We start from the raw sequence: 230,686 nt of genomic DNA, 5'->3' as shown, positions 1-230,686 counted from the left end.
AGCATTATTAATGCTATTCCGCGGTGGTATCGATGCACTATTAATGCGTGCACAAACAGCTGTTCCGGATAACGGGCTTCTTGATGCACAACATTATAATGAAATTTTCACAACACACGGTTTATTAATGATTTTATTTATGGCGATGCCATTTGTGATTGGTTTAATGAACATTGTCATCCCACTTCAAATTGGTGCACGTGACGTTGCTTTCCCACGTCTAAATGCTGTCAGCTTTTGGCTATTCGCAGCAGGTGCTGGTTTATTAAACTTATCATTCATTATTGGTGGTTCACCAGACGCTGGTTGGACAGCCTACTTCCCTCTTGCAAGTACGGATTTCAGTCCGACTGTAGGGAATAACTATTATTCTTTAGCACTTCAATTATCAGGTATTGGTACATTAATGACAGGTGTTAACTTCATCACGACTATTATTAAAATGCGCGCACCTGGTATGAAATTAATGAAAATGCCAATGTTTACTTGGTCGATTTTAATTACAAACGTAATTATTGTATTCGCATTCCCAGTATTAACTGTAGCGCTTGCTCTTATGATGTTAGACCGTCAATTCGGTACTAAATTCTTTGCAATGCAAGACGGCGGTATGGATATGCTTTGGGCCAACCTATTCTGGGTTTGGGGACATCCTGAAGTTTATATCGTTATTCTACCTGCTTTCGGTATTTTCTCAGAAATCATTGCAACATTTGCGCGTAAAAACTTGTACGGCTATAAATCAATGGTTATGAGTATGGTTGTTATTTCTTTACTATCATTCGTAGTTTGGGCCCACCACTTCTATACAATGGGTCACGGGGTAATGGTAAACAGCGTATTCTCTATTACAACAATGGCAATCGCCGTTCCAACCGGTGTTAAAATATTTAACTGGTTGCTGACGATGAGGAACGGGAAAATTCAATTTACAACACCGATGCTTTATGCTCTTGGCTTTATTCCAATCTTCACAATTGGTGGGGTTACAGGGGTAATGCTAGCGATGGCAAGTGCTGACTATCAATATCATAATACGATGTTCTTAGTTGCCCACTTCCACTACGTTTTAATTCCAGGTACAGTATTCGGTGTACTTGCAGGTTACCACTACTGGTGGCCAAAAATGTTCGGTTTCCGTTTAAATGAAAAATTAGGGAAAACTGCGTTCTGGTTCATTGCAATCAGCTTCAACGTAACATTCTTCCCACTATTCATTTTAGGTTTAGATGGTTATGCTCGTCGTATGTACACTTACTCAGAGTCAACAGGCTATGGACCATTGAACATGTTATCATTCGTTGGTGCTTTAGGACTTGCAGTCGGCTTTGCGTTGATCGTTTATAATATCTACTACAGCTGGAAGCATATGCCTCGTAATGAAAAGGCAGATGTATGGGAAGGTCGTACACTTGAATGGGCTACTCATTCTCCAGTACCAGAATACAACTTTGCAGTAGTTCCAACTGTTACTCGCTTAGATGAGTTCTGGTTCGCGAAAAAAGAAGGTCGCGATATTACAGCAGGTAAAATTGAAAAAATTCACATGCCAAATAATACAGGCACACCTTTCTGGATGAGTGGATTCTTCTTCCTTGCAGCATTCTTCGCTGTATTCAATATGTGGGTGCCAGCCATCATTAGTATGCTTGGTGTATTTGGCTTCATGATCCATCGTTCTTTCGAAAAAGACCATGGTCGTTATATTTCAGTTGAGGAAGTTATGGCAACTGAGAAAAGCTTGAGAGGTGATAAATAATATGAAAATCGATTCTTCACTTCCATTAGAATATAGTACAGAGGAAAATCGCCTAAAAATCTTTGGTTTCTGGATTTTCCTTGGCGCCGAGATCGTGTTATTTGCCACATTGTTTACTGTGTATTTCACACTTCACACACGGACAGGTAGTGGCCCGAATGGTGCTGAAATCTTTGAATTAACACCAGTTTTATGGGAAACATTCTTATTATTAACAAGTAGTTTCACAATTGGTCTGGGTGTTCATGCAATGCGTATTGGTCGTAAAAAGGCAATGATGACTTTCTTCATCATTACCCTTTTACTCGGCTTAGGTTTCTTAGCTATTGAGATTGATGAGTTCATCACTTATGTACATGAAGGTGCGACAATTCAAACAAGCGCATTCCTGTCATCATTAATGACATTACTTGGAACACACGGTGCCCACGTAACATTTGGTTTCTTCTGGGGCCTAGCTATCATTATCCAAGTAGCTAAACGTGGTTTAAATCCACAAACAGCGAACAAAGCGTTTATCTTCTCATTGTACTGGCATTTCCTAGACGTTGTTTGGATTTTCATCTTCAGCTTCGTCTATTTGAAAGGACTGATTAGCTGATGAAGGAATTATTCCCAAAACAACATGTCATGGGCTTCGGCTTCTCACTATTACTGACACTTGTCGCTTTAGCCGTTGTAACCTTTGATATGAGTTATAAAGTGGCATTTGCTATTTTACTTGTCACTGCCCTTGCACAAGCAACTGTACAGTTAGTGTTATTCATGCACATCGGTGAATCTGAAGATAAGAAAACGTTATATACAACGATTTTATATTCAGTATTCGTAGGTGTTGTAACAATCATTGGTACATTGTTTGCCATGATCTGGGGTTACTAAGCAATTACATGTAGATATTTTCGAGCTTATTGAAAAGCTCCTCAAAAAGCTGTCACCTACTTTCGTATTAAACGATTGGTTGGTGACAGCTTTTTTATTAATTTTCATGCTTATTACTGGTCATTACTGCAAGATTATTGTTTTTTCACTAAGTATTTAGATACATTTTATAGAATAACGAAACTTTTCCTTTTCTTGGGCGTATATTAGTAGATAGTGTTTTTTACCAAGAATAGGAGATGAAAGTAATGAAGAAGATTTTTAAAGTACTAGCAGTTGGAACACTAGCATTGACTCTTGCTGCTTGTAATTCAAGTGCCACGCCTACGAAAGACACAACTAAAACTAGCAACCTCACTTTAGAACAAGTGTATGACAAGGCAGTGGATCGTCAGTCTGACATTAAAAGTGCTAGTGCCAATATGGATATGACACAGGTAACGAAGGTTGGATCTGGTGAAGAGGCGATGGAGTTCTCTATTAACTCTAAAATGGAAATGGACATTATCGTCGACCCATTAGCAATGCATTTATCAGGCTCTATGTCGATGCCAGATATGATGAGTGAAGGCCAAGAAACAACGGACATGCCTATTGAAATGTATATGAAAAAAGACGCTGGCCTTTTCATGAAAGATGTGACTACAGACAGCTGGTTAAAGCTTCCTGATGAGAACTTTGATGCTATTTTAGATCAAACGGCTGCTTCTGCTGACGCTAAAGAACAGTTAGAACAACTTAAAAAGTTTATTAATGATTTTACATTTGAACAAACGGATAAAGAATATGTCCTTACATTAGAAGCAAAAGGTGATAAATTTAAAGAGCTAATTGATTCTGAAATTAATAAATCAATAGAAGACATGGGATTAGAAGAAAACCCTATGGATCAATTAACAATCGAAAAAATCAACTATGTGCTACACATTGATAAAGAGACTTTCGATACGAAAAAAATGGATATGAATTTTGATTTAAAAATGGCAGTAGAAGGCGATGAATTGTTAATGAATACAAAATCAGTCGTTACTTATACTGATTTCAATCATCTTAAAACAATTGATATTCCTCAAAGCATTGTAGATAACGCACAAACAATCGAATAAAAAACAAACCTGCTTGTCATCTACCTACAAGCAGGTTTGTTTTGTCTTTATCCATATAAATAGGACGAAGATTTCCGTAAAATTATCGAACGATTAATACATCACATTGAGCGTAACGTACTACTTTTTCTGCTACAGACCCTAGCATCATTTTTTCCATACGATTTAACCCGGTTGCCCCACATACAATCAAATCAACATTCGTAAGCTGTGTCAAGATCCCCTTTGGCGAACCCGTTTCTACTACAGATTCTACACTTTGAACACCTGTCTGAACCACTTGCTTTTCTAAGCTTTCCATTTTGCTCTTGTTTTCTTTCTTCAATTCTTCCGCATATTTTAAATCATATGCTGACACCGCTCCAAAAGATTTAGTATCAATTACATTCACTAATTGCAAAGTAGCTTTGTGTTGCATTGCTACTTGACTTGCTCTTTCTAAAGCCTTCAATGATTGTTCTGAGAAATCAATTGCTACTGCGATTTTAAGATAATTAGCCATATTTAGTCCTCTCCATTCATCATGCCATTCCATGTTTTCACAAATATTATATCATAACGGTATTCTATATAGTTTATCGTCATCGGGTTGTGGATTGCCGCGTCCATCCGTATTATTACTAATAAAGTATAAGTAGCTACCATCCATAAATACATCTCGTATTCTCCCAAATTCCGATAGTAGCACATCTTGTTTTTTCATGTTCGCATCAAATGTTAGCACCGCTGTCCCCCTTAGTGCTGCAGCATATAATTGATCATCTACTACAGCAATACCAGATGGCGCCCACGTTTTCGCCGAGCCTGAGGTAAATAGAGGGGTTACCATATGTTGCTGTTTGTCTGTTCCCTCTGTAAGTGGCCAACCATAATTCTTCCCTTTTTCAATTATGTTGATTTCGTCATTGGCCGCATTGCCATGTTCGCTTGCGTACATCGTACCATCTGTTGCCCATGCTAATCCCTGCGGATTTCTATGCCCATAGCTATACACATAAGAACGAGGAAAAGGATTATCATTAGGTATGGAACCGTCCAAATTGAATCGTAAAATCTTTCCTTCTAATGCATCTAAATCCTGTGCTAAAGATGGCTGAGTGGCATCTCCGACAGTAACATACAATTTCCTATCGGGACCTATTTTTAAACGACCGCCATGATGATATGTACCGCTCTGTATTCGATCAATTAAGAGGTCCGTTTCCTGCCACTTATTATCGATTAGCGTCAATGTTACGACCCGATTAAATTGCGTTGATCCCTCTTCATACGTATAGTAAGCATAGGCAATATGGGTTGTCGTAAAATCAGGGGCTAACACAAATCCTAGGAGGCCGGCTTCAGGAGCTGTCGATAATTCCTTCTTTAATAGGACCTGTTGTCTTTCAACTTCACCTTCCATGATCTTTACAATATTGCCTGGTCTTTCTGTTACATATAACGCTGTATCGCTTTTTTCGATCGACCAAGGTGTTCGTAATTGCTCTGCTATTATTTCAACGTTTGAAGTGACTTTTGAGGGTTCTTCTTGTTTTGCCATCCTCTCATCCTTCTCCTTGGTAGAAGTACAGGCCGCACACATCAAAATAACTAGCAGCAAACTGGGAATCATTCGCTTCATCTTGTCTCCTCCTTTTTTCGAAAATAGAAAAAGACGTCGGTCCTAGACGTCTCTTTTACTTATTTTTATACTGTCAAACATAATTATTTCACCAAATGTTTTTGTGTGCTCTAGCACTTTAAGATAAGCTTCTTTTCGATGGATGAGTCGTTCTTGTCGTAATTTTTGATAGGAATAATAAAAATCATCTATTGTTATTTTATCCATAAACTCACCTCTTATAGTAGTATATGCTAACACTATTATAAGGTTGGTAAATTCTTACGACAATTCTATTTTCTATTTTTGATTATAAGTTCCCAAAAATCGAAGGATAAAAGACATACGATTTCTCGAAAGAATATACATATTTATCTAATTAGTTGATAAAAAAAGGCAGTACTTTTTCTTCTACAACTTGTTCACCCGCCTGTATCCATCTACTTTTATCATGAATATACCCATCCTTATCAAGCGGCGTCTGGAACTGACTAGCTCCTGTAGCATCTAGTAATGAGCCTTCATCATAATCTAAGCCAACGTTAGCAACATGTTTAATGACAAACGGCTTTTGAAATCGAATTTGGGCATCTTCATTATCCAATTCCCCAACCGTTACGATAAAGGGCACGCGCAAATAGATTGTTTCGCCACCACCTCTCCATAGTACCGCGTCAAAGCTCCCTTTATGATACTCCCAATTCCCACCAATTGTAAAACCACGATCAATAATATGATCTCGCAAATAACCATAGCCTATCTCTTTTCCAACTATTTTTGAATCAAACTGTAGCAATTTGAAACCTCCTCCTTTCACTTAATAAAAGTCTATCCTAAAAAGAGGAATTACAAACTATTTCTCGCACTCAGCAAAAAAATCCCGAAGCCCTAAAATAACAAGGCTTCGAGATTTTTGTCAATATTTATAAAGGAACTGAGACTGTTCGATTTAAAACATATTTAGCGGCTTCTACATATTCTGTAACAGTTCTTAGGCTAACTGCGGCAGTTGGCGTTAAGCTTTCAAAGCCATGATAGCATCCTGGATATAAATGAAACTCAACATCGACGCCTGCCTGACAGAGCTTCGTTACATATTGTAACGTTTCATCACGGAACGGATCTAGCTGACCAACACATGTGTAAGTAAAGGGAAGCCCAGTTAAGTCATCGGCTCTTGCAGCAGCAGCGTATTGTGACACATTGTCACTGCCGTTTGCTCCATTTAAATACATTTCCCATCCCTTTTGATTAAGGGAATGATTCCAGATCATATGACCAGTAATTTCTAATGCGGAAGGTGTATTATTACGATCATCTATCATTGGATATAGAGGCATTTGGAAGCTAAGCTTTGGATAATTGCGATCACGTGCTAGCAATGCAAGAGCAGCGGTTAGCCCACCCCCAGCACTTGCCCCGGCTATCCCTATACGTTGATTATCAATCCTTAGTTCATCTGCGTGATCTGCCACCCATTTTAACGCAGTATAACAATCTTCGAGTGGGACTGGGTAAGGATACTCAGGTGCAAGTCTGTAGTCTACTGATACAACGACGCATTTTGCATCTGTAACGAAGCGCTGACAAAGCAAATCATCGCCCTCTGGAGCTCCTAAAACATAGCCACCTCCATGAATCCACACCAATGCTGGGTAAATTTCACTTTGGTCTTTTGGCTGGTAGATTCTAATGCGCAGTGCAACACCCTCTTCTGGTCCTTGAATCATTTTATTAGTAACTAAAATCTGCTCGTCTATTGTTGCTGGTACGGCTACAGCCGCCATCCCATCTCTTGTAGCTTGTACATTGTCTAAGTCTAAAGGTGGAAAAACAGCTAATAATTCTTTTAGTTCCGGGTCAATACGATGTTCCATTAAGCTTCATCCTCTCTTTTATCAGTTCTTTACGATGTAAGTCCGCCATCAATCGTCACAACTGCACCATTCATATAAGAAGACTCCTGCGAAATTAAGAAAGCGATTACATTTGCGATTTCAGTAGGGTTTGCTAATCTTCTTAGAGGCCCATTCTCCTCAGGGCTTGTTTCAAGTCCCTTTGTCATGTTTGTCCTGACACCACCAGGGCATATAGCATTTACGCGGACACCGCTAGGTCCATATTCTATAGCAGCCGTTTTAGTTAGCCCGATGACACCATGCTTGCTTGCCGAATAGCCTCCCATATAGGGTTGCCCTTGTATTCCAGCAGCTGAGGCAGTATTCACGATGACACCTGATTGTTGTTGTTCCATCTCTTTTAGCACATACTTTAAACCTAAAAATGCCCCTTTCAGATTGACAGAGATTACACGATCAAACATCTCCTCATCTAAATCACCTAACAATGAGGGTGGACTTAAAATGCCTGCATTATTAATGAAAGCATCAATTCGACCAAATGCCTGCTTGGCAGCATCCACATACTTCCTTACATCTTGACTGTTGGAAACATCTGCTTGGACAAAAATGGCCTGCTGCTGATGCTCTTTCACAGCTTTTAAAGTTTCCTGACCACTCCTTTCATCAAAGTCTACTAATATTAATGCCTTGTTTTTTGTCGCTAGTAGTTTAGCTGTTTCTCTACCTATTCCGCTTCCCGCACCAGTAATAATCACTACTTGCTGCTCCATATTATCTATGCTCCTCCCTCAAACACTATGATATAGATTTTAATTTTAATAACTGAAAGCCTTCATAATTATTTTGGGCAACTTCCTGACAGCATTTTGTGTAATAATCGAAGCCACCTAGATAGATTAAGAAGCTACGTGGTTTCTCTGCAATATTTGCGCCTGTATACCACGAATCGCCCTTTACATATAATGTTTCATTCGCAATCTCTCGACAATGTTTACTCCATGCCTGCTCTGCCTCCGCATTTGTCTCCATGACATCGATATCATGTTCACGTAAATAATCGATGCATTGTGCTATCCATTCTACATGTTGCTCTATAGCGATTGGCATATTTACAAGGACAGAAGGACTTTCTGGACCTGTAATCATAAATAGATTTGGAAAATTGGCTGTAGCTAGTCCAAGATAGGTTTGAACAGATGCACCATTTTCCCATTTGTCTTTTAATGTCACGCCATTCCTTCCACGAATATCTATTTTAAATAAGGGACCCGTCATGCCGTCATAGCCCGTTGCAAATATGATAATATCTAACTCGAAATGATCGTTAGCTGTTTGGACCCCTGTTTCAGTAATCTCTAAGATGGGCGATTCCTTTACATCCACCAGTAAAACATTATCTCTGTTATAGGTTTCAAAATAATCGCTATCTAAAACTTGTCTTTTTGTGCCATACATATACTTGGGACATAACTTCTCTGCTACGGTCGGATCTTGAACAGTTTCGCGTATTTTAGAACAAATAAATGCCGCCGCCTTTTCATTCGACTGTTCATTTGTTAATAAATCCTTGTAAGTCGATGCAAAGGCAAAACCACCTTGTGCCCATGCTTCCTCAAAAACTTTCTGTCTTTGATGATCACTATCCTCAATGGCAGATGGGTGGTTATAGGCAAAAGGGGTGCCTGAAAAAGAATTCCTCATTGCATGCTTTAGATTTTCGAAATTCCCCTTAGTCTGTCGTATGAAGTCTTCATCATACAGATGATTACGAGCAGGTATTGTATACTGTGGTGTTCGTTGAAAGACGGTTAAATGCTTGGCTTCTTTAGCAATTACCGGAATGGCTTGAATACCACTGGAGCCTGTTCCAATAATCCCTACTCTTTTGCCTGTGAAATCTACCTTGTCATGTGGCCAATGCCCGGTATGGTACCATTTTCCACTAAACTGATCTAACCCCTGAAACTTAGGAACATTCGCTGCAGAAAGGCAGCCTATCCCTGTAATAAAATACTTCGCTAAAACTTGATGTCCATCATTTAGATGAACCAGCCATTTATGCTGTTCCTCATCAAAATGTGCAGCCTTGACGCGTGTGTTGAATTGAATATTGGATCGTAATTTTAAACGATCTGCCACATAGTTTAAATACCGTAATATTTCTTCTTGCTCAGGAAATCTAGATGTCCACGTCCATTCTTCATATAATTCTTTAGAGAAAGTATAATTATAATAAATACTTTCAATGTCACATCTAGCACCAGGATATCGATTCCAATACCAAACGCCTCCTACACCATCACCCGTTTCATAGACGATCGTTGAGAATCCTTTACTCTTTAATTGATGTAACATATATAAGCCTGCAAATCCTGCGCCTAGAATAACTGCATCTACCTCTTTAATTGGTTGATTTTTCACATCATTCCCCCTCATCTAATAAATTCTCAAGTGAACATTAAGAAAAAAATAGCTTTTCTTAACATAAATGCTACAACTTACAGAAAATATTGAAAATTCCTTATTTTAAGCGTAGTATATACTTAAAAAAGGGGATAGGTCATGTCCAATCTCTATACCATTCAAAAACGTTTCGACACTATGCAAAACTATTCCAATCACGAAGAGTTGTTGATTCACATTTTGCAGGTATATCTAGATTCTTTTCCGATTAAGGATGCTTATTTATTAAGGTATTCACCGATAGGCTTTGTCGCTGAAGGTATTATTTTTTTAAATGAAGAGGGTGGCAGTCATATCGGAGAAATTCGTGAGGAAATACGAAGCTTCCCTATTATTTATTCAGCTATCGTTGAGAAAAAAGCTAAATTTTGTACGGGCATGGACTATTTAAAAAACATTAGTATTAAATATTCCATCCCCTCTCAAAACAACGCTTTTTTAATTGTTCCTATCTTTATTGGACATTATGTATTTGGTTATATTTGCAGTACACAAATAGATATGGATGAAATAACTGAAAAGCTACTAGATGACTTTACAGCCTTTGGCAATGTGATTGGTCAGCTCATCATTCAAGCTAGAGACCATAAAAAGGAAAGTATACTTAGTAAGAGAGAATTAGAGGTCATGAGACAGATTGCTTTAGGAGATAGCACGAAGGAAATGGCTGATTTTATGAATTTAAGTGAATTAACGATCAATCAATACGTAAAATCCGCCATCAAAAAGTTACAGGCCAAAAATCGCACTCATGCCATCAGTATTTTATATCAAGAGGGAGTTATTTAATAGGGGGAACAGACCACTCCCCCTTTAACCTACATCTGAATCAAAAATAAGCAGTTATCACATTAGTTACATTCATTCCCAATATGCTTTCATTAAATCCGTTGACCATGCTGGCTGTTTAATAACTCCTTTCGGTAGGAATTCTTTCATCACTGGATTCATGTCTATAATAGGCGTCCCATCAATGTCATCAAGTCCTTTTACAATCAAAGTCCTCTGTTTGACCTCTACCAATTCAACCATCGTAATGCCTATTTTATTAGGTCTATTTTTCCCTCTTTGTGCGAAAATGCCGACCTTTGGATAGTTTTGATTATTTCTTGGATGCCTTGCTTCATACTGAATTTGATCGTCTGAAACCTGATCAAAATAAAAAATGATTTCAATATGAGAAAAATCTTCTATTCCTTTCAACGACTCTTCATGCAAATTTTCTGAGAGTTCAATGGTTGAAATAATTTCTCCCAGAGATCATCTTTTATTGTTTTCCGGCTATTGCTAACTGTAGCAACTGGTTGAATCATATATTGCATTCCAGCATCCCCCATTCTTTAATTCCAGTATATAGGAATAAATAAAAAAAAGGTGATTAACGTATTAATCACCCGACGTTCCATAATCCTTGATGGTTACGTTCACTTCACATTTTATAGGTACCTCACTAAATATCTCATCCCAATCTTTTTTTATCTTTTCCCATTCTTTTGGATACTTAATTCTTAATTTATTGCCGAATCCTGAAACATCTGTTTGATATTCCTGTTGAAGCTTTTCCGACGTTTTCATGACTAATCGTTCAATTTCTTGCTCGATTGTTTTCTCCGCTTTTTTTAAAAATTTATTATTAAATGCTTTATCTGACAGTACCCAATGTTCAGCAATTCTTCCTTCAGATTGAATCTTCAATGTAAAAGAAATATGGTCACCATCTACTTTTGGTACAATCTTACTTTTCATAGACATGATTTCATAAACAATAGGTGAGCTCGATTCTTCATCAAAACTCTTTACTAAACCTCCTTCACCCTTCCCAGTGATCCATGAAATACCCTCTAAGTCACTTTCATTCAGAAAACCTCGAAGCTTTTTAGTTTTCCCATCAATGACAGCAGCTCCTACAAATTTTACTTCTCCATCTTCTGAAATAACGTTTTGTAATAAAAAGCTTGAATCCGAATATAATTTTCCTTCTAATTTCGCAATGGTCATAGGTGGCAAAATTTTAGTTGTTCTTTCGTGCCCCCCCATCATCTCTACCAATTGAAAGGCAGGGATTTTCGTTGGTTCATTCGTTTCAAGTGTATCACTTGCCCGTCCCTGAGCAATAAGAAGAAGTCCGCTTGGTCGTATTTCGAGCTCTCTTAGAAAAAAGTCCAACAATTGTTGCAGGTTAATGGTGCTAGCAAGTTCCTCGCCAATAATGGTGACCTTGGAATGCTCCGCAAATGAATGTTTGTCTGACTTTAATAGCATATTTCGTAAAGTAGGTAAAACAACATCCCCTGTTTCAGAAACATTTTTATATGCCTTTTCTCGTAATGTTCCATCTTTCATTCCAGTAACAGTTGTCTCAGAAGTGACCAATTGATTGGTAACGGTAAGCAATGTTCTATTAGCATATTTAGCCTCTGTCTGTTCCTCAGTCGTAGCCTCTCCTGTTGCTAAATCTAATGAGGTACCAACAATCAATCCTAAATCCTCAATCTCTTTACTACTCCAGCAGCCTGTAAGTAGGAGAGATACCATTACCATAAGAGAAATACGCAAATATTGATAGAGTCTCATCATGTTTTATCGCCTTTCAGTTTTGATATAAGGAGTAAGGTTATGGGTAGTGCACCAAATAAAAATAACGCAGCATGACCAATTTTATCGCCAAACTGAAATAAGTCATTAATATTTTTTGGAATCATCGCGATAATATAAATAATCGGTAATAGCCCATATAGAAATGGGTGCATGCTTTTCTTAAAAAGCTGAGATAATCCTAGAGCCGCAGCATAATAGGTAATGGTGAACGTAGCAAAGATTTGCATAATCCATATAACAAGTAAAAATGATTCAAAGCGCTCAAAAATTAACCCTGGAATTTCAAAACTCCGCATGAGTTCGATTGTTGGCCATGTTCTTGTCTTGACCCCTTCGATGGAAAGAGCGCCTATCACCATGACAACTGTAATAACATAAAAAAGTAATGGAATCGCTATGCCCACTAAGACGACTTTGACTGCTTTCTTTTTATCAGATGGGTACATAAATGCCACTAAGAGCAGCATAATCTCAGGGCCTAGAAACGCTAAAGTCGCTGTTTTGATTCCTTTCAATATCGGAACGACTCCCATCCCTAAAACAGGTCGAAGATTATCGATCTCAAAGATTCCTAAGCTTAAAAAGGCGACAAGTAAAAAAATCACAAAGGTAATGGGAAATATAATTTCGAATAAGCGACCGATCGAATTTATCCCACCACTCACCAAATAGAGCCCCACCCATAAGAAAGGCAGAATAATAGCCCATGTGGGTGTTCCCTCCAATAAAAAGAGGGAGGTTACTTCAGCCATGATTCGAACCTCAAATGCAGAAATCGTAAAGAAATAAGTAATGACAAGCGCACTAATCAACCAGCCTAGCCATTTCCCAACAATATCTTGATTGTATTGATAAAATGTCTTGTCTGGATATTGTTGACTTAGCTTGACGATAATTACACCTGCAATCATGGCAACAAGACCGCCTAAAAAAACACTAATCCATACATCTGGTGTTTTCACCTTCTCTACCGAGGCACGAGGCAAGGTGAGAATGCCAGTTGCAAGAATATAATTAATAATAATGACTATTGTTTGGGACGTCGTAATTTTATCTTTTGGACTGGTGATCATGGCTACTAGCTTCCTTTCCTCGTATTTCCCCTTTACGAACAGAATCTTTTGGCTGTAATAATTTTGGTCGGCGTTTCATCATCATTAATGGCATACGTACCATAAAATCTTTCCAATCCCCTGCTCTATATGGGACAGTCGGACTAACATAAGGAACACCAAAGCTTTTCAGCTTCACTAAATGACTGCACAGGAACAGGAAAAATAAAATGACCCCGTAAAGACCAAATATTGCAGCGAAAAACATGGCCACAAATCGGAGCATTCGTAATGTAATCCCAGCGTTGTATTGAGGGATGGCAAAGGATGAAATAGCGGTTAAAGCAACGACGATCACCATAATCGGACTTACAATTCCTGCTTGGACGGCGGCTTCTCCAATAACAAGACCTCCGACGATCCCCATTGTGGGACCTATCGGCTTGGGCAAGCGAAGTCCAGCTTCTCGTAAAATTTCGATTGCTACCTCCATAATAAGCGCCTCGATTAACGCAGGAAATGGAACTCCTTCCCTTGTGGACATCATGGACAGTGCTAGCTTAGTTGGGATTAATCCCTGATGGAACGACACAAAGGCGATATACATGGATGGACCAAAAAGGGTAATCCCTGCTGCAAAGTATCGTAGAAGACGAATAAGCGAACTAGCAAACCATCGTTCATAATAATCTTCCGGCGATTGTAGTAGCATATTAATGGTAACTGGTACAATTAAAGCAAATGGTGTGCCATCTAATATAATGGCAACTCGCCCCTCCATTAATGCCCCATACACTCGATCAGGACGCTCCGTGTTCTGCACTTGTGTAAAAGGGCTCAGAAAATTATCTTCAATTAATTGCTCTATATAACCCGATTCTAATAGGTTATCAAGGTCGATTGTTTGTATCCGTTTTTTTACCTCCTCCACCAACTCTGGATCTACTATCTCATCCATATAGGCAATGACTAGCTCCTTTTTTACCCTCTCCCCCACCGACATCTGAATGATAGATAATTGCTGATTTTCACCTTGCTGTCTTAGAAGAGCTGTATTGTCACTTAATCTTTCTGTAAAGCCTACTCTTGGCCCTCTAACTACAGCTTCTGAAATAGGCTCCTCAATATTTCGCGTCTTGCCATTTATCGTACAAAGTAATAAAGCATTAGGCATACCATCTACAAATAAAGCTGTATATCCTGTTAATACTTTACTGATTGTTCCTTGTATCGTTGATTCTTCTAGCACATCACCGATAGGTATATTATTTTTCATGAGATTCTGCAGATTGCCGTTTTCTGTTAAAGCAGATGCGGGTGTGTCCGAAAAACGCTCCATAATCGAAGTCAAAATATGCTCTTCAATTTGCATTTTATCTGCCAGTCCTTCCAGAAAAACGATGGCCGCACGAATATCAGTATTTCCTATGTGAAACTCTCTAAAGTGGGCATCCCAATTATGCCCTATTTCTTTTTTTATTCGTTCAACATCTTTGTTAAAATCACCTGTTAGCGGGTCGACTGTTTCTTGACTAGATGGCTGATCTACTTCCTTTTGGTTCGTGTACTCCTTCATGTCGATCTTGCCATTCTTCTTTTTTTCAAGTATTAAGCCATTAAATAATTTGAAAATCAAGAATGGAATAATGAATGCTAAAAAACCCTGCATAAAAACTTGCCAATGTGGTATGTAGGATAGTATCTTTTCCCACATAATGATCACCCTCTTTAATACAATCGTACAAAGAATTACTACATGTTTTTATCATTATCTAAGCAGCCCTATTTTAAACTTCTAAACGTCACATTCTTCCATGACAATGTGCTCATATTGAGGTGTATTTTTAGCTTCATGATTCATGAGCTTTTCTCAGCCCTTTATATCCCCTTTTATTTATTCGAATCATTGAAATCTACAAAATAAGATATGGTATACTAGCTACTATGAAAAATTAGAAGGTGACATATATGCTAGAAGTTAATGAAAGTAAATTAGCCCATTATAGTATCCATTTTTTGAGCGAGTCGACACTTCTTTTAGGAGAAGAGGAATTTACACAGCCAGAGCTCATGCTAGAGGCTGCCTTTACACAGCTTGCATTTAGTAAAATAGAGCTCGAACAGCAATATGAATTTTTCCATGAAACAGATATTGCGCTAAATGAAGTTTTTGCCTATTCCAAAAAAATATTCGAGCAGGACAGTAGCTTTCTTGAACAATCTCAAAATATGGCGAAGCACTTACATAGTGTATCCCAGCACCCAAATATTAAAAGTGGAGAGCTATTTATTGGCTTGTTTGAAAATTGTTTTCTATTAAATGAGGTTAAAAAGGTCATTGCCATTGTTAAAATTGATGAAAAAGAAATGTTTTTAGATGTCAAAAATGACAATAATAAAATGATCATTCACGGTGTGGATGGCATTAATGTGAAAAAAATTAATAATATGGCGATCATCGTAGATATGGGACAAGAGCAACCCCCTGCTGTATTTATAAAGACGAAGCGAAAAGAGGATATCGTCTACTGGCAAGAACGATTTTTAAAAATTAAAGCAGCAGACGAGCATTACCATAAAACTGATTTAGCGCTTAATGAATGCAAAAAGTATATTTTAAAAGAAGAGAATTACTCGAACACAGAGAAGCTAGGCTTTTTAAATAAAACGTTAGATTATTTTAGAAATGAAGAGGAATTTCAAGTTGACCATTATATTGACACCGTATTTGAGCAAGCGGATGCTACCCAAAAGGATATCCTCGTCAATTCAGTCAAACCTTATGAAACCGTTATTTCTGACAGCGCACTAGAAAAAGCTGAAAAAAAATATAAACGCAAAATAAAGCTTGATTCCAATATTGAAATTCAAGTCAATATTCAGCATATCGATCAAATAGATGAGCTGATTGAAGTTGGCTATGATGAAGCAACAAATCGAAAATTTTATAAAATTTATTTCCAGGATGAAATATAAATAAGGGACCCCTTTCGAGAAGTCCAGGCTCGATGGTTATAGTGCTATCGCTTGATCGCTTAGTGAAAATCAATGGCTTACCCTTATTTCATTATAAAAAAGGCATTCCCTTAAAAAGGGATGCCTTTTTTGCCTTAGCAACCACCACCATATTCTTTTTAAATTTTTCTTAAAGAAGATAAAACTTTTTCTTTTGGTAAAACGTCTAATAATTGGTAACAGAAGTTAACCTAAAGGAGAATGGATAAAAATGAAAAAACCTTTTAAGAAAACTTGGATTTTAGCTTCCGCATTAACACTAGGAATGGCCGTAATGACCCCGCTTCAAGCTGGTGCAACATCAGTTGATACAACTAAACAAGTCACTATGCAAGTAGAACAAAAGATAAAAGGTACCATTAAGTACTTTGATGGCGATGGCCTTTCTATTAAAGGAGCTGACGGCAAAAATTATTTTATTGGCTTACACAAATTCTCTGACAAGCAAATCGAACAATTAAAGCTAGTAGAAGGACAGGAAATCGCTGTTGAAGGAAGCATTGTAGAAGATTACTCAGATTTCTATACTTTTGATGTGTATAAAAAAAGCTTACCTAAAGAAGTCACAAAAGAAGAGTTAGTTCAATTAGAAAAGCTCTTCACTGACATGAAAAAAGCAGAAAAAGAAGAGAATTATGAAGAAATGGACCGAGTTTATCAGGCCATGAATAAAATTACAAGACCTTATGAATTGGCAAATTGGCAGCCTGAGCCTTTTGAAGAATTCATTAATGAAGCTGCTTTTGCTGAGCAAAACATCGTCATCAAAAAACAAGATAAAGAACAGCTTAAAGCACTTTATGATGATTGGGTAAAATTCACTAAAGAAGATAAATCAGATGAGGCACAAGAAAAAATAGATAAAATCTTTACTATTTTAGAGGCATACTTCCAAGAGCTATATCCTCCACTAACGTTTGAGCAGTATATGGCTGATATGGATTTAGATATAACTAAGGAGGATCTCGTAAAGCTAAAGGCGATTTATGAGGAGGCTCAAAAAGCCGATAAAGATAAAAACGAAGAGCTTTCCATCAAGCTATGGGATCGATTCTACGAAGTCATTAATTCATATTATAAGCCAATTTCCTTTGAAGAATATATGTCAGATATCGAATTTGACATTAGCAAATCGGATTACACAAAATTAAAACAGCTCTATGAAGAAGCAAATGCCTTAGATCAAAAAGGTGAAGATGAAAAGGCTGCTGCCCAATGGGAAGCCTTTTATAAAATTTTAGATCCCTATTATTTGGCAAATAGAGACATTTTGATTTCGGCATCGAAGTTAATCATTCACGGGAACGATTTACTTCCAGAACAAACAAAATAATATTAGTAGGGCTCTCCTATTTATTATAGGAGTAGCCCTTTTCTCTTATATGACAAAATTGTCATGTACTCCATGGAATAGTCATGTTAATCGATAGCTGGACCATAAATTGCTTGATATAGTAATCCTTGTTGTAACAAGCAATTTATATGTTAAGGAGAAATGAGCATGACACTATTTATTAAAAAATCTGTGATGATTGCTGTAATACTAGTATTTTGTACGATGTTACCACAATTCGCACATGCAACATCCGAAGAAAAAATCCGTAAAATTGAACACTTTATTGAGGAACAACGAGCCCTTAGTAAAATCCCTGGCCTTTCAGTAATTATTGTTAATAAGGGGGTAACTGTCTATCAAAAAGGATTTGGGTATGCAGATACGAAGTCAAAGACACCCGTCACTTCAGATACTCTTTTTGAGCTAGGCTCCACATCCAAAGCCTTTACTGGCCTTGCCATTCTCCAATTGGAAAAAAGGGGTGTACTAAAACGTTCAGATGATATTCAAACATATATCCCATGGTTAACGTTAACCTATAATGGAAAAAAAGAAGCTATAACGATTCAGCAATTACTGTCACATACAAGTGGAATTCCATCTAATTCCATAGTTCAAATTCCAGAAAGCACAGACAAAAACGCCCTTGAACAAACGGTCAAAACATTACTAAATCAAACATTAAATCGAAAACCAGGAAGCTCTTTTGAGTATGCAACGATTAATTACGATGTGTTAGGACTAATCATTGAACAAGTATCCAAACTGCCCTATGATCAATACGTCAAACATAAAATTTTAGAACCTATTGGTATGTATGAATCGTTTGTAGGAATTCATCAAGTAGAATCCCCTCATATGGCTTCGGGTTATAAAATAGGGCTTATGAAAGAACGACCTTTTACAGCTCCTATCTACCGCGGAAATATCCCTGCTGGCTATATCATCAGTAACGCAAATGATATTGCAAAATGGTTGAAATTACAGTTAGGCAATAGTGACATTTATTCAATTGACGCTAACACCATTAAAGAATCCCATACCCCTGACCACTCTGTAGAACCTTTTGATACAAATACTTATTATGCTACTGGTTGGGCAGTGGTTGACCATGAAAACAAGCCATACATTTACCATGCTGGAGAAAATCCGACGTTTACATCGTATTTCATGATGCAGCCTGATGAGCAAATAGGGGTTGCGATTTTAGCCAATATGAATACAAGCTCGACAGCTGCTATCGGCCAAGGAATCATGGATTTATGGGAGGGTAAAACGACGGCTCCCCAACATGCTACTAGCTATCAAAAGTTAGATAAAATCGTCACGATCATAAGTATAATTATAATAGGTATCTGTCTAATCCTTTGCTATCTTTTAATCAAAACGGCCACCAACATGTATAAAAAAAGACGCCAATTGACTCAGTTAACTCAAAAGAGAATAATTTTATTAATATTCCATTCATTACTCGTTGCCATCCTGATAACAGCAATTATTATGGCGCCAGAAGTATTACTTGGCGGTTTAAATTGGACCTTTATTAAGGTGTGGGCACCAACCTCTATGTCGGTATTATTGGTTAGCATTATAATGGCTTGTATTCTATATTTAACATGGGGGATTATACTCATTATGACAAAAAGGAAAGTACTAGATTAATTGTCTATGGAATGTTGGACTATATACCAACAAGCTTTTGCTAGGATATTCTAAAATAGAAAGGTTAGTGAGTAAATGTTATTAAAAGATGTTGAAAAGGTCCATAAACAAAGGATGAATTTCATAGGATTTTCTACTAAGGCCAGTCTAAACGAGGACATTCAATTAAACATTGTAAAAAATCTACGAGAACAAGTTTTAATTCAACTTCCTTTCATCAAAAATAGGATAGATAATAGCATTTTTCTTATCCAATTATATGATGAAGAAGAATGGACACCTGACACCCCTTATACACATATTGTAGCAGTGGAAGTAAGTGATTTTTCATTTGTACCAAACGCTATGATTACACATACCATTCCTAACGGTGAATTTTTAGTATTTAAGCACCAAGGACCTGAGGAAAATATCGATAGTACTTATATGGCTATGAATGATTGGTTAGAAGACCATAACTATGTAACCCCGCGACCATTTGATATCGAACAATGGGATGAACTAGCAGCTATGAACAATCATAATCATATTATTAAACTTTTTATACCATTATAATCTCCTTAACCCCATGGATTAAATAAATAGCCAGTTACTCGAATAGTCATGAGTAACTGGCTATTTTAAAATAATGAAAGGATACAAAAAATGAAACTAAATCCAATCTGGAACGTAAATTTATTTAATAAAAGTTATATGATTCGACTGAATTTTTGGAAACGGGGTTTGTTTTATGAATGAATGGTGGCAAAGTAAAAAAAGAAAACCGAGAAAAAGCAAAAAACATAATAAGTACTCCCTATTTGAATTATTTCAAGATGTGCTATGTTGGTTACCAGAGCTGATTTTATTGCCATTCAGATTAATTTTTTGGTTGTTTAGAGGTGTAGGTAGATTAATTGCAGATCTATCTTAATGTCGTGAATCATTATCAATGAAAATTAACGCTGAACATAGCGCTTTGTTATTTTCCCCATGGCTGTTCACCATATCTTTTAAGCTTCACCACTTCACCATCATTATTAATTAAACGATTATATACATAATTAATTTTATATTCATTATACTTTTCTAATTGTATTTTTTCGTAAAAGTTCTTTGATAAAATCAACTCTCGGTCATCAATTAACAAATAATATTGGCCGTTCTTTTCGACAATATTTTGTTCTTCAAGTAGATAGGTGCTTTCAACTTGTACATGATTAATAGAATAAAAACCGGCTACAAGTAAGCCTACAAATGCAAATAATAAGAACATCACAAATAGCCTAGTTTTACTCATGTCCTCCCCCCATTAAACTTAGTTTTCATATGATACTTATACAAGCCATTACGTAAAAGCTAGAGCAATTCGAATAATCCATCTGGAACTAAATTACATTTATTATTTAAGAAGTCACTAATGGGCTTCCACAGCAATTTGAAGCGTATACCATTATCTTCTTGCCCCCAAAAAGAATCTTTTTCATAAAAGGACATTTCAATAAAATCTGCTTCATGGACAAACACTATTTCATGCCCATCATCACCATTATATGTAAATATATTTTCGATTGTACCTACATGCTTTAAGTTAGTAATACTCGCTTCGATTTCTTCCAATATTTCTCGCCTTATCGCTTTCGAACTCGTCTCACCAAATTCAATTTTTCCGCCTATTGGTCGATAATAAAATGTCCCCTTTACTTCATCAAAGCCTTCACAGACAAGTATTGCATCTTCTTTTCTAAATACACATATAGCTTTTGCTATAATTTGCTTTTTCTTCATTTTTTTCCTCCAAATCCTTTTTTAGCTATGTCCTAGGTGCATTTTTTTATTATAACAATTCGCCTATCGTAAACAAAAGTCTTTTATGCGAATGTTTTGTACAGATATAGCTCGTATTGATGTATTGTTTTCAGACCAGTTATTAACATGATAAACTAGTAAGAAGTATACTAGGAAGGAGATGGAACGTGAATGATGGATGCTAAAACTATTTTATTAGATCAGCTTCTAGCAAATGCAAATGATCGTAGCTGGTATATGTCATTTCATGAAGTAGTTGAAGGACTGTCTGAGGAAGACGCATTTTGGAAACCCGATGAATCCAGTCATAGTATCGCTGAAATTGTCCAACATCTCATTTATTGGAATGAAACTTGGCAAATCAGATATAAGGAAAATCATGTCCAAGCAAGTCCACAAGTTAAAAGCAATGATGATACCTTTCTTCTTAAAGATGAGGTCACTTTCTTGGAGCTAAAGGATAAATTGTTAAAAACGCTACTTCAGTGGCAGGAACTTCTTGAAGAGGAGCAACTACTATCTGATGTAAATGGTTATCCAGTAAAGGCCGAATGGTGGGCTATTATTTCCAATGCCGCCACTCATAATGCCTACCATATTGGACAATTAGCATATATTCGTAAGATGAAAAAATAGTATTTATTTAGATTATATTTTGGCACCCATTCTGTAAAGAATACGGAACGAATTCCATTAAAATAAACCTCACCCTAAAGAGAGAGGTTTATCACTGGTCAATTCAGCCATTCAAAGACAATTGCCTCTCATCTGAGTGGCTTTTTATTTTGAGTCTGCTTGAAGTGCATCTACCGAATCCACGAATGCTGAGGATAGCCCTCGTCTAATTAGGTTTGCAGAAACTGGCTTTTTCCCAATCTCCCTAGCCCAAATTGATAATTGTCCTATATGGTGAATTTCATGTGCAATAGTATGGCGAATGATTTCACCCCATGTATGCGTCTCGATTGTTCCATCCTCTAATGGAAGATGAAGTAAACGCTTTTCCATACTAGCATCCCATTTGTTTACAAAGCTTGCTACTTCTAAATGAAACTCTTCTGTTAATTTCCGAACTTTTTCAAGGCTTTTATAGTCATCAAAATTCTCCTGAAAATCCTCTTTACCCTGTAATACGCGTATCCAACTCCACTCTACATCCACTATGTGGAAGAGTGTATGTAGAATATTACCCATACCACCTGTTCGATTTTCTAAAAGTTCTTCTTCAGTCAACTCTTCACACCAACGGAACCAATCTTCTCTTACCACCCAATTATATTTAAACAATAATTGCAAAATAATCCCCCTCTTGAAAATAATATAATAGCCCTTTACTACTTCTTCATATATGAATAGTTTTCCTCCATTTTCGCGTTATTATTGCTAATACTCGTTTAGTGGCATTAAAATCACAGCATCTTTTCTACAAAAAAATAAAAAGCCTTACAACCGTAGTGGCTGTAAGGTTTACCTTATTTATTTTACTTAGTGCTGAATCATCAGGTATAAAAAAACAGGTCAAGCTAATGGGAAGGTATCAGCTGAGCACTCAAACATACTCTCCTTGATACCTTACTCATTTTCTTAACCTGCCTAGCAAAGGATTACCATTAATTCGATTCTACATCGTCTTCTTTGGAGTAATTATATTGAGAAGGATCAACTGGCGTATACCCTGTTGGATTATAGAATCTCAATAAGTCACCATTCACGACTTTATCAGATAGTTGCAATTTAAGATCTACTTCATTCTTAATTGTTTTCGCAGACTCTAATTGACTATCATCTAGTGGTAAACCTGTTTCATTATCATAAAATTTTTCATTCACTGCATAGATTTTTGGGCTGACAAAATCACCGTTTCTAAATGGCACAATTTCATGGTGCTCTTCTGACAATAGGTCAGATCCAAATTGAACAAATTGTTGCGTATCAATTCCTAGTAAATGTAATAACGTTGGAAGAAGGTCTGTTTGCCCACCATACGTATGGTTAGTACCACCCTCCATACCCGGAACATGAATGAATAATGGAACGCGTTGTAAATTAGCACTTTCATATGGTGTAATATCTTTTCCAATTACTTGACTCATGGCTGCGTTATGATTATCTGAAATACCATAATGGTCGCCATATAGAACAATCATCGAATGATCATATAAACCTGATTCTTTTAATTGTTGGAAAACTTGTTCGATTGCTTCATCTGCATAACGAGCAGTTTGGAAATAATTATCAACACTTGCATCGCCTGTATTTGCTTTATCGATTGTTACTAAGTCTTGATTCATTTTATATGGGTAGTGATTCCCAACCGTAATTAATTTTGTATAAAACGGTTGTGGTAAAGAGCTTAAAAGATTTTGAGATTGTTCAAAGAATGGTTTATCTAATAATCCATACTCAGCCATATCACCTGAAGTGCCCGTATTATAATAACTAGCATCATAGAACTTATCGAAGCCAAAGGATTTATAAATCACGTTTCTGTTCCAGAAGCTTCCGTTATTACCATGGAATACAGCCGATGTATAACCATAATCTTTTAAAATACTAGGAGCTGCCTGGTACGTATTTTGTGCTTTTGTAATATAAGCAGAACCTTGCGGTAACCCAAATAAAGAATTTTCTAGCATAAATTCTGCATCTGACGTTTTACCTTGTCCAGTTTGATGGAAGAAATTATCAAAATACAATGTATTTTTATCTTTTGCTAATGAGTTTAAAAATGGTGTAACTTCTTCACCGTTTAATTTATAGTCAATAAGAAAGTTTTGGAATGATTCTAAATGTAAATAGATCACGTTCATTCCTTTTGCTTTCCCAAAATAATCAGCATTTGGCTTTGCGTAGTTGGCTTTAGTATAGTTAATCACTTCTGTAATATCACTACTATCCGCTAAAGCTCTTTGTGAAGATGCTTTCATCGTTTCTACTGAATCATAAATCGTATAGTTATACATTCCTAAATATTTCACAATATAGTTTCTATCAAAACCTCTTGTTAATAGCTGCGGACGATTAGCCTCAGCTAACCCTAAATTAAGAATAGAAATAGCTAATGCACATGTAATGATCGCCATTGCCTTTTTATAGCCAAAACGTTTTGTATCTTTTTGAATTCTTTTTGAGAATCGTAGGTAGAACATTACGAATACATCAACAAAGAACAAGATATCATATGGTTTTAATAAAGAAAGAACACTACCACCTAAATCACCAAAGTTCTGCGTTTGAGAAAGTGTTGGCAATGTAATGAAATCACTAAAAAATCGGTAATAAACAATATTAGCATACAAAAGAATGGACATCAGCGTGTACACTACAACAAGTGATGTATATTTTCGTTTTCCTCTAAAGATAAATGAAAATCCTAGAAATAGCATGGCTGAACCAAGTGGATTTAATAGTAAAAGGAATTGTTGAATTACTCCTTCTACACCTAGGTCAAATTGTGTTTGTTGAGAGATGTATGTTTTAATCCATAACATTAAAACAGCTACTACATATATTCCAAAAAAGTTGTTCAATAGGTCGTCTTTTTTACTAAATAAATTTCTCATTTCTTGCACCTACCTTGTACTTATTGAATTTAATCTTGATGTCTATTAACGTATATTATAAGTATTGCATGGCATTTAAAATAATGTTACGCCACGATAGCTTTTTTCGCGACCAATGTATAGTACTCCCCATTTAGACTTCTGTCAAGTTGTTAGGCATCATAATAGACAATTCGTATAATCATTACTAATTAACACAAATGTTGGCATAAAAATATCCGGTAATTGTTAGTTTTTTAACTAGCATTTACCGGATATTTTAAGTAATGATTCTACCTTTTCTATTTCCGTTAAATTCATCCATTTTTAATCAACATACTTTTATTCGATAACATTCATTTCTAATTTTTTCTGTACAGCCTTAATCATTCGTGCTGACCCATAACAAATTTCTCCGTTTTTCATTAATATTTCTTTCTTTTTAAAATCCACTTCCTGAATATTGTCGATATTTACTACAAAGGAATTATGGCAACGAATGAAACTTTCATACTCTTTTTCTACGTCTTTCAGTTTCCCATAAAACTCCACTTGACGATTATCCAAATGTAAAACAACTTTATGTAATGGAGAGGATTCAAAAAACATAATTTCATCAAAATTAACACTAATAATTTTATCTGCAATTCTTTGAACGAATTTTTTATTGGATGTTTTATTCGTCACTTGCTTTCTTTCATTTGTCACCTTTAAACAGCTAATAACCTTCCTTTGTATTGAATCAACATCATCTTTAATAATAAAATCCATCGCTGCTACTTTATAAATGAAATTTAAATAAGTAAGTTCTGAGTGCGTTGTGACAAAAACTATATCGCCTATTGGATCCACTTTTCTGATTTCCGCGCCAAGTGTAATACCATTCATTTCATGATTCAGGTCGATATCAAGAAAATATAAACCAGATCGTTTACTCTCATTTATATAGTGTAATAATTCTTCTGGATCCGCGGTCGTTAGGACCAGTTGCATATCCAGATTTTCAATCATTATATAATTTGAAACATATCTGGCTATCTTCTCTCTTTGTTCCTTTTGATCTTCGCAGATAAAAACATCAATCATCTCAATCCCTCACTTTAAAATTACAATTTCCTGCTTAAAAAAACCATCCTCGATAACTGTATCCAACTGTGTCATATTTTCTTGATCAACCATCTTCTTCAGGCTGTTCAGCCCCAAGCCTCGATTTTCACCTTTTGTCGAGAACCCTTTTTCGAAATATTGAAAAAGTTTATGTCCTGTATCACAAAACGTATTCCAAACTACAAAGGACACGGATTGTTCGAGCTCAACAAACCCCACTCGTATGATACCCTTCTCCACCTCTTCAGCTGCTTCAATGGCATTGTCTAAAATAATTCCAATACAGCGGCACAATAGTACACTGTCCATATTCAAATAATGAATTTCGTTAGGGCATTCAAAAACCACATCTATCCCCTTTTCTTGTGCTGTAATCAGTTTGGAGGAAACCAAACCTTTTACTTCTGGAATTTTAATTTCAGACAACCCTCTCATTTTAAAATCATTATCCCGAATCTCTTGACTGACACGCATAATATTATCATTAAAATAGCTCTCTAAAGCATTCATATCACGATTGTTAATATATTCGGACATAGAAGATAGGATATTGATGTAATCATGGCGAAAAGTTCGCATTTCATAATAGTTTTTTTCCAGCTGTTCCGTGTACATTTGTATACTGTTTAGCTCAATTTCCTTCTCCCTCATCTCTAACTGCTTTCTGAAGGTATATACTAGGAACGACAAACTGACAGCAAAAATAACGAAATAAATAAATAAGTACAGCGTATTCATCAATACTAGCGTATTTTGATTTCCTGTTAATCGTACATAAACAATCATTGTAAAATAAATTGTATATGTAAAAAGACCCAAGAAAGCTAAAATTCGTTTTGTAATCCTATCTTCTGCATCCTTCTCAAAAACTCTGAAAGTGATTTTTTTCCAAAGATTTATAAATATAATACCAATGATGAGTGTGATAAATTGATGTAGTAATACGGCTGAAAAAATGAGTTCGTTTGTTGCTGAGGAGATTGTATCAATATCTAAAACTTTTCCCAAAATGAAAGTTGTTATATGATCAATGAGGATCATACCAATCATTATTGTTGATGCGTAGTACAGTGCAGGTATCCACTTTAGATAGGTATACTTAAACATACCCAGAACAAACGCAAATATTAAGAGCGAACCAAAAATATCTAGATACGGATATAGCCCACCCATGATTAGACTAAACAGTATAACTGCAATAATATTTTCCTTTCGAATAAAACGTTTCCCTATGACAAAAGCTACTAAAATACACTGAATGGCGACTTGAACTATAGCTAATAGAATCACACGCTAATCCTCATCTCTCTATAGGAATCTAGTATGAATATTATACTATAGAAAACCAAATTAGCAAAATTTAGAATTTTTAGCGAAAATCTAGTATTTCACGTATAATTTACTTTTTTAGTTCTTCTGGAATTGTTGGTTCAAATGAATACAATACACAGAAATTATGAACACTTAGCCCTCCTACTGCAACAAACAGTTTTGTTAGACCTTCTGCAAACATATTTTTAATTTTTTTCATTTCCTTCTTCCTCCTTTATTTTTTCAATAATTTATATGTTAATGGAAGAATACAACATACAGCTAGTAGACTTCCAAAAAATACTTGATTGATGACTAGTTGTGAGCTTGTACTAACCATTACAGCTACACAAATCGAATAGCCAATAATGGCTCTGTTTCTCAGTTTTACTCTCAACGCTTTATCATTAACACGGTTCTTTTCTGTATCTTGAGGGGCATATTTATAAAGACAGATATATACAGCTAGAATACCTATCCAGAACATCGATTCTGATATTGAAATATCTCGTATGATGATCGGTAGTATCCCGAAAAGGAAAATGCTTATCAACGTGCAGGTACTGCTTTTTTGAGCATGAATACCTCTAGCATAGACCCGTACTAATAAATAAGCACTGTGAAAAATAAATGTTAGCCACACTGAATGAAGTAAAAATGCAGTCAAATAGACAGGAACGGCCTTCCCAAGATTAATGAGACAGACTTCAATACCCAATTTACACTTCAATTCTTGAATTCTGGTCAGTTCTTGTCTTTCTTTTAATTTGCTAACCATATATTCTGCCAACACGTCTTCCCTAAATCCCTTTAGCAGTATTTCCATTATTATCCCCTCCTTGTTTTTCTTTACAATAATAGTATATCTTGCTTTTCTAGCATTTTTTTAAATATTTAGTAACTTACTACTCTGATTACATATATGCAAAAAAAAAAGAGGAAAATACACAGTTACGAGTATTTTCCTTACAATTATGAAATTTTTCATACGACAAACTCAACCAAATATTTGGGATACAGCGTAACCGCTTCACTATATCCTTGAAGATCCATTCGATTGATACAGACTTTGTTTCTAGTGGGGAAAAATTCATTTTGTCGCATTTTATTATATAAATTAAATAACTGAATAAATAGAATTCTTTCTAAGAAGAAACACATCAACAACTCTTCATGATGCATGATGGCTGCATTCAGCTCACCTTCTATTGAAAACTTAGGGATTTCAAACTTCGTTGTATTGATTAATGGACCAATCTCTAAACTATTTTCCTGACAGCTCAAAGCCAGTATATACTTTGCAAAAGATTCAACTTGATTGATTTCTGCAATTTTCTTTTGTGTTCCAATTAACAAATCAATATTGTCCTGTGGGTTTTCATCATAGATAGTTTGTACAAACGGTGATTTTTCCAGAAACTCTTGAACATTTGGGAATTTATCTTCTAACATGACTTGAATGTTAAAGATTTTCCCTGTATCAATAATTTTTTCTGCAAAAATCAAGTACTCTACAATAGCTTCTGTAGAAATGAAATAAGGGGTAAAAAATTCTGTATAGCTTCTCACTAGATTCAATAGATCTCTGGATTTTTGTTTTTCATAGGAGATAAACAATGTAGGGTCCTTTTCCAAAAGCTGTTTTCCAAGCTTATTTTCCGAGCAGTCCATTGTTTCATCGATTCCATGATAAATAATCTCTTTTAATCTATTAAACTCGATATCTTTAACTTTAAAGGCCATGACTGTTTCTAATGTTATACAATCCTGGATCATAAAGAAATCGTTCATTTTTTTTACTTGATATTTCAATTTTAAGCAATACATATTCAACCTCCACTCCTTTCTATCCTATAAGAAATGCATACAAGGATGTTTGGTTATCACTCAAAAGTTTTGATAACTCAATATCATAAAAACCGCCCAGTGGTACACTTTCCAATCCTAAGTAATTCGCTACCAACTGAATATTCTGTCCAATATGTCCGGCCTCCTGTTGTACCAATTTATAGGAGATATCTGTATACTTTCCTGAGATCCCCGACATATCACAACTCAAAGCAACTGCGAACTGAGCGGTATTTGCCAAATACTTTTGGATAAACGCTTTACTCATTTGATCCCACGGCACGTATTGTTTAACTAATAATTTTTGAGTATCACTATTCAGCAGCATAATATTCCCCTGCTTTATCAAATCAACGTCTACCAATTGCTCGTTGAATAAAAAATAAATGTTAACATAGTACTGTGCCCCCCCAGAAGGGTATGTACGGTTTTCTTTTTCACCACCAATCATGGCCAATTGAGTAAATTGTGCCATTACCTTTTTATCGACTTTCACATTCGCCTTGAATGGTTCCCTTGCCGAATATCTCGTCCCTAATATTTTTTCAAATATATTATTATCGTCAATCGTATAATCTAAATCAATTAACGGATAATGGCCATTTTCCTGCAACTCTCTCGGTCTATGCGCATATACTTGAGTATTGGTGAATTCAGGTTCATTGATTGACATCATATGATAATCAATGAATTTTTTTTCTATATTCCGCTCCCCTTTAAAGTTCCACACATTCATTTCCTCCTTTTTAAGAAATCACCCAGCTTTAAGAAAAGCATCTGAAAAAATGAATTCATATTCCGGAGATACCCCTAATCGATTATTCAACATATGGAGATGAGAAATGACAATATAAAAGGCGTACTTTGGCTCCATTGTCGTTTGACATAACTTTATTTGAGCAAGCATAGATTTAAAAACCTTAAGATAAGGCTGATAGAATTCAATGGCAAGTTCTCCATTTTTCAATTGATCAATTCTGTTGTTAATCACTTTATATATTTGTTCTGGGGTCTTATTCTGAGAAAATTGTGTCCATATTTCACGATACGCATAAAACATTGTCTCATGCTTCTCAATATATCCTAATTCTTGAGCAATTTTTGTACAGTTGTACATGAGGTCAATCGCTAACACATAACGCTGAGTTCGATTAAGCTTTTGAATAATTTGTCCAGCAAATTTTGAAGAGTGGACAAATAGTTCTTCAGACAGCGTCATTGCTGCCTCGCCCCCATAACGGTTTAGCTCTGGTACATACTCGATCGCCTGAATTGAAAAGTTCGGATACGGAGCAGTTGGTACAATGCCTTCTGTCTGAATGATCGCCTCATCATAGGAAATAGCTTGAAATGAGTGACTACTATGCTTTAGATGAAAGCTCTCCAATAAGTGCTCCAATTCTTTTTCAATTTTTTCTGCTGCGTCTTGTGCTGTTTGGTATCTCAATCGAATATGGGGACCACCATCCCAATAACGAATGAAAAAATATCGAACTTTTTCTCTATCTAAATATGGCAACAAACACTCTTTTAAAAATTCTTCAATTAAGACATAATCATGAATGAATACATGTTTAGATACCCACATAAGGTCCTCCTTTATTTTAGAAATATACTGTGACTTGTGTTCCAGCTCTTAAAAAGATTTAACGAGTAGCCAAGCTGTTCATTGTTCTCTAAATTGAATTTTTCTTTTATTATTTTGTCGTTATAATTTTTAATCCCTCGAGCGGCCAATCCATACTTCGCAGCAATAATAGATAAATGCTGTGCAAAATGACCCATCCTTAAAAAAATATCATCATAATCCTGACCTGATTTCTCAAAGGTAAAAAATAGCCAATAATACATGCCTTCCAAATTAGTGAAATCTTGATATTCTTGCAACATCTTCGTATACATAAGTTTGCCTTTCGGTTGAATAAATTCACACGTTTCTCGAATCCGATAAAAGCCACTTTTGACATCAGTTATATTATCTATAAACGTCCACAAGCCTATTCCAGGATAGTCCTGCACAGCTGCTTGGAACTCCTGCAGTATTCGATGGTGTGTATTAGCTGACATCAACTTTTTAACTACTGCATCACCTTTAATATTCTGCTCAGATACTCTTCTCCTGAAAAATTCTGTCTCCGGTTGCGCTTTTATATCTGTTGTACTCAAATGATATTCTTGGTCTAAAGCTATTTCCAATACAAGCGGAATTGTGACAAATTCAACAGGCTTTCCAAGCGATGCGGTTGTTAGTTTACGGTGACGAATTTGATGACCATTTAAAACATAGTCAAGATTATAAAGATAATGACCTGTATTCAATAAACTTAGCATTAAAGAAAACTCACCATAATATTTTTGAAGCTGGCGATTGTCATTGACGATGACGAGATAGTCTCTTTCAGCATTCAATCCTTTAAAATATTCTTGGTGATATACATAAACTTTGTCTGTTAATGCTTTGTAAACAAACATATGGGTTTTATGAACGAATACCAATTTGAGACTATCTATATTTCTAGCTTTGGGAGAAAAAGAATGGAAATAGTATTTGCTGAAAAAATCTATCCGCTGAATCATCTCTAAATAATAATAGAGATCGTAAATAATAGAACTCCAGCCATCACTTTTACCAAGTTCCTTCAAAAATTTCATGTCAATCACATCTAAATGATTATTAAACAGTGGTTCTTCATCAACTTGTGCAACAGACAATGATTGCTTATAGCGATCCTCTCCGAATCGATCTAAATATTGTTGATCAATCATCCTTATTCCCTCCCGTTCAATTATGGAAATGGATGGGGTGTTTTCTCTATCCAGTCTTTATCTAGCTTCCCTTTCTTCTTAAACTGAATAGCTTTTTCAATTCGTTGACTGACAACTCGTCTATTTTGATGCCCAAAAGTCATCGTCAACATACCTGGCACTATATATTTCACATTTACAAATCCTGCAGAAAATAAATTCGGGTTTTCTGTCATAGCTCGATATGCTTTACCAGATATATCGACCAATTGGCCTTCAAGCGTTCGAACAACCTCGGAAAATTTCCCTTGATATACTGTATATCCTGCCTCCAATTGCTCGTAGGAAGACATCATTTCCGTATTCAATGCAAACGAAAATGCATATTTCATCTCCTTGTTTGAGTAAAGTAGCAAGTGGTCTTCCAACTTGTGCACCGATTGAGGATTGTCCAACAATTGTCGTTTCCTAGTCTGATATTCCTCATTATTGAAGACATTTGTAAAAACAGTAATCGCAGTTGTAGCTTCAATCAACGCTCGCTCGATTGACTCTTCCAAGTCAAAGGAAGCCGCCGCAGCCGTGTAGAAGGCCATTTCATTTTCCTTAGGCTCCTCTTTTTCTAATAAGACCCAGATTGTCGGAATTTTCACTTCCATCGATATATCAAACAAATGTACATGGATGTTTTTTTGCTTTAAAGAGTCCAAATAAGCCTGAATTTTTTTAGAATGAATGCTAGATTCATCAATTCTGACCGGTGGAATCTGTCCATACCAAGTAGCTAAAAAAGCATCTCGTTCAATCAGTTCTAGCATCGCGTGTAGGCTGGCCTCTGCTTCTGTTGAACCAAGAGCACTGCCATTGGAGCTTTCGTAAATATATCTTTTTTCATTCGAAACAACATGAGAGTTATAATAAATCAGTTGCTCGGGAATTAGAACATCTCTTTCACTATGCAATGCCCAAACTTTTTCATAATTCAGTGGCTGATCTTCCGAATAATTTTCTGGATTGCCATAATTGCATTGAGCCATCACTTCACTCAGTGTGAGATCAATCACTTCAGAATCTTTTTCCCTCATTGCCCTTTGTTGCTTTTTATAAGGAAACGCTGTGGCATAGCGCTCCAACGATTCCAAAATAGAAATATATTTTGACTTTTCATACGTCCCTGTCCGACCATAGGAAAGCATTGATATTCCCTTATACAATACTTCTGTCTGAACCATTGGTGTTCCATAAGAATCGCCGGAGCGAGCCAATGCATTTACAATCGAAGATGGGTGCTCATAGATTAATTTTTTATTTCTTTCAATCTTCTCTCTTACTTGTTCAAAGCTCAATTGCCGATTATCTTTTGCATTGAATAGCGTATCCAATTCCTGAGGTCGATTTGAACCAGTATCTACATTACACTGACAATCTCCTCGCTTGAAGGTTGCTTTCGCTTGAATTTCCAATGTATCTCGGTTTATTTCATAGAGGAACGGTTCGCTATTTGTTTGGAGCTTTTGCACAAGCGTATCAATTATTTCTGATTCTAATCGATTTGGCTGGTCTTCTTGCCAACCAAAATATTGTTGATAGCTTTTCAGTTCTTTTGTTCGCTCCTTAAAGCAATCTAAGCAAAAGAATGAATCATTCTTTGATGAATGAATAAAAATATACTTTTGGTTTGTCAGAATCGTAGCAATGTTTGTTTGTATGGTCATCACTCCACCTCCAAAAGTTCATATTCAAAACCATGATCACTGAGAATTTTCCCTACAGTAGTCTGCTGACCAATTACTAAATTTTCTTGATTAGAGATTTCCCAATTTACCGAACTGACTTCTTTTAGATGGAGCTCATTTAAATCTATGGTTTGGAAGAATGATTCCTTAATAGATACATCATTCATATGCATACTAATCCACGTCAGTAAAACTGTTGTCAACTGAGCTGCTGTTTTTACAGGAAGTTGAAAAATGAATGCCTCTGATTTGTCATTTACAGCATACAAGTAATACCCCCCTCTACTACATGCCTGGAGGTAGAAATTGGTAGATAACTTTTCTTGATTCATTAAACTACTAATAAGTTCTGATTCCTTCAACTCATTCAGATCTAATCTGTACAGTTTCCCTGTTTTATGATGTTGGGTACTATAGATGACTTTTCCCTGCTGCTTCAACAGAAGATCCTTTGAATAACTGTTTTTTAATATTTCGATAAATGCTGCCTCTGAAAGAAACTGTGCGAGCCTTTCATAAGAAATATCTGCAAAGAAGTAATTTTCATCGTCTTCTGTTTGTACAGTAATAATCTGCAATGGTGATTGATTGTAAGTAAAATAGGCTTTATTTTTATTAAAAGATACTATCTTTGAATCATATTTTTTTACAAAAGTTTCGAGTGAATTATAATTCTTGATAGCATCTTGAGGCGTTCTTCTTGAAATTTGATAATCCACCTTTTTAATTCCATCAAATGCCAACTTCCTTTCAACTTCCATAAGGGAATTAATATTGAATACAGGGGCCTCTTTCCCAATGATAGATATAATGGCGCCATAATAAAGGAAACCTGCTAGAAGCTTCTCTGAAATATCCTCAGCTGACACAGCCTCAAAATCCGAATGATTTCTTGTGGAAACCCATATTCTATCTTCTTTTTTCCCAATATAATAATATGCAGCGATTTTCCCGTCTGCCAAAACTTCTATATTTTCTACTTCTACAATTTCATGTTGAATATGATTTTCTGCCAATAATTCACTGAGATAAATTGCACCAAAATAAGATGAGGGAATGTTCACACAAATTTTCTCAATGTCTCTCAGACCTTTCTCTACTGATAGACATTGCTCTTCAACCCACGGCAAATAGAGACTGTTTTTGTGAAGATCATAAACCTTTGGATCAATTAAATAAAAAACATGTTTTTCTATAAGAAATTGAATGAGTTTTGTGTAGCGGTTAAACTCTTCAAAAAGTGCTGTTTCTTCACTTCCCTGATAGGCCTTACTAATCAAGGAAGTGATTTCATCATATTCTGAAATACTTAGTTTTAATTTTATTAATTCATTTGATCCATATATAAATAGGTCTGGTTCATTATAGTGATATCGAATATTTCTTCGAGCCTTTATTAGCATATTACTCACTCCTTCTTATTGTTGAACTTAATGACAACTAATGAAATAATCAGAAGGGCCGATGTGTACCCGATGGAAATCAGCATATCTTGATTGAATTCAAATGTCTGATTCCAAATTGAGATGTAAATATTATTTAAATGATAGAATGGGTTTACATAAGATACATACTTCACAAAATTCGGAAGACTTTCCACTGGAACAGAGAAGCCGCCAGTGAACATAACAATTTGGAACAATACAATAGACAAAATAAGTGCTGTTTTTACTTCCTTAAAGTTTGAATAAATTGCGTGAGAATAAACCAACATCACCGCATTAATTAGTAATAAGCTTACATATGACATCAAAAAATTAACAATTGAAAGCTGCAAATCATAAACTAGTAAGCCAATCAAAGTGATTAAGAAAAATCCTGCTGTAGCTATAATAAATGACTTAGCAATACTGGACATAAGAAGAATTTTATCAGTGATCGGCGTAATGAAAAGTCTTTTTTCAATACCAGCTGCACGATTCATTACCTGATCAAAACCAAAGGCAAAAAATACAACTGAAAAACTAATGAGGACAATAAACGAAGGTGTATACATTTGAACATAGTTCATTCCTCCGCTATAGGTTGCATTACTGAACATTTGTCCCATTAAAATATATGTGACAGGCGGCACAACAACCGTAAAGACTAAATAAAACAACTCTCTAAAGAACATTTTTAAGTCATATTTAATTTGTGTTAATAACATATTTACTCCCCCTTATTTGGCAATTTTATCGAGATAAAAGCTATTAATAGATTTATGACCGGATTTCAGAATATTTTCTGGTGTATCGAATACTTCGGTTACACCCTCATTAATGAAAAGAACTTTATCACAATAGAGTTCGATTTCATCCATATAATGAGTCGATAAAATGACTGTACTGTCATTTTTCTTAATATATCCTGTAATACTTTCCCATAATATGTTTCGCATATGAGGGTCCAGTCCGGTAGTCGGTTCATCCAAAATAATCAAACGTGGTTTAGAAGAAAAAGCGATTGCTAGACTAACCTTTTGCTTCCAGCCTCCAGATAAATTATCGAAGAATGTATTTAAATGCTCCTGCAATTCAAACTCCTCAATAATTTCATTCAGATCTACTTTGCTACCATAATAAGATCTAAAAAGATCTAGTAATTCTTTTACTTTTAATTTTTTATAAAACTGTGTAGGTTGCAATACTGCGGATATATTGCTTTTAATTTTTCCAAGCTGTGCTTGATCAATTTCTTTTAAATTATTACCAAAGACAACAACCTTCCCGTCATTAAAATCCTTAATGGTCATTAAAATTTCTAAGAATGTTGATTTCCCAGCTCCATTTTTACCGATAACACCAATAATCTCACCTTTTTCAGCAATAAAATCTATTCCTTTTAGAACAGCCTTTTTCCCATAATTCTTCGTTAGTTTTTCTACCTTTACATTAAAGTTCTGCATCGTTCACCCTCCTAATTGTCAATCGTATATTCCACAACATATTCCCTAAGCTCATTTTTAAATTCAGGTAACACCTCTTCGATAAAGAACGTAGGATCTTCACTTTCTTCATTAGTAATTTCATTCATAAAATGTTTGAATAGTATGGGTACTGTAATATCAATAAACAATGGCTTCATCGCAGAAATTTCTTCACCCATACGATATTTCTTTAAAAAGAAAGTTTCTGGTAAATCTCTGTCTTGAAAATAGTTATTTATTAATGTATACAGTTCTACTTCATTTGCCGCATCCTTGCTTATACGCTCAATATCCTCGTGTTTGATATTCCACTTCTTCCTGTACATCACAATATTTTCAAAACTAATTCTTGGCATATCACTTCTCTTTTTCAAAAAGTAATTTATATCAAAGTTAATTCTTCCGCTTTGAAACAACAGTAGCAATACAGATAAAACACCTGGTAGAAACACTGGCACTAATGACGATTTATAGGCGACCCTTGCTTCATTTTTCTGATGGTCGAGCACTTTCAATTTTTTCGTTTTCTCATCATATCTAACCGAGAAATCTGATATATGAGGATACCCAACATCATGGAATCTCTGATTTCCAAACTCTAAATTTAATTTTTGTTTATAATTTCTATCATGAATACCGCCATTAAATCCAAACAGCTCTGTCACTTCATAATAATTTTTATCGTAATAATTTTTCCCTATATATTCTTGATACTGTGAATCAGTATTCAAATCCTCGAAGAAGTCTTTAAACCTGGATAAAAATTTCTCCTGACCGTCATAAATATCGTTTAAAATTACTTTCTCCTGAAAAAGCTGATAAAAGAATGTCATACTAAATTCATTGCCGTATTTAATATACTTAGGAATTTTTTTAGAGAAGGGCTTGATTAGTTCCTGAAAATCTATTTCTACATCTTGATTTTCATCTAAGTATTGGGAAAAGAATGCTTTAAATTCGTCTCTAAGATCATCCAAAATCTTTACTTCAGGTGCAATCGCATCATCATAGCGGTAATCCATGTCTTGGAAATAAGGGAAGAAGTATCTCAATTTTTCGAAGAATACATTGTTTAATAAATTGCTGTCAGATAAACTAATCTCCGAGTGCCCATATATTTTTTTATAAAGCGCAGCAACTTCGTATTGCACACGAATATTCACATCAAACAACAGTAAAAATGCCGTAATTTCTTCAAAAAAATGATTAGAAAATTTATTGTCAATATCTTTAATGCTGCTCTTATTACTTTGAGCATCAAACAAGATATCTTCATAAAGAATCTCCGTACCAAAATTCGGAATAGTTTCACTCAAATTTTTAATAATATCCTCAATCTTTTTCCAAAGAACTATCCGCTCATTTGTATCTGCCTGCTCGAATTCCTTTTGCAATTCATTAATGATTTGCAGCTGGCGTGATAGCTCTTCGCAAATATCGTGGTCTTTTAAATAGGAAATCATTTCTTCTACAAGATTTCTTTTAGCATTTACTGAAATTTTTTGTACTACGATTTTCGTGGAAACAAGCTTTTTAAATACATCCAACTCATGCCCCGAATAAAGATCATATTCACTTAGAAATTGAGCAAATTCTTTATAATACATCGTTTGCCCTTGTTTTTTCTTTAGAAATTGAATTACTTCTTCCGCAATCCCCATCTCAACCAGCTTATCTCGTGTTTCATATATTTTCTTAGATTGCGGTACATTCTCTTGCGTGACAAAAAAGATTTTAGAATTCCTTTGCCCAAATTTAGAAACATGGACTGGAATTTTTTCTAATGTATCGTTGTTCGTACGAATAACTTCCAAAAATATTCTAAAAAGTAGCGCATGGTTTAATTCGATGTTTGCCTTCTTTTTGATTAAAAATCGATTACCAGAAGAACCTGTTTGCGTAAGATAAGAAAACGGACTAGTCTTCATAGAGCTGCGCATTAACAAGTTGATAATAAAATTGTCCAACTTTTTTTCTTTTTTATTATGTGTTTGGACAGGTTTGGATAAATATTTTTCAATGTTCTTATAAATAGTTTGATTAAAAAATAAAACGGTCTTTTGCAGCTGCTCATCTGCTATTTCTCGTTGCAGAATTTCTCTTGACTTCAATACAGCTTCCTCATAACTTTGTTGCAGTGCTTCTTGGTACAACTCCAATTGATCTAAAAGCTCTACTAGTTGATTCAATAAAATTGGCCCTGAGTATTTCCTTAAACGAATGCTACGTAAATTATGAACATCCCGTTTCAGGTTCAATAGCTTTGGATCCTTTTGTAGAGAGAACTCTTCTTCAATTTGACTGACTACCATTTCCTTCTCTCTTTCAATTTTTGCATGAACATTATCAATAGCTTCTTTAGCAGACTGAATTTCCTTCGCTTTTTCTCTCATTTCAAAGTACCACTGATCAGAAGTATTGGTTCCTCGATAAATACTAAATGGATTTTGAGTAACGATTATAGTCAAGTCCTAACTCCTCCCTCCAAGTCATCCCTTTTTTACTTTCCACAATTCTGTAAGCCATATAAATATACTTTTGCTTCTTCAAAGCACTTATATTAAAGTAAGGTAATAGTAAATACAGCAGATTTACGGTAAATCTATAAGCCGTTGCCTCTGGATTTTCCATAAAGTTATTTTTCTTTGAATAGGCAACAAAATTCTTATGAAATTCATTTTTAAAATTCTTCTCTAATTCCTCAATAGTACGAGTCAATTCAGCTTTATAGTGATTGTCTAACAATTCATCCACCTGACTTAAACAACATCCATAAAACTCTGTAAAATAGTTAAACCATCTATTAATTATTGGAGAATGTGCTTTCTCTGCAGCTTCTAAACCTGATTGTTTTTCTAAATAAAATGTCTCAAATAACTTTTCGGTATATGGTTTCTCTTGCTTGGCAGAAAGCTCAAAGAAGCCCTGAACATGCGAGACAAACGAAAAGTAACCTTTATTATTATTTGTTTCATGATAGACATCTGAAATTCTTGAAAAAATAAGGGGAAACAGCTCCTCAACGCTAATGCTCTGTGCTTCTATATATTTTCGAGTATCCAATAGCAATGGGTAATGTCTGAATCGTTCGTTCATATATAAATTCGTTAATCGTTCATTATGAACAGGCAAATAATAAGGATATATGTCCATTTCCCCGTGTTCTCGAATAGCTCGTTCATTTTTCTTATTTTCTAAATTTGATAGCAATCGGGAGCTTTGCTCATATTTTTTCTTCACTTGATCAATATATGATTTATCCAATGGCTGTTCTTCGATTAGCTGGCTCACTCTTTTTTTCAAAGCGTCATATTCAGATTGTGAAATTTTATTTTTTGTAATCAACTGAATATGAGGTCCCCCCTCCCAGCCTTTTGACACAAAGTATTGATGTTTATCCCACAACTCATCAATAAGTAATAGCAATGATTGTTCTAATGAACTGTCATAGTTATAAATACAGGTTTGATACATGGCAACACACCCTTATGTATTTTTTCTTTAACAAGACAATGTTTGATTCTAAAAATTCATTTGTTCAATTCTTCATGGTTTAGCAGCTTCAAATAAAGAGAATTGGGCGGTTGTCACAAAATGTAGTTTCAACCGCTCCATTTTTTAAGTCATTAACAAGAACCACAGCATGATGTTGAGCCGCATGTAGATGATGCTGAACAACTTGTTGAGCCACTGCTTGCTGTTGTTTCTGGAATCGCTGACACCTCGTCTAAATCTAGTAATTCCACCTCTAAATCAAATTCTTTTGTAGTTCCTTCCTGCGTATGCATCTCTTTTTTCATCCCTTGTTCCTCCCATAAATAGTAATTAGTTGTTTATACTATTTTTTGAAACTGACTCTACCTCTTCCAAACATTTATTAACAAGAACCACAGCATGATGTTGAACCGCATGTTGATGATGCCGAACAACTTGTTGAGCCACTGCTTGCTGTAGTTTCTGGGATCGCTGACACTTCATCCAAATCTAATAATTCTACTTCTAAATCAAATTCTTTTGCATTTACTGTTTGAGTAGTCATCTCTTTTTTCATCTTTAGTTCCTCCTAGAAATAGTGATTATTTGGTTTCTACAATAAAAACTTACTTCAATTTGCCCAAGTGAATTATTAACAAGAACCACAGCATGATGTTGAACCACATGTTGATGAGGCGGAACAACTTGTTGAGCCACTGCTTGCTGTTGTTTCTGGAATCGCTGACACTTCATCCAAATCTAATAATTCTACTTCTAAATCGAATTCATTTGCATTCAGTTCTTTTTTTCTTAAGTCTTTTTCCATTTTTCATTTCTCCTTTCATTTATTTACATACACACTATAACTCGAGAATTCTACGGTTATTCATTCCTTTCATACAAACTGCTCCTCTATACTTAGGTGTCCTTGTTAGCTAAATTATGTGTGCAATTTTCTATCTTAACTGTCAATAAAATTTGTTATTTTCCTGATTGATGGCAATATAAACATGATTGATTTGAATGAAAAAGAACCGCTTAAGCATTTTTCTTAAGCGGATTTTTCCATTCTATAGGAGATAACAGTCAACCATTCTCGCTAGATGAATTTTTATTGAACTACAATATTTATAAATATAGAAACACTTAATGGTTAATAGACCTATGCAGGCTCAATAAAAGAATTAGAAAAGAAGATAGATTTAATGAAACATATATATGCTTTTGAAAGTAAAGAGGATTTCTCCAAATTTCAGGGGATCATCGAGAGACTCACACAAAATTAAATATTCCAATATGAATTAGAACAAAATTATGCTTTGAGGGATTTACCAAAAGGTATAGTTTGGACATCCGAAGAATTATTACTGTCAAGTATTTAGTAGAGATACGTGCAAATCATAATGTGATGGTAGTTTTTGATGAATACCATAAATGGGATAAGGAAGGTAGGAAATTGCTATTAACGCAGTATTTTAACATAGATTCCTTATTCGACTAACGTGTATGAAGAATGGAAGTTCATACACGGCAGTCCTTTTGGTATAGGGGACTTCTGTCTTACATTGGCTCAAGGTTTTACCTTAGTTACTGATAGATGAAATCTACATAAAAAAGTTCAGCCAGAAAACTCTGGCTGAACAATATCATACGAAGGACCCCATTTGTTTACATCCGAACACGTTCCTAAGTGTGTAATTACCATTTCACATAGTTTTTTGTAAGCCCCTTATTAAGTGGCTTTTTTATATGTAAAATTTGTCTCTAGCAATCTTGTCATTAAGCTGATTTACCAACCTATATATTACGTAATTATCTATTTATCCCCTTATTTATACATTATAGTATTACTGGCAACCACTGAATCCTCAAACGAAAATCTGCCCTGTTTAGGTTTGATAAACTGGTGAATTCCCCTGATTTCTAGCGGTTATATTCATTCATTAAGTTCCTCCTGAAAAAATTAATAAGGATCAATTTCTTTCTACATCAATTATATAAAGAGTTATACTTTTGAATACATTGAAATATTTTGTTTTATTTACTTATATTTACATATATGTTATTATTTATTTAGGTTTTATAGTTTTTAAAGGTTTGTAGGTTTTATAAGCGAAAAATCAAAGTGTGAAAAAAGAAAGGATGATTCGTATGAAGAAGAAAAAATTTATAAGCAAGATGGCCCCTCTCGTGGTAGTTGCTGGAATTATGTTTTCTAGCATTCCGGCATTTGCCACAGAATTGACAGAGCCAATTACTCTAGCAGAATTACCCGAATCAATTACTATGGATGGTAAAGTGTTTATAATGGATAAGTCTGCAGGAGGTGGAAGTGGTACTGCAACTTCAGACAACAAAAGTATGAGTATCACGAGAAGTTCTTATAAAGTTACAGGTAGTGATGTTCGATTGTATGTTGATTCTTCACATGGACATGGCGGTGACCATTTTTCATCTGGCTGGGTAGATGCAACTGCACCACGATTCACTGCACGTGCAGAAGTTTGGTCCAATGGTCGGCTGAACACTACAGGTAATAATCAATTGAATAGTGGTATTAGAGCAAATGCAACTTCTTTTCTAGCTACTGGTCTTGTTCCAAATGCAACACCACGCATTTTCTATAATTGGTAATGAAGATAAAATGCTTATTGTTACGCTTTATAAGACCTATTTATACGATTGTCGGAATTATGTTTTCTGTCGTGCTGACTGCATGTAGTACAACAGATGATGTAGTTGTACCAGATGCACAACAACCTCAAACAGAAACCGCTGAACCAGAAAAATCACAAACAACGGAACCTAAGCCAGAGTCGTTTGATGGTTACGAGGATTACATAGATTACATCTCCGATATACCTGAATTTGAACCGTACTATAAAACCGTTTTTGCTTTTGAAGAACTTTCAGATGGCATAAAATCTGTGCCGATTGAAGAAGTAAAGGCTATGTATGATGAAATGAAAACAGCTTTTAATTATGTTCTTGTAAATGAATATCCCTTAGTTTATAGAGGAAATTATGAGGGCGAAACAAGTTTTGTGGATGGATATGAAGAGTATCAAGCTGCTGGCAATGATAAGGTGATTTCTAACCCAGTTAATGTTGTTTCGCTGGATCAGGAAGGTAATGAATTTTTGACAACACCTTTAAAAACGATTTTATTAGGTGAAGACACTTTTAGTCACTTCGATAATAGTATTGATGTAGGTAGAAACCTTAAAAAGTCTGATTTTACACTTGAGGCACCAAACAAACCCATTAGTGTTGTGTTGGGAAATGCGTATAAGGATATTTATAAAATTGGCGATATATTTTCCTTGGAATTAATTTCTGAAATCATGGATTTCCAAGTCGTTGGTTTTTATAAGTCTGGTGTTGGTTTTTCAATGAACGTTGGTGCCCTACAAGATGTGAACTTGGATCATACCATCGTTATGCCTCATTTTATACCTGATTACAAACCTGTTGGAGAAGCAGCTGTTTTTCAACATGCTTATCATATTGGTGAATTGCTATCGGGCTATATTCGTATTCCAGAGTCAGTCGAGAAAATAAACGAAGATACTTATGATCATACAATGGACATAATTGATGAAGTAGCGGAACGGAATAATATTTCTGGTCTCTATAAAATGCCATACTGGCCAGTGGGCTTTGTTTGGTAAGACTGCGAAATTTGCTTATTCGTATAAAGTATTACCACTACAATAAATACCTATAGTCATTTATTAGCGGAAACTGAACAAAGAGTTAGCACTCACTTTGATAAGCTATTTAATAAAAAAGATGATTCAGACAAATTATGGGCAAATTGTAAAGCTATTCACGTTCTTGCATAAAAATAAAAAGCCTTACAACCGTTGTGGCTGTAAGGCTTTTATTGACGTCCCAGGAGGACATACTACAACGTTGATATATCAATGGTTAAAAGCAATGATGTTTACCCTACAAATAGAACATAATAAAGCCTTTACTATAAAGTGTAAATATCCTACTACATTGATTTTTATTATAAACTCAAAATCTATTTGCTTCTGAAATTAAGGTCTCTACAAATTCGTTAATTTGCTCCATTTTCACTTTTAAACATATTGCAGGCCCAGTTTCTGATGCACTATGATTATTTCTCTCCCCTGCATCTAACACAAAAATTAATCTATAATAAGGTTCCCATTCGTCTCTTTCATGTTCTGGTACTTGAAGAAAACCATGTCCAGGGTAATAATAAGAACCAAATAGTGGGATATGATAAATACATAAACCAGGATCATGGGCTTCTAACATACTTAGATGTTTAGTATCAATTTGTCTTAGATCTTCTAATAGTTTAAAAAAGTCTCTTCTCATACAAACTATTTCAGAACTTATTTCAGGAAAACTATTACCTGATCGAAATAGAATATTAAATTTCACACTAGATTCATTAACTAAAACTAAATTTATTTCAACCTCACAATTAGGTTGATCACTATAATCTTTTAATAAAGCCATAATTAAAACCCCTTTACACTATTAGCGATAGTTATATTAACTAAATTACAACAATCCACAGTTACTATACCATGGATTGTTGTAATGCTATATATGAATTACCTTTATACTGGATCTCCCGTAGTGCTTTTTTTACTTAATATCTCCTTTGTACTGCCAATTGCTTTTTAACCATTTCAATTTCTTTTCTTTTTGATCATATACTGTATCGATAACATCAGTATTTTTATTAAGTAGGACTGCAGTTCTTTGATTCAAAGGTGCTCCCTCTAACCAACCAATACGTTCTCCGCTCCAACCATCTACATATTTTGAACCCTTAGTCAATGCCTCGTCTATCATTTTCCCTGTAATCTTACGATCTACTGCTTGATCAGCAGCATGAGCGCTAATTTTAACTATACGGCCTGCAGATGTCTTTACAACATATTCAACACCTTTTTTAATAACAATGCCAGCTAATAATGGAACTACAGGTAATGCATATGGTTGAGCTTCGATTTCATTATCAATACTAGGTGGACTTATATCATCTATCTGTGTAGTTTCGTCTTGAACGATTTCTAGATTTTCAAATTCTGTATCATTTTCTATTTCGTAAACACTACCTGTTTCTGGATTTACAGGACTTATTAAGTCTGCATCTTGAGATTCACTTGCAAATGCAAAACTAGGTGAAACAATACTAAAAATTAATGTAAAACAAATCAATCCTATAATATTTCTAAATATGTTATTCTTCAAAATTAATCCTCCGTTATCCTAAAAAAAATTAAAATGTTATAACATTCCATTACTCTCGAGTTACTAATATCCTATCATTAAGAAATACCCTTACCAATACTCTAACCCCGCCAATTTTCGGCGTGAAATTTACATTGAATTTACAAAAAACGCCACATTACGCCATCAATCACGCCAAATTTTGGCGGTACTCATGTAATAAAGAGGTTCCAAAGTAATGTTTTTTGAAATCTTCATTGATTTTTTTTGACATTCTTATCAGGTAGTGAATTTCGTTATTTTTACAAATAATTTACAATAATTACTATTAATTTCATTGTAAATTATTTGATTCTATGTTAGTAAAATAAAAAAGCCCATTACCAAATAAGGTAACAGGCATTTGCTGTTAAGCGCTACGTTGTGCAATGATAATCTTCAACCCTTCAAAATCACCACTTGTCATAGTGCCATTATCGAATTTCTCCAACCAAGATTAATCAATCCTTTTACGACTGCTTGTTGAATGTAATCACGTACTGCAGCTTTTGCCGGTTGTGCTTGTGAATTTCATCTTATCATCATCCTTTTCAATTTGTTGTTCTGATTCATTTGGTTCCATAGATTTTGTTTAATATAGGTTGTTATTTTGCTAACGCCTTTAGGGACAGTTAACTCGTATGTCCCCGCCGTATTGTAGCTTGCGTTATTTTTAGTTACCACCCCGCTTTCTCTACCCTGCAAGAAAAACGCAAACCGTTGAAACATAACGTGTAAATTCCTAAATTAACTATTGCGTTAGCTGTTAATACTTTTCCTGTTGAGTCATAAACAGGATAAACCAACGTAGCTTTACCAAGTGTTGTATCATTAATACTCAATGTCACATTACCGGTATTAGGACCTCATTTTTAGGAACGGAAAGCAACTCCTGTTTTCGGAACTTGATTAGTCACTGTTGTGTCACGGAATGGTATTATACCGGCTCTACTTACAATAGGCGCGCATTACTTCCTCCTGAACTCCCTAAATATCTAACGCGTCCTAAATCATTTTTGATATGGGTATCGATCTTTGTGTTAATAGCTGCAGGGTGCTGATCTGTATACTCTTTTGCTTCTGTTCCAACATCATTAACCGTTTGTTTAATCTCATTAATCGCTCCTGCTAGCGACGACTAGATGCATTAGAAATTGAACATATCTCCATTCATGGTTTACGAAATACACATGCCAGTGTCTTAATCTATAAAGGAGCTAATATTCATTCTGTTTCTAAACGATTAGAACATACAGATATTCAAACAACACTTGATCACTATTCGCATGTATTAAAGGAAATGGAAGAACGGGATGAAGAAATAGCGATTAATGTTTATTCATCTTAATTTCTTTGTTCACCATGTTTACATTTTGTTTACCTAATTTATTTTTTATATGTTAATCAATGCGATTCTTAAAAATATTCATACAAACAAAAAACGCTCAAAACCCAGTATTAATAAGGTTTCAAGCGCTTTTCAGTTTGGTTAAAAATTAACCTTTGATTTGCTATTGACGTCCCAGGAGGGATTCGAACCCCCGACCGACGGCTTAGAAGGCCGTTGCTCTATCCTGCTGAGCTACTGAGACATGATGTCGTTTCTTATGTATTCCATAGGAAGGACAATACTTATTATATGTATTATATGGCGTAATGTCAACATTAATTTTACTATGTAGGCAAGGTTTCCCTCATCTATGTTTTATCATATGTTGTCGCCATATAGATTATACCATTTTTTTGCCTTATCGATAGGTTGAACATGAAAATTTTTGTTAAAATATTGGCTAGAAATCAATGGGAGGTATGTAGATGTTTAAGGATGCTGTTGTAGTTGTGACTGGTGGTGCACAAGGAATAGGCAAGGGCATTGTGCTAGCGTATGCACGACAGGGTGCGAAGGTGGTTATTGCTGATATCAATAAGGGATTAGGTCAGCAATTAGAGACGGATTTGGTCGATCAGGGCTTCTCTGTCATCTTTGTTCATACGGATGTGGCGAAGGAACAGGATATTGTTTCATTGATGCGACGAGCGGTCGAACAATATGGGGCGATTCATATATTCATTAATAATGCTGGAAAGTTTCAACATACATCCCCTTATGATATTACGTGGGAGGAGTGGAATGATCTCTTGCAAACGAATTTAACGAGTGCCTTTTTCTGTGCAAGGGAGGCTGCGAAAATGATGAGGCACAATGCCAAAGGAGGCTCGATTGTATGTCTAGCCTCTACACGGGCTGAAATGTCTGAGCCTAATACTGAAGCCTATACCGCTACAAAAGGTGGGATTGTCGCATTGACTCATGCTTTAGCACGGTCGTTTGGTCCTGATCAGATTACTGTGAATTGTATTTCGCCTGGATGGATTGAGACTGGCAATTATGAGGAGCTTCGTCCGATTGACCATGCGCAGCATTTGTCAGGGAGAGTGGGTGTGCCAGAGGATATTGCTCAAGCATGTCTTTATTTAACAAATCCGTTGAATGATTTTGTTACGGGTATTAACTTAACGGTTGACGGTGGGATGACGAAGAAAATGATGTACGAGGATTGATGCTATATCTCCTTGCCTTCTTTGTTTTCATACATAGAGCTACCTGGGAGTATGCTAGTGTAGGAAAAAGAATGAAAAGGAGTGAGGTTTTGTACCCTTATTCAAATGGCTTTTCATTAAGCCAGTTGTATCAATCCCCTTCTACGCAATACACAGCACCGATTCGTCATTTTTTACGTTCAGCTGATAATCGACGCTGTATTAGTAAAGCTGAGGCGGATTATATGGCGATGAATCGGCTACTGTGGATGGAGCATGTGAATTGGACACGGATGACGATTATTAGCATCGTTTTCAATTTGCCCGATTTACCCTTTGTACAGCAGCGTTTGTTACGAAATGCAACTGATTTAGGGAATTGCCTCCGTCCCTTTTATGGTGACTCTATAGCGGATCGATATGCAGCTTTAATTAAAGAGCATCTTGTGATTGCAGCTCAGTTAGTGACTGCTGCTACTAAAGGAGATACAGCGACTTCTGAGGCAAAAGAGAGAGATTGGTATCGTAATGCTGACGATATTGCACAATTTTTGCATACGATCAATCCTTATTTAAGTATGGAGGCCGTACAAAAGATGTTTTATATGCATTTGGCTTTAACAAAGAATGAAGCCGTGACCATGATTCAAAAAGATTATCAAGCCGACGTGGACATATTTGATGAAATTGAGGCTGAGGCACTTGCCATGTCAGATATGATTGCCGGCGCTATTGTCATGCAATTTTGTTATCTCTTTTAAAATATCTCTCCCTTACAAAAAACAAGGTCTATTTTTGAATAGATCTTGTTTTTCGTTGTTCAATCACTGGAGGAAAAACTTTTGCCTCTTTTGCCTTTGCATAATGTGCAATGGGTCGTGTCCCCTGAAAGGTTCCCTTCATAAAAGAAGCTAACGTATTGCTTTGAATCTTTACTTCAGCTTGTTGTAATTCCCACGGTGTATGTTGAATATCAATACGAAATAATGTATCGTTCCATTTTGCCCATGAATGGTAACGTTCTACAAGCCATTGGTCAAAATTAGTTTGAGTGTTGTTCCCTATTGTATAGGACACCCTCAATCTTTCATCCAATGTTTTGTAATAGCTCGTATAGGTGTTGTCATTATCCCTTTGCTTTCCTACAATTTTTGAGTATCGATAGGGTAAGCTGACTAATGCTGTTATTTTTGAGAAGACATAATTGGTCACATCTAAATGAAAAAAATAGATTCCTTTCTTGCCCCCATATTCTACATATGTTCGTACATTCAACTGTAAGGAAGTATTCAAGCCAGGAATGGGTGGTAGAAATCGCAAGCGATGCCCATGGACTTTAAAAAGTACCGCACTTACCCAGGCATCCTCTGCGAATAGATCTAGCGTCAGTTCTGGAGGTATATGTTTTTCTAATTCTGGGGGTGATACTGGCCAATGTAAAAATAGGACATCCTGCCATGTCTGTGCTATTATCCACATAGTAAAACTCCTTTCTATGCCCATTTTTTCCTAGAAAGGAGTTATTCAAACAATATAGCTATTTTTGATTCTGCTCAGCCGCTTCTATTTCTACATAGCGATAATATAAATTTCGTAATTCAGATTCTTTAAATAACCCTAGATGACTTTTAAGTTGTGGATGTACTAAAATGCCATGTGTTCGTAGCTCTTTTACAAACCAACCTTTTGAATATTTATGCACCGAATCCATTCTCCTTTACCTTTATTCATACATAGGGTATGCGTTTGGTTTGTGTAGGGTGCCATTGCCCAATAAAAAAACGAGAGGAGCCATTCCTCTCGTTTTCTACTTATGTGCCACAAAAAGTTCGATATGGTTGATTAGACGGTTCTGGTAATGAAGCATATTCCTGTTGTTCATTCGTGTGGGCAAAGGGCTGTGCCAGAGCTGTCACTAATTTATTCATCACGCTATAGTCTCCCCGCTCTACAGCTGCTTCTAATGCCTCCTCCACCCTGTGATTACGTGGAATAACAGCGGGATTCTGCTGACGCATCAATTGTTGTGACATGTCTTTTGTTTGTGACTGTCTTGCTAATCGTGCAAGCCATTTTCGATGCCAGCCTTTAAATGCTGATGACTTCCACAATGAGGTTTTATCAGTGTGGTCAAAGCTTAGGGCGATGAACGTATTAGTATAATCCGCTCGGTCCTGTTCCATGAGCTGTAAAAGTTCTTCTATAAGCTTCATATCCTCTTGCTCTTCATCGAATAACCCTAATTTTGCTCGCATTCCTTTCAGCCAGTTTTGAGCGTACAGCTTAGGATATTGTTCTAGGGTAGCTTGAGCAAGTTCAATGGCCTGCTCTTCATTTTCATGAATTAAGGGAAGTAATGCCTCTGCCAAGCGTGTTAAGTTCCAACCACCAATGTTTGGCTGGTTACCATACGCATAACGCCCTTGTCGATCAATTGAACTGAACACTGTCGCTGGGTCATAGGAATCCATAAAGGCACACGGTCCATAATCAATGGTTTCCCCACTGATGGTCATATTATCTGTATTCATGACCCCGTGAATGAAGCCCACTAACTGCCACTTTGCTATAAGAGATGCTTGTTTATTAATGACTTCCTGCAATAAATAAAGATAGCGATTCGTGTCACCGTGTTGATTTGGGAAATGCCTTTCTATTGCATAATCCGCTAAAATCTGGAGTTCCTCGTCTGTACCCCATTGTGCTGCATATTGAAAGGTCCCTACCCGTAAATGACTGCTGGCAACTCTCGTAAGGATAGCACCAGGTAGATCAGTTTCACGGATAATCGTTTCACCTGTGCTCACTACCGCTAAACTTCGGGAAGTGGGAATCCCCAACGCAAACATCGCTTCACTAATGATGTACTCCCTAAGCATAGGCCCCAATGCGGCTCTTCCGTCTCCACCACGAGAATAAGGTGTTCTGCCAGACCCTTTTAGCGCGATATCCATACGCTCATTAGAGGGTGTTATTTGCTCACCATATAAAAGTGCCCGTCCATCACCTAACATATTAAAATGTCCAAACTGGTGTCCTGCATAAGCCTGCGCAATAGGAATACTACCATCAGGGGCTTTATTACCGGCTAATACGGCTATGCCCTCTTCGCTTTTTAAAGCTTGACTATTTAATCCTAGTGACGCAACTACCGCTTCATTTAACAGGACTAATTCAGGTAAACGCACAGGGTTTAACGTCATATCGGAATAAAAAATACTTGGTAGTTGAACATAGCTATTGTCCATTTTCCAGCCAATTGTCTTTTCCATATTTTCTCCTTTGTTACCTTTTCCATTTATTTTTTCTATTTCAACATCATTCATTCCTAGTCAATTTTACCACCCCATATAAAAATCCGCTTACTTGAAGAGTAAGGCGGATTTTTAAGTCGTATTAATTTCGTTGGAAAGTATGACTTGACATACATTGTTGATCATCCGTCCAAAATTCCACTGTAAAAGTCGAATCTTTTATTTCTAGCACGGCAAAGCTTTTTTCTTTGCGACCCCGTGGCTTTAATAAGCTTCCTGGATTAATAAATAAAATATGATCCATCATTTCAGCCCCGAGAATATGAGAGTGACCAAAACAAACAATTTGGGCATTCAATTCTTTTGCCCGATAGGTTAAAGACAACATAGAACTTTTTACATTAAATAAATGACCATGAGTCACCAAAATTCTTACGCCATCGACTGTAAAAATTTCTTCCTCAGGAAAAGCTTCCTCCCGATCACAGTTCCCTCGTACTTTTTTCATTCCTTTTAATGCATCATGTACATAAGGAAGCTCACTATCACCACAATGTATGCGAACATCTATTTCAGGATAAAAATTTCTAACCTTGTCGATCACCTGACAGTCGCCATGTGTATCGCTCATGATAAGTATTTTCATGAATACCACCTCTTATTTAATAAGATTCGGCAATTGCTCCTTCAACTTACGAATAGCATTACCTCGGTGAGAAATAGCACCTTTTTCTTCTGGCGTAAGCTCAGCCATCATACGATCTAGACTTGGAACAAAGAAGATTGGATCATAGCCAAAACCATTCGTCCCACGTTTTTCATGTGCAATCACGCCCTCACAAGTACCAAATACAGTCGTCGTTTCAAAATCTGGACCTGCAATAGCAATACAGCAGCAGAATCGAGCGGTACGTTTGCCATCTTCTACCCCTTGTAGGTTTTCTAACAGCTTCACCATATTAGCTTCATCATCATGATCACCAGCATAACGTGCAGAGTAGACCCCTGGCTCACCATTTAATGCATCTACTGCTAAACCACTATCATCAGCAATCACAATGGTACCAAGATTTTTCGCTAGGGCTTCTGCCTTTAAGATTGCATTTTCTTCAAATGTTGTACCTGTTTCTTCTATTTCCATGTCTGGTGCTACTTCAAACATTGTGACAACTTCATAACCAAGTGGGCCAAATAATGCTTCGAAATCTTTGGCTTTTCCTTTATTTTTTGTTGCGATCACTACCTGTTTCATATTATTTCCCTCCGACCATGTTTGCTTGTTCAGCAAGCGCTGTTTTTTGGAGCTCAACTAATTGCTGGATGCCTTTTTCACCTAATGCTAATAAATCATTCAATTCTTCACGAGAGAATGTTGCTTCCTCGCCAGTACCTTGTAATTCTACAAAGCGACCTGCACCTGTCATAACAATATTCATATCAACAGCAGCAGCCACATCTTCTACATAATTTAAATCTAAAACAGCACCCTGTTCTTCTACAATCCCTACACTAGTTGCGGCTAAAAAATCGGTTACAGGAAACTTGACGAACGGTTTTTCTTCCGCAAATTTAGCAATTGCCTGTGTCATCGCAACAAATGCTCCCGTAATGGAAGCTGTACGAGTGCCACCATCTGCTTGAATCACATCACAATCGATCCATACTGTACGCTCTCCAAGCGCCTCTAAATCGACCACAGCACGTAATGCACGCCCAATTAGGCGTTGAATCTCCATCGTACGTCCATTGACCTTCCCACGTGATGATTCACGCGGTGTACGTTGAGCAGTTGCACGAGGTAGCATCGAATATTCAGCTGTGATCCAGCCTTTCCCTTGCCCGCGTAAAAAGCCAGGCACTTTGTCCTCGATTGTTGCTGTACAAATTACTTTTGTATTTCCTACTTGAATTAAGACCGAGCCCTCTGGGTGTAATAAATACTCCCCATCCATTTTTACAGGTCGCAGTTCATCTGCCATTCTTCCATCAAATCTTGTCATATTTATTGTTCCTCCTAAAAACTTTCGCGCCCTCATCTTATCATAATTTATTTCTTCAAAAAAGTACTCAATGATTATGTAAAATGCTGAAAACGGCAAAAATCAGCCTAGCCCATCGCTAAGCTGATTTTTTATTTTAATGTAATGCGTTTTATGTCGAGAGTACCTTGCTCCAACCAATTTTCAGCGATTGAACGGAAAATTGGAACAGAACCAGTTGCAAAAAATTTATGAGCAGGCACTGTATTTGCATTTGCTAAAGTGCCATTATAAGCTAGCATTTCTTGAACATCCTTTGCTGTTTCTTCCGCAGAAGATAAAACATTCACTTCATCTCCTACGACAGCTTCAATTTGTTTTTGTAAAATAGGGTAATGTGTACACCCTAAAATAACCGTATCAAATTGCTGATTTTTCAACGGCTTTAAGCCTTCTGCTATTAACTTCGTCGCAAATTCACCTTTATATTCGCCACTTTCTACAAGTGGAACAAAAGTTGGACAGGCTAGTGGAATAATATGTGTTGACGTATTAAGTGACAGTAAGGCCTCTTCATATGCACCACTTTTAATTGTTCCTTCTGTTGCAAGCACAACGACTTCATGTCGCTTCGTTTTCTTTACAGCTGCACGTGCGCCAGCATTTATAACGCCTAGTACCGGAAAAGGCATATTTCTTTGTAAACTTTCGAGTGCTACTGCAGTCGCTGTATTACAAGCAATAACGAGCATCTTAACATTCATTTTTTCTAGCGCTTTCGCCATTTGCCAAGTGAAGTTCCGTACTTCCTGACGGCTTCTTGGACCATATGGACATCTTGCTGTATCGCCAATATAATAAATCGTTTCGTTTGGCAATCGCTTCATAATTTCTTTTGCTACGGTTAACCCGCCTACTCCTGAATCAATAACGCCTATCGGGGCATTCATACTTTCCGCCTCAATCCTGTTTCATGTGTACATGTAGTTTTTCTAGGTAGCTTGATAATTGCGCGACTTCTTGCTCATCAAAACCAACAAGCATCTCTTGCAAATATTGCTGTCTTTTTTCTATAACCTCTTGAATAATACGTTCGCCCTTTTCGAGAAGATGAACAACAACGACACGGCGGTCATTTTCATCACGCATACGCTTGACTAATTCATTTTTCTCCATACGGTCCACTAAATCTGTTGTCGTGCTAAAAGCTAAATATAAACGGTTTGATAATTCGCCAATTGTAATATCACCAAGCTCTTCTAACCACTGTAATGCAACAAATTGTGGCGGCGTAATCGCATAGTCGGAAACAATTTCTCTTCCCTTTTGCTTCACGATGGCCGCTATATAGCGTAATTCCTTTTCAACCGTTGCAACGGTTTCAGGTGAGTGTTTTGTTACTTCATCCGACATATAACTATTTCACTCCTAAAAATACGTTGAATAGTTCTATTTTGTCGTTTTTTTCACGAAATAGCAAGTGTCCATTAGTCTAATTTAAATTCTTCTAAGCGTAACAGCTCAATTAACGCCTGAGATCGATTTGTTACACCTAGCTTTTGAATTGTATTGGAAATGTGATTTCGCACTGTTTTTTCACTAATACCAAGCTGCTCTGCAATATCTCTCGTTGTTTTTTCAGCTAATAAAAGCGCAAATATTTCACGTTCTCGGTTCGTTAATAGAGAACGATGATGAGAGCCATTCATTCAGTTACACCCTCCTCCCCCGCACGTATTGTAACTTATGTTAAGGGGCTTGAAGCGGTGACGGCTATTTGCATGATTATTACATGTTTCCTTAAAAATTTCGGAAATTGCTTCGACATTTTTATAAATTTTATGTAAAACATAATTCCTACTATTCTCATAATTATTTATGCAATAGCCCTACCCACTAATGAGGGATAATTTCCAAACTAATCAAGTGCGCTCTTTCTTCTTTAGAAATCGGTACACTTTTACCTGTTCCAGGGTCCATTTGCACAATTGTACCTCGACCTGTAAAGCACACTTCATCTCTTTGATTTTTTGCTAAATAATGAATATCCATTGATGAACTTCCAACTTTCGCTATCTTAGTGTAAATTCGTAGCACGTCATCAAAGAAAACCTGTTTTACATAATCACATTGTAAATCAGCTACAATCGGTATACTCTTTACATTCTCGTCAGCTACAGACGGCATTAAAATACCTACATGTCGGAAATAATCAATTCTTGCCTGTTCAAAATATGTAAAGCTTACCGTATTATTCATATGTCCATACATATCTGTTTCTGAAAATCGTACTCGTGCCTCACTATAAAAGGAAAAACCCTTTTGCCACTCTTGGAAGTCTTCAATATAATTTGCTTTCATATTAGCACCATCCCCTATAATTAATTGGCCATCTTTTTTAGTTTGGTTCAGACAGCCCATAAATAATGAATACAAATTCATTATAAAAGAAAATGCTATATGATCATAGGAAAAACCAAAATTTCCTTATTTTATTGCTACATCTCTTTTCTTTCTATAGTATGGTTTTTCCTTGAACTATTAACTATGTTTATATCACAATAAAAAACTCCCTCACACTAAGTGTAAGGGAGTCAGCTTGTCCGATATTAGTCTACGAAGTGGTCAGAACCGAAGAAGTTACGGAACATTTGCACTGTAGTAGCACGGTTTAATGAAGCGATTGATGTTGTTAAAGGAATACCTTTTGGACATGCAGCAACACAGTTTTGAGAGTTACCACAGTTTGCAAGGCCTCCATCGCCCATAATAGCATTTAAACGTTCATCTTTAATCATTGCACCAGTTGGGTGAGTGTTGAAAAGTCGTACTTGTGATAATGGAGCTGGCCCGATGAATGAAGCTTTTTCAGACACGTTTGGACATGCTTCCATACATACACCACAAGTCATACATTTAGATAATTCATAAGCCCATTGACGTTTACCTTCTGGCATACGTGGACCTTCACCTAAATCATAAGTACCATCGATCGGTACCCATGCTTTCACTTTTTTTAGCGCGTTGAACATACGTTCACGGTCAACTTGTAAGTCACGAATAACAGGGAATGTTTTCATTGGCTCCAATTTAATTGGCTCAGTCAATTGGTCAACAAGTGTTGAACATGATTGACGTGGACGGCCATTAATAACCATTGAACATGCACCACAAACTTCTTCTAAACAGTTCATATCCCATGATACTGGCGATGTATTTTCACCATTTTCAGTAACAGGATTTTTTTGAATTTCCATTAAAATAGAAATTACGTTCATACCATGACGGTAAGGCACTTGGAATTTTTGCCAATAGCTATTGCCGCCCTGTGTATCTTGACGTAAGATTTCAACTTTAACCATTCTTCCAGTATTAGCTGCGATTTGCATAACTTTTAGTCTCCTTTCGCAGAGTAGTCGCGTTTACGTGGTGGGATTAAAGAAACGTCGACTTCTTGGTACGTGATGATTGGATTACCAGTAGCTGGGTCAAACTTCGCCATTGTTGTTTTCAAGAATTGCTCGTCATCACGGTTAGGGAAATCAGGCTTATAGTGCGCACCACGAGATTCATTACGTAATAATGCACCTTTTGTCATTACTTTCGCAAGCACTAACATATTTTTAAGCTGACGTGTAAAGTGTGCGCCTTGATTACTCCATTTTTGTGTATCGTTGATGTTGATGTTGTTCCAACGCTCAGTAAGGTCATCAAGTTTTTTCAATGTATCTTCAAGCTGATCATTGTAACGTACTACAGTCATTGTAGCAGTCATCATTTCACCAAGCTCTTTATGCAGTAAGTAAGCGTTTTCTGTGCCTTCCATTTTCATGATAGCATCCCATTTCGCTTGTTCTTCTGTTACGCGAGCATCGTAAATCTCTTGTGGAATATCTTCTGCATGCTTTTTAAGATGTTTTACATAATCTACTGCGTTTGGTCCTGCAACCATACCGCCATAGATAGCAGATAATAATGAGTTCGCACCCAGACGGTTTGCACCGTGTTGAGAGTAATCACATTCACCTGCTGCAAATAGACCAGGAATTTCAGTCATTTGGTTGTAGTCAACCCATAATCCACCCATTGAATAGTGAACTGCTGGGAAAATTTTCATAGGTAATTTGCGTGGGTCATCTCCTACGAATTTTTCGTAGATTTCGATGATACCACCAAGTTTAACGTCCAACTCATGTGGATCTTTATGAGAAAGATCTAGGTATACCATGTTTTCGCCATTGATACCAAGTTTTTGGTTTACACAAACGTCGAAAATTTCACGTGTTGCAATATCACGTGGTACTAAGTTACCGTAAGCTGGGTATTTTTCTTCTAAGAAGTACCAAGGTTTACCGTCTTTATAAGTCCAAATACGACCACCTTCACCACGAGCTGATTCTGACATTAGACGGTTTTTGTCATCTCCAGGAATCGCTGTAGGGTGAATTTGAATGAACTCACCATTCGCATATGAAGCACCTTGTTGGTAAACGATAGAAGCAGCAGAACCTGTGTTAATAACAGAGTTTGTTGTTTTACCGAAAATAATACCAGGGCCACCAGTCGCCATAATAACAGCGTCTGCACGGAATGATTTAATTTCTTCTGTACGCATATCTTGCGCTACGATACCACGGCACACGCCGTCTTCATCGATAATAACACCAAGGAATTCCCAGTGCTCATATTTATTTACTAAACCAGCTACTTCATGAGAACGAACTTGCTCATCAAGCGCATATAGTAATTGTTGACCAGTTGTTGCACCAGAGAAAGCTGTACGGTGCATTAAAGTACCGCCAAAACGACGGAAATCTAATAATCCTTCTGGTGTACGGTTGAACATAACACCCATACGGTCCATTAAATGGATAATGCCGGGTGCTGCATCACACATACCCTTAACTGGTGGTTGGTTCGCTAAGAAGTCCCCACCATATACTGTATCATCAAAGTGGATCCATGGAGAATCCCCTTCACCTTTTGTATTTACTGCACCATTAATTCCGCCCTGCGCACAAACAGAGTGTGAGCGTTTTACAGGAACTAATGAGAATAAATCAACTTCAGTACCAACTTCAGCTGCTTTAATCGTTGCCATCAGACCGGCAAGACCACCGCCGACAACAATTACTTTGCTTTTCGCCATGATTATTTCTCACTCCTCTTAAAAAATTGCAATGATTGCATGTGCTCTATTGTAGCTCTATTGAATTATACGAAAGCTAAAATAGCAGCCACACCAACTACACTTAGAATTACGAAAATAATGTTTGTTACGTAAGTAGCAATCTTTTGAGACTGAGGAGATTGTACAATACCCCAGCTTACTAGGAATGCCCATAAACCGTTAGATAAGTGGAAAGTTGCTGATAAAATACCAACAATGTAGAATCCAAGCATGAATGGATTAGCAACAATATTCGCCATCATGTCGTAATCAACGTGTGCTCCAAGTGCTTTTTGAATACGAGTTTGGAAAATATGCCATGCAATGAAAATCACTAGGAATACACCAGTGAAACGTTGTAATGAGAACATCCAGTTACGGTATGTGCTGAAACGTCCTGTGTTTGGTGAAGCAGTGAATGCAATGAACACTCCATAAAATGCATGGAACATCAATGGAATATAGATGACAATCCATTCAACTAGGATAAGGAATGGAATCTTTTCCATTACTGCGGTAGCATCGTTATAACTATCTGCCCCGCCTGTTGCTGTAAAGTTAATGAACAGGTGCATCGTTAAAAACAGACCTACTGGAATGATCCCAAGTAGAGAATGTAAGCGACGCCATAAAAACTCTCGATCTTTCGACAAGACTGTTACCCCCCTTAGTACTTAAAATAGCACAACAAAAGAAGTCATCATTTTGTAAATGATACTTCATTGACTGTGTATTTCATCATGGTACAATATTATGACATGTTTATTGTACTCTCAAGAGCTACGAGCGTCAAGGCAACTCGGAGTTTTTCATAGAGCTTATTAAAGAACTAATCTAGTGCATAATGCGTCGTTTTTTCTCGAAAAATCTACCATTACTTTATTAACGTTAAATTTTAAGAAAATTCTAAGAAAGAAGGATAACAATGTTAAACACTCCATCTCCTACAATCTCATCCTTTGGTTATGAGATCATTCGCGATCATATTCTATCTTCTGTACTCGGTAAACATGAGGATGATGTCCTTTATTGGGCAGGTAAAGAGCTTGCGCGCAAGTTTCCATGTAAAAGTCAAGACGAACTAATCGCATTTTTCGCAGATGCCTGTTGGGGTACATTAGAGCTAATGAAAGAATCGAAGGACGGACGTATTTTCCAGTTGACAAACGACCCTGAAATCTTGCAAATCAAACAACGCAGCTTCAGACTTGAGGCAGGATTTATAGCTGAACAGATTCAGCTAGCTAAAGGCTATTTGACAGAATGTTATGATGAAAAACGTGAAAAGCAACATTACGTTATGTTTACAGTCAAATGGGACGTGAAGGAACGAATTATGCATACGATTCCAACAGAATAACAAAAAAAGGATTGTCTCCCATACAATAAACGGGATGACAATCCTTCCTTTTATTTCGGACAATTACAGAAAATGCTGTTTCTTCTATTATTATATGTAAAGAGCCTGCTCTAAATTAAATTCATCATGCAATGCATTTGCTGCACGAATCATTTCATCCTGCGGTACTACAACAGACACTTTAATTTCTGAGGTGCTCACCATCTTCACAGGGATATTTTCACGACGTAAACGATCGAACATGCGAGCAGCGACACCTGGATTCGAGACCATACCGGAGCCAACTATCGAAACTTTCGCTAATCCAATTTCGAAATCAGCAAAGCTAAAGCCAAGTGATACTTTACTATCCTCTAAAACACGTAAAGCTTCTGCAAATTCTTCTTTCAAAATCGAAAAGGACACAGTTGGTTTTAATCCATCAATGATTGCTTGAACAATGATATCCACGTTGATGCGATTTTCAGCAAGAGTTGAAAATATATCCGCTAATGAAGCATGTGAATAAGCATCATACCCAATTGTTAAACGAATAACATCTGATTCAAAGGCCACACCACGCACTACTAAATTTTTCTCCATCTCTACTTCCTCCTTCAATAAAGTACCTACTGACTCCACTAAACTAGAGCGTATGATCACTGGCATTTGGAACTTTTTAGCTAACTCCACTGCACGTGGATGAATGATGTGTGATCCTAAATGTGCTATCTCTAACATTTCATCATAGGATATTTCCTGTAGTTTTTGCGCCTTTACAACAAAGCGTGGATCTGCTGTATACACACCATCAACATTCGTGTAAATGTCTGTCCGCTCAGCATCTAATGCAACAGCAAGTGCAACGGCTGTCGTTTCCGTTCCACCTTTCCCAAGCGTTGTTATATTTTGGTCATTATCAATGCCTTGATCTCCAGCAATAACGACGATTTGTCCTTGCAGCAAATGCTCATCGATACGGCTAACATCGATATGATTGATCCTTGCATGACTATGCATAGGATCCGTGCAAATGCCAGCCTGCCAGCCTGTTAGTGACACCGCATTATAGCCAGCTTCTTGTATTGCAATGGCAAACACGGAGCTGGATAACTGAGAGCATGAAGATACAGCTGCATCTAATTCACGTTTTGACACATCATCCGTGAAATGAAGTACGCTCATTTTCACATCCTGTATCGTTTGTCTCATCGCACCAACTACTACTACCACATCGAACCCTCTATCTCTTTCAGCAATTGCTTTTCGAGCAGCATCTTGAATTTGTTCGGGCGATGCTAAAGCAGCCCCTCCAAATTTCATCACTATTCTAGACATTTCTTTTGTTCTCCTTTCCAGTCATGTAATTCACCTAAAATGAGGTGTAAAACAGCCTCTAGAAAACTAAAAAGGCAGCCTTCACAAAACGTGAAAGCTGCCTATAACATGTACAATAACAAAACTTGCGCATGTGTGATAGCTCTCCGAAACGTTTAGAATCGACAGTCTTACATTTTTTAAATGCAAAACCAGTACAACAGCGGAAACAACAATGCTGTACTTCGGCAAGCTCCCCTTTCACGCAATGTCTTAGGATTTGTTCATCCTCTTTTGCGCTACTTTTGAATCTTGCACCTCTATCATCACCTTAAAAGTGATTATATTAAATTTTTCCGCCCTCATCTAACAAGTGGGCTGTTAACATTGGATCACAATGTTATTTACAACCTTAGCATATGTCTATTCCTTTGACAATGACTCCTGCTGAAAATAGGCATAAATCTGATTTGCTAAATTAGCTGGCATCCCAGCTTCCTGTAAAGCTAGCTCACTAGCCTCCCGTATTTTCTTCACGGAACCAAAGTGTTTCAGTAACTGCTGTTTTCGTTTTGGACCGACACCTTCAATTTGATCCAGCACAGATTGGATAGCATGCTTTTCATGCTGTTGACGCAAGAAGGTAATCGCAAAACGATGGACTTCATCTTGTATTCGCTGCAATAAATAAAAGCCGTCACTTGTGCGTTTTAAGGCAATGACCTCTGGTGGATCACCAAACAATAGCTGGGATGTATTATGCTTGTCATCCTTTGCTAAACCAGCAATAGGTATAACTAGTCCTAATTCATCCTCTAATACTTCACGCGCAACTTCCATTTGACCTTTACCACCATCAATTAGCACTAAATCTGGTAATGGAAGACCTTCCTTCAAAACACGGATATAGCGTCGACGAATTACCTCTTGCATAGCACCATAATCATCATGCTTGGCTGCTGTACGGGTTTTATATTTGCGATATTCCTTTTTGGCGGGTTTGCCATCAACGAAAACAACCATTGCAGATACGGCATCTGTTCCATGCATATGACTATTATCAAAAGCTTCAATTCGTAATGGTGTCGTTATGCCCATCGCATCACCAAGTGCCTCGCATGCACCAATAGTACGTTCTTCCTGCCGTTCGATAAGCTGGAATTTAGCGGACACTGCAATTTCAGCATTTTTCGTCGCTAAATCTACCAACTCCTTTTTTTGACCTCTTTTTGGCGTAAGAACTTTGATACCTAACAATTCTGTTAAAATGGCACCATCAATTGCTTGCGGAATAAAAACTTCTTTTGGCTTAATATGCTCTGGTTTTTCATAAAACCGTCCCACAAATGTTAGGAACTCTTCCTCTGCGTCTTGATAGATCGGGAAAATAGAAACATCTCGCTCGATCAGTTTACCTTGCCGAATGAAGAAAACCTGAACACACATCCATCCTTTTTCCACAGCATAGCCAAAAACATCACGGTTAGTAGTGTCACTTGATACTATTTTTTGCTTCTGCATAACTGTATCAATATGGGCGATTTGATCACGAAACTCCTTAGCTCGTTCAAACTCTAAGTTTTCGGCAGCCGCAAGCATTTTTACTTCAAGCTCCTTTTTGACTGCCTCCACACCGCCGTTTAGAAACTTCGTCATATCCTCAATCATTTCCTGATAAACATGACTATCAATTTCTTTCACACAAGGTGCTATACATTGACCCATATGATAATACAAACAAACTTTTGAAGGTAGCTGCACACATTTTCGTAGTGGATATAAACGGTCCAACAGCTTCTTTGTTTCGCTTGCCGCATAGGCATTGGGATACGGTCCAAAATATTTAGCCTTATCCTTTTTTACTTTACGTGTCGTAATTAGACGAGGATGTTTTTCATTCGTAATTTTTAAATATGGATACGTCTTATCATCTGTTAACATGACATTGTATTTTGGATCATGCAGTTTGATGAGATTCAGCTCTAAAATGAGTGCTTCAATATTTGATGATGTCACGATATACTCAAAATCTTCTATTTCGCTTACAAGTCTTTGCGTTTTACCTTCATGTGTTCCTGTAAAATAAGAACGAACACGATTTTTCAGTACCTTCGCTTTACCGACATATATAATTGTCCCCTGTCGATCTTTCATCAAATAGCAGCCAGGCTGGTCTGGTAGAATATCCAGTTTACGCTTGATTAAATCGTTCATTACCTACCTGCCCCCTACGTAAGATTCCCCTCAATGAATCATTTTTATCTTTCTTTATTATATAACGAAAAAAAGCCGAACACATCAATTGATGGTCCGGCTTTTGTGAACTTCATTCATTACGCATGTTTTGCGATAAATGCTTCTAAAGCTTCTTTCGGTTGGAAGCCTACAGTTTTGTCAACTAATTCTCCATCTTTAAATAATAATAATGATGGAATTGACATGATTTGATACTCAGCAGCAGTACCTTGGTTATTATCTACATCAACTTTTACAATTTTAGCCGCACTACCTGCAGCGTCCATTTCTTCAAGAACTGGCCCAATCATTTTACAAGGTCCGCACCAAGCAGCCCAAAAGTCCACTAATACTAACCCTTCTTTAATATCACTTTGGAACGTAGCATCTGTTGCATGTACAATTGCCATTTGAAATCCTCCTTAAACTTACTATGATTGTAGTATAGCATGGATAAATTCACTTGAGCGAACAATCTGCCTGTAATGTATTTTTTATGAAAATCCGTGTCGAAAAATTAAACGCTATCGATTAATTTTATTGATGACGGCCTTTCCATAAATACGTTAACGTAATGAAAATGTAGATGGCTAATGTAATACCTGTCACGATTATTGAAGTGGTAAAAATAATACCAATTAAGATCGTACTCAACGCAATAATCGCTATCCAAGTAGTATAAGGGTACCATTTCACTTCATACACACTTGAGTTGGCTGACTGTTTTTTTCTTGATTTTAAATGGGCTATTGCAATAATTAACCAAATAAATAATACCGTATATCCAAGTGACCCCATTAGAAAATCAAACGTCTTGCTTCCAGCATATAACGAAAAGATGACACCTACATACAATGCTAAAGTACACATCAAAATCGCATATACGGGAACATTTCTTTTGGATAATTGAGCAAATATTTTAGGGACACGACCGTCAACCGCTTGCGTATAAAGTACACGGGATGAACCATAAAGGCCCGAATTCATCGAAGAAATAATGGCAAGTAAAACGACAGCATTCATAATATGATCCGCGCCAGGAATTCCGATCATTTTAAATACCATGACAAATGGACTTTCTGGTACTCCATTCACTTCATTCCAAGGAATCAAACTAACGATAATAAAGAATGGCAGTAAATAGAAAGTAACAATACGGATTAATGTACTGCGCACAGCTTTTGGGACTACCTTTTCAGGATTTTTTGTTTCAGCTAATGTAATCCCTATGATTTCCGTTCCACCATAGGAATAGATCACCACAAGCATAGCTGCAATTAATCCCATTGATCCATTTGGGAAAAAACCACCGTGCGAAGTTAAGTTAGAGAAACCTACAGCACTATGATGACCAAATGAGACAAGCAATAAAATGAGTCCTGCAATAATAAATACAATAATAACTGTAATTTTAATCAATGCTAGCCAATATTCCGTTTCAGCAAAAATCTTCACAGATAACAGATTAATAGCTGTCACTAGCACCGAGACAGATAACGCCAATATCCAAATTGGATATTCAGGCAGCCAATATTGAATAAAAATAGCGGCCACTATAGATTCGGCAGCAATATTTAATACCCACATCTTCCAATAAATCCAGTCTAAAAAATAAGCTGGATATTTACCTAAAACGGATTCAACTAAATCTCTAAACGTTCTTGCCTCTTTATTGCGGACTGCCATTTCTGCAAGACCTTGCATAACAAATAGTAAAATAATGCCCCCTAATAAATAGGCTATAAGCACTGATGGGCCTGCCATATCGATGGCTGCACTACTTCCTTTAAATAATCCTGCGCCAATAGCACCACCTAATGCCATCATCGTAATGTGACGCGAGGTCATTGTTCGTTTTAATTGTTGCTGATTGTTCTTTTCCACTTTCCTACCTCCTAAAAATCAAAAAAGGCATACCGTCTGTTCCTTCATCATCAAATGAAAGAAGAGACGATATGCCATAAGCAAACCGCGGTACCACTCTAATTGGTTCATCATGAACCCAACTTAAAACCTTGTAACGAAGGTTAATCGTCAAACAAATAGAATAATCAGACAATTCCATTTATCTTACCACTCCTAGGCAAGTTCAAAGTCTTATTGGTCTGCGTTGCACCAACCCGCAGCTCTCTTTACCGAATAATGAGCTTTTACTACTCCTAATCTTTGCGTTTAAAAACATTTTGATTGTAAATTTAATGATTATTCAACACTATAATCGTAACTGTTAATTATGTCAATATTTTATTTTGCGATAATTTTCAAATAGCAGTTGCTTGTTTAGAAAATGAAAAAAGCAGGAAGGATCATCCCTTCCTGCAATAACCTTTATGCATTCACTTTTAAAGCCTTAAATTCCTCAATTAAAAGCGGAACTACTTCAAATAAATCTCCAACGATTCCATAGTCAGCTACTTTGAAAATATTTGCTTCAGGATCTTTATTGATAGCAACTATAACCTTAGAGTTTGACATTCCTGCTAAATGCTGAATAGCCCCTGAAATACCAGCAGCAATATAAAGATCAGGCGTTACAACCTTACCAGTTTGGCCAATTTGCAGCGAATAGTCACAATACTCAGCATCACATGCACCACGAGATGCTCCAACTGCACCACCTAGTAAATCTGCCAGCTCTTTTAGTGGTTCAAATCCTTCTTCAGATTTTACACCACGACCACCAGCAACTACTACTTTTGCCTCTGATAAGTCAACACCCTCTGAAGATTTACGAACAACCTCTTTAATAATTGTGCGAAGGTTTGTAATTTCTACAGTAACTGCCGAAACATCTCCTGATTTACCATCAACTTTTTCTAAAGGTGTAATGTTATTTGGACGAATAGATGCTAATACAATTCCGTCTTTTACTTTCACCTTTTCAAAAGCTTTACCAGAGTAAATTGGTCGGATGAATACAACATCATCGCCTGCGCCTTCAATTGTAGTAACATCAGATACTAAACCTGCTTGTAATTTACTTGCAATTTTTGGCGATAAATCTTTCCCATTTGCCGTATGGCCAAAGACAATGCCAGCTGGCTTTTCTTGCTCAATAACAGCTAGTAGCGCTTGACTATAGCCATCAGATGTATATTGTTTTAAATGAGGGTGTTCCACCGTTACAACACGATCAGCACCGTATTCAAATAATGGACCTGTTAAATTTGCTACAGCATCCCCTAAAAGTACCCCTACAACCTCGCCACCATCAGCGATTTGTTTTGCTGCTGCAATTGCTTCGAAAGAAACATTACGTAAGCTTCCTTCACGAACTTCACTTAATACTAATACTTTTTTTGACATAGCATATTCCCTCCGTTACCCTTTAAGATTCGATTTTTTAAACTACCTTTGCTTCTGTGTGAAGTAGATTTACCAGTTCTTTTACTTGTACAGAAAGGTCGCCTTCAAGAACACGGCCTGCTGCTTTTTGAGCTGGTAAGAAGATATCAACCGTTTCAATCTTCACTTCTACATCATCTTCATCGATATCTAAATCATCTAATTCAAGCTCTGCAAGCGGTTTCTTCTTCGCTTTCATAATACCTGGTAGAGATGGATAACGTGGCTCATTTAAACCTTGTTGAGCTGTTACTAACAGTGGTAAAGAAGTTTCAATTACTTCTGAATCTCCTTCTATATCACGAATAATTTTTGCAGAAGTTCCATCAATTTCAAGCTTTGTAATCGTTGTTACATAATTAATATCTAATAAATCTGCAACACGTGGACCCACTTGACCAGAACCACCATCAATCGCAACATTTCCTGTTAAAATTAAATCAGCATCTTTATCTTTTAAGTATTCTGCTAATAGAAAAGCAGCAGCATTTTGATCTAATTCATCTAAATCATCTTCCGTATTGATAAGCACTGCTTCATCAGCGCCCATTGCTAAAGCTGTTCGTAATTGCTTCTCAGCATCTTCGCCACCAATTGTTACTACCGTCACTTTACCGCCAGTAGCGTCACGCACTTGGATTGCTTCTTCGATGGCATATTCATCGTAAGGGTTAATAATGAATTCTGCGCCGTCCTCTTGGATTTTACCACCCGACACAACGATTTTTTCTTCTGTATCAAACGTACGTTTAATTAATGCAAAAATATTCATATATCCATACCTCCTGGAACGTTTTATAATTCTAAGTAAACTTATAAATATTATATATATTTAGTTTCAATAACATCGATAACATACTTGCTCGTTGCTATCGACTTATGGGAAATTTATTTGCCAGTAAACATAGGCTCACGCTTTTCAATGAATGCTTGAATTCCTTCTTTTGCATCTTCTGTGACGAATACTGTGCCAAAGGATTTCGCTTCCGCTTCAATACCTTCATAAAATGAAGCATGCTTTGCATATTGCAAGGTTTGAATAGCTGCCTTCAAAGCAATTGGGCTCTTCTTGGCAATATTCTTTGCAATATTTAATGTTTCCTCTAACAGTGTCTCTTCTGAGAATGCACGGTTTGCTAAGCCCCATTGCACAGCTTCCGTACCGGAAATCGGTTCGCTCGTAAACATCATTTCAGCAGCCTTTGCTACACCAACATAACGTGGTAGTCGCTGCGTACCTCCGAAGCCAGGAATAAGGCCTAACTGTAACTCAGGTAAACCTAGTTTCGCTGATTCCGTCACAAAGCGCATATGGCAGCTCATTGCTAGCTCAAGCCCACCGCCTAATGCTGCACCATGAATAGCTGCGATAATTGGCTTAGGGAATGATTCCACACGCTCAAATACTTGCTGTCCATTGCTAGCTAGCTTCGTAAACTCTTCTCCAGATTCTACCCCAGTAAATTCTTTAATATCTGCACCTGCAGAGAAGAAACGGCCTTCACCATGAAGTACAAGGACTCTTACAGCATCATCATGTTCTACAGCATCTAGCACAGAATTTACTTCTGCAATAATACCGCGAGATAATGCATTTGCTGGCGGACGTGCAATTGTAATATTTGCTACCCCATCTTCCACTTTCCAACTTAGAAATTCCATTTCTCCACATCCTTTTAACCTTTAATGGCGTTCAGGATTAATGCCTGAACCTTTGGAACCTGCTCCATCAAATCATATCGATAGTCATTCATAACCCACGACGTAATAGTTTCATCGATTGTTCCAAAAACCATTTGACGTGCCAAGCGTACATCCATCGTTTGATTGAACTCACCTGAAAGCATACCTTCGATTAAAATTTGATCAAGTAAATGTAAATACTCACGTAATACTGAATTAATTTTTAGTCGTAAGTCTTTATTTGATTGGCGAAGCTCTAATTGTGTGACGGTTGCTAGGTATCGATCTGTCGCTAGAACATTAAAATGATTTTCAATCATTCGGGAAAGTTTGTCTTTTGACGTATTCCCATTTTCTATTATATCTTGTAATGACTCTACAAAAACAGCCATTTTTTCATTAAAGACAGAAATTAATATATCTTCTTTATTTTTAAAATATAAATAGATTGTTCCATCGGCCACCCCAGCCTGTTTGGCGATTTTCGATACTTGCGCTTGGTGATACCCATTTTCCGCAATAACGATGACAGCTGCATCAATAATTTGTTTATATTTTGGCTTATCTCGTTTCACTTTTATATCACCACCTAAAAAACATGCGCACGTCAACATAATCAAGTATGACGTGAGAACCTAAAAAAATATGAAAATATGAATGGTCATTCATTCATATTTTCATATTATATTTTACATCATTGCTTGTCAATACTTTAACACGTATTTATTTCGCTTCTTTATTCGCCATTTTTGTTTTTTCTTCTTCCACTAATGTACGGCGCAAAATTTTCCCAACGGCTGTTTTTGGCAGCTCATCTTTAAATTCATAATACCGCGGAACTTTAAATGACGCTAGATGCTGACGGCAATATTTATTTAATTCGTCTTCGGTAATCGAATATCCTTCTTTTAAAACGATATAAGCTTTTACCGTTTCTCCTCGATAAGGATCAGGTATACCTGCTACAACGCATTCTTGGATTTCCTCACGCTCGTATAACACTTCTTCAACCTCACGAGGGTATATATTAAAGCCCCCTGCAATAATCATATCTTTTTTACGGTCCACTACATAGAAATAGCCTTGCTCATCCATATAGCCAAGATCTCCTGTTAAAAACCAGTCATCTGTAAATGTAGCGGCCGTATCCTCTGGGCGATTCCAATAGCCCTTCATCACTTGTGGTCCTTTAACTGCAATTTCGCCAACTTCACCAACTGGCAATTCTTCCGTATCCCCTGTCCGCAAAATAATCGCTTCTGTATTTGGCCAAGGTAATCCTATCGAGCCAATCACCCGCTTGCCCCAAATTGGAGTAGCATGTGTCACTGGTGATGTTTCAGTTAATCCATAACCCTCTACTAATTTTCCACCTGTTACCTCTTCAAACTTCTCTTGCACTTCAATTGGCAATGAAGCAGAGCCACTTAGGCAGGCCTTAATAGATGATAAATCGTAATTAGCAATATCTGGATGATTTAATAAACCGATGTATAGGGTTGGCGCACCAGGGAAAAGTGTAGGCTTTTGCTTATCAATTGTCTTTAATGCAGTTTCAGCATCAAATTTCGGTAACAGCACCATTTTATTTTGAGTGAAAACTGATAAAAGCATAACAGTTGTCATACCATAGACGTGGAAGAATGGTAGGATACCCATAATGACCTCATCACCGTGCACACATTTATACATCCATGCATCACACATTGTCGTATTGGCGATTAAATTTTTATGGGTTAGCATGACTCCTTTCGGGAATCCGGTTGTTCCACCTGTGTATTGAAGTAATGCTAGGTCTTCTTCAAAATCAAAAGGAATATGATCCATTACCTTGATTGGTGCAGAACGCATTATTTCTGAAAACAAATGATTTTGTCCACTATGTTCAACCTTGACACTAAAGCCATATTGCTTTTTTTGAATAAATGGATAGACTAAATTTTTTGGGAATGGTAAATAATCTTTGATGGCTGTCACAATGACATTTTCTAGTGCGGTTTCTTTTATAATTTTCATCACTCTTGGGTACAAAATATCCATCACAAGAATAACTTTTGCACCCGAATCTGCCATTTGATATTGAAGCTCACGTTCAGTATAAAGTGGATTTGTTTGTACGACAACAGCACCTGCATACATGGCACCGTAGTAAGCGATTACACTTTGAGGCGAGTTAGGTAACATAATTGCCACTCGGTCTCCCTTTTCCACACCTAATGATTGTAAATAGTTTGCGAATCTTAAAGCAGACTCATATAGTTCGGTGTACGTCAAATCCTTCCCCATAAAATGAATCGCTACTTTTGATGGATTCTTCTTATAGGCGCGTGTCAAAAACTCTTGCACTGGAATTTCCTCAAACGTTAAAGACGATGGTACTTCTTCAGGATAATTTGCTAGCCATGGTTTTGCTGTCATACGTCCTCTCCCCTTTGTCCCAAACTTTGTCAATTCTTAATTTTATTATAATGAAAAAGAAATGCACTTTCAAACAGAAAATAGAAAATAAACGCATTTTCGATTAATTATTATGCATTTAACAACATTATTATGACTAGTTCTTAATAGGATTTGTATGGGTAGATACGATGAATACTCATTCATTCTCCGATTTTTCAGATTATAAATAACCTATATATTTCTATATTTGAAAAACATTTTTTCCTATCAGGGCTTTAATAGATTTAGTTGAAGCCACCTGCAATAAGCTCAATAAAAAACGCATCCTTTTAAAAGGATGCGTTAAATGTGCTTAAATAGTCATCATATAATAGACGCCCACTGCCAAAAATGCAATACAGACAATGATTAGTACCTTTGCTAATTTTTCCATGTCATGACACTCCTATGCAATACTTGCCCCAATTACAAACGATAGACCAACTGAAATGGTAAAGGAAATGAAACCAACTGAGCGATTATCATTGGCAATCTCTTGATCAACATTAAAACGAGGTGTCATAAATTCAAATAAGAAATAGGCCACAATTAACAACGTAAAACCAAAAAGGCCCCAGCCAATCATTTCACTTAATGTACTATGACGAGCAATAGAAAAACGAAAAATATTACAAATTCCTAGTATTTTTCCTCCTGTTGCAAGTGCCACAGCAACATTACCTTTTTTAATTTCTTCCCAATTTTTATACTTCGTCACGACTTCGAACAATGCCATCGACACGACCAAACATAACACAACAACACTAAAGTATCCTGCCGTTTCGATAATTGGATATCGCCAAAAGCCAGAATTCAGCATTTTTCTCCGTCCCCTTTATAGCTTATTTCAATTCAACAACTGTGACGCCTAAGCCCCCTTCGCCGGCTTCACCAAAACGGAAGGATTTCACACGCTTATTGTTTTTCAAATAGCTTTGAATACCTTGGCGTAAAGCCCCAGTACCAACACCATGGATAATAGATACCCGACCATAATTCGCAAGTAAAGCATCATCAATATACTTTTCTGTCCTTAAAATTGCATCTTCATAGCGCTCTCCACGCAAATCTAATTCTAATTTCACATGGCCATTTCGATTTTTTACACCAGCTGTTCGTACAATAGGCTCTTTTTCAGGCTTAATATATTCCAAATCACTATCAGAGATTTTCATTTTTAAAATCCCCATTTGGACAACCCATTCAGTATTCGAAACTTTTTCTAACAAAGTACCTCTTTGACCATAGCTTAACACCTTTACCTCGTCCCCGACAACTAAGTTTTGCGCACGGGCTTTTACTTGTGCAGCTTTTTTTAGTACTTTATTGTTTTCAAGCGGTGTTGCTTCTTCCAAACGCTTACGCGCTTCAATCAGTTCATGCTCTTTAACAACTTGGTCGGCATTTTTTCGCATTTCTCTCAGCTCAGCAATAATGCCTTCCGCTTCATGCTTCGCTTCTTCTACAATTTTACGAGCTTTTTCTTTAGCTTTCTTGTCAAGTGCCTCTTTACGCTCATCATAGGCTTGTAATTTATCTTGCAGCTCTTTACGTAAGCTCTCTGACTCTAACAATAATGCATGGGAACGCTCTGCATCATCTTCCGATTGACGACGTGTTTCCTCTAATGAAGCAATCATCGATTCAACCTCATGTCGATCTGTTCCTGTGAAGCCTTTAGCACGTTCAATAATGGTTTCAGGGAGCCCCAAGCGACTGGAGATTTCAAATGCATTCGAACGTCCAGGAACACCAATTAGTAGACGATAGGTAGGACTCAATGTTTCTATATCAAATTCAACACTAGCATTGGCAACACCAGGTCGATTATAGCCGTATGCTTTGAGCTCAGGATAGTGAGTCGTTGCCATCACACGTGCACCACGACCATGCACCTCGTCTAAAATAGAAATGGCTAAAGCTGCCCCTTCTTGTGGGTCTGTACCTGCTCCTAACTCATCAAAAAGAACAAGTGACTCATCATCAAATTTTTGTAATATGTCGACAATATTGACCATATGAGATGAGAATGTTGAAAGCGATTGCTCTATAGATTGCTCATCACCAATATCAGCAAACAATTGTTTAAACACAGCAAGCTGAGATCCATCCAATGCTGGTACTGGTAACCCAGCTTGAGCCATTAGTGTACACAAGCCCACTGTTTTTAATGTTACCGTTTTACCACCTGTATTCGGACCCGTAATTACTATTGCCGTAATGTCTTTCCCAAACTCAATATCGTTTGGCACAGCTGTATCTATTGGTAATAGAGGGTGGCGTGCACGAACAAGGCGAATATAGCCATCCTGATTCATTTTAGGCATTGTACACTTATTGGCTTGGCCATACTTGCCTTTAGCTAAAATGACATCGATATCCCCTAATACCTTTACTAAGTTAAATAAATCTGGTGCTACATCTTGCACCATTGCGCTTAATGCTAGTAAAATTCGTTCAACCTCAGCCTGTTCTTTCATTTTCAAACGATGAATTTCATTATTCGCTTGGACAATAGAATCTGGCTCAATGAATAGGGTTTGTCCAGAAGAAGATTGGTCATGAACGATTCCACCATAGTGATGACGATATTCCTGCTTAACGGGAATAACAAAGCGATCATTCCGAATTGTAACAAGTGTATCAGATAGCATTTTCGATGCATTACTGCCACGGATTAAGCTCTCCAATTTAGAGCGTACCTTTGCTTCCTCCGAGCGTAAGGATTGGCGAATAGTTCGTAAAGTTGAACTAGCCGAATCTAAAACAGCTCCGTTATCATCAATACAGTTATTAATTTCATGCTGTAATCCCGTTAATACGGGCATTGTTTCCTTTTTGGCGATAAAATGGGGAATTTCAATCACTTCATCGGCTTCCAAATCCTCAATAAAATTGCGAAGAATTCTACTAGCTCTAATAGTACTAGAAATTTCCATTAGCTCTATCGCCGCTAACATGCCTCCTATTTGGGCACGTCTTGCAGATGGTCGAACATCAAATATTCCACCCATTGGTACATTACCTTTTACACGTAAAATGGATAAACCTTCGTCCATTTCTTCCAATAGTTGTACTACTTTATCAAAGTCAGTCTGTGGTACAAGCTCCTCGATGGCTGATTTCCCAATTGAAGAAGTACAATGAGTAGCCACTTGTTGCCGTACTTTATCGTATTCTAGTGTTTTCAATGCGCGTTCTGCAATCACTGAGAACACCTCCTCAACCTATTTATTTCGTCGTATGAACGCCTCAAATTGTTCACGCGTCCATGTATTCACAATCAAATCTTTTGGTATCCATGCTCTATTGGCATAGCGAACTCCAATATCCATAAAACGTAAATGTGCGATATCATGTGCATCTGTATTAATCGCTATTGGCACACCTTCTGCTAAAGCCATCTCTAAATGCTCCACACATAAATCAAGACGATATGGATTAGCATTTAACTCTAAAATTTTACCATACTCCTTCGCCCAGGCAATTAACTGTTGCATATCAGGATTATAGCCATCACGATCTTCAATAATTCGCCCTGTAGGATGGGCAATCATATGGACATAAGGATTTTGCATAGCTGTCAGTAGACGGGCCATAATTTTTTCCTGTGTTTGTGTAAAGCTTGAATGTATAGAAGCAATTACAAAATCTAATTCGCGCAAAACTTGATCATCAAAATCTAAGCTACCATCCGGTAATATATCCATTTCTGTCCCTGAAAATAAATGAAATTCTGGGTGAGCTTCATTAAATGCCTCAATTTCCACTCGCTGTTTTTCTAAACGCTCTGGTGTTAAACCATTGGCGACTTTTAGAAATTGGGAGTGATCCGTAATAACACTATATTGATAGCCACGCGCTAGTAATGCCTTGCCCATTTCTGCAACAGAATAAGCACCATCTGACCACGTCGTATGCATATGCAAATCGGCCTTAATATCTTCTAGTCGAACCAATTTTTGGATATCCTCTGTTTTGTCAAATTCTACTGTCCCTGTACGCAAGCTTGGTGGAATCCAAGGTAAATCAAAATGAGCAAAAAATGCCGCTTCATCTTGAAATGTTAGAACAGTTCCACCTTCCTGCTCCACACCATATTCACTAATTTTTTCACCTCGCGCTTTTGCAAGCTGGCGCATGCGTACATTATGGTCCTTAGAACCTGTAAAATGATGCAAGGCAGTCGCATATTCCGTATCCTTCACTAAGCGAAAATCAACGCTTACTGGCTCATCTAAGTCCAAAATCACCGAAATTTTTGTATCTCCTGCTGCAACGACTTCTTGGATGGCTAATGTATTTAATAATTGTTCACGGACTGCCTCAACCTCTTCTGTTACAACAATAAAATCAATATCTTTACTAGTTTCCACTGCACGACGGAAACTTCCAGCTACAGAAAAACGTTTTACTTCCTCCATACTATCTAGAAGGGCCTCTATTTGTAAAACCACAGGCTCTAGCTGCCAAATGGGTAGACGCTCAGAGCGATTAGCTAAATTGGCAAGTTCCTTTAAAATTTTCTCCTCTGTTTTGGCAGCAAAGCCAGCTAATTCACGAACTTTGCCCGCTTCACAAGCCTCCTTTAAACTTTCTGCTGAGTCGATTCCTAGCTCTTGGTGAAGCTTGGCTATCTTTTTTCCACCTAAGCCTGGCAACTTTAACAATGGCAATAACCCTTTAGGGACAATCTCTTCTAGTTCCTTTAGCAAACTTGACTCACCTGTTACCATCAAATCCTCAATAACAGCAGCCGTCCCCTTGCCAATTCCTTTTAGTTTTGTCACATCATCCATTTCACTTAATGAACGCTCGTCTCCTTCAAGTGCCGCAGCTGCTTTTCGAAAGGCGGATACCTTGAATGGATTTTCACCTTGTAATTCCATATACAGAGCAATTTTTTCGAGCGTGCGAATAATGGTTTTTTTATTCACCAATAATTCCTCCTATCGTAAAAACACTTCTCTCCAAACAGAGAGAAGTGCATAGTTGACTATTGCATATAAATATACCACCAGTTTTGGAACATCTTTGTAATGACCGGTGTATGCTCCAAAATAAGACCACTTAACAATGACTTCGACATTAAATTTTGTATGCTATCAATCGGTAGTAGTGCGCATACATATAGCAGAATAAACATAATTAAATAGTTTTCAATCATGCCGAATAGCGCTCCAAGCCAACGATTTACTGTGTTCAGTACAGGTAAATAAGCGATAAAATCAAAAATCGATGCCACTATTTGCAATGTTATTTTTACGGCAAAGAAAATTACCGCAAAAGCAATTACACGATAGAATGTGCGGTCTAAATCTAGACTGTCTATCACGACACCAAGACTACCTGTATCAGTAACTCCTGGATACGGAACCCAAAATACAAATTTTTGTGCTAATGGCTTATAATAAATATACGCAACAATTAGGGCTACTATAAAGCTGACAATGTGCATCATTTGTACAATGAAACCTCGTTTTGCACCGACACCAATTCCAGCTAACAGTACCACTAATATGATTAAATCTAACATTCTCTTCAACCCTTTAATTTTTTCAATTCTTCTTCCAGCTGCTCCAGCCGCTCTTTTAATAGTAAATGATCATGTACTGTATTTACTGCTGTCAGAACAGCAAGTTTTGTGCTATCAAGTGAGGGATTATGTACGTTCATCTCGCGCATACGGTCATCAACAATCGAAGCAACAAGTCGCATATGGCCAATGGATTCCAAGCCGACCATTTTATATGTATGACCATATATTTCCACAGAAATTTTATTCTTTTCTTGTTTTTCCATAGTCGCACCCTCCTATAAATTCGATACATGCAAGATTTTTTTGGCTTGCTAGCACCATCACACAAAAAAGCTATTTATTATCATACCATGAAAGGTATAAAATTGTGAACAATGAGGACAGAAAGGATCGATTAAATGTCAAATATTGTACTTTCCATTTCAACAAATATTCAAAAAGAGGTGATGGCATACTATGCATCCAATTATATTGAACGCAAGGCTGCTGGTGTAATCTTCGCCGCAAAACTACCAGATACCTCCATAACCATGTATAAATCAGGAAAATTAATGTTTCAGGGTGGTGGAGCTGAACGTGAAGCTGCCCGCTGGGGGACCATTGAAAAAACATCGAACTCAAAATCATCTAGTATTGGAGCAAAGGGTGATACACTACCCGACCAATTTGCAACGATGTCCGTATTAGGCTCAGATGAAACAGGCACTGGTGATTATTTTGGCCCTATTACAGTAGCTGCCGTATATGTACCTGCCTCCAAAATTGAACTCATCAATGAGCTTGGTGTCAAAGATTCAAAAATGTTATCGGATGATTACATGCGGAAAATTGCTCCTGATTTACGCGCAGCTTGCGTTCATAGTGTTCTCGTCTTACGCAATGAAAAATATAACAGCTTACAGGCAAAGGGTTACTCTCAAGGGAAAATGAAAGCCATGATGCATAACAAGGCACTGCAAAACACACTGACAAAAATGGCTCCTGAGAAACCTGAATGTATTTTAATTGATCAGTTTGCAGAACGAGGCGTTTATTACAATTACTTAAAAACCGAACGAGAAATTGTACAGGAAAGCGTGTACTTTTCTACTAAAGCCGAGCAATTACATGTAGCCGTGGCTACAGCATCCATTCTAGCTCGTGCTGCGTTTTTAAAGGAAATGGATCGTCTCAGTGAAATAGCGGGTTTAGAGTTAATGAAAGGGGCCTCTAGCAAGGTAGATGTGCAAGCTGCACGTATTTGGCGTAAACAAGGCGAAGAATTTCTACGCTCCATTACAAAATGGCATTTTGCTAATACAGAAAAAGCGAGAAAGATGATTTAAAAAACATGAAGCTCCAAACGAAAAAGATTGTCTAGATGACAGTCTTTTTTCTTTACCAAAATAAAGTAAAGGCGTTATTTTCCATGAGAAAGTCATTATCCGTATGACCGTGTAATAAAAATGACAAAAGCCATCGAGAGTACACTTCTCGATGACTTTTGACTAAATCTGAGACTATCTAGTACGACAGTCTTTTTTATAATTTTAGCGCACTTCTGTACCATCGATTGTAGCAATTGCTTTTAGTACTTTATTGTGTGCAGCTACTACTTCTTCGTCTGTTAACGTGCGTTCTGGGTCGAAGTATGTGAGCGAGAATGCTACGGATTTTTTCCCTTGCTCCATTTTCTCACCCTCGTAAACGTCAAATACGCGGATATCCTTCAATAATTTCACACCAGCTACATTAATAGCTTTAACGACTTCGCCTGCAGTTGTTGTACGGTCCATAATAAGCGCAATATCACGAGACATCGCAGGGAAACGAGGTACTGGTTTGTAGGAAAGTGGCGCTTCTTGATCAGTTGCATTTAATAGAGCAACAAGATTCATTTCCATAACATACGTATCTTTTACACCCCATGCCTTTTCCTCTGCAGGGTGTAGTCCACCAATAATACCAACTTGCTCGCCATCCAATACTATACTAGCTGTACGACCTGGGTGTAACCCATCAATTTGTGCTTTTTCAAATGAAATGCGATTTCCTAAGCCAAGCTTGCCAATAACACCTTCTATTACACCTTTTAAGACGAAGAAATCTACGGCTTTTTTCTCGCCTTGCCAAGCGTGATCTAGCCATTTCCCTGTAAGGACGGCTGCAAGATGCTCTTCTTCGAAAGGTTGCCCTTCCTCCGATTGACCAAGGAATACTGAGCCAATTTCATATAGAGCTACACTGTCTGCTTGGCGGGCAACATTATAGGCTGCTGCTTCAATTAAGTGTGGAACTAGGCTTTGTCGTAATGTAGAGCGTTCTTCACTCATAGGCATTAATAAACGAGTGACTGGTTCAGCTTTCAATGCAAATCGCTGTGACAGCGCATCAGATGTTAATGAATACGTCACAGCTTGATACAAGCCAGCACCCTCCATATAATTACGAACAACACGACGATTAGCTTGATAAGCGGTTAAACTACCTACTTGTGTAGCCCCCTCTGGTAATGTTGTTGGAATCTCATCGTAGCCATAAAGACGAGCAATTTCCTCTACGATATCCTCTTCGATTTTAATATCCTGACGACGTGTTGGTGCATCAATAATTAATAAGCCATTTGCAGCCTCTACTCCGAATTTTAAGCGCTCTAAAATAGAAAGCATATCCTCTAATGCAATTTTCATGCCTAAACGTTCGTTAATAAAATCTGGTGATACGACAACACGCGCTGGTGTTTTATCTAAATCGTCTACCACACATGTACCTTCCAATACTTCACCACCAGCTAATGCAGCAAGTAATGTTGCAGCACGTTCAGCTGCAGGTAAAACACGATTCGGGTCTACCCCTTTTTCAAAGCGGGCAGATGCATCAGAACGAAGTCCAAGATGACGAGATGTTTGACGCACTGTTAAGCCGTCGAAATAAGCCGATTCAATGACAACAGTCGTTGTAGAATCTGTTACCTCAGAATTAGCACCACCCATTACACCAGCAATAGCAACTGGCTCTTTGCCATTCGTAATAACTAAATCTGACGCTTTTAATGTACGTTCTTGGTCATCCAAAGTTGTGATTTTCTCACCCTCCGTTGCTTTACGAACAACGATTTCACCTGTTGCTAGACTATCATAGTCAAAGGCATGAAGTGGTTGACCATATTCCATTAACACATAATTCGTTACGTCCACTACGTTATTGTGCGGGCGTACACCTGCTGCCATCAAACGATTTTGAAGCCACATCGGTGACTCCCCAATTTTGACGTTTTTCACAACTTTTGCGACGTACATTGGGTTTGCTTGCATATCTTCCACACGAAGCTTTAGTAAATCCTCTGCTTTTTCGCTGGCAGCTTGATAAGAAATATCTGGATACTTTACTTCCTCTGACAGGATAGCACCCACCTCATATGCTACACCTAGCATTGAGAGGGCATCTGATCGATTTGGTGTTAAACCAAGCTCTAGCACTGTATCTCGTAAGCCTAGAATAGCCAGTGCGTCCGTTCCTACTTGCGCATCTTCTGGAAGCACGTAAATGCCCTCAGAGTACGCTTTAGGTACAAGCTTTCCTTCAATACCTAGCTCTTGTAATGAACAAATCATGCCATTTGATTCATGTCCACGAAGTTTAGCTTTTTTAATTTTAATACCGCCTGGCAAATGGGCACCTGGGCGAGCCACAATTACTTTTTGACCAGCATCTACATTGGGAGCACCACAAATAATTTGTTGAGGCTCTTCTTCACCAACATCCACTTGACAAATATTTAATTTATCGGCTTCTGGATGTTTTTCCTTTGATACCACATATCCGACTACAACTTTTTCCATTGCATTTGCACGATCAATGACTGCGTCTACTTCAATTCCTGAACGTGTAATTTTTTCTGCTAATAGCTCAGGTGCTAAGTCCTGTGTATTGACATAATCTTTTAACCATTCTAATGAAACTAACATGTTTTATCCCCCTTACGCCTCTGTTCGCTCGAATTGTGATAAGAAACGAGTGTCACTCGTATAGAAATGTCGAATATCGTCGACACCATATTTCAACATGGCAATACGCTCTGCACCAATACCAAATGCGAAACCAGAAACTTTCTTCGGATCATAGCCAGCCATTTCTAAGACGTTTGGATGAACCATACCTGCGCCTAGTATTTCAATCCAGCCAGTGCTCTTACATACGTTACATCCTGCACCACCGCATTTAAAGCACGAGATATCCATTTCAACAGATGGTTCTGTGAATGGGAAGAAGCTCGGACGAAGTCGAATTTCACGTTCAGCACCAAACATTTTTTTTGCTAAAGTATCTAAAGTTCCTTTTAGATCACTCATACGAATATTTTCGCCAATTACTAAACCTTCAATTTGCATAAATTGATGTGAGTGAGTGGCATCATCATTATCACGACGGAATACTTTTCCTGGACATATGATACGAATAGATTCACCTTTTTTAGCTTCCATAGTACGAGCCTGTACAGGCGATGTATGAGTACGTAATAATATTTCCTCGGAAATATAGAACGAGTCTTGCATATCACGAGCGGGATGACCCTTTGGCAAATTTAATGCTTCAAAGTTATAGTAGTCTTTCTCTACTTCAGGACCCTCTGCAATTTCATAGCCCATGCCAATAAATAAATCTTCAATTTCCTCAATGACACGTGTCAATGGATGGCGATTCCCTACTTTTATTTCACGTCCAGGTAAAGTAACATCAATCGACTCACTTGCTAATTTTTCAGCAATAGCCGCTTCTTCAAGTACAGCAGCTTTTGACTCTAATACTGCCGTTACGTTTTCACGAACATTATTCACTAAAGCACCCATTTTTGGTCGCTCTTCAGCTGATAATTTACCCATTCCTTTTAATAAATCAGTAATAGGTCCTTTTTTCCCTAAATATGCAACACGTACTTCATTTAATTCTTTTAGACTTACTGCTGCTTCAATTTTAGCAAGTGCTTCTTGCTCTAATTGTTTTAATTGCTCTTCCATGTTAAAACCTCCTTAGAAAATTAACGCCTGTTTTTAGGCATAAAAAAACTCGCCCCTAAAAAAGGGACGAGGACATATTCGCGGTACCACCCTAGTTATTGCAAGGCCAATATCCTTACAATCACTTCATTCACATAACGACTTGATAAAGCCGGCTTACCTTTACAGCATCAAGCTGGTCCCGGTAGCTGCTCGCGGGCTGAATTCAAAATTGCATCGGTACGGCGTTGGCTCTCAATCTCCGGCCACACGCTCCCTGTCGTCCATTCACAATCTTTACTACTTCCCGGTCATAGCATTTCATATTTAAACTTACATTTTAGAATTGATTATACAATAACGATCAGTTGCAAATCAAGGGGCAACTAGCGGAAACCCGCATGATTCTGTCAGTTATTTCACAAAACCATATAAAACTATACCAGTTGCTACAGCTACATTAAGTGATTCAGACTGACCAAAAATTGGAATGATTATATTTTGGTCTGTCATTGCTAAAAGCTGTGGCTGAATACCACTACCTTCATTCCCCATAATAATCGCAAATGCACCAGTATGCTGAATGTCGCTATATGGCACTGCGTCTTCATCCAATGCCGTACCAAATACTAGAACTCCTTGATCCTGTAAAAAGTCTACACATTCCGTTAACTCTTCACGTACTACAGGGATGTGGAAATGTGAGCCTTGTGCAGCTCGTAACGTTTTAGGGTTGTAGACATCGGCACAGCCCTTCCCTAAAATAACGGCATCTAATCCAGCTGCATCGGCTGTACGAATCATCGTCCCAATATTGCCTGGGTCTTGAACAGCATCGATCAATAACACTTTACGCCAGGATGCCTTTACTTCCTCCTCTAATGCAGGCTGTTTACAAATAGCAAAAACACCTTGTGACGTTTCTGTTTCCGCAAATTCCTTCGCTACTACTGACGTAACCTCTACAATAGCAATGCCATCAATTGGCCATAGCATCGGTAAATCTACACCTTCACGTACAATAATTTGCAGGACTTGCTCTTTATTTTTTAATGCTTCCTCTACAAGGTGAAAGCCTTCGACTATGAATTCACCTGATCGCTCCCGTTCTTTTCTTGTTGTCGCTAATTTTTTCCAATATTTCACTAGCGCATTTTGCGTAGATTCGATTCTCTTCATTGCTACCTCTTACCGCCTTTTTCCTATATATTGACCATTATTATACCTTAGTAAATACTAAATTTCATAGCTATGTGAGAAAACTGTTTTTTCTAGGACAAGTGTAATTTTAATGCAGTGTCTAACAACTCCACCATGCAATAATGATACATACTTCGTAATAATTTTACAGTATCAAGAAAAAAGGTGATCCAGATGAAAAAAACAATACATGTAGTTGGTTCCGTTATTGAAAATAATCAACAAGAAATTTTCTGTGCTTTAAGAAATGACCATATGGTACTCGCTAATTATTGGGAATTCCCTGGTGGTAAAATTGAACTCGGCGAAACTCCCCAGCAAGCACTTTATCGAGAAATTCTTGAGGAATTCAACTGCTTCATTCAAGTTGGTGAGCTAGTGACCGAAACTCTTTATGAATACGAACAATTTTTTGTTCACCTAGAAACTTATCTAGCCACTATTGTTAAAGGTACTCCACAAATATTGGAACATGCTGAAGCAAAATGGGTTCCTCGTCAGCAATTGCTTAAGCTTTCTTTTGCACCTGCCGATTTACCTTCCATTGAAAAATTATTAGCGGAGCCATAACACATATTTACTTCATATCAAAAAAATGAGTCACTTGGTTACGACCATTTTTTTTCGATGCATACAAGGCATCATCCGCATTTTTTAGCAATGTCGTACCAGTATCTTCTAATGTGGCGGTTGCCATTCCAATACTTATCGTCACCTGACCAGCTGGCCAATGATCCAATGCAACTGTTTTTCTAATTTGCTCCCCTATCTCTTTTGCTACGGCAATCTCAGTGTCTGGTAAAATCATGACAAATTCCTCACCACCATAACGAGCAACGGTATCTTCTTTACGCGCTCGTTGTGTTAATAGCTGTGCCAATTGAGCAAGAACATCGTCACCTACTTGATGTCCAAACGTATCATTAACTTTTTTAAAATGATCAATATCAAGAATACATAGGGAGAAAGGCTTTGCTGATTCATAATAACTATTGAGCTGTTGTTCAAGTTTATCTTGGAAGAATCTTCTGTTTTTCAAACCCGTAAGTTTGTCTGTCTCCGACAATTCAATTAAAGTAGCATTCACGGCTAATAATTTTGCCTGTTGTTGTTCGATTTCTACATGAATTTGCTCCAAATTGGCTAATGCCTGTTCTTTTTCTTGGTAGGCTGCCTCTAGTAGCTTTTTAGCTGAACGTAACTCTTGTTCATAATCAATACGCTTTTGCATTTTGACTAAAATACAATCAATTCGCTCTACCGTATCTTCCTTGTACAATCTAGCATTCATTAGAAATGGTATAGCCATCCCTTCCTTATGTTTAAGATGAATAAACAATTCCTCTACTTGTTGTTCTAAATTTATCATCGGATAAAAATACGAGTGAAAAATTAATTTATTAGCAGTAGATAGAAGTATCTCTAGATGTTGTTGCAGCAAATCTACCTGCTCAAAGCCTATCCAATTTAATAAGGTGTGATTGACCTCTGCAATTACTCCTTCGTGAGTGATGGAAAGAAAACCACATGGCGCATCATTCAGTCGTTGTTCCATTTACAATAATCCTTTCATTATTCTTCCCTACAAAAAACCCATAATACACTGGATGGTTTCATTTGGGTGACTAATGTGAGGGTAATGTCCTTTCGCTTCCATTAAGCTAAAAGTACTGCCTTTAATATGTTTATGTAAATAATCTCCTACACTTATAGGCACAATACTGTCCTCAGAGCATTGGATAATTAAAACTGGGACTGTTACCTTTGATAATTCATTTCGATGATCCGATAAAAATGTTACCTCGGCAAATTCTCTCGCAATGACAGGGTCTGCAGATTTAAATGTTTGTTGGAGCTCATCCGTTAATGCTGGATTTTCAGGATTGCTCATTGCGATAGGAGCCATATAGCTTGCCCAACCAGCAAAGTTCATTTCCATCATATCTAATAATTCCGAAATATCACTACGCTCAAATCCACCAATATATTCACCATCATTCAAATAACACGGAGAAGGTCCAATCATAATCAATTTTTTAAAGTATTCAGGTCGTTTGATTGATGCAAGTAATCCAATCATAGAACTAATAGAATGTCCTACAAAAATACTTTGCTGTAATTTTAAAGATTCAATAACATCCAATAAATCTTGCACGTAGCCTTGCAAATTTTGATATTTCTCTGATGTATAGGCATTTTTATCTGAGCTTCCAGATCCGACATAATCGAATAATATAATTTTATATTTGTCCATAAATGCAGGCGTAATAAAACGCCACATGTTTTGATCACAGCCAAAACCATGTCCAAAAATAATCGGTTGATCTCCTTGTCCAATTACTCTCACATGATTACGAACGGCAATATTTTCCATACTACTTACTCCTTTTTAGAAATATATGTAATAGTTTTATTGTGACCTTTGGTACTGTAATTATCAAGATTAATTTCCACCTATAGATCGGACATGCTTTCACTATAAAAAGAGAGCAGCAATGCGCCCGGCATACTGCTCATCTTATAGACTATAACCATTTGCTAATAGGCGGAATACTTTGCGGAAATTGAAATACATTAAATGGATCATATTTTGTTTTCACTTCTCTCAACCTTCTAAAATTACGACCATAATAGGCTGTTGGCCAATCTTGAATAAATCGATCTGGGAAATTGACATAATCGCCTGTGGTATATGGAGATAAAGTCCTCCGTATGTCCTCCACCCATTTTATACTTTGCCTTTCTTCATCTGGATTTTTCCAAGAGGTATTGTATTCTTGAGCCATTATTGCATTTCGGTAGAAATAGGCAGTGTGATTTGGAGCAATTTCACTGACGGCTCCTCTTAAGGATTGCTGCCAAATTGTCGTATTTGGATTAGGGGCATGCGTTAAAAATTCCTTCATTCTCTTAATGGCCTCAAAAGGAAGCGGTCTCACAATAAAAGAACCTGATCTTTTATAGAACGCAGGTTGATTACCACTTGGTAGATCAAAAAATTCTACAGCCTTTATATAGGGTACTTCCTTTATCCATATATTTATTGGTGAACCTGCCTTTCTTAATGGTCGAAGAAGTTTTTTTAATTCCGCTGTGGAACCCACAAATTCTCCTTGAGATACGATCTCCCCAACTTCCTTCGTCTTTAATTCAATTTGTGATGTCAGACGCCTATCAGTAAATGGAGCCCATTTTTGCCATGTATCAAAAGCAAGCTCAAAATCACTCCATCCCCATGTGATAGAAAAGAGCGAAACATCACTGATCGCATGGAGCTTGAATGTTAATGAAGTGACAATACCGAAATTGCCACCGCCGCCACCACAACTGGCCCAAAAAAGGTCATTATTGTGTTGCCTATTTGCTTGGATCATCTTGGCACCATCCTGTCCACTTGCAATCACTATCTCTATTTCGAGGAGATTATCACAAGTTAGCCCAAAAAGTCGTGACAGCATGCCAATCCCTCCACCAAGGGTTAAGCCAACTATGCCAACGCTACTTTCTGTACCAGCAGGTATCGTTACACCTTTTTCCCATAATTCTCTGTATACCTTTCCTAAATTGGCACCAGCCTCGATTTTGACCGACATGTCTTGGAGATTAATAGCCATATTATTCATGTCACTTATATCAATAACAAGACCCTTATTTAATAACGAAAAATTTTCATAGCTATGCCGGCCACTGCGAACCCTGAAAGGTTCATTGTTTTCCCTTGCCCATTTTATGGCATTGACCACATCTTTTGTTCTTTGACAAAATACAATTATACTCGGATATTTGGAATTATTTAAATTATTATTCGTCCGCGCTTGTTCATAATTCGGATCTTCAGGAGTAACGATTCTACCTGTAAGTTTCGCCTTCTTCACCTTAAACCCCTTCCCCATCACATCTAATTTATGTCATATCCTATGCTAGGTATCCTAAGGAAAGAATTTGAAGTTTAAGCTTTTGCATATCTCTTATAAAATACTCATTTCATCATTTGAATCATATGATGCAGTAATGAACTATCATTTAGGAGGTGTTCTATGATTATTCATGTAGTAAGTGCTGGGGAAACGCTTTGGCATATTGCCAATCGTTATGGGATATCTGTGCAATCTATTACCCTGTTAAATGCGTTAGCTACACCAGATCAATTAGCCATCGGACAATCACTTGTTATCCCTTCATCGTATACCACTTATACCGTGAAAAGCGGAGATACATTATGGTCGATTGCCCAACAATTTGGTGTTCCGCTACAAGCAATCATTGCAGACAATCATCTAACGAACCCTGATATGTTAACACCTGGCACTAAATTAATTATTCCACCAGTCGTTCATATTGTGCAGCCTGGTGAAACTTTATGGCAAATAGCTCAAAATTATGATACGACCATCCAAGCAATTATTGCTGCAAATCATATTAACAACCCTAATATGATTTATGTTGGTGCTCAATTAATCATCCCTAGAAAATTACCACTTATCGAAGTAAATGCTTATTCTTACCAACCATCTGATGAAGCAATTGATTCCATTAATGCTGTTGGTCATCTACTTACTTATTTTAGTCCTTTTGCTTATAAGATGAAGGAAGATGGTACATTACAGCCTATAAATGATGAAAAAATGATAGCAGCTGCACAGGCTAAAAACATCATTCCTATGTTAACACTCACTAATTTTACTTCAACGGAAGAAGGCTCTAATTTGGCACATGTTGTCTTGTCCAATGAAGAGTTACGTGTCAAAGTGATGAATAATGTTTTACAGGTGATGCAAGAGAAGGGCTATCAAGTTTTGAATATTGATTTTGAAAATGTTTTACCTGCTGATCGAGAAAATTACAATGCATTTATCCAATTAGCAGTGGATATGCTACATCCAAAGGGTTATCTCGTATCAACTGCACTCGCACCTAAAACCAGTGCAACGCAAGTTGGAACGTTATATGAAGCACATGATTACGAAGCACATGGTCGAATAGCAGATTTTGTAGTTTTGATGACGTATGAATGGGGATATCGTTTTGGATCTCCTCAAGCCATTTCCCCTATTAATGAAATGAAAAGAGTTGTTGAATATGCACTTACAGAAATACCTGCGGATAAAATTTTATTAGGCTTTGAGCTCTATGCCCGTGATTGGTTATTACCTCATGTCAAAGGCCAAGAAGCCGAGACATTTAGTCCACAGGAGGCTCTTAATCGAGCCATTAAATATGGGGCCACCATTCAATATGACCAAACAGCGCAATCCCCATTTTATCGTTATGCCGATGAGCAAGGAAGAAATCATGAGGTATGGTTCGAAGATGCGAGAAGTGCACAAGCTAAATTTGACATGGTCAAACAATATAATCTTCGGGGAATTAGTTATTGGGCTTTAGGTTTCCCATTCCCACAAAATTGGGTACTTTTAAATGAAAATTTTTCTATAAAAAAACCGTAGTTTTTTTATTGTGCACTCAACTAATAAAGATATGCTACATTTCCCGATTTTTTCCCATGATAAAAAGCTCCTTTCAAAGCCATATTAAGATATACCAATTTGAAAGGAGCAACTCACATGGGAAGAGACAATAAACAAGGTCAAAGTAACAATAAAGGTTCATTACCTCAAACGCCAAAAAACCAGAAGATCGCCCCTAATAAGGTTAGCGAGGAATTTTCTCAAGAGTTCATGGAGCTGATAAATACAGTAACGCAAAAACAGCACAATAAGAAGAAAAAATAAGGGGGGCTTCTGTTGGATTTTCAACGTGCACGTGAAATTGTCGCCTCACCGTTAGAATATGAAGTAAGCTATAATGGTGTATCTGTTTGGATCGATAAACTCCATGATGAGAAAACAGCGACTGTTCACCTACGCCGCTCTTTAGAGGAACGGTCTGAAGTAGATATATCTGAACTGAAGGAAGAATATCTCGTTCACTAGAAAAGAAAGAACCTGCTTATCTTTACCTAAGCAGGTTCTTTGCATTGCTTTACATACTATATTGTTCTTTATATCGAAGCTGCGTTAAGACTTCATCTACATGATTGTGTAAATCATGAAAGGTTTCCGAAATTTGCTGAGGTGAAATCGGTCTACTAAATAAATAACCTTGAATATAATCACATCCACCTTCCATCAGAAACGACAGCTGCTCAACCTCTTCGATGCCCTCCGCTACAACCTTCAAGCGTAAATGCTTCGCCATCGAAATAATCATCGACACAAGAGCCTCATCATTTGGATTATGTTGAACATTTCTGACAAAAGTACGGTCAATTTTTAGACAATCAATGGGAAAATCCTTTAAATAGGATAAAGATGAATATCCTGTTCCAAAATCATCGACTGCTATTTGAATACCGAGCGCCTTTAATTCATGCAGTAGCTGTGTCATTTGATCAATATTCATTGTCATACTTTCCGTAATTTCTAATTGCAAATAATGAGCATCTAATTTCGAACGCTGTAATATTTCACCCACCATTTCAACTAAATCCTGTTGAAATAATTGTCCAAGTGAAAGATTAACAGCCACTTTGATTGGAGGTAACCCTTGTTCTTCCCATTGTTTCGCCTGCTGACAGGCTGTTTCTAATATCCATTTACCAAGAGGAATGATGAGACCACATTCTTCTGCAATCGGAATAAATATTTCAGGTGACACAAATCCTCGATTTGGATGTCGCCAGCGCACTAATGCTTCAACTGACTCAATCGCCCCACTTTTTAAATTTACCTGTGGTTGATAATCTAAATAAAATTCGTTATTGACTAACGCATTATGTAAATCTTGCTCTAACAAGATACGATCTGCTATTCCTTTAGACATGTATGGCTTATAGAAAAGAAATCTTTGCGGTATTTGTCTAGACTCTCGCATGGCTAATTGGGCATGCATCAATAGCTCTTCACCCGTCCACTTTTCCTCCTGTAAGGCAATTCCCATATTTAAATTGCCATTTAATGAAAATAATTGTACCTGTAAAGGTTTTTTCATGGCACTTTTTAAATTCAAACAAAATTGTAATAGCTCTTCAATTGTCTTTACATGATGAATATAAATGACAAATTGGCCCTCTTGTAGTTTGGTCGCAAAATAATGCGGTGGTAGGATTGTTTGTATACGTTCTGCCACTAGCTTCATCATTTTATTAGAATGACTGATCCCTATGGAAGAACGAATGGCTGCAAACCGATCAATTTCAATGGCAATGATCGCCTTTTGATGTCCATTTTCATGTAATTTTTCTTTTAATGTTTTTAGTAATAAATGCTCATTTGGTAATAGTGTAATATCGTCATGATAGGCTTGGAATTGTAGCTCCCGTTGTGATTGTTCAAGATCCTTCTTTATTTTTAACAGTTGTTGAAATGGTTTTTCAACAGATGTATAATAAATCGCCTTTAGGAAAAAGTAAAAAGCTAAAAATTGATAGATAAGGGCGGAGAAATCCCATATCGCATGCGTATCTTGGCTTATTATGAAAAACGTATCACTTACAATGAGCGAGATAGCTGCACTGATGAGCCACATGGAACGCTTTGGCATTTTCTTAAAGAACCTACTAATAATGTTTATTGTTATCAGTTGAAGAACAATAGAAAATAGGTGTACGATATTATCAATATGATCTATCCATTGCACTGGCAATAATTTTGGTGAGATATATACTAGGACAATACTTGCTATAACAAAAAGTAGAGAACCGCTATAACTAAGGATTCGATGCTTCATTGTTAATTGTTTTTTAGGGTATAAAATAATGAATAAAAAGCCGAGTGATAAGTAAAAACGTATTAATATATGTAAAGTATCCTCCATAAAGGCCCATCTGATGGAATGATTATGGCTAAAAAATAAACTGACTAATTCAAGTAATGCTAAAATAAAAAACACATTTCCTATGTATAAAGTTTGATTTGATAGTAAGTGGGAAAAAACTAAATACGATTGTATGGCAATTGCCATCGTAAATACAATAATTAATACTTGTATAATCAATTTTAAATTTGTATAAATTTCACCTTGAAAAACACCATATATTTGATTGCTAAAACTTAATAATGGTATGACCAGCAGTAATGGTAATACCATGTACCAAACCTCTTTTTTATCGATCTGATTAAACCATTTGCCCAACACAAACCCTCCATACTACTATGTAAAAAAATCGCTAGGTATTTTTAACTATCACAATTGAATAATTTATGTAAAATTGTATTTTTCTTTGACTACTTACAAATCATAACACTTTTATCGTAATTTGTATGCATTCAAGTGAAGTATGCTAATATTCATTTTATTACAATATTAGCATACTTTTGATATATTATTGCTTTTTTCTCACTTCAAAATCCTTATTTCTTAACTTCTTAATGATTCTTTGCCTTCTTTTTTTACTGGCTTCTACTGAAAAACCTAGTATATTAGCGATGTCTAGATCACTCAGATCTTCTACATAATATAGGTATAAAATGCTCCTTTCTACCTGTTTAAACTGGCACATCAAACCTTCTAGAAAGTTGGAACTTTGTGGATAGTTATACTCCTCCCGCTCAAACTCATTACAAAGAAAATCAAGGGTTTCATCATCCACTGTTGCTATTTTCTCTAAATAGTTTTTTTCCTTTATTAATTCATTTAATAGTTCCCCTTTTATTGTGGAATAAATATAACCAGATAATTGTCCTTTTGATGGATCTGCCTTTAGCCATGCCTTCCAAACAGCAATAGCCGCCACTTGACGATAATAATCATAATCTTTATAAATTCTCAAACTTGTAAGAATAGAGCTAATCATCGGTTGCACGCTTTCCAAGACTTCCTCAAATGATTGGGTAGTTGTGAGCTTTCGATTGTTACGAATGGTCACTTGTCTCTTCCTATCGACTATGCACAGTCTAATATTCCTAGGTGACATTATCTTAAACTGGATATTTCTCGAAATCGAATGTTCACTTTTAGTATTTGATCGCTTAATATGGTTCAAATCCCTCTCAGTATTCATCATAATTACGGCTTATTTTTGCAAATTTGATATTTTTTCTTTGGCATTTCGTACATATTAAAACGATACTTGGACAAATTACTAGTAAGGAGGCGAAATAGATGAATTTTCAAATTAGAGATGCGATTACAGCCAATGTACACGGTCAATCTGCAGCAGAAATTAAAGACATTGTTGAAGATGCCATTAGCCGTGGAGAAGAGCATTTACTGCCAGGACTTGGGGTATTTTTTGAAAAATGGTGGAAGCAATCAAGCTCCACTGAACAGGAAGCATTCGTTCAAAAGTTAGAAAAAGCATTTGCAAACTGATTTTTTATAAGCAATGCATTCCATTTCCAATAAATGCATGATAATGTTTTACTTATCAGAAAATTTGGAGGGATTGGAATGACTGTTGCAGTAGAATTTATTGTCAATCAACTCAAACAGGTATTATTAGAAGAACAAGTGTCAACAAACGAAACGGTACGACAGCTACATGGTAAGGATGAATCCCATCATCCGATGAGCTTACCTGATATCGTTGTTTTTCCCCGTTCCACCGCTGATGTCAGTGCCATCTTAAAAGTCGCGCATGCACAACGTGTTCCAGTTGTACCATTCGGTGTTGGCTCAAGCCTTGAAGGAAATGCAATTCCCATAGCAAATGGTATTTCAATCGATTTCTCTGAAATGAATGCTATTTTAGAAGTTAGACCTGAAGACCTTCTTGTAAAAGTACAGCCAGGCGTCACACGTTCACAATTGAATAAAGAATTAAAAAAGCATGGGCTACAATTTACAGTGGACCCGGGTGCAGATGCCACACTAGGTGGTATGGCAGCTACTAATGCTAGTGGCACTACTGCGGTTCGCTACGGTGTTATGCGCGATCAAGTTCGTGATTTAGAAGTAGTACTGGCAGACGGCTCTGTCATCCATTCAGGAAATTTGGCAGCGAAGTCCTCATCTGGCTATCATTTAAACGGTTTATTCGTTGGCTCAGAAGGTACGCTTGGTTGCTTTACAGAGCTTACACTGAAAGTATATGGAATACCTGAATTTGTGACCGCGGGGCGGGCTGTCTTTAATACAGTCGGTGATGCAGTCAGTTCCGTCACAGCATTATTACAAACAGGAATATCAGTTGGTCGGGTGGAATTGGTCGATGAGGCCTCCATTCAACAAGCCAATATTTATAATGACACTGCCTTTAGCGAAAAGCCGACACTCTTTTTAGAGTTCCATGGAAATGAAGCAGGTATGCATGCAGACATAGCATTTGCTACAGAAATTTTTGAGGACTTTCATTGCCTATCTGTTGAGTTTGAGCACGATAATGCTGGACGTAATAAGCTTTGGGAAGCACGCCATTCATTGGCCTATGCTTATATGCATGCTCATCCTGGTAAAAAGCTTATGTCGACAGATGTTTGTGTTCCTATTTCCATGCTTGCAGAAACTATTTTATATGCTAGGGAGCAACTAAATACTGTTGGACTAGCAGGAGGAATTGTCGGGCATGTAGGAGACGGTAACTTCCATGCGCTGTTAATGTTAAATCCCGATGATGCGGAGGAGCAGGCAAAAGCCGACCGCTTCAACGAGCACATCGTTCAATATGCTCTACTTCGTGGTGGCACATGTACAGGAGAACACGGTGTTGGAATTGGCAAAATGAAATATCAGGCTACTGAACACGGTAGCTCCCTTGCTGTCATGAAAAGTATTAAGATAGCACTTGACCCCCTTAACATCATGAATCCAGGGAAAATTTTCTCCCTATAGCCATAAAGAAACCGCTGATTCCAATAATCAGCGGTTTTTATTTATAAATCATAGCGGAAGCTCTTTACTAATATATCTCCCTTATAAAATTCCTTCGACTCGTCTCTTACAAAACCTAAAGATAAATAAAGATTAATGGCAGCCTGCATAATATCTCCTGAATGCAAATATAGGGCTTGATCCTGTCTCTTTCTTGCAAAGGAAAAGCTTTCCTGTAATAATTTCTTGGCCACTCCCTGCCCTCTCCCTTTTGGATGGACCCCCAATAAACGCACGATGGTCGATTGAATATTAAGCTCAGGCAGCCCATATGCTTTCTCCGCATCGGTAAATAATTGTAGTCCTCCTAAAATCTCATCCCCTCGCTTTGCAACTAGTATCGTTTCGGCGTTTGGATTGCCAACGGATGCTCGAATATCATTTAAATACGAAGCCCAGTTCTCCGGGTCCTTATAATCCTTTTCATATTGCCCATAGCTTTCTACTAAAACCTCAAGATATTTTGCATAATCTTCCTCTTGTAAATGTTCAATAACAATTTCCGCTATTGTCATATATTTTCCCCCTTCTACTATAGGCCACTTTTACTATAGGCCGTTACTCTTTTTTCAATACGATGTGAGATCCATTCTGTAATAATTGATATCCCCCAATAAATGATACCAACCGCAATGAAAGCCTCTAAAAACTTCAAGTTCACAGAAGCAACAATGTTCGCCACTCCTGTCAATTCTTTAATCGACAGAAAAAAGGCTAATGATGTAGCATGTAAAAAACCAATAAAGACATTCGTAAAGTTAGGAATGGACTTACCAAATGCTTGGGGTAAAATATAACGTCTCATTGCTTGTGTAAACGTTAAACCTATTGCATACGCCGCTTCCAATTGCCCTTTCGGTACACTTAAAATACCAGAACGAATAATTTCTGATGCATAAGCACCTGCACTGAATGTTAGTGCAAGTATGACAAAAAATAATATTGGAATGGAGCTGGATTGAAATGATAAGTGGAAAGTATTGGCCACAACATCCACAAGCATGGGAAATCCAAAATAAACAAGCATGATATGCATTATAATAGGTGTGCCTCTGAAAAAGGAAACATAAAAATTTAAGAAGGGTGTCAAAAATTTTATTTGTTTTATCCGCACAAAGGCTATAAGTATTCCAATTACAATGCCTAATAAAACAGGTGTAAATGTCATGAATAGAGTTAGCGGTATTACTCTACTAATTTCTCGTAAAGCCACTAAAACAAATGCAATATCAATGGTCATAGCACTTCCCCCTAATGAGTGGCAACTTCTTTTGGCATATAGCGGTTGAAATAACGTTCATTGAATTTGAATATTTTTTCAAGAATTATGACAATCGCAAAGTAAACGATCGATAATGCCACATATATTTCAAATGCCCGAGTTGTGGACGCGATTAAAGTTTCTCCACGCCCAACCATATCCATTACACCTATGGAAAAAGCGAGTGATGTATCTTTTAACGAACTAATCATTGTGTTCGCTATATTTGGAAAAGCAACACGGATTGCTTGTGGGAAAACAATTCGCAGAAAAGCCTGAGGACTGCTTAATCCCACAGAATAGGCTGCCTCTATTTGCCCGCGATCAACAGTTAATATGGCTGCACGAAATATTTCAGCAAAGGCTGCCGCATTGCTCAAAGTATACGTAATAATGACAAAATACATCGCATCCATTCGAGTAACATCAATATGAATAAGCTTGAGGAGTGCTGGTACACCATAAAATACTAAAAACAACTGCACTAAAATGGGTGTGCCACGAACAAATGAAATATAAATTGTAATAAGTTGCTTTAATCCCGCTACGTTTAGAAGCTTTGGTATAGCTAGCATAATTCCAAGCACCATACCAAAAAGTATGGAGAACACTAGTATTTCAGCTGTTACTGGTAAATACTGAAGCAATGTCGGAAGTACTTTCGCAATAAGTACGAAATCAAAATTATTATCCATACTTCTTTCTTCCTTTCCTGATTGTTAGAAGTCTACTGTGTAATCATCTCCTAACCATTTCTTACTTAGATCGCTAATCACTCCCTCTTTCTTTAGCTCAACAATGGCCTCATCTAAACGCTCTTGTAACTTCACTTCATCCTTATTTAATAAGAAATAAACCTTCGAATTTAATAATGCATCCCCAACGACCTTTTGCTGTGCCTCATTGCTTTCGTTATAGTATTTCACCGCAAAGGGTGTCGTAATAATGGCATCAATACGGCCACTTGCCAGTTGATTATTCACATCGACTGAACCTGAAGAATAAACGATATTTGCGCCTAAATGATGGTCCTTATTATATTTTTCAATAAAGACAGCGGAGTTACTTGTTGGCGAAACACTCACATTCTTTCCTTTCAAATCTTCAATAGATTGAATCTCATTATTCTTTTCATTAACTGTCACCTTTAATGGGAAAACATTATAGGGTTCTTTATTAAATAAAAACTTTTCTTCTCGTTCACTATTAACTTCCATTTGATGGGCAATAAAATCTATTTTTCTCGTTTCTAAACTTAGTAATAAATTTGAAAATTCCATTGTTTTCAATTCGAATTCATATTCAGGTAGCTTTTCATCGATTGCTCGAACTAGTTCTACATCATAGCCAGTTAAGTTTCCTTTTTCATCTATAAAACAAATATTTGGAAATTGTGTACCTGTACCGACAATAATTTTTTGGACATCTTTCCCACCTTGTGATGTTTTTTGTTCATTTGAACCTCCGTCCATTTTTTCCGAACTCGCACATGCTGTTAATAGCGTCATCAGTAAAAGTAACAGCAAAAACAATATTTTTTTCATATATTTCCCTCTCCTTCTTCTATATATGTGAGGGTAAGCCCACGGCAAGTGCATTCTTTACATGCTCTAATCCAATTTCTGTTATGGCTCTATAGACACCACTTTCACTCGAGCCAATTTCCACAATCGGCACATATCGAACGCCATATTTTAAGTCAAGAATGTCTCTAAATGTATCATTATTAGTTACATCGACTGTTTTATAAGGAATATGCTGTGCACGTAAATACGCTTTTATATCATCACAATAGCTACATCCCTGCTTCGACCAAACAATAATATCTCTTGTCACTGCCATTAATTTTCCTCCTTAGCTTACCGTTACTTGTTGCTGTAGCTTTAAATGAATAGGACTTAAAAGCTCAAAGGAGCGTTGCCGTTCAAATTCCTTTCGTACAGGCGTGTGCAAAATGAATTCATCTATTTCATATTGCACGTGAAAATGATCTAGTAGATCTTTAATTTCTTCTGGCGACCCATAAACGATATCCGCATCATATTGTTTGACCGTATATGCTTCTCCAGATTCCTGCCCAAATTTTTCTGCTAGCTCTACTGATTGTAAAGTCAATGTCCTACCGCTTGCTAAATGGACTTTTGTAATTTTTTGGTCTTCAATCAAGCCTTTTGCCTCTTTATTTGTCGGTGCTGCAACGGCTGCAATCGAGACAGCAAAATGACCATTTGGATGATGTTCACGATAAATGCTAGACGACTGTGCCAATAATTCATTGTCGCTATTAATAAATCGGGCAAAGACAAATGCAATACCAAGTCTCCCTGCAAGTTCTGCACTTTGCGGACTTGCCCCTAGTAAGAATAGAGAAGGCTTTACTTTCGGAATGGGTGTTGCTTGCACGCCATGAAGATCATGATTCGTAGGTACATTTTGTTCAATTAATTGCTGTAAAAATGTTAGTCTTTCCTCAAAGTCCTCTCCTTGATTGAGCGTGCCATATTGTAAAGCTTTTGTAGAAAGCGGTAAACCACCTGGTGCCTTCCCAATGCCTAAATCAACTCGCCCCGGCTCTAATGATGCAAGAACATGAAAATTTTCAGCTACTTTGTATGGACTGTAATGCTGAAGCATGACTCCACCAGACCCAATGCGAATAGACGCGGTTTTTGCAAGTAAATAGGACACTAATACTTCTGGTGATGACCCTGCCAGTGCATCCGTATGATGATGCTCCGAAACCCAAAAACGAGAGTAGCCTAACTGCTCCGCTTTCTGTGCCAATGCGACCGTTTTTTGCAAGGTTTGCTCATTTGTAGCTCCATCAATAATTGGACTTTGATCTAATATGCCTAATGTATAACTCATACACAGCCTCCTTAATTTCACTTATTCAAATAAATTTACTAGGTTTTTAGACAGACTGTTTGATATACCGGCTTTCTTTAAATGGTAAACCTAAATTCCCACGCAATGTATCTGCTTCATAGTCTTCTCGATAAAGTCCTCTAGCTTGTAAAATCGGTACTACTTTATCAACAAAATCTTCTAAGGCACCTGGTACCGTTACACCGATTATGAAGCCATCTGCTGCCTCTTGCTCAAACCATTCCTGTACAAGATCTGCCACCTGCTCTGCCGTTCCAAAAAATGCTGTTTTAGGCGTTGCCTCTCGTAAAGCGACCTGACGTAATGTAAGTCCCTCCTGCTTAGCATAGCGTTTAATATAATCAGTCGTACTTCTAAAGCTATTGGCTCCAATATCACCTAGCTCAGGAAACAGTGCGTCCACATCATATTGTGTAAAATCATGATGATCAAAATAACGTCCAAGATAAGCCAAAGCACGGTCAATGGAAACTAATTCAACAATTTCCTGGTATTTTGCCTCTGCTTCCTCCACTGTATCGCCAATGATTGGGGAAATACCCGGAAAAATCTTTACCTCATCAGGATTTCGCTCAAATGCTACAATCTCTGCCTTTACTCTTTTATAAAATTTTTGAGATTCTTCAATAGATGCTCCATGTGTAAAAATGGCATCTGCATCCTTGGCAGCCAACCGAATCCCAGCATCAGATGCCCCAGCTTGGAATATAACTGGCTGACCCTGCTTTGTTCGTCCAATATTAAGTGGACCTTGGACTGAAAAATATTGCCCTTTATGATGTAGCGTGTGCAATTTTTCTGGATCAAAAAATTGGTCGTTTTCGATATCTGCAATAAAGGCATCATCTTCCCAGGAATCCCATAAACCTTTGACAACCTCTAAATATTCTTCAGCGATTTGATAGCGTTCTGCATGACTAGGATGTTGTTCAATCGTTTTATTGTAGTTCAAAGCAGTACTTTCTAAAGGAGTAGTGACAACATTCCAGCCTGCACGCCCTGCACTAATATGATCTAAAGAAGCAAACTGGCGTGCCACTGTGAATGGTTCGCTATAGGAAGTCGATACTGTTCCAACTAACCCAATATTGTTAGTTGCTACAGCCAATGCTGATAATATCGTAATAGGCTCAAAACGATTTAAAAAATGAGGAATCGATTTTTCATTAATAAATAAGCCATCCGCAATAAAAGCAACATCAAATTTCCCTTCCTCTGCCTTTTGTGCCTGTTGAATATAAAAAGGTAGGTTGACACTTTGATTGCTCGCTACCTTAGGATGACGCCAACTTGAAATATTACCACCTACCCCGTGAATAATTGCTCCAAAACGAATTTTGTCTTGTCTCGCCATATCCATTCCTCCTCATTTTTATTTTTTACTAAACATAGTGGTTAAGTATGTTTTTGTGTTAAAAAAATATTTATTTACGATTACTCATAAATAAATTTGGATTGAGAATGATATTACAGTTCATTCAGACAATTTGCAATAGGTTCAGTAATAGAAAAAATTTAGCGTTTATATAAAAAATTTTATCACTCCACCATTTGTACCCTTTCAAAATCCTTCGCTGTCTGACAGATTGTCTCCCAAAAAGCTGATGTCAATGTATCTTTATTTTTATAAGTTAGGAAGATATGCTGATTCATATCCAGTAAATGCTTGATATCTACTTCAATAAATTCGCCGCTTTCAAGTTCATTTTTGACACAAAGCTGTGGTAAAAAGCTAATATAATTTTTTGTGCGAATGAAAGCCTTAGCGACCTCTAAATGGTCGGTTCGAACCTCTATATTGGCTGCTACACCCTCTACCTCGAACATTTTATGCACATAATTCCAATCAAACGCTCCACACTCAAAAAACACCATTTTCTGTTGTGCCAATTCTTTCGCTTCGATGCATTCATATTGTCGTAATGGATGTTCACAATGCTTCACAAGCTTCACCGCATTATTTAATAAAAACTCATTACATATTCCTTCTCTGTGCACATACTGAATAAAAGCTACATGAATTTGGTGACTCTCTAATTTCTCTAATAGACTAGCTGTTGAACCTGTCACCAATTGAAAACGCAAATTAGGAAATTGTTCTTTCCATTTAGGCAACGCATACGCTAAAAAATATTGGGCTGTTACGCCATTTGCACCAATACATACATCATCTGTTTTCTGTGTCTTTTCTAATTGCTTCTTTCCTTGCTGAAATGTTTGTACGATTTGAGTCGCAAAAGGTAAGAAATCTTTGCCTTTATCTGATAAGGTTACACTTCGTCCCTCTCGATAAAATAACTCAACCCCTAGCTCCCGCTCCAATGATTTGATGCGTGCAGTCACAGTCGGTTGAGAAAGAAACAAGGCGTTGGCAGCCTTATGCGTACTCTTATAATGGACAACATATAAAAAAGCCTCGATATGATCTATATTCATGTGAATTCCATCCCTTCACTCCTTATTTACTCTATTATATAAATAATTCTTTATATTCTCTATATTTTATAGGAAAACTTAGTTTTTAGTCCTATACCCCTCGATACAAAAGAAAAAAGTAACCCAGCGTCTCCCAGGTTACTTAACTATGTAGCGATGTAGCCATCCATCTTGACAACAAGCATCGCGCGTGGTGAACATCCCTCTGTCTGTCAGCCACTTGTATGTTATTCACATAGGCACCCTCTGTTGCCCATGTAAACTCTATTTATTGTACTTCTCACCCTTACAGTAAAGGTCTCATTTTACGCTAGAATCGATGCAAGAACTGCTTTCTGTGCATGAAGTCGGTTCTCAGCTTGCTCAAAAATGTAAGAATTAGGGCCATCAATAACAGATGTTGCCACTTCTTCCTCACGATGTGCTGGCAAGCAGTGCAGGAACATGTAGTTCGGTTTTGCATACGCTACAAGCTCATCATTAATTTGGTAATCAGCAAAATCTTGCAAACGTTTTGCTGCTTCTTCCTCTTGGCCCATTGATGTCCAAACATCTGCATAAACAACATCTGCATTTAATACCGCTTCCACAGGGTCATGTGTCACCAGAATTGTGCTGCCATTTGCCGCGGCAATTGCTTGTGCCTTAGCGATAACTGCCGCATCACATTCATAGCCCGCTGGTGTCGCCACAGCTACATTCATCCCAACATGTGCTGAAGCAACTATTAAAGAATGTGCTACATTGTTGCCATCTCCTACATATGCAATTTTAAGCCCCTTTAAATAACCCTTGTTCTCTGCAATTGTTTCTAAATCCGCTAAAGCTTGGCATGGATGATAAATATCTGTTAATCCATTGATGACAGGAATAGCTGCATGCTCTGCTAGTTCCTTTACCATTACATGGGAATTTGCTCGAATCATAATGCCATCCAAATAGCCTGATAAGACATGTGCTGTATCGTAAATGGATTCACCACGACCTATTTGTAAATCACGCGCATGCATAAACATACTTTTTCCACCTAGCTGATTCATACCAACTTCAAATGAAATACGAGTACGCGTTGAATGTTTTTCAAAAATCATACCAAGTGTTTTGCCTTCCAATAATCTTGGGCATTTCCCCTCTTTGGTAATCATTTTAAGCTGTGTTGCTAATTCAACAAGTTCTTCAACTTCTTGGCTTGTATAGTCTAGCAAAGTTAATAGGTCTTTCCCTTTTAAACTAGAAACTAATTTTAGCTGTACTTCTTCGAGTAATTTCATGGCCTTCGCTCCTTGTATCATTGCTTTTGAAATCAGTATATCATGCATAAATATAAAATCAACTGAATTTTTATAATTTTATTAAAGAAATATTAAATGTGACAAAAATTCTTCAATTTGAATATTTATGCATAACAACCATTTTTACGATTGACTTCTTTGTATAAATTCACTGAAAGAAAGGTGGATTAAGAAGAAAAAAAGAAAAGGAAGAGCAGTTATTGAAAGAAATTGAAAACGTTAAAAACCTCCTAACAATAATTTGTTAGGAGGTAAAATTTTATACATGTCATTACCTTTATATATTGCTACTTACTCGATGCTACCTGTTGGGTATAATGTAGTTCCTCCAATGGAGACTTTGATTTCATTAGACATGGGAACATTATATTCATCAATAACCGTTCTCCACCATTCCCATGCAAGACCTGTACATTCTCTTGCATAAATTCTTATATTTTTTGAATTAGCCGGAAGCGGTATGACTGTAGAGAAATGAGCAGTTTTGTCCTTCCAATTGCCATCCCAAGTTTTATGGGTTAATACTTCATTTCCATTTTCATCGTATGAGAATTCGTCCCAAGCTACTTCAAATTGAGCAACGTATGCACCATAATGATCGAGGATGATCTTTCCTTTAGAATATTCCGTAGCTGTCGTCTCGATATAATCTGTATTATTATGAACAGCAGCAATTGAATGATCCTTTAAGAAAACACTTGTATATGAGATTGGATAGCCTGGATTTTTAAGACTAAATTCTCCATTATCTTTAATTACTTCTCTAATATCATTAAAGTCCTTTGAGACAATTTGATTATGCTTTTGTGAATCTCCGCCTAATACTACAGCCGTAAAGGAACTTTCCTCAAAAATATCCTTGTATTGTGCACTAGTTTCTACATTCGTATTAGCATTCTTCAGTAATGCTTTAAAAGCAGCTTGTACATCCTTACTCTTTGAGCTTGTTTCTAATTTCACATAAATGGTTCTCCCATAGGCTACATTCGACACCATAACAGGAGGGGCATCATTGCTTACTCCTTTACGAGTTAACTCTGCAAAATTAACGCTATCATCGAAAAGGTCTGATGGATTGTTAGGCAATTCAGCACTTACGGTATAAAAAATTTGTTTGTATGCCGCAACCATCACTTTTTTCTCTCCATTGGCAATTGCATTAAAGTCAATCCCCAGCGAATTGTCGAGAACTTGGGCGTTTACATTCAAAGCGCTTGCTATTTGAGATTTGCTATAAACCATAGATTCTGAATATTGTAGTCTTGCAGGCAAAGTATGTGTTGTGGAATACTTCTCACTCCAAGTAGACACTAATTCATCCACTGCACCAGATACATTTCCATATGTCGGATTATCCACAGTTAAAGTATTTTCTCTTTTCATACCAGGTAAATCAATGCTAATATTAAGTGGTTTTCTTTTAGCCACCAATAGGTTAGGTTGATTGTCTACAAAAGCTTGGTTTGCAAGTTGTAATGCTCCTGGATATGTACGATTCGCCATAGAATCAATAATTGATATATCCACTGGAGAAGTTGTCAGTGATTTTTTGTTACGTTCCACCACTATAAATTTATCATTTGAGCTAACTCCTTCTTTAGGAACAAAGCTATCCACCCTATCACCATTCACTGCTAATATTTCCCTGTTGTTGTAATTCAAGTTTGCTATACCCGTATCAATATCACTAGAACTATTAGTATCAAGTGTTTCAGCAAATGAAATACTTGGATAAGTTAGAAGGCATAAACTAATAGATAAACATATTAAAAACTTGATTGTTTTTCGAATTCCCAAATTAATCCACTCCTTTTATAGGAAATTATACCATATAAAAATAATTTTTAAATATAGTATTTTCGTTTCATTTTCATCGTGCTCATAACATGTACTTATGATTACTATTAATAACCATTATGTTAAATCGTTGCGATTCCTTTTTTAACCAACGAAAAAAGCCTCCTAACATTTTAGTTAGAAGGCAAACCGCATGTATTTCTAATTAGTTTTTTCCATTCAATTAATCGAATGTAATTTTATTGACTGCATCACGGTCTAATTTTTTAATGACTTCCACCATTAATTTAACGGCATTATCATAATCATCACGATGTAGGATACCTGCATGTGAATGGATGTAGCGTGTTGCAATACCGATGGAAAGTGCTGGTACGCCATTTGCTGTTACGTGGATGGAGCCAGCATCTGTACCACCGCCAGCCATTGCTTCAAATTGGTACGGAATATTGTTCTCGTCTGCTACGTCTAATACGAATTCACGTAAGCCACGGTGTGATACCATAGATGCATCATACACAACGATTTGTGGGCCAGCACCCATTTTACTAGTTGATTCTTTAGCTGTTACTCCTGGAGTATCTCCCGCTACACCTACATCAACTGCAAATCCAATATCCGGTTGGATTTTATGTGTTGCCGTTTTAGCTCCACGAAGTCCAACTTCTTCTTGCACATTCCCTACTGAATAAAGAATATTAGGATGTTTTTCATTTTGTAAAGCTTTCATTACATCAATAGCAATGGCACAACCAATGCGATTATCCCAAGCTTTTGCTAATAAATATTTTTCATTTTTCATTACATTGAATTCGAAATATGGTGTTACCATATCGCCAGGACGTACGCCCCACTCAAGCACTTCATCTTTAGATGCGGCACCAATATCAATAAACATATCTTTAATGTCTACTACTTTATTGCGCACATCAGCAGGTAAAATATGAGGTGGTTTTGAACCGATAACCCCAATTACTTCATCGCCTTTACGTGTCGTAATTGTAACGCGCTGTGCCAGCATAACTTGGCTCCACCAGCCACCTACTGTTTGGAATTTGATAAAGCCTTTGTCATCAATCTGTGTAACCATGAAGCCTACTTCATCTAAATGTCCTGCCACGACGATTTTAGGACCGTTTTCATCGCCTACTTTTTTAGCAATTACACTACCTAAGTTATCTGTTTCTACAGTATCTGCATATGGTGCAATATATTTTTTCATGACCTCACGCGGTGCACGTTCATTGCCTGCAATACCATTTGCATCTGTTAAATCTTTAAACATTTGTAATGTTGGATCTAGTTGTGTCATCCTTTTGCCTCCTACGTCTTGTATCTATTTTATTATACTTCGTTTACCGAAATATTCCTAGCTTAATCGTCTGAAAATTGGTGTATTTCTTAATTATTTAATATCCTGTCCGTTGACGATTATAATTTTCCTTGTTTTTTTCAACATACGCCCGAACTACATCTTCGAAAGTAAAACCAAGATTGTACGCAAGTAAACCATAGCATTGCCAAATTGCTAGATATCGATCCTCTGTCGGTTGTTGGATAAATGCCAAAATAGCACCTTGTGTCTCTAAAAATATTGCTGTTAAATGTCTCTGTTCTTCTATCACTGGCCACTTTTCGATTGTTGTATAGTTCTTTAATAAGCCTAATGAAAGGATAAAATGAATAGAATCCACATATTCTTCTAAAATGACTTCTCGTGCTGATGGCCCTTTTGTGCTCCAAAATTTAAAGCAGCGCGTTTCATTGGCTAGCTCAGCTAGCTCTACCATTAATGCTAGTCCTTTTTCTTGAAATACATCTTGCTGAATATTTTGAGTTTGCTCAATAAAATTATCCAGCTCTTTTTGCATCATAAACAATTGTTGTATATTCATTTTTTTCTCCTAAATTTCTAAAAAATATTTAAATAAAAGTGAAACTATTTGACCTCCCTAATCGTATAGGAAAGAATAACCTTTCTTCAAGGGGGAAATTTAAACATGTTGCCGTTACTAATTCGATTTGCTGTAATTGCGCTTATTATTTATGTATTTTATAAAGCGATTCGTTATATAACTGATCCTAAACGCAAACTTGATGAAGCCTATGAAAAAGGCCAATATTACTTTTATGATGACGTTAAAAACGTCCGGAAAAATTTCTTTATTTCCTATAAGGGTGCTCTTTTTGAAGGTGAAAAATATTTAGGTACAACTGAGGATGCTTTCGAGGTTGTCACTATTTTTGTCGGCGCACGTGATACTGCAACATTGCAGGGCTTTACAAAAGGCGACTTTGAATATTTACAGCAAGAAATTCTATTGAATTATCCAAGTGCGAAAATCAATTGGAAGCAGCCCATTGAACAGCTTATGCGTAACACATCCTCTTGATGAGGATGTGTTTTAAAATGTTTTCATTTATAACCAAAGCTGTACGATAATAAAAATTTGGATGGCTGCAAGTAGAGGGAATCCAAATGCAAAACTATTATGGCGTGTTTTATGACGGAATAAATACATGCCAAGCACCCCGCCTACTGCTCCTCCTACGATGGCTAGTGTAAACAAAGTACGCTCTGCAATACGCCATTCATGCTTTTTAGCACGCGATTTATCCATACCCATTAAAATGAGTAACACAATCGATATAATACTCATATAAGCTAATAATGCTTGTCCCATTCTCTACTCCTTTATTAACAAACGTATATTATTAATCTAACACAAAAAAGACTGATGGAAAAATCCATCAGTCTTTTTTTACACCTGTCGCATCCGCTTTCAGTGCAGAAACAATATTTAACTGAGTCAAATATTATTTAGCTACAGCTTTTTTAGCAGCGTCTGCTAATTGAGTGAATGCAGCAGCATCAGTTACAGCAAGGTCAGCTAACATTTTACGGTTAACTTCGATACCAGCAACTTTTAAACCGTGCATTAAACGGCTGTAAGAAAGACCGTTCATACGAGCAGCTGCGTTAATACGAGTGATCCATAATTTACGGAAATCACGTTTTTTCTGACGACGGTCACGGTATGCATATTGACCTGACTTCATTACTGCTTGGTTAGCAACTTTATATAATGTATGTTTTGAACCGTAGTAACCTTTAGCTAATTTTAATACTTTTTTACGACGTTTGCGCGTCACTGTTCCGCCTTTTACGCGTGGCATATGAATTACCTCCTGCTTTTCATTAAAAAATGAATGTTAGTATTTTTGTAGTCAATTATTTCATGTAAACAAGTAGAGATTTGATGCGTTTGAAGTCACCAGATGAAACGATGTTTGCTTTACGTAGGTGACGTTTTTGTTTCGTAGATTTGTTTGCGAATAAGTGGCTTCCATAAGCACGGTCATATTTTAATTTACCTGAACCCGTTTTTTTGAAACGTTTCGCAGCTCCACGGTGAGTTTTCATTTTTGGCATGTCGAATTCCTCCTAAACTGTTCGTCTAATATTATTTCTCGTTCTTTGGTTGAAGAACTAAGAACATGCTTCGGCCTTCCATCTTCGGTTTTTGTTCTACCGTTGATACTTCAGCACAAGCTTCAGCAAAACGATCTAACACACGTTGACCAATATCTTTGTGTGTAATCGCACGACCTTTGAAACGTAGGCTACATTTTACTTTATCGCCTTTTTCAAGGAATTTAATCGCATTACGTAGCTTCGTTTGGAAATCATGTTCATCGATTGATGGGCTCAGACGAACCTCTTTCATTACGATGACCTTTTGATTTTTACGAATTTCACGGTCTTTCTTTTGCTGTTCAAACTTAAATTTACCATAGTCCATGATACGAGCGACTGGCGGCTTGGCTTGAGGGGCCACAAGGACAAGATCCAAGTTTACACGAGTGGCGATTTCTAGCGCTTCATTACGTGTCTTTACACCAAGCTGGTCACCATTGTGATCGATTAATCGAAGTTCACGTGCGCGAATGCCTTCGTTTACATACATGTCTTTGCTAATAGTAATCCACCTCCAAGTAGTTGTCGCGAATACATGGTTTGGGCAAAGCCTTGCCCGGTTGAACGGTACATCCTCTTGTCATGTCCATAAAAAAAGGACGGACATTTTTGAAGATGTCCGCCCGCTATATGTGCATGCGCAAGTCTACGCAAAACAATTCAACGTGTCATACCTGTTCACAGCCTTTAAAGCGTTGTATCAGGTGAGAAGCGGGCAGCCTCTACTTCAACCACAAACTTTGTATTCATTAACCTTAATTATATTAGCATGTATATGATAAGCTGTCAAATATTAATTTTCTTATCATACCTAGATTGACCTAATCTTAAATAATTTATACAACAGCAAGATTCATTTTATACAAAAAACCTCACTTATGCAAGTGAGATTTTTTAGGAAATATTATTTTGTAATTTCCGCTTTTATAGCTGCTAGGAAATTCTCAAAGCTAATTGTTTCGGAATCTTTAGAGCCATAACGGCGAACATTTACACCATTAGCTTCAACTTCTTTATCACCAATGACAAGCATATATGGTATCTTTTTCATTTGTGCTTCACGGATTTTATAGCCTAATTTTTCTTCACGATCATCCATCTCCACACGTAAGCCCGCTGCTGTTAATTGCTCTTCAATTTGTTTTGCATAATCGAAGTGCGCTTCATTCGATACTGGAATGACTTCTACTTGCACTGGAGCTAACCAAGTTGGGAATGCACCTTTATACTCTTCAATTAAGAAGGCAACGAAACGTTCCATTGTTGATACAACGCCACGGTGAATTACGACTGGACGATGTGGTTTGCCATCTTCCCCAACGTAACTTAGATCGAAACGTTCTGGTAATAAGAAGTCTAGCTGAACAGTTGATAAAGTTTCTTCTTTACCGATTGCTGTTTTTACTTGCACATCCAGTTTAGGGCCATAGAAGGCTGCTTCACCTTCTGCCTCGAAGTAATCTAAGCCAAGCTCATCCATTGCTTCTTTTAACATGCTCTGTGCTTTTTCCCACATAGCATCATCATTGAAGTATTTTTCAGTATCTGCAGGGTCGCGATACGATAAACGGAATGAATAATCATTTAAATCAAAATCTTTATAAACCTCTAAAATTAACTGCACGACTTTTTGGAACTCTGCTTTAATTTGGTCTGGACGAACAAAGATATGTGCATCATTTAAAGTCATTCCACGTACACGCTGTAGGCCAGAAACTGCTCCCGACATTTCATAGCGGTGCATTGTACCAAGCTCTGCAATACGTAATGGTAAACTACGGTAAGAATGCATGCTATTTTTGTAAACCATCATATGGTGAGGACAGTTCATTGGACGCATAATTAATGTCTCGTTGTCCATTTCCATTGGTGGGAAAATAGAATCTTGGTAATGATCCCAGTGACCTGAAGTTTGATAAAGCTCTTTTGAACCTAATACAGGTGTATAAACATGCTTATATCCAAGAGATAGTTCTTTATCGACGATATAACGCTCAATAACACGACGAATTGTTGCACCATTTGGTAACCAAAGTGGTAAACCTTGGCCGACCTTTTGAGAAGTTGTAAATAGCTCTAATTCCTTCCCGATTTTACGGTGATCACGTTCTTTTGCTTCTTCTAACATTTGTAGATGATGTTTTAATTCTTCTTTTTTGAAGAACGCCGTACCATAAATACGTTGTAGCATTTTGTTATCAGAGTTTCCTCTCCAATAGGCACCTGCTAATGATAACAGCTTAAATTCGCGAAGTTTACCAGTAGATGGTACGTGAATACCACGGCAAAGATCGAAAAATTCCCCTTGATAATAAATGGACACTTGCTCATCTGCAGGGATTGCTTCTAGCAATTCTAGTTTATATTCATCGCCAATTTCTTCATACATTGCTTGTGCTTCCGCACGACTTACATTTTTACGTTCTACCTCTAGATTTTCAGCAATAATTTTTTTCATTTCCTTTTCAATTGCTGGTAGATCTTCGGCAGTGATCGGTGTAGGAGAATCAATATCGTAGTAGAATCCACCATCGATAACAGGACCAATACCAAGCTTTACATCAGGAAATAAACGTTTAATTGCCTGTGCAGTTAAGTGGGCTGTTGAGTGACGTAAAATTTCAAGTGCTTCTGCATCATCTTGTGTGATAATGGCAATGGCAGCATCTTCTTCGATTGGTGTTTTTAAATCTACTAATACACCATTAATTTTACCTGCGTAAGCTTTTTTTCGTAAGCCAGGGCTGATTGATAAGGCTACGTCATCTGTTGATGTACCTTTTACAAATTCCTTTACAGCGCCATCTGGGAAAGTTAATTTAATCATTTCTGACATATTCGTTGCACTCCTTCGTTATTGTTTGAATACATAATGATTGATGAAATGTTGACTAATGAATCAAGTGATATGGCTGCTTATATAAGCGCTCTTCACCTCGAATTGAGCGAGGTCTCTCCACAAAATAAAAAAGCCCCGTCCCTCACGAAAGGGACGAAGCGTATGCTCGTGGTTCCACCCTTCTTCCTTCCGACTTATCAAGTCAGACGAAGCTCAAGGCTAGCTAACGGGCTAGGGACCGGCGAAAGATTATCCCTTTCGCTGCTCAGTAGGTAGTAAATGATGCGTTCATACTAGGAAGCTTTCAGCCGTTGACTTCCCTCTCTAGAAGCTGATACACAAAATTCATGTCCTCATCAATGCATATTGATATTTAGTATATGAGTCAGTATACGCTCGATTGTCGAAAAATGCAACTACCAATGTTACATCCTACGGTTATTGCCACGCATTTCGATTGGCTCTGTTAAGGCTTTAATACGCTCCATAATACGGCCCGCCTTGACAACCTCAATATCACCTTTTTGCGATTGGGCTAAATGGTGCTCTAATTCTCCATAATTAAAATTAGATGTAATAAACGTTGGCAATTGCTCAGCCATTCGATAATGGAAAATAGTCCCTAAAATTTCATCCCTTGTCCATGCGGTCATTGTTTCTGCCCCTAAATCATCGAGCATTAAAACTGGAGCCTTTTTTATATAGTCTATTTTTTCATTCAATGTATTATCGCCAATAGCATTTTTCATTTCCCGTAAAAATTCTGGCACGAAGACAACAACTGAACGTATTTTAATAGACGCTAATTCATTGGCAAGTGCACCAAGTACAAAAGACTTCCCTACGCCGAATTTACCGTATAAGTAAAAACCTTTTGATGGTAAATGACCCGATTCTTTTGTCGCTTTAACAAATTGCGCTGCTTTTTGGGCGATCATCACTCGAGACTCATCATCAATACTTAAATCGTGAATCGTTGCTTGAAGCACATCTTTAGGCATATGCATACTAGCAATCATATTCGCGACATCCCGACGCTCTTCTTCTCTAATTTTTTGCTCACAGCGTACATAATCAATTTCAACTGTATTCCGAACTACCCTTAAAGTAGGAAGGAAGCCTTTTAAATAGTTTGTACAATGTTCTGTGTTATCACAACCACAGCATTCCGTAGATTGACTAATAAATTCATGGAGCTTAGGTAAATTTCGTTCGATATTATCGTAGCTTAATTCATCTGCATGACGTGCTAGAAATTCTTGGACGCGTGGATTTTCTAAAATTTCACGTCGCATGGCTTCATAGCGTTCTTGAAACGAGGGTACATTAATAGCTCGTTTTAATGGTCCATTTATAGGTTCGATTGTTGCTCACCTTCTTTACTATTCACTTTTCCCTAGCATCTCTAATATTTTTTGACGTTCTTTTTCAAAATCTATCGTGCTAGAAGTACTTTCCTCTTGTTTCTCATCACGTTTATAAAACCACTCGGGGACTTTTTCTTCTCGTTGATGTCCTGAACGTCCCTTAGCTCGCTGGCTCGTTTTAGTGGTTGTTTGAGGTTTATTTTTCCAAGTTGTATATTTATCATGCTCTTGGCGTGCAAGCTCCATTGCTTCTTTAGCCGTTTGGATATTTTTACGAACCCAATGATCCGCAATTGTTTCCACATATTTTTTAGGTAACTTCATATCCGTTGTTAACATAACATACTCAAGTAACGCATTGACTACCCCAATCGGCATGCCGTGCTGCACAATTAAACTTTCGGCAAGTTGTACAGAGGTTTGCAAAGGTTCTTTCCCATTATTAATGTCACGCAACACTTGAATAGGAGCCGTAGTCTCTAAATAGTGTTGTAGCTCCTGATCCTTTGATTTTTGTCCAGTTTCTTCTACTGGCAATGGCTCGCTAACTCTCGCTATTTTTGGTGGCTCTTTTGACATCGTTAACTTATAGAAATCAGCAGCTGCCTTGCGTAAGCGCTCTTGGGAAATCCCTAAATCATCGTCTAAAGCAAGAATCACTACTTTTTGCATATCAAGCGCTGTTAAGTGATATAAAAATGCCAGCTTAGCAATAGCCTCACGAACTTCTAATGTCAGTAAATTGGATGGCACCAGTTGCTCAGATAAACCTGCTTGCAACAGATCGAAGTCAAATTGCTCCAAATAAAAAGGATACACCTTTTGTTGTTTATCCTTACGATTCGTATCTACTTGTAAATCTGATGGAATATTGGAATGAACGGGCTTATAGACATCTATAAAGGCACGAGATACATCTTTAAAATCCGCGTCCCTCACAGGGGATATAAAACGTTGCCGTAAATTACGATATGCCTGCTCTCCAATTTTGCTAAATAAAAACATCGACAACAACGGGTCTTTCATAAAGCTTTCCGCATCTAATGGGCGCTGTAACTCATATAAAAAACTTCGCTCACCAGCATTTTCTTTTTTCCATGTACGTAGTAAACCAATCGCTTCAAGGGCTATACGTGCCTCAAACACTTTACCAATAGGCAGTCCGAGGACATTCATTAAATAATAATGTGTCATTTGCGGCTTTGGTATCTGTTCTGCTTCTGCCCATAAAGTTAAATAAAGGCTAATAGGGTCTGAGCCCGTTAACGGTTGATAGAATAATGTTACTAATTGACGCTCTTGAGTAGAAAATGCATGAGGTAGACGAATGTCAAAAGGATCGCCAGGCTGCAATTCCTTAAATAAATGAATCAACGTCATTCATCCTCTCTATTTTCTATGATTTCTGCTCCGTTTGACGTTGAATAATATCTTTAATCTCCTCGATAAAGACATTGATATCTTTAAACTGTCGGTAGACCGATGCAAAACGGACATACGCCACCTCATCAATTTTGGCTAAGCGATCCATTACCAATTCACCGACATCTTCTGAGCGTACTTCTGAATTTCCAATACGACGAAGATCTTTTTCAATTGATAGGACAAGTTGCTCCAGTATATCAAGCGCAACTGGGCGTTTCTCACAGGCACGAATAAGTCCACGAAGTACCTTTTCACGGCTAAATTCCTCTCGTGAACCTTCTTTTTTCACTACAACTAATGGGGTCTCTTCAATTTTTTCAAACGTTGTAAAACGGAAGCCACATGACTCACATTCACGACGTCTACGAATTTCTTTATTATCATCTACTGGCCTCGAATCCACAACACGCGTTCCGTTAAATTGGCAAGATGGACATCTCATATAATTACTCTCCTGGTTTACAACAATTTAATATTTCTATTATAACAAATTTCCTACATATAAGAAAAGTGCATTCACGTAGTGAGCTCATGATAAACCTAAAGCACCTAAAGTACAAGGAAAGTTTTAAAAAAAAGCACATTGAAACCAGTTAGATTTCAATGTGCTCAAAATGAATATATTATGCGTTTACCGTTTCTAATGCATTAGCCACTTTTTTCACTAGGTCAACCACGCGTGCAGAGTAACCCCACTCATTGTCATACCAAGCAAGTACTTTCACTTTACGGTTACCTAATACCATTGTGGAAAGCCCATCAACTGTTGATGAGTAAGTCGTTGTGTTGTAATCAGAAGATACTAGTGGTTCAACTGAGAAATTTAAAATGCCTTTCATTGGACCTTCTGTTGCAGCTTTTACGAATGCTGCATTAATAGCATCAACTGTTACATCTGTATTTAAATCTACTACAAGGTCAACTAAAGAAACATTTGGTGTTGGAACGCGAAGTGCCATACCATGAATTTTACCTTCTAACTCAGGTAGAACTAATTTTAATGCTTTGGCAGCGCCTGTAGATGTAGGAATAATTGATTGTGCACACCCACGTGCACGACGTAAATCTTTATGTGGATTATCTAAGTTCTTTTGATCGTTTGTATAAGCATGAACAGTTGTCATTAAACCATTTTCAATACCAAATGTATCATTTAATACTTTTGCTACTGGTGCTAAGCAGTTTGTTGTACAAGAAGCGTTTGAAATTACATCATGTTTAGCAATATCAAGTTTGTCATCATTCACACCTAAAACAATTGTTACATCTTCGTTTTTACCAGGTGCTGTTAAGATAACTTTTTTCGCGCCAGCTTCTAAGTGCATTGCTGCTTTGTCACGTTCATTAAATTTACCTGTAGCTTCGATAACGATATCAACACCCATTGTAGCCCAAGGTAATTTTAATGGATCACGTTCGCTAATAATTTGAACACGTTTGCCATTTACAACTAAAGCATCGCCTGCTGGTTCTACTGTACCTTCAAATGTTCCGTGATTTGTGTCATACTTAATCAAATGTGCTAACGTTTCTGCTGGATAGCTAGCGTTAATAGCAACAATATTTAAATTTTCTTGTACGATCGCTTGGCGGAAAACCATACGTCCGATACGTCCGAAACCATTAATAGCAATTGATACTGTCATTTAAAAATCCTCCTGTGAGTACATACTCAGATTAATTATATACTTTATGGTGATTAGTATAACACAATTTTAAAAAAGATGAACATTAAATAGTCATATTATAAAAGTTCTTATTTTCTGAAAAATTATCTTTTATTATGGCATTTGCCCATAAAAAAATGTGTAGCAAGATTTACTTGCTACACATTTTTAGCTTGAAACACTTTAAATTACACCCCAGAAAGCAAGAATTTTCTTTAATTGTTCCTCTGTATTTTCCAGATTCTCATTATTATAAATGACCGCATGAGCTCCCTTTTCTTTGACAGACATAGGCAACTGTGAGTGCATGCGTGCTAAGGCATCCTCTTTTGATAAATGATTGCGTTCCATTAAGCGTCGAAGCTGAACCTCTTCACTTACCGACACTACAATGATACGCTCTACAAAATGCTGAAGCTTACTTTCAAATAACAGGGGAATATCCATGACAACATGCTCATGGCCACCCTCTAAATAGGCATCACGTTGTCGTAGCATTTCCTTTCTAATGGCCGGATGCATAATATCATTTAAAATTTTGCGTTTGGCAGGCTCATGAAAAATAATATCTCCGAGCATTGTCCGATTTAAATTGCCATCCTCTAGTAAAATATCTTGGCCGAAGTTTTCTGCAATAAATGCCAGTGTCTCCGTTCCTGGCTCGACGACATCTCGCGCTACAATATCTGCATCAACAATCGGTAATCCTAGTTCGAGCATCATTTTTGCTACTGTACTTTTTCCGCTTGCAATACTTCCTGTAAGTCCGATAATCATTGTTAAATCCCCTTTAATGTTGACAATTTGGGCAAAAAACCGATGTTCGCCCACCAATCGTCATCTGACTTGTTGCCGTTTCACATGTTGGGCATATCTTTTTCCCATACATTTTCAAACGATTCTGCATGCTCCCAGCTTCCCCATTAATATTTCGATAATCAGAGATGGTTGAACCACCCGCTTCAATACTTTGACGCAAAACAGCAACGATCTCCTCAAATAGTGCTCGTTTACGCTTCTCACTTATACGGTTCATTTTTCGTGCAGGATGAATTTTTTGAGCAAACAGCGCCTCCGTTGCATAAATATTGCCACAGCCCGAAACGACTTGCCCATCCATAATCACTTCTTTTACGGCTTTATTCGCATATTTCGATAATGTTGATTTTGTTATAAAAAAATCACACGCTAATTCATCAAACGGCTCTGGCGCCATTTTTGTTAATGGTACATGATCTTCAATTTTTGTCAGAAATCGAAGTTCACCAAAGCGTCGTATATCTGAATAAATTAAGTAACCACCATCAGCCATCTTAAATGTAGCATGGATATGCTTTTGGAATTTTGCTTCATCGATGTCTTCTGGTGAATTCACAACAAACCATGCACCTGTCATTCCTAAGTGACTAACAAGTACATAAGGAACCTCATCTTTCAATAAGTGAAAGAAAATATATTTCGCACGTCGTTCAATTTTTGTAATCGTCATTTCAGACAACGTTAATTCAAATGCATCAGGCTCTGCTTGCTTAACAATACATTGTTTCCCCTCACTAAAAGAAAAGTGTACCCTTTCAGATAGCTTTACATGTTGAATTGTACGTCCTTCAACCTTTGGCTTCAATGCCTGGACGACACCTTCTACCTCTGGTAATTCAGGCATTTGAACCCCTCCTTATTTTGCTTCATACCATGTCGAACCATGGTTAAAATCTACTTTAAGAGGTACGGAAAGCTCGATTGCATTTTCCATTACCTCTGGCACAATTTTTTCTAGCAATGCAATCTCTTCCTTAGGTGCTTCAAAGATTAACTCATCATGCACTTGTAAAAGTAGCTTTGCCTGCATATTTTCCTTTTTTAGTCGAGCATCCATATCAATCATCGCTTTTTTAATAATATCCGCAGCACTTCCCTGAATTGGGGTATTCATCGCCGTACGCTCTGCAAAGCTTCTTAAATTAAAGTTTGAGCTCGTAATATCTGGTAAATAACGACGTCTATTTAAAATTGTTGTAACATAGCCATTGAACTTCGCATTTTGCACAATATCATCCATATACTGTTTAACACCTGGGAAACTAGCGAAATATTTCTCAATAAACGTTGCCGCTTCCTTACGGGTAATATCTAAATTTTGTGATAGACCATAGTCACTGATACCATAAACAATCCCAAAGTTAACAGCCTTCGCTGCACGACGCATATTACTATCAACTTCCTCTTCGGATACATGGAATACATCCATTGCTGTTCGTGTATGAACATCCATTCCTTCACGGAAGGCCTCTACAAGGTTTTTATCCTCCGACATATGTGCGAGTACACGTAATTCGATTTGAGAATAGTCCGCCGAAAACAGTATCCAATCCTCATTTGAAGGGACAAATGCTTGACGGATTTTACGTCCCTCCTCTAAACGGATAGGGATGTTTTGTAAATTTGGATCTGTTGAGCTTAGTCGTCCTGTAGCGGTTAAAGCTTGTTGGAAACGAGTATGCACCTTGCTATCCTTTTCATGGATTTCCTTTAGCAACCCTTCAATATAAGTAGACTGTAATTTACCAAGCTGACGATATAACAGAATATATTCAATAATGGCATGCTCGGATTTTAACTTCTCTAATACATCAGCAGCCGTTGAATAGCCCGTCTTCGTTTTTTTAATAACAGGTAAACCTAATTTATCGAATAAAATAACACCTAATTGTTTTGGTGAATTAATATTAAACGTTTCTCCTGCCACCGCATAAATTTCTTGTTCAAGCACAACAAGCTTTTCGTTAAGCTCTTGGCCCATTTTTTCGAGCGTAGCACGGTTAACGGTAATGCCTTCACTTTCCATCTCACCTAAAATGGCTGCCAGTGGCAATTCCAAGTCTTTATAAAGATCAAATTGTTCATTTTCCTTTAATAATGCTTCTAGCTTCGGCTGTAATGACCAGACAGCATAAGCTTTTCGGCTAACATGCTGTGCAAGCTTATCTATTTCAGGTATAGCACGTTTGGCTCCCTTGCCATAGACCGTTTCATCAGCTTGTACATCATAATACCCAAGCTCCCTTGCAAGAGTGGCAACATCATCCCCACTAAGTCCAGGATTATTAATATATGAAGCAAGCACTAAATCAAAGTCAACGCCAGCTAATTGAATACCTGCTCGTTTTAATGCTGCTTGAGATGCTTTGGAGTCAGACATATATTTTATTTTTGAGGAGTCCTCTAACCAGCGGCGAAGTATATCTGATTTTGCCACAATGTCAAAAGGAATGTATTGAGTCTTGGTCCCATCAGATAGGGCCATTCCAAGTAGCGCACAAGTGTGGTAATGTTCATTCTCTAGCTCAACATGCACAGCCATCACATCTTGTAAGTCTTCTTGTCGTACTTCTTGAATTTGTTCAAAATCAAAAGGTGCTTGCTCTTGCTCCTGCACAGTAAAATCACTTTTCTCGAGCAGTGATTTAAAGCCGAGCTCACGCCATACATTGATCAATTCTCCTTCATTCGGTCCATGGTACGCGAGATCAGTTAGTGAAATGGTAATTGGGGCATCTGTAAAAATCGTTGCCAGCTTCTTACTCATCTTAGCCTGCTCTTCATTCGCTACCAGCTTTTCTTTCATCTTAGAAGCTTTCAATGTATCCATCGCCTCGTAAAGTGCCTCAACGGAGCCATGCTCTTTTAATAGTTTGACAGCCGTCTTTTCACCAACACCTGGCACACCAGGAATATTATCTGAAGAATCCCCCATTAAGCCCTTCATATCAATAATTTGTAGGGGCGTTAAACCGTACTTTTCGGCAATAAAGGCTGGCGTGTTTCTCTCAATTTCCGTAATCCCTTTTTTCGTAATATAAACCGTTACTTGCTCTGTCGCAAGCTGTGTTAAATCGCGGTCTCCAGATACGATGATAACATCCATATCCTGTGATGAAGCCTCTTTTGCCAGCGTCCCAATAATATCATCCGCTTCATATAGATCTTGTTCATATTGTTTAATTCCATAAGCATCAATTAGCTTGCGTATATAAGGGAATTGCTCCGATAATTCTGGTGGCGTCTTTTGTCGTCCACCTTTATATTCTGTATAGGTTTCATGGCGGAAAGTTGTTTTTCCAGCATCAAAAGCCACTAACATTTGCGTTGGTTGCTCTTCCTCTAATATTCTTTGTAGCATCGTTGTAAAGCCGTACACAGCATTAGTATGAATTCCACTATCATTCGTCAACAATGGCAACGCAAAAAACGCGCGATATGCTAAACTATTACCGTCCAATAATAGTAATTTTTCCTTTGTCATAATATTATCCTCCTGCGTTGTCTTCTACTTCCTTCTACTTTATCATAACAATACATTTCAAGTAAAAAAAGCAGACAGGTCCTCCCTAAGGTTATCCGCTACTTTTGACTCGCTATCCGTCACTCTTCTGGTTTTATCCGCCACTTTGGGCTTGCTATCCGGCACTTTCTTTGTTTTATCCATTACTTTTAACATGCTATCCATCACTATTGCATTTCAACCTATAGCGAATGTGAACCTTTTATTGTGAAAATCCATAACAGCAGGTAATGAGGTTTCTCCTGTCACAGGATCAGTGTATATTATTGCCTCATTTAATGTAATTAGTAACTTGTTCGCCTCGATAGTATAGGATTCCTCGTATTCAACGCATAAAAACGTAAAAAAACTCCCATTCGCAGAGAAAGTCCCAGTGAATGAAAGTTCTATTATAGATATTACTGATTGGCTGTTCGATGAAAAATTTCTTCATATATAATCGTTAAGATAAAGGCATTCATAAAGGCAAATACTAAAAATAATGGCATTCCACCCAGTTGTGGCTGTGTTAACTCTTTACTAAATACCATTACAGCACTAATTTGAGCTAAAAAGAAAATGAAGCCAATACCGACTTGCCATATAGGACGCTTGACCTTACGTTTTTCATACCAAAACAACCTTTTAAACAGATTTCTTACATCATTTGCAATAATAATACTAACTAAAAAGATACTGACAAAAAATACAGGTATATGATAAACACTCTTTGTCATCCATGCAAAATCAGATAGGCGGAAGAACAGAGTCAATAACGATGCTATACTACAAGCAATTCCAACATTTTGGAGCCAAGTGCTAATTCGCAATTTCACAGCTATTACCCCCAACAGTTCTTTTTTAAACATTATCATTCTATCAAATTATAGGCAGTTGGGGAATAGAAATTTGTATGTTTCTATTATTTTCACAATATAACAAGTCAATTGTAGGGATATTTATAATTTTTATAATAACAAAAAGTCGCCTCCCTAATAGGGAAGACGACTTTGCTATCTATTATTTTAAATAACCAGATAAAATTTTTGCATAAGGTGATGATGCTGGCAAAATAATGACCGTATCCTCTCCAACCGTTTTCTTATAGGATTCTAACGTACGATATAAAGAGTAAAATTCAGGATCTTGAGAGAATGATTTGTTGTATATTTTTGCAGCTTCTGCTTCTCCCTCAGCTTGAATAATGGATGCCTCCTTATTCGCTGTAGCTAACATTTCCTGCACTTGTTGGTCCGTTTGGGCTTCGATACGTCGTTTATCTGCATCCCCTTCTGAAAGATATAATTGAGCCGTTGATTCACGCTCTGAAATCATGCGGGTAAATACAGACTGTTCATTTTCTGCTGGTAAGTCTGTACGACGAATACGTACATCCACTACTTCTACACCATACTTGTCATTTTGTAACAGTTCATTAACTCGCTCTGTTACACGATCGTTGATGCTTCCTCGTGAAGATTTTTCATCATTAATAATCTCATCGTATCGCAGTTGGCCAAGCTCTGTTCTTATGACGGAGTAAATAAACTCCTCCATTCGAGTCTCTGCCTTACTAAGTGTACCTGCATTGGATATTAGAGCTTTTGGATCTGTAATACGCCAAACAGCATAGTTATCGATGATAATTCTTTTTTTATCCTTTGTATTAATTTCTTCCTCTGAAATATTATAGGTCATCTGATTTTTTGGCAGTCGTGTAACACTTTGTATAAAAGGTATTTTTATTTTTAAGCCCGGATCTCGTTCAAATTTCACTACTTCTCCAAACTGGCGAACCACGGCATATTCAGATTCCTTTACAATATAAACATTCGCAAAAATAATGATAGCTGCAGCAAAAACAACTGTTAATGTGATGACAATAGACAGATATTTTTTAGGGTTGAGCGGGCCTTTTTTCTTCATTTTCACGACATTGTCTCCCGTATCACTGTCTGCTGGAGCCGCTTTTTTGCTTTTTCCTGATAAAAAATTGAGGAATTTGTCAAGGTCCTTATTTTTTTGGTCCATTAATTACTGCTCCCTTCCTTTTTATCTGATTGTGCCTGCTGAGGCTGTAATGGCTGTAGTGGTAAGTACTTCATCGTACTGCCATCATCATTCATAATGTATATTTGCGCCTTCGGTAAGACATTTTCAAGTGTTTCTAAAATTAATCGCTCTCGTGTAATTTGTTGATTTCCTTTATATTGCTCATACATCTTATTAAAGACAGCTACATCACCTTGAGCTTGCTCGATACGTGCTGTTTTTGCACCTTGTGCCTTGGAAATAATAGCATCTTTTTCGCCTTCAGCTTCACTTTTACGCTGATTCATATACTTTTGTGCTTCATTCGTTTTTGTATTCTTTGTTTCACGTGCATCCGTTACTGCTGTGAAAGCAGCACGCACTTCCTTGTTTGGTAATTCAACGTCTTGTAACTTCACGCCTAATACGCCAATACCAATATCATATTTTTCGATTAAGGACACTAGCAAATCACGTGTTTTTGCTTCAATTTCAGCCTTCCCATCTGTTAATGCTGCATCAATGGTAGAGCTACCAATAATTGAACGAATGGCGCTTGATGTGGCGCTATGTAAAATTTCTTCGGGGCTTTGTGCGTTAAATAAAAATTTACGAGGGTCGGTAATTTTCCATTGTACAACAAGATCAGTTAATACAATATATTCATCTCCTGTAATCATCTTTGTCTCAGCATCATAGGCTTCTAGCTCTCCTGCCTTATTTTGCTTATAGCCAAACTGTAAACTGAACGTTTCCTTCGATAAAATTTCAACTGATTGAACTGGCCAAGGTAATTTAAAATGAAGTCCTGGGTTTGTAACCATTTCATCGGCACGTCCAAATGTAATGACAACCGCTTGTTCTGATTCATCTACTGTGTACCAGGATGTAAATACGGTAATAAGTGCAATAACTCCAAAAATCCCAAGTCCAACCATCATTAGTGTCCTTTTCACACTCATGTCTGTTCCTCCCTTTTATTGATTACTATTGTTTACGGAAGAGTTTTATAAAAAGTTTCAAAATATAGTGAATTTAGCATAAAAAAATCCTGCTACCTTTTATGGTAACAGGATATTAATAACTAGATGTTCGAAGACTGGGAAAATGGTTGTGGTTAATACAATGCTCATTAAAGCAGCAACAATCATTGCTAAGCTGGCAAATGTACCCTCTAGTTCACCAAATTCAAATGCTCTAGATGTACCTGCCCCATGCGCGCCCATTCCTAACATTAAGCCTCTAGACGATGGGTTGTGGAATCGACATATTTTAATAACAATAGGTGCTAGTAGGCTTCCTAAAATGCCTGTCGTCATAACAAAGACAGCTGTTAAAGTAGGAGAGCCTCCAATCATATTTGAAATGTCCATTGCAATAGGTGTTGTCACTGATCGTGGCACTAAACTATGCACAAGCTCATTGTTTAACCCTACTACTAAGGCCATTATAAAAGATGAAATAATGGCGACTGTGGAGCCAACCGCAATACTTATAAAGATTTCGAAGGCATGTTTTTTTAATAAATTGACATTTTTATAGATAGGAACCGCAAAAGCAACCGTTGCTGGTCCTAGTAAATTCGTTAAAACACTAGCCCCTGCATTATAAGTTGTATACGGTATGCCTGTTACTAATAGTAAGATAATAATAACGATCGGCGTCACCAGCATAGGTGTCAGCCATTCCTTTTTATATTTCTTGTAGATTATTTTACAAATATAAAAAATAATAATTGTTCCAAGTAAGCTACTACCAGCTATCCATAAACTCATACTGCATCACCCTTCTTTCGACGCCCTAGCCATTGTGCCGTATAGCCCGTTACAAACATGACAATAATCGCACTTCCAACAATGACCAACACAACCTTCATGCCCTGCACACCGAATAATGCATCGTAATCGATGACACCAATGGCAGATGGAATGAAGAAAAGTAAGAGTTCACTTAGTAATAATGCTGCCCCTAGCTCAATCCATTCAAGCTTAATAATATGAAACTGTAAAAGTAAAAATAATAGAACGAGTCCTATTATGCTCCCTGGAATCGGCAAGTGAAGTAGGCGTGCAATACTATTTCCAATCAATAATAGGAAATAAAGAAAGCCGATTTGCACGATACTTTTGACGATTTTCATGGTCATCCTTCTCTCATTTTTTTCTCTGCTTTAACAGTCAGAAAAACACGATTCAAATGAAAAGAAGTTATGATTTCACTGACTGTTCAAGCTTTAGTTTGACAAACAATCTACTACAGATTGATGGTAAACTTTTATGCTACTATACTTTACACCTATTTATCCTCTCTGTAAAACAGAAAAAGAATCTAGTGCCTAATAATTAGACAATAGATTCTTCTGTGGTGAAAATAAAACAGTTATTAAAAAATCTGTCATCACCGAGTAAAATGGTGAGCGCGATTTTTTAGTTTATAGTCTTAACAATCATATAAGGGGGTTTCTAGTTATAAGTATAGTTCCCAAATATGAATGTAACATGTTGTTCATGTAAAGGATTTGTTAATTTTTCGGAATCATCACAATCATGGTTGTCCCTACGCCCACTTCACTTTCTACTTGAATACGTCCATGATGGGCTTCTACAAGATGCTTAACAATTGCTAAGCCTAAGCCTGTTCCACCTGAATTTCGGCTTCGTGCGCGATCAACACGATAAAAGCGCTCAAAGACTCGGGCTATTTCATGCTTTTCAATTCCGATTCCTTGATCTTCAATTTCAATAATACCATGTGTTTCATTTTCTTTTAAACGAATAGACACCGTTGTATTTTCTGGAGAATAGGTGATTGCATTGGTAATTAAATTCGTCACGATCTGAATAATACGATTGGCATCACCCATTACTTGTACGTCACGGTCAATATCCACTTGAAAGCTCATATTTTTTTCATCTAATCGTGGCGCTGTTAGCTCTGCTCCACGAATCAGCACATCCTGCAAGCCCATTGGCATAATGTTAACCGTGAACCCATGCTGTTCAATTTTAGAAAGCTCTAACAAATCCTGAATGAGCATTTGAAGACGATTACTCTCTTTATAAATAATTTCTAAGAAAGATATTAACATTTTTTCGTCTTTATAGGCTCCATCCAATAAGGTTTCAGAAAAGCCTTTAATAGAGGTAATAGGTGTTCGCAATTCATGGGATACATTGGCAACAAAATCTTTCCGAATTTGCTCTAAACGGACAAGCTCCGTTATATCATGCATAACAATAACAACGCCTAGCCATCGTCCATGGTCCCCAATAACAGGTGCTCCATATACTTCTTTATTATAGAGCTCCTGCTTTATCTCCATTTTAATTTGCTGTCGATAAGGCATCTCTGTAAGAAATACGTGATCGATAAACTGCTCTAATGATTTTGGTAAACCAATTGTCCGGAATACCTTTCCCTGAACTTCATCAATCTGCATCCCAAAACGTTCTAAAAATACGCGATTTACGATAGAAATATTGCCTTCACGCCCAATCATCATGAGAGAGCTACCCATATTTTCGATTAACGTTTTCAGCCTCTCTTCCTCTACTTCACGAACAGTCGTAATATCCTGTAGATTACGAGCCAAAATATTAATGGAATGACTTAATGGAATCATGCGTTCATATTCATTTTCCTGGGCACGTGCACGATAGTTCCCCTTTGCAAGTTCAAGAGCAGTTTCCGTAACATTATCGATTGGTGCTGTAAAATTCCGTATCATATAGCGACTGACAATTCCGATTAAAATCAGTGTAATCGTGAAGAGAATGGCCAATATGATATAGAGTCTGGCCCGCACAAAGGTCAAAGAATCTTCTAGATCTAAGCTCTGTGATGCAAATAATGCTTCTTGATCTTCCTCTGAAAGCTGGAGCTTACGTTCATCTATTACTTGAGTCATTGATGCTTGTTTATGAGTATTTGCATCCTCATTGTATTGCTTAATATAAACAGGAAAAAGCTGACCTATAACAATCATTAGGACAGCTAATATCGTTCCAAGTAAAAGCATGAATGTCAAAAATAAGCGGTTGCTCATTGATTTCATGACGTTTTCGGCTCCTCAAATTTATAGCCAAGCCCCCTGATTGTTTTAATAAACATTGGCTTACGGCTATTTTCTTCAATTTTATCGCGAAGGTGGCTAATATGAACATCCACAATTCGAGTATCGCCAGCAAAATCATATTTCCATACAGCACTTAATAGCTGATCACGTGTTAATACACGATTTTTATTTTCAAGTAAGTAAATGAGTAATTCAAATTCCTTTGGCGTAAACTCCAGTGCCTCATCTTGTAAAAAGACTTCAAAGCGTTCTGGAAATACACGCAATTGTCCAAACTCAAACATTTTCTCTTGAGGTTCATCTTTCTCATCTGATACAACATTTTGAGTAAAACGTCTTAACACTGCCTTAACGCGTGCTAATACTTCCCGTGGACTAAAGGGTTTAGTCATATAATCATCTGCACCTAATTCTAGACCAAGTACTTTATCAAATTCGTCATCTTTTGCTGTTAACATTATTATAGGCGTATTCATACGCTGCTGACGTATTTGTTTGCATACTTCCATACCATCTAGTTTAGGTAGCATCAAATCTAACAGAATTAAATTAGGCTGTATGTCAATTGCTTTTTCCAGACCTTCTTGTCCATCTGCAGCTGTTTCCACTAGATAGCCAGCCTGTTCTAAATTATATTTCAATAATGTTGCGATTGAAAATTCATCTTCAATAACTAATATCGTTTTCGTCATAATATAATGCCTCCGTTAGTGATTTGAAACCCCCATTTCAAACCTCAAGACGTCTATAATGCAAGTGGTGGTGTCACCAACAAGATACCTTCAATCACAAGCTGCTTCTGCTCATTATAAGAGTGTACAGACACAGTAATCGTATTTTCGTATTTATTGACTGCTGTTACCTCTAAAAGCGTATCAAACAATTCATAATGATAGAGAGGCCCTAAATATTTTAAATGTTGCTCAATAATTCGTGCACCTGGTCCTGGAATATACTTTGACACAGCTGACGTAATAATACCATTTAACATGATGGTCGGGACAATCGGTTTTTCAAAAGGTGTCATCGCCGCATAATCATGTTGAATATAAAGTGGATTACTATCGTTCGTGAGCCCTAAATACAGCAACAGATCTCTATCCTCAATCTTTTCAGTTATATGGATCTTTTCGCCAACTGTAATTTCATCGATTGTCAGACCAAGTTTACTATTTTTTTGAAGCAAAGATACGCCAACCCCTTTTCTATCATACTACATTCATAGTATCAATTTTATGCCAAAAGTACAACGAAAAGCCGAAGTACCTTAACCCTACCACCACTTAGGCACAAAAAAACGAGCAGGAGTTACCTACTCGTTTTCTTAATTCAGACTCATGTACTGATATTGAAACTTCAGATATAGAGACATTGCTTATATATTTTTTCGATAGCTGAAAGAGAGAGATCGACATGCTGCCCTAAAGACTCTGCCGGAAAGCACCTTGAGTCGGACATCATTAATCTACACTAAAATTTTCATTACGTTGCGTACTGCATCTGCCGATTGGTCTAAAGCTGCTTTTTCTTTGCCTGTTAACTCAAGCTCAAAGATTTTTTCAATACCATTTTCGCCAAGTAATGTAGGAACGCCAAGATATAAATCGCTATAGCCATATTCACCTTCTAAATAAGCAATAGATGGTAGAATACGCTTTTGATCTTTAATAATAGCCTCAGCCATTTCAATCAATGCTGCAGCAGGTGCATAGTAGGCTGAACCGTTTCCAAGTAAGTTAACAATTTCAGCACCTCCATTACGAGTGCGATCTACGATTGCTTCTAGACGTTCAGCAGGGATTAATGTTTCTAATGGAATACCACCTGCAAAAGAATAACGTGTTAAAGGCACCATCGTATCTCCATGACCACCTAATACAAAACCAGTAATGTCTTTTACTGAGATATTCAGCTCTTCTGCAACAAATGCACAGAAGCGCGCCGTATCAAGAACACCAGATTGACCGATAACACGATTTTTTGGGAAACCAGTTTCCTTATAAACTGTGTAGGTCATGGCATCAACTGGATTCGTAAGGACGATAATTGTGGCATTTGGTGAATGTGCGGCAATCTCTTTGGACACTGTTTTCATGACGCCTTGGTTGATTTGTACAAGATCATCACGACTCATACCTGGTTTACGGGCTACCCCAGCTGTAATAATGACTACGTCAGAATTAGCTGTATCCGCATAATCTGATGTACCTTTTACATAAGCATCAAAGCCTTGTATTGGCGCTGCTTCCCACATATCTAGAGCTTTTCCCTTTGTAGGATTTTCTGCTTGTGGGATATCTACTAATACAACGTCACCAAGTTCTTTCTGAGCTGCTAAAAAAGCTGCGGTAGCACCTGTAAATCCTCCACCGATTACTGATAATTTTTTTCGTTTCAGAGACATTTGAATACGCTCCTTTAAAATGGGGTTATATATTTTAAAAGAGGGAGGAGAAATACATCTCACTCCCTCGATTAAACAAGTTCATCGTAAATATTTTATTTAACGAAAATTCACTTTTACCCTAATTATATCGGCATTTAAAATGCATACTTTTACGTAAAAATTTCTATATCAGAATAGAAAATTATAAGTTTTTGATTAACTCATTAGCGAATTCTGAACATTTCACTTCTGTAGCGCCGTCCATTAAACGAGCGAAGTCATAAGTTACAACTTTAGAAGAAATTGTATTCTCAACAGATTTAGTGATCATGTCAGCAGCTTCTTGCCATCCTAAGTGTTCAAGCATTAATACACCTGAAAGTAATACTGAAGATGGGTTTACTTTATCTAAACCAGCATATTTTGGAGCTGTACCATGAGTAGCTTCGAAGATCGCATGTCCAGTAACATAGTTAATGTTAGCTCCTGGAGCGATACCGATACCACCAACTTGTGCAGCAAGTGCATCAGAAATATAGTCACCATTTAAGTTCATTGTAGCTACTACATCGAACTCAGTTGGACGAGTTAAGATTTGTTGTAAGAAGATATCAGCGATAGAATCTTTTACTAAGATTTTGCCAGCTGCTAAAGCATCAGATTGAGCTTTGTTTGCTGCTTCTTCACCTTGTTCAGCTTTGATTGCATCGTATTGGTTCCAAGTGAAAGTTTGATCAGCAAATTCTTTTTCTGCTAATTCATAACCCCATTTTTTGAATCCACCTTCAGTGAATTTCATGATGTTACCTTTATGAACTAAAGTAACAGATGGGCGTTTATGTTTAATTGCGTATTCGATAGCAGAACGTACTAAACGCTCAGTACCTTCTTTAGATACAGGTTTAACACCGATACCAGAAGTTTCTGGGAAGCGGATTTGATTTACACCAAATTCAGATTGTAGGAAGTTGATGATTTTTTGAGCTTGTTCTGAACCAGATTCGAATTCAATACCAGCGTAGATGTCTTCTGTGTTCTCACGGAAGATAACCATATCAACGTCTTCTGGGCGTTTAACTGGAGAAGGCACTCCATCAAAGTGACGTACTGGGCGTAAGCATACATATAAGTCAAGTTGTTGACGTAATGCTACGTTAAGAGAGCGGATACCACCACCGATTGGTGTAGTAAGAGGACCTTTGATTGCAATTAAGTATTCATTAATTTTGTCTAAAGTTTCTTGTGGTAACCATTCACCAGTTTGGTTAAATGCTTTCTCACCAGCTAAAACTTCTAACCATTCAATTTTCTTTTCACCGTTATAAGCTTTTTCTACTGCTGCGTCGATTACGCGTGATGCTGCTGCCCAGATATCTGGACCAATTCCATCACCTTCGATGAAAGGAATTACTGGATTATTTGGTACATTAAGTACGCCATTTTCAACTACAATTTTGTTTGACATTCTGTTGCCTCCTAAATTCATAATCATAGGACTGTGTTAGTGATAACACAGTCCCAAACATTCTAGCATATTTTCCAAATTAGCGCTCGCTGATTGGAACATATTTTTGCATGCCTGGTCCAACATACTCAGCACGTGGACGGATTAGGCGGTTATTTGCATATTGCTCAAGGATGTGTGCCACCCAACCTGAAGTACGTGATACTGCGAAAATTGGTGTGAACAGGTCATGATCAATACCTAAAGAATCATACACTGACGCAGAGAAGAAATCTACGTTAGCTGGTAATTTCTTTTGTTCAACGATCATGTCATGGATTTTAACTGACATCTCATAAAGCTCTGGTTTACCAGTTAGTTCAGTTAATTTTTTAGACATTACGCGTAAATGTGGTGCACGAGGGTCGCCTTTGCGATATACGCGGTGACCGAAGCCCATGATTTTTTCTTTGTTGTCTAATTTATTTTGAATGTAAGATTCAACATTTTCAAGTGAGCCAATTTCAGTTAACATCTTCATAACTTGCTCATTTGCTCCACCATGAAGTGGCCCTTTTAAAGCTCCGATTGCTGCAGTTACACCAGAATAAACGTCTGATAATGTAGCTACACATACACGTGCAGTGAATGTAGATGCATTTAACTCATGGTCAGCATGCAATACTAGTGCTTTGTCGAATGCTTCAATTTCAATATCTGCTGGCTCTTCGCCTTTAAGCATGTATAAGAAGTTTGCCGCATATCCTAGTTCAGGTTTTGGTGAAACTGGTTCTAAACCTTTACGAACACGTGCAAATGCAGTTACTACTGTAGCAATTTTAGCTTGAAGACGAATTGCTTTACGGTAGTTTGCTTCTGGGTCCATAACATCCGCTTCTTCATCGAATACACCAAGTAGAGATACTGCAGTACGTAGTGCAGCCATTGGATGTACAGTTGAAAGTGGGTATGTTTTGAATTGGTCGACAATCGCTTGCGGAATTGACATATTGTCTGCCAATTGTTGTTTTAACTCAGCTAGCTCGTCCGCTTTTGGTAAACGAGTATGCCATAACAAGTAAATTACCTCTTCAAATGACGCATTTTGTGCTAAATCATCAATGTTGTAACCAACATATGTAAGTGTGTCATCGATAATTGAACTGATTTTAGATTCGGCTGCTACGATACCTTCTAATCCTTTAGTTGCTGACATAAATTATCGCTCCCTCATATTTATATTTTGTTGTAAATGCGTTTTTTTCTTGCATTTACGGTTTTTGCTCATATGAACCATTAAGTAAATCGCTTACATTGCTATTATAATCATTTTTGACAGCTTTGTGAATGAAAATCCTTCAAATAAAGAAAAAGACGTCCGAACGACTATATATTCGCCCTAAAGAGATTTTATTGTATTTTTTGACATTATGATTTGAGGTGAATTTGTTAAAATGAGGAATTTAAAGTATTTTTCATACGAAAGAACCACAAGTATTTTACTTTTTATTTTTTATTTAGTCATACTTTGGTTTGTATTACCAGTATCACTTGCGATTTTTTTGTCATTTTCGACGTACCCTGTCATAAATTTCTTGCATAAATATTGCAGGATCGCCTATTGGATAGCAGCAATAATTGTGGAGGTATTGATTTTAACTTGTATTTTTTTGCTTGTCGTCATATCCATCAATAGTGTGATTGTCATCTTTCCGGAGATTCGTAATACATTACAAAACTTCCCACTTTTCAGTGAATATGAATCGATGTTTATACAAGTTTTGAAGGAGAAATCACTTTCTATTTTTGATTCGATCATCATATATACAGCTGATCTTTTCCAATTATTAATGAAACATGTCATTGAGGTATTCATTTTCTTGGTAGCTTATTATTTCGCTCTCCTAGAAACGCGTAAATCTCGCTATTGGTTTTTTCAATATGTGCCAAAGAAATATCGTCAAGAGTGGCAATCACATTTCGCGAAAATCATGCAACTTTTTCATTATTTTTTATATGTGGAATTTCAATTATTTACAATAACCTTACTTATTCTTTGTGGAGGCTTTATGATCCTTCAATTTGAACAAGCTATTATTAAAGCTTTTATTGTAGCCTTCGCAGATGTTCTGCCATTTTTCGGTATCGGTGTATTTCTTGTGCCGATGAGTATTTATTTTTATTTCAATGGAAATACATTTTTATGTGTAGCCATTTTACTGTTGTATTTATTTGTACAATTAACAAGGCAGCTAGCTGACTCAATGCTTTGGTCCAACACGCTTCAATTACGTACATTCCATACATTTTTCATCAGCGCCGCCTCTATTCTATTATTTGGCTTTTATGGAATATTACTTAGCCCAATCTTTTTATTTTTAGCGGTTAAGCTAAAAGAAAACTCTATCTTTGAACGATAATAAATTGACCTTTTTTCATTTTTTTACGCATCCAATAATAGACACCAGGTTGGAACATTTTTCGTGAAAAAGGCAGAAGCAGTAGTAAGCCAATAAGATCTGTCATAAATCCTGGTAATGCTAAAAGTAGTCCACCACTAAAAGTTAATAATGTATCAACCAACGCAGATCCCGGAGCCTCTCCACGTGCTAATGTATTTTTTACATTTTGGATAGAATTCATACCTTTATTTTTCATTACATAAACCCCAAGTACACTAGTGGCAATAATGAGTAATAATGTACTTAAAACACCAATGTTTTGTCCAATAACTATTAATAACGCCAATTCGGCTAATGCGTAGACAATGAAACCAAGAAAAATTTTTCGCATATTTTTCTCCTTTCTACTTGAAAAGGTATACCTTTTATACGTTATTATAGCCCATTTAGTTTCATAAAAAAATGAATGCCTCCCATCAAATAATACCAAATCACTTATCTTTCTTGATGGAGATATAAAAAGTAGCTTTCCATATAGCACGAAATATAGTTAATTTGTACAACCCTTATTAAAAAAGCTCTAGTACAACAAATCGCACTAGAGCTTTTTGTTTATAATTAAAGAACGCTCGCATGTCCTTTATAGATAACGCCTGTTTCAGCGTCCATCGTAATTTCTTGACCGTGGCGTAATAATGTTGTTGCTTCTTTTACGCCTACAATTACTGGAATACCAAGACTTAGTCCAACTACTGCAGCATGACTAGTTAGTCCACCTTCTTCAGTAATTAGCCCAATGCAATTTTCTATTGCTGGCATCATTTCACGGTCTGAACCAACTGTTACAAGGATACTTCCTTCCGTATCATAAGCAAGTGCCTCAGCCGCATTTTTAGCAATAACCGTTTTACCTACAACCGATGCCTTGCCAATCCCTTGCCCACGAGCAAGTAAATCGCCAATAATGTGTACTTTCATTAGGTTTGTAGTACCCGCTTCACCAACTGGCACACCTGCTGTAATTACAACAGCATCACCATGTGTGACAAAACCGTGTTTCAAGCTTTCATCTACAGCTAATTCTAAAATCTCATCTGTTGTTGTAACACGTTGGCAAACAATTGGATGTACACCCCACACTAATGTTAATGTTTGAGCCGTATTTGTTGAGCCTGTTACTGCAACAATTGGTACACCAGGTCGATATTTGGCAATCATTCTAGCTGTATTTCCACTTTCTGTTGGGGCTAATACGGCTTTAACACCTAAATTAATGGATGTATAAGCGACTGCTTGTGAAATAGCTTCCGTCATATTAGCTTCTTTTTCACGACTACGTGTAGAAACAATCGATTTATAATCTAATGAATTTTCAGTACGTTGAGCAATTTTATTCATTGTTTGTACTGACTCCACTGGATATAGACCCGCAGCAGTTTCTCCTGATAACATGATCGCATCTGTACCATCGATGATGGCGTTCGCTACATCACTTGCTTCTGCACGTGTTGGACGTGGGTTACGTTGCATAGAATCCAACATTTGAGTAGCCGTAATAACCGGTTTCCCTACTTGATTACATTTTAGAATTAATTTCTTTTGTACAAGAGGTACTTCTTCTGCTGGAATTTCAACACCGAGATCTCCACGTGCTACCATCAATCCATCGGACACAAGGATAATCTCATCGATATTATCGACACCCTCTTGGTTTTCAATTTTCGGGATGATTTGGATATGCCCACCACCATTTTGCTCAAGCAACTCACGAATTTCAAGCACATCTTTTGCTCGACGAACGAATGAGGCAGCAATGAAATCAACACCTTGTTCAATACCAAATAAAATATCCTGTGCATCCTTTTCAGTAATACCTGGAAGTTGTACAGAAACACCTGGTACGTTGACACCTTTTTTATTTTTCAATACGCCAGCATTTTCTACAATCGTATGAATTAAACCTTTTTCAACATCTGTAGCTAATACACGTAATTGGATTAAACCATCATCAAGTAAAATAATTGAGTTTTGTTCAACATCTTCTACTAGCTGCTCATAAGTGACAGAAAAGCTTGTCTCCGTACCTTCCACTTCCGTCATTGAAATATCAATCACTTGGCCAGCCGATAAATGAAGCTCACCATTTTTCATGTTATGCGTACGAATTTCAGGACCTTTCGTGTCTAATAAAATTCCTACTGGTTTATTTAACTTTTGTGCCACTTCACGAATTAAATGAATTCGTCCCGCATGCTCTTCATGAGAGCCATGTGAAAAATTCAAGCGGGCTACATTCATACCTGCTTCAATTAATTTTTCTAATGTTTCTGGTGACTCACTTGCAGGTCCAATTGTACATACGATTTTTGTTTTTCTCATTTTTGCCCACTCCGTTTATAACAAATTATATTGATAGTTCTTTCATAAGTGTGTATAGACTTACATCTGCCTCATGATTTTTTTCAAAAGCCTCCGGCATATCATAATCGATAACCTGATGATTGCGAATACCTACCGCTCGACCATACTTGCCTTCCATTAGTAACTCCACTGCATATGCGCCAAACTGACTTGCCAATACGCGATCACGTGCAGTTGGGGAACCACCACGCTGAATATGACCTAATACAGAAACGCGTGTTTCTTTACCAGTCTTTTCTTTTATCAACTTAGCCAGTTCATTTCCAGACATAACGCCTTCTGCCACAATAATGATACTATGCTTCTTTCCACGTGCTGCACCACGATCTAAGCGTGCCACAATGTCATCTAAATCATAATCCTCTTCTGGAATTAAGACTGTTTCCGCTCCGGCAGCAAGTCCTGCCCATAAAGCAATATCTCCTGCATCACGACCCATAACCTCAACTATGAAAGAATTTTCATGAGAAGTAGCTGTGTCACGAATTTTATCGATGGATTCTACTACTGTATTGAGTGCCGTATCAAAGCCTATCGTATATTCTGTTCCTGGAACATCATTATCGATAGTGCCTGGTACACCTACAGCAGGGAAGCCTTTTTTCACTAAATCCATAGCCCCTCTATAAGAACCATCACCACCAATGACAACAAGTCCTTCAATTCCGGCAGCTCGTAAATTTTCAATGCCTTGTAGTTGCACGGCATCTTCCTTAAATTCTGGACATCTCGCAGAATTTAAATGGGTACCACCACGCTGAATAATACCACCAACCGAACCTAGATCAAGTTCTTCTAAATAACCTTTTACTAAGCCCTCATAACCATGTTTAATTCCGACAACATCAATTCCATGGAATGCTGCCTTACGAACAACCGCTCGAATAGCCGCGTTCATCCCAGGCGCATCTCCACCACTAGTTAATACAGCAATTTTTTTCATTGTCGAACCTCCTGCAGTTACTATTATTATTCACATTAACATGAAAAAACAAACTATGTAAGGGTTCTGAGGATACAAAAACATAACTTTTACATAAAAAATGAAAAGAATGCGCTTTCACACACTCTTTCCATCCAAAAACATCCTAAATCTAACAAATTTTCAAGAAGTCTGACGTTCAGATTGCGTAACTAGCTTCTTTAATTTTAATAGCTTTTTAATATGTTAAGAAACAAATTTTGTCTCTTAACGAGCAAATTCATATCTCCATATTTTTGATGCTATCAGAAGATAGCCTTCCAAAAATGTGTTTTATACTTCTGTATATTGTCCAATTTTTTTGAACTTCTCATAACGATCGTCAATTAATTGTTCTCCATTTAGAGAATTTAATGCATGAAGTGTAGTGCTGATGCATTCTTTAATATAAAGTGCCTGTTTTGCTACATTGCGATGGGCACCACCAATAATCTCAGGGACGATACCATCTATAACACCAAGCTCTTTTAAATCTGGTGCTGTTATACGCATTGCTTCAGCTGCTTGCTTAGCAAGGCTACCATCACGCCATAAAATCGACGCCGCTCCTTCTGGAGAAATAACCGAATAGGTTGAGTTTTCTAGCATAAAGACACGATTTGCAACACCTAATGCTAGTGCACCACCACTTCCTCCTTCTCCAATCACAATACTGATGACTGGTACTGTTAAGCCTGCCATTTCAACAAGGTTTCTAGCGATTGCTTCACTTTGCCCACGTTCTTCAGCAGCTTTACCAGGATAAGCACCTTTTGTATCAATAAAACAAATTATTGGTCGATTAAATTTTTCTGCTTGCTTCATCAAACGTAGGGCTTTACGATAACCTTCTGGGTGAGGCATACCAAAATTACGTCGTATGTTTTCTTTTGTTGATTTACCACGTTGGTGTCCGATTATTGTTACAGGTTGCCCTTCAAAAATACCAATTCCACCAAGGATTGCAGCATCATCACCAAAAGTACGATCTCCATGCAATTCAATGAAATTCTCACATATCGCTTCAATATATTGTAAAGTGGTAGGTCTTTCTGGATGTCTTGCTACCTGCACACGATCCCACGGCTTCATATTCGCATAAATAGATTGCTCTAATTGTGATAACCGTGTCTCTAGTTTCTCGATTTCACCCGTCATATCGACATCAGCTTCAGTAGCTATTGTTTTTAATTCATCAATTTTTTCTCGTAATTGGATAACTGGTTCTTCAAACGCTAAATTTTTAGACATGTTGCACGCCGCCTTTCGTATGCATTTTTACAAGTAAAGAAACTTGTTTACGTAAATCTTTGCGAGGGAAAATGGCATCAAGTTGGCCATGCTCTAATAAAAATTCTGCTGTTTGGAAATCATTTGGTAGTTTTTCTCTTACAGTTTCTTCAATAACGCGTCGGCCTGCAAAGCCAATTAATGCTTGTGGTTCTGCAATATTTATATCACCTACAGAGGCAAAGCTTGCTGAAACCCCACCAGTTGTAGGATGCGTTAAAATGGAAATAAACAACAAACCTTGATCGCTATGACGCTTTAAGGCAACACTTGTTTTTGCCATTTGCATTAAAGATAGTACACCTTCTTGCATACGCGCACCGCCACTAGCCGTAAAGATAATAAATGGCACACCTAATTCAGTTGCTTTCTCTACTGCGCGAGTAATTTTTTCGCCCACAACTGAACCCATGGACCCCATACGGAAGTGAGAATCCATAATGGCAACAACAATTTCTTCTCCATCTAATGTACCAACGCCTGTTAGTACAGCTTCATTCAAGCCTGTTTTTTCTTGGTCAGCTGAAATTTTCTCTACATATGCTGGGAAATTCAATGGATTGCTTGTTTGTAAATGATCGTCCATCGAAACGAATGAACCTTCATCCAAGAAATAGTCCACACGTTCTTGTGCAGTCATTTTGAAATGATGACTACATTTTGAACACACTTTATCATTCTTTTCTAGTTCTTTCGTTAATTGAATATGGCGGCATTCAGGACATTTTGTCATTAATCCTTCTGGAAATGCCTTTTCCTGTCCATCCTCTTTCTTTTTTCGATTACCACTAAATAAGCTACGTATTGCCATGTTTGACTCCCCCTTTGTTGTTGTCTAAGTGCTTTGTACAGTACTCATCCACTGCTCATAAGCTTTTAGTGCTTCTTTTTCGTACCCTAGCTGCATCGATTTCAACATAGTTTGAATGATTATTTTTTCATCTTCTGTTGAGTTTCGATTTAAACGGTCGCCATCATAAGCTGCCAATTGAAACCAGATTTTTAATGATAAACGATTACCTGTTGTGATTAAAAGTTCTCGCAATATATCACGACAATTAACCATACCTTCTAATTCTAGTTTCACAAAAAAACTATCCCACACAGGTAGTGTGCGAAGAATCTCTGTACAACTTATTACGCGAATAGCTTCCTTTTCATGAATTTGTCGCGTAAATTCGACATCTTTTTTTGATTTTTCATCTTCTAATATAAACATCGACAGGATTTCTACAAGCTGATGCTTATGTGTGGAAGCAAGAAAAGTACCACCACCATGTCTCGTTTCTATAAGACCTAGCAATTCTAGACTTCGCAATGCCTCTCTGACAGAGGATCGCCCGACACCTAGACGCTCAGATAAGACTCGTTCGGAGGGAAGCTTTTCACCTGCTTGAATTTTTTCCAATTTAATGAGTTGACGTAGTTGTTGGACGATTTCTAAAAACACTTTTTTTTGTTCGGTTTTTTTATCCATACGACTAACTCCCCTTATCAAAAAAAGTGGTCAGACCACTTTTTAACGTTGACTCTAGCTTACAAAATAACTGCACAAAAGTAAAGAAAAAACTGCATAAAATTTAATGCAGTTTCTAAATTTCCGTTTCATTTTATATCTTTTTCGTCGCTTGCGCATGTTTTACTTTAATTTGTGGTTTTCCAAAACGTCTTTCTATAGTTCCTTCTATAAACAGAATTTCATCTTCTATTAACAAGTCTTGAATGAATTGGAAAACTTGTGGGAATAACGTGGCGGAAACAGCTCCATGCTCATCCTGTAACTGGACAAAGGCCATCTGCTCTCCTTTTTTAGTACGAATTTTTTTCACTTCTTCAACGACACCAATCATTTTCACATACGTACCATCTCGCATCTGCTTTAACTCACGACAAGTACTATTCACATCAGCCCAATGTAGTCTTTCTTGCGTAACGGGATGGGCAGAAATGTAAAAACCTAAACTTTCCTTCTCATGCATCAATTTTTCCTTTTGTGGCATATCATCCACCTGCATATATTTTGGCTTCCCAAAGCTAAATTCTGTAGCAGTTGATATATCGATATCCTCAGTTGGTCGTAGGAGTTCAGCGTGTTTTAAAGCAGCGTCTATTGTCATGATCAGTACTGCACGGTCTTTCTCTAAATAATCTAGGGCTCCAGCATAAATTAATGCTTCTATTACTTTTGGTTTAAAATGCTGTGCACTTAATGCCACAGCTAAATCAAAAAGATTATGCAATGCCAGAGGGTTTGTTTGGCGCAATGTATGGATATTCTCTATAAAAGTATGAGGGACACCTTTAATTCCTGATAAGCTATAACGTATTCCCTCTTGCTCGACAGTAAAATACTTTGTACTGTCCTTTAATGAAGGTGGATAAAACGGGATACCTTTGTCCTTGGCCTCTTGCACTAGCTGTTGAATTTTATCTATATTTCCCGTCGCATTAGATAATAATGCCGCGTAAAAGCTTTGAGGGAAATGAGCCTTTAAATAAGCCATATGATAGGAAATAACACTATAGGCTACAGCATGACTTTTAGGGAATCCGTAATCGGCAAAGCGGACAATTAATTCGTACACCTCTGTCGCCACCTGTTGATCATAGCCTTGTTTTAATGCCCCTTGCACAAAGGAAACCTGTTGCTCCTCTAGCACTTGGCGATTTTTCTTACTAACTGCACGGCGAAGTAAATCTGCTTGTCCCATTGAGAATCCTGCAAGCACAGAGGCAATCTTGATAATCTGCTCTTGATAGACAATAACACCAAAAGTCTCTTGTAAAATGGGCTCTAGCACAGGGTGAGGCATAATAACCATTTCTTTGCCGGCTTTTCGTCTAGCATAGACAGGTATAAATTCCATTGGACCTGGACGATAAAGTGCGTTTACGGCAGCAATATCTAAAAAGTGTGTAGGATGAATGTCTCGTAATGCTTGTTTCATACCTTCTGATTCTAATTGGAAAATACCTGACGTATCACCTTTTTGCAATAATTGAAAAGTCTTTTCATCATGCATAGGAATTCGTTCAAAATCAATCCACGGTCCACCGGCTTTATAAATGGACCAACGCATTTGCTCTAAAATAGTAAGATTACGTAAACCTAAAAAATCCATTTTGACGAGACCACGTGCCTCGATATCCCCCATCGGCCATTGTGTGCAATAGATGCCTTCATGTCCATCCTCTATAGGGACTGTATTTACTAATGGGGATGGTGTAATAACAACGCCTGCCGCATGGGTAGAGGAATTTCTCGGTAGCCCCTCTAGTTTTAGCGCTACTTCAAACCATCGCTGATGTCGTTCATTCTCAGAGAGCCAGCCCTGTAAATCATAGGATTCTTCTAAAGCCTTTTGTAATGTAATACCTGGTTTATTCGGTATCATTTTCGAAATTTTTTCCAATGTCTCTGCGTCGAAACTAAATACTCTCGCGACATCTCGAGCAACTGCTTTGGCAGACAATGTACCGAATGTAATGATTTGCGCCACATTGGCTTTACCATACTTTTGTGCAACGTATTGGATTACTTGATGTCGTTTACTATCGACAAAATCAATATCTATATCAGGTAAAGATATCCGTTCAGGATTTAAAAATCGTTCAAATAATAAACCATAGGCAAGGGGGTCTACTTGCGTAATAGCTAAACTATAGGCAACTAGTGACCCAGCGGAAGAACCACGACCAGGTCCAGTCAAAATGCGATTGTCTTTCGCAAAGCGCATAAAATCAGCTACTACTAAAAAATAATCAGCGAAGCCCATTGAACATATTATTTCAAGCTCATATTGTAATCGTTCTCGGTAACCATTCGGAATATCCATCTGGTTGAACCGCCCCTCTAATCCGGCAAATGCTTCTTTAACAAGTAAGCTCTCAGCTGTATCGCCAATTGGCACAGGAAATTTAGGCATTTGTACAGACATTTCTGGGATAATAGCGTGACAGTTAGCAAGCATTTGTCCACAAGACTCAAGCCACTCTGGTCGATCAGCAAACCAACTTTGCCACTCCTCTGCTGTAGGTGCAAAATAACCTTGTAAATTAGCTGTTAGCATCGTATCGCCAAGCTTGTCTCCTGTATCGATAGCTCTTGCTACTTCATATGCAAAATGATCATCAGGACGTAAAAAATAACAGCTTTGAACGGCTACAAGTGGAATCGTCTGCCCTTCACACCACCCTACAAGGTCTTTCTCATTAGCTTGCGCTACCCCTCCAGGTCTGGTAATTCCCATATAAAAATGATGCTGAAAGAGTTGGGCTAAGGCAGTAACTAATGCTTGCCAATCTTCTACCTCACCTATATCATCTGAAGAAAGTAATGCCAAGCAGCCTGCTGCATAGCCCTCTAGCCATTTCCAAGGCAGCACTTCATCTTCCCTAATTGAAACTGCACTACTTATTTTCAATAAATGCTGATAGCCATCCTGAGACTGTGCATACAGCACAAGAGGAAACGTTTTGTCATGCCATTGCACATTTATAGAAAGACCAATGACAGCATGTATATTTGCTTGCTGCATGGCTTTACAAAAAGGCAAAAGCCCGTACAATTTCGTATTTACGATTGCACAGGCTTGTGTCTTTTGTTCTTGTAAAAAAGGAATCAATTGCTCAAGCCGAATTGTGCTTTTCAATAAATCCGCGCTCGTATGCATCTTTGTGTATACGTGTGTCAAATGAATCCCTTCCTTTTCTTTTTAATGATACGCTTTACAAATCTCTTGTAATCTTTCGATGACGCCTTCTGCCTCTTTCCATGAATAAGCAGTAGCTCCAGAAGCGAGCGGATGTCCACCACCATTAAACTCTTTTGCTAATGTATTAATAATAGGACCCTTCGAACGTAAACGCACACGAATTTGATCCTCTTCTTCAATAAATACAACCCACGAACAGATCCCTTTAACACTTCCTAGGCATCCTACCAGCAACGACGCCTCTGATGGTACAATATCATGTTCTGCTAATAATTCTTTTGTTAGTTTTACATGGGCTGCTCCATACTCATCCATTGTAAAGTTCTGATAAATATAGCCCTGTAAATTGAGCAGTTTTTGCTCCATTTCATACATACCATCAAAAATTTGATTTCGATCAAAATCATATGTAATCAGGTCTGCGGCTACTTTAAATGTCTTAGCAGTAGTACTTGGGAATTGGAATCTACCTGTATCCCCTACAATCCCTGCAAATAATAATCGTGCAGCAGTATCTGACAGTTGCCAGTTCGCTACTTCCTTACCTTCCTCATACAGCTCGTAAATCATTTCACTGCAAGAACTTGCTGTCGTATCCACCCATAAAAGATCACCATAGGCATCATCATTTGGATGATGATCAATTTTAATCATCTTTTTTCCCTTTGTATAGCGTTGATCGTCAACACGTTCTGTATTAGCTGTGTCAGTCACAATGACTAAAGCATGTTCATAAACGTCATCCGCTACTTGATCAGGCTGTGCCATAAATGTTAAAGAAGCATCATGGTCACCTACAGCAAAAACCTTTTTCTCCGGATAATTTGCTAAAATCAATTCTTTTAACCCAAGTTGTGAGCCATATGCATCTGGATCTGGTCGTACATGACGATGAATAATGATTGTTTCATAGGCAGCAATTGTGTCGATGATTTGTCTTTTCACAATAAATTCCTCCAAAATGATAGTAAGAACCGTTAGCATTTTTTCAAAATTATCGTTACAATAATGTCTAGTTATGCTAGGAGGTTTACTATGCTCAATTTAATATTTGTGTTTGCGATAATTATATCTTTTGTCTTTTATTTTTATTTTAAAACAAAACAATTCCGTTCTTCATTACCAATCGCTAAAAATTGGTATAAAAGTAAGGCGAATATCGGCTTCGGTTCCTTCCTACTGTTTTTCGGATTCAATCAAGCCTACTTATTCCCTAGCTTATATACATTTATAATTGTAGCAATTCTTGTCGTGCTAGGCATCTTTGTCGTTGTAGAAAATACGAAAAAAGCGCGTCATTATGGTCAGTTTGTTGAGGAGGAATTCCGCATTAATCGATAATATGTAACAAAGGGATGACCAAGCAATTGCGCTAGGCCATCCCTTTCAATCCTTAACGTTCTAAAAGCTGGAACATCATCATTGCCTTACCAACAAGTATTTGTTGATTATACACTTCAAAATCCATTTTCACAAACTTACGACTCATGTCTAATATTCGTGGCTTGACTGTAAGTGTACTTTCCATTTGTACTGGTTTAATAAAGTAAATGGTCATATTCTCGGCCACTGCATCTCCACGTTTTCGACGCTTTAATGCAAATGAACCCACTTCAGCTAATAGAGTCGTGAAAGCACCGTAAGAAATCGCCCCGTATTGATTCGTCATTTGCGGTGTAACCTTAAACTCCACAACGAGCTCTTCATCACCAAGTACCTTCATCTCATTTTTCACTAAATCATCAATAGTTTCACCATGCTGTGGCTGTCTTTGAGCTAGCTGTAATGCTTTAAGTACGTCCTGACGACTAATGACTCCTTGTAAAATGTTATCATCATTTACGATTGGTAACAGATCAATACCTTCCCAAATCATACGATGCCCGGCTGAAGCAACACTCATCTTCATGGAGCCAGCAATTGGATTCTTCGTCATAACCTTTTCAATTAGCTCATTTTCTTCTCGACCAATAACGTCTTTTACAGTAATCATTCCGACAAGTTTATTTTGATGAGTGACGACTGGAAATGCCCCATGTGTTGTGCGTTCATTCATCTTTTGGAAATGACGGATGGTCTCATCATTTCTCAACGCTGCTGTGTCAGTCATTGGAACATAAATATCTTCAATAAATAAAATATCCTTTTTGATGAGCTGATCATAGATCGCTCGGTTAATCATCGTTGCTACAGTAAACGTATCATAGCTTGTTGAAATTATTGGTAAATCCAATGAATCAGCAAGCTGTTTATTGGCATCCGTTGTATCAAAACCACCTGTAATTAAAACAGCAGCACCTGCTCGAAGGGCATTTTCATGGGCTTTAATACGATTTCCTACAATCAATAAGCTACCTGCATCTGTATAGCGCATCATGTCTTCTAATTGCATGGCCCCTATGACAAATTTCGTTAACGTTTTATGTAGACCAGATTTTCCACCTAAAACTTGACCATCTACGATATTGACAATTTCTGCAAAAGTTAAGCGTTCAATATTTTCTTTCTTTTTCTTTTCAATACGAATTGTTCCAACACGTTCAATTGAACTTACTAAGCGACGGTTTTCTGCTTCTTTTATAGCACGATATGCAGTCCCTTCACTCACTTGCATTTCCTTCGCAATTTGACGTACCGAAATTTTATCGCCCACTGGTAGTGACTCGATGTATTGTAAAATTTTCTCATGTTTTGTAGACAAAATATCACCTATTTCCTAAGCTTCAATTCTGCTCTTAGTGTACCATATTTTTTATAAAAATATTTAATATAAAGTGATCAAATTGTTTAAAAACCCCCACCATTTCAACTACCAGCGTGGTGTCAATTCATATAGTACAGCATTATCAACGATTAGAAACAGTTTACTTTCTCACCAGCTTTTAAAATTTGAACCTCTGAATTTTGTACTAAATCAGCAAAAACCTGTGGATCTTGCTCAATAGGTGGGAATGTATTGTAATGAATAGGTACGACAATCTTAGGCTTTAAGAATGAAACTGCACATGCAGCGTCTTCTGGACCCATTGTAAAATTATCACCGATTGGTAGGAATGCTATATCAATTGGATGTCGCTCACCAATTAATTTCATATCACCAAATAGAGCTGTATCGCCTGCATGATAAATCGTTAACCCTTCAACAAATAGTAATATCCCGGCTGGCATACCCATATAAATAATTTCATTTGTATCAGTTACATAAGAAGAGCCATGGAAAGCTTGCGTAAACTTCACCTTCCCAAAATCGAATTCCTTAGCCCCTCCAATATGCATTGGATGTGTTTTTACTCCCTGCCAGGAAATCCAATTGGCTAATTCATTTGGAGCAATTACTAGCGCATCTTTTTTCTTTGCTAGTTCTACGGTGTCTCCAACATGATCATTATGACCATGTGTTAATAAAATAATATCTGGCGCTTCCTCAGCAACCTTTAAATCTGTTTGTCCATTACCGTTAATAAAAGGATCAATTAAAATTGTTTTCCCATTTGTTTGTATTTTGACAATAGAATGTCCATGATAGCTTATTTCCATCTTAATGTCCTCCTTGATTTATAAATGAAAACCCCACCATTTTAATTCGCTACCCATGCGCTTTTTCCCTTTTTTTGATATGCTTGTACAGAGAATAATCGTATCACTCTCTAACAATTTTATACGTTGTTAGATCACAATTATTCAGTGATAAAAAGGAACAGCCATTTTCTTTAGAAAATCGAAGGTTCCTCATTAAAATTTCCCATGTACTAAAAAGGAGGACATATTTATGTCAAAGGTTGAAGAAATCCAAAGTTATTTGCAGCAAAATCACATTGATGCGGCATTTATCACTACACCTGACAATGTTTTTTACGTTTCAGGCTTTAAAAGTAATCCACATGAGAGATTACTAGGTGTCATGATTTTTAAAGATGCTGAACCTTTTCTAATTTGTCCGCAAATGGAAATTCCAGATGCAAAAGCGGCTGGTTGGTCTTATGAGGTTATTGGCCATCAAGACACTGACAATTCGATGGAGGTCCTTGCACAAGCCATTACATCACGTAACATTCAACCAACTACGTTTGCCATTGAAAAGGCACAGCTCATTGTGGAACGCTTAGAGGCCCTACAGCAGTCCTTCCCACAAGCAAATTTTGTACGTCTAGACGAAAAAATTAATGCAATGCGCGTAATTAAGGATGAAAGTGAATTAGACAAATTACGCAAGGCTGCGGAGTTAGCTGATTATGCTATTGAAATCGGTTGCAAGGAAATTGCTGAAGGTAAAACAGAAATGGAAATTTTAACAGCCATTGAAAATGCTATTCAAGATAAAGGTTGTAAAATGTCCTTTGAAACGATGGTACTGAGTGGCCCAAAAACAGCCTCTCCTCATGGTCATCCAGGTGCACGAAAAATAGAAAAAGGGGATATGGTACTATTTGACCTTGGTGTCATTTACGATGGCTATTGCTCTGATATTACGCGTACAGTTGCCTTTGGAGAGCCAAGTGAAGCACAAAAAGAAATTTATCATGCTGTGTTAGCAGCTAACCAAAATGCAGTTTCAGCTGTGAAACCTGGTGTACGTGCTATGGACTTAGATAAAATTGCACGTGATACGATTACCGAAGCAGGATTTGGAGAATATTTCACACATCGTCTTGGACATGGTCTTGGCATTTCTGTACATGAATTCCCATCTGTTACAGGAACAAATGACATGACAATGGAAGAGGGCATGGTCTTCACGATTGAGCCTGGAATTTATAAATCAGATGTAACAGGTGTACGTATCGAGGATGATGTTGTTGTAACAAAAGATGGTGTGGAAGTATTAACAAAGTTCCCGAAAGAGTTAATCATTCTATAATATAAAAAGGAAGCATCCAAATGCCTTCCTGTCTTTTTATTCCATTGAACTAGGATCTTTACTAGATAAATGTTTAGAAGAAAAATAACAAAATCCTTCGAGAGTGAATTTCTCGAAGGATTTTTCATTTTTACATGTAATTATTGAATAAGCTCATCCACATTTACATATGGAAGTCCTTGTGAATCTGCAACAGCTTTATATACTAGTTGTCCATCTAAAGTATTAACACCTTTTTTCAGCGCAACATTGTCTAGGCAAGCTTGTTTATAGCCTTTATTCGCAATTTGAAGTGCGTATGGAATTGTATTATTTGTTAAAGCAATTGTTGATGTACGTGGTACTGCTCCAGGCATATTCGCAACTGCATAATGTACAACGCCGTGTTTTACGTATGTTGGATCATCATGTGTTGTGACACGATCTGAAGAAGCAAAAATACCACCTTGGTCAATAGCTATATCCACTACTACAGAGCCTGCTTGCATTGATTGAATCATTTCTTCTGATACAAGCTTTGGTGCTTTTGCGCCTGGAATTAATACGGCACCAATTACTAAATCGGAAGTTTTTACAGATTCTGCAATATTATAAGGATTAGAAATCAATGTTTGAACATCACGACCAAACATATCTTCTAATTGGCGTAAACGCTCAGGGCTTAAATCGATAACTGTTACGTCTGCTCCCATACCAACAGCGATTTTCGCAGCGTTAGTTCCCGCGATACCACCACCGATGACTGTTACTTTACCGCGTTGTACACCTGATACACCACCAAGTAGAATACCTTTACCAGCATGATTTCTCTCTAAGAACTGTGCACCGATTTGTGTAGCCATTTTACCTGCTACTTCACTCATCGGTGTTAATAATGGTAGTGAACCATTTGCTAATTGAACTGTTTCGTAGGCAATCCCTACAACTTTTTTATTTAAAAGTGCCTGAGTCAATTCAACTTCTGGCGCTAAGTGTAAGTAAGTAAATAAAATTTGACCTTCATAGAAGTAATCATACTCAGAAGCTACAGGCTCTTTTACCTTCATAATCATCTCTTGCGACCAAGCTTCTTTAGCAGTTTGCACAATATGGGCACCAGCTGCAATATAATCAGCATCCGTAAAGCTTGATCCTAAGCCTGCTCCAGTTTCAATGTACACCTCATGGCCTGCATGTGTTAAAGTAACAACTCCTGCTGGAGTCATTGCTACACGATTTTCATTGTTTTTAATTTCCTTTGGAATACCAATTTTCATAGTTTCCTATCCCCTTCCATTACGTAAAAAATCAGCATCATTTATGTAATTAAAAATTGATGCACCCCTTGCAATTCCATATTACCAAACAAATAAAAAAAAAGCTTTAATTAAAATAAATACAAATAAAATTTCTAACATTTCCAAAATACAAAATATTTAAACGGTGATTTTACATACTAAATTATTATATTTATAAAATAAAAAGGAAAATTATAGTGATATATACTCTTCGATTACGAAAGCCAAAATTACGTTTACACGTTGCTAATAGTGGGAATTAAGTAATTATATTTTCTTCATGAAATGCCTTCACTTTTTCATAATTTTTCTTCCGGAAAGTATTTCCTTTAGAAAATCATTTGGTATAATCAACATATACAAATCAGGGAGGTTTTTCAAATGGCTAATCATTATAAAAGCATTGTGGTTGCAGTAGACGGTTCTAAGGAAGCTGAATACGCTTTTCGTAAATCAATTGACGTGGCGAAGCGTAATGAGGGTTCTGTATTAAATTTAGTGAATGTTATTGATACACGTTCATTCGCTGCGATTGAAGCATACGACCGTTCCATTGCAGAACGTGCTCAAGCATTTTCTGAAGAACTATTAAATGGTTACAAAAAGCAAGCTGAAGATGAAGGTATCGCAAACGTTAACCTAATCATCGAATATGGTTCTCCAAAAAATATTATTACTAAAGAGCTTTCTAAAATTGTAGACGCAGATCTAATCATTTGTGGTGCAACAGGTCTAAATGCAGTAGAGCGTTTCCTAATTGGTTCAGTATCTGAAGCAATTGTACGTTCAGCTAATTGTGACGTTCTTGTCATCCGCACACCTGAAAACTAATCAGCAATACATAAAAAGGTATCCTACTGTAGGATACCTTTTTGACTTCTATGAGCAATTACTTGCCCTCTTTCCACATTTTCACTTTTTCAAAGAATAAAGCAAGTGCCTGTTTGTTTTGCATATTTGGTACTTTTGCTAAAAGCACTTCTTTAGGTGATTGACATTCCTTCGATTGCTTTTGCAAGATGACAATGCTCTTTTCTAATGATTTATTGGCAAACATGGAATCAGGTAGTTGAATAATCGCTTGAATCCAAGCATGCTTTTGAATGTATTTATGAAGTTGCTTAGACTGCTCTGAATCAAAAAGATGTGATGGCGCAAGGAAAAATAAGTAGCCACCTTCCTTTGTATAATTCATAGACTGCTCAATAAATAAATGGTGGGCATAACTCATTCCCTCAGGCGCACACAATTCATACTCAAGGGCAATTTCTTCATTTGGATAATAACCAACAGGTAAATCACATACTACTGCATCTACAGGATTTGCCAATAAATCTTGTAAGGCATCCTGACGATATAAAGAAATCGGTTGCTCTGTTAAATCAGCTGTTGCTGCAGCCAAACGTATAAGGAGCTCATCTACCTCTACACCAGTAGCCTCTACTTTACCATCTAATAAATTCATAACTGTTAGTAATAAATTCCCCGTACCTACTGCTGGATCCATAATCGAAATTTTGTCATGCTCAAGACGTTCAGCAAAGATTTGTTCAACAAAATAGCCCACTAATAATCCTAACGTATCAGGCGTCATTTGATGGTTTGGTTGAGAACTTTTTCGCATTCCTTTTAGAATGGCAATTTGAATAGACTTGCGAATATCCTCTTTTGTCGCATCCTTTTGTGAGAAATCCACTTCTCCATCCAGCCACGCCTCTAGCCCATCTAGTAACCCCTCTAACAAAGTTGTATTGTGTTCTTTTTCGATTTTTTCAGCATGCTCATTTAGCATACCAAATAATTTCTCGATGTTTTCCATAGATAACTTCCTTTCAAGCAGAAAAGAGCCGTGACAAACACTCGTCACAGCCCCTTTGTCTAGTATTATCTTAGCCTAAAAGCAGGCCATTATGCTAGTGCTTTAACAGCTTCAATAGCCGCTTCATAGTTTGGATGGTCTGTTGCCTCAGGTACATACTCAACATATGTTACTTTATTGTTTGCATCCACAACAAATACTGCACGTGTCAGAAGACGTAATTCTTGAATATACACGCCATAAGCCTCACCAAATGAAAGGTCGCGGTGATCAGAAACTGTTTGAACGGCATCAATACCTGCTGCCCCACACCAACGTTTTTGAGCGAATGGAAGATCTACAGATACTGTATAAATCACTACATTATCGCCTAAGTTAGCTGCTTCTTCATTAAAACGACGTGTTTGCGCATCACATACACCAGTATCTAATGATGGTACTACACTAAATAAACGAATTTTCCCCTCTGAATCTTTTAATGTTACAGGTGAAAGGTCATTCGCTAATACTGTAAAATCTGGTGCAGAATCGCCCACCTTTACTTCATTACCTACTAGTGTCACTGGACCATTTTTAAATGTTACTTGTGCCATATAAACGCCTCCTAATCTTCATATGTACATAATATTACTAAATGAAGGGAATTAATTGCAACTAAGATAGCTTACTTTATTCTAAGTGTTAGCTAGTAATAGAAAAGACTGTCTCTTCATTTGAGACAGTCTCTTGTTTATTGTTCATTTTTTTCTTCTAGTTTTTCTAGCTCAGGTTTTCCCTCTTGTTCAATAGAAGCTATCTGCTCTTCCTTTTTCTCTATAGAAAGTGGCACCAAGTTCTTTTCAATATAGACTTTCTCATGCACCACGGTTGTATCGGCGAAATAATCATGCAACCCTTGAGTGTCTGGCAAAATAACTACCAAAATATAGAGAGGCATCACAATATTATTAATCATACGCCCAATCCATTCACGGAATAACACATCTGACCAAGTAAGGTTATCATGCTTTAATGAAATAACACGTAGCCCAAATACCATCTTCCCTAGCGTTTGACCAAAGAATTTCGTCATAAGGACAAAATAACTGTAATAAAGAATCGCAGATATAATGGAGATTGGAGCATACCAAACTGATTCTGATAAGGACCAGTCCATTAAATAAAAGATAGGATTAATAAGTATGCCAACTACAGCAGATACAATAAATCCATCCAATAGAAATGCCCACAATCTGATCCAAAAGCCTGCCGTTTTTAATGTGTAATTTTTTTGTCTTGTGGAATCTTCCGTGCCATTGTTAAAAAAGCCATTTTCCATTGAGGGTGAACCTTGCATAACAACTTCATTGTTTGTCATTGAACTCCCTCCTTAATATTCACCGTATAAATACATCATTTTCGGTGCATTGTAATCAGTCATAATTTTCATTAGCATTTTTTCCTCTGCAGAAGGACCGAACATAGAGCCAATTTTCATTCCAACATAAGATTGCCATCCGCCCATATCATAGGCATATTCAAATAATACAGCATCTTCTAGTCCAAAATCTGCGCGTAAGGCAGCAATGGCAGCTTCTTCGTCGCCAATTTCATCAACTAAACCTGCTTCAAGTGCTTTTGTACCGCCAAGGATACGTCCATCCGCCACTTTCTTCACATCAGCTTCTGACATATTACGTCCTTGTTCAACGATATCTACAAATTCTTCGTATGTTTCATTGATCATATCCTGCATCATCGCTCGTTCCTCTGGTGTCACATCACGCATTGGACTTAGCATATCCTTATGCTCGCCAGATTTAAACGTTTCGAATTTGACACCTACTTTTTCAGCCAATGCTTGATAATTAATAGATTGCATGATTACACCAATCGAGCCTGTAATTGTATCACGATGGGCAAATATTTTATCTGCTGGAGCTGAAATATAATAGCCACCAGATGCTGCCATCGAATCCATTGATACATAAATTGGAATTTGTCGTTCTTCTTTAATTTTTAATAGCTTTTTATAAATTTCAGCAGATTCTTTTACCCCTCCACCCGGAGAGTTAACACTTAAAACAATCCCTTGAATCGTATCATCGTACAAAATATTATCCAATTGATCTAAGAAAAATTGATGATCATATGCAACAGGTTGCCATAGTGAACTTGATCCAATATCTTGGATTGTTCCATCTACCTTTAAATAGGCAATCCTTTTATCATAATTATCTCCTTCAATTACATTTTCATATACATCTAGGTTATTTCCTGCCATTAAACTGTCAAAATTACCTAGGAAATCTGCTTTAAATAGTGCAAAAATGGTATTAATCCCTAATGAAAACAGTAAAAGAACACCAGCAACTATCAATGCAACCCACCTTTTAACATTCATGTCTTTCCGCCTCCTTAACTCGTAATACGTATGACTTGCTCATTTGTTTCATTTTTTTGCAATAATATGCAAAAAGTTTTATTCTATTTATTTCCTCATAATACCTTACCTAAAAATATAAAAAAAATCAAAGTTCATTTCTTTGCATGAACTTTGATTTTCGACATTATTTCCTAGGAAATGATTATTGTACAAGCTGTTCTAATTCTTGTTGTCTTAATTCGACACGTCTAATTTTACCAGATGCAGTTTTGGGTAACTCCGTAACAAATTCAATAGCACGTGGGTATTTATAAGGGGCCGTTAATGATTTGACATGATTTTGAAGGGATTGAATAAGCTCTTGATTACCATTAACACCATTATGAAGGATAATGAACGCTTTAACGATGTTCCCACGAACTTTATCGGGACTTGCAATGACAGCAACCTCTTTCACAGTCGGATGCTTCATCAGCGCATCCTCTACTTCAAAAGGTCCAATTGTGTAACCTGAGGAAATAATAACATCATCTCCGCGGCCTTCAAACCAAAAATAGCCGTCCGCATCTTTATAAGCTCGATCCCCTGTTATATACCAATCACCACGAAATTGTAAATTAGTACGTTCAGGATCATTTAAATATGTTTTAAAAAGTGCAGGTGTTTCTCGATGAACAGCAATATCACCTACTTCTCCTATAGCAACTGGCTCGCCAAAATCGTCTATAATGTCAACGGTATTGCCTGGCGTAGGTTTACCCATCGAACCAACTCTTGCGTCCATACCAACCATAGTCCCTACAAGAAGTGTATTCTCAGTCTGACCATAACCATCTCGCACTTGTAGATGGAAAGTGTCTGAGAATTTTTTAATGACTTCACTGTTCAATGGTTCACCTGCTGAAACAGCTTGTCGAATTGAACTGATGTCATACTCCTGTAAATTTTCAAGTGCTGCCATAAAACGATATTCTGTCGGTGTGCAACATAAGACATTCATCTTAAATTTTTCAAGCAACGCTAAATATGTTGCTGCATCAAACTTTCCTTTATAAACAAATGCAGTGGCACCGCTGCCTAAAATCGCGAGAAACGGACTCCAAATCCATTTTTGCCATCCTGGTGCTGCAGTTGCCCATACAATATCATTTTCTTGTACGCCTAGCCAGTGTGGGGCTGTTGTCCGTAAATGTGCATAGCCCCAGCTATGAGTATGAACAGCAGCTTTCGGGTTACCTGTTGTGCCACTTGTGTAAGCTAAAAAGGCATGGTCTGTACTTTTTGTTGGTGTAGAACTTATGTAAGTTGTTGGTTGCTTTCGCATTTTGTCTACTAACGGCTGCCATGGTTCATGTGCATCTCCGATAACAAATTGCTGTATATTTTGTAGATTTCCTACTTGATCAAATTGCTCAATATAGGGCTCAAAGGCTACTACAGCTTTAGCATCAGCATGATGAATACGATACTCAATATCTTTTGTTCTTAGCATTTCAGAGCTTGGAATGATTGTTAAACCCGCTTTTAATGCAGCAATATAGACAATGTATGCTTCTACTGAGCGTGGTACCATCACTAAAATGACATCACCTTTAGTTAATCCATTTTTTGTAAAGACATGTGCCGCCTGATTCGCTCTTTCAAGTAAATGTGCGTAGGTGATAAATTGTACATCAGAATGCTCATTATAAATAATCAATGCGTTTTTAGTTGAATCCTTTGCATATTTTTCAAATTCATCTGTTATGTTGTACCATTCTGGTGCTACTAATTCTTGTCTATTCATGGCAAATGCCCCCTTTTGTTAAGACACATTATACTCCTTTCTTAGTATTTTCAATGGTTTACACTTGATTTAAGTAAAGTCATGACAACTATCATGCTTAGCTATATGGCATCAGTCACGTTTTGTCGATAGGAAAACTTGCTATTGAATACATACGAAAAGTATGGTACATTTTGGTCAACTAAAAGCAAGATTGCAGGGGGACTCATAAAGAGTTGAGAAGGTAAAACCTGACCCTTTGAACCTGTTAGTTAATACTGACGTAGGGAGCAATGAACATCGTTTTTTCAGATGAAAGGCTCTTTTTCGTGCATTTTTACGTAAAAAGGGCCTTTTTTGCATGCTTACGTCCACCCATAAAGGAGGACTAAAATGATTTTTCAAACAATTCGTCAACAACAACCGCTTATTCACTGTATAACTAATTATGTCGTGGCTAATTTCCAAGCCAATGGTCTATTGGCATTAGGTGCCTCTCCTGTCATGGCTGATGATAGCCATGAGGTTGAGGAAATGGTCGCCAATGCAGACGCTCTTTTAATCAATATTGGTACACTAAATGATCGAATAAAAGAATCAATGCTGTTAGCAGGAAAAAAAGCAAATACCCTTGGCATTCCTGTTATATTAGATCCGGTTGGCGCAGGTGCCACAGTTTATCGCAAGGAAACCGTACATCTATTACTTTCAGCTATTCAATTTGCAGTCATACGTTGTAACAAGGGAGAGCTTGCGGCATTAGCCAATGTGGAATGGCAACAAAAAGGTGTTGATAGTGGTGAGGGATTTATTGACATAGAGACTGAGGCTACATTATTGGCTCAACGCTACAACTGTATAGTCATTGTTACAGGCAAACATGATTTTATGACAGACGGTGTGCATAGCGAATGGATTACAGGTGGAAATTCACAAATGACTGAAGTAACGGGTACAGGCTGTTTACTTAGTGCTATATGTGGAGCAGCCTTCTCTTCAGGAGATGATCCGTACAGCCAATTAGCGGAAACACTCACATACTATAAAAAAGCAGCTGAGTTAGCATCCGCATTTACAGAGGATATTGGGGATATTCAAATTGCTTTGCTTAATGCCTTACATCGTCTTTCAAAGGAGGGTGAGGCTTCATGCATATTGTAACGACAATTGCAGGCTCAGATAGTGGCGGTGGCGCTGGTATTCAGGCTGATTTAAAAACATTCCAGGAATTAGGGGTTTTTGGCACCTCCGTTATTACAGCATTAACTGCTCAAAACACACTTGGTGTAACAGAGGTTTTCCCAATTGAAGTTGACTTTGTTGAAAAACAATTTCATGCATTACTAGAAGATTTTTCGATTACTGCGATTAAAACAGGTATGCTTTATTCCTCGGAAATTATTCAAGGTATTGCACACATTATTGACGATTTAAAAATCCCACTAATCGTTGATCCCGTTATGATTGCAAAAGGTGGAGAAAGCTTATTGCAGCAAGAGGCTATCGAGGCCATGCGCATGTCTTTACTTCCTCTTGCTACAATTGTGACACCAAATATACCGGAAGCAGAGGCACTTACGGGAAAAAAAATAAATCAATTCTCGGATATGGAGGAAATTGCTCAATGCTTTTTCCAACTAGGTGTTCAATGTGTCATCATTAAAGGTGGGCATCTCCCCAATTCGTTATATGCAATTGATTATGTATTTATAAAAAATGACAAATCATTTTCCATGCAGTCTCCTCGTATTACGACGAAAAACACACATGGTACAGGTTGTACATTTTCAGCAGCTATCACTGCTTTTCTTGGTCAAGGTTTGACCATTGAAAAAGCTATTATCGAAGCTAAAAGATTTATACAATTAGCCATTATGCATGATTTAGCCATTGGTAAAGGTCATGGCCCCACAAATCATTTTGCTTATCAGCTGCATAAAGGTGCCTGCGAGGTGAAGTTACTTGAAACGTGAAGATTTACAGCTTTATTTTATTATGGGTACAAGCAATGTTTCCCAACAGGAACCTTTAGCTGTACTCGAACAAGCGCTACGGGCTGGCATTACTATGTTTCAATTACGCGAAAAGGGTCCTTATGCATTAACAGGATTAGCTTATGAGCAATTTGCCCACCAATGCCAAAAACGATGTCAACATTACCGTGTGCCGTTTATCATCAACGATGATGTGGATCTAGCAGTTCGACTTGGTGCTGATGGTGTTCATATTGGTCAAGATGATGAACAAATTGCCATTGCACGTAAGAAAATGGCAAACCGGCTCCTTGGCGTTTCTGTACATTCACAGGAAGAACTACAAACGGCTATTGACCATCATGCGGACTATGTAGGAATTGGACCTATTTTTGCCACAACATCTAAAAGTGATGCACAACCACCATGTGGCACAAATTTTTTACAGCAAGCTTCCAAGTTGCAACCTAACTTGCCCATCGTAGCTATAGGTGGAATAAATTGGACAAACGCTAATATTGTTTTGCAAGCTGGTGCTGACGGAGTTGCTGTTATTTCTGCTATCTGTGACAGTAAGGATATTGTACAAACAGTATCCATGTTTAAGTCTTTATCTCGCATAAAATAATGATTGATAAACAAACTAAAACCAGTGCCTTTTACGGTCACTGGTTTTGAGTTTATAAATGCTTAGTTAGCATTTATTAGTTGTTGTTGTTTGGCATACCTTTTAATTGAGATTCTGCCATTTGTACAAGACGTTTAGTGATTTCACCACCAACGGAACCGTTAGCACGAGCTGAAGCGTCAGCCCCTAATTGAACACCAAATTCTTGTGCAATTTCGTATTTCATTTGATCAAGTGCTTGTTGTACTCCAGGTACTGCAAGCTGGTTTGAACTGCGGTTGTTGTTTGAAGCCATGTTTCTCACCTCCTTGTGAATATAGAATGTGCGTTATTAGATTTTTAATACAAAAAAAATAAAGGTAAAATGTACCTCTATTGGCATCTGGCGAACTATACAAAAAAGCCGTCTCAAATAAGCTATTTGAGACGGCTTTTGAAATTTTGATTTATAAAAGATCAGCAAACTTATCTTGCTTTTGCTCTTCTTCTTTCTTAGGGAAAATATAGACCTCACGATTTTTGACCGCGCGTGCTATCAGTTCATCAAAATCAGAAAAGCTTTCGTAATGCTCAACCTTTTCGAGCTTAGGCTTTGTTTTAGGACTAGCAGGCGTAAAGATTGTACAGCAGTCCTCAAAAGGCTGAATAGATGTTTCATATGTGCCGATTTGTTCAGCTAACTCAATGATTTCTAATTTATCTGATGAAATTAACGGTCGTAAAATAGGTGTATTCGTTACTGCATTTATTGCCGTTAAGCTTTCAAGTGTTTGACTTGCTACTTGTCCAAGACTTTCTCCTGTGACAATCGCAAGAGCACCGATTTCTTCTCGCACTAGATCAGCAATCTTCAACATCATACGACGAGTTGTTGTCATCGATACATTAGAAGGTACTTTTTCTTTAATCAGAACTTGTATTTCAGTAAAAGGAATAACATGCAATCGTATATTAGCTCCAAATTTCGTTAACTCATTTGCAAGCACTTTTACTTTTTCCAATGAATTTTCGCTTGTATAGGGCGGACTAAAAAAGTGAATGGCTTCTAAACGGACTCCGCGTTTCATCATTAAATAACCTGCAACTGGACTATCAATACCACCTGAAAGCATTAACAATGACTTCCCGTTTGATCCTACAGGCATTCCGCCTGCACCTGGAATGACTTGTGCCATCATATAGGTTGCATCATGGCGCACTTCTACACGTAACTCAATATCAGGTTTCTTCACTTTAACAGATAAATTATTAAATTGGGGTAAAACATATCCACCAATCTCCCTTTGTATCGCGTGTGATTCTAATGAGAAGGTTTTATCAGTACGTTTCACTTCCACTTTAAACGTATATGGCTTTTCTTTAAATGTCTCCATTATCGTAATCGCCAGTTTTTTCATACTTTCCATATCTTTTTCACATGCTGCAACAGGACTAAATGATTGAATACCAAAAATTTTAGGCAAACCTGTTACTAGTGTTTGCATTTGTGCTTCATCCTCTATCGCAATAAACATTCGATCACGTTCTGTACGAATATGGAGATGTCCTAAATCCGCAAAAGCATGACGGATATTTTCACGTAAACGGCGGATAAAATCCATCTTGTTGCGACCTTTTGTAGAAAGTTCGCCATATCTAATTAAAATTTCTTTCCAAATCATTACTTTATTTCTCCTTTAAGCTCTAGCATTACTTCTGCTAATACTTGTTTAAACTTTTCAATATCTTCGACAGTGTTATGTGCACCAAAACTAATACGGATGACACCTTTTTTATAATGCTCATCTAGATGCAATGCTTCGACAACATGACTTGTTTTAGTTTGCTTCGAAGAACAAGCACTGGATGTTGATACAATAACGCCTCGTTTTTGCATCGCATTAATGATGACTTCCCCTTTTAAATCGCGAACACTGAAAGATAAAATATGTGACGCTCCCTGCGGAGTCGATAAAATATGAATAGCTTCTCCATATTCGTGTAGCTGTGCAAGTATTTCATCATGCCATTGACGATAATTTTTTGCATGGTCATTCATAGTTTCGATGGCCATTCGAGCTGCCTTTGATAAAGCGACAGCTTGTGGAACAGCAACAGTCCCACTACGCAATCCAAATTCTTGGCCACCACCAAGTGCAAATGGCTGCCATCTTATCGCTTTACGAAATGCTAATACACCGGAGCCTTTAAAGCCATGAATTTTATGGCCTGAGATTGAAATACAATCCGGTCCCTCTTCACCCTTAAAGGATACAGCCAATTTTCCAAAGCTTTGTACAGCATCCACATGCAAAGCTGCCCGGCTCATTTCATGGATTAATTTAGCAGCTTCCCCTATCGGTTGAATCGCACCCATTTCATTGTTTACATGCATCATACTTACCAAAATTGTATCTTTACGTATTTTTGCACGAAGTTCATCTAACGAAATAACACCATGCTGATCAACATTTAAATATTCCACTTCAAAGCCCTCTTTTGAGAGCTGTTTAACAGTCTCTAAAACAGAAGGATGTTCTATTTCAGTCGTTAAAATATGCTTTCCTATATGTGTATTACTCCGTGCTATTCCAAAAATCGCCGCATTATTCGATTCTGTACCACCTGAAGTAAATAGCACATTTTTTGCTTCTGTTTGCAAAATATCTGCTACTTGCTCACGTGCACGCATTAATAAATCATTTGCTTCAACACCCATCGCATGGATAGATGCAGGATTGGCATAATACTGCTCATTCACAACCATAAACGCCTGTAGTACTTCTTTTAATGGTTTTGTTGTGGCACTATTATCTAAATAAATTGTATCGTTCATTATATTTTCACACACTTTCAAAACGTTGATGTAACGGTTTTTATCATAACGCAATCTGTGAAGATTGACCACTAACTTTAACGATAATTCATATTTTAATCATTAGAAAGGATGGTACTTACAATTTTTTTAACATCGTAATAAATTCCGTTGGCGTACTAAATTCAAGCTCTTTCACAAATCCTAATTTTTCATAAAGGAATATCGCTCGCTTATTAAATTGGGCAACTGTTAAACGGAGTGGCATAGCGTATTCTTGCTGGATATTATTGATGATGAATGAAAAGAATTTTGTACCAAAACCTTTTCCTGTTAGCGTTGGCTTCATGCCAATACCAATATCTATATACTCTTTTGAATAAGCGTTGAAATCATGTCCTTTTGGCACTTGGGCAGCTGACCCTGTGCAATAAAAACCGATTAATTCCTCTTGTTCATTCATAATGGCGAAGTAAGGATTGTCAAGAAATTCCCGCAAGGATTCCTCGGATAATTCATTATTATAAAAATCATAGGGCTCTTCGTATTGCCAACATATAATTTCCTGAGCATACTTTTCGTTCATATTTCGAATTAATAGTTCCACTCGTATCACATCCTTTACAAAATTTAAAAAGAAAGCTGTCTAAAAAGTAATTGCTATACTTTTTAGACAGCACAAATGTAGTTTTAATTTTTTGCCATAGACTGTTCTGCAACCATTTCTTGGATGCGTTTTAATGCACCTGGCTCCATTTCTTCCACCGCTGTCCCTGCTTCCTCTAATGCTTTGGAGTAGCGGAATTGATGGAATGCTTCCTCAGCCTCTTTTAAACGTGCATTTAATGTAGGATTAGATGCACGATGACGATTGCCATACTGAATAATGCGCTCAATAAGCATTACATTCTCTATTAATTCTTGTGCTTTTGCTTTAACATCCTCTACACAAAGTGTCGCAGCATTTAAATTATTATGAACCGTTCCCATATTAAGCGGAACTTCCTGCAGACTTTGCATAACTACATATATATGCTCTGCCGCTTCATCAAGTCGTGCGTCCATCTCTTCTGGGACTCCTGGAATATTCGCCTTATTTAGGAGACGATCTGTATCTTGTAATATTTTCTTTAAGTTTTCGACTTGAGCACGGGCTTTATTTTCATCAATACGAAGTTTCTTCATTGTATTAGACAGATGACCTTGCTCTTCATGGATTCGTTCAAGCTCTTCACTTATTTCTATTAATTCTTCTTGCAAGCTTGAATACGCAGACTTTTCTTCTTTGACACGCATGGATAATAAATCATAACGACGTTGCAGTGCTTCCAATTGCTTTAATGCAGCTTTTGGAATTTCAGCATCCTTTTCGTTTAAGTGATAGCTTTGTTGTACATAGGTTGCCTCATCACTCACTGATTTTGTAGACGTTATAACGTTTGTGATTGAGCTTAATAAACGATCACAATTTTGATCCACATAATTTTTAGCAATAACCTCTTTTTCCAGTAAATCATAAAAATGATCGATTTCTTCATTTATTTCTGTTACACGAGGTTTAACAACCATTAAATTTAGCTCTGCTAGGTCATTTTTTAACGAAGCAAATTCGTTTTCATACTTATTTAATGCCTCTGCTAATTCTAAATGCTGCAGATAGTAAGATTGGTCTTCCATTTCCCGTTGACCATTACGCAATTCCTGAACTGCTCCTGGGAGCTTAACTTGTAATTCCGTCAAAATTGTTGGGACATCATTAATATATTCGAATGTCTGCTGTGATTCCTGATTTAAGCTAATTACAATTTCCCTTGCTTGCAGGTAATTACCCTCATTCGTCAGAACATCAAATTTTTCAAACTTCTCAACAAATTCCTCTAGCTTTTTCTCCAGTGCAGGTAGTGCTACACCGAAGGAATGCTGGTGTGCTAGCAATGTTTTTCTCGCAGAACGGTAATATTCCTTTAACTGTTCAATTTCAATTCTATTTTTTTCTTCGCTGCCAATTAATTCATTTAATTCCTCTAAAATTTTATCTTTATCTTGGTCACATTTTTCAATATAGTCTTCGATTTCACGTTCAATTAATGTCGCTTTTTTAAAACGAAGTCGATTAATTTGATCTTCTGCATCAAATAAAAGTGAATCGATTTTAGTCATATGTACATCGATGACTTCATCCCAAATATTGCGCCATCGTTCAAACATTTCTTCCGTTTCACCGTTCATGTTCAAAGATTTTACTTTTGAAATTTCTTCATTTATAGGTTTATGTTGTATTTGTAATTTTTCATTTTCAAGTTTTGCAATAATTGCAACATGTTTTCTTCGCATCATAAATCCTACTATGGCTAAAATTAATAGTAGGATAATCGGAATGATGATATACTCCATCGTAAGCCTCCTATTCTACAATAAACGAATTGGCTAGTTGTATTTATTATATACTATGTTTTCGCCTTTTGTACTAAAATTTAAGTGATTTTCAGAAAACTGTATTTTTGCTATTGTAAAATATCAAAATAGCGGTCTATAGATCTAAAGGAGTGGTACATTTTGAAACGTGATGGGCATATACATAGTCCTTATTGTCCACATGGCAGTTCGGACACGTTCATTCAATATATTGAAAAAGCAATTTCTCATAATTTCACTGATATAACGTTTACAGAACACGCCCCATTACCAGACGGTTTTATTGATCCTACACCACAGCAAGATAGTGGGATGAAACCCGAGTATCTTATGCCATATATTAAAGAATTACAATGCCTGCAAAAACAATATGCAAAAGATATTCGTATTCGTATTGGGTTAGAAGTTGATTATATCAAAGGATTTGAACAAGAAACTCGTCATTTTCTTGATACATATGGACATTTTTTAGATGATGCCATCTTGTCAGTTCATTTTTTACAGTGGCAGGACACCTTTGAATGTATCGACTTCTCTCCCGAATGCTTTATTGATTTCTCTAAGAAAGTTGGCTCTGTTGAACAGGTGTATCATTTATATTATGATACAGTCCTACAATCTATAAAGGCAGACCTTGGTTCCTATAAACCAAAACGGATTGGACACCCATCACTTATTCATAAATTTCAGCTAGCACATCATGAGAAAATAATTGACGGCACTCGAATTCACCAGGTTTTAGACATGATGAAGCAAGATGGCTATGAATTAGATGTAAATAGTGCTGGTTTAAGTAAGCCATTTTGTCTGGAGCCCTATCCACCATTTGCCTTTATCAATTATTGTCATGCTATTGAATTACCTTATGTATTTGGTTCAGATGCCCATAGCGTGGCTGATTTACATCAACATTATAATGTTATATTACCGATCTAAATAACTTTTAAACGAGGTGCTTATATGTTTACACAAATTAATTATGAAGGATCCATTGCTGACCAATATCTTACACTATCTAAGCAATTAGATGCACTACTAACTGGCGAAACAGATCAGATTGCAAATTTAAGCAATGCTTCTGCCATTCTTAATCAATTTTTAACAAATATTAACTGGGTTGGCTTCTATCTCTTACAAGATGATGAGCTTGTACTTGGACCATTCCAAGGTCTACCTGCCTGTGTTAGAATTCCGGTTGGCCGTGGAGTTTGTGGAACTGCAGTGGCAACAAAAGAAACGATTGTTGTCAAAGATGTACACGATTTCCCAGGACATATCGCCTGCGATGCTGCCTCCCAATCTGAAATTGTCATACCTTTAATGAAGCAAGGTGAGATTATTGGTGTACTTGATATCGATAGTCCTACTGTGAATCGCTTCTCACAGGATGATCAAGATGGATTAGAGCAATTTGTTCAAACATTATTGCTTCACATATAAGGTGTTAAAAAATTGCCCTGAAATGGATTTTCATTTCAGGGCAATTTATTTTATAGTACCTTTTACATTAATGCCATCCATCTTATTGATTTGTTTGAAAAGAATCACCATGGATGCAAAAACGATTTTTACCACTATTTTTTGCTTCATAAAGAGCAGTATCGGCATGTAAGAAAACAGATTGGAATGCCGGTCGGTCTTGATCATTCCATGTAATGAGACCTGCTGAAATCGTTACTTGAGGGTCCGTGGCACTTGGGATTACTTCAACGATGGCTGCTGCTAATTCTAAAGCTTCTTTTTCACTGATATTAGGTACATATACAGACATCTCTTCTCCGCCCCACCTTGCACAAATTCCTCGACTACCTATTGTTTCCCTCAACTGAACGGCAATCTGCATAAGAATTTTATCACCCACTTGGTGACCATACGTGTCATTAATTCGTTTAAAATTATCAATATCAATAAGTAAAAACATACCTGATTGATCATACTCAAGCGACTTTTCTACAAAATGATCTAGGTAACTACGTGCATATAGTTTTGTTAAATGATCCAAATCGACCATTTCCTGAAGCTGTGTTCGTAAAATAGAGTTTGCAATTGCTAAAGATGAGTGGTGGATTAAAGACTGCATTAATTTAAAGCTATCAAACGAAAAGAAATACGGCTCTTTATGTAAGACGATACTAAAGCCATTGATCTTTTCCTCCATTAGAATGGGGATAGCCATTATGGAACGATAATCAATTTGTTTAGAGGTTAATCGACTAAAATCAGCTATAAACAGCGGATCATTAGTTTGAGTAAAATGTTGTTCAACATGCTTAATATACGTTTGACCCTCTTCAGAACTAAATAACGAAGTACTTGCCCCCGTTACTTCAAAGGTGTCATCTTTTTTAAATGCGAAGCAAACTTCCATTGGTTGAAAAGATTTTAGTAACTGCTTTTGTAGGAAAAGTAACATTTCATGAATGTCAATCCTCATATTTAAACGATGTGATGTTTCATTGATAAGCTGTAAGTCACTGACGAGGCGATGCGACTGATGATATAACTTTGCATTTTCTAGTGCATTTCCTGACGCCTGTGCAAGCATCCGTACAAAATCTTTTTCAGTCGTTGAAAAAAGGTAAGTAGTTGGAGCACTTACTTGTAATATGCCATAAATTGCCTGCCTTCCTTTAATAGGAGCATTTAATAATCGGCAATTTAAATCACTCGCAAGTTCAGTTGTTAAATCTCCTGATACAAAAGCCTCAATAGTTGTAGGTCTTTCGGATAAATAATCAAAAAGCTTAATATCGATGGTCGTGTGTCGGTCTTGATCATTCGATAATATAAGCTCTACATTGAATTCAGGGAAGTTATCCCTTATATTTTTCAATACATTTTCTAAAATTAAATCAATATCCATTGTTGAATGAAATAAATCAGTCATGTTATATAGTTTTCTATATTGGTCTTCATTTATTTTTACATCTAAATTATCTTTCATCATTTGAAGAGCCTGAGAAAGTATTTCTATACATTTTTCGCCGTAATCTGAGGTCATAAAGTCTGTCCAAGACTTTGTTGCCTCCACAAGTAATACACCAATGGGATTATTGCCCTCTGCTTGGAAAAGCACCATATCTGTCATCATTGAATAGGCCTGTCTTGCCTTTAATATATAAGGAATTTTCACTACTTTTTGTTGATAAAAACTAGCTTCGATCATCAGCCATGACACAGCATTTAGCTTTGTTTCAATTGTTAATGAAGCCATCTCCTCAATAGGTATTAAAGAATTACCTTCAAAACTAAGAAAAGCTACATTATCAATTTCCAAGTGTTTCTTAAGACACTGTTTTAATGAATAAAAATACCCATTAAAACTAGCTTGTTCTTCATTAGAACTCACCCAAAAGCTCAAAACATCAGATTTTATATATTTTAGCGTTTGTAAATGGTCTGTCATGAAATCACCTTTTCTATATAACGTCCAAATCAATTACTATTAACTTATAATATATTATACATAATTTGTGTCATTTTGACTATGTAAATTCTCCCTTACTTTTACATTTTAGATTTTACAGCGTATCTTTAACTATTTCTGACACATTAGGAATGTACAGTGAGGAAATTCCTACTATACGCCTGTTACAAAATTTTAAATACTAATAATTGACGTACATGTCCTAAGCAGTTACAATGAAGGTTGTGTAAAATAAACGCAGCAGTGGTATAAGCTTATATTGTATTTTATTCCTCTATTTTCTTCTGTACAACTACTTAGATAGTCAACTATTAAAAATAGATGGTGTATCGCGTAACCTAACGGCTGCATAGGCGAAAATACATGAAAATAAAATGCGTGTAAGAATGGGTACTACTGGTTTTTGTTTTACAACAAAAAAACCAAATTTAAAGGAGGAGACAACAATATGTCTCGTTATACAGGTCCATCTTGGAAATTATCACGTCGTCTTGGTATCTCACTAAGCGGTACAGGTAAAGAAATCGAAAAACGTCCTTACGCACCAGGACAACACGGTCCAAACCAACGTAAAAAATTATCAGAATACGGTTTACAACTTCAAGAGAAGCAAAAACTTCGTCACATGTACGGCATGAACGAACGTCAATTCCGTACACTGTTTAACCGCGCTGGTAAAATGAAAGGTGTACACGGTGAAAACTTCATGATCCTTCTTGAAACTCGCCTTGACAACTTAGTTTACCGTTTAGGTTTAGCTCGTACTCGTCGTGGAGCTCGTCAATTAGTTAACCACGGTCACATCTTAGTAGATGGCAAACGCGTTGACATTCCATCATTCAGCGTAAAACCAGGTCAAACGATTTCTCTTCGTGAAAAATCTCAAAACCTTGCTGTTGTAGGTGAAGCAATCGAAGTAAACAACTTCGTACCTGACTACTTAACATTTGACGCTGACAAAAAAGAAGGTACATTCACTCGCCTTCCAGAGCGTTCTGAGTTATCAGCAGAAATCAACGAATCATTCATCGTAGAGTTCTACTCTCGTTAATTTTTTAACGATAGAAATCTTCGGATTCTTAAACCCCGTAATCTTGGTATACCAAGTGTTTACGGGGTTTTTGTTTTATATTCACTTTCTGATATTATAACTAGGCGTTTTTACTTCAATAAAATTATTTACTTCATCAATAAATATAGTTGCAGTCCATCCGCTTATCGATAAAAGAAAAAAACCAAAATGAATTTCTCCATTCTGGTTAAAGTCATACTATTTGAGTTTCCCATAAAATAAATAGCTTGATTATAAACTTATCTTACCATTTGTTAATTATAATCGCTCTAAATCTTGGTACTCTTTCATATAAGGGCCATCCTCTGCTACAAATGAATGATACATGGCCTTTACTGCAAAATTTTTCTCTAATCCCATTTCAGATTTTAGCTTTTTTAATTCATCATGCAGTACTCGATGTTCATTGATAAGCTTTAGCATAACTGTTTTATTATATTTCATTACATCCGTCCTTTTGTTTAATTACAACTTTGAAATAATTAAATTCTGTTCTGTGGTTCTGCATTTAATCGATTTTTTCCTTCTAAATACGCATTAATGCACCATTAGGCTTTGGTAATTCTTGAGCTGATATCTGATTCATTTTACAAAAATGTTGAAAAAATTGTTGTGCCTGCTCTCGTTCATTTGGGTCACTTTTCAACGACATGATATCAAGTAAAATTTGGGCCATCCATATATTTTCAAAATAACGGTATTTACCAGTATTCCATGTCATTTTGTCAGGAGATTTTTCGTTTGTATAATATTTCCAAAAAAGCAGCTGATCTGATTCCTGTTCTGTAAGTTGAATTCTGTATGTCGAATGAGCAGGAATATATCCATTTTCACAAATTTTGCCGACAAAATCTTCTTTCACCATATAGATACCTAAGATGCGTCTTTCTTTTTCAAGCTTACTGGAATCTATTGCTGTTAATAGCACAGCGCTATTCGGGTGCAAGCGGCTCGGCTTGTTTGGCTTTCCTTTGTTATTACCACTTTTCAATACTCCTGAGAAAACTTTCCACTCTGAAAAAGCAGTAATCTGTTCTTCCGTGTCACACCAAAAAACCATTTGTGATGCAGGATGAAGTTTATGGTTTTTCATAAGTTTTTCATGTTCCAAGCGAAGTGCCAGTTTTTTTCGTTGTAGATTTTTTTCCTCTTCCTTCTTCAATTCCGCTTCTTTTCTTTCATTTTCCTTTTTTTGTATAATCTCTTCAAGTGACTTAGCATCACTTTTATCATGCAGCTGTAGATGTTTTCCAAATACATCAGGGAAAACAAACTTTTTATTTTCAGATGCGAAATCGATTTCAATACTAGAATCATTATGCTTAACGATACTACCTACGCCGAAACGCTTGTGCGTAACTTTCTTATTGATTAGATTCATTATTCTAGTCCTCCTTATGGAATAAAAAAACTCGGTTACCATTAGATAATAAATTAATAATTATTCAACCAACTTCCTTAAAAGTTTACAAAACTGTGTTAATTTTTTCTTTAGCTTTAAAAAAATATAAAAAAAGCACCCAAATTCTATCTGTAAAAAAGGACATCGGATTTTGAAATACGATTTCAAAAAATGATTATAAGACTATTATAACATTTTTTGAAAATTTCACAAATTTATTATTGACAACATATTTTATCTTAAGGTAAAATTATAATTTATTCTCTGAATTTCTTTAAAATAAAGACCTAAAACAAGTCTCGAAACTTCTTGAAAATGCCAGTAAAAATAACCTCTTGTCCCACACCTCCTCTATAAACGAAAACAAATAGTCTCAAGAAATGATTCTACAATTATGGACCATATAAAAAACCCCAATTTTGCAAATGATTATTGCAAAAATTAGGGTCAGAATTTGTTTAAACCAAGCTGATCGTATCTCTCTAGATACCAGCTCATTTTAATAACTAAAATTTAGCCTGATTTGTTTATTAAGGTTCCGGGCTTTTTACCATTTAATCGTAATTTATGAACAATCAATTCGAACCTACGCTTCTTCCACTTTTAATCATAAGCGCAGAAACTAATCCAATACTAAGTGTTGTAGCAAGAAGAAGGAAGGCTACAGTAAAGCTACCAGTTTGGATAAAATAAACAGATATGAATGGTGCAACACTTGTTCCAGCAAATAAAATGACTGTATACATAGAGACCGCAATCCCTCCCATATTCCAGCCTAACTGACTAACAAGTGTTACTAATGAAGGAACCGCCAGTGCAATCCCACCGACAAATAAAATACTAATAATCGTTAAACCAGCTATTGTTGAAACAAAGCTCATCACCGTTAGTGAGATAATCGAAAGACATAAGGCCATTTTTAATACAAACGCAATGATATAACTGAATATCAAATTTCTATTGGTAAAAATAATACCGATTTTCTTCAGAGGAGCACATATATTTTTAGATTGGTTCTGAAGTACTCCCTTCGGTAAGATCCACACGACTAACAAAGCAGTTATAACATACACGGAAGCAAGCACATAAAAAATGACGTGCCAATGACTATGTTCACTTACATATCCACTAAACACCTGCCCAACTATACCCGCAACAAGAAATCCCGTACTGATAAAACCAATGGCCCCAACTTTTCGATCATTTGGAAAAATCTCAAGAGTATAAGCAAGTGCTACTGGTGAAAATGTTGCTGCCGCAAGCCCTTGTAATCCTCTCAATAAAAGAATAACAGAAAAATCATTAACTAATCCTAGAAGTAACGTGATCATGCTTAGTGAAAAAAGCCCAAATACAATGACATTTTTTCGACCATATTTTTCTGATATCGCACCATAGAAAAAACAACCTAGTGCAAATCCAAGTGAAAAAACACTTGATGTAAAGCCTGCTTGAGCCAATGAAATATTAAAATAATCACTGAATAAACTAATCAGAGGTATTGTTAAATAGAGGCTCGACATCACTACCATACCTGTCCAGGATAAAATAGTTGTCATTAAAGCATAATTTTCTCGATTACCTGAAAGTACAATACTCATTAAATAAATCACCCTTTTAGTTTGATTAACTTATAGTTAGATAATCTAATTAAACGATTAAAAATTAAACTGTACCAACATAGCTACAGTTTAACGCTCCACATTTAGTTTTCTTTGTATTGATGTTAATAATTTACTCACTAGCTTCTCAAATACTTTTCGTTCATCAGGCTCCAAATCAATTAAATTAGAAGCACACGACGACCAATATGTCGGTAAAACTTCAGCTATAAAAGTACGACCTTCATCCGTTAAACTTACATAGATCTTCCTCCGATCTTCCTTACTATGATTTCGTACAACAAGATTTCTTTTTTCTAACCAATCGAGCATTGACGTTGCAGATGCTCTCGTAATTCCCAGTCGTTTGGCTAAAGCAGACGGAGTCGCATGTCTCTCCCCATGTAATGTCAGTAATAGCAATAAGTCTAATTTACTTTCTGTAATACCGAAAGGAGCTAACTCATTGTCTGTTACATCTAAAACATAATCACTTAACCATAACAACATTAAACCCAATTTCGCATCTTCATGATTTGTTTCATTTGATGAAGACATCTGAATCAGTTCCACATACGGCTCTATACCTAAGGCTGGTAAATCATCTTCATTCATGTACGTTTTCTTAAATTTTGTCATTGAATCACCTTTTAATTAGATTATCTAACTATCAACCATTCTAACTATAAATTTAGTTGAAGGCAAGCACTTTATTTCCACAAATTTCTTCAAAATAAAAGCTACTCCTTTTTTAGTGCAAACACAATGCCTCTCAACGATCATAATCCCCTCTCACTTTGTGACAATTTTATGTACTTTAAAATAGTAATTACTTAGTTTCAAAATAATATATTCACTACCTTAATATTAAAAATTAAATATCAGTTATTTACTATTCTTAGACCACTTCAAATAGAACCGTTTTCCAAAAAATATATTTTATTTTTATAGTAAAACATTTTCCAAACCATATTATAATCAATATTCTTATACAATTCTTATTTTTAAAGAACCTTTTGATAAGCTAACTTTTTTGTAAAATAATAACAAGGATAAAATGAACAATTTTAATAAAAATACGAGTTGAACTTTAACAAAAAATAGAATACGATGAATTCCGAAAGGTGGTTCACCATCATTCAAGCAATAATAATTTTTAAAAAGGGGTTGGAAGTATGTCAGACGTTCTAAAGCAATTTGTTATGCCGAAAACAAACTTATTTGGACCTGGAGCAATTCAAGAAGTTGGTAAACACTTAAATGATTTAGAAGTGAAAAAGACATTAATCGTAACAGATGAGGGCTTACACAAATTAGGTCTCTCTGAACAAATTGCAAACATCATTACAGCTGCTGGAATTGATGTAGCAATTTTCCCTAAAGCAGAACCAAATCCAACAGATCAAAATATTGAAGATGGCATTGCAGCTTACCATGCTGAAGGCTGTGATTCAATCGTTTCTCTTGGAGGAGGGAGCGCTCATGATGCAGCAAAAGGTATCGGACTTATTGCTTCGAATGGTGGACGCATTCACGATTATGAAGGCGTTGATAAATCACAAAATCCACTTGTGCCATTAATTGCTATTAACACAACGGCTGGTACTGCTAGTGAAATGACTCGTTTCACCATTATTACAGATACAGCACGTAAAGTGAAAATGGCCATTGTTGATAAACATGTGACTCCGTTAGTTTCGATTAACGATCCAGAACTGATGATTGGTTTACCTCCTGCTCTAACAGCAGCTACTGGTGTTGATGCATTGACACATGCTATTGAATCATTTGTTTCGACTAATGCTACACCAATTACGGATGCTTGTGCTGAAAAGGTACTTCAACTAGTTCCCGAATTCCTACCACGTGCTTATGCAAATGGAGCTGATTTAGAGGCACGTGAACAAATGGTATATGCCCAATTTTTAGCTGGTATGGCCTTTAATAATGCTTCACTTGGCTATGTCCATGCAATTGCTCATCAGTTAGGTGGCTACTATAACCTACCTCATGGCGTATGTAATGCGATTTTATTGCCACATGTTTGCCGCTACAATGTAACAGCACGTACGGAGCGCTTTGCTCGCATTGCTGAATTATTAGGTGAAAATGTGGAAGGTTTAAGTAAACGAGATGCTGCTGAAAAAGCTATTTCAGCGATTGAAAAGCTATCAAAAGATTTGAATATTCCTAGCGGCTTCCGTGAACTAGGTGCAAAAGATGAGGATATTGAAATTTTAGCAAAAAATGCGATGCTAGATGTATGTGCTGAGACAAATCCTCGTAAGGCAACACTAGAGGATATTAAACAAATTATTACAAATGCAATGGGCCCTATCGTAAAAAAAGAGACATCGCTTGAAGCTGTTGCTCTTTCATAATTAATGTTAAAAACAAAAGGTGGAGATAAACAAAGCGTTTTCTCCACCTTTTTTCTATGCACTAAAATAAAAAAAACGTAGACACATTGTTTAGAATGCAAACTCTCGCTATACTTTTCTTAAAAAAGGATAGGAGATAACAATATGCGTTTAATCTCGATATGCCCAAGCAATACGGAGCTTGTAGCCTATTTAGGACTGACAGACCAGCTTGTTGGAGTAGATGATTTCTCCGATTGGCCATCCAGCGTTAAAGATTTGCCACAGCTCGGCCCAGATTTATCTATTAATATGAACGATTTAGAGGAATTACAGCCCGATCTTGTTCTTGCTTCATTAAGTGTGCCTGGAATGGAGAAAAACATCGAGGAATTGCAAAGAAGAAATATCCCACATATTGTTTTTAATGCTAACTCGTTAGAGGAAATTGCTCAAGATCTCCTTTCACTCGGGAGAGCTTGTCATGTAGAAGAACGTGCTAAAAAAATTGCGGAAGAATATTTGCAATCGATTGACAAAATGCGTACGGTTGCAAAATCCCTCATGAAGAAACCTACCCTTTATTGGGAATGGTGGCCGAACCCTATTTTTACACCAGGAAAAATAAATTGGTTAACAGAAATTAGTGCTATTGCAGGTGGAGTCAATTTATTTCAGGATGTCGAACTAGCCAGTGTTCAAACAGATTGGGCAGATGTTGTTAAACGAAAGCCTGACTACATCATGATGGCTTGGGTAGGCGTAGCTTTTGAGCGTATACAGCCAGCCAACTTATTAAAGCGCCCCCATGCTAGTGAGCTACATGCCGTGAAAATGGAACAGCTCCATGTAATGGAGGAATGGCTTTATTGTCGCCCTTCTCCCCGCCTTATTGAAGGGGCTTTAAAGCTAGCTAAAATATTGCACCCTCAACAATATGAACATATAAAATTGCCAAGTTTTTTATCATAAAAAAACAACATCCCCTTTTTAGTCGGGGGATGTTGTTTCAATCATTACACAAACTTCACCATATGATATTTTTTCTTACCGCGGCGAACAACGCTAAATGCATCCTCTAGACGATCCTTTGCATCGAATACATATTCTAAATCCGTCACTTTTTCTCCATTGACACTAATTGCACCATTTGAAACGTCCTCACGCGCCTGACGTTTCGATGATGAGATGCCAGCTTCCACTAGAAGGTCTACAATATTTTTATCTTCCTTAGCCATTTCAATAGAAGGAACATCTTTAAAGGCATCCTTCATTTCTTCAGCAGAAAGTGCTTTTAAATCGCCTGAAAATAACGCTGCCGTAATACGGATAGCTTGCTCTAACGCCTCTTGACCATGAATTAATCGTGTCATTTCCTCAGCAAGTGCTTTTTGAGCCTTACGTAAATGTGGCTCTTCCTCTACAGAAACAGCTAATGCTTCAATCTCTTCACGAGTAAGGAATGTGAATATTTTCAAGTATTTGATCACATCTGCATCAGCAGCATTGATCCAGAATTGGTAGAACTCATATGGAGATGTTTTCTTACCATCTAACCAAACAGCACCACCAGCTGTTTTACCAAATTTCGTACCATCAGCTTTCGTTACTAATGGAATCGTAATTCCAAAGGCTTTAGTTTCTTCTTCATGAGTTTTACGAATAACCTCTAAACCTGTTGTAATATTACCCCATTGGTCAGAACCGCCTACTTGAATACGACAATTGTAGTGGTTGTATAAATGATTGTAATCAATCCCTTGAATTAATGTATAAGCAAACTCTGTGAAAGATATCCCCGTATCAAGTCGAGAAGCAATTGTATCTTTTGCCAACATGTAGTTAACATTAATTAATTTCCCATAATCACGTAAAAATTCAATCGTATTTATATTGCCGATCCAGTCACGATTGTTCACAAGCTGAGCACCATTACCATCTTTAGCAAAGTCAAAAATACGTTCTAGTTGACCGCGGATACCTTGAACATTTTTATCGATTTGCTCCACAGTTTGCAATTGACGCTCTTCTGAACGGCCTGAAGGATCTCCTATCATACCTGTAGCCCCACCCACAAGTAAAATTGGACGGTGACCAGCTTTTTGGAAACGACGTAAAGTTAAAAGCGGAACAATATGTCCAATATGCATAGAATCTGCTGTTGGATCTACACCACAGTATAAAGAGACAGATTGTTCTTCTAATAATTTTGCCATACCATCAGCATCTGTTTGTTGATATAGCAGCCCACGCCATTCTAAATCTTGTAATAATTCGTTTGTCATGATGATTCCTCCTATTGATTGAAATTCGCTACGTGCATGGACAAATTCATGAGATAAAAAAAATCCCTACACGCAAACAATTGCATGCAGGGACGTTAAATTGTAAATTAACGCGGTACCACCCGGCTTGAAGATGTCATCCACCTTCCACTTCATTCAATCGCCTTTATCGCAGGCGCGCACGTCTAAGCTCCAAGCACGTAATTCATCTCTACATTATGACCAGTTTTCACCAACCACTGGCTCTCTAAACAGGGAATATAGAAACTACTCCAAACTCTTCATCACTAGAAAACTATAACCATTATTCTAAACGAATCTATTTCAAAGTCAATAACTATGTTCGAGCTAAAACAATATGTGCTATAATAAACAAGATTTTAGGAGGTCGATACATTGAAAGATTGGATTGAAAAAATCAATGCAAAGATCGATACATTAATTGAACAAAAATGGATGAAGAAATTACGTATTTCAGGTAGCGTTACCTGGAACTTATTTTTACTATTTTTAGTCTTTGCATTGGTTGGCACTGTATTTGTCGGTTCAGTAGGAGCTGGTTATTTCGCTTCTCTTGTAAAAGAAGAGCCCTTACGCTCAAAAGAAGAATTGCGAGATCAAATTTTTAGCTATGAAGAAACAAGTGAGATTTATTTTGCCAACGATATTTATATTGGAAAATTACGGACAGATTTAGATCGCCGTGAAACTTCACTTAAAAATGTTGCACCAGATGTTCTTAATGCTGTACTAGCAACAGAAGATGAATATTTCCGTGAACATAACGGAATTGTACCAAAAGCGGTTATACGAGGCTTATTACAAGATGTTACGAATTCTGCTACACAGACAGGTGGCTCTACCCTAACGCAACAACTTATAAAAAACCAAGTATTAACCAATGAAGTTTCCTATGAACGTAAAGCAAAAGAAATTTTACTTGCTATGCGTTTAGAGCATTTTATGACAAAGGAAGAAATATTAGAGGCTTATTTAAATATTATTCCATACGGTCGTAACTCTTCAGGGCGCAATATTGCAGGTGTAGAAACAGCCGCGGAAGGGATCTTTGGTGTGAAAGCTAAAGATTTATCACTAGCGCAAGCAGCTTACATAGCTGGTATTCCTCAGGCGCCATTTGCTTACACACCGTTTACAAATACGGGTGAACTGAAAAGTGAGGAAGCTTTAAAACCAGGTATTGATCGTATGAAAACAGTTCTTTATCGTATGAAAGAAGCTGGTTATATTGACGATGCACAATATAAAGAAACACTTAATTATGATATTGCTGCTGACTTCCGTGGTCCAGAAATGCGAGCGGAGGATCGTTATCCATGGCTTACATATGAGCTTGAGAGTCGCGCAAAAGATATTATTGCAGAAAAACTCGCAGAAGATGACGGTATTGACCCAGAGCGATTAAAAACAGAAAAGAAATTAAAAGATAAATATAAAATCTTAGCAGATCGTGATGTTCGCTCAAAAGGTTATCGTATTTATTCAACCATTAACAAAGATATGTATGATGCCATGCAAAAAGCTGCTAAGGACTTCCAATATTATGGCCATACGTATACTGGTAAAGGGAAGGATCCTGTAACTGGTGAAGAAATTGATATCGAAATGCCCGTACAAGTGGGTAGTATTTTAATGGAAAATACGACGGGTCGAATTTTAAGTTTTGTAGGTGGTCGAGATTTTAATACAACTCAAGTTAACCACGCAACACAAGCTTATCGTTCAAATGGTTCTACGATGAAACCATTACTTGTTTACGCTCCTGCTATTGAGTACGGGGTAATTGGTGCAGGTAGCCCACTCGTTGACGTAAAATTCTCAATCGGTTCATGGAGCCCAAGTAACTATATTACTAGTGATGAACGAGGACTTATTCCAGCACGCGAGGCTTTAGCAGATTCTCAAAACATATCAGCGTTACGTTTATACAATGATATTATTAACAAACGTCCTGCTGATTTATTAGTAAAAATGGGATTCACAAAATTACACCCCGATGATTTCACTAACCTAGCAACTGGTATCGGTGCTTTAAGTGAGGGGACTACTGTAGAAGAGAATACGAATGCCTTTGCTACTTTTGCAAATGGTGGTCAATTCGTTGATGCTTATATGATTGATCGAATTGAAGATCAAGAAGGAAATATTATTTACAAACATGAAGTAGAGCCCGTTCAAGTATTTAGTCCAGAAACGTCCTATATTGTGACGGATATGCTACGTGACGTGTTAACAAAAGGAACAGGAACTCTTGCACGTAACACATTAAAATTCTCTTCAGATTTTGCTGCAAAAACAGGGACTTCTCAAGAGTATAAAGATGTTTGGTTAGTTGGTTATAATCCAAATGTATCTCTAGGTGTTTGGATGGGTTATGACCAACCTCGTACATTGTACGCATTTAATAATACGTACCAACAGCCAAGCGTTCGTGTCAATAAACTATGGGGTACTTTAATGAATTCCGTTTACGATGTGGCTCCTGAGTTTATTGATCCACCAACAAGCTTTAAGGCACCTAAAAATGTGGTGACCGCTTCGTTCTGTGGTATTTCTGGGATGGCACCTTCTGCAGCCTGTGCAGACGCAGGTTTAGTCCGTTCAGACTTATTTAATGCGAAAGTATTTTTACCTACACAACCAGATGATAGTTTAGCTGCTTCAAGTGTTGTAACGATTAAAGGAAAAACTTATAACGCATTACCAAGTACACCAGCAGAATTTGTTAAATCAGGTGGCGCAGGTATTAATCAAGCGTTCATTAAACGCATGTTAGGCCGTCTTGGCGGTAATCCAGCAAGTTTATTACCAAAGAATTCAACTTTATCAAATTCATCTGTTTCAGCAGTTGATTTCCCTGCAGATGGAAGTGCACCTGCAGCGGTAACGGCATCCGTAAATGGCTCAACTTTATCTTGGACGGAGTCATCAAACGATGTAGTTGGTTATCGAATTTATAATGTTACAAATGGAGGCAACACATTAGTAACGTCCGTTCTTGAATCTACACAAAGTATTACGGTTGCTAGTGGACAAGCCTATGTTGTAGTGGCTGTAGATATTACAGGCTTAGCATCACCACATTCTAATGTAGCCTCTACTGGTGGTAGTGATGATGAACCTGACCCAGAGGATAATGGTCAAGAGACAATTCCACCGACAACACCGCCTACAAATGGCAATGGGTCTGGTAATAATGGGAACGGTTCAAACAATGGAAATGGATCAGGAAACGGCAATGGATCTGGTGGCAATGGCAACGGCTCCAACAACGGCAATGGGTCTGGCGGCAATGGTAACGGCTCTAACAACGGCAACGGTAACGGTGGTAACGGCAACGGCTCCAACAATGGCAATGGATCTGGTGGTAACGAATCAGGCCAACCGGAAGATGGCTCAAACGGAGGAGACAACAGCAATACTACTCCCCCAGAAACGTCAAGCCGATAAACAATTTCGTTTCAGTATCAAACAGACTTACTACAATTCACTTTTGATTTGTAGTAAGTCTATTTTTTTGTCATTATTAAGAAGACTACTATTTTGAAGGAGAGGGAAAATATGAACATATTAGTTTTAGGTGGCACACGTTTTTTTGGAAAAAAATTAGTGGAACTTTGCATTGAGAATGGACATGATGTAACGATTTTAACACGCGGTCAAAGCGGCAATCCTTTTGGGACAGCTGTCAAACAATTAATAGTTGATCGGGATAACCATGACGCACTAGAAAATGCTCTCGCCCATACAACATGGGATATTGTTTATGATAATATTTGCTACTCTCCTAACGAGGCACATACTATTTGTGAGCTTTTAAAAGGGAAAACGAAAAAACTTGTCTTTACGTCTACTCTTTCAACCTACGAAGTAGATGGCAAGATGAAAAAGGAAGAAGATTTCGATCCTTACCATTATCAAATTCTTATGGGGGATCGAGAAGAATTTTCCTATGGAGAAGGAAAACGACAGGCTGAGGCAGTGTTGTTTAAAGAAGCTTCATTCCCTGTTGTTGCCGTACGTTTCCCAATTGTTATGGGCGAACATGATTACACACGTCGCTTGCATTTTCATGTTGAACGTATTTTACATGATCAGCCAATCTCATTACCAAATATCGATGCACAGATGAGCTATATTACAGATGAAGAAGCTGCTGAATTTTTATATTTTGTAGGCGTTACGCCTATAGAAGGACCGTACAATGCTACGGCTTCTGGTGCCATTTCATTGAAGGAACTTCTTGCATTGATTGAAGAAGAGAGTGGAAAGCGCGCAAAAATTTCTCTTGTTGGTGGCGATGAAGAATCACAATCACCATATGGTGTACCAGCTGATTGGTATATGACGAATGCGAAAGCAGAGAAAGCAGGATTTACATTTACTCAACTTCGTGATTGGTTGCCAAATTTAGTTAAAACTTTAGTAAAACAACTTCAATAAAAAAGAAAGACAAAGAGTCTGCAAAATACGCAGCAGATTCTTTGTCTGTATATTAATATAATATAGTCTTTAAAATAGCGACGGCTTCATCTATCTCTTCCTTCGTTACCGTTAAAGGTGGCAATAAACGAATAACATTCGGACCTGCCCCCACTAACAAGAGACCCTTCTCCTCTGCCGCTGCGATATAATCCGCTACTTCTGTTTCGCCACAGCCAATTCCAAGCATTAAGCCCTGACCCTGAACGGTATAGTTAGAAGGTAAATGCGCTTTTAATTGTGCTGCAAAATACGCTGACTGATCTTGTACTTGCTGTAAAAATGCCGGCTCAAAAACATGGCTTAAGACAGCTTGAGCTACATTCATCGCAAGAGGGTTGCCACCAAATGTAGTGCCGTGTGCACCTGGACTAAAGGTTGCATAAAGCTCGGCAGTTCCTAGCATTGCCCCTACTGGGAAGCCACCACCTAGGCCTTTCGCTAATGTCACAATATGGGGCTTTAACACAGTTTGCTCAAAGGCATAGCGTGTTCCTGTTCTTCCTATTCCTGTTTGTACTTCATCAATAATAAGTAATATTCCCTTGTCATCACATGCTTTCGCAATCGCGGCAGCGAATTCTAACGATACACAGTTAACACCACCTTCTCCTTGAATCATCTCCAGCATAATGGCTGCTACAGAGTCATCAATAGTAGCTTCTAGTGCGGCAGCATTATTGAATGGCAATATCGTAAATTTTTCAACGAGTGGTCCAAAGCCGTTATGTATTTTGCCTTGACCTGTTGCAGACATTGCTCCGAATGTGCGACCATGGAATGATTTTTCGAAAGTAATAATGTGATTTTTCCCTGTATGTTTACGCGCTAACTTAATGGCCGCTTCATTTGCCTCCGCTCCACTATTACAGAAAAAAGCATGTGCCAAATGCGTATGAGCGATTAATTTTTGAGCCACCGTTTCCTGGCCAGGGATATCAAAAAGATTCGATATATGCCACAGCTTTTCACTTTGCTCTTGCAGTGCCTGCACGATGGCAGGATGGGCATGCCCCAGACTCGCTACTGCAATACCACTAGTAAAATCTAAATATTGTTTTCCTGTAGAATCCTCTACAATGGTGCCCTGCCCTTTGACAATTTGTGCACGACGTTTACCGTAGTTCCCGAATAAAGCACTCATATTATCATCTCCGCTTTTATTTGAAATGGTCTTCTTTCAACATCTATACTTTTAATACGATCTTATTAGAACACTAGGTAGCATGAAGTTTGTCGGAAGTGACAATCGTAGTGCCCATCAATGTCTCTCCAACAATTTGCACGGAAGGTATACCTGCACGTAAACAATCGATAGCACCTTGTACTTTTGGAATCATTCCCCCATAAAGATGCCCTTGTTCTATCCATTGATGAATGAGAGAGGGTGTTGCCATTGTTTGATATTCATCGTAAATTCGAATACCGCTTACATCTGTAACAAGTAATAAGCTATCTGCCCCTAAGGCTAATGCCATTTCACTTGCGACTGTATCACCATTAATGTTTAAGGCCAGACCTGCTTCACTTGCTCCAACACAAGCAATAACGGGTATAATTCCCACTGTCAATAAAGCTTCAAGTAAGGCTGTATTGATGGCTTTTACTGCTCCAACAAAACCATACACGTCTTTATCCAAATAATCCGCCACCATTAATTGACCATCAAAACCGTTTAGCCCAATGGCCTCAATGCCAGCACTAGTTAATTCATGAACTAAAGCAGGGTTAACCTGCCCAATCAAAGTTGATTGGACAACATTCATAGCTGCCTCATTTGTCACACGTATACCATTTAATGTATGCGATTCTATGCCTCGAGCAGCTAATTCACGATTAATAGCTGGGCCACCGCCATGAGTAATAATAAGCTCCACACCGCTATCTTGTAGCTTTTTAAAATTAATAAAAAAGTCTTTATTTAAGCCCTCTAGTGTACTACCTCCGAGCTTGATTACCATTCGTTTACGAGCGGTATGATGCGTTGATTTGGACGTAGTCATAGGTTAAGTCACATCCCCAAGCATGCCCCTTACCTTCACCCATACCAAGGGACACATATATTTTCACTTCATGCATTTTTAAAATTTGTATTAATTCATCCTCCGAGAAAGGGATTGGTTCGCCGTTTTCTACCATTGTAGCGCCACCGATTTGAATCGTAATTTTATCTGGATCTACAGTGGCACCACTATACCCTATTGCTGCAATAATTCGTCCCCAGTTCGCATCACAGCCAAAAACAGCAGTCTTTACAAGTGGTGAACCTACGACGGTCTTCGCAATCTTACGTGCCTCTTCATCTGAAATTGCGCCAACAACTTCTACTTCAATAAGCTTGGTTGCCCCTTCCCCATCCTTAGCAATCATTTTTGCTAAATCTTCTGCTACTGTTTTCAATGTGTAATAGAAATTTAACCAATCTGGATGCTCAGGTGTTAACGTCTGATTTCCGGCGATACCGTTCGCCAATACAACAACAGTGTCGTTTGTAGATGTATCCCCATCTACTGTAATGGCATTAAATGTGAGGTTGGTAATATCGGATAATGCACTTTGTAATACATCAGATTCTATTTGGGCATCTGTCGTAATAAAGCCCAACATTGTTGCCATATTTGGTTCAATCATGCCTGAACCCTTCGCAACACCAGCGATAATGACTTCCTTACCATCTACCGTTGTACTATAGCTTGTGTTTTTCATAACTGTATCTGTCGTTAAAATCGCCTGTGCAAAGTCAATGGCACTTTCTAAATTGTCCTTCGGTTCTAGCTGTTGAACACCGTTTATTACTGGCTCCAACTTCATCATTTCGCCAATGACACCCGTTGAACAAACTCCAACCAATTCAGGAGCAATCCCTAATTTTTCAGCCGCTTGCGCCTGCATGATTTGGGCATCCTTCACGCCCTGCTTCCCTGTACAAGCATTCGCATTACCCGAATTCACGATTATTGCCTGCATTTTTCTTGTTGTGTAAACAACTTCCTTTGTTACTTTTAATGGGGCTGCCTGCACAGCATTTGTTGTAAAAACACCAGCAACACTAGCTGGTACCTCGCTTACTAAAATCGCTAAATCTTTCTTCTTATGTTTTAAACCACAATGTAACCCAGCTGCCTTAAACCCTTTTGGTGAAACGATATTTTTACTTGATAACTTTTTCATTACATTTATAGAAGTAGTAACAGTCATCCATAATTCCTCCTTTTTTTCATCAAACTAAACATGGGAAGTGTTAAATAAAGAACGGTACGACATCCAGACCTGTCGTTTGCGGTAAGTCAAATTGTACATTCATATTTTGAATAGCTTGGCCTGCAGCCCCTTTGACTAGATTGTCAATCACACTAACTATCGTGGCACGATTTGTACGAGCATCTACTTTCACCAAAATATCGCAATAGTTGGATCCCTTAACACGATTAGTCCCTAAGCTAGTAGCATCTGTAACAATTCGAACAAAGGGATGCTTATCATAAGTCTCCTGCAGGCAAGCAACCAACTGAGCCTCTGTAACACCTGTCGTTACAGGCGCATAGGATGTTGCTAAAATCCCTCGTGTCATAGGTACTAAGTGAGTATTGAAAGTTATATTTGTTTCTACATGAGCAAACATAGATAAAGCTTGTTCTATTTCTGGTATATGTTGATGTGTATTTACTTTATAGATCGAAAAGTTTTCATTCGTCTCGCTAAAATGAGTTGTTTGTGACGGCTTATTGCCAGCTCCTGAGATGCCACTTTTCGCATCAATCACTAAAAAACTCGGATCAATTAAGCGTTCTTTCACTAGCGGTAGTAATGATAACAACACCGCTGTTGGGTAACAACCTGGGTTAGCAATAAGAGTAGCTTGCCGTATATGCTCTGAATTCCATTCCGTTAAACCATAAACACTTTGCTGAACCGTATTAAATGGCGCTGCTTTTTTGCCATACCACGCTTCATAGCTTGCAAGATTTTTCAACCGGAAATCACCAGATAAATCTATTAATTTCGGGCCTGTGTTCACCAATGATGGTAGTAACTTACTCGTTACACCAGATGGTGTACTTGTAAAAACTACATCAAATTCCGCTAAAGTATCTTCCTCTATTTTTTGTAAAGGCCTATCAACAATCGTCATAAGATGACCAAATTTGGAAGAAAAAAGCACTCCCTCCTCGGAAGAAGTAAATAATGCTAGCTGCTCTACAGCCGGATGATTATGTAAAAACCGAATAAGCTCTAGCCCACCATAACCTGTTGCTCCAACAATTCCTACTTTCAATGCACTCACCTCTAAAATAAGTTAAAAACAGTATACGTCTGCATAAATATTAAGTCAACTGAATTTTTATTTATTTATGTATTTTTTCAGTACAACATGACGTCTCTTCAAAACACGTCTTCAGTATTGTAAATGCAGAAAAAAGAAGGCAAGAATCCTTTCAACGATTGAATGAACCCTTGCCTTCTTTTTATGCATATACTGTATAAATATCAATTGATGTCTTTTACTTTATCAGTCTTCCATCGTCGATAAGTCACCCGTAGGTAAATTTAACTCCCACGCCTTCAGCACACGACGCATAATCTTACCACTGCGTGTTTTTGGTAGTTTTTCCTTAAATTCAATTTCACGTGGTGCAGCATGAGCCGATAAGCCTTTTTTAACAAAATCTCTTATATCCCCAATTAATTGATCTGAAGGTTCAACACCCTCTCGTAAGGATACAAAGGCCTTTATGATTTCCCCTCGTACTGGATCTGGTTTTCCAATGACTCCTGCTTCAACAATATCTGGATGCTCCAATAGCTTGCTTTCCACTTCGAAAGGTCCCACACGCTCTCCAGCCGTCATAATGACATCATCCACTCGACCTTGGAACCAGAAGTATCCGTCATCATCCATATAGGCAGAATCTCCAGATACATACCATTTCCCTTTTAAGAAATAAGATTCATAGCGTTCTGGATTGCCCCAAATTTGACGCATCATAGCTGGCCAACCCCGTTGAATAGCTAAATTCCCCATTGTAAACGGCGGTACTTCGTTACCAGCATCATCTACAATCGTCGCATGAATACCTGGAAGTGGTTTTCCCATTGATCCTGGCTTAATATCCATAGAAGGGTAATTACAAATCATATGCGCTCCTGTTTCTGTCATCCACCATGTATCATGGATTCGGTGACCTAATTCTTCTACTCCCCAACGAATCACTTCGGGGTTCAATGGTTCACCGACAGATAGCACATGACGTAAAGATGATAGGTCATAGCTTTCAAGCAAGCCACTTCCTGCCCCCATCAGCATCCGGAATGCAGTCGGTGCACTATACCATACCGTAACACTATAATCTTCAATGGCTTGATACCATGCTTGCGGTGAAAATCTTCCTCCAACAATCACCATTGTCACCCCATTTAACCAAGGACCAAAAATACCATAGGCTGTCCCTGTCACCCATCCTGGATCAGCAGTACACCAATAAATATCATCCTCACGTAAATCAAGTACCCATTGCGTAGATTGGTATTGTTGAATCATTGCATTATGAACATGCAGCACTCCTTTTGGAGCACCAGTTGATCCAGAGGTATAGTGAAGAATCATCCCATCTTCTCGATCTACCCATTCCATATCAAACTGAGCTGAAGCTTCTTTCAATCGTTGATTAAAGTCTAGAATTTGGGATGTTTCTTCAATATTTTCCCCTATTAAAAAGATATGCTCGAGTTGCGGTAATTTAGCGATAGGTACGCGTTCAAGTAATGCCGGTGTAGTAACTAATACTTTCGCCTCACTATCTGCTAGCCGATCATACACAGCGCCTTCCATAAATGCTTCAAATAATGGTCCAACAATAACCCCCATCTTCAGCGCACCTAATAATGAAAAATAAAGTTCAGGAGATCGTGGCATAAAAATAAATAAACGATCACCTTTTTGTAGATTAGTAGATGTTTTAAGAACGTTGGCAGCCTTGTTTGTTAACCTTTTCATTTCATTAAATGAATACGCCTCTTTACGTTTACCATCATTAAAATAAAGGGCAACTTTATTTTTACGATGTGTTTCTGTATGGCGATCAATTGCCTCATACGCCATATTCACTAAACCTGTTTTGTACCAGCTAAATGCTTTTTCCGTATCAGCCCAATTATGAGACTTTGCCACTTCTTCATAATTCATTAAATGGTGCTGACCAGCAAAAGCCGTTAACTTCTCTTTCAATTTCATCCCCATGAAACTACCCCTTTCTTTGCTTTCACTTGAAACTGTTCATTTACTATTTTCAGTAATCCCCTCTGCTGAAATAATAAATTTACGTTCTAAGTAAAAGATAGGTGAGCTTTTGTTATATAACAGTTTTTCACATTGCAAATGATAGAATTATTAATTACACTACTTTTATCTGTTAAATAACAGAAGCAATATATTATATTTTACACGAATTTAAGGAGATTGTCTTAATATTTTCACTTTTCCAAAAATACAGGTATATTTTGCAAAAATAAGCGTTTTTACGCATGAAATCAGCTATAATGGAATTATTAAACTCAGGTGGTGGCATTATGGAACATAAAAAAACTTTTTTTTCTGTCAAAAGGGAAACTAAGCATGGTACTGTGTATGTGGAAGGACCTGTTCCTCCAGAAAAATTAGCTACATATTCTTTCCATGAGGGCTTGGTTGCCTTTAGACCTCCAAAACAGCAACAACAAGCTATTATTGAAATTGCAGGGCTTCCTGAAGGGCGTATCGTTATTATTCGAAACGAAGATATCGTTGTAGGCTATGTGACCTATCTCTATCCTGATCCACTTGAACGGTGGGCAGAGGACCGAATTGATGACATGATTGAATTAGGTGCCATTGAAGTGATTCCCGACTATCGGGGAACCGGTTCAGGAAAAGCATTACTAGCCGTTTCATTTATGGGCGATGAAATGGAGGATTATCTGGTGATAACTACCGAATATTATTGGCATTGGGATTTAAAGGGGACTGGCTTAAATGTTTGGGACTATCGCAAAATGATGGAGAAGATGATGAGCTCTGTTGGATTCGAATATTTTGCTACGGATGATCCAGAAATTACATCACACCCAGCAAATTGTTTAATGGCGCGCGAAGGTAAACGCGTGCCTCCTGAAACAATTGAAAGATTCGATAGGCTTCGTTTTAGAAATCGTTTCATGTATTAAAACCAATGCAAAGGGGATACGTATATGATCGTAGAAGAAATTATGAATGAGGAACCTTACACATTAGCTCCTACCAATACCGTGTTGGAGGCACTAAAGCTAATGCGTGACAAAAAAGTTCGCCATTTACCAGTTATAGATGAGGAACGTCACGTTCTAGGGGTGATTACAGAACGGGACATTAAAGAAGTTTTGCCATCATCTTTACAAGATGAACCTAATTCTCCTGTTTTTCAAGCAAAAGTAGAAGAAATAATGGTTAAGGATCCACTTGTTGGTCATCCACTTGATTTTGTTGAAGAGGTCGCTCTTACCTTCTATGAATCTAAAGTAGGTTGTTTACCTATTGTCTCTGGAGAAAAATTAGTAGGAATAGTTACTACAACGGATTTACTCTATACATATATAGAGCTAACCGGTGCTACGGAACCTGGCTCAAAAATTGAAATTCGAGTAGCTGACACGCCAGGTGTTTTATTTGAAATAACAAAGATATTTCATCATCATCATGCCAATGTCCAAAGCGTCTTAGTGTATCCTGATTCTGAAAATACGCAAAATAAAATTTTAAGTGTCCGAGTAAAAACACTGAATCCTTTAGCTATGATTAACGACCTTCGCAAAGAAGGCTTTGATGTGCTATGGCCTAATTTACCAGGTGTTTCGTTATAATGAAAAAGGCTGTATTCGTTTACTCGCCAGAACAACTCGGATATAAATTTTCAGATACACATCCTTTTAATCATAAACGCTTGACGCTAACGATGGATTTACTAAAAAATATAGATGCACTCGATGATGTAGATATTATTCCAGCACGTGTTGCAACAGAAGAGGAGCTACTGCTTGCCCATGATCCTAAGTATATTGATATCGTGAAGAGGGCAGGACATGGAGAACTATCGGTAGCCCAATGTGAAAGCTATGGTATCGGTACAGAAGACACACCGATTTTTGAAAATATGCATGAAGCAAGTGCCCAATTAGTCGGTGGAACGTTAACGGCCGTTGATTATGTAATGGAAGGTAAAGCTGAGCATGCCCTCAATCTTGGAGGAGGGCTACACCACGGTTTTCGTGGTCGCGCATCAGGATTTTGTATTTACAATGATAGTACGGTTGCGATTCGATACTTACAGGAAAAATATAATGCCCGTGTACTATATGTCGATACAGACGCACATCATGGAGACGGTGTACAATGGAGCTTTTATGAGGACCCGAATGTTTGTACATTGTCTATTCACGAAACAGGGCGCTACTTATTTCCTGGAACAGGCAATATTACTGAGCGAGGCAACGGACAAGGGTATGGTACATCCTTTAATTTCCCTATGGATGCTTTTACAGAGGATGAAAGTTTCCTAGAAATCTATGAACGATCTATGCGAGAGGTTTTCGAATATTTCAAGCCAGATGTTGTGCTCACACAAAATGGAGCAGATGCCCATTATTTTGATCCTTTGACACATCTTCATGGCACTATGAATATATATCGTGAAATTCCAAAGCTCGCACACCAATTAGCCCATGAATATTGCGATGGTAAGTGGATTGCGGTGGGTGGAGGTGGCTATGATATATGGCGAGTTGTTCCACGTGCTTGGTCCATGCTCTGGTTAGAAATGACTGACCAGGCGTTACCAACAGGACCTCTTCCACAGGCATGGCTTGACCGATGGCAATCTGAAGCTCCCGTTCCTTTTATTCCAACTTGGGAGGACCCGAATCCTTTATATGAGCCCATTCCACGTAAGACAGAAATAGAAGAAAAAAATGCTCAAATGTTAGCAAAAGCATTACACCTTATTCGCAATGAAAAACGAGATTAACACCTTTCCTCACGAATTTTCGTGGGGTTTTTTTCATTGGTTTAAAGCTACATCCCCCTGCGCTCCATTTTAAATAAAAAACACGCAAATCCTCGATAAGATTTACGTGTTCCTATATGTTATTTACTTTTGACGGATTGTCGATGTTCAATACGATGGGGTAAAATTACCGCCTCATCCTCGACCGGTTCCTTACTCATCAATTTAGTAAGTAGGCGCATAGCAACAGCACCAATGTCGTACAGTGGTAATGCAACACTTGTTAGTTGTGGACGAACCATTCGTGCTAGCTTAGAATTCTCAAAGCTAATCACTTCGATATCCTCTGGAACATTTTTACCGGCGTCTTGTGCACCATGAATTAAACCAATTGCCAATTCATCACTGCCCGCAAAATAGGCTGTAGGTGGTTGTTCAAGCGCTGATAAAATCTCCCAAGCTTCTAAGCCCATGTCATAGCTAGATTCTTCAGCAGCAATTAATGCTTCATCTATTGGCAAGCCAGCATCCTGTAATGCTTTCTTATAGGCTGCTAGCTTGAATTTTCCGTTAATTGTATACGAAAGTGGGCCCGTTACGAAACCAATGCGTGTATGACCATTTTGAATCAGTAAAGATATCGCTTCATAGGCCGCTTGGAAATAGTCAATATTGACAGTAGCTATTGTTTGCGATTCATCTACAGAGCCTGCTAATACAATTGGGACCGGTGAATGATCCATTGTTTGTTGCATCCTTTCTGTTACTTCATCACTCATCATCACAATACCATCTACTTGTTTGCCAAGCATAGTATCAAGTAACTGTAACTCTTTATCTTCATGTTGATCTGAGTTGGCTAAAATAATATTATAACGGTACATTGTGGCTATATCCTCTACACCACGAGCCAGCTCTGCATAAACATTGTTTGCAATATCTGGGATAATCACGCCAACTGTTGTTGTTTTCTTACTTGCTAATCCACGCGCTACTGCGTTTGGACGGTATTCTAATCGTTCAATTACTTCTAGTACTTTTTTTCGTGTTGCTGGTTTTACGTTTTGATTACCATTGACTACACGAGAGACCGTTGCCATAGAAACATTTGCTTCTCTTGCAACATCATAAATTGTAACAGTCATCGTACGTGCCTCCCTTTTTTCCTATTATAGCCTTATCATACGATAATTTTCATATTATTTTCAAGAAGAACTACGTAAAAACCAAGTACTAATAGTCCTATTCTAGACATTATTTTGTCACGATATAACAAACACCGCCTGCCAAAGTAAGCAAGCGGTGTTAGCTGTTAACAATTAAGCATGGATTTCATGATTTTTCATGAATTTTTGTAGTGTTTCATAGAATGCGTCGAATGTTGGGATGTCCATTTGTTGTTGTGAATCAGAAAGTGCTACAGATGGATCTGGATGCACTTCTGCCATAACACCATCAGCACCGATTGCAATGGCTGCTTTGGCACATGGTAACAATAAATCACGACGTCCTGTTGAGTGTGTAACATCTACGAATACTGGCAAATGCGTTTCTTGTTTTAACACTGGTACGGCAGAAATATCTAATGTATTACGAGTTGCTTTTTCATAAGTACGAATACCACGCTCACAAAGGATGATATTTTCATTTCCTTTAGACATAATGTATTCCGCTGCATGGATGAACTCATCAATCGTTGCAGCTAAGCCTCGTTTTAGTAGGACAGGTTTATTAGTTGCACCTGCTGCTTTTAATAATTCAAAGTTTTGCATATTTCGTGCACCGATTTGAATCACATCAATATAATCTAATGCTTCCTCTAAATGACCTGGCGTCACAATTTCAGTAATAACGCCTAAACCATATTCCTCAGACACACGTTTTAAGATTTTTAAGCCTTCTAATCCAAGACCTTGGAAGTCGTATGGAGAAGTACGTGGCTTATAAGCACCACCACGGATTAGCTTTTCACCTTTTGCCTTAATAGAAGCCGCTACTGCAGCTACTTGCTCATAAGATTCAACGGCACAAGGACCAAATACGAAAGATGGCTTCCCTTGTCCAATTAATTCACCATTAATATTAATGACTGTATCTTCGGATTTCTTCTTACGAGATACAAGTAATTCTTTCTTCTTATCAGCTTCAAGTTGTTTTAAAGCTGTTTTAAAGATTTGTTTAAATATATAATCTACCGTCATTTGGTTTAATGGACCTTGGTTGTGTTCTTTAATAAGATCAAGCATGTGTCTTTCACGCAGTGGGTCATAGCGATTTACACCTTGTTTTTCTTTAATTTTACCGATTTCATCAACTACAGCTGCACGTTCGTTAATAAGACGAAGAATTTCTAAGTTTAATCCGTCGATTTGACTACGTAAGCTTTCTAAATCTTTTTGGCTCATGCTTTCTTGCTCCTCTCCTCATGACAGACACTTTCAGAACTCTGAAATGTATGTTACATTTTTAGATAATAGCAATATTATAATCAATGTTGTTCAGAATGTCACGCATTTTTAATTTAGCGCTTCAACTCGCTAAATTAAAATTGAGATATAACGCGAAAGGAAGCGATTACATTGAGTTCTAAATTATTTGCACTTGATATTGGTACACGCTCAGTGGTCGGAATTATTCTTCAAGAAGAAAATGACCATTATCATGTAGAAGATATTGTAGTGAAAGAGCATAAAGAACGTGCCATGGTGGATGGTCAAATACATAATGTCATGTATGTGGCAGAATTAATTAATACAATAAAATATGAACTTGAAGAGAAACACGGTCCCCTGACGAAAGTAAGTGTTGCAGCAGCGGGCCGATCCTTGAAAACTGAACAAGCTAGCGTGACGATCAATATACGTAATCGTCCTATTTTTACAGAAGAAGATATAAGTCGCTTAGAGCTCCAAGCAGTTCAACAAGCCCAACAGCAACTTTTACAACATAAAGAAGATGCCAAAATAAGCCACTATTACTGCGTAGGCTACTCAGTCCTCTACTATCGCTTGGATGGTGAAGAAATTGGCAGCCTCTTAGATCAACAAGGAGACGAGGCACAAATCGAAGTCATCGCTACGTTCCTACCTCGTGTTGTAGTCGAATCACTAATTGCCGCTTTAAAACGAGCTGATTTAGAAATGGAAGCTTTGACATTAGAACCTATTGCAGCTATTAATGTCCTTATCCCTTCCACGATGCGTCGTTTAAATGTGGCTCTTGTCGATATAGGCGCGGGTACTTCTGATATTGCCATTACCGATAAAAGTACTGTTGTAGCCTATGGTATGGTTCCAACAGCAGGCGATGAAATAACAGAGGCTTTAAGTGATCATTATTTACTAGACTTTCCTGTTGCTGAAATAGCGAAACGTCAGCTTCAAACGGCAGAAGAAATATTAATTCAAGATATTCTTGGTTTTGATCAGTATTACCCAAAAGCTGAAGTTTTATTAGCAATTGAACCTGCTGTCAAGCAGCTTGCAAAGTCCATTGGAGAAGAAATTTTACGACTCAATAACCGTGTGGCTCCAAAGGCTGTTATGCTTGTTGGCGGAGGTAGCTTAACACCTAACTTAACAACAGAACTTGGACTAGTCCTTGATTTACCAGCAAACCGTATAGCTGTTCGAGGCATTGATGCTATTCAAAACCTGACAAAAGAAGAGCATATCAAAGCATCGCCAGAGTTAGTTACGCCAATCGGTATTGCCATAGCAGCGAAAAAAATGCCTATCCAATATATGAGTTTAACGGTAAATAATCAGGTGGTTCGTCTTTTTGAGCTAAAAGAAATGACAGTTGCAGATGCTTTTTTAGCGGCTAATATCCGCGCTAAACAATTGTATGGAAAACCTGGCCACGGCTTATCTATTAGTGTTAACGGACAAGATATCTTCATTCCTGGTGGTCATGGACAGCCAGCTGAAATATTAGTCAACGGACAACAAGCATCAACGAAAACACTAATTAAAACAGGCGATGCCATTCAGCTAGTGGAGGGACAAGATGGACAGCCAGCGACAGTAACGGTGAGAGATCTTATTGATCATGCTGCAATCAAGACCATAACTATTCAAAATACAAAATATGTCATTGAGCCGAAAATTTCAGTCAATCACTCACCCGCATCGCTGGATACAGTTTTGAATGATCGTGATAGTGTCGTTTTTGAGATAGCTGAAACCATTGAGGAAATTTTTAAAGTCACAAACAACTGGCATTTATTGAAGCAATTTGAGTCTTATACAATACATGTCGATGGACAGCCTTTATTTTTACCTGAGTTTTCTTCCCAATTAACGATTAATGGGAAAACTACTAAATTGAGCTATGCTGTGCAAGATGGTGACATGATTAACTTTCAGCAGCAATCATTGCCAACTGTTCAGCGCATTGCAGACCAAATGAATCTTTTACTGGAAGATAAAATCATCATTCATTTCCAAAATGAAGTAGTGGAGCTTTCCAAAACAGTACATGAAGCACTGGTCAATCAAATGATAGTAGCTCCTCTTTCAACTGTGCCCAATGGAGCCACTGTATTATTTACAGAGAAGGATCGCAGTCGTTGGATTTATCAAGATGTATTTCGCTTTTCTAATTGGCAACTCCCAAGCACATTCAAAGGAAATTTTACGATTTTAAGAAACGGCCAGCCTGCAAGTTTTGATATGGAGATTTTCGGTGGCGATCGACTTGAAATACTATTAGCTGAAACCCCTATCGTATAAAAAAAGGGATACGTTACACGATGATCATGTAACGTATCCCTTTTCGTTATGCATTATGCACGTACTTCTTCATTTGAGTCTTTTGCTTCGTCTTTTTTCTCTTCTGCTTTTACTTCTTCGTTAGGAATAAACTCCTCAAGTGGTTCTTCACCCTCAAAGGAAACCGTTCCATCATCAAAAACTGTAGGAGCCTTTGCTGTTTTTAAAGTTTTTACTTTCTCCACTAATTGTGTAGATTGTTCTTGAATTTGTTTAGAAAGTTGAACTGTTTTATCTTTTGCAGTTGTCGAGAAGTCTGCACTCTTATCTTTTAAATGAACTGCTTGTACAGCCACTTCACTACGTAAATCTTTTCCTGATTTTGGAGCCAACAGTAGACCTGCTGCAGCACCTACAATTCCACCTACTAATGCGCCAATCACAAAATCTTTCATGTTTACACGCTCCTCTTCATAAATCGAATCTTGCGAATGATAAAGCTGAGGCAATGAACTTTCAAGCTGTTTTTCCTTTACTTCATTAAAATTTGGCTTTTGAGTTGTCATGCAACAATTCCTCCCCATCATATTATCAAATTTGTCTAGACAGGTTGTCCATCTACTTTTTACAGATGCATGTTCAACTTATGTCCAAGACTTTATTTTTATTCAGACCGTATCATGTACTTACTGAATAATTTTTACTATTTACGACCCCATTTTCTTTTCGGCTTTTCTACTTGAACCGTTTCAAAGCCATACACATCCTCAGATACAGTTTCTTGCTCTATGATTTTGCGCTTTTTCCATTTATCAGCAATGCCCATTGCAACATTGCTCCACTGTACAACTTGCGCAATTTTTTCCTCATTTTGTTCTACACTTTTAGAAACAGAAGAAGTAATTTGCTGTACAGAATTATTTAAACCATTAACAGACTCACCAATACCTTTAACAGCTTGAACCACTGAATTTAACTGTTCAGATTTATGTTGAATATCCTCTGCTAAGCTATTTGTTTTGGATAATAAAGAAGTTGTTTCTCGTGTGACCCCTTCCATTTGGCCTTCAATACCTGATAAAGTACCAGATAAACTGCTTAAGATGGACTTGAGCGAGAATAATGTCATTCCTACACTCACACATAAAATTAAAAACCCGATTGCAGCGATAATGGCTGCAATATACAAAATCACTTCCATAAGTTGACCTCCTGCTAGTAAATTCTCTTTACTATTACTTTCCCTATCTTCGACAAAAAAAACGGAATTCCTGCTCAAATTTTAAAAAAACAGCTTAACCCCTACGGACTAAGCTGTTTCATCGTTTTTAAGCACGGCTTCAAAAGCATCTTGGAATTTATGAACATCTCCAGCACCCATAAATAAGAATACTGCGCCTTGATGTTTTGTTAGTATATCAATTCCTTCAGTGGTAATCACTGCACTGCCCTCGATTAATGACGCCAAATCTTGAATAGAAAGTGCGCCTTGCGTTTCTCTTGCAGAGCCAAAAATATCACATAAATAGGCTGTATCTGCAAGGCTTAGACTATCTGCGAAATCTTGTAAAAAAGCTTGTGTACGTGTAAATGTATGTGGTTGGAATATAGCAACTAGTTCACGATCTGGGAACTTTTGTCGCGCTGATTGAATGGTAGCACGAATTTCCGTTGGATGATGGGCATAGTCATCTATTAATACATTATCCCCTATATCTGTTTCAGTAAAACGTCTTTTTACACCTTTATACGTGTACAAACGATCCTGAATAATATCCGGTGAAATTCCTTCATATTCGCATAGAGTAATGACCGCTAATGTATTTAAAATGGCGTGATCCCCAAATAATGGAATGAAGAAAGTGCTATAAAATTCATTACGAACAAAAACATCGAATTTTGTACCTTCTGTCGTTTTTTCAACATTACGAGCCTCGAAATCATTCTCAGATCCAAATCCATAATAAACAACCGGAACTTTTGCTTGGATACGTTGAAGCTGTTCATCATCGCCACATGCAATAATAGCTTTCTTTACTTGTAAAGCTAATGATTGAAAAGCAGAATAGACATCATCTATATTGGCAAAGTAGTCTGGGTGATCAAAATCAATATTTGTCATCACTGCATAGTCAGGATTATATGCTAAAAAGTGTCGGCGGTATTCACACGCTTCCATCACAAAGAAGTCAGCATTCGCATGACCAGCACCAGTACCATCACCAATTAAATACGATGTTGGTTTATAACCACCTACCACATGTGCCATTAAACCTGTAGTTGAAGTTTTACCGTGTGCACCTGTTATGGCAATGGATATATAGTTACCAATATATTCTCCTAAAAATTTATGGTAACGAATAATCTCTACGCCGATTTCTCGGGCACGAATTAATTCTGGATGATCATCAGGAAAAGCATTACCTGCAATTACAGTCATGCCTTCTTTAATATTATCTGCATTAAATGTAAAAATTGGAATATTACGTTCACGTAACGGCTGCTCCGTGAAGAAATATTTATCGACATCTGAGCCCTGTACTTGTTCACCAGCATCAAATAAGATTTGTGCAAGTGAACTCATGCCAGAACCTTTAATGCCTGTGAAATGAAAAACTGTCATTAATTAAACCCCCCGGGAATTTCAATATCCCATCTATCATCTATTAGGTGTAACGTATTATTTCACGATTGATTAGGTATTAATACCTTCACAAGTATTAAAAAATACGTACTATTCAACACATCTTGTCTATTATAGCACTTTTTATGCATAAGGATAGATGTGTAACTTTTCTAAAAAAACTAATTTTGACGTAAATTAGATAATGTAGACGAAAACAAGGCAATTCTTATTCAAACATAGTAATTAAATCTTCTTCCGTAATGAAACTTTCACGCGGCTTACTACCCCTTGCCTCTGAGATAAAGCCATGTGATTCCAACATATCAATTAAACGAGCAGCACGATTATAGCCAATATGATACTTTCGTTGAATCAATGAAGTAGAAGCTCCACCTTGTTCAAAAACAAAACGGCAAACATCTTCAAACAAATCATCCTGTTCTGCGGATACCTCTGTTTTCTTCAATAGCTCCTCTTGATCAAAAATATAATCAGGCTCTCCTTGTTCACGAACATGCTCGATGATCGCTTCAATTTCATCATCTGTAACAAATGTACCTTGGAGACGTACTGGCGCTGACATACCGTTACCTAAATATAGCATATCGCCTCGTCCAAGTAACCTTTCTGCCCCCTGCCCATCCAAAATTGTACGAGAATCAATTTGTGAAGATACTGCAAAGGCAATACGTGTAGGAATATTGGATTTAATTAATCCTGTTATAACGTCTACAGATGGTCTTTGTGTTGCAACTATTAAATGGATTCCACATGCACGTGCCTTTTGAGCAATACGGCAAATTGCCTCCTCTACATCTGCTGGAGACATCATCATTAAATCGGCTAACTCATCAATAACAATTAAAATATATGGCAATTTTAAACTATGTTCATTATTTTTATCTGCTATTGCATTATAGCGCGTAATATCCCTTGCCCCTGCATGCGCAAACAGTTGATATCGACGTTCCATTTCCTCCACTGCCCATTTAAGAGCTGCCGTTGCAGCCTTCACATCTGTGATCACAGGGCTAACTAAGTGCGGGATATGGTTAAATGGTGCCAGTTCCACCATTTTAGGATCAATCAACATTAGTTTTAACTCATGTGGTGCAGCTTTATATAATAAACTAACCAAAATAGAATTGATACAAACGGATTTACCTGAGCCTGTCGCACCAGCAATTAAACCATGAGGCATTTTTCGTAAATCTAGTGTCACAGGCTTACCTGTTAGATCAAGACCTAATGCTGCCTCTAACGGCGAATCTGATTCAAGGAAGGATGCACTATTCGTCACTTCTGATAATCGTACAGCTCTTGATACTCGGTTTGGAATCTCAATACCAATCGAACTTTTCCCAGGGATCGGTGCTTGAATACGAATATCCTTTGCTGCTAAAGCAAGCTTTAAATCATCTGCTAAATTTCTGATTTTGCTTACCTTCGTACCATGACTCACAGTAATTTCGAATTGAGTAACTGCAGGTCCCTGCATAATCGATTCGATTTGGGCAGAAACCTGGAAATAAGAAAGTGCTTCCACCAATGTATCCCCTTGCTGCTCCATCCAATCTGTATCCTGTGTTTTTTCCTCAGGTAGCTCTAAATATTCGTCAGTTGGCTTTTGATAAACGTGCACAGGTATTGCTTTTTCCTCAACTGGTAGCTCCTGTTCAGCTTCTAAAACCTGTTCTAGATTTTCCATAGGTTTTACTGGAGAATTCTCTATAATTTTAGGAAGAACTTCAGTTACTGAAATGATCTCTGATTCTAGCTCTGTTGTTGCAGCAACTTCATCATCACTAATACTTGTAATCTCTGCTTCTTCATTCGAGGATACACGAGTCATAGTTGTTACAGGAGCCATTGTAATAACCGCTACTGGATTTTCTGATTGGGCTTCAGTAATGAGATCTTGTCTTTCATCTTCGTGCCGATTGTATTCAACATCTCCTTGAATTTGACTGAATAAAGCAGATTGTGAATCGCTTTCTTCCTCTAGCTGTGGTTCAACTAGATGTATAGCATCTGTATCTATGCTCTCCGAAGGCAGGGATTGTTCCTCTTCTTTAGCTTCCGTCACATCCAACAGCACATCTTCTACTGCTTCCAGATTACTTTCCACACGAATAGGCTGCGCCATTTTCATTTGCTGTTGAATCCGCCATTTTTCTTTATCTGTTTTTAACATGAGGACATTGAATGGAATACGACTTTTTTCTTCCTTTGGCATAGCATCAGATGATTTTTCTTCCATATCCATCTTATAGTCCTCTTCATTACTCGAAGGCTGTACGACAGTTACCTCTCCAATATGGATGGTAGAATTTTCAATTTGAACTTGTTCCACAATCAATTCTTTCACATGAATCTCAGACTGATCTGCAGAAAGCTGCTGTAAGGTTTGATCTTGTATAGCAGCTTCCTTCACTTGATCTTCAAATGCCATGGCAAAAGGTGTGGTTGGTGGCACCACGATATCTGTTGGCGCACTGTCCTGTATACCCTTTTCTTCTTCCAACACATTAGCATCAAATGTAATAGGTTCATGGAATTCATGTTCAATTTCAACATGATGACCAGTACTAGGCGGCTCTTTTTCTTCTAGTATATTTTCATTAGCCTCATTTGTTGTCGCTTCTTTTAATGGCTGATGAATTGTCAATATATCAGAGGTTGTCCTAGCCGTTTCTTGTAGCTCATGTTCTTCTTTTCTTTTATCCAATAATTCATTGATAGGACTTGGTTTCGCAAATCCATAAACCGGTGAAGGTACATCTGTTGGGATAAAGCGTTTCCGATTTTCAAGAAAATCGCTATCTACTTTTTGAACTTTTTGTTCTTGCCACTGTGGTTTATCTTTTGGCGCAGATGTTGTCTTAGGTATAATTGACTCTTCACGATCTTGTGCATCTCGAAAAACTAAACTCGCTCTTGAACGTTGTTCTTGTTCGATTGGTTGACTTTTCACAGTTGTTTTTCTACCAGTGCGTTTTGAACGATTCGCCAATAAATCTCGAATCCCTGATACATCTACATCATAAACGCTTGAATCAACGATATGTTGATTTAAATGCTTGGGTAAGGATAAATCCTCGATTTTCCCATAATAATCATCATTTTCTATCTGATTGAACATTTCTTTTGGTGGTGCTTGTGATACAACGCCTTCCTCATCATCGTCAATCAATGGGAAACGGAAAGTTTTTTGCTTAGTCATCGGCGCCTCTTGCTGAGTATGTAACTGTTCTGCTTGTTCCTCTCCGTAGTCCTCATAAAATTCTTCATACTCGTATTCATATTCATCTTTATTTAAAATTTTATTTATTTGTTTTTTAAACCAGTTCACTTCGTTTCACTCATTTCTCTTACACTTCATTTATAGCATTGTCTAGTATTGCTCAAATCAATAGCTCAATGTCTATATCAAAAGCATACCATAAAAACGCTCGCGAAACTTGCATTTAGAGGCTCATTCTACACAAAAAAATCGTTATGTTACTAGCATATTAGTAACATAACGATTTAGGGAATTTCACCTTGATACATTGGATAATATCATGATAAAATTTTTAAATTTTAATAATTTTATTATCAAAAAATGAGTTTATTATTTACTCAGTGATTCAAATGCACTACCTACGATAGCATCTTCAGGCAAAACTAAAATTCCTTTTTCAGATGGAGCATTAGGAATAGCTAGCTCACGTGCTGAACAAAGCATGCCAAATGAATCTACACCTCTTAAATTTCCTTCTTTAATAAGCATTCCTGAAGGCATTACCGCACCAATCTTTGCAACTACTACCTTTTGCCCTGCTTCTACATTAGGTGCGCCACAAACAATTTGTAAAGTCTCATCTCCAACGTTTACTGAACAGATACTTAATTTATCAGCATTTGGATGCTTTTCTTTCGTTGCTACAAAACCTATGACAAATTTCGGAGAGAAGTCAACATCTAGGCTAATGTTAGCACCGTTCTTTTCGATTGCTGCTGCTAATTGTTCAACTAACTCTGGAGTAACCTCAACTAATCCTTTTGCTTCTGTTTGTACATATTGGCTCGCATTAAATAAATTAAAAGCTTTAATTTCACCCGTTTGAGCTTCTTTTAATATAGCAATATCCCCTGCACGCTCTACTACTGTGTTAACGATAGACTCCGTTGCTAGTTGAACTAGTAATACATCTCCTACATGCTCTTTGTTGTAAAATACGTTCATTGTTTTTCTTGCTCCTTTTTCACTCTGTTTTTTGCTAAAATAAAGATCGGTTCTAATTCCCCGTCTTCATAAATAAAAGATAATGACGTGATCGGTACTGTACCGACTGCAAAGAAATGCATCGTCATCTGTGCTAATACATCATACCCTGTTTCATTCCGAATATCACCTATAATTAGCACATCTTGATGGGGCACAGATAATGTCATATCCCCCTCCACTTGCGTACGCATTTCTTTTAAAAAGCTCTCATTTAAAATTCGGCTTGCATCATAACCATCATTCATATTAACAAAATAAAAGATATTATTGGCGACCTCATCCTTTTTATAAGAGGTTGGTAATTGTTTAACTGAAAAACGTGCCATTTCACGAATTTGCTCTACACTTAATTGTAAAGCTTCCAGCATAGATTCATCGATAAAACGATAGGTTTTGCCTAAATCAAGCGCATAAAAGATGCGTGTTTCCGCTGTATGGTCTGTTGTAATAAACGCATGTCCCTCTTTTGATGCTTGAGGATATGATGTTGCACGAATAACTGGATAAATTTGTGTAGCCGTTTGGAAACCCTGTTCTTTTTCTTGTTCCATCGCATTAAAAGTTTGCGTAATCGTATACACAACCTCATCAATAGCTGCTTCTTGCTTATCATTGTATTTTGCTAAAATCCCAGGTAACGAAAGCTCCATACCTTTTTCAATCGTCTTATGATTCAATCTTAATTTATCGTGTTTTTTATCGAAATGAAAATCGTATTTCTCTTCGTTTAATCGTTTTCTTAATAGCTCTACAAGCTGCTCTGATTTCAATTGCTTCATATTTTCTCACATCCTATCTTCAAAATGAAACGGCTCACATGTTTGTGAACCGTCTTGTTCAATCTTGTTTATTTACTTCATCTTAACCGAATGAACGATTTTCGTCATCTCACGCAAATTATCTTCTATATGTTTGGCCGGAGAAATCGTGGTCATTTTCACGCCACCACTACTCACAATGAGCTCCATTTCATTCTCATCATCTGTTTTAAGTACGGCTGTAAAGCCAAAGCGACCATCTTTATCATAAGTAGTCTCCTCAATGATTTTATTAGCTTCATTGTCTTTTAAAAGATGATAATAAAGTTTACTATCTTGTGCTTCTTTATCGTTAATGAAGAGGATATAGCTTTCTTTTCCTTTTGAAATAACAATATTGTAAGCATCTGAACTATCTTCAACTTTAAAAGTTGAAGGTAAGTATAATTTAATATTCCCAATTTCCTCGGTATGTTCTTCAGGCTCTTCTGCAAAAACCGTTTCTGTGATTTGAAGTCCGTTGGCAATTTGCTCATCGATCGATTGATTGCAGCCAGAAAGCATCAGAAGTAACAGCGTCAGGCCAATAAATTGTAGCCATTTATATGACATGTCTCTCTTCCTTTCTCTTGCACTACTAACTAACTTTTTTTCTATTTTAAAAAAATTATTAGGAAGATGCAACCTCTCCGCATGCGCATCACTAATTCCATTTAACTATTTTTCAGAAAATGTGAACAAATATTGACCAACCAATAATGATACAATATGCTCAAACATCATTTGTCTGCTTACTAAACCTTGTGTAAAAATCCCTACTGCTCCAGTGCCCTGACGAATATCCCTGCGCTGTGTATATTGCTCCATGAGTGGACCAAGCTCTCCACCAGATCTGATTTCCTGGGCAATTTCTTTTGGTAAAATAATTTGTGCACCTGCCGCTGTAAATGTTGTCCCATCGGATACTGTTAGTGCACCCCAATTACATACATATATTTCGCCTTCTATTTCAGTTACACCACCTTCTAAACCAAAGGATAGTGATGCATCGGTTTTTATTATGGCATTTTTCGCGCGGTTCATCGCACCTAATCTCGTTTCTTCATTCGACATAGGCTGTTCTGATACTTCTGAGGCAGCTTTCACATAGGTAAAGGTTGTATCCTCAAAATATTTTTGAGCTACAGCTTCAACTGCTTCAGTTTTCGCTTTATTAGTTGTTCCAATTGCTATTTTCATCAAACCCCTACTTTCTTTCCATAGAAAAAGATGCCTTTTTACAGGCATCTTTCCAACTTCTTATACATTAGCGCGAATAGACTCTAAAGTCGAACGATCTGCTTTTTTCACTAATTCAACAATTAATGCTTTAGCAGCAGCATAATCATCAATGTGAATGATAGACGCAGATGTATGAATATAACGTGAGCAAACACCAATTACTGCACTTGGTACACCGTCGTTAGCTGTATGTACTCGTCCAGCGTCAGTTCCACCCTGTGATACAAAGTATTGGTAAGGAATATGGTTGGATTCAGCTGTATCTAAAATGAATTCTCGCATACCACGATGTGTCACCATTGTACGGTCAAGAATACGAAGTAATGTTCCTTTACCAAGCTGTCCAAATTGATCTTTTTTACCTGAAGTATCATTTGCTGGTGAAGCATCTAATGCAAAGAATAAATCCGGTTTAATCATGTTTGCTGACACTTGAGCACCACGTAAACCAACCTCTTCCATTACATTTGCCCCTGAATATAAATGAGATCCAAGCTTATCATTTTTGACTTCTTTCATTAATTCAATTGCTAGACCACAGCCATAGCGGTTATCCCAAGCCTTGGCCATAATTTTTTTCGGATTGGCCATTGGTGTAAATGGACAAACAGGAATGATGGATTGTCCTGGACGAACGCCCAATGCTAGCGCATCTTCCTTGCTGTCAGCGCCAATATCGATTAACATATTTTTTATTTCCATAGGCTTAGAGCGTTCTGCATCCGTTAATAAATGTGGTGGGATAGACGCGATAACACCAGGAATAGCTCCATTTTTCGTATAGACTTCTACACGTTGTGCAAGCATAACCTGGTTCCACCAGCCACCTAACGTCTGAAAACGGATCATGCCATTATCAGTAATAGAAGTAACCATAAATGCTACTTCATCCATATGACCTGCAACTAAAATTTTTGGTGCATCCGCAACATCACTATGCTTTACACCAAAAATCCCCCCCAAATTGTCTTGAACGATTTCATCTGAATACTTTTCCAACTCAGATCGCATGAACGCGCGAACAGCGTGCTCATTACCAGGAGCACCTGGTAGCTCTGTTAATGTTTTAAATAATTGCAATGTTTCCTCATTCATGTTGACTCTCTCCCCACGAAGTAGAATATTCTTCCTCGCCTATTGTAACATATTTATTTCCGAATTCGAAATATTGATACATTTCCTAAAACTGTTATCATGTGAACGTGCATTCACTCTATAGGCTATGCTAAAATATAGGTACAGAAAAAGGAGGAAGATGTATGAAATTACGTGATTTTTTAATTGGTGTTGCAACTGGCTTAGCTGCCGCAGTCATTATTAAAGAAGCTAGTGAAAAAGTTTCTCCGTTCGTACCTGCAGGACAAGTACTTGAAAACATAAAAAAAGAATTTAAAAAGGATGCACCGATTGACGGTTCCTGGATTTTTATGAAAACAGAAGATTATACAAATGGTATTATTACTATTCCTGTCTATCGTGGAGGCATCTCACGCATGCATGAGGGTGACATGCAAACATTTGAATTTGCAGCTGATGCACGCTCGGGCGTTGTAGTGGAATTAACAGAGGTTTAGCCCTAAAAAATAAGCAAAAGAAGCCATCTCATTTTTTTATTGAGATGGCTTCTCTTTATTATTCTGATAAACCTTTATTATTAAAGTATTTTTTATATTTGCGATAATAATTTAAGTTATTGAGTGTTAGCTTCACCCAACGCTTTGTATTCATATCTTCATTATAGTAAAGGGAGTTTGTGTATTTACCTTCACTAATTAATTTCTTCGCCTCTAATTTAAGCTTTTCGTTCGATGCATACTTGAATAATACACCTTTTGGAATAACCATCCACAGATGTTTATCCTCCACATAAGTAACTTCTTGCTCGATGTTTAACATATGATCATCAGCAACGTACTTCATTAAATTATGGCCACTTGCCGTAACATAATAGCTAGAACGTCCATTACGTAAATTAATTTCAAACAGCTTGTACTGCTTATCACGAATATCATATTTCATATCGAAATTGGCAAAGCCTGTATAGCCGATGTCCTCTAAGAAAAAACGTACTTGATCCATTAATTCCTTATCATATGTTGTTACGATTGCGGCATAACTTCCGATTCCTTCAGGTGAATGCTCTTCTAGAATAGGATTTCCTAGACACATCAGCTTCACTTTTCCATCTTTGCCCACATAAGCGTTAAGCACACGCATATATGAATCATCACCAGGGATAAATTCTTGAATAATCATCGTATCTTGATAGCTTGAGCTATAAATCGCTTTTAAAATAGCTGTTTTTTCTGCCTCATCATGCGCAACAAAAACTTTTTTCTTCCCTGGGAATTTACATGCCCAGTATTCAACAGAATTTGATGCCTTTAAAATAATTGGATACTCAAATGGAGGTGTAAAATTGTCATAATTATCTGCTGTTACAGTCGTTGTCCCTGGATATTTAAAATCGTATTTATCACACATCTTGTAGAAATTTTCTTTAAGTAAAATTTCATCCATTAGAGACTCATCGATGTAAGGTACTGTGAAATGCTCCTGTAGCGCTGGCTTATTTTTAATAATAAGCTTGGCATAATCGTCACCACACGCTAAGAGCAAAAGTTTTTTATCCGCATATTGCTTTGCAACTTGTGCAAGGGCAGGAGCAAATACATCCTGTTCATTCAAACGGTCGATTTCTTGAAATTGTAAGATATGGCTATCTTGTGTAGCTGTTAAATGAGAACGTCCTAAGACAAGTGGTTTAATTCCATATGCTTCGTAAAATGCACGGGCCATCCCATATGCATTCATATCAGATCCTAGTAAAACTGGTAAAAATGGTTGTTCAGTTGCCATGTTTATTTCAACTCTCTTTTATAATTTAGTTTCGTGTTTAGTGTATCATATTTTCCATCATCATCACGAACAAAAAAGCGAGGTATCGACATTTTACATGTCAATTACCTCGTCATTGTTAGAATGTAATTACAGCTTGTCTACTACGCTCAAGCTTAGCCTTGATTTCTTTCCCCGCTTCATCCCATTTAATCATACGGTAATAGGCATCATGGTAGAAAATAAAGCCATAGTTATTGGCAAGAGCTTCTTTCATAAGACGCTCTTTGGCAAAAACACTTGTCATTGGATAGTCATCATAAGCTAAAACCCATAATGGATTTTGATGAGCATGAGTAGGCATAATATCTGCCATATGCAAAAGTACTTCACCTTGTTGAGTAAGTTTAATGACAGCATGTCCTTCACTATGACCACCTGTATGAATCATCTCGATTCCTGGTGCTACTTCCAACTTATCTTCATAGGTTTCAACTAAGTGCTGCACAGGCTCCCAATTTTCTTTCCAGTACGTATTTTTCGAGCGAATATTTGGGTTACGCATCTCATCCCATTCAATTTTTGTTACAAAAATTTTAGCATTTGGGAAAGTAGGCACAAGCACATCATCCTGCCACTGAGTTAAGCCACCAGCATGATCAAAATGTAAATGTGTCATTAGCACCGCATCAATATCTGCTGTCGTTAAACCAAGTTCTTGTAAGCTATCCGCTAACGAAGATTCCTCTGTTACCCCAAAGTTTCTTAGCTGTTTTTCATTTAATTTGTTAAAGCCCACACCTGTATCAATAAGATAGTTTTTGCCCTCATATTGAATAAGAATTGGTTCTGTTGGTAATTCAATTTGATTTTTTTCATTGACTGGATATTTACGTGACCAAAGTGGTTTCGGTACAACTCCAAACATCGCACCACCATCTAGGCACGTAACACCCCCGTTAAGCCATGATAATGACATTTTGTGAAACTGTAACTGATCCATCCATATTCCCCCTACAATTTAGTGATAAATTGCGACTCTAAGCGATAAATCGGCTGTCCTTTTGCAGAAAATTTCTGCTCGTATTCAGTCATCACATTATCCTCAGGCATGCTTGCATGTAGGTCGAGTGATACATACTTTAGTAACATACCATATTCAGATATACTGATTAACGAAAATTCAAACAAACCACGGTTATCCGTTTTAAAATGGATTTCCCCATTATCCACTAAAATCGACTCATATAATTTCAAAAAACCCTCATGCGTCAAACGTCTTTTGGCATGACGTGTTTTTGGCCAAGGATCTGAGAAATTCAAATATACACGTGCTACATCATTTTTGTTAAAGAATTTATTTAAATCCGCGCCATTTACTTTAAGCAAACGTAAATTGGCTGGAGATTTTGCTTCTAGAATTTTCTCTAATGCACAAACGATTACACTATCATAAAGCTCAATGCCAATATAATTAATATCTGGGTTTTGTAAAGCCATTCCCGTAACAAATTGTCCCTTTCCAGTACCAACTTCTATATGAATTGGGTTGTCATTTCCGAAAACAGCCTGCCAATTTCCTTTAAAGTCTTCAGGATTCGGAACGATTACCTCTGGATGATTTGTAATCATTTCCTCTGCCCAAGGCTTATTTCTTAATCTCACTGTTGTTCCTCATTTCTTTCTTATAAAATTATTGATTTTTTTATAGTATAACGTATTCCTCTTACATTCGCATAAAATTATTGCGCAATGATATTATTTAAGAACTCTTTGTCATAATGTTCCATGCATTCTGTTGCACTGTACAGTGAATGGTAGAACCCGGATGGATACTTCCACTATAATTACCATCCATATGACAATCAACCTTGTGATCATTCACGATAATATCGAAATGTTGTCCTTGTAAAAATGTGATTTCCTTAAATTTCGTATGCTTTTCAAAAAAAACAGTCGCAAAAATAAGTAATAATTTCAGACGGGAAATATCATGGACGATTGTAATATCGACTCGACCATCATCTGCTTTTGCAGCTGGTGATATTTTCATCCCTCCGCCAAAATAAGGCTGATTGCACATGGCGACAAACCATGCTCGTTGGAATTGCCACTCTTGATGATCAGAACGTATCGTGACGTTAAAACATTCAAAGCTAAATAAGCCTCTAATGACAGCAATAGCATACGACAGCTTACCCAATCCTATTTTATTGAGGTAAAATTTAAGGCGAGATGTATTAATCGATTTTGTGACATAAGCATCAAAGCCTATGCCAGCATTATTGACAAAGATTCTATCCCATCTATTGCTGAGCTGAATACTTCCCGCATCTATTTTTGTATAGGCCGTGGAAGCATTCAATACATAGTCCTCGATTTGCTGAGCACTGTAAAATGTGGGAAATGAACGCGCAAAATCATTACCAGAGCCTGCACGAACCACACCGAGCACTAAAAATTCATTATGTACAACACCACTAAACACCTCATGGATGGTGCCATCTCCACCAACAACTATTAGTAATTTTTGATCCTGCTGTTGTGGAGCCCATTGTTTGGCAAGTTCTCGTCCATGTCCTTCATATTCCGTAAAAGCCACTTCATAATCTATCGTTAGCTGCTTTCGAAGTTGAGACCATACTTTCTTACCTTTTCCATTTCCAGCAGCTTCATTGACAATAAATAGAATTTGCATACTCAATCCTCTGTTGTTTGTGAAGCTTGCTGCCAAATATCTCTATTAAACGAAGTAGTTTGTACAGTATTTAGAATCGCTTGAGCCGCACGTATTTGCATATGCTTCATTGGAGAGGAAGCCTTTCGCAAATGCTCCATCCATTCTCCGTAATTTCGACGATCAACAAAACGAATCCCATATGGTGAACCCGGATAATCAAAATAACCATTTCGAGTTAATACCACTTTTCGAATAGGCATATCTATATTCTCTTCTTTAAACAATTGGGATAGTACCGACTCCATACGGGCTAAGTTTATCGTTGGATTCAGAACTTTAGAGTCCTTTGTCCCCACCTTTTTCATCCAAAAGCGATCACTTCCACCAACGTATACAGCTTGATTATCTGCTTCCAAAACGGTAATACAAATACACTCCGTCGGAGACATTAACACAACATCAAGCTCAATCGGTGCTTTTCTTATTTGTAGAATAGGATAATAAAACAACAAGAAATTATCTGGTAATGTTTGTAATAAAGTACGTAGTAACGAGTCACGCATGAAGCGAGGATCTACATATGATTTTTCACGTAATGTTGAACTAGCCCATTTCATTTGGAAATGGAAGAATTGATCAATAAACATTCGCTTCAATTCATGGATGGATTGCGGAGCATACACAATCTTAGGTTCAAATGTTAGGGTTGTTTCTTCTTCTGGAATGGTATCCTCACTACTTATGAGCTCGTTTGATATTTCTATTTCTTCTACGTCTTCTGCTGCTTCTTTTTGTCGTCCTGTAAATATTTTTTTAATAAAGGAAAATCGCTCTTTCTCCTCGAAAGTATCCGCTTCTGACTCATTATCAATATGTTGCCACTCGCTTATATCTTCTCCCAATTCCCATTGACGCTTAATGCGATCCCATTGACTTTTCTTCAAGCGTACAAATTGTGTAGGATATCTTGCTAAGTCAATTTGATAGCGAGAAATATAATCTTGTATTTTCACTAATTGTGCCATGTAAAGGTCACTCCATTCTTCCTTACCATCTCGTTAGTTCTCTCTTTTCTCGATTGCTTACGATAAAAGAGTCTATGCATTCTTATGTATTCATTACATCGACATTTGTTCTACAAATTTCAACCTGTAAGATTATGCTACTATCCTTTTCATTTTACATGACGAGACCCAACATTACACCATAAATAAAGAGAACTATCCATACAGATAGTTCCCTACAAGGTTCTTTTATTTAGTATTGATTGAAAGTGGTAATTTCGCTTCAAATGTTTGCTGTAATTGACGAGTCCATTCACCTGGAACTCCAGCACCAATTTGGTTGCCGTCCACATCAATGACTGGCGTGACCTCAGAAGATACAGACGACACAATGATTTCATCCATTGTTAGTAAATCCGCTTTCGTCATTGGCTCTTCGATCACTGGTAAATTAATTTCTTCCGCACATTTTAAAATGACTTGACGTGTAATGCCATTTAAGATGAAATTATTAGCTGGATGTGTATAAAGTTTACCATCTTTAATGCCATAAACATTTGCTGAAGAGCATTCTGTCACGATATCTCCGCGATGTAAAATCGCTTCATAGCAACCTTTTTCAGCAGCTTCTTGTTTTGCTAAAACTGCACCAAGCAGGTTTAAAGATTTAATGTCACAACGTAACCAACGAATATCCTCAACAAAAGTGGCTTTAACACCTTTTTCAAAGTTTTCATATGCACGTTCGCCCGCTTTTACATTACCAGTTAATATAGCTGGAATACTTGCATCCGGGAAAATGTGATTACGGGAATTAGCTCCACGAGTGATTTGAAAATAAACATGTCCTGTTTCCAAATTATTCTTTTCAATTAACTCATGTAGTAATTTGTGTAAAACGTCTTTTGTATAAGGAATAACAAGGCGAATTTTTTCGGCGCTCGCATAGAAACGATCAATGTGCTCTTGTGCTGTAAACATATTTCCGTTATATACTTTGATTACTTCATAAATACCGTCACCGAACTGATAACCTCTGTCTTCAGGTGAGATTGCAATAGATCCTTCTTCAACAATTTGATCATTCCATAATGAATATGCCATTTTCCGTTCATCCTTTTCGTCTTTATGTTATTTTTTTCCCGCAAGCTCAACAATTGCTTCCGCATAAATAGCCGCTGCTTTTACAAGATTTTCAACCACTACAAACTCATCCGCCCGATGCGCCACATCTTGCTCCCCAGGGAATAACATGCCAAATGCCACGCCCTTTTTCAGAACACGTGCATACGTCCCACCACCTGTAGATAATAGCGGTGTTTCTGTATCACCTGATTGACGTCTATAAATGGACGCTAATGTTTGGATAAATGGGTCATCTTCACTGACATAATGAGGCTTAGAGTCGTCTTGAATATCTAATGAAAATCCTCTTTTTACAACTAAACGTTGAGCCTCTGTAATTTTTTCATCGAATGGATAGGACACAGAATAGCGCATACTAATTACTAAACTGCCACCTTTACTAACATCATAGCTAACAATGCCTGGATTTAACGTTGTATGACCAGACATGGCATCTTCAAATTGTAATTCAAGCTGATGGCCATAATGATCCTGATAAAAAACATCTGCGATAAAGTCGACAAATTGTTTACTTGACTCAGTCGTCAACTCTTGTTGTAAAAACGCAGCAAGATAAACAGCCGCATTGACACCTTTTTCTGGTTCCATTGCATGGGCTGCTTTACCTTTGATAGTTATTATATAGCGAGAGTCCTCCATTAATAAAGAGCCATCTAGCTGATTTTTGCTTAAAAATGTTTGAAAATTCTGTTCGAATTGCGCTGATGCATGCTGAACTGTTGCTTTGGCCAAATCTGGTACCATATTTGGGCGCTTTCCTGCATTAAATAGTAGTAGTTGTTCTTTCGTTGCATCACCCACTTTATTTTGAGAGAACACAAGCTCAGCAATGCCTTTCTCAGCATTAATGAGCGGGAAATCTGCATCGGGTGCAAAACCGATTGACGGCATTTCCTCCTGTTTGAAATAGTGGTCGACACAGCGGAACCCTGTTTCTTCATCCGTACCAACGATCATTCGCACTCTTTTATCTAATTGAATACCTGCATCTTTGACAAGTTTCATGGCCATCCATGCCGCAACTGTAGGGCCTTTATCATCAATTGCACCACGTGCATACAGCTTACCATCAACTACAGTGCCGCTAAATGGTGGGTATGTCCAATCAGCTTCATCTCCAATTGGAACCACATCAACATGACATAAAATACCTAATAATTCTTCACCTGCACCCATTTCGATATGTCCAGCATAGTTATCAACATTTTTCGTTAGTAACCCTTCTTTTTGTCCCTTTGCTAGTAACCATTCAAGCGCTTGAAGTGGACCATTACCAAAAGGTATCTCAGTAGTTCTTGTATCCTCATCAAGAATACTATTAATTTGCACAAGCTCCTGTAACTCTTGTACTAATTCATCTTGCCTTTCTTTTGCAGCCTGTAACCAATTCATACCATGTACCTCCTTCAAGTATTAACATTATTCTACACCTTACAACATATATGACAATCTTCTTTCTGACAACTATTTTCAGCAACTTCTACTGACACTACCACATATAGCATGTTTTTCAGGTATTCCCACAAAATACAGTAAAAATTTTATGTTTCTATTGTAAATTTCTATTGCATTCACTAGAAAATCATGTAGTTTTTCTATATAATGAAGTTATCAGAATAATTCTTCTGACTATAAAAATTAGAAAAGGGGATGTCTAAGGCAGCTACTTAATAGCCTAAGTGCACTCCGCACATATTGTCGTCCGCTAGTCTTTGCCAAGAGAATTAAGATGAAGGAGTGGTTCATTTAATGAAACCAACTACTGATCGAATGCTTAATCGTATTAAAGACGTGTACATGTTTATTTTAGACAAAGGAACCGTGTCTACACAGGATTTAGTCGAAGAGTTTAGTATCACTCCTCGCACCGTTCAAAGAGATTTGAACGTGTTAGCCTTTAACGATTTGGTGACGAGTCCAAGTCGAGGCAGATGGACAACGACGAAGAAAAAAGTAAAATTGACGTCTTAGTTTTACGTAGAATGCGTAAAGCATTGTGTATGGAAAAGAATGACCTTTCGTCGGGGTCATTCTTTTTTTGTTGTTAGAAGATTATTAGATATTGTGGATCTTCTTGGATTAATCGAAGACAATCATTATTTTGCTGCTTCATTGGCAGTAGAAATAAGAAAATTAGTTAAAAGTTCATCTTGCTCCTTTAAATAAAATGAAGCTCGTTTAGTCATTTCTCGTTTAACTTTACTGGAACGTATCTCCCGAGAGTATTTTGACTATTTACAGTTGCTTAACAATCCGTTAAACTCGAAACATTCTAAATTGTTGAGAGGAGGGTTTTATATGAAACTGTCAAATTTGTTTCATCCATTAGTTTGGATTATTTTGGGTGGAACAGTTTTCACACGTATTGCAAGCTTTATGGCAATGCCTTTTTTAGCTATTTATTTACATAATGAAATTGAAGCCACTCCTTTACAAATTGGATTGACGATTGGGATTGCACCCCTTATTTCTACTGTTGGGGGGTTTTTTGGTGGATATTTAACGGATCGTTTCGGAAGGAAAAGTGTCATTTTATTAACGATCATTGTATGGAGCCTCGTATTCTTTGGCTTTGCCACTGTCCATACAGTTTGGTTATTTATTCTATTCAACGCCTTGAACGGTCTTTGTCGCTCATTTTTTGAACCTTCCACTCAGGCATTAATGATTGATTTTACACCTGCTGATAAACGGAAAAGACTGTTTTCATTACGGTACACGGCCATTAATATTGCCGCAGTCATTGGCCCAATAATAGGCGTCTACATCTCGCAGTTAGCAAGTCCAAGTATACCTTTTATGCTAACTGGTATTATGTATATTATTTACGCCATATTTTTATTTTTCGTGTTAAATCGTTATCAAATGCAACAACAAAAAGCTGTTACGCAAACAAAAATTTTGCACACCTTCACAATCCTTTTAACAAATCGTGTGTTGCTTAGCTTTATTTTTGGGGCGATCCTTATCAATATCGGGTACTCTCAATTTGATTCGACATTGCCACAATTCATTGAATTAACTGTTGAAAATGGAACAAAACTGTATTCCCTATTGATTTCACTTAATGCAGCGGTCGTCTTATTATTACAATTACCTATTAGTATTGTGTCTGAACGATTCTCATCATCCGCCACTTTATTAATCGGTATTCTATTTTTTGCTATCGGCCTATTCATGTTCGGGTTCTCCGACAACTATACGCTCTATATCATCGCCATGATTATTTTTACGATTGGAGAAATATTTGCCTTCCCTACAATGAATGTCATGATTGATGAAATTGCGCCTGACACTCAAAAAGCGACCTACCTTGGCGCTGCGCAGTTTAAAAATTTAGGGGGCTTTATCGGACCCATTATAGGAGGTTGGCTATTAACGCACTATATGGATGCCATGTTTGCAATTATAGCTGTCCTAGTATTGTGTAGTTGTATCTTTTATCGATCTAAAACATCAACACATTAAAAAACGCTCCATATCTATCAAATAGCTTAATTTGCTATTTATAGTATGGGGCGTTTTTTAAAGCTTGGCATCTTCGTCAGCAGCGACTTCAGCATAGCTAGAGTATTGGTCTTTACCAGCATTTTTCGATTGATATAGTGCTTGGTCCGCTCGCTCAAATAAGCTCATTTCTGAATCTTCGGGATGATGATAAATTGCCCCTCCCATACTCACCGATAGTACCGACCATTTCTCTATGTCTTGACCTTCGAATTTAAGAGTTCTTATTTGCGCCAAGATGGCATCTGCTAGCTGTTGCATATGATGCTCTGTTGTATCATACAAAACAATGGCAAATTCATCTCCACCAAACCTTACGACAAAACCTTCTTTTTTCACTACTTTTTTTAAGATTTTGGCCGTTCCAATTAAGATATGGTCCCCTTCAGCATGGCCAAACTGATCATTTACTTGTTTAAAATTATCTAAATCGATTAACAATAATCCTGGCCTATTTATTTTTCTTTTCTTTAGTAAGCTATCCATTTTTCGAATATAGGTTGCACGATTATAGACACCTGTTAACGGATCAAAAGTGGCGAGATGGATTGTTTTAGAAAGTATTTTATTAATAACTAACAGCATGACAAAGGCGGTTACTAAAGCAATGACTAGTAAAACCCAAAATTGTTTTGTGTTTTTTTGAAGCGCTTCCATTTTTGTGAAATTAGCATATTTCACATAAACAATTCTTTTGGAAGACTCCCCTCTGATCGTCTCTGCTTCATAGGGTAAAAAGAGATGCGTTTCAATAAACCCCTGATTAAATGCTTGTTGATACTCTACAGGCTGCATCTTTTTCCTTGCTAGCTCAAAATATTTCTGAAACTGTTCGGATTGTTCTTGAACGGTTATCCGCTTCGCTTTTGAATCATTAAAGAAAACCCCACCAGCACTAATCGTTTGTACTTCTACTAAATCAACGTATTTTGCTACCAAATATTCTGAAGTTTTCTCAAAGTTAAAGGTTTGAAAGACTGGGTTTTTCAATAAGTCTATACTTAGTTCAAGTAGATATTTCTTATCATGTGTAGCAAGGTAGGCAAATTTTCGGTATTCTCCTGTCGTTGTGGAAATGTCTATCCCGTCTGTGAAAAACTCTCCGCTCGCACGTCGCTCATCCAATAATGCAGAAAAACGCTGACAGCACTTAGAAAAATTGAAACCAATATCTTTATCAAATGTTGTGTATATCACTGTGTTAGACTGATCTACTATGTATATATCCATATTATGTTTATTTTTCATTTGTTGTAAATCCCATGTAGCAACATTGGGATTCTCACGATAATAGTTTTTTAAAGCTCTCAGTTCCTGCTCCATCTCGTCTGACATGTCTTCATCAAAATATAGATGAGCATTATCTACTGTTCGCATATCTGTAAGAATATGATTTTCTATTAACACTCTATTCCTGGCAACTTGTTCTTCTATATCATCAACTAATATTTGCCTATTCACACTTGAAATTACAGCAACCAGGATAACTGCAAAAGCTATTAAAGATAGTAATAATTTAATTCGCAGGTTCTTCATTATTGGCCCTCTACTTATTTTCACCATCATTTTTTTTGAAATATTTTAGACAATAATACGCTTCTTCACTATACTAAGATAACACATTACATATTATACAGTTACTGTCATAAGGCTGTATATAAAAAATCCCCGATGCTAACTTAGCACCGAGGAACACGTTAAGGGTTATTTTGTAAGCAGTTTAATTCTTCTGCAGTTAGCTCACGATATTCTCCTAACGCCAGGTGATCATCTAATTTTAGATTCCCCATAGATATACGCTTTAGATAGGTTACACGTTTACCTACAGACTCAAACATTCGCTTCACCTGGTGAAATTTGCCTTCCTGAATGGTTAGCTCAATTTCAGATTGTGACGCAGATTTTAGAATAACAAGCTTGCCAGGCTTTGTCATATACCCATCATCTAGCTCCACGCCTTCTGCAAATTTCTCTACGTCCTCTTCCGTTACAACACCTTCAATATGTGCGTAATAAACCTTTGGCACGTGTTTTTTAGGAGACAATAAATTATGAGCTAATATACCATCATTCGTTAATACCAGTAGACCTTCTGTATCTTTATCGAGTCGGCCAACCGGAAAAGGTTGAAAATGCTGGTCAAATGGCTCCAATAGGTCAATAACTGTTTCATCTCTTAAATCTTCTGTTGCAGAAATAACACCTGGTGGTTTATTCATCATAAAATAGACAAACTCTGTATAAACGACACGCTCTCCATAGACGGACACATTTTGCTGTTCTGGGTCAACATGCATAGCAGCATCTTTGACAGAAGCACCATCTACTGTGACAGCTTTTTGCTTTAAAAGCTGTTTAACTTCCTTGCGTGAGCCATATCCCATATTTGCAAGTAATTTATCTAACCGCATCTTACCACTCCTATTTCATTCCCAGCTTGCTCATAATACGAGTTAATCGTTCACCTAATAGCTTTTGTGCCAAACCTATACGGAGTGACAAGAAGCCATAGACAGCTACGCCAACAACTGCACAAATAACAGAGAACAGTAATGCTGAGAATTTACTATCAACTGGACCCATTAGTAATTCCAGTAGCTTATGGACAATCAACACACTGACCGCCATCGCCATAGTCAATAATGCAATTAACATGACACGTCTAACGACCATCTCTGATCGATAATTTAATGTTTTACGTAACACAAGAATATTAATAATAATGGATACACTATAACCGATTGCAGTTGCTACAATAGCACCATCTGCCTCCAACAAACGAATTAATGGGATATTTAGCGCTAGTTTAACGAAAATTCCTGATAATAAGCTGAAGACAATCCATTTTTGAAAATCAATTCCTTGTAATAGGGCAGCTGTTACTTGGAATAAAGCAAATAAAATGGCTACAGGTGCATAATGGGCTAAAATCATCGAACCCATTTCACTTTCAGAATACAGCATAAAGTAAATTTCATTTGCTAATAGAGAAATACCAACTACGGCTGGCAATGTAATGAAAATTAAAATTTGGTAGGTTTTATCCATCGCATGACGTAGCGATAAATATTCGCCCTGTGTGTAATATTTTGTAATTGTCGGGACAAGTGCCATCGAAAAACCTGTTGCTAGCATGACAGGAATGATGACAACCTTATGTGTCATAAAGTTAATCATCGATAGATAGGTATCTGTCACCTCAGCTAAGCCAATGGATGTCATAGCCCCATTAAATGTAAGCATATCGACTAATTGGAATAGTGGATTGGCTACACCTACGAACACCATTGGTATGGAGTAGGTAATAACTTCTTTATAAATATTGGACATGGGCAGTTGTGTAGAGGTTACACTTTGACTGCGTAATAAGTTAAATTCAGGCTGATATTTTTTCCAATAATAATAAAGAACACCTAAGCCACCAATCGCTCCGATAAAGGCTGCAAATACTGCGAAGGAAATGGCAGTCTCTGGTTTACCTTTGAACACAACCACCACGATGAAGGAACCGCCTAGTAACACGACAATTCGCACAATTTGCTCTACTAATTGTGAAACAGCGGTAGGCTCCATTTTGTCATAGCCTTGGAAGAAACCTCTCCAAAGACTCATAAAAGGTACAACAATTAAGGCAAAGCTAACCCATCTTATGACCGAAGCAATCTGATCTACTGTAAAAACTTGTTCTTCACTTTTAATCACTAATCCTGCTATAGGTGTAGCAAGGAAAAAGAGGGCAATAAATGCTGCAAAACCTGTCATCATCATAATGAGTATGCCCGATTTCATCAGTTTTCGACCTGATTGATAATCCCCCATTGCATTGTATTTAGAAACAAATTTGGAGACAGCAATGGGCGCACCTGATATGGCGATTGCCAGCATAATAGAGTAAGGGATGTATGCATATTGATAGAGCGCGATATTTTTCTCTCCGACAATTGCATAAAACGGAAAAATATAAATTAATCCGAGCACCTTCGATAAAAACATCCCCAATGTTAATATCGCAGTACCTTTCATTAAATTGGACATCATACCCATCCATTCATTGTAAAATCAATATTATAGTTATACTTCCAAACGTACTTATAAAAATCTTTTCGTTTTTTATTGTCACAACATGCAAACGCTGTCACTCGAAAGTTTCATAAGTAAACCAACTGTAATCTTAACATATTTATAGGAAATGAGACGCATAAAATCATCAAAAAGTTCATTTAAAAGTTTACTTGATGAAAAAAGACCTGAAAATAATCGGTGAGGATTACAAAAACCCCACCGATTAAAGCCCATTTCTTTATTACATGTCCACAAAGAACTTTTTATACCACACTAGGAATACATAGGCTGTCCAAATATAACGACCTCGGTTTGATTTTCCTTCATAGTGTTCATCTAAATAGCCAACTAATTGTTTTGTATCAAAAAATTCATTGGCAAAGTCAGTAGTAAACATTTCTTTTACCATGTTGTAATACTTTTCTTCACGCAACCAGTGACGAATTGGCACTGGGAAGCCTAACTTCGGACGTTTAGCCCATTCTTCTGGTAATTCTTGATGTGCAGCTTGGCGCAGAACATATTTTGTATCAATGTCGTTGACGCGATATTGAGAAGGAATATTTTTAGCTAATTCCATTACTTCTTTATCTAAGAATGGTACACGTAATTCAATCGAATGCGCCATACTCATCTTGTCAGCTTTTAATAAAATGTCGCCTGGCATCCAAAGATTTAAATCTAAATATTGCATTTTCGTCACATCATCTTCGCCTGGTACTTCGTCATAAATACGTTTTGTAATAGATTTTACAGATGGTGCATTTTTATAGTCAGGTTTTAGAACATTAATTGCATCTACTTCATCCCAAACTACTGCTTCCCCTATAAAGCGTTCCTCTACCGTTTGACCACCTTTAATAAGGAAGTTCGTATATTGGCTTTTAGGTAGAGCTTCCGCTATTCCACGTAACGTTTTACGAACACCAAATGGAAGTTTTTCATATTTTTGCATTCTTCCTGAGTTTTGATACCAAGAGTAGCCACCAAAAATTTCATCCGCACCTTCACCTGATAGTACAACTGTTACATCTTTAGAGGCTAGCTCTGAAAGGAAATACAGAGGTACAGAGGAAGGATTCGATTGTGGCTCATCCATATGCCATTGGATTTTTGGAAGAGCTTCAAAACACTCATCTGCCGTAATATATTTACGTTCATTTTGAATATTTAACGTATCAGATAAATCTTTTGCTAGGTTCGTTTCATTAAACATATCTTCATAATCAGCAAACCCAACTGAAAATGATTTATCTGGACGTAATAAGGACGTAATATAACTTGAGTCAATACCACCTGATAAGAATGAACCAACTTTTACATCACTGATTTTATGAGCTTCTACTGATTCTTTAACAGTTGAACGTATTTCTTCAATGTATTTTTCAATGGAAGCTTCTTTAGCATGGAATTTTTTATCCCAATATTGCACAATTTGCTTTTTGCCATTTTGAATGAGCATATAGTGTGCTGGTGGTAATTTAAAGACCCCTTTAAAGAATGTCTCATCCATCGAAGAATATTGGAATGTTAAATAAGGACGTAATGCCTTTTTATTTAATTCTTTAATAAATGAAGGATGTGGTAAAAATGATTTAATTTCAGAGCCAAAAATAAACGTACCATCTGTTGTATGTTCAGAGTAATACAATGGTTTAATACCAAAGCCATCACGAGCAATGAATTGTAAATCATTCTTTTTATCCCAAATACAGAAAGCAAACATACCACGTAGCTTTTTCACAAAGTCTACACCGTACTCTACATAGCCATAAATAATAACTTCACTATCTGATTGCGTTTTAAAAGTATGTCCTTTTTCAATAAGATCTGCACGCAGCTCTTGGAAGTTAAAAATCTCTCCATTGAATACCAGCACAATATTGCCGTCTTCACTATATAATGGTTGATTCGCTACATCTGATAAATCAATAATACTTAATCGTCTGAATCCTAACGTTACTGTATCGTCACTGTGAATACCACCACTATCTGGCCCGCGGTGAATAATTGTATTCATCATATTTTCAATTGTTTGATGATGATCAATCACATTTGTTCCATTAATATAACCTATAAATCCGCACATTCTATTTTTCACCTCATAATTTAGTGCATAACCTTTACCATAATAGCATGAAAAGACATTCATTTCATGCTGACAATGCTAATAAAGGAAACTTTCATCGATATAATTGTATAACAAAATTTATTGTGTTTCATTCTACTATAAAATACCCTTCAATACGAAGGAAGGGATAAAGAATTATAAAACACTTTGCTATTATTTTCAATGTCAAAGAAGCCCCTACTCTATATAGACTTCATGTATAATAGGAAAGATTCCTAAATTGAAAAGAAAGTGAGTTTCTAACTATGTATGATGTAATCGTGATCGGTGGTGGCCCATCTGGTTTAATGGCGGCGATTGCTGCTGGAGAGCGGAAAAAGAAAGTTTTATTGTTAGAAAAAGGTGCAAAACTTGGCAAAAAATTAGCCATTTCTGGTGGTGGGCGCTGTAATGTGACCAATCGTTTGCCTGTTGAAGAAATCGTGAAGCATATACCTGGTAATGGTCGTTTTCTTTATAGTCCTTTTACCGTTTATAATAATGAAGATATTATTGCATTTTTCGAAGGGCTTGGTGTTGCTCTAAAAGAAGAGGATCATGGTAGAATGTTTCCTGTATCTAACCGTGCACAAGATGTTGTCGATGCGCTAATTCGTCAGCTTCAACGTTTACATGTTGAAGTTCGTTTACACACTGCCGTTAACAAGCTTGTCATGGATGAAGAAAAAATTCTTGGTGTCCGTCTTACAGATGGCTCCGAAATTCGTAGCCAAGCCGTCATTGTAGCCGTTGGTGGCAAGGCTGTCCCACAAACGGGATCGACAGGCGATGGCTATCCATGGGCAGAGCGAGCTGGCCATACTATCACAACTTTATTCCCAACAGAAGTCCCTGTTATATCGAAAGAGGACTTCATTCAAGCACGTGAACTACAGGGTCTAGCCTTACGTGATGTTGCTGTCTCTGTGCTAAACAAAAAAGGGAAGGTACTCGTTACCCATCAAATGGACATGCTCTTTACACACTTTGGCTTAAGCGGTCCTGCCGTTTTACGCTGTAGCCAATTCGTTGTGAAAGAATTAATGAAAACAGGCTATGAGCCCGTAACAATGCGTATACAAACTTTAACTAATTATAATGAAGAAACATGTCTACAATATTTAAATAAGTTGATCAAAGAGGATCCGAAAAAGGCTGTGAAAAATGTTTGGAAAGGCATCGCCCCAGAACGTTGGCTATTATTTTTATGTGAACAGGCAAATATCGATGTACAAGTAACGGGTGCCGAATTATCCCAAGATAAAATTCGTCAGCTAGCTCGTTTACTTGTTAACTTCACTTTGACAGTAAGCGGCACACAATCACTTGATAAAGCATTCGTTACAGGTGGTGGTGTCTCCGTAAAAGAAATTGAGCCAAAAACAATGGCTTCCAAGAGAAAAGAAGGGCTATTCTTCTGTGGTGAAATCCTAGATATTCACGGCTATACAGGAGGTTATAATATTACCTCCGCCCTTGTAACGGGACGTATCGCAGGAATGAATGCGGCATTATAATAATAGAAGAAAAAGCGTGTCCGGACAAAACGGACACGCTTTTTTAGCTTTCACTAGACATATATACTTCTTCAAATGGCTGGATAATGACGAAGCCCTCACCCGAAAACGCCATCTGGATTGATTCGCCACTTCCACGACCGATAAATGTACGGAAACTAATATCTGTTTTAAACTCAGGTGTTAAATTCCCTGACCAAGCGACAGTGGCATGTGGGTCAGTATAAACCGTTTCACCTGGTTTTACTAATAATGTTAATGGTTCGAAGTGTGTTGTAATCGCTACTTTTCCTGTCCCTTGTAACGTTACATTAAATAAACCACCCGACATGATGCCAGCCATTTTTCGCATTAACCGTATATCCCAGTTGATGCTAGGCTCAAAAGCAAGTAGATCATTACCATTTACACAAAGACTGTCGTTTTTCAAATCAAAGACGGTTACTTTCTTACCTTGATCGGCTAAATAAAGTCTGCCCTTTCCACTCGCTTTCATCAATTGTGTACCTTCACCTGTTAAAGCCTTTTTAAACATCTTACCAAGTCCGTGCTCCAACACGCGCTCACGTTCAAATTTAATGTCTCCTGTATAGGAAATCATTGCCCCCATCTTGGACCATACTTCACCGTTTAAATTAACCTCTAATACACGCTCAGTTTCCAATTCAAAATAATCATTTTCTTGATCATCCTGCTGTGTTTTATGAACAAATTCATCTAAAGAAAATTTCCCCATAGTAGATCCCTCCTTAATTACTTTATATACGATTACTTTTGAGAAAAGATTCAAATTTTAGCTGTTTATCCCTTATCCCGTCTTTCGTTATAAATTTTCTCTTTTAATAACGAAATCTTTTTATTTCCAGTAATGGTATTGACATCAGGTATGCACTGTTATACATTAAACGAGGAACCGATAATTGTTATATAACAATTAATACAAAAAAATAACTATATAAGTGCCATGTGCGAAATGACACCTATACAGTTATCGCAAAAATAGATTATTGAGTAGCGGAAACGTCTCCAACATTTTGTGCCGCTTTTAAAGCAGTTTGTTTACGTACATCAGCACGTAAGGTGATTGAAATGACTAATGAAGCAGCGATTAACCCTGCAAATACATAGAATACAGGAATATAGCTTCCATAAGCATTTTTGATAGTGCTTACTAACAACGGTCCGAAAATGCCACCCAATGACCAAGTTGTTAATAAATAACCATGGATCACACCAAGTTGTTTCGTTCCAAATAAATCACTTGCAAAAGCAGGTAAATTTGAGAATCCTCCACCATAGCAACTAACGACTAAGAAAATAAGTGCTTGGAAAATAATCACGTTCGTTGTATGTGGTAAAACGATAAATGTAATTAGCTGTGCTGTAAAGAAAATAACAAATACATTTGAACGTCCAATATAATCAGACACAGCGGCCCAAATTAAACGACCACCACCATTAAATAACCCCATGATTCCTACCATCGCTGCAGCGCCTGCAACTGATAGCCCCACAATTTCCTGTGCCATTGGTGAGGCAACAGAAATCATCATAATTCCTGCAGTAACATTGACTAAATGCATAGACCATAGCATCCAGAAATGCTTTGTTTTGACAGCCTCACGTGCTGACATAACTGCTAAATCTTTCTTTACTACTTCTTTGCCGTTATCGGCTGCTGCCTTCATATTAGCTGGCATATAACCAGGCTTAGGCGGCGCTATATATGAAGCCCCTAAAATCATTAACGTGAAATAACTTGCCCCTAAAATAAAGTATGTTGTAGAGATGCCAACTGCCTCCATTAAGTTGGCTGCGACTGGCGCTGTAATTAGTGCACCAGAACCAAAACCAAGTACGGCCATCCCTGTTGCTAGACCTCGTCGATCTGGGAACCATTTTACAAGCGTTGATACTGGCGCAATATAACCAATCCCCATACCTAATCCACTAAGTACGCCATATGTTAACCAGTACAACACGACCGAATCCATTGAAATTGCAACTCCTGCACCAGCTTGTCCTGCTCCAAATAAGACAGCTGCTACCATCGCCGATTTACGTGGTCCCATCTTCTCTACTAAACTACCAAATAATGCAGCTGAAAACCCAGCAAGCCCCATCATAATGGTAAAGGCAACCGTTACCTTTGTTTCACTCCATCCCATTTCTGTGACAATAGGTATCTTGTATACACTGTATGCATAGGCTCCACCGATTGAAAGGTGAATAGCGATTGCAGATAATGCAATTAACCATCTATTTTTATTCATAAATTCTCATTTCTCCCCTCTTTTGCTACCTGTGAAAATTCTATGAACGTCCATGTTAAACAATTTACCACTTAGAATTATTCAAATGCAAGATGTTTTTCTAAAAAATATTATTTCTCCAAAAAGTATTTTGTTTTTCCATTAATGTTTTTCATTAAATAAACCCTACAGTCTCTAAGCAAAACAGCGTTTATCCTACAAAAAGCATAACACATTTTAGCTATTATTACTTTTCTACTCTATTTTATAAATAACCACTAATTATATTAAAATAATTATTTTTGTGCATAATTTCACATTCAACAGATGCATACGTCTCTTTTTACCATTTCTAACAGGAGTCAGCAACACTTAAAATGAAGCAAATGCATTACACAGAATGTAGAATTTTTTAGAATAATAGAGAATTTTACAATAGTAACAGACAATTTTTTTATTTTTAAAAATATCTTTAAAAATGGTATAACACCTCTTTTTTTACTTAAAATTGCAAAAAAACACTTTTATAACAATACAGTGAATGTATAATTTTTAAACCACTTTCAATTTTCCTTCATTTTTATTATTCAAATATATATTTTTTTCAACTAAATTTGAACCTTCAACACTCTGAATCAGAATCAATTGCTTCTATCAGGTTATATATATGCTAGAACAGGTCCATTTTTCGCGAAATATTATTTTTGTAAAAAAACAAAACATATCAAAAAAAAACAGCATGCTAGAAATATTTCCAACATACTGTACAAAATAATAGATTTTTTAAGTTGTTTTTCTTTTCATATAAAGCAAAGTTCTTATTTCCTTATAGTAAATACATAGCAAAATTCCTAGTAAAATCAATAAGGAGCCATATACTTGGACACTTGTAGGAAATTGCTTTAAAAAAATAGCACTTAATAGCATAGCGATAGCTGGCTCAAAATTCAATAATAGTGAAGCATTCGTTGAGCCAATCTCCTTCATTTTTTGATTCCAAAGTAAATTACTAATTCCATGAATAATAACCGCTGATATAATGAGCAGCATCCAATAAGGATATGTTACTTGCCAATTTATTCGTGTCCACATCGTAAACGAAAATGGGACAAGCACCAGCAAACCGATTAGATTTGTATAAAAGGTGATGGACTGGGCTGATAATTTCAGACTGAGATGATTCACAATAATAAGGAATAAGGCAAAGCTTAGCATCGTAATTAAACTTAGCACTTCCCCCTTTCCAATAGAAATGGCGATGAGGGCTCCTTTAGTAATGATGAGACCAACCCCTATAAATGAAATGATTGCCCCTAACCAAAATATACCGTTTCGTGATTCATGATAAATCATTTTATTAAGTAAAGATGTGACAATCGGTGCGCAGGCTAAAATTAATGCCGCGGTAATAGGAGAGGTATGCTGAAGACTTGCATAAAAGCTATAGTGATTGATGGAAACACCTAGTATTCCTGCAATGATCAGCAACAGTAGGTCATTACGTGTAAACGTTGTATGAATAATTGCCTTCCAACTAATGCAGCCTAAAAATAGGACAATGACCATTAATCTAAATATGGCAACCATGATTGGAGACCAATGTTCAATTAAAATAGAGCCAATAATAAAGTTACTGGCCCAAAAAAATACACAGCTAAATAAAATCATATAGATCGTTAGTTGCTTCATATTTATCGCACCTGTATATAAGAGACTTCTACATAGTTCATAATCAACTCTTTTAAAAATCTACTTCCCTTTCTTGTATTTCTTCCTATCTATTAAAACATAAGTATAGCAAACTAGAAATTTTCTAGTTTGCTATGGTATCTAAATAAGGGGGATTTAGATTGATACTTAATTGATAAACTGGCCTTTTGACATAACCACCCGTTTTGATGGTTTACGTGCAATGACTTCAGCGCTAGAAACAGCGTCAAAGAAAACAAAGCTTGCTTCATCTTGCACGTTTGGCCAAACCTTTTGACCATTTGCATCCAATGGTGTGACACCATTTGTAATGTATTTTAATGTTTGTCGAATAGAACGCTCATCTAACTTACGTGTATTGTCTGCAAAAGTCGTTGCTTTTTCTAAAATATCTCCCGAGCCATATGGACTCCATGAATCATAAAAGCCATCACAACCAAAGTGAACATCTACTCCATGCTCTGTTAGTAAATCAATCGGTGGGATTAATCGTCTTAAATCAAATGGCACCGTTGACATAATTTTTACTTGCTGCTGCGCTAGACGATCTGCAATTTTATGCTGTTCCATAGCTGATACATCTCCAAGAGAAAAGGCATGACTAATAGCCGTTCTCCCTTGATAGTTTGCATCCTCTACCATATCGATCCATTTATCGATTGTATAATAGCCAACATGACCACCATCATGTAGATGAATATCAACATCTACATTAAATTCTTGTGCGATATTCATGACTTCATAAAGAGAAGGCTCAATCGAATTATCAATACCAGCAGGATCTAGCCCACCAATCATCGTTGCCCCATTGCGCAAGGCTTCACGTAATAATTTAGGCACATCATCTCTTAGTAAGCCATGCTGTGGAAAGGCAATGATTTCTGATGTCACAACACCTTTATAATCTTCCAATGCTTCTAGCACACCCTCTAAGTTTTTTAAGCCAATGTACGGATCGATATTGATATGTGTACGAATATGATTGGCACCATTATTGAGGATTTTCTCAATCATGGCTGCAGCACGTTGTTTCCCAGTCGTTGCAAGGACCGATAATTCTTGTGCTTCACGATCCAAGCGTTCTTTCAAGTTCTTTACAGGCACACATGCTTTCCATGGTAAAGATAAGTATGTCTTATCTAAGTGATTATGCATTTCTTTAAAGGCTGGTAATAGCAGCTTCCCTTTCATATCTGTTACTTCATCTAGAGAATCAATTGTTTGTGTTGCTGGTACAATTTGAGAAATAAAGCCATCCGTAATTTCAAGGTGAAAAAGCTCCACCTTTGTACCGACAGTATCATTTTCTTTTAGATATTCTCCTGTTTCAAGTAGAACATTTGTAAGCCAGTGCTTCATCTGTATTCTCCTTTCAACTCTCCAACTTCCTGTTGGTGAATAATATGTCCTTGTGAAATAACTGTAGTAATAGGGCATCTTCTTGCTACAACATGTGCAGTACTAATTCCATCTACTAAAAGCATATTGGCTTTATCACCAACCTGTGGCCAAACACGTTCTCCGGCATCATTCAATGGAGTAATGCCACCCGAAGCATATTTCCAAGCACGACTTAATGAATATTCATCAATAAAACGGAATCTCTCCGCCATTACATTTAACTTCATAATGGTGTTTCCTGTACCATAAGGAGACCAATGATCTGTTAAACTATCATGTCCAACAGAAACTTTTACACCATTGTTATAAAGGTATGGAATCGGTATCGTCGAGCGATTAATATCCGTTGGCACCGTTGTTGTAACATCCATTTGCACAGCAGCCATCGCCTGAACTAAGTTTTCTAATCTTGATTGTTCTAAATCCGCAAGCGCCATTGCATGACTAATCGTAACTTGTCCTTCTTTTTTCGCCTGTTTTGTTAATTCGATTAGTTTATAAAATTCAAATTCACCTAAGGTATTAGCTGTATGAATATGAATATCAATCCCTGCCTGATAGTCTTGAGCAATAGCCATCGTTGTTTGCAATGATTTCTCAATATTTCTATCTACAATGGATGGGTCAACTCCTCCAACAAGCGTTGCACCCATTGCCATCGCCTCACGGATCAGTCCTTCCACATTCGAGCGCAGTAAACCATGCTGTGGGAAAGCCACAATATCATAAGTAATTTGATCTTGATATGTTTCTAACACTTGCTTTGTTATTTCAATATGCTTGGTCCCAATTTGTGGGTCCACATTACAATGCGACCGTATATGTGTATGTCCTTGTGAAATTAACCACTTAACCATTTCCTCAGCCCGATAAGCCGCGGTCGGTAATTGTTTAGGAAGCAGCGTTTGTTCTTCCTCGATGCGCGTTAATATCCCTTTTGTAATAGGTCTTGGGGCCTGCCACTCTCCACCAAAATAAGTTTTATCAATATGAATATGCATTTCTCGGAAAGATGGTACTAATAATTGCTTCTGTGCATCTACTATCTCTACATCGCCATCGACTACTATATTCTTATCTATTTGTTGAACATATCCATCTACAATTAGAACATCATAAATAGCAGTACGCGTTGCAACAATGCGTTCATTTTCATGCTCAAATGCCTCTTCTAATCTCACATTTTTCAGCAGTAATTTATTCATAGTTTCCTCCTCATTGGTATTTGTAGGTTTCAGCAAGTTTGATTATTCTACAATTTCAACGCCACTGATCATCGTATAGTTAGATGCATCTAACCAGAACCCTTTGACAGCATTACTGTAAACAGCTAAATGCTCGTAGTTACGAACTGGAATATACACAGCATCATCTAACTCCATTTGCATTGCTTTTTTGTAGATTTCATTACGTGCCTCTTGATTTGATTCAGAACGTCCTTGCTCAATTAGCTTGTCTATTTCTGGATTTGAATAGTAGAAATGGTTTCCTGGAGGTCCCATAGAAGCAGTATGGAATAGATTAAATTGGTTATAATCAGCATCTCCCGTTGCATTACCCCAGCCACTAATAAATATTTGGTGTTGTTCTTTCGTAATTTCAGAAATAAATGCGCCGTATTCCATTACTTGAATATCAACGTCTAGACCAATGCCCTTCAATTGAGATTGAATAACCTCTGCCATATTAATACGCTCTTTACGGTCGCTCGTTAGTAATTTAACTTTTGTTCCTTCTTTAACACCCGCTTCTTTTAATAGTTCTTTTGCTTTTACTACATCATAATCATATGGCTTTGTTTCACTAGAGTAACCGATAATTTTTGGACTCATTGCGGAATTGGCAAGTGTACCTACATTATCATAAATACCGCTAATAATTGCTTCACGGTCCACTGCATAACTAATTGCTTGACGCACTTTAACATCTGATAACAATGCATCTTTCACATTGAAACCAATGAATTCTACTGCCAATCCTTCTGCGCGGAATAGATTCATAGTTGGTGAATTTTCAATACGATCAATTTCAGTTACTGGCACTTGCTCAGCGATATGCGCTTCTCCGCTTTCAATCATCGCTAAACGTGTAGAATCCTCAGGTACTACTTTAAATGTTACTTTATCTACTTTTGGTACTGTACCCCAATAGTCTTTGTTTGAATTTAATGTAATTTCTTGACCTGATTTCCAAGCATCAAATACAAATGGACCTGTCCCTACTGGATGTGTTGCTAATTCATCTGCCGCTTCTGCAATAGCTTTCGGGCTAATCATACTACCTTCCTGACTTGCTAAAATTGATAAAAGTGGTGCATATGGCTCCTTTAATTTCAACGTGACAACATACGTATCATCGACTACTACTTCACTAATCATTGATAATTTATCACGCTGTGGTGACCCAGTCTCTGGATCTAAAATGCGATCGAATGTAGCTTTTACAGCTTCCGCATTAAAATCAGCGCCATCATGGAATTTAATGCCTTCATTTAAAGTAAATGTCCATGTGACATCATCTTTTTGTTCCCACTCTTTTGCAAGTAATGGAGCAATTTTACGATCTCTATCAAAAGCAACAAGTGTTTCATATACTTTGCCATGAATAATATTCGCTGAAGGGATATCTGTAATAAAGTGAGGATCAAGGCTTGTTGCATCTGATGCTCTTAAAACAACTAATTCCCCTCCTACACTTTTAGATCCCTCATTGGAACCTTCAGCACTCTTATTACTAGCAGTTGAGCATGCCTGCAAAACTAGAACAGTAATTAGTGTCATCAATAAAAAAAGCTTCATTCTCTTCATAAACATTTCCTCCTTTTATGTTTTCATCCTTACATCTCGAATTATAAAGAAATAAAATTCACTTGTTTTTTAAAATCTTTACTTGTTTTTTAAATTTTCTGACTAATACCTTCTAAAATATTTACATTCTTTACGCTTTTCACTAAATTGAAATCAAATCAACTAGAAAAGGAGTTTCATTATGGATAAAGTAACTACTACTATCGACCATGCTGTTTTAGTGAATGCACGTAAAGCTTCTAGAAAAAAGAATCTTGTCTCGTTCCTAAACAAAATCAAAAAAAATAAGGCCGCTGTCGCAGGGGGTATCATCATTCTTCTATATATATTGATGTTTCTTATCGGGCCAATTATAGCTCCTTATGATCCATTCGATGTTCAGTTAGATCAAAAATTACAAGGACCCAGTTTAGATCATTTAATGGGCACAGATGACAAAGGACGAGATATTTTAAGTCGAATATTATATGGCTCCCGTTTATCTCTTGGTGTTGGTATTTCAGCCGTGTTATTTGGTGGAACAATTGGGACAATCCTCGGGCTTATCTCTGGCTACTATGGAAGATGGATTGATTCAATTATTAGTCGTATTTTAGATATCATGCTTGCCTTTCCAGGTATATTACTAGCTTTAGCGATTGTCAGCGCTTTGGGACCAAGTCTTATTAATGTAACTATTGCTGTTGGATTCTTTTCCATCCCTATGTTTGCCCGTATTGTACGTGGATCGACAATGGAAGTAAAAAAGTTAGAATATATCGATGCTGTTAAAACACTCGGTGCAAATGATATGACCATATTAATCAAGCATATCTTCCCGAATATTTTATCACCTATTATTGTCCAAGCATCTATGCGTTTAGCAACAGCCATTTTATCTGCTGCAGGTCTGTCATTCTTAGGATTAGGTGCACAACCACCATCTCCTGAATGGGGTGCCATGTTATCAAATGGTAGGGATTTTCTTTTTACGGCCCCATATATGGCCCTTTTCCCAGGTATTATGATTTCCATCCTTGTTCTAGGATTTAACCTATTCGGAGATGGTTTACGAGATGCTTTAGATCCAAGAATGAAAAATTAAAGGAGAGAAGTTATATGACATTATTTATCCTAAAACGACTTGCTCAAATTATCCCCGTGACGCTCGGTGTAACGCTTGTTGTTTTTCTAATTATGCAAATGATTCCAGGCGATCCGGCCATCATTTTAGCTGGTGAAGGAGCTTCACAAGAAACCGTTAATGAATTACGTGAAAATTTAGGACTGAATAAGCCTTTAGCCATTCAATATACAGATTACATTAAAAATCTTTTACAAGGTGACATGGGTCATTCTTTAAAAAATAATCAACCTGTATTTGAAGAAATTACCGCTCGTTTACCAATTACAATTGAGCTGGCCTTTTATAGTATTTTAATTACCATCGTTCTTGGGCTTATTGCCGGCATCATCTCAGCAATCCGCCCCTATTCTTTCATGGATGTTGGTTTAATGATTGTGGCATTATTAGGAATCTCGCTCCCTAGTTTCTGGTTAGGTATTTTATTAATGTACGTTTTCTCCGTACAGTTACATTGGCTACCTGTTGCAGGTTGGGACAGTGCTAAGCATATTATTCTACCTGCGGTTACACTGGGCGCAGGTGGTGCTGCTATCGTTGCACGTATGACACGTTCAAGTATGTTAGAAGTCGTCAATCAAGATTATATTCGAACAGCTAAAGCTAAAGGCTTAAAAGGTTATATTATCATTTTAAAGCACGCATTACGGAATGCTTTAATTCCAGTTATTACAGTAGTAGGCTTACAGTTTGGTAGTTTACTTGGCGGCACAGTATTAGTAGAATCTGTTTTCGCCGTAAACGGATTAGGTCGAATGATTGTCGATGCAATTCGTACACGAGATATACCAATCGTGCAAGGAGGCGTACTAGTCGCTTCATTAATATTCGTATTCATTAATCTTTTCGTCGATATTTTGTATCGAATCTTTAATAAACGGATGGATTTAAACTAGGGAGGGAAAAAACAGATGAAACAAGATACAGTGTTAGAAGTAAAAAATTTACAAACTTATTTTTATTCGAGTGAGGGAGTCGCTAAAGCTGTGGACGGTGTTTCCTTTACACTTCAAAAAGGAGAAACGCTGGGCATTGTCGGAGAATCTGGTTGTGGGAAATCCATGACTTCCCTTTCACTACTTCGATTAGTCCCTTCACCCCCTGGCAAAATTGTTAATGGTGAAATTCTTTTAAACAATACAGACATCTTGAAATTATCAGATGAAGAATTACGTAAAATTCGAGGTAATAAAATATCAATGATTTTCCAAGAGCCCATGACAAGCTTAAATCCTGTGCTATCCGTTGGTGAACAAATCGCTGAATCCATTCGTTTACATCAAGGTTTATCACGTAAAGAAGCATGGCAAAAAGCGGTGGATATGATTCGCCTAGTTGGCATTCCAGCCCCTGAAAAAAGAGCGAAACAAGAGCCGTATCAGCTAAGTGGCGGGATGCGTCAACGTATTATGATCGCGATGGCACTTGCTTGTACGCCAGATGTTTTAATTGCTGACGAACCGACGACTGCCCTAGATGTAACCATTCAAGCTCAAATTATTGATATTATTCAAAATTTGCAAAAGCAGTTAGGAATGAGCATTATCTTCATTACCCATGATCTTGGTGTTGTAGCTGAGATTTGCGATAAAATTGCCGTTATGTATGCAGGGCAGGTTGTAGAGGAAGGCACAACTGATAGCCTTTTTGAAAAACCATTACATCCTTATACTAATGGTTTAATTCAATCCTTGCCAAAACTATATGAGGATCAAGAGGAATTATCTACTATTCATGGAACCGTTCCAAGTCCATATCATTATCCAATTGGCTGCCGCTATGCAGAACGCTGTCCATTTGCTACAGAATTATGCCTTGAAAAACAGCCTGAACTTCTTACGATTGAGCCAGGGAAAAAGGTAAGATGCTGGATGTACAGTAAGGAATGGCAGGGAGCAACACTTATGGAGGAGATGACCGTATGATAAAAGAGCAGCAAGCACAGCCACTACTACAAGTAAATAATTTAAAACAACATTTTTCCTTAAAAAAAGAAAAACTCTTCGGTCCACAGCAGGTGGTTAAAGCGGTGGACGGTGTTTCTTTTGAGATTATGCCTGGTGAAACACTTAGTATTGTTGGAGAATCTGGCTGCGGTAAATCAACGACAGGTCGCTCTATTTTAAGATTAGACGAACCTACATCTGGAGAAGTGTTATTATTCGGCAAAAATTTAGTAACGATGAATAAAAAAGAGCTGCGAGTAGCGCGCAAGGACATTCAAATAATTTTCCAAGATCCGTATGCATCTCTGAACCCAAGACGCACTATTCGCAAAATGTTAACAGAGGCCATGTCTATTCAAAAAATAGTTCCACCAGAGCAGCAAGAGGCACGCATGATCGAATTAATGTCACTTGTCGGACTGCGACCAGAATATTTGGAGCGTTATCCACATGAATTCTCTGGTGGACAACGTCAACGTATTGGGATCGCAAGAGCACTTGCCGTCAATCCCCAAATTATTATTTGTGATGAATCGGTTTCTGCCCTGGACGTATCTATCCAAGCACAAATTTTAAATTTATTGAAACAGCTACAAAGAGATTTAGATTTAACCTTTTTATTTATCTCACATGATTTAAGTGTAGTGCGCCATATATCAGACCGGATAATGGTTATGTATCTTGGAAAAGTCGTAGAAATTGCTGATAAGCAATCCCTTTTCACCCAGCCGCATCACCCTTATACAAAAGCACTGTTTTCGTCGATTCCAGTTATTGACAAGGAGCATCGTAAGGAGCGTATTATTTTAAAGGGAGACCTACCATCACCGTTAAATCCTCCTACAGGCTGTAGCTTCCATACACGTTGTCCGTTCGCTACAGATAAATGTAAAGCAGAGGTGCCCGCTTTACGGGAAATTACGGCAACCCATAAGGTAGCTTGCCATTTTGCAGAAAATTTAGTTTAATGTAACTTACACTTATAAATTCAATGGAGAGGTCATTATGTTACAACTAGAAACCTTCAACATATATATTCTCCTATGTGTAATCGCTCCAATTATTGGAGCTTTTCTGCTTACTTTTATATTTATTTTCGAAAAACAAATTGATAGCCTAGAGGAAGAAAAAAGAAATTTAGAGCTAAAGCAAGATTTACAAAGAGCCAATATTCTTCAGCTAAATCAGCAAATACAGCCCCATTTCTTTTTTAACGCATTAAATTCATTACTGAGCCTAGCCCGCATCAATCGAAAGGAAGATTTGGTAGCGGGCATTGAGGCCTTAGCAACGTTTTTTAAATTTAAATATAATAATCATGAGGTGTTAATTGCTTTAAAAAACGAGGTGCTATTTGTCGATAGCTATTTAAATATTCAACAGCTACGCTTTGGACATCGTTTGACGGTCCATAAGTATGTTGATGATGCAGCATTATCTGTACAAATACCACCATTTATTCTCCAGACCATTATTGAAAATGCATATAAACATGGCTTTGAAAAGCATATAGGACCTGCTGAACTTTTCATTTATATAAAGAAAATGGACAAGTTTTTATTAATAGAAATAAAAAATACACAACCATCAGAAAAGATAGAATCGGCTATTGAGCAAGTAGAAGATGAATTGCAGCAAGGTTATGGTCTTGAAAATATTAAAAAACGTCTCGAGCTTATTTATGGACTCGAAAGTATTTTATTTTCAATTCAAAACGATCAACATTTTTACACTGTAACGATCCATGTTCCCGCTTAGGCTTTCTACTAATTTGAATATGAAAGGAGAACCTCAACATGAATATATTAATCGCAGATGATGAGCCTTTAGAGCTTGAGCAAATGATTTATTTATTAAAGCCACATTTCCCTAATTGGACATTCCATACTGCTCAGGACGCTTCACAAGCTCTGCAATTAGCTAAAAAGCACCGTATGACTATCGCCTTTTTGGATATTCAAATGCCTGGGAAAGATGGAATCACTTTAAGTAAAGAGTTAAAAGA

216 protein-coding genes, 1 tRNA gene, 1 pseudogene, 2 riboswitches and 2 other annotated features (2 of these 222 only partly in view) are annotated in these 230,686 nt (G+C 37.3%); of the genes and pseudogenes, 53 read left to right on the top strand and 165 right to left on the bottom strand.

What is annotated here, in order from left to right; translation table 11 throughout:
* From qoxB to KVT27_RS13290, 4 genes are all read left to right on the top strand, one after another.
* Window positions 1-1,759, top strand: the 3' portion of a protein-coding gene (qoxB, locus tag KVT27_RS13305) for a cytochrome aa3 quinol oxidase subunit I (protein ID WP_008180847.1). It extends 185 nt beyond the left edge of the window; only the last 1,759 of its 1,944 coding nucleotides appear in the window; its start codon lies beyond the left edge, outside the window; the stop codon is at window positions 1,757-1,759.
* 1 nt (window position 1,760) lies between these two features.
* Entirely contained in the window at window positions 1,761-2,360 is a 600-nt protein-coding gene (gene qoxC, locus KVT27_RS13300) for a cytochrome aa3 quinol oxidase subunit III (protein WP_025114588.1), read from the top strand.
* The gene (qoxD, locus tag KVT27_RS13295; RefSeq protein WP_008180843.1) at window positions 2,360-2,641 is read left to right on the top strand and encodes a cytochrome aa3 quinol oxidase subunit IV; all 282 of its coding nucleotides are present in this window, start codon (window positions 2,360-2,362) and stop codon (window positions 2,639-2,641) included. Before qoxC ends, qoxD begins: the two co-directional genes overlap by 1 nt.
* A gap of 248 nt (window positions 2,642-2,889) precedes the next feature.
* Entirely contained in the window at window positions 2,890-3,747 is an 858-nt protein-coding gene (locus KVT27_RS13290) for a DUF6612 family protein (RefSeq protein ID WP_036119322.1), read from the top strand.
* An 82-nt stretch (window positions 3,748-3,829) separates the two neighbouring features.
* Here the strand turns inward: KVT27_RS13290 and KVT27_RS13285 are convergent, their stop codons facing one another.
* The 7 genes from KVT27_RS13285 to KVT27_RS13255 form a co-directional block, all read right to left on the bottom strand.
* A complete protein-coding gene (locus KVT27_RS13285; RefSeq protein ID WP_036119324.1) occupies window positions 3,830-4,249 on the bottom strand; it encodes a universal stress protein in 420 nt (139 codons plus the stop codon).
* A gap of 51 nt (window positions 4,250-4,300) precedes the next feature.
* Complete coding sequence (locus KVT27_RS13280; RefSeq protein ID WP_217581461.1) at window positions 4,301-5,368, bottom strand: PQQ-dependent sugar dehydrogenase; 1,068 nt, start codon at window positions 5,366-5,368, stop codon at window positions 4,301-4,303.
* A 42-nt stretch (window positions 5,369-5,410) separates the two neighbouring features.
* On the bottom strand, window positions 5,411-5,575 hold the full coding sequence (locus KVT27_RS13275) for a hypothetical protein (protein ID WP_191967666.1): 165 nt from the start codon (window positions 5,573-5,575) through the stop codon (window positions 5,411-5,413).
* A gap of 151 nt (window positions 5,576-5,726) precedes the next feature.
* Entirely contained in the window at window positions 5,727-6,143 is a 417-nt protein-coding gene (locus KVT27_RS13270) for a YugN family protein (RefSeq protein ID WP_025114584.1), read from the bottom strand.
* A 127-nt stretch (window positions 6,144-6,270) separates the two neighbouring features.
* Window positions 6,271-7,224: an alpha/beta hydrolase gene (locus KVT27_RS13265; RefSeq protein WP_036149302.1), complete on the bottom strand. Its 954-nt coding sequence runs from the start codon at window positions 7,222-7,224 to the stop codon at window positions 6,271-6,273.
* 29 nt (window positions 7,225-7,253) lie between these two features.
* A complete protein-coding gene (locus tag KVT27_RS13260) occupies window positions 7,254-7,979 on the bottom strand; it encodes an SDR family NAD(P)-dependent oxidoreductase (RefSeq protein WP_217581460.1) in 726 nt (241 codons plus the stop codon).
* Window positions 7,980-8,004: 25 nt separating this feature from the next.
* Window positions 8,005-9,630, bottom strand: a complete 1,626-nt coding sequence (locus KVT27_RS13255) for a flavin-containing monooxygenase (RefSeq protein WP_309140233.1) — start codon at window positions 9,628-9,630, stop codon at window positions 8,005-8,007.
* A gap of 141 nt (window positions 9,631-9,771) precedes the next feature.
* On the opposite strand from KVT27_RS13255, the gene KVT27_RS13250 reads away from it, so the two are divergent.
* Complete coding sequence (locus tag KVT27_RS13250; protein ID WP_036149304.1) at window positions 9,772-10,461, top strand: response regulator transcription factor; 690 nt, start codon at window positions 9,772-9,774, stop codon at window positions 10,459-10,461.
* Window positions 10,462-10,533: 72 nt separating this feature from the next.
* On the opposite strand, the pseudogene KVT27_RS13245 reads toward KVT27_RS13250, so the two are convergent.
* From KVT27_RS13245 to KVT27_RS13230, 4 genes and pseudogenes are all read right to left on the bottom strand, one after another.
* Window positions 10,534-10,994: pseudogene (locus KVT27_RS13245) on the bottom strand (SAM-dependent methyltransferase).
* 64 nt (window positions 10,995-11,058) lie between these two features.
* Window positions 11,059-12,246, bottom strand: coding sequence for a Ger(x)C family spore germination protein (locus KVT27_RS13240; protein ID WP_483307972.1), 1,188 nt, complete (start codon window positions 12,244-12,246; stop codon window positions 11,059-11,061).
* Complete coding sequence (locus KVT27_RS13235) at window positions 12,246-13,343, bottom strand: spore germination protein (protein WP_150907071.1); 1,098 nt, start codon at window positions 13,341-13,343, stop codon at window positions 12,246-12,248. Before KVT27_RS13235 ends, KVT27_RS13240 begins: the two co-directional genes overlap by 1 nt.
* Entirely contained in the window at window positions 13,321-14,991 is a 1,671-nt protein-coding gene (locus KVT27_RS13230) for a spore germination protein (RefSeq protein ID WP_217581521.1), read from the bottom strand. The genes KVT27_RS13235 and KVT27_RS13230 overlap by 23 nt, the downstream gene beginning before the upstream one ends.
* A 299-nt stretch (window positions 14,992-15,290) precedes the next feature.
* On the opposite strand from KVT27_RS13230, the gene KVT27_RS13225 reads away from it, so the two are divergent.
* The 5 genes from KVT27_RS13225 to KVT27_RS13205 all read left to right on the top strand — a co-directional run bounded on the left by KVT27_RS13225 (window position 15,291) and on the right by KVT27_RS13205 (window position 20,248).
* The gene (locus tag KVT27_RS13225) at window positions 15,291-16,298 is read left to right on the top strand and encodes a nucleoid-associated protein (protein WP_008180818.1); all 1,008 of its coding nucleotides are present in this window, start codon (window positions 15,291-15,293) and stop codon (window positions 16,296-16,298) included.
* Between the two features lie 250 nt (window positions 16,299-16,548).
* Window positions 16,549-17,670, top strand: coding sequence for a hypothetical protein (locus tag KVT27_RS13220; RefSeq protein ID WP_217581457.1), 1,122 nt, complete (start codon window positions 16,549-16,551; stop codon window positions 17,668-17,670).
* A 168-nt stretch (window positions 17,671-17,838) separates the two neighbouring features.
* Entirely contained in the window at window positions 17,839-19,335 is a 1,497-nt protein-coding gene (locus tag KVT27_RS13215; RefSeq protein ID WP_150907068.1) for a serine hydrolase domain-containing protein, read from the top strand.
* Window positions 19,336-19,410: 75 nt separating this feature from the next.
* Window positions 19,411-19,890: a GyrI-like domain-containing protein gene (locus tag KVT27_RS13210; protein ID WP_217581456.1), complete on the top strand. Its 480-nt coding sequence runs from the start codon at window positions 19,411-19,413 to the stop codon at window positions 19,888-19,890.
* 175 nt (window positions 19,891-20,065) lie between these two features.
* Entirely contained in the window at window positions 20,066-20,248 is a 183-nt protein-coding gene (locus KVT27_RS13205) for a hypothetical protein (protein ID WP_036119345.1), read from the top strand.
* 48 nt (window positions 20,249-20,296) lie between these two features.
* On the opposite strand, the gene KVT27_RS13200 is transcribed toward KVT27_RS13205, so the two are convergent.
* Both KVT27_RS13200 and KVT27_RS13195 read right to left on the bottom strand, forming a co-directional pair.
* Window positions 20,297-20,614, bottom strand: coding sequence for a hypothetical protein (locus tag KVT27_RS13200; RefSeq protein WP_150907066.1), 318 nt, complete (start codon window positions 20,612-20,614; stop codon window positions 20,297-20,299).
* Window positions 20,615-20,673: 59 nt separating this feature from the next.
* Window positions 20,674-21,102 (bottom strand): NUDIX hydrolase, encoded by a 429-nt coding sequence (locus KVT27_RS13195; RefSeq protein WP_217581455.1) that lies wholly within the window; start codon window positions 21,100-21,102, stop codon window positions 20,674-20,676.
* A 192-nt stretch (window positions 21,103-21,294) separates the two neighbouring features.
* On the opposite strand from KVT27_RS13195, the gene KVT27_RS13190 reads away from it, so the two are divergent.
* The gene (locus tag KVT27_RS13190; RefSeq protein WP_036119353.1) at window positions 21,295-21,759 is read left to right on the top strand and encodes a DinB family protein; all 465 of its coding nucleotides are present in this window, start codon (window positions 21,295-21,297) and stop codon (window positions 21,757-21,759) included.
* 144 nt (window positions 21,760-21,903) lie between these two features.
* Here KVT27_RS13190 and KVT27_RS13185 read toward each other — a convergent pair whose 3' ends face one another.
* The 19 genes from KVT27_RS13185 to KVT27_RS13095 form a co-directional block, all read right to left on the bottom strand.
* Complete coding sequence (locus tag KVT27_RS13185) at window positions 21,904-22,419, bottom strand: DinB family protein (protein WP_036119356.1); 516 nt, start codon at window positions 22,417-22,419, stop codon at window positions 21,904-21,906.
* 314 nt (window positions 22,420-22,733) lie between these two features.
* The gene (gene ltaS, locus KVT27_RS13180) at window positions 22,734-24,686 is read right to left on the bottom strand and encodes a lipoteichoic acid synthase (protein ID WP_036119359.1); all 1,953 of its coding nucleotides are present in this window, start codon (window positions 24,684-24,686) and stop codon (window positions 22,734-22,736) included.
* A gap of 321 nt (window positions 24,687-25,007) precedes the next feature.
* A complete protein-coding gene (locus KVT27_RS13175) occupies window positions 25,008-25,751 on the bottom strand; it encodes a LytR/AlgR family response regulator transcription factor (protein WP_217581454.1) in 744 nt (247 codons plus the stop codon).
* A 9-nt stretch (window positions 25,752-25,760) separates the two neighbouring features.
* Window positions 25,761-27,062 (bottom strand): sensor histidine kinase, encoded by a 1,302-nt coding sequence (locus KVT27_RS27255; protein ID WP_217581453.1) that lies wholly within the window; start codon window positions 27,060-27,062, stop codon window positions 25,761-25,763.
* Window positions 27,063-27,171: 109 nt separating this feature from the next.
* Window positions 27,172-27,303, bottom strand: coding sequence for a cyclic lactone autoinducer peptide (locus KVT27_RS13165; RefSeq protein ID WP_217581452.1), 132 nt, complete (start codon window positions 27,301-27,303; stop codon window positions 27,172-27,174).
* 15 nt (window positions 27,304-27,318) lie between these two features.
* Entirely contained in the window at window positions 27,319-27,909 is a 591-nt protein-coding gene (locus tag KVT27_RS13160; protein WP_217581451.1) for an accessory gene regulator AgrB, read from the bottom strand.
* A 158-nt stretch (window positions 27,910-28,067) separates the two neighbouring features.
* Window positions 28,068-28,895, bottom strand: coding sequence for an ABC transporter permease (locus KVT27_RS13155; protein WP_235213937.1), 828 nt, complete (start codon window positions 28,893-28,895; stop codon window positions 28,068-28,070).
* A gap of 34 nt (window positions 28,896-28,929) precedes the next feature.
* Complete coding sequence (locus KVT27_RS13150; RefSeq protein ID WP_217581450.1) at window positions 28,930-29,667, bottom strand: SagB/ThcOx family dehydrogenase; 738 nt, start codon at window positions 29,665-29,667, stop codon at window positions 28,930-28,932.
* 18 nt (window positions 29,668-29,685) lie between these two features.
* On the bottom strand, window positions 29,686-30,519 hold the full coding sequence (locus KVT27_RS13145; RefSeq protein ID WP_036119380.1) for a thiopeptide-type bacteriocin biosynthesis protein: 834 nt from the start codon (window positions 30,517-30,519) through the stop codon (window positions 29,686-29,688).
* A gap of 11 nt (window positions 30,520-30,530) precedes the next feature.
* Window positions 30,531-31,697 (bottom strand): hypothetical protein, encoded by a 1,167-nt coding sequence (locus KVT27_RS13140; RefSeq protein ID WP_217581449.1) that lies wholly within the window; start codon window positions 31,695-31,697, stop codon window positions 30,531-30,533.
* 20 nt (window positions 31,698-31,717) lie between these two features.
* Window positions 31,718-33,391, bottom strand: a complete 1,674-nt coding sequence (locus tag KVT27_RS13135) for a YcaO-like family protein (RefSeq protein WP_217581448.1) — start codon at window positions 33,389-33,391, stop codon at window positions 31,718-31,720.
* Window positions 33,391-34,815 carry a hypothetical protein gene (locus KVT27_RS13130; RefSeq protein ID WP_217581447.1) on the bottom strand — a complete coding sequence of 475 codons (1,425 nt, stop codon included), beginning with the start codon at window positions 34,813-34,815 and terminating at the stop codon, window positions 33,391-33,393. The genes KVT27_RS13135 and KVT27_RS13130 overlap by 1 nt, the downstream gene beginning before the upstream one ends.
* Before the next feature lie 5 nt (window positions 34,816-34,820).
* The gene (locus KVT27_RS13125; RefSeq protein WP_036119391.1) at window positions 34,821-35,561 is read right to left on the bottom strand and encodes an ABC transporter permease; all 741 of its coding nucleotides are present in this window, start codon (window positions 35,559-35,561) and stop codon (window positions 34,821-34,823) included.
* 12 nt (window positions 35,562-35,573) lie between these two features.
* Window positions 35,574-36,299: an ABC transporter ATP-binding protein gene (locus KVT27_RS13120; protein ID WP_008179401.1), complete on the bottom strand. Its 726-nt coding sequence runs from the start codon at window positions 36,297-36,299 to the stop codon at window positions 35,574-35,576.
* A gap of 11 nt (window positions 36,300-36,310) precedes the next feature.
* Window positions 36,311-38,509, bottom strand: a complete 2,199-nt coding sequence (locus KVT27_RS13115; protein WP_254636141.1) for a lanthionine biosynthesis protein — start codon at window positions 38,507-38,509, stop codon at window positions 36,311-36,313.
* Between the two features lie 247 nt (window positions 38,510-38,756).
* On the bottom strand, window positions 38,757-39,794 hold the full coding sequence (locus tag KVT27_RS13110; protein WP_217581446.1) for a hypothetical protein: 1,038 nt from the start codon (window positions 39,792-39,794) through the stop codon (window positions 38,757-38,759).
* A 152-nt stretch (window positions 39,795-39,946) separates the two neighbouring features.
* Entirely contained in the window at window positions 39,947-40,120 is a 174-nt protein-coding gene (locus KVT27_RS13105; protein ID WP_217581445.1) for a thiazolylpeptide-type bacteriocin, read from the bottom strand.
* A gap of 77 nt (window positions 40,121-40,197) precedes the next feature.
* The gene (locus KVT27_RS13100; RefSeq protein WP_008179395.1) at window positions 40,198-40,371 is read right to left on the bottom strand and encodes a thiazolylpeptide-type bacteriocin; all 174 of its coding nucleotides are present in this window, start codon (window positions 40,369-40,371) and stop codon (window positions 40,198-40,200) included.
* 75 nt (window positions 40,372-40,446) lie between these two features.
* Window positions 40,447-40,620 (bottom strand): thiazolylpeptide-type bacteriocin, encoded by a 174-nt coding sequence (locus KVT27_RS13095; protein WP_080709115.1) that lies wholly within the window; start codon window positions 40,618-40,620, stop codon window positions 40,447-40,449.
* Between the two features lie 1,301 nt (window positions 40,621-41,921).
* Between KVT27_RS13095 and KVT27_RS13090 the strand changes: the two genes are divergently transcribed.
* Window positions 41,922-42,428 (top strand): hypothetical protein, encoded by a 507-nt coding sequence (locus KVT27_RS13090; RefSeq protein WP_244294791.1) that lies wholly within the window; start codon window positions 41,922-41,924, stop codon window positions 42,426-42,428.
* Complete coding sequence (locus KVT27_RS13085) at window positions 42,428-43,465, top strand: hypothetical protein (protein WP_217581444.1); 1,038 nt, start codon at window positions 42,428-42,430, stop codon at window positions 43,463-43,465. Before KVT27_RS13090 ends, KVT27_RS13085 begins: the two co-directional genes overlap by 1 nt.
* A 352-nt stretch (window positions 43,466-43,817) precedes the next feature.
* On the opposite strand, the gene KVT27_RS13080 is transcribed toward KVT27_RS13085, so the two are convergent.
* Window positions 43,818-44,291: a hypothetical protein gene (locus tag KVT27_RS13080; RefSeq protein ID WP_217581443.1), complete on the bottom strand. Its 474-nt coding sequence runs from the start codon at window positions 44,289-44,291 to the stop codon at window positions 43,818-43,820.
* Between the two features lie 132 nt (window positions 44,292-44,423).
* Entirely contained in the window at window positions 44,424-45,035 is a 612-nt protein-coding gene (locus KVT27_RS13075) for a hypothetical protein (protein ID WP_254636140.1), read from the bottom strand.
* A 1,171-nt stretch (window positions 45,036-46,206) separates the two neighbouring features.
* Here KVT27_RS13075 and KVT27_RS13070 point away from each other — a divergent pair.
* On the top strand, window positions 46,207-46,401 hold the full coding sequence (locus tag KVT27_RS13070; protein WP_309140237.1) for a tyrosine-type recombinase/integrase: 195 nt from the start codon (window positions 46,207-46,209) through the stop codon (window positions 46,399-46,401).
* 170 nt (window positions 46,402-46,571) lie between these two features.
* Here the strand turns inward: KVT27_RS13070 and KVT27_RS13065 are convergent.
* Window positions 46,572-46,645, bottom strand: a tRNA-Arg gene (locus KVT27_RS13065).
* 223 nt (window positions 46,646-46,868) lie between these two features.
* On the opposite strand from KVT27_RS13065, the gene KVT27_RS13060 reads away from it, so the two are divergent.
* Both KVT27_RS13060 and KVT27_RS13055 read left to right on the top strand, forming a co-directional pair.
* The gene (locus KVT27_RS13060; protein WP_217581442.1) at window positions 46,869-47,615 is read left to right on the top strand and encodes an SDR family NAD(P)-dependent oxidoreductase; all 747 of its coding nucleotides are present in this window, start codon (window positions 46,869-46,871) and stop codon (window positions 47,613-47,615) included.
* Window positions 47,616-47,686: 71 nt separating this feature from the next.
* Window positions 47,687-48,355 carry a hypothetical protein gene (locus tag KVT27_RS13055; protein WP_483307971.1) on the top strand — a complete coding sequence of 223 codons (669 nt, stop codon included), beginning with the start codon at window positions 47,687-47,689 and terminating at the stop codon, window positions 48,353-48,355.
* Between the two features lie 28 nt (window positions 48,356-48,383).
* On the opposite strand, the gene KVT27_RS13050 is transcribed toward KVT27_RS13055, so the two are convergent.
* The 13 genes from KVT27_RS13050 to KVT27_RS12990 all read right to left on the bottom strand — a co-directional run bounded on the left by KVT27_RS13050 (window position 48,384) and on the right by KVT27_RS12990 (window position 58,650).
* On the bottom strand, window positions 48,384-49,073 hold the full coding sequence (locus tag KVT27_RS13050; RefSeq protein ID WP_217581440.1) for a YqjF family protein: 690 nt from the start codon (window positions 49,071-49,073) through the stop codon (window positions 48,384-48,386).
* A 58-nt stretch (window positions 49,074-49,131) separates the two neighbouring features.
* The gene (locus KVT27_RS13045; protein WP_191967662.1) at window positions 49,132-49,305 is read right to left on the bottom strand and encodes a DUF2639 domain-containing protein; all 174 of its coding nucleotides are present in this window, start codon (window positions 49,303-49,305) and stop codon (window positions 49,132-49,134) included.
* Window positions 49,306-49,405: 100 nt separating this feature from the next.
* Window positions 49,406-50,920 carry a protein adenylyltransferase SelO gene (locus KVT27_RS13040; protein ID WP_483307970.1) on the bottom strand — a complete coding sequence of 505 codons (1,515 nt, stop codon included), beginning with the start codon at window positions 50,918-50,920 and terminating at the stop codon, window positions 49,406-49,408.
* 70 nt (window positions 50,921-50,990) lie between these two features.
* Complete coding sequence (locus KVT27_RS13035; RefSeq protein ID WP_036119407.1) at window positions 50,991-51,494, bottom strand: metallophosphoesterase; 504 nt, start codon at window positions 51,492-51,494, stop codon at window positions 50,991-50,993.
* A gap of 12 nt (window positions 51,495-51,506) precedes the next feature.
* The gene (locus KVT27_RS13030) at window positions 51,507-52,100 is read right to left on the bottom strand and encodes an XTP/dITP diphosphatase (RefSeq protein WP_036119410.1); all 594 of its coding nucleotides are present in this window, start codon (window positions 52,098-52,100) and stop codon (window positions 51,507-51,509) included.
* A gap of 1 nt (window position 52,101) precedes the next feature.
* Window positions 52,102-52,848 (bottom strand): ribonuclease PH, encoded by a 747-nt coding sequence (gene rph / locus KVT27_RS13025; protein ID WP_025114540.1) that lies wholly within the window; start codon window positions 52,846-52,848, stop codon window positions 52,102-52,104.
* A gap of 131 nt (window positions 52,849-52,979) precedes the next feature.
* Window positions 52,980-53,777 (bottom strand): glutamate racemase, encoded by a 798-nt coding sequence (racE, locus tag KVT27_RS13020; RefSeq protein WP_008179152.1) that lies wholly within the window; start codon window positions 53,775-53,777, stop codon window positions 52,980-52,982.
* Window positions 53,778-53,787: 10 nt separating this feature from the next.
* Window positions 53,788-54,240, bottom strand: a complete 453-nt coding sequence (locus KVT27_RS13015) for a MarR family winged helix-turn-helix transcriptional regulator (protein WP_008179154.1) — start codon at window positions 54,238-54,240, stop codon at window positions 53,788-53,790.
* Between the two features lie 74 nt (window positions 54,241-54,314).
* Window positions 54,315-54,536, bottom strand: coding sequence for a helix-turn-helix domain-containing protein (locus KVT27_RS13010; RefSeq protein ID WP_004226437.1), 222 nt, complete (start codon window positions 54,534-54,536; stop codon window positions 54,315-54,317).
* A gap of 187 nt (window positions 54,537-54,723) precedes the next feature.
* Window positions 54,724-55,188: an acyl-CoA thioesterase gene (locus tag KVT27_RS13005; protein WP_217581518.1), complete on the bottom strand. Its 465-nt coding sequence runs from the start codon at window positions 55,186-55,188 to the stop codon at window positions 54,724-54,726.
* A 248-nt stretch (window positions 55,189-55,436) separates the two neighbouring features.
* On the bottom strand, window positions 55,437-56,216 hold the full coding sequence (sdhB, locus tag KVT27_RS13000; RefSeq protein ID WP_008179159.1) for a succinate dehydrogenase iron-sulfur subunit: 780 nt from the start codon (window positions 56,214-56,216) through the stop codon (window positions 55,437-55,439).
* A 5-nt stretch (window positions 56,217-56,221) separates the two neighbouring features.
* Complete coding sequence (sdhA, locus tag KVT27_RS12995; protein ID WP_036119419.1) at window positions 56,222-57,976, bottom strand: succinate dehydrogenase flavoprotein subunit; 1,755 nt, start codon at window positions 57,974-57,976, stop codon at window positions 56,222-56,224.
* A gap of 65 nt (window positions 57,977-58,041) precedes the next feature.
* Window positions 58,042-58,650: a succinate dehydrogenase cytochrome b558 subunit gene (locus KVT27_RS12990; RefSeq protein ID WP_036119422.1), complete on the bottom strand. Its 609-nt coding sequence runs from the start codon at window positions 58,648-58,650 to the stop codon at window positions 58,042-58,044.
* Between the two features lie 272 nt (window positions 58,651-58,922).
* Between KVT27_RS12990 and KVT27_RS12985 the strand changes: the two genes are divergently transcribed.
* Complete coding sequence (locus KVT27_RS12985) at window positions 58,923-59,357, top strand: YslB family protein (RefSeq protein ID WP_036119424.1); 435 nt, start codon at window positions 58,923-58,925, stop codon at window positions 59,355-59,357.
* Between the two features lie 90 nt (window positions 59,358-59,447).
* Here the strand turns inward: KVT27_RS12985 and KVT27_RS12980 are convergent, their stop codons facing one another.
* The 14 genes from KVT27_RS12980 to zapA all read right to left on the bottom strand — a co-directional run bounded on the left by KVT27_RS12980 (window position 59,448) and on the right by zapA (window position 76,157).
* The gene (locus KVT27_RS12980) at window positions 59,448-60,674 is read right to left on the bottom strand and encodes an aspartate kinase (protein WP_217581439.1); all 1,227 of its coding nucleotides are present in this window, start codon (window positions 60,672-60,674) and stop codon (window positions 59,448-59,450) included.
* A gap of 131 nt (window positions 60,675-60,805) precedes the next feature.
* Window positions 60,806-60,984: riboswitch (Lysine riboswitch) on the bottom strand.
* A 92-nt stretch (window positions 60,985-61,076) separates the two neighbouring features.
* On the bottom strand, window positions 61,077-62,867 hold the full coding sequence (gene uvrC / locus KVT27_RS12975) for an excinuclease ABC subunit UvrC (protein ID WP_217581438.1): 1,791 nt from the start codon (window positions 62,865-62,867) through the stop codon (window positions 61,077-61,079).
* Between the two features lie 119 nt (window positions 62,868-62,986).
* Window positions 62,987-63,298, bottom strand: coding sequence for a thioredoxin (gene trxA, locus KVT27_RS12970; protein ID WP_008179170.1), 312 nt, complete (start codon window positions 63,296-63,298; stop codon window positions 62,987-62,989).
* Between the two features lie 127 nt (window positions 63,299-63,425).
* Window positions 63,426-64,736 carry an amino acid permease gene (locus tag KVT27_RS12965; RefSeq protein ID WP_036127309.1) on the bottom strand — a complete coding sequence of 437 codons (1,311 nt, stop codon included), beginning with the start codon at window positions 64,734-64,736 and terminating at the stop codon, window positions 63,426-63,428.
* Window positions 64,737-64,831: 95 nt separating this feature from the next.
* Window positions 64,832-65,064: a binding site (T-box leader), on the bottom strand.
* Window positions 65,065-65,216: 152 nt separating this feature from the next.
* Window positions 65,217-66,194, bottom strand: coding sequence for an electron transfer flavoprotein subunit alpha/FixB family protein (locus KVT27_RS12960; protein WP_036119430.1), 978 nt, complete (start codon window positions 66,192-66,194; stop codon window positions 65,217-65,219).
* A gap of 37 nt (window positions 66,195-66,231) precedes the next feature.
* Window positions 66,232-67,005 (bottom strand): electron transfer flavoprotein subunit beta/FixA family protein, encoded by a 774-nt coding sequence (locus tag KVT27_RS12955; RefSeq protein WP_036119433.1) that lies wholly within the window; start codon window positions 67,003-67,005, stop codon window positions 66,232-66,234.
* A gap of 116 nt (window positions 67,006-67,121) precedes the next feature.
* Window positions 67,122-67,895 (bottom strand): enoyl-CoA hydratase, encoded by a 774-nt coding sequence (locus KVT27_RS12950; RefSeq protein ID WP_036119435.1) that lies wholly within the window; start codon window positions 67,893-67,895, stop codon window positions 67,122-67,124.
* 14 nt (window positions 67,896-67,909) lie between these two features.
* Complete coding sequence (locus KVT27_RS12945; protein WP_025114529.1) at window positions 67,910-68,491, bottom strand: fatty acid metabolism transcriptional regulator FadR; 582 nt, start codon at window positions 68,489-68,491, stop codon at window positions 67,910-67,912.
* A 148-nt stretch (window positions 68,492-68,639) separates the two neighbouring features.
* A complete protein-coding gene (locus KVT27_RS12940) occupies window positions 68,640-70,334 on the bottom strand; it encodes a long-chain-fatty-acid--CoA ligase (RefSeq protein ID WP_036119437.1) in 1,695 nt (564 codons plus the stop codon).
* A 427-nt stretch (window positions 70,335-70,761) separates the two neighbouring features.
* Window positions 70,762-71,175, bottom strand: coding sequence for a DUF350 domain-containing protein (locus tag KVT27_RS12935; protein ID WP_008179180.1), 414 nt, complete (start codon window positions 71,173-71,175; stop codon window positions 70,762-70,764).
* A gap of 22 nt (window positions 71,176-71,197) precedes the next feature.
* Window positions 71,198-73,564, bottom strand: a complete 2,367-nt coding sequence (locus KVT27_RS12930) for an endonuclease MutS2 (RefSeq protein WP_036119439.1) — start codon at window positions 73,562-73,564, stop codon at window positions 71,198-71,200.
* A gap of 18 nt (window positions 73,565-73,582) precedes the next feature.
* A complete protein-coding gene (polX, locus tag KVT27_RS12925) occupies window positions 73,583-75,292 on the bottom strand; it encodes a DNA polymerase/3'-5' exonuclease PolX (protein ID WP_217581437.1) in 1,710 nt (569 codons plus the stop codon).
* Between the two features lie 59 nt (window positions 75,293-75,351).
* Window positions 75,352-75,891, bottom strand: coding sequence for a CvpA family protein (locus KVT27_RS12920; protein ID WP_012295574.1), 540 nt, complete (start codon window positions 75,889-75,891; stop codon window positions 75,352-75,354).
* Window positions 75,892-75,896: 5 nt separating this feature from the next.
* Window positions 75,897-76,157 (bottom strand): cell division protein ZapA, encoded by a 261-nt coding sequence (zapA, locus tag KVT27_RS12915; RefSeq protein WP_008179187.1) that lies wholly within the window; start codon window positions 76,155-76,157, stop codon window positions 75,897-75,899.
* A 135-nt stretch (window positions 76,158-76,292) separates the two neighbouring features.
* Between zapA and rnhC the strand changes: the two genes are divergently transcribed.
* Entirely contained in the window at window positions 76,293-77,219 is a 927-nt protein-coding gene (rnhC, locus tag KVT27_RS12910) for a ribonuclease HIII (RefSeq protein WP_036119446.1), read from the top strand.
* A gap of 204 nt (window positions 77,220-77,423) precedes the next feature.
* On the opposite strand, the gene pheT is transcribed toward rnhC, so the two are convergent.
* The 3 genes from pheT to KVT27_RS12895 all read right to left on the bottom strand — a co-directional run bounded on the left by pheT (window position 77,424) and on the right by KVT27_RS12895 (window position 82,049).
* Entirely contained in the window at window positions 77,424-79,841 is a 2,418-nt protein-coding gene (gene pheT / locus KVT27_RS12905; RefSeq protein WP_150907041.1) for a phenylalanine--tRNA ligase subunit beta, read from the bottom strand.
* 12 nt (window positions 79,842-79,853) lie between these two features.
* On the bottom strand, window positions 79,854-80,891 hold the full coding sequence (pheS, locus tag KVT27_RS12900) for a phenylalanine--tRNA ligase subunit alpha (protein WP_217581436.1): 1,038 nt from the start codon (window positions 80,889-80,891) through the stop codon (window positions 79,854-79,856).
* 393 nt (window positions 80,892-81,284) lie between these two features.
* A complete protein-coding gene (locus KVT27_RS12895) occupies window positions 81,285-82,049 on the bottom strand; it encodes a TrmH family RNA methyltransferase (protein ID WP_217581435.1) in 765 nt (254 codons plus the stop codon).
* Window positions 82,050-82,244: 195 nt separating this feature from the next.
* Here KVT27_RS12895 and KVT27_RS12890 point away from each other — a divergent pair, with 195 nt between their 5' ends.
* Window positions 82,245-82,640 (top strand): (deoxy)nucleoside triphosphate pyrophosphohydrolase, encoded by a 396-nt coding sequence (locus tag KVT27_RS12890; protein ID WP_217581434.1) that lies wholly within the window; start codon window positions 82,245-82,247, stop codon window positions 82,638-82,640.
* Between the two features lie 7 nt (window positions 82,641-82,647).
* Here KVT27_RS12890 and KVT27_RS12885 read toward each other — a convergent pair whose 3' ends face one another.
* The 3 genes from KVT27_RS12885 to KVT27_RS12875 all read right to left on the bottom strand — a co-directional run bounded on the left by KVT27_RS12885 (window position 82,648) and on the right by KVT27_RS12875 (window position 85,945).
* Complete coding sequence (locus tag KVT27_RS12885; RefSeq protein ID WP_036149378.1) at window positions 82,648-83,625, bottom strand: sensor domain-containing diguanylate cyclase; 978 nt, start codon at window positions 83,623-83,625, stop codon at window positions 82,648-82,650.
* A 27-nt stretch (window positions 83,626-83,652) separates the two neighbouring features.
* Window positions 83,653-84,444: an alpha/beta fold hydrolase gene (locus KVT27_RS12880; RefSeq protein ID WP_036149379.1), complete on the bottom strand. Its 792-nt coding sequence runs from the start codon at window positions 84,442-84,444 to the stop codon at window positions 83,653-83,655.
* A gap of 151 nt (window positions 84,445-84,595) precedes the next feature.
* Window positions 84,596-85,945, bottom strand: a complete 1,350-nt coding sequence (locus tag KVT27_RS12875; RefSeq protein WP_217581433.1) for an FAD-binding oxidoreductase — start codon at window positions 85,943-85,945, stop codon at window positions 84,596-84,598.
* Between the two features lie 162 nt (window positions 85,946-86,107).
* Between KVT27_RS12875 and KVT27_RS12870 the strand changes: the two genes are divergently transcribed.
* The 3 genes from KVT27_RS12870 (at window position 86,108) to KVT27_RS12860 (ending at window position 88,003) form a co-directional block, all read left to right on the top strand.
* Window positions 86,108-87,517, top strand: a complete 1,410-nt coding sequence (locus KVT27_RS12870; protein WP_036149383.1) for a glycoside hydrolase family 18 protein — start codon at window positions 86,108-86,110, stop codon at window positions 87,515-87,517.
* A gap of 117 nt (window positions 87,518-87,634) precedes the next feature.
* Window positions 87,635-87,802: a YfhD family protein gene (locus KVT27_RS12865; protein WP_115663427.1), complete on the top strand. Its 168-nt coding sequence runs from the start codon at window positions 87,635-87,637 to the stop codon at window positions 87,800-87,802.
* A 12-nt stretch (window positions 87,803-87,814) separates the two neighbouring features.
* On the top strand, window positions 87,815-88,003 hold the full coding sequence (locus KVT27_RS12860; RefSeq protein ID WP_008179225.1) for an H-type small acid-soluble spore protein: 189 nt from the start codon (window positions 87,815-87,817) through the stop codon (window positions 88,001-88,003).
* 49 nt (window positions 88,004-88,052) lie between these two features.
* On the opposite strand, the gene KVT27_RS12855 is transcribed toward KVT27_RS12860, so the two are convergent.
* A complete protein-coding gene (locus KVT27_RS12855) occupies window positions 88,053-90,203 on the bottom strand; it encodes a bifunctional diguanylate cyclase/phosphodiesterase (RefSeq protein ID WP_235213941.1) in 2,151 nt (716 codons plus the stop codon).
* A gap of 190 nt (window positions 90,204-90,393) precedes the next feature.
* On the bottom strand, window positions 90,394-90,864 hold the full coding sequence (locus KVT27_RS12850; protein WP_254636153.1) for a sigma-70 family RNA polymerase sigma factor: 471 nt from the start codon (window positions 90,862-90,864) through the stop codon (window positions 90,394-90,396).
* Between the two features lie 308 nt (window positions 90,865-91,172).
* Here KVT27_RS12850 and sspI point away from each other — a divergent pair, with 308 nt between their 5' ends.
* Together sspI and KVT27_RS12840 are read left to right on the top strand one after the other, a co-directional pair.
* Entirely contained in the window at window positions 91,173-91,382 is a 210-nt protein-coding gene (sspI, locus tag KVT27_RS12845) for a small acid-soluble spore protein SspI (RefSeq protein ID WP_008179231.1), read from the top strand.
* A 78-nt stretch (window positions 91,383-91,460) separates the two neighbouring features.
* Entirely contained in the window at window positions 91,461-92,840 is a 1,380-nt protein-coding gene (locus KVT27_RS12840; RefSeq protein WP_036119472.1) for an FAD-binding oxidoreductase, read from the top strand.
* Window positions 92,841-92,881: 41 nt separating this feature from the next.
* Here KVT27_RS12840 and KVT27_RS12835 read toward each other — a convergent pair whose 3' ends face one another.
* The 12 genes from KVT27_RS12835 to KVT27_RS12780 all read right to left on the bottom strand — a co-directional run bounded on the left by KVT27_RS12835 (window position 92,882) and on the right by KVT27_RS12780 (window position 104,449).
* Window positions 92,882-93,394 carry a GNAT family N-acetyltransferase gene (locus KVT27_RS12835; RefSeq protein WP_217581432.1) on the bottom strand — a complete coding sequence of 171 codons (513 nt, stop codon included), beginning with the start codon at window positions 93,392-93,394 and terminating at the stop codon, window positions 92,882-92,884.
* A gap of 17 nt (window positions 93,395-93,411) precedes the next feature.
* Window positions 93,412-94,119: an amino acid ABC transporter permease gene (locus tag KVT27_RS12830; protein ID WP_036149390.1), complete on the bottom strand. Its 708-nt coding sequence runs from the start codon at window positions 94,117-94,119 to the stop codon at window positions 93,412-93,414.
* Window positions 94,120-94,130: 11 nt separating this feature from the next.
* Entirely contained in the window at window positions 94,131-94,835 is a 705-nt protein-coding gene (locus KVT27_RS12825) for an amino acid ABC transporter permease (protein ID WP_036119478.1), read from the bottom strand.
* Between the two features lie 24 nt (window positions 94,836-94,859).
* Window positions 94,860-95,684, bottom strand: coding sequence for a transporter substrate-binding domain-containing protein (locus KVT27_RS12820; protein WP_036119480.1), 825 nt, complete (start codon window positions 95,682-95,684; stop codon window positions 94,860-94,862).
* A gap of 19 nt (window positions 95,685-95,703) precedes the next feature.
* On the bottom strand, window positions 95,704-95,982 hold the full coding sequence (locus KVT27_RS12815) for a glutaredoxin family protein (protein ID WP_217581431.1): 279 nt from the start codon (window positions 95,980-95,982) through the stop codon (window positions 95,704-95,706).
* 12 nt (window positions 95,983-95,994) lie between these two features.
* The gene (locus KVT27_RS12810) at window positions 95,995-97,008 is read right to left on the bottom strand and encodes an LLM class flavin-dependent oxidoreductase (RefSeq protein ID WP_150907033.1); all 1,014 of its coding nucleotides are present in this window, start codon (window positions 97,006-97,008) and stop codon (window positions 95,995-95,997) included.
* A 46-nt stretch (window positions 97,009-97,054) separates the two neighbouring features.
* Window positions 97,055-98,383, bottom strand: coding sequence for an LLM class flavin-dependent oxidoreductase (locus KVT27_RS12805; RefSeq protein ID WP_036119489.1), 1,329 nt, complete (start codon window positions 98,381-98,383; stop codon window positions 97,055-97,057).
* Between the two features lie 185 nt (window positions 98,384-98,568).
* On the bottom strand, window positions 98,569-99,465 hold the full coding sequence (locus tag KVT27_RS12800; RefSeq protein WP_036119492.1) for a LysR family transcriptional regulator: 897 nt from the start codon (window positions 99,463-99,465) through the stop codon (window positions 98,569-98,571).
* Between the two features lie 305 nt (window positions 99,466-99,770).
* Window positions 99,771-100,736, bottom strand: coding sequence for an ornithine carbamoyltransferase (gene argF / locus KVT27_RS12795; protein WP_036149395.1), 966 nt, complete (start codon window positions 100,734-100,736; stop codon window positions 99,771-99,773).
* A 312-nt stretch (window positions 100,737-101,048) separates the two neighbouring features.
* Window positions 101,049-102,554: a thiol-activated cytolysin family protein gene (locus tag KVT27_RS12790; RefSeq protein WP_082011526.1), complete on the bottom strand. Its 1,506-nt coding sequence runs from the start codon at window positions 102,552-102,554 to the stop codon at window positions 101,049-101,051.
* A gap of 223 nt (window positions 102,555-102,777) precedes the next feature.
* Window positions 102,778-103,866, bottom strand: a complete 1,089-nt coding sequence (locus KVT27_RS12785) for a M42 family metallopeptidase (protein ID WP_008179256.1) — start codon at window positions 103,864-103,866, stop codon at window positions 102,778-102,780.
* 97 nt (window positions 103,867-103,963) lie between these two features.
* A complete protein-coding gene (locus tag KVT27_RS12780) occupies window positions 103,964-104,449 on the bottom strand; it encodes a dUTP diphosphatase (RefSeq protein WP_217581430.1) in 486 nt (161 codons plus the stop codon).
* A 105-nt stretch (window positions 104,450-104,554) separates the two neighbouring features.
* Between KVT27_RS12780 and KVT27_RS12775 the strand changes: the two genes are divergently transcribed.
* Window positions 104,555-104,947 carry a hypothetical protein gene (locus KVT27_RS12775; RefSeq protein WP_036119503.1) on the top strand — a complete coding sequence of 131 codons (393 nt, stop codon included), beginning with the start codon at window positions 104,555-104,557 and terminating at the stop codon, window positions 104,945-104,947.
* A gap of 27 nt (window positions 104,948-104,974) precedes the next feature.
* Here KVT27_RS12775 and KVT27_RS12770 read toward each other — a convergent pair whose 3' ends face one another.
* The 23 genes from KVT27_RS12770 to citZ form a co-directional block, all read right to left on the bottom strand.
* Window positions 104,975-105,238: a DUF1294 domain-containing protein gene (locus KVT27_RS12770; protein ID WP_025114501.1), complete on the bottom strand. Its 264-nt coding sequence runs from the start codon at window positions 105,236-105,238 to the stop codon at window positions 104,975-104,977.
* A 133-nt stretch (window positions 105,239-105,371) separates the two neighbouring features.
* Entirely contained in the window at window positions 105,372-105,731 is a 360-nt protein-coding gene (gene rplT, locus KVT27_RS12765) for a 50S ribosomal protein L20 (RefSeq protein WP_004226314.1), read from the bottom strand.
* A gap of 55 nt (window positions 105,732-105,786) precedes the next feature.
* Window positions 105,787-105,987: a 50S ribosomal protein L35 gene (gene rpmI / locus KVT27_RS12760; RefSeq protein ID WP_004226312.1), complete on the bottom strand. Its 201-nt coding sequence runs from the start codon at window positions 105,985-105,987 to the stop codon at window positions 105,787-105,789.
* A gap of 31 nt (window positions 105,988-106,018) precedes the next feature.
* A complete protein-coding gene (gene infC, locus KVT27_RS12755; RefSeq protein WP_025114499.1) occupies window positions 106,019-106,522 on the bottom strand; it encodes a translation initiation factor IF-3 in 504 nt (167 codons plus the stop codon).
* A 414-nt stretch (window positions 106,523-106,936) separates the two neighbouring features.
* Window positions 106,937-108,868 (bottom strand): threonine--tRNA ligase, encoded by a 1,932-nt coding sequence (gene thrS, locus KVT27_RS12750; RefSeq protein ID WP_036119505.1) that lies wholly within the window; start codon window positions 108,866-108,868, stop codon window positions 106,937-106,939.
* A gap of 428 nt (window positions 108,869-109,296) precedes the next feature.
* Window positions 109,297-110,226, bottom strand: a complete 930-nt coding sequence (dnaI, locus tag KVT27_RS12745; protein ID WP_225316173.1) for a primosomal protein DnaI — start codon at window positions 110,224-110,226, stop codon at window positions 109,297-109,299.
* Between the two features lie 27 nt (window positions 110,227-110,253).
* Complete coding sequence (locus tag KVT27_RS12740; RefSeq protein WP_036119509.1) at window positions 110,254-111,618, bottom strand: replication initiation and membrane attachment family protein; 1,365 nt, start codon at window positions 111,616-111,618, stop codon at window positions 110,254-110,256.
* A gap of 16 nt (window positions 111,619-111,634) precedes the next feature.
* On the bottom strand, window positions 111,635-112,105 hold the full coding sequence (nrdR, locus tag KVT27_RS12735) for a transcriptional regulator NrdR (RefSeq protein ID WP_008176873.1): 471 nt from the start codon (window positions 112,103-112,105) through the stop codon (window positions 111,635-111,637).
* A 181-nt stretch (window positions 112,106-112,286) separates the two neighbouring features.
* Window positions 112,287-113,309 (bottom strand): glyceraldehyde-3-phosphate dehydrogenase, encoded by a 1,023-nt coding sequence (locus tag KVT27_RS12730; RefSeq protein WP_217581429.1) that lies wholly within the window; start codon window positions 113,307-113,309, stop codon window positions 112,287-112,289.
* Between the two features lie 204 nt (window positions 113,310-113,513).
* Window positions 113,514-114,107 carry a dephospho-CoA kinase gene (gene coaE / locus KVT27_RS12725; RefSeq protein WP_025114495.1) on the bottom strand — a complete coding sequence of 198 codons (594 nt, stop codon included), beginning with the start codon at window positions 114,105-114,107 and terminating at the stop codon, window positions 113,514-113,516.
* Between the two features lie 13 nt (window positions 114,108-114,120).
* A complete protein-coding gene (gene mutM, locus KVT27_RS12720; RefSeq protein WP_036119515.1) occupies window positions 114,121-114,993 on the bottom strand; it encodes a bifunctional DNA-formamidopyrimidine glycosylase/DNA-(apurinic or apyrimidinic site) lyase in 873 nt (290 codons plus the stop codon).
* 12 nt (window positions 114,994-115,005) lie between these two features.
* Window positions 115,006-117,633, bottom strand: coding sequence for a DNA polymerase I (polA, locus tag KVT27_RS12715; protein WP_217581428.1), 2,628 nt, complete (start codon window positions 117,631-117,633; stop codon window positions 115,006-115,008).
* 437 nt (window positions 117,634-118,070) lie between these two features.
* Window positions 118,071-118,487, bottom strand: coding sequence for a DNA polymerase I (locus tag KVT27_RS12710; RefSeq protein ID WP_225316117.1), 417 nt, complete (start codon window positions 118,485-118,487; stop codon window positions 118,071-118,073).
* A 184-nt stretch (window positions 118,488-118,671) separates the two neighbouring features.
* Window positions 118,672-119,682 (bottom strand): protease modulator HflC, encoded by a 1,011-nt coding sequence (hflC, locus tag KVT27_RS12705; protein ID WP_036119521.1) that lies wholly within the window; start codon window positions 119,680-119,682, stop codon window positions 118,672-118,674.
* Complete coding sequence (hflK, locus tag KVT27_RS12700; protein ID WP_036119524.1) at window positions 119,682-120,644, bottom strand: FtsH protease activity modulator HflK; 963 nt, start codon at window positions 120,642-120,644, stop codon at window positions 119,682-119,684. The genes hflC and hflK overlap by 1 nt, the downstream gene beginning before the upstream one ends.
* Window positions 120,645-120,743: 99 nt before the next feature.
* Entirely contained in the window at window positions 120,744-121,457 is a 714-nt protein-coding gene (locus KVT27_RS12695) for an LrgB family protein (RefSeq protein ID WP_036119527.1), read from the bottom strand.
* The gene (locus KVT27_RS12690) at window positions 121,454-121,822 is read right to left on the bottom strand and encodes a CidA/LrgA family holin-like protein (RefSeq protein WP_036119530.1); all 369 of its coding nucleotides are present in this window, start codon (window positions 121,820-121,822) and stop codon (window positions 121,454-121,456) included. Before KVT27_RS12690 ends, KVT27_RS12695 begins: the two co-directional genes overlap by 4 nt.
* A gap of 381 nt (window positions 121,823-122,203) precedes the next feature.
* Window positions 122,204-123,736: a two-component system histidine kinase PnpS gene (pnpS, locus tag KVT27_RS12685; RefSeq protein WP_036119533.1), complete on the bottom strand. Its 1,533-nt coding sequence runs from the start codon at window positions 123,734-123,736 to the stop codon at window positions 122,204-122,206.
* The gene (locus KVT27_RS12680) at window positions 123,733-124,449 is read right to left on the bottom strand and encodes a response regulator transcription factor (RefSeq protein ID WP_012295616.1); all 717 of its coding nucleotides are present in this window, start codon (window positions 124,447-124,449) and stop codon (window positions 123,733-123,735) included. Before KVT27_RS12680 ends, pnpS begins: the two co-directional genes overlap by 4 nt.
* A 53-nt stretch (window positions 124,450-124,502) precedes the next feature.
* Entirely contained in the window at window positions 124,503-124,943 is a 441-nt protein-coding gene (locus KVT27_RS12675; protein WP_036149409.1) for a MaoC/PaaZ C-terminal domain-containing protein, read from the bottom strand.
* A 279-nt stretch (window positions 124,944-125,222) separates the two neighbouring features.
* Entirely contained in the window at window positions 125,223-126,161 is a 939-nt protein-coding gene (mdh, locus tag KVT27_RS12670) for a malate dehydrogenase (protein WP_036119538.1), read from the bottom strand.
* Window positions 126,162-126,345: 184 nt separating this feature from the next.
* Window positions 126,346-127,608 (bottom strand): NADP-dependent isocitrate dehydrogenase, encoded by a 1,263-nt coding sequence (gene icd / locus KVT27_RS12665; protein WP_025114483.1) that lies wholly within the window; start codon window positions 127,606-127,608, stop codon window positions 126,346-126,348.
* 79 nt (window positions 127,609-127,687) lie between these two features.
* On the bottom strand, window positions 127,688-128,803 hold the full coding sequence (gene citZ, locus KVT27_RS12660; RefSeq protein ID WP_025114482.1) for a citrate synthase: 1,116 nt from the start codon (window positions 128,801-128,803) through the stop codon (window positions 127,688-127,690).
* Window positions 128,804-129,041: 238 nt separating this feature from the next.
* Between citZ and KVT27_RS12655 the strand changes: the two genes are divergently transcribed.
* A complete protein-coding gene (locus KVT27_RS12655) occupies window positions 129,042-130,007 on the top strand; it encodes an AI-2E family transporter (RefSeq protein ID WP_036119542.1) in 966 nt (321 codons plus the stop codon).
* Here KVT27_RS12655 and KVT27_RS12650 read toward each other — a convergent pair.
* The 8 genes from KVT27_RS12650 to KVT27_RS12615 form a co-directional block, all read right to left on the bottom strand.
* Window positions 129,991-130,380 (bottom strand): FxsA family protein, encoded by a 390-nt coding sequence (locus tag KVT27_RS12650; protein WP_217581427.1) that lies wholly within the window; start codon window positions 130,378-130,380, stop codon window positions 129,991-129,993. The two genes, KVT27_RS12655 and KVT27_RS12650, sit on opposite strands and share 17 nt — an antisense overlap.
* Before the next feature lie 227 nt (window positions 130,381-130,607).
* Entirely contained in the window at window positions 130,608-132,368 is a 1,761-nt protein-coding gene (gene pyk, locus KVT27_RS12645) for a pyruvate kinase (protein WP_008176842.1), read from the bottom strand.
* A gap of 25 nt (window positions 132,369-132,393) precedes the next feature.
* The gene (pfkA, locus tag KVT27_RS12640; RefSeq protein ID WP_217581426.1) at window positions 132,394-133,353 is read right to left on the bottom strand and encodes a 6-phosphofructokinase; all 960 of its coding nucleotides are present in this window, start codon (window positions 133,351-133,353) and stop codon (window positions 132,394-132,396) included.
* Window positions 133,354-133,665: 312 nt separating this feature from the next.
* On the bottom strand, window positions 133,666-134,622 hold the full coding sequence (locus tag KVT27_RS12635; RefSeq protein WP_036119550.1) for an acetyl-CoA carboxylase carboxyltransferase subunit alpha: 957 nt from the start codon (window positions 134,620-134,622) through the stop codon (window positions 133,666-133,668).
* Window positions 134,615-135,472: an acetyl-CoA carboxylase, carboxyltransferase subunit beta gene (accD, locus tag KVT27_RS12630; RefSeq protein WP_008176835.1), complete on the bottom strand. Its 858-nt coding sequence runs from the start codon at window positions 135,470-135,472 to the stop codon at window positions 134,615-134,617. Before accD ends, KVT27_RS12635 begins: the two co-directional genes overlap by 8 nt.
* Before the next feature lie 24 nt (window positions 135,473-135,496).
* Window positions 135,497-136,138 (bottom strand): FadR/GntR family transcriptional regulator, encoded by a 642-nt coding sequence (locus KVT27_RS12625; protein WP_036119555.1) that lies wholly within the window; start codon window positions 136,136-136,138, stop codon window positions 135,497-135,499.
* 133 nt (window positions 136,139-136,271) lie between these two features.
* Window positions 136,272-139,355, bottom strand: a complete 3,084-nt coding sequence (gene dnaE / locus KVT27_RS12620) for a DNA polymerase III subunit alpha (protein ID WP_217581425.1) — start codon at window positions 139,353-139,355, stop codon at window positions 136,272-136,274.
* Between the two features lie 21 nt (window positions 139,356-139,376).
* Window positions 139,377-140,321, bottom strand: coding sequence for a DHH family phosphoesterase (locus KVT27_RS12615; RefSeq protein ID WP_036149418.1), 945 nt, complete (start codon window positions 140,319-140,321; stop codon window positions 139,377-139,379).
* Window positions 140,322-140,411: 90 nt separating this feature from the next.
* Here KVT27_RS12615 and KVT27_RS12610 point away from each other — a divergent pair, with 90 nt between their 5' ends.
* Complete coding sequence (locus KVT27_RS12610) at window positions 140,412-140,717, top strand: YtpI family protein (protein ID WP_008176828.1); 306 nt, start codon at window positions 140,412-140,414, stop codon at window positions 140,715-140,717.
* Between the two features lie 52 nt (window positions 140,718-140,769).
* Here the strand turns inward: KVT27_RS12610 and KVT27_RS12605 are convergent, their stop codons facing one another.
* Both KVT27_RS12605 and KVT27_RS12600 read right to left on the bottom strand, forming a co-directional pair.
* Window positions 140,770-142,077 carry a DRTGG domain-containing protein gene (locus KVT27_RS12605; protein ID WP_036119560.1) on the bottom strand — a complete coding sequence of 436 codons (1,308 nt, stop codon included), beginning with the start codon at window positions 142,075-142,077 and terminating at the stop codon, window positions 140,770-140,772.
* Window positions 142,078-142,229: 152 nt separating this feature from the next.
* Complete coding sequence (locus KVT27_RS12600; RefSeq protein WP_036119561.1) at window positions 142,230-142,913, bottom strand: metal-dependent hydrolase; 684 nt, start codon at window positions 142,911-142,913, stop codon at window positions 142,230-142,232.
* Between the two features lie 232 nt (window positions 142,914-143,145).
* Between KVT27_RS12600 and KVT27_RS12595 the strand changes: the two genes are divergently transcribed.
* The gene (locus KVT27_RS12595) at window positions 143,146-144,234 is read left to right on the top strand and encodes a M24 family metallopeptidase (RefSeq protein ID WP_036119562.1); all 1,089 of its coding nucleotides are present in this window, start codon (window positions 143,146-143,148) and stop codon (window positions 144,232-144,234) included.
* A 140-nt stretch (window positions 144,235-144,374) separates the two neighbouring features.
* Here the strand turns inward: KVT27_RS12595 and ald are convergent, their stop codons facing one another.
* The gene (ald, locus tag KVT27_RS12590) at window positions 144,375-145,490 is read right to left on the bottom strand and encodes an alanine dehydrogenase (RefSeq protein WP_008176820.1); all 1,116 of its coding nucleotides are present in this window, start codon (window positions 145,488-145,490) and stop codon (window positions 144,375-144,377) included.
* A 402-nt stretch (window positions 145,491-145,892) separates the two neighbouring features.
* Here ald and KVT27_RS12585 point away from each other — a divergent pair, with 402 nt between their 5' ends.
* Entirely contained in the window at window positions 145,893-146,342 is a 450-nt protein-coding gene (locus KVT27_RS12585) for a universal stress protein (RefSeq protein ID WP_008176818.1), read from the top strand.
* 58 nt (window positions 146,343-146,400) lie between these two features.
* Here KVT27_RS12585 and KVT27_RS12580 read toward each other — a convergent pair whose 3' ends face one another.
* From KVT27_RS12580 to mbcS, 5 genes are all read right to left on the bottom strand, one after another.
* Window positions 146,401-147,330, bottom strand: a complete 930-nt coding sequence (locus tag KVT27_RS12580) for a class I SAM-dependent methyltransferase (RefSeq protein ID WP_036119563.1) — start codon at window positions 147,328-147,330, stop codon at window positions 146,401-146,403.
* A gap of 89 nt (window positions 147,331-147,419) precedes the next feature.
* Window positions 147,420-147,923, bottom strand: a complete 504-nt coding sequence (gene tpx / locus KVT27_RS12575; protein WP_036119564.1) for a thiol peroxidase — start codon at window positions 147,921-147,923, stop codon at window positions 147,420-147,422.
* Between the two features lie 137 nt (window positions 147,924-148,060).
* The gene (locus KVT27_RS12570) at window positions 148,061-148,687 is read right to left on the bottom strand and encodes an RDD family protein (RefSeq protein WP_217581424.1); all 627 of its coding nucleotides are present in this window, start codon (window positions 148,685-148,687) and stop codon (window positions 148,061-148,063) included.
* Window positions 148,688-148,699: 12 nt separating this feature from the next.
* Window positions 148,700-149,713, bottom strand: a complete 1,014-nt coding sequence (sppA, locus tag KVT27_RS12565) for a signal peptide peptidase SppA (RefSeq protein ID WP_036119566.1) — start codon at window positions 149,711-149,713, stop codon at window positions 148,700-148,702.
* Between the two features lie 184 nt (window positions 149,714-149,897).
* On the bottom strand, window positions 149,898-151,481 hold the full coding sequence (gene mbcS, locus KVT27_RS12560; protein ID WP_217581423.1) for an acyl-CoA synthetase MbcS: 1,584 nt from the start codon (window positions 151,479-151,481) through the stop codon (window positions 149,898-149,900).
* A 187-nt stretch (window positions 151,482-151,668) separates the two neighbouring features.
* Window positions 151,669-151,767, top strand: a riboswitch (TPP riboswitch).
* A gap of 86 nt (window positions 151,768-151,853) precedes the next feature.
* Between mbcS and thiM the strand changes: the two genes are divergently transcribed.
* From thiM to thiE, 3 genes are read left to right on the top strand one after another with little or no spacing between them, the layout of a single operon-like run.
* Window positions 151,854-152,621: a hydroxyethylthiazole kinase gene (gene thiM, locus KVT27_RS12555; RefSeq protein WP_217581422.1), complete on the top strand. Its 768-nt coding sequence runs from the start codon at window positions 151,854-151,856 to the stop codon at window positions 152,619-152,621.
* Window positions 152,609-153,433 carry a bifunctional hydroxymethylpyrimidine kinase/phosphomethylpyrimidine kinase gene (gene thiD, locus KVT27_RS12550; RefSeq protein WP_217581421.1) on the top strand — a complete coding sequence of 275 codons (825 nt, stop codon included), beginning with the start codon at window positions 152,609-152,611 and terminating at the stop codon, window positions 153,431-153,433. The genes thiM and thiD overlap by 13 nt, the downstream gene beginning before the upstream one ends.
* Entirely contained in the window at window positions 153,423-154,061 is a 639-nt protein-coding gene (gene thiE / locus KVT27_RS12545; protein WP_036119573.1) for a thiamine phosphate synthase, read from the top strand. Before thiD ends, thiE begins: the two co-directional genes overlap by 11 nt.
* Window positions 154,062-154,137: 76 nt before the next feature.
* On the opposite strand, the gene KVT27_RS12540 is transcribed toward thiE, so the two are convergent.
* The 5 genes from KVT27_RS12540 to ezrA all read right to left on the bottom strand — a co-directional run bounded on the left by KVT27_RS12540 (window position 154,138) and on the right by ezrA (window position 159,249).
* Window positions 154,138-154,356 carry an alpha/beta-type small acid-soluble spore protein gene (locus KVT27_RS12540; RefSeq protein WP_008176803.1) on the bottom strand — a complete coding sequence of 73 codons (219 nt, stop codon included), beginning with the start codon at window positions 154,354-154,356 and terminating at the stop codon, window positions 154,138-154,140.
* A gap of 151 nt (window positions 154,357-154,507) precedes the next feature.
* A complete protein-coding gene (thiI, locus tag KVT27_RS12535) occupies window positions 154,508-155,722 on the bottom strand; it encodes a tRNA uracil 4-sulfurtransferase ThiI (protein WP_150907018.1) in 1,215 nt (404 codons plus the stop codon).
* A complete protein-coding gene (locus tag KVT27_RS12530; RefSeq protein ID WP_036119577.1) occupies window positions 155,722-156,876 on the bottom strand; it encodes a cysteine desulfurase family protein in 1,155 nt (384 codons plus the stop codon). The genes thiI and KVT27_RS12530 overlap by 1 nt, the downstream gene beginning before the upstream one ends.
* A gap of 118 nt (window positions 156,877-156,994) precedes the next feature.
* On the bottom strand, window positions 156,995-157,462 hold the full coding sequence (locus KVT27_RS12525) for a GNAT family N-acetyltransferase (protein ID WP_036119579.1): 468 nt from the start codon (window positions 157,460-157,462) through the stop codon (window positions 156,995-156,997).
* Window positions 157,463-157,545: 83 nt separating this feature from the next.
* Window positions 157,546-159,249 (bottom strand): septation ring formation regulator EzrA, encoded by a 1,704-nt coding sequence (ezrA, locus tag KVT27_RS12520; RefSeq protein WP_217581420.1) that lies wholly within the window; start codon window positions 159,247-159,249, stop codon window positions 157,546-157,548.
* A gap of 162 nt (window positions 159,250-159,411) precedes the next feature.
* Here ezrA and hisJ point away from each other — a divergent pair, with 162 nt between their 5' ends.
* Together hisJ and KVT27_RS12510 are read left to right on the top strand one after the other, a co-directional pair.
* Complete coding sequence (gene hisJ / locus KVT27_RS12515) at window positions 159,412-160,206, top strand: histidinol-phosphatase HisJ (RefSeq protein WP_036149430.1); 795 nt, start codon at window positions 159,412-159,414, stop codon at window positions 160,204-160,206.
* A 24-nt stretch (window positions 160,207-160,230) separates the two neighbouring features.
* Entirely contained in the window at window positions 160,231-160,710 is a 480-nt protein-coding gene (locus KVT27_RS12510) for a GAF domain-containing protein (protein WP_008176791.1), read from the top strand.
* A gap of 82 nt (window positions 160,711-160,792) precedes the next feature.
* Here the strand turns inward: KVT27_RS12510 and KVT27_RS12505 are convergent, their stop codons facing one another.
* Window positions 160,793-162,676, bottom strand: a complete 1,884-nt coding sequence (locus KVT27_RS12505; protein WP_036119585.1) for a sensor domain-containing diguanylate cyclase — start codon at window positions 162,674-162,676, stop codon at window positions 160,793-160,795.
* Window positions 162,677-163,145: 469 nt separating this feature from the next.
* On the opposite strand from KVT27_RS12505, the gene rpsD reads away from it, so the two are divergent.
* On the top strand, window positions 163,146-163,748 hold the full coding sequence (rpsD, locus tag KVT27_RS12500) for a 30S ribosomal protein S4 (RefSeq protein WP_025114455.1): 603 nt from the start codon (window positions 163,146-163,148) through the stop codon (window positions 163,746-163,748).
* Between the two features lie 279 nt (window positions 163,749-164,027).
* On the opposite strand, the gene KVT27_RS12495 is transcribed toward rpsD, so the two are convergent.
* The 4 genes from KVT27_RS12495 to KVT27_RS12480 form a co-directional block, all read right to left on the bottom strand.
* Window positions 164,028-164,213 carry a hypothetical protein gene (locus tag KVT27_RS12495; RefSeq protein ID WP_008176785.1) on the bottom strand — a complete coding sequence of 62 codons (186 nt, stop codon included), beginning with the start codon at window positions 164,211-164,213 and terminating at the stop codon, window positions 164,028-164,030.
* An 82-nt stretch (window positions 164,214-164,295) separates the two neighbouring features.
* Window positions 164,296-165,150 (bottom strand): hypothetical protein, encoded by an 855-nt coding sequence (locus KVT27_RS12490; RefSeq protein WP_036119588.1) that lies wholly within the window; start codon window positions 165,148-165,150, stop codon window positions 164,296-164,298.
* 596 nt (window positions 165,151-165,746) lie between these two features.
* Window positions 165,747-166,772, bottom strand: a complete 1,026-nt coding sequence (locus KVT27_RS12485; protein WP_217581419.1) for an MFS transporter — start codon at window positions 166,770-166,772, stop codon at window positions 165,747-165,749.
* A 90-nt stretch (window positions 166,773-166,862) separates the two neighbouring features.
* The gene (locus tag KVT27_RS12480; protein WP_051998102.1) at window positions 166,863-167,411 is read right to left on the bottom strand and encodes a MarR family winged helix-turn-helix transcriptional regulator; all 549 of its coding nucleotides are present in this window, start codon (window positions 167,409-167,411) and stop codon (window positions 166,863-166,865) included.
* A 536-nt stretch (window positions 167,412-167,947) separates the two neighbouring features.
* Between KVT27_RS12480 and KVT27_RS12475 the strand changes: the two genes are divergently transcribed.
* Window positions 167,948-169,153, top strand: a complete 1,206-nt coding sequence (locus tag KVT27_RS12475; RefSeq protein ID WP_036119594.1) for an iron-containing alcohol dehydrogenase — start codon at window positions 167,948-167,950, stop codon at window positions 169,151-169,153.
* A gap of 144 nt (window positions 169,154-169,297) precedes the next feature.
* Window positions 169,298-170,104, top strand: a complete 807-nt coding sequence (locus KVT27_RS12470) for a cobalamin-binding protein (protein ID WP_036149441.1) — start codon at window positions 169,298-169,300, stop codon at window positions 170,102-170,104.
* Window positions 170,105-170,148: 44 nt separating this feature from the next.
* Here the strand turns inward: KVT27_RS12470 and tyrS are convergent, their stop codons facing one another.
* Entirely contained in the window at window positions 170,149-171,417 is a 1,269-nt protein-coding gene (tyrS, locus tag KVT27_RS12465) for a tyrosine--tRNA ligase (RefSeq protein ID WP_036149444.1), read from the bottom strand.
* A gap of 85 nt (window positions 171,418-171,502) precedes the next feature.
* Window positions 171,503-171,711: a binding site (T-box leader), on the bottom strand.
* A gap of 102 nt (window positions 171,712-171,813) precedes the next feature.
* Between tyrS and KVT27_RS12460 the strand changes: the two genes are divergently transcribed.
* Window positions 171,814-174,888 carry a transglycosylase domain-containing protein gene (locus KVT27_RS12460; RefSeq protein ID WP_036119604.1) on the top strand — a complete coding sequence of 1,025 codons (3,075 nt, stop codon included), beginning with the start codon at window positions 171,814-171,816 and terminating at the stop codon, window positions 174,886-174,888.
* 111 nt (window positions 174,889-174,999) lie between these two features.
* Window positions 175,000-175,881 carry an NAD-dependent epimerase/dehydratase family protein gene (locus KVT27_RS12455; RefSeq protein WP_036119607.1) on the top strand — a complete coding sequence of 294 codons (882 nt, stop codon included), beginning with the start codon at window positions 175,000-175,002 and terminating at the stop codon, window positions 175,879-175,881.
* A 52-nt stretch (window positions 175,882-175,933) separates the two neighbouring features.
* On the opposite strand, the gene KVT27_RS12450 is transcribed toward KVT27_RS12455, so the two are convergent.
* The 5 genes from KVT27_RS12450 to acsA all read right to left on the bottom strand — a co-directional run bounded on the left by KVT27_RS12450 (window position 175,934) and on the right by acsA (window position 182,152).
* Complete coding sequence (locus KVT27_RS12450) at window positions 175,934-177,064, bottom strand: acetylornithine transaminase (protein WP_036119610.1); 1,131 nt, start codon at window positions 177,062-177,064, stop codon at window positions 175,934-175,936.
* A gap of 73 nt (window positions 177,065-177,137) precedes the next feature.
* Window positions 177,138-177,923: an acetylglutamate kinase gene (gene argB / locus KVT27_RS12445; protein WP_036119614.1), complete on the bottom strand. Its 786-nt coding sequence runs from the start codon at window positions 177,921-177,923 to the stop codon at window positions 177,138-177,140.
* Window positions 177,886-179,118 carry a bifunctional glutamate N-acetyltransferase/amino-acid acetyltransferase ArgJ gene (argJ, locus tag KVT27_RS12440; RefSeq protein WP_217581418.1) on the bottom strand — a complete coding sequence of 411 codons (1,233 nt, stop codon included), beginning with the start codon at window positions 179,116-179,118 and terminating at the stop codon, window positions 177,886-177,888. Before argJ ends, argB begins: the two co-directional genes overlap by 38 nt.
* A gap of 43 nt (window positions 179,119-179,161) precedes the next feature.
* A complete protein-coding gene (argC, locus tag KVT27_RS12435; RefSeq protein WP_217581417.1) occupies window positions 179,162-180,196 on the bottom strand; it encodes an N-acetyl-gamma-glutamyl-phosphate reductase in 1,035 nt (344 codons plus the stop codon).
* A 234-nt stretch (window positions 180,197-180,430) separates the two neighbouring features.
* Entirely contained in the window at window positions 180,431-182,152 is a 1,722-nt protein-coding gene (acsA, locus tag KVT27_RS12430) for an acetate--CoA ligase (RefSeq protein WP_217581517.1), read from the bottom strand.
* A gap of 335 nt (window positions 182,153-182,487) precedes the next feature.
* On the opposite strand from acsA, the gene KVT27_RS12425 reads away from it, so the two are divergent.
* Genes KVT27_RS12425 through KVT27_RS12415 form a run of 3 tightly spaced genes read left to right on the top strand, consistent with a single transcriptional unit; the run spans window position 182,488 to window position 184,952 of the window.
* Window positions 182,488-183,120: a GNAT family N-acetyltransferase gene (locus tag KVT27_RS12425; RefSeq protein WP_008176754.1), complete on the top strand. Its 633-nt coding sequence runs from the start codon at window positions 182,488-182,490 to the stop codon at window positions 183,118-183,120.
* 24 nt (window positions 183,121-183,144) lie between these two features.
* The gene (locus KVT27_RS12420; RefSeq protein WP_036119624.1) at window positions 183,145-183,792 is read left to right on the top strand and encodes an acetoin utilization AcuB family protein; all 648 of its coding nucleotides are present in this window, start codon (window positions 183,145-183,147) and stop codon (window positions 183,790-183,792) included.
* Window positions 183,792-184,952, top strand: a complete 1,161-nt coding sequence (locus KVT27_RS12415) for an acetoin utilization protein AcuC (RefSeq protein ID WP_036149449.1) — start codon at window positions 183,792-183,794, stop codon at window positions 184,950-184,952. Before KVT27_RS12420 ends, KVT27_RS12415 begins: the two co-directional genes overlap by 1 nt.
* Before the next feature lie 119 nt (window positions 184,953-185,071).
* Here KVT27_RS12415 and ccpA read toward each other — a convergent pair whose 3' ends face one another.
* Together ccpA and KVT27_RS12405 are read right to left on the bottom strand one after the other, a co-directional pair.
* Window positions 185,072-186,076 (bottom strand): catabolite control protein A, encoded by a 1,005-nt coding sequence (gene ccpA / locus KVT27_RS12410; RefSeq protein ID WP_217581416.1) that lies wholly within the window; start codon window positions 186,074-186,076, stop codon window positions 185,072-185,074.
* 174 nt (window positions 186,077-186,250) lie between these two features.
* Window positions 186,251-187,336 (bottom strand): bifunctional 3-deoxy-7-phosphoheptulonate synthase/chorismate mutase, encoded by a 1,086-nt coding sequence (locus KVT27_RS12405; protein WP_008176746.1) that lies wholly within the window; start codon window positions 187,334-187,336, stop codon window positions 186,251-186,253.
* 174 nt (window positions 187,337-187,510) lie between these two features.
* On the opposite strand from KVT27_RS12405, the gene pilM reads away from it, so the two are divergent.
* Entirely contained in the window at window positions 187,511-189,664 is a 2,154-nt protein-coding gene (pilM, locus tag KVT27_RS12400) for a pilus assembly protein PilM (RefSeq protein WP_036149450.1), read from the top strand.
* 53 nt (window positions 189,665-189,717) lie between these two features.
* Here pilM and KVT27_RS12395 read toward each other — a convergent pair whose 3' ends face one another.
* The 9 genes from KVT27_RS12395 to KVT27_RS12355 form a co-directional block, all read right to left on the bottom strand.
* On the bottom strand, window positions 189,718-190,209 hold the full coding sequence (locus tag KVT27_RS12395; RefSeq protein WP_217581415.1) for a YtxH domain-containing protein: 492 nt from the start codon (window positions 190,207-190,209) through the stop codon (window positions 189,718-189,720).
* Window positions 190,210-190,346: 137 nt separating this feature from the next.
* Window positions 190,347-190,844, bottom strand: a complete 498-nt coding sequence (locus tag KVT27_RS12390; RefSeq protein WP_036119636.1) for a DUF948 domain-containing protein — start codon at window positions 190,842-190,844, stop codon at window positions 190,347-190,349.
* Window positions 190,845-190,952: 108 nt separating this feature from the next.
* A complete protein-coding gene (gene murC, locus KVT27_RS12385) occupies window positions 190,953-192,266 on the bottom strand; it encodes a UDP-N-acetylmuramate--L-alanine ligase (protein ID WP_036149452.1) in 1,314 nt (437 codons plus the stop codon).
* Between the two features lie 229 nt (window positions 192,267-192,495).
* On the bottom strand, window positions 192,496-195,621 hold the full coding sequence (locus KVT27_RS12380) for a DNA translocase FtsK (protein WP_036149454.1): 3,126 nt from the start codon (window positions 195,619-195,621) through the stop codon (window positions 192,496-192,498).
* Between the two features lie 261 nt (window positions 195,622-195,882).
* Window positions 195,883-196,497 (bottom strand): YtpR family tRNA-binding protein, encoded by a 615-nt coding sequence (gene ytpR, locus KVT27_RS12375; protein ID WP_036149455.1) that lies wholly within the window; start codon window positions 196,495-196,497, stop codon window positions 195,883-195,885.
* Complete coding sequence (locus tag KVT27_RS12370; protein WP_036149456.1) at window positions 196,494-197,318, bottom strand: DUF1444 domain-containing protein; 825 nt, start codon at window positions 197,316-197,318, stop codon at window positions 196,494-196,496. The genes ytpR and KVT27_RS12370 overlap by 4 nt, the downstream gene beginning before the upstream one ends.
* A gap of 72 nt (window positions 197,319-197,390) precedes the next feature.
* Window positions 197,391-197,909, bottom strand: coding sequence for a hypothetical protein (locus KVT27_RS12365; protein WP_036119648.1), 519 nt, complete (start codon window positions 197,907-197,909; stop codon window positions 197,391-197,393).
* Between the two features lie 105 nt (window positions 197,910-198,014).
* Window positions 198,015-198,536 carry a DUF84 family protein gene (locus KVT27_RS12360; RefSeq protein ID WP_036119650.1) on the bottom strand — a complete coding sequence of 174 codons (522 nt, stop codon included), beginning with the start codon at window positions 198,534-198,536 and terminating at the stop codon, window positions 198,015-198,017.
* Window positions 198,537-198,596: 60 nt separating this feature from the next.
* Entirely contained in the window at window positions 198,597-199,673 is a 1,077-nt protein-coding gene (locus KVT27_RS12355) for a M42 family metallopeptidase (RefSeq protein WP_036119652.1), read from the bottom strand.
* Between the two features lie 164 nt (window positions 199,674-199,837).
* Between KVT27_RS12355 and KVT27_RS12350 the strand changes: the two genes are divergently transcribed.
* Complete coding sequence (locus KVT27_RS12350; protein WP_008176726.1) at window positions 199,838-200,152, top strand: hypothetical protein; 315 nt, start codon at window positions 199,838-199,840, stop codon at window positions 200,150-200,152.
* 58 nt (window positions 200,153-200,210) lie between these two features.
* On the opposite strand, the gene KVT27_RS12345 is transcribed toward KVT27_RS12350, so the two are convergent.
* The 7 genes from KVT27_RS12345 to pepV all read right to left on the bottom strand — a co-directional run bounded on the left by KVT27_RS12345 (window position 200,211) and on the right by pepV (window position 207,638).
* On the bottom strand, window positions 200,211-201,437 hold the full coding sequence (locus KVT27_RS12345) for a carboxylate--amine ligase (RefSeq protein WP_008176723.1): 1,227 nt from the start codon (window positions 201,435-201,437) through the stop codon (window positions 200,211-200,213).
* 118 nt (window positions 201,438-201,555) lie between these two features.
* On the bottom strand, window positions 201,556-202,419 hold the full coding sequence (locus tag KVT27_RS12340; RefSeq protein WP_217581414.1) for a YtnP family quorum-quenching lactonase: 864 nt from the start codon (window positions 202,417-202,419) through the stop codon (window positions 201,556-201,558).
* An 11-nt stretch (window positions 202,420-202,430) separates the two neighbouring features.
* Window positions 202,431-203,081: a tRNA (guanosine(46)-N7)-methyltransferase TrmB gene (trmB, locus tag KVT27_RS12335; RefSeq protein WP_036119659.1), complete on the bottom strand. Its 651-nt coding sequence runs from the start codon at window positions 203,079-203,081 to the stop codon at window positions 202,431-202,433.
* A gap of 97 nt (window positions 203,082-203,178) precedes the next feature.
* The gene (locus tag KVT27_RS12330) at window positions 203,179-204,114 is read right to left on the bottom strand and encodes a diacylglycerol/lipid kinase family protein (protein WP_217581516.1); all 936 of its coding nucleotides are present in this window, start codon (window positions 204,112-204,114) and stop codon (window positions 203,179-203,181) included.
* Between the two features lie 2 nt (window positions 204,115-204,116).
* Window positions 204,117-205,121 (bottom strand): nuclease-related domain-containing protein, encoded by a 1,005-nt coding sequence (locus tag KVT27_RS12325; RefSeq protein ID WP_036149462.1) that lies wholly within the window; start codon window positions 205,119-205,121, stop codon window positions 204,117-204,119.
* Between the two features lie 228 nt (window positions 205,122-205,349).
* Window positions 205,350-206,204 (bottom strand): D-amino-acid transaminase, encoded by an 855-nt coding sequence (dat, locus tag KVT27_RS12320; protein ID WP_036119664.1) that lies wholly within the window; start codon window positions 206,202-206,204, stop codon window positions 205,350-205,352.
* A gap of 27 nt (window positions 206,205-206,231) precedes the next feature.
* On the bottom strand, window positions 206,232-207,638 hold the full coding sequence (gene pepV, locus KVT27_RS12315; RefSeq protein ID WP_036149463.1) for a dipeptidase PepV: 1,407 nt from the start codon (window positions 207,636-207,638) through the stop codon (window positions 206,232-206,234).
* Window positions 207,639-207,995: 357 nt separating this feature from the next.
* Between pepV and KVT27_RS12310 the strand changes: the two genes are divergently transcribed.
* Both KVT27_RS12310 and KVT27_RS12305 read left to right on the top strand, forming a co-directional pair.
* Window positions 207,996-208,217, top strand: a complete 222-nt coding sequence (locus KVT27_RS12310) for a DeoR family transcriptional regulator (RefSeq protein WP_004226074.1) — start codon at window positions 207,996-207,998, stop codon at window positions 208,215-208,217.
* 327 nt (window positions 208,218-208,544) lie between these two features.
* Window positions 208,545-209,714, top strand: coding sequence for an MDR family MFS transporter (locus KVT27_RS12305; RefSeq protein WP_036149464.1), 1,170 nt, complete (start codon window positions 208,545-208,547; stop codon window positions 209,712-209,714).
* Window positions 209,715-209,771: 57 nt separating this feature from the next.
* On the opposite strand, the gene KVT27_RS12300 is transcribed toward KVT27_RS12305, so the two are convergent.
* The 4 genes from KVT27_RS12300 to asnB form a co-directional block, all read right to left on the bottom strand.
* Window positions 209,772-211,289 (bottom strand): GGDEF domain-containing protein, encoded by a 1,518-nt coding sequence (locus KVT27_RS12300; RefSeq protein ID WP_150907005.1) that lies wholly within the window; start codon window positions 211,287-211,289, stop codon window positions 209,772-209,774.
* Between the two features lie 161 nt (window positions 211,290-211,450).
* Window positions 211,451-212,164 (bottom strand): pseudouridine synthase, encoded by a 714-nt coding sequence (locus KVT27_RS12295; RefSeq protein ID WP_036119674.1) that lies wholly within the window; start codon window positions 212,162-212,164, stop codon window positions 211,451-211,453.
* A 10-nt stretch (window positions 212,165-212,174) separates the two neighbouring features.
* The gene (locus KVT27_RS12290) at window positions 212,175-213,788 is read right to left on the bottom strand and encodes a putative polysaccharide biosynthesis protein (RefSeq protein WP_025117504.1); all 1,614 of its coding nucleotides are present in this window, start codon (window positions 213,786-213,788) and stop codon (window positions 212,175-212,177) included.
* A 268-nt stretch (window positions 213,789-214,056) separates the two neighbouring features.
* Window positions 214,057-215,904, bottom strand: coding sequence for an asparagine synthase (glutamine-hydrolyzing) (asnB, locus tag KVT27_RS12285; protein WP_217581413.1), 1,848 nt, complete (start codon window positions 215,902-215,904; stop codon window positions 214,057-214,059).
* Window positions 215,905-216,191: 287 nt separating this feature from the next.
* Between asnB and KVT27_RS12280 the strand changes: the two genes are divergently transcribed.
* Entirely contained in the window at window positions 216,192-217,442 is a 1,251-nt protein-coding gene (locus tag KVT27_RS12280; RefSeq protein WP_036119679.1) for a BaiN/RdsA family NAD(P)/FAD-dependent oxidoreductase, read from the top strand.
* 43 nt (window positions 217,443-217,485) lie between these two features.
* On the opposite strand, the gene KVT27_RS12275 is transcribed toward KVT27_RS12280, so the two are convergent.
* The 6 genes from KVT27_RS12275 to KVT27_RS12250 all read right to left on the bottom strand — a co-directional run bounded on the left by KVT27_RS12275 (window position 217,486) and on the right by KVT27_RS12250 (window position 225,612).
* On the bottom strand, window positions 217,486-218,178 hold the full coding sequence (locus KVT27_RS12275) for an AIM24 family protein (RefSeq protein ID WP_008176687.1): 693 nt from the start codon (window positions 218,176-218,178) through the stop codon (window positions 217,486-217,488).
* A gap of 268 nt (window positions 218,179-218,446) precedes the next feature.
* Window positions 218,447-219,715, bottom strand: a complete 1,269-nt coding sequence (locus tag KVT27_RS12270) for an L-lactate MFS transporter (protein WP_036119682.1) — start codon at window positions 219,713-219,715, stop codon at window positions 218,447-218,449.
* A gap of 762 nt (window positions 219,716-220,477) precedes the next feature.
* Window positions 220,478-221,383: a DMT family transporter gene (locus KVT27_RS12265; RefSeq protein ID WP_217581412.1), complete on the bottom strand. Its 906-nt coding sequence runs from the start codon at window positions 221,381-221,383 to the stop codon at window positions 220,478-220,480.
* Window positions 221,384-221,551: 168 nt separating this feature from the next.
* A complete protein-coding gene (locus KVT27_RS12260; protein WP_150907004.1) occupies window positions 221,552-222,763 on the bottom strand; it encodes an amidohydrolase in 1,212 nt (403 codons plus the stop codon).
* Window positions 222,760-224,010 carry an amidohydrolase family protein gene (locus KVT27_RS12255; RefSeq protein WP_036119690.1) on the bottom strand — a complete coding sequence of 417 codons (1,251 nt, stop codon included), beginning with the start codon at window positions 224,008-224,010 and terminating at the stop codon, window positions 222,760-222,762. Before KVT27_RS12255 ends, KVT27_RS12260 begins: the two co-directional genes overlap by 4 nt.
* Before the next feature lie 42 nt (window positions 224,011-224,052).
* Window positions 224,053-225,612 carry a glutathione ABC transporter substrate-binding protein gene (locus KVT27_RS12250; protein WP_036119692.1) on the bottom strand — a complete coding sequence of 520 codons (1,560 nt, stop codon included), beginning with the start codon at window positions 225,610-225,612 and terminating at the stop codon, window positions 224,053-224,055.
* Between the two features lie 181 nt (window positions 225,613-225,793).
* Here KVT27_RS12250 and KVT27_RS12245 point away from each other — a divergent pair, with 181 nt between their 5' ends.
* The 6 genes in view from KVT27_RS12245 to KVT27_RS12220 are tightly spaced (at most 38 nt apart) and all read left to right on the top strand, a layout consistent with a single transcriptional unit that may run on beyond the window.
* A complete protein-coding gene (locus KVT27_RS12245) occupies window positions 225,794-226,696 on the top strand; it encodes an ABC transporter permease (RefSeq protein WP_008176675.1) in 903 nt (300 codons plus the stop codon).
* A 14-nt stretch (window positions 226,697-226,710) separates the two neighbouring features.
* Window positions 226,711-227,631: a nickel ABC transporter permease gene (nikB, locus tag KVT27_RS12240; protein WP_008176673.1), complete on the top strand. Its 921-nt coding sequence runs from the start codon at window positions 226,711-226,713 to the stop codon at window positions 227,629-227,631.
* Between the two features lie 15 nt (window positions 227,632-227,646).
* Window positions 227,647-228,660, top strand: coding sequence for an ABC transporter ATP-binding protein (locus KVT27_RS12235; RefSeq protein WP_036119695.1), 1,014 nt, complete (start codon window positions 227,647-227,649; stop codon window positions 228,658-228,660).
* Window positions 228,657-229,649 (top strand): ABC transporter ATP-binding protein, encoded by a 993-nt coding sequence (locus KVT27_RS12230; RefSeq protein WP_208705404.1) that lies wholly within the window; start codon window positions 228,657-228,659, stop codon window positions 229,647-229,649. Before KVT27_RS12235 ends, KVT27_RS12230 begins: the two co-directional genes overlap by 4 nt.
* A 37-nt stretch (window positions 229,650-229,686) precedes the next feature.
* Entirely contained in the window at window positions 229,687-230,439 is a 753-nt protein-coding gene (locus KVT27_RS12225; RefSeq protein WP_008176667.1) for a sensor histidine kinase, read from the top strand.
* Window positions 230,440-230,477: 38 nt separating this feature from the next.
* A protein-coding gene (locus KVT27_RS12220; protein WP_036119703.1) for a response regulator transcription factor crosses the window boundary here: on the top strand, window positions 230,478-230,686 show its beginning. Its footprint extends 490 nt past the window's final position; the window shows 209 of its 699 coding nt (coding positions 1-209); its start codon is at window positions 230,478-230,480; the stop codon falls past the right edge of the window.

This window comes from Lysinibacillus sp. GbtcB16, assembly GCF_019091145.1.
Lineage (GTDB): Bacteria > Bacillota > Bacilli > Bacillales_A > Planococcaceae > Lysinibacillus > Lysinibacillus fusiformis.
Note: the sequence above shows the minus strand (reverse complement) of the source record. Positions and strands in the feature narration are given on the sequence as shown.

What these genes read in the sequence shown, in the direction of transcription:
- qoxC (WP_025114588.1), top strand. Translation starts at nt 1,761, where the DNA reads ATGAAAATCGATTCTTCACTTCCATTAGAATATAGTACAGAGGAAAAT.
- qoxD (WP_008180843.1), top strand. Translation starts at nt 2,360, where the DNA reads ATGAAGGAATTATTCCCAAAACAACATGTCATGGGCTTCGGCTTCTCA.
- KVT27_RS13290 (WP_036119322.1), top strand. Translation starts at nt 2,890, where the DNA reads ATGAAGAAGATTTTTAAAGTACTAGCAGTTGGAACACTAGCATTGACT.
- KVT27_RS13285 (WP_036119324.1), bottom strand. Translation starts at nt 4,249, where the DNA reads ATGGCTAATTATCTTAAAATCGCAGTAGCAATTGATTTCTCAGAACAA.
- KVT27_RS13280 (WP_217581461.1), bottom strand. Translation starts at nt 5,368, where the DNA reads ATGAAGCGAATGATTCCCAGTTTGCTGCTAGTTATTTTGATGTGTGCG.
- KVT27_RS13275 (WP_191967666.1), bottom strand. Translation starts at nt 5,575, where the DNA reads ATGGATAAAATAACAATAGATGATTTTTATTATTCCTATCAAAAATTA.
- KVT27_RS13265 (WP_036149302.1), bottom strand. Translation starts at nt 7,224, where the DNA reads ATGGAACATCGTATTGACCCGGAACTAAAAGAATTATTAGCTGTTTTT.
- KVT27_RS13260 (WP_217581460.1), bottom strand. Translation starts at nt 7,979, where the DNA reads ATGGAGCAGCAAGTAGTGATTATTACTGGTGCGGGAAGCGGAATAGGT.
- KVT27_RS13250 (WP_036149304.1), top strand. Translation starts at nt 9,772, where the DNA reads ATGTCCAATCTCTATACCATTCAAAAACGTTTCGACACTATGCAAAAC.
- KVT27_RS13240 (WP_483307972.1), bottom strand. Translation starts at nt 12,246, where the DNA reads ATGAGACTCTATCAATATTTGCGTATTTCTCTTATGGTAATGGTATCT.
- KVT27_RS13235 (WP_150907071.1), bottom strand. Translation starts at nt 13,343, where the DNA reads ATGATCACCAGTCCAAAAGATAAAATTACGACGTCCCAAACAATAGTC.
- KVT27_RS13230 (WP_217581521.1), bottom strand. Translation starts at nt 14,991, where the DNA reads ATGCAGGGTTTTTTAGCATTCATTATTCCATTCTTGATTTTCAAATTA.
- KVT27_RS13225 (WP_008180818.1), top strand. Translation starts at nt 15,291, where the DNA reads ATGCTAGAAGTTAATGAAAGTAAATTAGCCCATTATAGTATCCATTTT.
- KVT27_RS13220 (WP_217581457.1), top strand. Translation starts at nt 16,549, where the DNA reads ATGAAAAAACCTTTTAAGAAAACTTGGATTTTAGCTTCCGCATTAACA.
- KVT27_RS13215 (WP_150907068.1), top strand. Translation starts at nt 17,839, where the DNA reads ATGACACTATTTATTAAAAAATCTGTGATGATTGCTGTAATACTAGTA.
- KVT27_RS13210 (WP_217581456.1), top strand. Translation starts at nt 19,411, where the DNA reads ATGTTATTAAAAGATGTTGAAAAGGTCCATAAACAAAGGATGAATTTC.
- KVT27_RS13205 (WP_036119345.1), top strand. Translation starts at nt 20,066, where the DNA reads ATGAATGAATGGTGGCAAAGTAAAAAAAGAAAACCGAGAAAAAGCAAA.
- KVT27_RS13200 (WP_150907066.1), bottom strand. Translation starts at nt 20,614, where the DNA reads ATGAGTAAAACTAGGCTATTTGTGATGTTCTTATTATTTGCATTTGTA.
- KVT27_RS13195 (WP_217581455.1), bottom strand. Translation starts at nt 21,102, where the DNA reads ATGAAGAAAAAGCAAATTATAGCAAAAGCTATATGTGTATTTAGAAAA.
- KVT27_RS13190 (WP_036119353.1), top strand. Translation starts at nt 21,295, where the DNA reads ATGATGGATGCTAAAACTATTTTATTAGATCAGCTTCTAGCAAATGCA.
- ltaS (WP_036119359.1), bottom strand. Translation starts at nt 24,686, where the DNA reads ATGAGAAATTTATTTAGTAAAAAAGACGACCTATTGAACAACTTTTTT.
- KVT27_RS13175 (WP_217581454.1), bottom strand. Translation starts at nt 25,751, where the DNA reads ATGATTGATGTTTTTATCTGCGAAGATCAAAAGGAACAAAGAGAGAAG.
- KVT27_RS13165 (WP_217581452.1), bottom strand. Translation starts at nt 27,303, where the DNA reads ATGAAAAAAATTAAAAATATGTTTGCAGAAGGTCTAACAAAACTGTTT.
- KVT27_RS13160 (WP_217581451.1), bottom strand. Translation starts at nt 27,909, where the DNA reads ATGGAAATACTGCTAAAGGGATTTAGGGAAGACGTGTTGGCAGAATAT.
- KVT27_RS13150 (WP_217581450.1), bottom strand. Translation starts at nt 29,667, where the DNA reads ATGAATGTGTGGAACTTTAAAGGGGAGCGGAATATAGAAAAAAAATTC.
- KVT27_RS13145 (WP_036119380.1), bottom strand. Translation starts at nt 30,519, where the DNA reads ATGTGGGTATCTAAACATGTATTCATTCATGATTATGTCTTAATTGAA.
- KVT27_RS13140 (WP_217581449.1), bottom strand. Translation starts at nt 31,697, where the DNA reads ATGATTGATCAACAATATTTAGATCGATTCGGAGAGGATCGCTATAAG.
- KVT27_RS13135 (WP_217581448.1), bottom strand. Translation starts at nt 33,391, where the DNA reads ATGACCATACAAACAAACATTGCTACGATTCTGACAAACCAAAAGTAT.
- KVT27_RS13130 (WP_217581447.1), bottom strand. Translation starts at nt 34,815, where the DNA reads ATGCTAATAAAGGCTCGAAGAAATATTCGATATCACTATAATGAACCA.
- KVT27_RS13125 (WP_036119391.1), bottom strand. Translation starts at nt 35,561, where the DNA reads ATGTTATTAACACAAATTAAATATGACTTAAAAATGTTCTTTAGAGAG.
- KVT27_RS13120 (WP_008179401.1), bottom strand. Translation starts at nt 36,299, where the DNA reads ATGCAGAACTTTAATGTAAAGGTAGAAAAACTAACGAAGAATTATGGG.
- KVT27_RS13110 (WP_217581446.1), bottom strand. Translation starts at nt 39,794, where the DNA reads ATGTATCAAACCTGTATTTATAACTATGACAGTTCATTAGAACAATCA.
- KVT27_RS13105 (WP_217581445.1), bottom strand. Translation starts at nt 40,120, where the DNA reads ATGAAAAAAGAGATGCATACGCAGGAAGGAACTACAAAAGAATTTGAT.
- KVT27_RS13100 (WP_008179395.1), bottom strand. Translation starts at nt 40,371, where the DNA reads ATGAAAAAAGAGATGACTACTCAAACAGTAAATGCAAAAGAATTTGAT.
- KVT27_RS13095 (WP_080709115.1), bottom strand. Translation starts at nt 40,620, where the DNA reads ATGGAAAAAGACTTAAGAAAAAAAGAACTGAATGCAAATGAATTCGAT.
- KVT27_RS13085 (WP_217581444.1), top strand. Translation starts at nt 42,428, where the DNA reads ATGAAGATAAAATGCTTATTGTTACGCTTTATAAGACCTATTTATACG.
- KVT27_RS13080 (WP_217581443.1), bottom strand. Translation starts at nt 44,291, where the DNA reads ATGGCTTTATTAAAAGATTATAGTGATCAACCTAATTGTGAGGTTGAA.
- KVT27_RS13060 (WP_217581442.1), top strand. Translation starts at nt 46,869, where the DNA reads ATGTTTAAGGATGCTGTTGTAGTTGTGACTGGTGGTGCACAAGGAATA.
- KVT27_RS13055 (WP_483307971.1), top strand. Translation starts at nt 47,687, where the DNA reads ATGAAAAGGAGTGAGGTTTTGTACCCTTATTCAAATGGCTTTTCATTA.
- KVT27_RS13050 (WP_217581440.1), bottom strand. Translation starts at nt 49,073, where the DNA reads ATGTGGATAATAGCACAGACATGGCAGGATGTCCTATTTTTACATTGG.
- KVT27_RS13045 (WP_191967662.1), bottom strand. Translation starts at nt 49,305, where the DNA reads ATGGATTCGGTGCATAAATATTCAAAAGGTTGGTTTGTAAAAGAGCTA.
- KVT27_RS13040 (WP_483307970.1), bottom strand. Translation starts at nt 50,920, where the DNA reads ATGAATGATGTTGAAATAGAAAAAATAAATGGAAAAGGTAACAAAGGA.
- KVT27_RS13035 (WP_036119407.1), bottom strand. Translation starts at nt 51,494, where the DNA reads ATGAAAATACTTATCATGAGCGATACACATGGCGACTGTCAGGTGATC.
- KVT27_RS13030 (WP_036119410.1), bottom strand. Translation starts at nt 52,100, where the DNA reads ATGAAACAGGTAGTGATCGCAACAAAAAATAAAGGAAAAGCCAAAGAT.
- rph (WP_025114540.1), bottom strand. Translation starts at nt 52,848, where the DNA reads ATGACAAGATTTGATGGAAGAATGGCAGATGAACTGCGACCTGTAAAA.
- racE (WP_008179152.1), bottom strand. Translation starts at nt 53,777, where the DNA reads ATGAATGCCCCGATAGGCGTTATTGATTCAGGAGTAGGCGGGTTAACC.
- KVT27_RS13015 (WP_008179154.1), bottom strand. Translation starts at nt 54,240, where the DNA reads ATGTCGGATGAAGTAACAAAACACTCACCTGAAACCGTTGCAACGGTT.
- KVT27_RS13010 (WP_004226437.1), bottom strand. Translation starts at nt 54,536, where the DNA reads ATGAATGGCTCTCATCATCGTTCTCTATTAACGAACCGAGAACGTGAA.
- KVT27_RS13005 (WP_217581518.1), bottom strand. Translation starts at nt 55,188, where the DNA reads ATGAAAGCAAATTATATTGAAGACTTCCAAGAGTGGCAAAAGGGTTTT.
- sdhB (WP_008179159.1), bottom strand. Translation starts at nt 56,216, where the DNA reads ATGCAAATCGCAGCTAATACTGGAAGAATGGTTAAAGTTGAAATCTTA.
- sdhA (WP_036119419.1), bottom strand. Translation starts at nt 57,976, where the DNA reads ATGGCGAAAAGCAAAGTAATTGTTGTCGGCGGTGGTCTTGCCGGTCTG.
- KVT27_RS12985 (WP_036119424.1), top strand. Translation starts at nt 58,923, where the DNA reads ATGTTAAACACTCCATCTCCTACAATCTCATCCTTTGGTTATGAGATC.
- KVT27_RS12980 (WP_217581439.1), bottom strand. Translation starts at nt 60,674, where the DNA reads ATGTCTAGAATAGTGATGAAATTTGGAGGGGCTGCTTTAGCATCGCCC.
- uvrC (WP_217581438.1), bottom strand. Translation starts at nt 62,867, where the DNA reads ATGAACGATTTAATCAAGCGTAAACTGGATATTCTACCAGACCAGCCT.
- trxA (WP_008179170.1), bottom strand. Translation starts at nt 63,298, where the DNA reads ATGGCAATTGTACATGCAACAGATGCTACGTTCCAAAGTGATATTAAA.
- KVT27_RS12965 (WP_036127309.1), bottom strand. Translation starts at nt 64,736, where the DNA reads ATGACCTCGCGTCACATTACGATGATGGCATTAGGTGGTGCTATTGGC.
- KVT27_RS12960 (WP_036119430.1), bottom strand. Translation starts at nt 66,194, where the DNA reads ATGTCAAAAAAAGTATTAGTATTAAGTGAAGTTCGTGAAGGAAGCTTA.
- KVT27_RS12955 (WP_036119433.1), bottom strand. Translation starts at nt 67,005, where the DNA reads ATGAATATTTTTGCATTAATTAAACGTACGTTTGATACAGAAGAAAAA.
- KVT27_RS12950 (WP_036119435.1), bottom strand. Translation starts at nt 67,895, where the DNA reads ATGGAATTTCTAAGTTGGAAAGTGGAAGATGGGGTAGCAAATATTACA.
- KVT27_RS12940 (WP_036119437.1), bottom strand. Translation starts at nt 70,334, where the DNA reads ATGACAGCAAAACCATGGCTAGCAAATTATCCTGAAGAAGTACCATCG.
- KVT27_RS12935 (WP_008179180.1), bottom strand. Translation starts at nt 71,175, where the DNA reads ATGCTGAATTCTGGCTTTTGGCGATATCCAATTATCGAAACGGCAGGA.
- KVT27_RS12920 (WP_012295574.1), bottom strand. Translation starts at nt 75,891, where the DNA reads ATGTTAGATTTAATCATATTAGTGGTACTGTTAGCTGGAATTGGTGTC.
- zapA (WP_008179187.1), bottom strand. Translation starts at nt 76,157, where the DNA reads ATGGAAAAACAAGAAAAGAATAAAATTTCTGTGGAAATATATGGTCAT.
- rnhC (WP_036119446.1), top strand. Translation starts at nt 76,293, where the DNA reads ATGTCAAATATTGTACTTTCCATTTCAACAAATATTCAAAAAGAGGTG.
- pheT (WP_150907041.1), bottom strand. Translation starts at nt 79,841, where the DNA reads ATGTTAGTTTCATTAGAATGGTTAAAAGATTATGTCAATACACAGGAC.
- pheS (WP_217581436.1), bottom strand. Translation starts at nt 80,891, where the DNA reads ATGGAAGAGCAATTAAAACAATTAGAGCAAGAAGCACTTGCTAAAATT.
- KVT27_RS12895 (WP_217581435.1), bottom strand. Translation starts at nt 82,049, where the DNA reads ATGAAGAGAATCGAATCTACGCAAAATGCGCTAGTGAAATATTGGAAA.
- KVT27_RS12890 (WP_217581434.1), top strand. Translation starts at nt 82,245, where the DNA reads ATGAAAAAAACAATACATGTAGTTGGTTCCGTTATTGAAAATAATCAA.
- KVT27_RS12885 (WP_036149378.1), bottom strand. Translation starts at nt 83,625, where the DNA reads ATGGAACAACGACTGAATGATGCGCCATGTGGTTTTCTTTCCATCACT.
- KVT27_RS12880 (WP_036149379.1), bottom strand. Translation starts at nt 84,444, where the DNA reads ATGGAAAATATTGCCGTTCGTAATCATGTGAGAGTAATTGGACAAGGA.
- KVT27_RS12870 (WP_036149383.1), top strand. Translation starts at nt 86,108, where the DNA reads ATGATTATTCATGTAGTAAGTGCTGGGGAAACGCTTTGGCATATTGCC.
- KVT27_RS12865 (WP_115663427.1), top strand. Translation starts at nt 87,635, where the DNA reads ATGGGAAGAGACAATAAACAAGGTCAAAGTAACAATAAAGGTTCATTA.
- KVT27_RS12850 (WP_254636153.1), bottom strand. Translation starts at nt 90,864, where the DNA reads ATGATTAGCTCTATTCTTACAAGTTTGAGAATTTATAAAGATTATGAT.
- sspI (WP_008179231.1), top strand. Translation starts at nt 91,173, where the DNA reads ATGAATTTTCAAATTAGAGATGCGATTACAGCCAATGTACACGGTCAA.
- KVT27_RS12840 (WP_036119472.1), top strand. Translation starts at nt 91,461, where the DNA reads ATGACTGTTGCAGTAGAATTTATTGTCAATCAACTCAAACAGGTATTA.
- KVT27_RS12835 (WP_217581432.1), bottom strand. Translation starts at nt 93,394, where the DNA reads ATGACAATAGCGGAAATTGTTATTGAACATTTACAAGAGGAAGATTAT.
- KVT27_RS12830 (WP_036149390.1), bottom strand. Translation starts at nt 94,119, where the DNA reads ATGACCATTGATATTGCATTTGTTTTAGTGGCTTTACGAGAAATTAGT.
- KVT27_RS12825 (WP_036119478.1), bottom strand. Translation starts at nt 94,835, where the DNA reads ATGGATAATAATTTTGATTTCGTACTTATTGCGAAAGTACTTCCGACA.
- KVT27_RS12820 (WP_036119480.1), bottom strand. Translation starts at nt 95,684, where the DNA reads ATGAAAAAAATATTGTTTTTGCTGTTACTTTTACTGATGACGCTATTA.
- KVT27_RS12815 (WP_217581431.1), bottom strand. Translation starts at nt 95,982, where the DNA reads ATGGCAGTGACAAGAGATATTATTGTTTGGTCGAAGCAGGGATGTAGC.
- KVT27_RS12810 (WP_150907033.1), bottom strand. Translation starts at nt 97,008, where the DNA reads ATGAGTTATACATTAGGCATATTAGATCAAAGTCCAATTATTGATGGA.
- KVT27_RS12805 (WP_036119489.1), bottom strand. Translation starts at nt 98,383, where the DNA reads ATGGCGAGACAAGACAAAATTCGTTTTGGAGCAATTATTCACGGGGTA.
- KVT27_RS12800 (WP_036119492.1), bottom strand. Translation starts at nt 99,465, where the DNA reads ATGAATATAGATCATATCGAGGCTTTTTTATATGTTGTCCATTATAAG.
- argF (WP_036149395.1), bottom strand. Translation starts at nt 100,736, where the DNA reads ATGAAATTACTCGAAGAAGTACAGCTAAAATTAGTTTCTAGTTTAAAA.
- KVT27_RS12785 (WP_008179256.1), bottom strand. Translation starts at nt 103,866, where the DNA reads ATGACACAACTAGATCCAACATTACAAATGTTTAAAGATTTAACAGAT.
- KVT27_RS12780 (WP_217581430.1), bottom strand. Translation starts at nt 104,449, where the DNA reads ATGAATATACAACAATTGTTTATGATGCAAAAAGAGCTGGATAATTTT.
- KVT27_RS12775 (WP_036119503.1), top strand. Translation starts at nt 104,555, where the DNA reads ATGTTGCCGTTACTAATTCGATTTGCTGTAATTGCGCTTATTATTTAT.
- KVT27_RS12770 (WP_025114501.1), bottom strand. Translation starts at nt 105,238, where the DNA reads ATGGGACAAGCATTATTAGCTTATATGAGTATTATATCGATTGTGTTA.
- rplT (WP_004226314.1), bottom strand. Translation starts at nt 105,731, where the DNA reads ATGCCACGCGTAAAAGGCGGAACAGTGACGCGCAAACGTCGTAAAAAA.
- rpmI (WP_004226312.1), bottom strand. Translation starts at nt 105,987, where the DNA reads ATGCCAAAAATGAAAACTCACCGTGGAGCTGCGAAACGTTTCAAAAAA.
- infC (WP_025114499.1), bottom strand. Translation starts at nt 106,522, where the DNA reads ATGTATGTAAACGAAGGCATTCGCGCACGTGAACTTCGATTAATCGAT.
- thrS (WP_036119505.1), bottom strand. Translation starts at nt 108,868, where the DNA reads ATGTCAGAAATGATTAAATTAACTTTCCCAGATGGCGCTGTAAAGGAA.
- KVT27_RS12740 (WP_036119509.1), bottom strand. Translation starts at nt 111,618, where the DNA reads ATGACGTTGATTCATTTATTTAAGGAATTGCAGCCTGGCGATCCTTTT.
- nrdR (WP_008176873.1), bottom strand. Translation starts at nt 112,105, where the DNA reads ATGAGATGTCCATCTTGCCAATTTAACGGAACGCGTGTTGTGGATTCG.
- KVT27_RS12730 (WP_217581429.1), bottom strand. Translation starts at nt 113,309, where the DNA reads ATGACAGTATCAATTGCTATTAATGGTTTCGGACGTATCGGACGTATG.
- coaE (WP_025114495.1), bottom strand. Translation starts at nt 114,107, where the DNA reads ATGATTATCGGACTTACAGGAAGTATTGCAAGCGGAAAAAGTACAGTA.
- mutM (WP_036119515.1), bottom strand. Translation starts at nt 114,993, where the DNA reads ATGCCTGAATTACCAGAGGTAGAAGGTGTCGTCCAGGCATTGAAGCCA.
- polA (WP_217581428.1), bottom strand. Translation starts at nt 117,633, where the DNA reads ATGACAAAGGAAAAATTACTATTATTGGACGGTAATAGTTTAGCATAT.
- hflC (WP_036119521.1), bottom strand. Translation starts at nt 119,682, where the DNA reads ATGGACCAAAAAAATAAGGACCTTGACAAATTCCTCAATTTTTTATCA.
- hflK (WP_036119524.1), bottom strand. Translation starts at nt 120,644, where the DNA reads ATGAGTGTGAAAAGGACACTAATGATGGTTGGACTTGGGATTTTTGGA.
- KVT27_RS12695 (WP_036119527.1), bottom strand. Translation starts at nt 121,457, where the DNA reads ATGAGTTTATGGATAGCTGGTAGTAGCTTACTTGGAACAATTATTATT.
- KVT27_RS12690 (WP_036119530.1), bottom strand. Translation starts at nt 121,822, where the DNA reads ATGAAAATCGTCAAAAGTATCGTGCAAATCGGCTTTCTTTATTTCCTA.
- pnpS (WP_036119533.1), bottom strand. Translation starts at nt 123,736, where the DNA reads ATGAAATCAATGAGCAACCGCTTATTTTTGACATTCATGCTTTTACTT.
- KVT27_RS12680 (WP_012295616.1), bottom strand. Translation starts at nt 124,449, where the DNA reads ATGACGAAAACGATATTAGTTATTGAAGATGAATTTTCAATCGCAACA.
- mdh (WP_036119538.1), bottom strand. Translation starts at nt 126,161, where the DNA reads ATGTCTCTGAAACGAAAAAAATTATCAGTAATCGGTGGAGGATTTACA.
- icd (WP_025114483.1), bottom strand. Translation starts at nt 127,608, where the DNA reads ATGTCAAACAAAATTGTAGTTGAAAATGGCGTACTTAATGTACCAAAT.
- citZ (WP_025114482.1), bottom strand. Translation starts at nt 128,803, where the DNA reads ATGTCAGCAACTAAAGGATTAGAAGGTATCGTAGCAGCCGAATCTAAA.
- KVT27_RS12655 (WP_036119542.1), top strand. Translation starts at nt 129,042, where the DNA reads ATGAGGAATTTAAAGTATTTTTCATACGAAAGAACCACAAGTATTTTA.
- KVT27_RS12650 (WP_217581427.1), bottom strand. Translation starts at nt 130,380, where the DNA reads ATGCGAAAAATTTTTCTTGGTTTCATTGTCTACGCATTAGCCGAATTG.
- pyk (WP_008176842.1), bottom strand. Translation starts at nt 132,368, where the DNA reads ATGAGAAAAACAAAAATCGTATGTACAATTGGACCTGCAAGTGAGTCA.
- pfkA (WP_217581426.1), bottom strand. Translation starts at nt 133,353, where the DNA reads ATGAAAAAAATTGCTGTATTAACTAGTGGTGGAGATGCGCCTGGGATG.
- KVT27_RS12635 (WP_036119550.1), bottom strand. Translation starts at nt 134,622, where the DNA reads ATGTCTAAAAATTTAGCGTTTGAAGAACCAGTTATCCAATTACGAGAA.
- accD (WP_008176835.1), bottom strand. Translation starts at nt 135,472, where the DNA reads ATGGCAATACGTAGCTTATTTAGTGGTAATCGAAAAAAGAAAGAGGAT.
- KVT27_RS12625 (WP_036119555.1), bottom strand. Translation starts at nt 136,138, where the DNA reads ATGGATAAAAAAACCGAACAAAAAAAAGTGTTTTTAGAAATCGTCCAA.
- KVT27_RS12610 (WP_008176828.1), top strand. Translation starts at nt 140,412, where the DNA reads ATGCTCAATTTAATATTTGTGTTTGCGATAATTATATCTTTTGTCTTT.
- KVT27_RS12600 (WP_036119561.1), bottom strand. Translation starts at nt 142,913, where the DNA reads ATGGAAATAAGCTATCATGGACATTCTATTGTCAAAATACAAACAAAT.
- KVT27_RS12595 (WP_036119562.1), top strand. Translation starts at nt 143,146, where the DNA reads ATGTCAAAGGTTGAAGAAATCCAAAGTTATTTGCAGCAAAATCACATT.
- ald (WP_008176820.1), bottom strand. Translation starts at nt 145,490, where the DNA reads ATGAAAATTGGTATTCCAAAGGAAATTAAAAACAATGAAAATCGTGTA.
- KVT27_RS12585 (WP_008176818.1), top strand. Translation starts at nt 145,893, where the DNA reads ATGGCTAATCATTATAAAAGCATTGTGGTTGCAGTAGACGGTTCTAAG.
- KVT27_RS12580 (WP_036119563.1), bottom strand. Translation starts at nt 147,330, where the DNA reads ATGGAAAACATCGAGAAATTATTTGGTATGCTAAATGAGCATGCTGAA.
- tpx (WP_036119564.1), bottom strand. Translation starts at nt 147,923, where the DNA reads ATGGCACAAGTAACATTTAAAAATGGTCCAGTGACACTAGTAGGTAAT.
- KVT27_RS12570 (WP_217581424.1), bottom strand. Translation starts at nt 148,687, where the DNA reads ATGACAAACAATGAAGTTGTTATGCAAGGTTCACCCTCAATGGAAAAT.
- sppA (WP_036119566.1), bottom strand. Translation starts at nt 149,713, where the DNA reads ATGAATGTTAAAAGGTGGGTTGCATTGATAGTTGCTGGTGTTCTTTTA.
- mbcS (WP_217581423.1), bottom strand. Translation starts at nt 151,481, where the DNA reads ATGAATAGACAAGAATTAGTAGCACCAGAATGGTACAACATAACAGAT.
- thiM (WP_217581422.1), top strand. Translation starts at nt 151,854, where the DNA reads ATGATTTTTCAAACAATTCGTCAACAACAACCGCTTATTCACTGTATA.
- thiD (WP_217581421.1), top strand. Translation starts at nt 152,609, where the DNA reads ATGCATATTGTAACGACAATTGCAGGCTCAGATAGTGGCGGTGGCGCT.
- KVT27_RS12540 (WP_008176803.1), bottom strand. Translation starts at nt 154,356, where the DNA reads ATGGCTTCAAACAACAACCGCAGTTCAAACCAGCTTGCAGTACCTGGA.
- thiI (WP_150907018.1), bottom strand. Translation starts at nt 155,722, where the DNA reads ATGATTTGGAAAGAAATTTTAATTAGATATGGCGAACTTTCTACAAAA.
- KVT27_RS12530 (WP_036119577.1), bottom strand. Translation starts at nt 156,876, where the DNA reads ATGAACGATACAATTTATTTAGATAATAGTGCCACAACAAAACCATTA.
- ezrA (WP_217581420.1), bottom strand. Translation starts at nt 159,249, where the DNA reads ATGGAGTATATCATCATTCCGATTATCCTACTATTAATTTTAGCCATA.
- KVT27_RS12510 (WP_008176791.1), top strand. Translation starts at nt 160,231, where the DNA reads ATGTTTACACAAATTAATTATGAAGGATCCATTGCTGACCAATATCTT.
- KVT27_RS12505 (WP_036119585.1), bottom strand. Translation starts at nt 162,676, where the DNA reads ATGACAGACCATTTACAAACGCTAAAATATATAAAATCTGATGTTTTG.
- rpsD (WP_025114455.1), top strand. Translation starts at nt 163,146, where the DNA reads ATGTCTCGTTATACAGGTCCATCTTGGAAATTATCACGTCGTCTTGGT.
- KVT27_RS12495 (WP_008176785.1), bottom strand. Translation starts at nt 164,213, where the DNA reads ATGAAATATAATAAAACAGTTATGCTAAAGCTTATCAATGAACATCGA.
- KVT27_RS12490 (WP_036119588.1), bottom strand. Translation starts at nt 165,150, where the DNA reads ATGAATCTAATCAATAAGAAAGTTACGCACAAGCGTTTCGGCGTAGGT.
- KVT27_RS12485 (WP_217581419.1), bottom strand. Translation starts at nt 166,772, where the DNA reads ATGAGTATTGTACTTTCAGGTAATCGAGAAAATTATGCTTTAATGACA.
- KVT27_RS12480 (WP_051998102.1), bottom strand. Translation starts at nt 167,411, where the DNA reads ATGACAAAATTTAAGAAAACGTACATGAATGAAGATGATTTACCAGCC.
- KVT27_RS12475 (WP_036119594.1), top strand. Translation starts at nt 167,948, where the DNA reads ATGTCAGACGTTCTAAAGCAATTTGTTATGCCGAAAACAAACTTATTT.
- KVT27_RS12470 (WP_036149441.1), top strand. Translation starts at nt 169,298, where the DNA reads ATGCGTTTAATCTCGATATGCCCAAGCAATACGGAGCTTGTAGCCTAT.
- tyrS (WP_036149444.1), bottom strand. Translation starts at nt 171,417, where the DNA reads ATGACAAACGAATTATTACAAGATTTAGAATGGCGTGGGCTGCTATAT.
- KVT27_RS12455 (WP_036119607.1), top strand. Translation starts at nt 175,000, where the DNA reads ATGAACATATTAGTTTTAGGTGGCACACGTTTTTTTGGAAAAAAATTA.
- KVT27_RS12450 (WP_036119610.1), bottom strand. Translation starts at nt 177,064, where the DNA reads ATGAGTGCTTTATTCGGGAACTACGGTAAACGTCGTGCACAAATTGTC.
- argB (WP_036119614.1), bottom strand. Translation starts at nt 177,923, where the DNA reads ATGACTACGTCCAAATCAACGCATCATACCGCTCGTAAACGAATGGTA.
- argJ (WP_217581418.1), bottom strand. Translation starts at nt 179,118, where the DNA reads ATGACTGTTACTACTTCTATAAATGTAATGAAAAAGTTATCAAGTAAA.
- acsA (WP_217581517.1), bottom strand. Translation starts at nt 182,152, where the DNA reads ATGAAATTGAAAGAGAAGTTAACGGCTTTTGCTGGTCAGCACCATTTA.
- KVT27_RS12425 (WP_008176754.1), top strand. Translation starts at nt 182,488, where the DNA reads ATGGAACATAAAAAAACTTTTTTTTCTGTCAAAAGGGAAACTAAGCAT.
- KVT27_RS12420 (WP_036119624.1), top strand. Translation starts at nt 183,145, where the DNA reads ATGATCGTAGAAGAAATTATGAATGAGGAACCTTACACATTAGCTCCT.
- KVT27_RS12415 (WP_036149449.1), top strand. Translation starts at nt 183,792, where the DNA reads ATGAAAAAGGCTGTATTCGTTTACTCGCCAGAACAACTCGGATATAAA.
- ccpA (WP_217581416.1), bottom strand. Translation starts at nt 186,076, where the DNA reads ATGACTGTTACAATTTATGATGTTGCAAGAGAAGCAAATGTTTCTATG.
- KVT27_RS12405 (WP_008176746.1), bottom strand. Translation starts at nt 187,336, where the DNA reads ATGAGCCAAAAAGATTTAGAAAGCTTACGTAGTCAAATCGACGGATTA.
- KVT27_RS12395 (WP_217581415.1), bottom strand. Translation starts at nt 190,209, where the DNA reads ATGACAACTCAAAAGCCAAATTTTAATGAAGTAAAGGAAAAACAGCTT.
- KVT27_RS12390 (WP_036119636.1), bottom strand. Translation starts at nt 190,844, where the DNA reads ATGGAAGTGATTTTGTATATTGCAGCCATTATCGCTGCAATCGGGTTT.
- murC (WP_036149452.1), bottom strand. Translation starts at nt 192,266, where the DNA reads ATGACAGTTTTTCATTTCACAGGCATTAAAGGTTCTGGCATGAGTTCA.
- ytpR (WP_036149455.1), bottom strand. Translation starts at nt 196,497, where the DNA reads ATGAACGTATTTTACAACAAAGAGCATGTAGGAGATGTATTACTAGTT.
- KVT27_RS12370 (WP_036149456.1), bottom strand. Translation starts at nt 197,318, where the DNA reads ATGAAGCAATTGAAATCAGAGCAGCTTGTAGAGCTATTAAGAAAACGA.
- KVT27_RS12365 (WP_036119648.1), bottom strand. Translation starts at nt 197,909, where the DNA reads ATGTCATATAAATGGCTACAATTTATTGGCCTGACGCTGTTACTTCTG.
- KVT27_RS12360 (WP_036119650.1), bottom strand. Translation starts at nt 198,536, where the DNA reads ATGAAAATAGCAATTGGAACAACTAATAAAGCGAAAACTGAAGCAGTT.
- KVT27_RS12355 (WP_036119652.1), bottom strand. Translation starts at nt 199,673, where the DNA reads ATGAATGAGGAAACATTGCAATTATTTAAAACATTAACAGAGCTACCA.
- KVT27_RS12350 (WP_008176726.1), top strand. Translation starts at nt 199,838, where the DNA reads ATGAAATTACGTGATTTTTTAATTGGTGTTGCAACTGGCTTAGCTGCC.
- KVT27_RS12345 (WP_008176723.1), bottom strand. Translation starts at nt 201,437, where the DNA reads ATGGCAACTGAACAACCATTTTTACCAGTTTTACTAGGATCTGATATG.
- KVT27_RS12340 (WP_217581414.1), bottom strand. Translation starts at nt 202,419, where the DNA reads ATGGATCAGTTACAGTTTCACAAAATGTCATTATCATGGCTTAACGGG.
- KVT27_RS12330 (WP_217581516.1), bottom strand. Translation starts at nt 204,114, where the DNA reads ATGCAAATTCTATTTATTGTCAATGAAGCTGCTGGAAATGGAAAAGGT.
- KVT27_RS12325 (WP_036149462.1), bottom strand. Translation starts at nt 205,121, where the DNA reads ATGGCACAATTAGTGAAAATACAAGATTATATTTCTCGCTATCAAATT.
- dat (WP_036119664.1), bottom strand. Translation starts at nt 206,204, where the DNA reads ATGGCATATTCATTATGGAATGATCAAATTGTTGAAGAAGGATCTATT.
- pepV (WP_036149463.1), bottom strand. Translation starts at nt 207,638, where the DNA reads ATGAATTGGTTACAGGCTGCAAAAGAAAGGCAAGATGAATTAGTACAA.
- KVT27_RS12310 (WP_004226074.1), top strand. Translation starts at nt 207,996, where the DNA reads ATGAAACCAACTACTGATCGAATGCTTAATCGTATTAAAGACGTGTAC.
- KVT27_RS12305 (WP_036149464.1), top strand. Translation starts at nt 208,545, where the DNA reads ATGAAACTGTCAAATTTGTTTCATCCATTAGTTTGGATTATTTTGGGT.
- KVT27_RS12300 (WP_150907005.1), bottom strand. Translation starts at nt 211,289, where the DNA reads ATGAAGAACCTGCGAATTAAATTATTACTATCTTTAATAGCTTTTGCA.
- KVT27_RS12295 (WP_036119674.1), bottom strand. Translation starts at nt 212,164, where the DNA reads ATGCGGTTAGATAAATTACTTGCAAATATGGGATATGGCTCACGCAAG.
- KVT27_RS12290 (WP_025117504.1), bottom strand. Translation starts at nt 213,788, where the DNA reads ATGTCCAATTTAATGAAAGGTACTGCGATATTAACATTGGGGATGTTT.
- asnB (WP_217581413.1), bottom strand. Translation starts at nt 215,904, where the DNA reads ATGTGCGGATTTATAGGTTATATTAATGGAACAAATGTGATTGATCAT.
- KVT27_RS12280 (WP_036119679.1), top strand. Translation starts at nt 216,192, where the DNA reads ATGTATGATGTAATCGTGATCGGTGGTGGCCCATCTGGTTTAATGGCG.
- KVT27_RS12275 (WP_008176687.1), bottom strand. Translation starts at nt 218,178, where the DNA reads ATGGGGAAATTTTCTTTAGATGAATTTGTTCATAAAACACAGCAGGAT.
- KVT27_RS12270 (WP_036119682.1), bottom strand. Translation starts at nt 219,715, where the DNA reads ATGAATAAAAATAGATGGTTAATTGCATTATCTGCAATCGCTATTCAC.
- KVT27_RS12265 (WP_217581412.1), bottom strand. Translation starts at nt 221,383, where the DNA reads ATGAAGCAACTAACGATCTATATGATTTTATTTAGCTGTGTATTTTTT.
- KVT27_RS12260 (WP_150907004.1), bottom strand. Translation starts at nt 222,763, where the DNA reads ATGAAGCACTGGCTTACAAATGTTCTACTTGAAACAGGAGAATATCTA.
- KVT27_RS12255 (WP_036119690.1), bottom strand. Translation starts at nt 224,010, where the DNA reads ATGAATAAATTACTGCTGAAAAATGTGAGATTAGAAGAGGCATTTGAG.
- KVT27_RS12250 (WP_036119692.1), bottom strand. Translation starts at nt 225,612, where the DNA reads ATGAAGAGAATGAAGCTTTTTTTATTGATGACACTAATTACTGTTCTA.
- KVT27_RS12245 (WP_008176675.1), top strand. Translation starts at nt 225,794, where the DNA reads ATGGATAAAGTAACTACTACTATCGACCATGCTGTTTTAGTGAATGCA.
- nikB (WP_008176673.1), top strand. Translation starts at nt 226,711, where the DNA reads ATGACATTATTTATCCTAAAACGACTTGCTCAAATTATCCCCGTGACG.
- KVT27_RS12235 (WP_036119695.1), top strand. Translation starts at nt 227,647, where the DNA reads ATGAAACAAGATACAGTGTTAGAAGTAAAAAATTTACAAACTTATTTT.
- KVT27_RS12230 (WP_208705404.1), top strand. Translation starts at nt 228,657, where the DNA reads ATGATAAAAGAGCAGCAAGCACAGCCACTACTACAAGTAAATAATTTA.
- KVT27_RS12225 (WP_008176667.1), top strand. Translation starts at nt 229,687, where the DNA reads ATGTTACAACTAGAAACCTTCAACATATATATTCTCCTATGTGTAATC.